The sequence below is a fragment of the Pseudonocardia sp. 73-21 genome, from assembly GCF_001899645.1.
GTDB lineage: Bacteria > Actinomycetota > Actinomycetes > Mycobacteriales > Pseudonocardiaceae > Pseudonocardia.
Window position 1 is genome coordinate 44,353 of the sequence record NZ_MKVV01000028.1, and the last position, 162,686, is coordinate 207,038.

Consider the following 162,686-nt stretch of genomic DNA (forward strand, 5'->3'; position numbering starts at 1 on the left):
GAGCCGGTGCTCTCACCGGGGGCGGGGTCCACGCGCCGGTAGGGCCCGGACACGTCGGTGGGTGACATCCGCCGTCGCGCGCCGACCCCCGACGAGGGGGCGGCGACCGGGTACGGCCCGGAGATCTCCGGTGCGCCACGGGGCCCGGGGATCGCGGCCGTCGGCGCCACCGGAGGGTCGAGCGGCGGCTCGGACGGTGGCCGGGCCGCGGTGACCCGGCGGGGCGCGCTGCGGTGGCGCATCGCCGCCACCAGCGCGGACGCGGCGAGCAGCGCGGCGATGAACACGAGGATCGGCACGGCGAGGTCGGTCCAGCCGGTGGCCCCCGACAGCAGCCCGGGCGAGGGCGGCGCCGGCAGCGCGTCGTAGTCGACGAGGCCGGTGCTCTCCAGGTAGCCGATGTGCCGGGTGACGAACTCGGCGGCGGTGGTGGCGAAGTCGCGGACGAGGGAGTTGCGGGTGCCGACCCGGACCGCGGCGATCTGGGTCAGCACGTTGCCGTGGGCCTCACGCACCCGCTGCACGAACATCCGGTCGTAGTCCGACCCGGTCTGCGCGGAGATCTCCTTCATCCAGGCGAGCTGCTGGGCGCTGGGACTGGTGGGCAGCAGGACGCCGAGCTTGTCGGCCACCGTGCGGACGTCGGCGTCGAGCGTGGCGTGCTCCCCCGCGACGTGCTGGCCGACCTCACGCACCTGGGGCGAGCTGGCCTGCTGCTCGGCCTGCTGGCCGGTGGGCTGCTCCCAGAGACCGGCCATGCGGACCTTGGCGAGCAGGTCCCGGTCGGCGGGCCCGACCGGGCCCCACTGGGTCTGGGTCCAGCCCCCGGTGCCGGGGGTGTCCGACGACCAGGACTGGAACACCGACACACTGACGGCGAGGAGCACCGCGACCAGCACGGAGACGCGCAGGAACCGGGGGATCCGGCGGAGCATGGGGAGCCTTTCGGGGTCTTTCGGGAACCGGTACGGGTCAGACGAAGTCGAACAGCTCGGTGCGGATGCGCGCCGGGGCGACGTCGAGGACGTCGAGCACCTCCAGCGCGTCGTCCACGAGTCCGGGGGGCCCGCAGAGGAACCAGTCGACGTGATCGGGGCGGGGCACGGTGGCGAGCACCATGGCGAGCAGGCTGACGCCGAGATCGCCGGTGTGGCCGTCCCAGCCCTCGCGGGGCCGGCGCAGCACCTCGGTGACCTCGAGGTCGAGGGTGTGGCGGAGAAAGCCCAGCTCCTCGCGGAACAGCATGTCCTCCAGCGAGCCCGCGACGACGACGAGCCGGTACGGGCGGGGGTCGGCGCGGTCGGCCGCGGTGCGCAGCATGCTCATCATCGGCGTGATGCCCACCCCGCCCGCGACGAGCACGAAACCCTCGCAGGCCCCGATGTCGCTGGTGAACGCGCCGTGCGGGCCGTCGACCCAGACGGGGCTGCCGGGTGGCAGGGTGCGCAGCCGGTGGGTGAAGTCACCGGCGTGGCGGATCGTGAACTCGGTGCGGCCCAGGTGGGCGCTGGAGGCGATCGTGAACGGGTGCTCCTCGGCGGCGGGCGACCGGGCGAGCCGCAGCCAGGCGAACTGGCCCGGGGCGAACGCCCAGTTCGCGGTCTCCGGGCGGCGGCCGCCCCCGTGTCGGGCATTGGGGTGCCGGGCCCGTGGTCCCAGCACCAGGGTGCTCACCGTCGGGCTCTCGGCGCGCACCTCGTGCACCACGAACTCCGTCGACGGGTCGAGCAGCCCGCGCCACACCCACCGGTAGGCCGCCACGGCCACGAGCACCAGCATCAGCGCGGTCAGCGCCACGGCCATCGACGCCTCCTGGACGGCGTGGTCGAGCAGCACCACGTGCAGCGCGGAGAACACCACGACGGCCACGCCCAGCGCGATGTGCGTCCAGCGCCAGATCTCGTAGGGCAGCTTCAGGTGCCGGCGCAGCAGTGCGGCCCCCACCAGCGCCCCGAGCGCGACGGTGGCGCCCACGGCGGCCTGCGCCCGGCCCGGCGCGTTGGGCACGTCGAGCAGCGAGACGGCCGTCGGGTCGGCCGCGACGACGCAGGCAAGGTGCAGCAGCACCAGCGCCGCCGCGCCGAGGCCGAGGAACCGGTGGACCTCGATCACGCCCTCGATCCCGAAGGCGCGGTTGACCGAACGGAGCCTGCTGGGCAGCACCGCCGCGCAGACCATGGCCGACAACGCGAACAGCCCGGTGACCACCGACAGCCGGGACCACAACGGCTCCGCGGGCGCGGTCGCCAACCACAGCAGCGGCGGTCCGACCATGATGGTCGTGAGACCCGCGAGCCACGCGGTGCGGAAATGCCTGTCGGTCATGGCGGCAGACCGTAGGCAGCGCTCCCCGGCCGGGGTTGCGAAGCTGAGAGCGTCGTAAGCCGGATGTCCGCTCCGCCGCGACGAGCGGCGACGGACTGGGCCGGACGCCGCAGAAGTTGGGCCGATCGCCCGGTGACGCCTTTCAGGAAGTCACGGAACGGCAACGGTCGACGGGGCCATCGGCCCGTTCGACGATCCGGGCCCCGGCCGTCGCGGGGCCCGACCGGTCACCGCCGACCGGCTGCCGTCACCGCGCCGGGCCGGAGGGTGAACGGCTGAGGCGACCGGCTCGCCGGGACGCGCCCCCTGCGCTCGCCCCCGCCGAGCGCTCACTGATTCCGGTCGCCACCGGGACAGGTGAGCGGTGATCACCGGCTCGTCGGTCGCCGGACGATGTCCGGCGGACTCGCTGAGGGCACCGCCCAGCAGCCGGAGCAGGACCTGCCGCCGTCCGTAGCAGTGGTGCGCCGCCCACCGTGTCCGGGACGCCGCGGACCGCCGCGGATCCTCAGCGGCGCAACCGCACCACGGCCCGCGAACCTACTGTCCGGGTCCATGAGGCCACACGCCCCCACCGCGCCGCCCCGGGCGGTCGTCCCCACGATCCGCGCGGCCGGCGCCGCGTGCCTCGTCCTGCTGGCCGCCGGGTGCGGCTCGGGCTACGTCCCGGCGAGCGAAGCCGTGCCGGTGGGATCCCGGCCGGCGGCCACGGTCCAGGCCCCCGCGGCCGACGCGGGCGGGCTGGCGACGGCCTCGACGACCGTGGGCACCGTCGTCACCAGCGAGGGCTACACGCTCTACCGCTTCTCCCAGGACACCGCGACGCCGTCGACGTCGGCCTGCGTCGGCGCGTGCGCGACCGCGTGGCCGCCCGTGCTGGGCGACGGCGTCCCGGCCGTGGACGGGCTGCCGGCCGACCTCGTCGGCACGGTCGGACGACCGGACGGCGCCCAGCAGCTGACGCTGAACGGCTGGCCGCTCTACCGCTTCGCCGAGGACACCGCGCCGGGCGACGTCAACGGACAGGGCGTCGGCGGCACCTGGCAGGCGATCGGTCCGGACGGCACACCGGCGGGCGCGGCGGCCCCGGCCGACACCGGCAGCGGCTACTGATCCGCGTCGGGCTTGCGCGCCCTGCTGGGCTGCACCCGTGAGGGCTCGCCCGGCATCTTCGGGTACTCCGGCGGGTACGGCATCTCCCCGCGCGGGTCGGCGGCGTACCACTCCAGCGCGGTCTCGATGCCGCCCGCGTGGGCGTCCATGTCGGCGTGCGGGTCGCCGCGCTCGGCGTAGATGCCGGGCACGGTGCGCACGTCGAAGTCCTCGGGCGTGACGTCGGGCAGGTCGTCCCAGGTCAGCGGCATGGAGACGGTCGCCCGTGGCCGGCCGCGCACCGACCACGCCGACGCGATGGTGCGGTCGCGGGCGGCCTGGTTGTAGTCGAGGAAGATCCGCTCGCCGCGCTCCTCCTTCCACCAGTCGACGGTGGCGCGCTCGGGCACCCGCTCGGCGACCTTGCGCCCGATGGCGATCACGGCGTGCCGGACGTCGATGAAGTCCCACTCGGGGCGGATGCGGCAGAAGACGTGGATGCCCCGCCCGCCGGAGGTCTTGGGCCAGCCCACCAGCCCGGCCTCGTCGAGCACCTCGTGCAGCACGGCGGCCACGGCGGCGGCGTCGGCGAAGTCGGTGCCCGGCTGCGGGTCGAGGTCGACGCGCAGCTCGTCGGGGCGGTCGGGGTCGGCGCGGCGCACCGGCCAGGGGTGGAAGTCGAACGTGCCCATGTTGGCCGCCCACAGCAGCACGGCGGGCTCGGTGGGGCAGAACGCGTCGGCCGTGCGTCCGCTCGGGAACGTCACCCGGACCGTCTCGGCGTAGGCGGGCGCACCCTTGGGCAGCCGCTTGGAGTAGAACGGCTCGCCCTCGACGCCGTCGGGGTAGCGCTTGAGGTTGGTGGGCCGCTCGCGCAGCACACCCAGCAGGGGGTCCACCACCGCGATGTAGTACTCCACCACCTCCCGCTTGGTGATGCCCGGCTCCGGGAAGTAGATCTTGTCGGGGCTGGTCAGGCGCACCTCACGGTCGCCGTCGGGTCCCGGCACGGTGAGCAGCACCGCCGCCGCCTTGGTCGCCACGGGGGCGCACGCTACCGGCTACGCTTGATGTTGTGCCCGAACCTGAGCGGTCTCGTCAGTTCGACGACGAGCTCGTGGGCCTCGATCCCGACGACCCCGAGGCCCGGGCCTTCGCCGCCCACCTCGACCGCATGCAGCGCGAGCGGCCCTCGTTCACCGTCGAGGGCTACCTGGCCGGGGTCAGCGAGTTCGCCGACTCCGCCAACCGCGCCGAGGGCGAGCGGCGCTGGGGTGCGGTGCTCGTGGTGCTCCTGCTGCTGGCCGTCTCGGCGTACCTCGTGTGGGACGTCCTGCACTTCGTGGTGGCGACATGGCTGTAAGGGGTCTGATAGGTCGCATCACGAGCGCGCTGTCGGGGCGCCCACATAGTGTGGAGCGCATGGACAAGTCCACCGAACCGGCCGCCACGGTCGTCAAGACCGACGCCGAGTGGCGCGAGCAGCTCACCCCCGCCGAGTACCAGGTGCTGCGCAAGGCCGGCACCGAGCGCCCCTTCGTCGGCGAGTACACCGACACGAAGACCACCGGCGTCTACGAGTGCCGCGCGTGCGGCGCCGAGCTCTTCCGCAGCGACACCAAGTTCGAGTCGCACTGCGGCTGGCCGTCGTTCTTCACCCCGCTCGCGGGCGAGGCCGTCATCGAGCGCACCGACTACTCGATGGGCATGAAGCGCGTCGAGGTCGTGTGCGCCACCTGCCACAGCCACCTCGGTCACGTGTTCGAGGGCGAGGGCTACGGCACCCCGACGGACCTCCGGTACTGCATCAACTCCATCTCGCTGAAGCTCGTGCCGGACGCCTGACGCCGCCGGTCGGAGGTACCGCTGAACCCGAACGGCCGGTAGGACTGGTGACGCCCCGTCGTCACCGTCGCCCCGGAGGTACCCCGTGCGCGTGGTCGTCGTGCTCGTCTCGGCGCTGGCCGTGGCGCTGCTGGGAGCCCCGACCGCCTCGGCCGCGCCACCCGCGGCGCACCCCGGGTACACGATCGTGGCGCCCCAGCTCACGCCGCTCGTCGCGGGCGGCAAGCCGACCCGGGTCCTGACGGGCGTGCTCGACGCCGCCGGCTACGCCGTGGAGGTCCCGGCGCACTGGAACGGGCAGCTCGTCATGTGGGCGCACGGTTTCCGGGGCAACGGCGCCGAGCTCACCGTCGACGCCCCGTCCTACGGGCTGCGGCAGCGGTTCGTCGACCAGGGCTACGCGTGGGCGGCCTCCTCCTACGACCGCAACGGCTACGACGTGGCGTCCGGGGTGCGGTCCACCCACGAGCTGGCCACCGCCCAGGCCCTCGCCGCCGTCCGCGCGTACCCGCCGGGTCCCGACTACGGCACCGTCGCGCTGCCGGCGATCTACGCCGGGCTCGGGCTCGCCCCGAACAACCCGGCCGTCACCACGCCGAAGGCGCAGCAGCTGCGGGCCGAGACGGTGCTGGACTCCGGCGGGGTGCGCCCCGGCGCCGACGCGTCCTTCTCCTACTGGAAGGACTTCCTGCTCTCCCTGGCCGTGCCCGGCAACGCCCCGACGCCGGTCACGGGCGTGGCGCTCAACCCGGGCGTCGTGGCCACCAACGTCGGCCACGACTACGCCCCTGACGCACCGGTGAACCCGGACGTCACCGTCCAGCGCGTCCGCCCCGCCGACCCCGCCGCCCGCAACTCCCGGGCGCTCACGCCGGTGGCCCAGGTGGCCGGGAAGCCGCGGGTGCCGGTGCTGACCCTGCACGGCGTCGGCGACCTGTTCGTGCCGTTCTCGATGGAGCAGATCTACGCGGGCGAGGTGGCCGACGCGGGCCGGTCGGACCTGCTGGTGCAACGCGCGATCCGCACCACCGGACACTGCGAGTTCTCCGATGCCGAGGCCGGGAAGGCCTGGGACGACCTGGTGGCCTGGACGGACGGCGGGAAGCGCCCGGCGGGGGACGACGTGGACGCCACGTCCGGCCCGACCTTCGGCTGCCGCTTCTCCGACCCGGCCGCCTACGCCGCGGCCGGCCCGCCGTCGCAGACCGACACCCGCCGGTTGTTCGCGCCCTGCCCGGCGACTGGCTGACCACCTCGACGTCGCACGGCAGGCCGGGGGCGCAAGCCAGCCGGGCGTCGGCGACGATCTGCCGCTAGCTCCTACGGCAACGTCGCGACCAGATCTCCCGCCTGCACGCGCGGGCCCGTGTAGAACGGGATCTCCTCGCGCACGTGCCGGCGGGCCTCGGTGGCGCGCAGGTCGCGCATGAGGTCGACGATGCGGTCGAGCTGGTCGCACTCGAAGGCGAGGATCCACTCGTAGTCACCCAGCGCGAACGCGGGCACGGTGTTGGCGCGCACCTCGGCGTAGCTGCGGGCGGCCTTGCCGTGGTCGGCGAGCATCGTGCGGCGCTCGTCGTCGGGCAGCAGGTACCAGTCGATCGACCGGACGAACGGGTAGACGCAGACGTAGCCCTTGGGCTCCTCGCCCGCCACGAACGCCGGCACATGGCTCTTGTTGAACTCCGCAGGCCGGTGCAGCGCCACCTGGCTCCACACGGGCACGCTGGCCCGTCCGAGCGCGGTGGTGCGCCGCAGGGCGGCGTACGCGCCCTGGAGGGCCTCGACGGTGGCCGCGTGCCACCAGACCATGTAGTCGGCGTCGGCGCGCAGGCCGGCGAGGTCGTAGACGCCGCGGACGGTCACTCCCTTGGACTCCAGACCGTCGAGGAACTCCCCGATCTCGGAGACGGCGGCGGAGCGGTCGTCCCCGAGCTTCCCCGGTTCGACGCGGAATACCGACCACATCGTGTAGCGGATGGTGCTGTTGAGCTCGGCGTAGTCGAGGCGGGCCATACCCCCATGGTGCCACCAGCCCGATCCCCCGCGAGTCGGCGGTTCCCCGTGCGCGAGTCGGCAGTCTCGGGAGACGGGCGGTCAGCCGGTCGTGGCCGCAGCCAGATCCGCGACGACCCGCTCCGCGGCGGCCCGGGCGGTGCCCACACACGCCGGCACCCCGACGCCGTGCAGTGCGGCCCCGGCCACAGCGAGACCGGCCGGCAGCCCGTCCCCGATCGTCCGCACGCGGTCCAGGTGGCCCACGCCGTACTGGGGCAGCCCCCCACCCCAGCGCTGGACGTGGACGGCGACGGGGTCCGCCGTCAGCCCGGCCACCTCGGCGAGGTCGCGGCGGGTGCGGGCGACGAGCTCGTCGTCGTCGACCTGCAGGGTGGCGGCCTCCCCGAACCGGCCGAGGGACGCGCGCAGCCGCACGAGGCCGTCCGGGGCGAGGTGGGCCCACTTGTTCGTCGAGTGCGTGACGCCCTTGACCGACAGCGGCTCGCCGGCCGCCACCAGCATCCCGGACGTCGGGGGCAGGCCGGTCGCGTCCCGGGGGCGGTAGGCCAGCGCCACCACGACCGACGACGCCAGCTCGATCCCCGACGCGGCCCCCGCCGCCGCCGGGGCGACCCCGGCCAGCAGGCGGGCCGCAGCGGGAGCAGGCACGGCGAGCACCACCGCGTCGACGTCGAGAAGTTCGGGATCGGTGGTGGGGCCGAGGGTGAGCCGCCAACCCCGTTCGCGGCGCTCGAGGGACCGGACCGTGACGCCCAGCCGCACCTCCGCACCCGCCGCGGCGACCAGCGCATCGAGCAGCACCCGGTAGCCACCGGGGACGGCCCCGAAGACCGGCGACGGGCCGGGAGGGGCCGTCGTCCGGCCCGGATCCGCCGACTCGCGCTCCGGCATCGGGCGACTCACGCCCGGAGAACCGCCGACTCGCGCACGGGAATCGGCCGACTCGCGCACGGGAAACCGCCGACTCGCGGGTGGGGTGGTGGCCCGGTCCGCGGCCGCCGTCAGCGACGGCGCGCCCGCGTCGAGCGCCGCGGCCAGGGCGGGGATCGTGGCGCGGACACCCAGCAGATCGACGCGGCCCGCGTAGACGCCGCCCAGCAGGGGGTCGGCGAGGCGGTCGGCGAGCTCGTCACCGAAGCGCTCGCGCAGCAGGCCGCCCAGGGCCACGTCGGCGTCGCGATCCCAGGTGAGGGGCCGGTCGGGCTCCGCCGCCACCGCGGCCAGTCCCTCGGCCGAGAGCAGGCCGTCCAGGCGGGCGGCGCTGGTGGGCACCCCGAGCAGGGTGGCGCCGGGGAGCGGGCCGGTGCGCCCGGCGGCCCGGACCGACGCCGACGCACCCGTGGGGTGCACGGCGGACAGCCCCAGCTCCGCCAGCAGCACCGGCACCTCGGGCCGCCGGGTCAGGAACGCCTCGGCGCCGACGTCGTAGGGCACCCCGGCGAGGTCGACGGTGCGCAGGACGCCCCCGATGCGGTCCCGCTGCTCCAGCACCGTGATCACCGCGGACGGGCCGAGGAGCGTGCGCAGCCGGTGGGCGGCGGCGAGGCCGGAGATCCCGGCCCCGACGACCGCGACCCGCGAGCTCACGGGTTCTGGCTGTGCACCAGCTCGACCAGCCGCGTCAGCACGTCCGGGTCGGTGTCGGGCAGCACGCCGTGGCCGAGGTTGAACACGTGGCCGGGGGTGCGGCGGCCCTCGTCGAGGATGCGCAGCACCTCGGCCTCGAGCGAGGCGGGATCGGCGAACAGCACCGCGGGATCGAGGTTGCCCTGCACCGGGCGGGTGCCGCCGGCGCGGCGGGCGGCGTCGTCGAGGGGGATGCGCCAGTCGACGCCGATGACGTCCGCCCCCGCCTCGGCCATCGAGCCCAGCAGCTCGCCGGTGCCGACCCCGAAGTGGATGCGCGGGACGCCGGCGTCGGCCAGCGCGCCCAGCACCCGGGAGGAGTAGGGCAGCACGTACTGCCGGTAGTCGCGCACGGACAGCGCCCCGGCCCACGAGTCGAACAGCTGCACGGCGTCGACGCCGGCCTGCACCTGCGCCTGCAGGAACGACGTGGTGATGCCGACGAGCTTGTCCATCAGCCCGTGCCACACCTCGGGGGCGGCGCGCATGAGCGCCTTGGTGCGCTCGTGGTTGCGGCTCGGCCCGCCCTCGATCATGTACGAGGCGAGGGTGAAGGGGGCGCCGGCGAACCCGATGAGCGGGGTGGCGCCGAGCTCGCGCAGCAGCAGCGCGATCGCGTCGGTGACCGGGGCGACCTGCTCGGCGTCGAGATCGGGCAGTGCGGCCACGTCGGCGGCCGTGCGGACGGGCTTCGCGACGACCGGCCCGGTGCCGGGCACGATGTCCACGCCGACGCCCGCGGCGTAGAGGGGCACGACGATGTCGCTGAACAGGATCGCGGCGTCGACGCCGTGGCGCCGGACGGGCTGCAGCGTGATCTCGCACGTCAGGTCCGGGGTCATGCAGGCCTGCAGCATCCCGGTGTCGGCCCGCAGCGCGCGGTACTCCGGCAACGACCGCCCGGCCTGGCGCATGAACCACACGGGCACCCGCGACGGGCGGCCACCGCGGGCGGCCACGAGGAGGGGGGCGGTGCTCAGGTCGCGACGACCGAGTGCGGCGGGAGCGGGTTTCGTGACCATGTCGGAGTCGATTCTTCCACCCCGTGACGGGGCACCGCGCGGCGGGCCGCAGCCCCTCGATCGGGTACCGGCGCGCCTGCCGGAACCGCCACGGAGTGCAACCTAGAGTTCCCGCTCGTGCCCGACGCGACCGCCCCACCCCCCATCGAGTTCCGGCGGGCCGTGGCCTCGCTGAGCGCGCCGCGGCACCGACCCGAACTGCTCGTCTCCGCCCTGAGTGCGCCGCCCCGGCTCGCGCCGTACACGTGGGCGTTCAGCGTGGAGGCCGACGCGGGCGCCGGACGCGCCGGGGAGCCCCTCGACGATCTCGACGAGCCCGACACGTCGGGCCGGCTGATCCTGCTGCACGACCCGGCGGGCCAGGACGCCTGGGAGGGCGTGTTCCGGCTCGTGTGCTTCGTGCAGGCCAGGCTGGAGCCCGAGCAGCTGGGCGACGAGATGTTCCCCGTCGTCGGCTGGTCGTGGCTCACCGAGGCCCTGGAGCAGAACGGGGCGGGCTACACGGCGCTGGGCGGGACGGTCACGCAGACGTCCTCGGTGCGGTTCGGCGACATCGCGGGGGCGCGCCGCGACGACGACGTCGAGCTGCGGGCATCGTGGACCCCCACCGACACGGACCTGGCCGCGCACGCCGAGGCGTTCTGTCAGCTCGTCGCATCGGCTGCGGGCCTTCCGCCGGTCGGAGCAGTTTCTCTCGCTCATCGAACGGTCTGATCACGGTGCTCACCTGCAGTAACGATGCTAGCCGTGATCACCTCCGTCACCCGATCGAGTGGACGGCTCGCGACAACGCTGTAACTTTCACCCGGCAAAGTTCGATCCGATACACGACGTTAGACCGCTTGGGGGGCTACGCTTCCTCCTACGACACCTCCTCGGGCGGTCGGGCGAACGCTCTACGCGACCGGGGTTCTGGTGCCGGTCGGGGGGCAACGACCGACTCCAGGGAGGTAGTGACGTGGCCGTAGTGGGCCAGGGCTCACCAGTACGTGGTGTGGTGGGAAATCCATCGAACCCCGTGCTGTCGCCCGCAATGGTCCCGCATCCGCGGGAGGAACTGTTCTCGGTGCTGGTGGTTGACGACCACCCGCTGCTGCGCGAGGCGATCGCCGCGCGTCTGCGCTCCATGGGAGCGGGAACGGTGTACGAGGCTGCGTCGGTCGCCGAAGCACGAGCCCGGGCACACGCCAACGGTCCCTGTGACCTGGCGATCCTCGATCTCGGCCTTCCCGACGGCAGCGGGCTGGATCTGGTGACGGAGCTCCGTTCGCTGGGCTGGAACCGTCTCGTCGTGCTGGCGTCCTCGGACGACCCGTACGCCGTGCGGTCCGCGTTCCAGGCGGGCGCGCAGGCGTACCTGCTCAAGTCGGCGTCGGCGGCGATCGTCACCGACGGCGTGAAGCGGGTGCTGGACGGCGGCGTGTACGCCGACCCGACCGTGGCGCCGCTGCTGGCCACGGGCACGCGCGTGCCGGGCACCGACAACACCCCGCGTGAGCTCTCGGCCCGCGAGGTGGAGGTGCTGCAGCTGGTGGCCGACGGCCAGTCCAACAAGGAGATCGGCGAGGCGCTGAGCCTCTCCGCGCTCACCGTCAAGAGCCACCTGTCCCGGATCGGGCGCAAGCTCGGCACCGGTGACCGCGCCCAGATGGTGGCGTTGGCCATGAGGGCCGGGGTCATCCGCTGACCGAGTCCCCCGCAGAACCACTCGACGACGAGGAGGGTGGGCCGCAGAACGAGCCGGTACAGCCGACGCCGTTGCTGCGACCCGCAGACGGTCTGCCCCCCGTGGTGGCCGACCGGGCCGCGCTGGTCCGGACGGCCGCGGAGTTCGCCGCGGGTAGCGGACCGGTCGCCGTGGACGCCGAACGCGCGTCCGGCTTCCGCTACTCGCAACGCGCCTACCTCGTGCAGCTGCGCCGCAGCGGCGCGGGCACGGCACTCGTCGACCCCATCCCGCTCGGCAGCGACCTGTCCGAGCTCGCCCCGGCCCTGACGGGGCCCGAGTGGGTGCTGCACGCCGCCAACCAGGACCTCGCGTGCCTCGCTGAGGTGGGCCTCGCCCCGTCCGCGCTGTTCGACACGGAGCTGGCGGGTCGCCTGGCCGGGCTCCCCCGCGTCGGCCTGGGCCCCATGGTGGAGCAGCTGCTGGGCCTGGGGCTGGAGAAGGGCCACGGCGCCGCCGACTGGTCGCGCCGGCCGCTCCCCGAGGACTGGCTCGTCTACGCCGCGCTGGACGTCGAGGTGCTCGTCGAGCTCCGTGACGTGCTGGCCGCCCTGCTCACCGAGCAGGGCAAGTACGAGTGGGCGATGCAGGAGTTCGAGGCCGTCCGCACCGCGGGCCCGGCGGCCCCGCGTGCCGAGCCGTGGCGCCGCACGTCGGGCATCCACAAGCTGCGCAAGCCCCGCGCGCTCGCCGCGGTCCGGTCGCTGTGGGGGGCCCGCGACCGGCTCGCCGCCGAGCGCGACATCGCGCCGGGCCGGGTGCTGCCCGACGCCGCCATCGTCGACGCCGCCGTCACCGCTCCGGAGACGGCCCACGCGCTCGCCGGCATGGCGGTGTTCCGCGGGCGTTCGCAGCGCCGGCTGACGAACTACTGGTTCGCGGCGCTGCAGGAGGCCGCGGCGCTGGACGCCGACGCGCTCCCCCGCCCCTCCGCGCCGGCCGACGGCCCCCCGCCGGTGGCCCGCTGGGCCGACCGGGACCCCGACGCCGCCGCCCGCCTCGCCGCCGCCCGTGCCGCCCTGGCCGCCACGGGCGAGCAGTGGTCGGTGCCGGTGGAGAACCTGCTCCAACCCGACCTGCTCCGCCGCCTCTGCTGGACGCCGCCGGCCGATGGCGACGTAGGAGCAGCGATGCGCAAGGGCGGAGCGCGCGACTGGCAGGTGGCGCTCCTGGGGGAGCAGCTGGAGGCGGCGCTGGCCACCCGCGCCACCTGACGCTGTCGGCCGGCGCGCTGCCGTCGACGACATGCGCGCGCGAACCTGTTGGCCACCCCGTGTCGCCCGGACTCCGTGCGCATCACGCATCCGGTCACTCAGCGCGCGCAGCTCCGGCGGCAGCGGCTCCCGACGACGTCCCACGGAAGAAGGATGACGAATCGGAGCGATCAGCGTCGAAAGTTGCCCACAAGCCGCGTCATCCCTGGCAGTGCCGCAGCACAATGGGCTGTCAGCGGGCCGATACCTGCTGTGCCGCCAGGAACACCCTGACGAGCTGCGCGAACTCGTCCGCCTTCTCCACCTGGGGCATGTGACCCGTCTCGGCGAACACGTGCGACTGCGCCCACGGGAGCGCGGCCCGCGCCGCGCGCAGATGGTGCGCCGGCAGGATCAGGTCGCGCTCACCCCACACCACCAGCGTCGGCTTCGGGTGCCGGGCCACCTCCGCCAGCAGGGCGCTCCGCCAGCCGGCGCTCACCCCCCGCAGGGTGCCCAGGGCCCGGGCGGCCTCCAGGAACACCACGGCCGAGCCGGGCTGCCGCCCCACCTCCACGGCGTGGTCGATCCGCTCCTCCGTCACGAACGAGCCGTCGAAGAACAGGGCGCGCTCGGTGCGACGCATCGCGTTGCGGTCGGCGGCACCCAGCATGCCCCGGCCGAGACCGGGGATGGCCAGCAGCCGCAGCGCGATGGTGACCTCCTTGCCGAAGCCCGCGCTGTTGACCAGCGTCGACGTTCGCACCCGGTCCGGGGCCAGCACCGACAGCTGCATCGCCACGGCGCCGCCCAGCGAGTTGCCCATCACGTGGACGGGCCGGTGCTCGCCGAGCGCGTCGAGGGTGCCGAGGACGCCCTCGGCCAGGGTCCGGAGCGTCGTCGGCTCGGGGAGGCGCTGCGAGAACCCGAACCCCGGCATGTCGACGCTGATCACGCGGTAGGCATCCGCGAGCCGGGCGTGCTGGGGCGCCCAGTCCTCCAGGCTGCGGCCGATGCCGTGCAGCAGGAGCACCGGCTCCGACGACGGGTCGCCGCTCTCCCGCACGTGGATGCGCGCGCCGCGGACGTCGACGTCGGTCATCCCCGCTTCACCATCGCCTTGGTCAGGACGTCCAGCACGCGCGGGTACGACGTCGGCAGCAGCCGCGCCAGCACGTCGGGGATCTTCGCGCTGGACGCGATCAGCACCCGTGCCCTGCGGTGCTCGACGCCGTCGAGAATCTCCTCGGCCGCCTTCTCCGCCGGGTAGCTGAGCAGGGCGCGGTACGCCTTCTGTGTCGCCTCGACGTCGGTCCGGGCCACCCCGGACCCGACGCGCGCGCTCTCCGCCACCCTGGTCCTGATCCCGCCCGGGTGCACCGTGGTGACGCCGATCCCCTGCGGCGTGAGCTCGGCCCGCAGCACCTCGGTGAGCCCGCGGATCGCGAACTTGCTCGACGAGTACGCCGACTGTCCGGCCGGCCCGATCAGCCCGTACAGGCTGGAGACGTTGACGAGGTGGCCGCCGGCGGCGATCGCCGGCAGCAGCGTGTGCGTGAGCAGCACGGGCGCCCGGAAGTTGATGTCCATGACCCACTCGAACTCGTCGAGGGTGACCTGGTCGAACCGGCCCCCGAGCGCGACTCCGGCGTTGTTGACCAGCAGGCCGATCCGCGGGTGGTCGGCGAGGATCTGCTCGGCGACGGCGAGCGTGGCCTTGCGGTCGGCGAGGTCCACCACGATCGTCTCGACGCTGATGCCGGGGTGGCGCAGCCGGACGGTGGAGGCCACGGCGTCGAGCCGGTCGGCGTCGCGGTCGAGCAGCACGAGGTCGCTGCCGCGCACCCCGAGCCCGTAGGCGAGCTGCTCGCCGATACCGCTCGCGGCCCCGGTCAGCACCGCGGTCTTCCCCGCGAAGCGGTAGTCCTTCATCGAACGGCCTCCTCGAGCACGGCGGGCGCGGCCGCGAACGTCATGTCGCGGCGCACGCTCACCGGAATGGTCCTGATCATGTCCACGACGTAGTTCTGGCGCGTGGCCCACGGTTCCCTGGCACCCTGCTGAGGGAACCGGTCGGCCGAGCGCTGCACGTAGCTCGACGTGAGGTCGAGCAGCGGGCGCCGGCCCTCCCCGGCCGCGGCGTGCGCCGGGGTGGCGCTCGCGTAGCCGTGGCGGTCCATGAACCCGAGCAGCCGGCAGACGTAGCGCGACGACAGGTCGGCCCGCAGGGTCCAGGACGCGTTGGTGTAGCCGATGCAGTAGGCGAAGTTCGGGACGCCGGACAGCATGAGACCGCGGTAGGTGAGCGTGTCGGAGAGCTCGACGGGCCTGCCGTCGATGCTCAGGTCGAGCCCGCCGAACGGCAGCAGCGACAGCCCGGTGGCCGAGACGACGACGTCGGCCTCGAGCACCTTCCCCGACACGAGCCGGATCCCCTCGGGCACGAGCCGGTCGATGTGGTCGGTGACCACCGAGGCGTCACCGTGGCGGATGGCGCGGTAGAAGTCCCCGTTCGGGACGACGCACAGCCGCTGGTCCCACGGGTTGTAGCTCGGGGTGAAGTGCTCGTCGACGTAGGCGGGGTCCTCGAGGAACTTCAGCGCGATGCCGCGCAGGATCTTCTTCACGCTCTCCGGGCGGCGGCGGGCGAGCTGGTAGAAGCCCTGCGAGACCGCCACGTACTTCGCGCGGATGATCGTCGCGGCCAGGCGGGCGGGGAGCAGGCGCCGGAGCCTGTCGGCGAACGCGTCGCGCTGCGGCAGGGCCGTGAGGTAGGACGGCGAGCGCTGCAGCATCGTCACGTGCTCGGCCTTCTCGGCCATTGCGGGGATCAGTGTGACGGCGGTGGCGCCGCTGCCGATCACCACCACCTTCTTGCCCGTCCAGTCCAGGTCCTCCGGCCAGAACTGCGGGTGCACGAACTCGCCCGCGAAGTCCTCACGGCCGGCGAACTCGGGCTGGTGGCCGTGCTCGTAGTTGTAGTAGCCGGCGCAGGCGTAGAGGAAGCCGCAGGTCAGGGTGCTCTCGACGCCGCCGCTGAGCAGACGGACGGTCCAGCGCGCCTCCCGCGTCGACCACTCTGCTCCGACCACCGACGTGGCGAACCGGATGTGCCGGTCGATGCCCGCCTCGGTGGCGGTGTCACGGATGTAGGCGCGGATGTCCGAGCCCTCGGCCATCGACCGGGAACCCTGCCACGGCCGGAACGGATAGCTGAACGTGAACATGTCCGAGTCCGAGCGCACGCCCGGGTAGCGGAACAGGTCCCAGGTGCCGCCGATGGCCTCGCGGGCCTCGACGATCGCGTAGCTCGTGCCCGGGCGCTCGTGGGTGAGCCGCCAGGCGGCGCCGATGCCGGACAGGCCCGCGCCGACGATGAGGACGTCGACATGTTCGGTGGTCATACGCCCAGTCTGGTCGTCCGCCGGGCCGGAAAGTTGACTTCAGACGACAGTCATTTACCCTTGCGCGACATGCGGGCGATGGTGCGGGCCGCGGCGCTGCGGGGCCTCGAACCCCTCGTGGACGGCCTCGGCGGCGACGGGGCCGCCCTCCTGGTGCGCTTCGGGATCCCGCCCGGTACCGCCGACGACGCCCTGGTGCCCGCGGCCGCCGTCGGGCGCCTGCTGGAGACGGCCGCGGCCGAGCTGACGTGCCCCGACCTGGGGCTGCGCCTGGCCGAGCAGCAGGACGTCGGCATCCTCGGGCCACTGGCGGTCGCGATCGAGAGCTCCCGGACGATGGGCGACGCCCTGGACTGCGCCTCGCGCTTCCTGTCGGTGCACAGCTCCGCGCTGCGCACCTCCCAGGTCCCCGATCCCGAGGGCGTCCGCGGGGTCATCGGGCTGCGGTACGGCGGCGCCGGCGGCGAGATCCCTCCCCCGCAGGTCGTCGACCTCGGCATCGGCCTGTGGCACCGCATCATCCTGCTGCTGCACGGTGGCCCCTACGGCCTGCGCTCGGTGCACCTGACACACCCGCCCCTGGCCCCGGTGGACCGCTACACCGGCTTCTTCGGCGCGGACGTCCGCTTCGCGCGCGACGCGGCCGTGCTCCGCGTGCCGGTCGGGCTCGCCGCCACCCCGGTGCACGGCGGCGACGAGGTGCTGCACGCGATCGCCGTCGAGTTCCTGGAGAGCCACTTCCCCGACCCCGGCGCGATGGTCGCCCCGCGGGTGCGCGCGGCACTGACGCAGTCGCTCGGGTCGTCACCGGTGCGGATCGGGTCGGTCGGACGGCTGCTGCGCCTGCATCCCCGCACGCTGCAGCGCTACCTGGCCGCGGAGGGCACCACGTTCGACGCGATCCTCGACGACGTGCGCCGCGACGCCGCCGACCGCCTGATCACCCGCACCGACCTGCCGTTCTCCCAGGTCGCGACGATGGTCGGGCTGGCCGAGCAGTCGGCGCTGACGCGGGCCGTGCGCCGCTGGTACGGGGTCACCCCACGGGAGGTCCGGCGTCGGGCAGCCGGACGGTGACGGCCAGGCCGCCGCCCGGCACCGGCTCGGCGGCCGCCGTGCCCCCGTGCGCCGCCACCACCGCGCGCACGATCGACAACCCCAGCCCCGATCCGCGCACCGCGCCCGTGCGTTCCACCGGGCCACGGCGGAACGGCTCGAACAGCTCCGCCACCTTCTCCGCGGGGATCTCCGGCCCGCTGGACGCCACGCACAGCACCGCGGAGCCGTCGCAGGCCGAAGTGGACACCTCCACCCAGCCGCCGCCGACGTTGTGGCGCACCGCGTTCTCCAGCAGGTTGCCGGCCACGCGCTCCAGCAGCACCGGATCGCCGCGGACGGTGGCGGGCGCGGTGCGCACCTGGACCCGCAGCCCCCGGTGCCCGGCGTCGGTGCGGACGGCGGCCAGCGCGGGCGGGACGAGGTCGGCGAGATCCACAGGCCGGACGTCGGCCAGCTCGGCGCCCTCCGTGCGGGCCAGCAGCAGCAGGCCGGCCACCAGGTCGTCGGCCCGGCGGGTGGCCTCGCGCACGACACCACCCATCCGGCGCAGCTCCTCGACGTCGGCGGACGGGTCCGACAGCGTCACGTCCACCTCGGTGCGCAGCACCGCCATCGGCGTGCGCAGCTCGTGGCTCGCGTTGGCGACGAACCGGCGCTGGGCGTCGAACGCGGCCTGCAGCCGGTCGAGCATCGCGTCGAAGCCCGCGGCCAGCTCCGCGACCTCACCGCGGGCGCCCCGCACCCCCGTGCGGGTGTCGAGCGACTCGACCGACAGCCGCCGCGCCGTGGCCGTCACGGCGTGCAGCGGGCTCAGGACGCGGCCCACCAGCCACCAGGACACCAGGGCCGCCGCGACGACGACGAGCGGGAACGCCACGAGCCCCGCCGTGAGCACGGTGCCCTGCGCGGCCTGCCCGACGGCGTCGGCGAACTGCTCGGCGGGCACCACCTGATCGCCGACCCGCACCGTGCTGCCCTCCGGAAGGGCGGGCAGCGCCCGGGCGACCCCGCCGACCAGCCACCAGCCCAGCCACAGCAGCAGCGCGCTGACCGCGGCCACCACCGCGGTGCTGACCAGCGTCAGGCGCGGCCGCAGGCCCAGCACCATGGCCTGGATCAGCCCGCGGCCGGGACCCGGTAGCCGGCGCCGACCACGGTCTCGATCACGCCGGGATCGCCGAGCTTCTTGCGCAGCGTCATGACGGTGACGCGCACGGTGGTGGTGAACGGGTCGGCGTTCTCGTCCCAGACCCGCTCCAGCAGCTCCTCGCTGCTCACCACGGCACCCCCGGCCGACATCAGCACCTCGAGCACGCCGAACTCCTTGCGCGTGAGCTCGACGGGCCGCTCGTCGCGGCGCACCGTGCGCCTGGACGGGTCGAGCGCGACGTCGCCGGCCACCAGCATCGGCGGCACGGCCGGGGTGGCGCGGCGGCCCAGCGCGCGGCAGCGGGCCACGAGCTCGGGGAAGTCGAAGGGCTTGGCGAGGTAGTCGTCGGCGCCGCGGGACAGACCGTCGATCTTGTCGGCGAGCGTGCCGCTGGCGGTGAGCATGAGCACCCGCGTGGTGGCCCCGGAGGTCACGATCTGGGCGCACAGCTCGTCGCCGCCCATGCCGGGCAGGTCGCGGTCGAGCACCACCACGTCGTAGCGGGTGACCGTGGACTTCTCGTGGCCCGTGTCGCCGTCGTAGGCCACGTCGACGGCCATGCCCTCGCGGCGCAGCCCGCGGGCCACGGCGTCGGCGAGCGCCTGCTCGTCCTCGACGACCAGCACGCGCATCAGCGGGCCTGCTTCTGCGCGGAGGCGGGGACCAGGGCCGCAGCCCACTCCGTGACCTGCCGGGCCACGTCCTGCGCCGTCAGCCCGATCTCGGCGAGCAGGTCCGACCGGCCGCCGTGGTCGAGGAACCGCTGCGGGATGGCCACGTCGCGCTGGGGCACGTCGCACTCGGCGGCGCGCAGCACGTCCGACAGCGCGGAGCCGAAACCGCCGTGCCGGCCGCTGTCGCTGACGGTGACGACGAGCTGGTGCTCCCGCGCCATGTCGACGAGCGCCCCGGGTACCGGGAGCACCCAGCGCGGATCCACCACCGTGACGGCCACCCCCTGCTTCGCGAGCCGCAGCGCGGCCGCCACCCCCAGCTCGCCGAAGGCGCCGACGCACACCATGAGCACCGACGGCTCCTCGCAGACGTGCAGCACGTCCACCCCGTCGACGCGGTGCAGCGCGGGCACCGACTCGATCACCGGCCCCTTGGGGAACCGCAGCGCGCTCGGCCCGTCGTCGATGGCGACGGCCTCGCCCAGTTCCTCCCGCAGCGTGGCGGCGTCGCGCGGGGCGGCCACGCGGATACCGGGCACGACACCGAGGATCGACAGGTCCCACATGCCGTTGTGGGAGGGCCCGTCGTTGCCGGTGACCCCGGCCCGGTCGAGAACGAGCGTGACGGCCTGGCGGTGCAGCGCGACGTCCATCATCAGCTGGTCGAAGGCGCGGTTGAGGAACGTGGAGTAGATCGCCACCACCGGGTGCAACCCGCCGTGGGCGAGCCCGGCGGCCGAGGTCAGCGCGTGCTGCTCGGCGATGCCGACGTCGAAGCAGCGGTCCGGGTGGGCCTCGGCGAACGGCACCAGGCCGACGGGCCCGAGCATCGCCGCCGTGATGGCGACGACGTCCTCGCGGGCGGCGCCGATCTTCACCATCTCCTCGGCGAACACGCTGGTCCACCCGGTGGACGGGGCGGCCGTGGGCAGCCCCGTCTCGGGGTCGAACGCGGCCGGGCTGTGCATCTGCTCGGCCTCGTCGTTCTCGGCGGGCGGGTAGCCGTTGCCCTTGCGGGTGACGGCGTGCACGATCACCGGCCCGCCGAAGTGGCGCGCCCGGCGCAGCGCCGACTCCATCGCGGCGACGTCGTGGCCGTCGACGGGGCCGAAGTACTTGAGGCCGAGGTCGGAGAACAGCTCCTGCGGGCTCAGCGCGTCCTTCACGCCCGCCTTGAACGCGTGCAGGCCCGCGTAGAGCGTGGGGCCGACGACGGGCGTGCGGGCCAGGGCGTTCTTGCCGGCCTCCAGCACGCGCTCGTAGCCGGGCTGCAGCCGCAGCGACGCGAGCCGGTCGGCCAGGCCGCCGATGGTGGGGGCGTAGGAACGGCCGTTGTCGTTGACGACGACCACGAGGTTGCGGTCCTTGGCGGCCGCGATGTTGTTGAGCGCCTCCCACGCCATGCCGCCGGTGAGCGCGCCGTCGCCGATCACCGCGACGACGTGGCGGTGCTGGCCCGTGAGCGCGTAGGCGTGGGCGATGCCGTCGGCCCACGACAGCGACGTGGACGCGTGGCTGTTCTCCACGTGGTCGTGCTCGCTCTCGGCGCGGCACGGGTAGCCCGACAGGCCACCGGTCTTCTTGAGCTGGTCCCAGCCGTCCTGGCGGCCGGTGAGCAGCTTGTGGACGTAGGCCTGGTGGCCGGTGTCCCAGATCACCGTGTCGCGCGGGGAGTCGAAGACGCGGTGCAGCGCGATCGTGAGCTCGATGACGCCCAGGTTGGGGCCGAGGTGGCCGCCGGTGCGCGAGACCGTGTTGACGAGCTCCGTGCGGATCTCCGAGGCCAGCGCGTCGAGCTGCTCCCCGGTGAGCCGCTTGAGATCGGCCGGACCGCGCACGGACTTCAACACACTCATCGCTTGCGCCACCGTCCCATCGTACGGAAACCGGGCGACCGCGGCCCGGCACCCGGATGAGAGGTCACCGGGACTCAGCTGGCGGTGGGGACCTCGGTCGCCTCGCCCCGGCGCGGGCTCGGGATCTCGGCCGGGCCGGCGATCCGCACCCGGTTGCGCCCGCCGCGCTTGGCCGCGTACAGCGCCGTGTCGGCGGCCTTGAGCACCTGGTCCAGGGTGCTGGCGTCGGCCGGCACCCGTGCCCCGCCGATCGAGACCGACAGGCCGCTGATGGTGAGCAGGCCGTCGGCCGTGTCGACCGGCACCTGCAGCGCCGCGATCCGCAGGCGCAGACGCTCGGCCACGAGGTGCAGCTCGTCACGGCCCGCACCCGGCAGGTCGGGCATGAGCACCACGAACTCCTCGCCCCCGAACCGTCCGACGACGTCGTTCGCCCGCACTCCGGCCTGCAGCTCCGCGGCGACGGCCGCGAGCACGTCGTCACCGGCGAGGTGGCCGTGCCGGTCGTTGACGGCCTTGAAGTGGTCGAGGTCGAGGATCATGACCGCGGCCCCGGGGCCGGTCCGCTGCGCCCGCCGGACCGCCCGCGCCGCCTGCGCCTGCCAGGCCGCCGCGGTGAGCAGGCCCGTCTTGCCGTCGGTGTAGGCCACCTCCTCGAGCTGGCGCACGAGCACGGCGCGGTGCAGCACGAGGATCGGGGGCAGGGCGAGCGCGATCAGGCCCGGGGCCGCGCCGAGCGCCACCGCGGCGAGCGCGCCCATGCAGAGCGTCGAGACCTCGAGCGCGTTGTCGTCCCAGCGGCCGAACAGCTCGCTCGGGGACGAGCCCACACCGCTGAGCGAGATCGCACCGGCGACGAGCACGGTGTTGACCACCACGTAGGCGACGACGGCACCCGCCACCCCCAGGACGCCCGTGACGTCGGTGGCGCCCGAGGGCAGCCCGCCCGCCCACTGGACGACGAGGTGCGCGGCCAGCGCGGCGAGCATCACCGTGGCGGTGGTGTAGACGTGCCGGTAGAGCGGCACCCGCGCCGGCCGCCAGACGCGCTGCCACAGGTGGGCGTAGACCACCAGCACCACGGCGGTGGCGAGGACCGGGGGCAGCAGCAGGGCGGCCGCGAACGTCCAGACCGAGCTGAGGTCGAAGTACGAGGTCTCCGACGAGCGCCGCCGGATGCGCTCGATGCCGGTGGCCAGCTCCGTGTGGACCACGCTCAGCCCGGCGACGACGGCCGCCAGCACGACGTCGGTGGGGCGGGGCCAGGCCAGGAACGGGGCCGTGGCCACGACCGCCGCGACGGCGCCGACCTCCACGAGCAGCACGACCACGACGGCCGGCAGCGGGAGCGTGCTGAGGCCGGAACCGGGCACGGACGGTGCAACCACGGTCACGACCTCCTCCCCCCGCACGATGGTGTTCCCCGAGCGAGGTTAGTGAGGCCGACGCGGCGTGTCAGGGGGACGAAGGTCCCTCATCGGGGTGGAATGCGCGAGCGGTCGATCACTGAGCGTCAGATACCGGATCCGAGGGGATCAGTGCGGGAAGCTGCTCCCGGCCACAGGGAAGGGACTCCATCCGCACCGTGTTGCGGCCCGCCCGCTTCGCCGCATACAGCGCCGTGTCGGCGATCTGGAGCAGTTCACGCAGGTCACCGACACCGTCCGGGTGCACCGCCCCACCGACGGAGATGCTCAGCCCGGCGATCGTCAACGGCCCGTCGGCGGTGGGGATCTCCACCCGCAGCGCGGCGACCCGGCGCCGGATGCGCTCCGCGACCGCCTCGAGGTCGGTGCCGTCCCCGCCGCCCCGCCCCGAGAGCAGCACCACGAACTCCTCCCCGCCGAACCGGCCGACGAGGTCCCGGTCGCGGACCTCGGACCGCAGGGCGTCGGCGACGGCGGCCAGGACCTGGTCGCCCGCGAGGTGACCGTGCGTGTCGTTGACGGCCTTGAAGTGGTCGAGGTCGAGCACCAGCACCGCGCGCGGCTCGCGGCCGCGGGTGACGCGCTGCAGCTCCCGCTCGGCACGGGTGTGCCACGTGGCCGCGTTGAGCAGGCCGGTCTTGCCGTCGATCGAGGCCGCCTCCTGCAGGTGCCGGACGAGCACCGCCCGGTGCAGCACGAGCAGCGACGGCAGGACGAGCAGGACGAGCCAGGGGTTGATGAGCAGCGCGACGGCGGTGAGTCCGCCGAGCGACAGCGTGGCGACCTCCAGGACGTTGTCGTCCCAGTCCCCCAGTGCCGTCGCCAGGTTGGGCTGAGCACTGCTCATGGCGATCGCACCGGCGATCAGGGCCGTGTTCACGGTGGTGAAGACGAGAAGGGCCAGCACCAGCGTGAGCAGGGCCGGCGCCGTCAGTGTGGACGGCGCCCGGCCGACCACCGCCGAGGCCCCGAGACAGGCCAGCACCATCGTGGCCGTGGTGAAGACGTGCCGGTAGTAGGCGGCCTTCGGTCGCCCCGTGCGCGCCCAGATGTGGAACTGCACCACGACCGTGACGACCACGGCGAGCGTGACCGGCAGCACGATGGCGCCGGCGAAGATCCACACCGAGCTGAGGTCGATGTGGTGCGGTGCCGTGATCCGGCGGCGGAGCCGCTCGGTCCGCAGGACCGCTTCCGTGTGCGTGAGACCGAGCAGGCCGAGGATCACCATCCGCACGATGTCGACGCGCGTGGGCAGGCCCCCCGCGAGCGCCGACGTGGCCACGAGACCGGCCGCGGTGAGCTCCACGAGAAGGATCGACGTCAGGAGGGCGCTGGGCGTCTCCCACATCGGCCAGCTACGCACCGACCACGGCCGGATCGGGCGCGATTCCTGCTCGCGGGGCACTGACGTCATGGGAGACCTTCGCTCGGAGAACCCGCGAATCCTAGAGCAGTTCGACGTTCCGCGTCACTCGACGGATTCCTTACAGGTGCACGCGACGTGTCAATATGGCTCGATCCGCCGCACTTTCGTGTGACATCTCACACGTTCGACACATGCACTGCCCCCGCGGATTGCACTGCCGGTGTCCGACAGATGTCGGCATCGAACGGCCGTGGTGAACGCGTCCGGGCACATCGCCGGCCGCCGCTCACGCCGTCGCGGCCCGCGACGAGAGGCGCACGTCGTCACCCGATCCCGTGCTGACCGCACGCACGACTCCGACACCGGAAGGGAGCCACCCATGCGCGGACACAGCTGGACCTGACCCCACACCCACCCCCACCACCAGAAAGGAGCCACCCATGCGCGGACACAGCTGGACCTGACCCCACACCCGGTCGACAGGCGCCCGTCACGGCGCCTGGGCCGGCGATGAGCCCGGAGACGCCGGGATCAGCCGATCCGTCGTGACACCACGGTCACCGGCGGCTGGGCCCGGCGCTCCGCGCCGACCGGACGGTCACGGGACCTCGACGGACGGGGCCGGGCGGGCCTCCGGAGGCGTCGGCACAGGAACCCCACCACCCGTCGCGGACCCCATGCACACCTGGTTGCGGCCCGCCCTCTTGGCCGAGTAGAGCGCCGCGTCGGCGACCTGCAGCAGCTCACGCAGGTCACCCCCGCCGGCCAGGTGCACCGCCCCACCGACCGAGATGCTCAACCCCGCGATCGTCAGCGGCCCGTCGGCCGTGGGGATCTCCACCCGCAGCGCCGCGACCCGCCTCCGGATCCGGTCCGCCACGGCCTCCAGATCGCCGTCGCCTCCGTTGCGCCCGGCCAGGAACACGACGAACTCCTCGCCTCCGAACCTGCCGACGAGATCCCGGTCCCGCACCTCGCTGCGCAGGGTGTCGGCGACCGAGGCCAGCACCTGGTCCCCCGCCAGGTGCCCGTGCGTGTCGTTGACGGCCTTGAAGTGGTCGAGGTCGAGCACCAGCACCGCGCGGGAGCCGTCCCCGCGGCGGACCCGCCGCAGCTCACGTTCCGTACTCGTGTGCCAGGCGGCCGCGGTGAGGAGGCCGGTCTTGCTGTCGGTGGACGCGGCCTCCTCCAGGTGGCGGACCAGCACGGCCCGGTGCAGCACCAGCAGCGGCGGGAGCACGAAGAGCACCAGCCACGGCGTGATCGACACCGCCACGGCCAGCAGTGCGCCCAGGCAGAGCGTCGTGACCTCGAGGAGGTTCTCGTCCCAGTCGCCGAGCATCTGGTCGACCTTCGCCTGGGGATCGCTCACGGCGATGGCGCCGGCCACGAGGGCCGTGTTCACGGTGAGGAAGACCAGCATCCCGACGACGAGCACCGGGATCGCGGGGATCCCCTGCTCGCCAGCGAACCACCCGCCGAGGCCGTGCGCGTAGGCGATGGCGGCCGATGCCGCGTACCCCGACAGCACGAACGCCGCCGTGGTGAACGCGTGGCGGTAGGGCGGCGTCCGGGTCTCCTCGGTGCGCAACCACAGGTGGGTGTGGATCACGGCGGCGCAGACGCCGGCGTAGGCGGGCGGGAGCAGGACCGCCGCCGCGAAGAACCAGGTGGAGCTCAGGTTCACGTGCATACCGCCCATGTGCACCTGGCGTCGGACCTGCTCGACCTTCCGCGCGACCTCTCCGTGGACGATGCCCGCGACACACAGCAGGCCGAACGCGAAGAGGGCCGCGCCCCGTGGCCCGCCGTCACCGGCCAGGCCCAGCGTCACCAGAAGAACCGCCGTGGCCTCGACGACGAGAATCGACATGACGAGTGGTGCGGGAATTGTCCAGACCGCCCAGTCCCGGACCGAAAGCGCGCGCAGTGCCGTCACAACGGTGCGGGCACCTCGCTCACGCAATGACATGGACACCGACATCGGCCGACCGGACGGGGCACCGCGAAACGATAGGCGACGGCGACGGGCCCTGTCAGCACGATGGGCCGGGCGGTACCGGAACTGGCCCGCTCGGAGCAGTGGGCGTGGCCCGGATGCCGCTCCACGCGTACGCCTGACCGCCGAACCCGGCACCACCGGGACCTCGACGTCCCTGTCCGGGTGACACTCCCCTGGGGACCGGTGACGACGATGCGTCACCCGCCGGGGCCGGGGTCGAACGTTTCCCGGGTCCGGTGACGACCCCGACCGGAATGGAGAGGAGGACCTCATGCGCGGCAAGGAATGGCGCTGACCCCGTTCACCAGGACACCCACGAGCGAAGGGAGACGAGTATGTGCGGCAAGGAATGGCGCTGAATGGCGCTGAATGGCGCTGAATCGCGCTGAATCGCGCTGAATCGCGCTGAATGGCGCTGATCAGCGCTGAGTGCGAGTCGAGGCCCGGAGCGGACGCCGCCGGGACTCAGCCGTTCTGCCGTGACACCACGGTCACCGACGGCTGGGCCCGGCGCTCCGTGCCGGCGCGGTACCAGGCGACGGCCCCGGCCGTGGCCAGGACGATCCCGAGCGCGCCGCTCACGGTGATGGCGGCCGCGGGGCCCGTCAGGTCGGCCAGCAGGCCGCCGCCGAGCATCGCGACGCCCTGACCGGCGATGATGCCGGACGCGGCGACGCCGACGGCGCGCCCGCGGATCCGCTCCGGCGTCGCGCGGACGAACGACGCCTGCGCCTGCATGAGGTAGGCCGTGGACAGCATCCCGGACAGGCTCCACAGCACCATCGTCACGACGAGCCCCGGCCGGAGGCCGACGAACAGCAGCGGGATCCCGGCGGCCACGGCGATGATCCCGACCAGCCCGGGACGTCGACGGGCCGGCACGAACCGCACGAACAGCCATGCGCCGACGACGCTGCCGAGGGGGTCGGCGGCCATGAGCAGGCCCACCGCGGCGCCGCCGAGTCCCAGCTCGGCGGCGTAGGGCGCGGCGAGCGCCTCCGGGACGACGTAGCAGCCGATCATGCACACCAGGGCGACCAGCGCCCGGCGGCGCCGGTCGGTGGCGATGTCGACGATCCCGTCGACCATGTCCCGCCAGTGGCCCCGCCCGCGACCGTCGGCGGGCTCCGGCCGCGGCCGGTCCCGCAGCCCCAGACGGACCACCACGCCGGCCAGCAGGAACGAGGCCGCGTCCAGGAGCAGGGCCGTCCCCGGGGTGAAGGCCGCGACGAGCAGCCCCCCGGTGGCGAAGCCGACCAGCTGCGCGGTCTGGGTCGACATCTGGATGACGGCCAGCCCGCGTTCGTACAGATCCCCGGGCAGCACGCCGGGCAGCAGCGCGCCGCGCGCCGCGGTGTGCGGAGCGCCGAGCAGCACCATCACCACCAGGAGAGCGCACACCACCGGCAGCGGCAGGCCGGGCACCGCCATCAGCCCGGCCGGCACGGCCCTCAGGACGTCACAGGCGAGCATCACCTCGCGGCGCCGGAAGCGGTCGGCGACCCCGGAGAGCAGCACCCCGCCGAGCACGGCGGGCAGGAACGTCAGCGCGTAGGCGCCCGCGGCCCAGGTGGCCGAGCCCGTGCGTCCGTAGACGAGCACGGCGAGCGCGACGCGGGCGAGCTGGTCGCCGGCAACCGAGATGAGGTCGGCCACCCAGATCGCGCGGAACTCCCGCACCCGGAAGACCTGCGTCAGCCGGGCGGTCCCGTCCTCACCCATCCCGGTCGCCCCCCTCGGACCTGCGGTCGATCGACCGACAGTAGGCACACGTGTGCTCGGCGTGCGCGTCGTTCGGCGGATTCCCCCGAAGGACGCATCGACGTGCGCGATCAGCTGAACGTCAGGAGGTCCGTGACGTGCCCCGTCTCGTTGACCGACCGCACCAGCCGGCGCCCGTCGCGGCCGGCGAGCACCCGGGTGATGCCGGTGTAGTCGAGCGGGAACGCGAGCGGGCGGTCGAGCCCGAGCAGATGGGCGAGCCAGGTGTTGACCACCCCGGCGTGGGCGACGACCACGACCGTGGCCCGGCCGGGGTGGGCGGCCACGATCCGTTCGAGCGCCGCGTCGACGCGGGCGGTGAACGCCGGGACGTCGACGTGGGCGGGCAGCAACCCGGCGCGCATCCGCTCCCAGGCGTCCGGGTCGACGCGGGCCATCTCGTGCACGGGCACGTAGTGGTCGGCGTCGGCGTCGTACTCACGCAGCTCGGGGACGATCTCCGGCTCCCGGCCGAGCGCGGCGGCCAGCGGGGCCGCCGTGGCGCGGGCCCGGGCGAGCGGGCTGGAGTAGAGCGCGGCGACGTCCGTGCCCAGCGCGTCCACGAGCCGCGCGGCCTGCTTCTCCCCCAGCGGCGTCAGCGCCGGGTCGGCCGGGCCGCCGGCGTCCTGCACGCGTTCGGGCAGGGCGTGCCGGACGAGGACGAGCTGCACGTCGGCCGGCCCTCAGGACGGCACGGACGCGCCGTGGCCGGCGTCGCGCAGGGCCGCCTTCAGCGCCGCCTGGTGGGCGTCCTGCTCGGCGGCGTCGACGCCCGGTGCGGCGTTGGCGAAGTCGAACGCCGCCATCTCCCACGCCGGGAAGACGTGCAGGTGCAGGTGGGGCACCTCGAAGCCGGCCACCAGCCACCCGACGCGCGGCGGCGACCAGACGGTGCGCACGGCCGCGCCGATCGCGTGGGACACCTCGGTGAGGTGGGCCAGCAGGCCGGGCTCGGCGTCGATCCACTGGTCGACCTCGGCGCGCGGCACGACCAGCGTGTGGCCCGGCCCGAGCGGGTTGATCGACAGGAACCCGACGGCGACGTCGTCGGACCAGACGAACCGCCCGGGCAGCTCGCCGTCAATGATCTTCGTGAAGAGAGTGCTCATCGGGAGGAGACACTAGCCTCGGGATCATGCCTCGCACCATCGCCACGAACACGACCGTCGACCGCGACGAGCTCACCGAGTTCCTGCGGCCCCGCCACCACGTGATCCTCATGACCCCCCGCAACGACGGCGGCTGGCAGGGCTCGCCCGTCACCGCAGGCGTCGACTCCGAGGGCCGCATCGTCATCGCCACCTACCCGGAGCGCGCGAAGTCGAACAACGTCGCCCGGCACGGGAAGGCCGCCGTGGTCGTCCTGTCCGAGGACTTCAACGGCCCGTGGGTGCAGGTGGAGGGCGACGCCGAGCTCCTCACGCTGCCCGACGCCGTCGAGCCGCTGGTGGAGTACTTCCGGTCGATCTCGGGCGAGCACTCCGACTGGGACGAGTACCGCCAGGCGATGATCGACCAGGGCAAGGCCCTGATCCGCATCACGCCCACGCGCTGGAGCCCCGTCGCCACGGGGGGTTTCCCGGCCCGGCTCGCCTGACCTACCCCCGGTAGCCTCAGCGGGCAGTTCTCCACAGACGAAGCGAGGAACCTCATGCGGCCGTGGCCGGGTCACGCCTATCCCCTGGGCGCCACCTACGACGGGTCGGGAACGAACTTCGCCCTGTTCTCCGAGGTCGCCGAGAAGGTCGAGCTCTGCCTGTTCTCCGCCCGCGGCAAGGAGACGCGCGTCCCGCTCGTCGAGGTCGACGGGTTCGTGTGGCACGGCTATCTCCCCAACGTCGAGCCCGGCCAGCTCTACGGCTACCGGGTCACCGGCCCGTACGACCCGGCCACCGGCCTGCGCTGCAACCCCAACAAGCTGCTCATCGACCCCTACGCCAAGGCCGTCAACGGTCCGGTGAAGTGGGACGAGGCCGTGTTCGGGTACCCGTTCGGCGAGCCCGACGCACGCAGCGACTCCGACTCGGCGGCGTTCGTGCCGAAGTCGGTGGTGGTCAACCCGTTCTTCGACTGGGGCACCGACCGCGCGCCGCGCATCCCGTACCACGAGACGGTCATCTACGAGGCCCACGTCCGCGGCCTGACGATCGCGCACCCCGACATCCCGGAACCGCTGCGCGGCACCTACACCGGGCTCGCGCACCCGGTGATGATCGACCACCTGAAGAACCTGGGCGTCACGGCCGTGGAGCTCATGCCGTGCCACGAGTTCCTCAACGACCACCACCTGCAGGAGAAGGGCCTGTCCAACTACTGGGGCTACAACACCATCGCGTTCCTCGCTCCGCACCACGGCTACGCCCAGGGAGCCACGTCGGGGCCCGGCCACCGGCCCGGCAACCAGGTGCAGGAGTTCAAGGCCATGGTCCGTGACCTGCACGACGCGGGCATGGAGGTGATCATGGACGTGGTCTACAACCACACCGCCGAGGGCAACCAGATGGGCCCCACGCTCTCCTTGCGCGGCATCGACAACGCCGCCTACTACCGCCTGGTCGAGAACGACCCGAAGTTCTACATGGACTACACGGGCACCGGGAACTCGCTCAACGTCCGCAACCCGCACACGCTGCAGCTGATCATGGACTCGCTGCGGTACTGGGTCACCGAGATGCACGTCGACGGCTTCCGCTTCGACCTCGCGTCCACGCTCGCCCGCGAGTTCTACGACGTCGACCGCCTGTCGGTGTTCTTCGACCTCGTCCAGCAGGACCCGGTGATCAGCCAGGCCAAGCTCATCGCGGAGCCGTGGGACGTCGGCCCCGGCGGTTACCAGGTGGGCAACTTCCCCCCGCTGTGGACGGAGTGGAACGGCAAGTACCGCGACACCGTCCGCGACTTCTGGCGCGGCGAGCCCGGCACGCTCGGCGAGTTCGCCTCGCGCATCACCGGCAGCTCCGACCTCTACCAGGACGACGGCCGCCGCCCGTTCGCGTCCATCAACTTCGTCACGGCGCACGACGGCTTCACGCTGCACGACCTGGTGTCCTACAACGACAAGCACAACGACGCCAACGGCGAGGGCGGCAACGACGGCGAGAGCACCAACCGCTCCTGGAACTGCGGCGTCGAGGGCCCCACCGACGACGCCACGGTGCTCGACCTGCGGGCGCGGCAGCAGCGCAACTTCATCACCACCCTGATGCTCAGCCAGGGCGTGCCGATGCTGCTGCACGGCGACGAGCTGGGGCGCACCCAGGACGGCAACAACAACGTCTACTGCCAGGACAGCGCCATCGCCTGGGTCGACTGGTCGCTCGCCGGCAAGAACGCCGGGATGATCGGCTTCACGTCGGGGGTCATCGCGCTGCGCCACGGCCACCCGGTGTTCCGCCGCCGGCGCTTCTTCCAGGGCCGCCCCATCGCGCGCCCGCGCCGCAACGACCCGGCCACCGCGCTGCCCGACATCGCGTGGTTCCAGCCGTCGGGGCAGGAGATGACCGACCAGGACTGGGACTCGGGCTTCGGCAAGTGCGTGGTGGCGTTCCTCAACGGTGACGGCATCTCCGAGGTCGACACCCGCGGTGAGCGCGTCCGCGACGACTCGTTCCTGCTGTGTCTCAACGCCCACTACGAGGACATCGACGTGACGCTGCCCGGCCCGGAGTACGGCTCCCGGTGGGCCGTGGTGGTCGACACCGCCGCGGGTGAGGTGATCACGCTGTCCACCGCGCCGGGCGTGGTGGCGGCCGATCCGCCCATGGTCGCGGGTGGGGCCGTGCACACCGTGCCGGCCCGTTCTGTCCTTGTCCTGCAACGCACGGAGACCACGGGTTCATGAGCCGCTCCCCCTCGTCCACCTACCGCATCCAGTTCTCGAAGGACACGACGTTCGCCGACGGGGTGGCGCTGCTGCCCTACCTCGACGCCCTCGGGATCGGGGCGCTCTACGCGTCGCCGCTCCTCGAGTCGGGCGCCGGGTCCAACCACGGCTACGACGTGGTCGACCCCACACGCGTCTCCACCGAGCGCGGCGGCGAGCAGGGCCGCAAGGCGCTGGTGGCCGCCGTCCGCGAGCACGGCATGCAGTTCCTGCTCGACATCGTGCCCAACCACGTCGGCGTCGAGGTGCCCAAGGCCAACCCGTGGTGGTGGGACGTGCTGCGCCTGGGCCGGTCCTCGCGGTTCGCCACGTACTTCGACGTCGACTGGGCGGCAGGCCCGATCCTGCTCCCGATCCTCGACGCGGACGAGGAGAAGGCGCTCTCGGAGTTGTCGGTCACCGGCTCAGGTGACGTCGCAGAGCTGCGCTACTTCGAGCACGCGTTCCCGCTCGCGCCCGGCACGGAGGAGGGCACCGCGCAGGAGGTGCACGAGCGCCAGCACTACCGGCTCGTGTCCTGGAAGCGCGGCGCGGGCGAGCTCACCTACCGCCGCTTCTTCGACGTCTCCACGCTCGCCGCCGTGCGCGTCGAGATCCCGGAGATCTTCGAGGCCACCCACCGCGAGGTGCTACGCTGGGTGCACGAGGGCGACGTCGACGGCATCCGCGTGGACCACCCGGACGGCCTGTCGGACCCCGGCGCCTACGCCCGGCGGCTCCGCGAGGCCATCGGGCCCGACCGCTGGCTGCTGGTGGAGAAGATCCTCGGCGTCGGCGAGGAGATCCCGCCGTCGTGGCCGGTCGACGGCACGTCGGGCTACGAGGCGCTGCGGGAGAACCAGGGCATCTTCGTCGACCCGGACGGCGCCGGCCTGCTCACCCAGCTCTCCGCCGAGCACACGGGCGGCAGGCAGTCCCTGCACGCGGCGGAGCACGACGCCCGCCGCTTCGTCGCGTCCACGATCCTGTCGGCCGAGGTGAAGCGGATCGCCGCCCTCGTGCCGGGCGAGACGGAGCGGACGCAGCCGGCCGTGGCGGAGCTGCTCTGCGGGTTCCCCGTCTACCGGTCCTACCTGCCCGAGGGTCGGTCCGCGCTCGACACCGCGGTGTCCGTGGCCCGCACCCACCGCCCGGATCTCGCCGACGTCCTCGACGCCATCTACACCGCGATGCTCGCCGACCCGCAGGGCGAGCTGGCCACCCGCGTCCAGCAGACGTCCGGCATGGTCATGGCCAAGGGCGTCGAGGACACCACGTTCTACCGCTGGAACCGGTTTGTCGCGCTCAACGAGGTGGGCGGCGACCCCGCGCGCTTCGGGGTGTCCGCGACCGAGTTCCACGCTGCGCAGGCCGCCCGCGAGGCGGCCTGGCCGGCCACGATGACCACGCTGTCCACCCACGACACCAAGCGCTCCGAGGACGTCCGCGCGCGGCTGGCCGTGCTCGCGGAGATCCCCGGCGAGTGGGCCGAGCGCGTCCGGCGCTGGTCGGCGCGCCACCCCCTGCCCGACCGCTCGCTGGACCTGCTGGCCTGGCAGAACCTGGTCGGCGCCTGGCCCATCCCGGCCGAGCGCATGGCCTCCTACCTGGGCAAGGCGTCGAAGGAGGCCAAGCTCGTCACCAGCCACGTCGACGCCGTGCCCGAGGTGGACGAGGCGATCGCCGCCTGGCCCGCCGCCGTCCTGGCCGACGCCGAGCTGGTGACCGAGATCGAGGAGTTCGTCGGGCGCATCGCCGGCCCCGGCCGCTCCAACTCGCTGGGCCAGAAGCTGCTGCAGCTGGCGGGGCCGGGTGTGCCGGACGTCTACCAGGGCACGGAGCTGTTCGAGTACTCCCTGGTGGACCCGGACAACCGCCGTCCCGTCGACTGGGAGCTGCGCCGCACCCTGCTGACAAGGCTCGACGAGGGCTGGCTGCCCGACGTCGACCCTGAGATCGACCCAGCGGGCGCCGCGAAGCTGCTCGTGACGTTGAGCGGACTGCGGCTGCGCCGGTACCGACCGGAGCTGTTCCACGGCTACCGCCCGGTGCCCGCCGAGGGCCCGGCGGCGGCGCACGCGGTGGCGTTCGCGCGCTCGCCGTCGCTGGTGGCGGTGGCCACGCGACTGCCCGTCGGCCTCGGGAAGCGCGGCGGCTGGGGCGACACGGTGCTGCCCCTGCCGGGGGCGGCCACCGACTGGCACGACATCGTCACCGACTCCCCCGTCGACGGCTCGGCCCCCGCGCTCGGCACGCTCCTGGCCCGCTACCCGGTGGCGCTGCTGGTCCGCCCGGCGTAACCACCGGCCCGCCACAGCACAGGGTCCACGCCGGGCTGCCGGCAGATCACGCGCGCCGTCGGGGGCGGGAGCTCGCGGTGGCGGGGCACGGTCGTCCGAGCGCCGGACGCCGGGTTCCGCCACACCTCGTGCCGGGCGTCCTGTCGGATCAGCTCACATCCCCGGCGTCATCACCGCTGCTCCGAGCCGGGCAGAAGCTGAAGAGATGCTGCTCGACGCGATGCGTGAGTACCTGCTCTCGTTCGTCTCCCCCTCGGTCGTGCCGCCTCGTCCCCGGGACGACTCCACCACGCTCGAGGTCACGTTCTCCCCGCCTGCCGCCTGACCGTCGCGCCGCTCGCGGTCGGAGCCCTGCCGGGCGCTTCGCGATCGCACACGGCAGGATCGCCCGGTGACTGATTTCGCCGTATGGGCACCGCAGCGCGACCGGGTCCGGGTGCTCGTCGACGGGGCGCCGCACCCGATGACCCGTGACGGGATCGGCTGGTGGCGGGCCACCGTCGACGCCGACCCCGGCACCGCCTACTCCTACCTGCTCGACGACGACGAGACCCCGCTGCCCGACCCGCGCTCGCGTTGGCAGCCCACCGGGGTGCACGGCGCGAGCCGCGTGTACGACGAGCAGGGCTTCTTCTGGACCGACCGCTCCTGGACCGGCCGGCAGCTGCCCGGCAGCGTCGTCTACGAGCTGCACATCGGCACGTTCACCCCGGGCGGCACGTTCGACTCGGCCATCGAGCGTCTCGACCACCTCGCGCAGCTGGGCATCGACCTCGTCGAGGTGCTGCCCGTCAACGCCGTCGACGGCCCGCGCAACTGGGGCTACGACGGCGTGGGCTGGTACGCGGTCACCGAGAACTACGGCGGCCCCGACGGCTTCAAGCGCTTCGTCGACGCCTGCCACGCCCGCGACATGGGCGTGGTGCTCGACGTCGTCTACAACCACCTGGGCCCGTCGGGCGCCTACCTGGACCGCTTCGGCCCCTACTTCGCGGGGGCGAACATCTGGGGTCCGACCGTCAACCTCGACGGGCCGCAGTCCGAGCCGGTGCGCCGCTACATCATCGACAACGCCCTGATGTGGCTGCGCGACTTCCACGTCGACGGCCTGCGCCTCGACGCGGTCCACGCGCTGCGCGACACCCGCGCCACGCACGTGCTGGAGCAGCTGGCCGTCGAGGTCGAGTCGCTGTCGGCGCACGTGGGACGGCCGCTGTCGCTGATCGCGGAGAGCGACCTCAACGACCCGAAGCTGATCACCGCGCGCGAGGGCGGGGGCTACGGGTTGCACGCCCAGTGGACCGACGACATCCACCACAGCCTGCACGCCACGCTCACCGGCGAGGGACAGGGCTACTACGCCGACTTCGCGACGGCCGGCCTCACGGGGCTCGCGCACGTGTTCACCCGGGCGTTCCTGCACGAGGGCACGTGGTCGAGCTTCCGGCAGCGCAACCACGGCGCGCCCGTGAACACGCGCACGATCCCGGGCCACCGGTTCCTGGCCTACCTGCAGAACCACGACCAGATCGGCAACCGCGCCACCGGCGACCGGCTCACCCATGCGCTCACCCCCGGCCTGCTCGCGTGCGGCGCCGCGCTGGTGTTCTGCTCGCCGTTCACCCCGATGCTGTTCATGGGCGAGGAGTGGGGTGCGCGCACGCCGTGGCAGTTCTTCTCCTACTTCCCCGACCCGGCCCTGCGCGAGGCCGTTCGCAAGGGCCGCACCGCCGAGTTCGCCGACCACGGCTGGGGCGAGGACGTCGAGGTGCCCGATCCCAACGCGGAGAGCACGTTCGACGACTCGAAGCTCGACTGGGACGAGCACACCCAGGAGCCGCACGCCACCCTGCTCACCGTGCACCGCGAGCTCATCGCCCTGCGCAGGGCGCACCCGGAGCTCTCGGACCCCTGGCTCGACGAGGTGGAGATCGACGTCGACGAGGAGCAGCGCACGGTGGTGCTGCACCGCGGCCGGCTGCGGGTGGCGGTGAACCTCGGCACCGAGCCCGCGGCGCTCACCGTCGGCCCGATCGACGCCATCCTGCTGGCGAGCGAGCCCGTCGTCGGCGAGGAGGACGCGCTCGCGCTGCCCCCGGAGGCGTTCGCGATCGTCCGACTCGTCTGAGCCCGCTGGTCTGTCCACCACGAGTCGCACGACCGTTCGGCCGGACGTAGCCCGCGCGCTCGCCCGCGGCGCAGACCCGAGGCGGACGGCGAGATCGCGGACTGCAACCAGGCGTTCGGCGGCGGGGCCCGCGGACGACGAAGGGCCGCTCCCCCTGCGGGGAAGCGGCCCTTCGGGCAGCGGGGGCTAGATGAGGCCGAGGCCCTTCACGGCCTCGCGCTCCTCGACGAGCTCCTTGACGGAGGCGTCGATGCGCTCGCGGGAGAAGTCGTTGAGGTCCAGGCCCTGGACGATCTTCCACTCGCCGTTCACCGAGGTGACCGGGAAACTGGAGATGATGCCCTCGGCCACGCCGTAGCTGCCGTCGGACGGGATGGCGGCGGAGACCCAGTCGCCCTCGGGAGTGCCGTTGACCCAGTCGTACACGTGGTCGATGGCCGCGTTGGCCGCCGACGCGACGGACGAGCCGCCGCGGACCTCGATGATCTCGGCGCCGCGCTTGGCCACACGCGGGATGAACTCGTCGCGCAGCCAGGACTCCTCGACCTGCTCGGCGGCGATCTTGCCGTTGACCTCGGCGTGGTAGAGGTCGGGGTACTGGGTGGCCGAGTGGTTGCCCCAGATCGTCAGCTTGTGGATCTCCGTGACCGGCACGTCCAGCTTGGCGGCGAGCTGGCCGACCGCGCGGTTGTGGTCGAGACGGGTCATCGCGGTGAAGCGCTCGGCCGGCACGTCGGGCGCGGCGGCGGAGGCGATCAGCGCGTTGGTGTTGGCCGGGTTGCCGACCACCAGGACGCGGATGTCGTCGGCGGCACCGGCGTTGATCGCGCGGCCCTGCGGCGCGAAGATGCCGCCGTTGGCCTCGAGGAGGTCACCGCGCTCCATGCCCTTGGTGCGGGGCCGGGCGCCGACGAGCAGGCCGACGTTCGCGCCGTCGAACGCCTTGCCGGCGTCGTCGGTGATGTCGACGCCCGCGAGCAGCGGGAACGCGGAGTCCTGGAGCTCCAGCGCGACACCCTCGGCGGCCTTCACCGCCTGCGGGATCTCCAGCAGGCGCAGGCGGACTGGCGTGTCCTTCCCGAGCAGCTGGCCGGAGGCGATCCGGAAGAGCAGCGCGTAGCCGATCTGGCCCGCTGCTCCGGTGACGGTGACGGTTACTGGGGTTGTCGACGCAGACACAGGGGCGACCCTAGCCCCGGTGCGGGTCGGGCACCGCGACGGGCACCACACTGAACCGTCGTAGTGCGCAGCGCCACACCCCGACCGCTAGCGTGGACCGGGTGAGCCCCGACGAGGACGACCGGCCTCCGTCGTGGGCCGGCGCCCCGGGGTACTCCCCGCACCCGGAACTCCCGCCGCACGCCCCCATGCCGGGCGCGCCGCCCTACCCCGCGAACATCGACCACCCGCCGCCCCCGGTGAACGAGGCGCCCGCGCGTACGGGGTTCCCGCCGGTGCTGGGGGCCGCCGTGGTGTGGGCGGTCGTCGACGTGCTGCTGGTGCTGCTCGTGCTCGGCCCGCCCACCGGCTCGACGGCCGTCCGGCTCGCGGCCGGCCTCGTGGTGACGGTGCTGCTCACGGCGGTGGGAGTGTGGCTGCCGGTGCGGCGGCGGGCCTGGGGTCTCGGCCTCCTGCTGCTGGCCACGGCCCCGGTGTTCTGGGTCCTCCGCGCGATCGTGACGGCGCTGCTCGGCTGAGGTCGTGCGCGGAAATCAGTGCGGGAACACTGTTGTCCGCGCACGGGCGGCGTCAGCCGCTGCTCAGGGCGCGGCGCAGGATCGCGCCCACCTGCGGCACCTCCACCAGGAAGCCGTCGTGGCCCCGTTCGCTCGTCACCACGTCCAGGTCCACGCCGAGCGCCGCCGCCAGGTCGCGCTGCTGGTGCAGGGGGTAGAGGCGGTCGGTGTCCACCCCCACCACCGTCGCCCGGGCCGTCACCGCGGCGAGCGCGGCCGCCGTGCCGCCCCGGCCCCGGCCGATCTCGTGGCTGTTCATGGCCAGGTTCAGCGCCACGTAGCTGCCGGCGTCGAAGCGGGCGACGAGGCCCTCGGCGGCGTGGTCGAGGTAGGACTCCACGGCGAACCGGCCCCCTCGTAGTGGATCCAGGCTGCCCTGCACCGTCCGGCCGAACCGGGTGTCCACCTCGTGGGCGGTGCGGTAGCTCAGGTGCGCGATCCGCCGGCCGATGCCCAGGCCGGTGTCGGGGGTGACGCCGTGCGCGGCGTAGTCGCCGTCGTGCCAGAACGGGTCGGCGCGCACGGCGTCGACCTGGATACGGCACAGCCCCACCTGGTCGGCGCTGGCCTCGGCGGCCGCGGCCAGCACCACCACCCGCTCGACGCGCCCGGGATGGCCCACCGCCCACTCCAGTGCCCGCATGCCGCCCATGGAGCCGCCGATCACCGCGGCCCACCGCCGGACGCCGAGCGCGTCGGCCAGCGGCACCTCGGCGGCGACCTGGTCGCGGATCGTCGTGGCGGGCCAGCGGCTCCCCCACGCCCGACCGTTCGAGGCGAGGGACGACGGGCCGGTGCTGCCCTGGCACCCGCCCAGCACGTTGGTGCAGACCACGAACCAGCGGTCGGTGTCGATCGCCCCGCCCGGCCCGACGATGTCGGACCACCAGCCGGCGGTGGGGTGGCCGTCCCCCTCGGGGCCGACGACGTGGCTGTCCCCCGACAGGGCGTGCTGGATCAGCACCGCGTTGTCGCCGGTGAACGTGCCCCAGGTCTCGTAGGCGATGCGGACGTCCGGCAGGTGCCCGCCGAGCTCCAGGTCCAGCGCGCCGACGTCGAGGAACCGCCGGTGGCCCGCAGGGTCGCCCTCACGCCAGGCTCCCCGGGCGGTGACGACCGCGGTCACCGCTCCCGCCTGCGCGAGCTGATCACGCCCGTGTCGAAGCCCGCGAGGTGCAGGCCGCCGTGGAAGCGGGCGTGCTCGACCTTGAGGCAGCGGTCCATGACGACCTGCAGTCCCGCGGCCTCGGCGCGCCGGGCCAGGTCCTCGTCGAACAGGCCGAACTGGAGCCAGAACGTGCGGACGCCGTCCGGGAGCGCGAGCACCTCGTCGAGCACGCCGGACAGGTCCTGGGGCCGGCGGAACACGTCCACCAGGTCCGGGACGACGGGCAGGTCCGCCAGGGACCGGTACACCGGCCGGCCCAGGATCTCGTCGGCGTTGGGGTTGACGAAGGAGACGTCGTAGCCGGTGCTGGCGAGCAGGTAGGTGCCGACGAAGTTGCTGGCCCGCGCCGGGTTGGGCGACGCGCCCACCACCGCGACGGTACGGGTCTCCCGCAGGATCTGCTGCCGCGCGGTGGCGGACGGGTTCTCCCAGGTCATGACCCCGCCTTGGTGGCCGCGGCGAGGGCCTGGTCGAGGTCCCAGATGATGTCGTCGACGTCCTCGATGCCGACGCTGATGCGCACCAGGTCCTCCGGCACGCCGGCGTCGCGCAGCTGCTCGGTGGTGAGCTGCTGGTGTGTGGTGGAGCCGGGGTGCAGGACGAGCGTGCGGGCGTCGCCGATGTTGGCGAGGTGGCTGCACAGCTGCACGGACTCGATGAACCTCTGCCCGGCCGCGCGCCCACCCCTCACCCCGAACGAGAAGACGGCCCCGGGTCCCTTCGGCAGGTACTTCTGCGCCAGGGCGTGGTCGGGGTGGCCGGGCAGCCCGGCGTACTTGACGTAGGAGACGCGGGGGTCGGCGTGCAGCCACTCGGCCACGGTCCTCGCGTTGGCGACGTGGGCGTCCATGCGCTGCGGCAGTGTCTCGACGCCCTGCAGCAGCAGGAACGCGCTGTGCGCCGACAGCGAGGCGCCGACGTCACGCAGCTGCTCGGCGCGGAGCTTGGTGAGGAAGCCGAACTCCTGGAAGTTGCCCCACCAGTTGAGCCCGCCGTAGGACGGGATGGGCTCGGTCATCTGCGGGAAGTGCCCGTTGCCCCAGTCGAAGCGCCCCGACTCGACCACGACCCCGCCCAGCGTGGTGCCGTGGCCGCCGAGGAACTTCGTGGCGGAGTGGATGACGATGTCAGCGCCGTGCTCGATGGGGCGGCACAGGTAGGGCGTGGCCAGGGTGGCGTCGACGATCAGCGGCAGCCCCGCGGCGTGGGCCACCTCGGCGAGCCCGGCGATGTCGGCGACCGCGCTGGACGGGTTGGAGATCACCTCGGCGAACACGAGCTTGGTGGCCGGCGTGATGGCCGCGGCGAAGGCGGCGGGGTCGCGGCCCGGCACGAACGTGGTCTCCACGCCGAACCGGCGCAGCGTGACGTCGAGCTGGGTGATCGTGCCGCCGTAGAGCCCGGACGCGGCCACGATGTGGTCGCCCGCGCCCGCGAGCGAGGCGAACGTGAGGAACTCGGCGGCCTGCCCGCTGCTGGTGGCGACGGCGCCGATGCCCCCTTCGAGGCTGGCGAGCCGCTCCTCCAGCACCGACACCGTCGGGTTGGCGATGCGGCTGTAGATCAGGCCGTACTTCTGCAGCGCGAACAGGCTCGCGGCGTCGGTGGTGTCCTCGAAGACGAAGCTCGTGGACTGGTAGATCGGGGTGGCGCGGGCGCCGGTGGCGGCATCGGGCACCGCCCCGGCGTGCACGGCGCGCGTGCGGAAACCCCAGCTGCGGTCGGACATGCGCCCCATCCTGCCTCGTGGTGATCCGACCGGCCCGCTGCGGGACCGCGACGCCGATGTGTTTCCTCCCGAAGAGGCGCACGACAGCGCAGTGAGCGGTCCCGCGGCGGGACGTCAGGCCGTGACGAGGTTCGTCGTGACCGGCGTGGTGTTGCGGAACAGGTCGAGCACCGGGCAGTGGGCGTCCACGGCCGCGGCGAGCTCCCGGTAGCGCTCCGGCTCCGCGGGGCCCGACAGGGTGACGTTGACGCGGACCTCCCCGAAACCGGGACGCACCGCCTCGTCGAGGCCGAAGAAGCCGCGGACGTCGAGATCGCCCTCGACGTCGACCGCGATGTCGTCGAGCGGGATCCCGAGCTTGGCGGCCCAGAACCGGTAGGTCACGACCTGGCAGGACAGCAGCCCGGCCAGGGCGTTCTCGACCGGGTTGGGGGCCTCGCCGACGCCGCCGAGCGCGGGCGGCTCGTCGACGACGACCGTGTGGCGGCCGATGCGGATCTCGGCGCGCACGCCGTCACCGCCGGTGCCCTCGGTGCGGAACAGCACCTGGGCCCGGTCCGGGTCGTCGGTGACCGCCGCTCCGGTGGCGTCGACGATCGCGCGCAGCGCCTCGTCACGCGTGGTTGTGGGGGTGGACACGGGTCTCTCCTGAGGGGGGTGTGGGGGTGAAGGGGTCAGCGGGGACCCGGACACGCACACGTGCAGATCAGGAGGAAGTCGACGTGCCGCCTGCGGACGAGGACGGGCAGCCACGGCACGCCCTCGTTCTTACACGATCACGGCGCGGCAGTCGAGACATCAGCGGGGCAGGCGGACGAGGCCCTCCTGCACGGTGGTGGCGATGAGCGTGCCGTCCTGGGTGGTGAAGGTGCCCGTCGCGAGACCCCGCGAGCCCGACGCCGTGGGCGAGTAGCAGGTGTAGAGCAGCCACTCGTCGGCCCGGAACGGGCGGTGGAACCACATCGCATGGTCCAGGCTCGCCATCTGCACGCCCGTGGAGCCCAGGTCGTGCCGCGCGATCACCGAGCCGAGCAGGGTCAGGTCGCTGGCGTAGGTGAGCATGCAGACGTGCAGCAGCTTGTCGTCGGAGAGGGTGCCGTCGGCGCGCATCCACACCCGCACCGGGTCGTCGGACCCCACGCGGCCGGGCGTCCAGGCCGGCTCGTCGACGAACCGCATGTCGATGGGCCGCGGGATCTTGTCCAGCCATCCGGACTGGTTGCCCGCGGCGACGCGCTCGCCGATGGTGGGCAGCGAGTCGGGCGCGGGCACCCCGACCGGGCCGGGCTCGGAGTGCTCCAGCCCGTCCTGGCGCTGCTGGAACGACGCGGACAGCGAGAAGATCGCCTCACCGTGCTGGATGGCCATGACGCGCCGGGTGGTGAAGGAGCGGCCGTCCCGGACCCGCTCGGCCTCGTAGACGATCGGGACCGACGGGTCGCCGGGCCGGATGAAGTACGCGTGCAGCGAGTGCACCTCGCGGTCGTCGGGCACGGTGCGCCCGGCCGCGACCAGCGCCTGGCCCGCGACCTGCCCGCCGAACACGCGGGTGGGGCGGTGCGCCGGGCTGACGCCGCGGAACAGGTTGACCTCGAGCTGCTCCAGGTCCAGCAGCGTGACGAGGTCGTCGAGCACGGCCTGCCCGCTGAGCCGGTCGTCGGAGGTGGTCCCGGACGGAGCCGTGGAGGAAGTACTCACGCCCGGCATCCTGCCAGGACGGTCAGTACGGATGCTTCGACCCTGACGAGCAGGTCTCAGTACCGATGCTTCGACCCTGACGAGCAGGTCTCAGTACCGATGCTTCGACCCTGACGAGCAGGTCTCAGTCCTCCTCGCCCAGGCGGTGCACGCGGATCAGGTTGGTGGAGCCCGCGGTGCCGGGGGGCGAGCCGGCGACGACGACCACGAGGTCGCCGGGCTGGAAACGCTCGATGGACAGCATCGCGTGGTCGACCTGGCGGACCATCGCGTCGGTGGAGTCCACGGAGTCGACGAGGAACGTCTCCACGCCCCAGCTCATCGAGAGCTGGCTGCGCACCGCGGCCTCCGGCGTGAACGCCAGCAGCGGCAGGCGGGTGTGCAGGCGCGCGAGCCGCCGCGCCGTGTCGCCGGACTGCGTGAACGTGACGATCGCGCGGGCCGAGAGCCGCTCGCCGATGTCGCGGGCGGCGTAGGAGAGCACGCCGCGCTTGGTGCGGGGCACGTGGTTGAGCGGCGGCACGTTGACCGGCCCGTCCTCGACGGCCTCGATGATCTGCGCCATCGTGCGCACGGTCTTGATCGGGTAGCGCCCGACGCCCGTCTCGCCCGACAGCATCACGGCGTCGGCGCCGTCGAGCACGGCGTTGGCGACGTCGGAGGCCTCCGCGCGCGTGGGCCGCGAGTTTGTGATCATCGACTCGAGCATCTGCGTGGCCACGATCACCGGCTTGGCGTTCTCGCGCGCGATCTGGATGGCACGCTTCTGCACCAGCGGGACGTGCTCCAGCGGCAGCTCGACGCCCAGATCGCCACGGGCCACCATCACGGCGTCGAACGCGAGGACGATGGCCTCGAGATTGTCGACCGCCTCGGGCTTCTCCAGCTTCGCGACGACCGGCAGCCGGGCGCCCTTCTCGTCCATGATCTTGTGGACGAGGTCGATGTCGGCGGGGCTGCGCACGAACGACAGCGCCACGATGTCGACGCGCAGGTCGAGCGCGAACTCCAGGTCGGCGATGTCCTTCTCGCTCATCGCCGGCACCGAGACGTTCATGCCGGGCAGCGAGATGCCCTTGTTGTCGCTGACGGGGCCGCCCTCGGTGACGCGGCAGACCACGTCGAGGCCGTCCACGGCGGTGACCCGCAGACCGACCTTGCCGTCGTCGACGAGCAGCCGGTCGTCCGGCCGGGCGTCCATGGCGAGGCCTTTGTAGGTGGTGGAGACGCGGTCGTGGGTGCCCGCCACGTCCTCGACCGTGATGCGCACCTCCTCGCCGGTGCGCCACTCCGTGGGGCCCGCGGCGAAGCGGCCGAGCCGGATCTTGGGGCCCTGCAGGTCGGCGAGGATGCCGACGGCACGGCCCTCCGCGTCGGCGGCGGCGCGGACCATCTCGTAGACGCGCTTGTGGTCCTCACGGTTGCCGTGGCTGAAGTTCAGGCGCGCGACGTCCATGCCGGCCTGCACGAGCTCACGGACGCGGTCCGGAGTGGCGGTTGCCGGGCCGATGGTGCAGACGATCTTTGTGCGACGGCTCACGTCGAGGAGCATAGCGCTTCTTCTGGAACGATCAGGAAGCAGTCAAGCGAACGTTCAGCGACGCGGTTGCTCGCTCGGCCCGACGTGGTCGGCGAGCCACTCGCTCAACGGTGTGAGCGCTCTCCACGTGGCGACGACGCGGTCCAGCGCTCCCGCCTCGTGCAACGTGTCGTCGGGCGGCCAGATCCGGGCGCCGTAGAGCGACTTGTGGCGCAGCAGGTCGATGCGCGGGTGCTCGGGATCGACGCCCCGGGGCCGGGTCTTGAGCATCTCCCCGCGGATCACGACCTCGTCCTCGACGGCGGCGAGCCGCTTCTGGAGGTCCGTACCCCGGCGGTCGTCGTCGACGGCGGTGCGGAAGCGGGCGACCTGGTCGGACGCCATCTGGTAGTAGCCGCCGGCGGCCATCAGCCCGTCGGCCCCGACCTGCACGTAGAACGGGCCGGCCGTGGCGCCGCAGTGGGTCTTGTAGGGCGTCTTGTCCGTCGAGAACCGCACGTCGCGGTAGGGGCGGAAGATCTTGCCCGCCCCGAACTCGGGCTCCAGCGCCGTGAGCAGCGCCTGCATGGGGGCCCTGACGTCGGCCTCGTAGACCGCGCGCTGGTCGGTCCAGTAGGCCTTGGAGTTGTCGGCCTCGAGCCCGTCGTAGAACTCGACGGCGTACTCGCCGAAGCCGGTGAAGCTCACGACGTCGTCCCACCCGCGGCGCCGGCGGACTTGTCGCCCGGCGTCTCGACCTTCGCCTCGGTCGTCGCCTCGACCCTCGTCTCGGACCTCGTCTCGGACCTCGCCTCGGACCTCGCCTCGGCCTTGACGAGATCGACGGGCTCCCGGTCCGCGTCGTCGTCCGGGTCCGTGCGGGCGGCGGGGCCGGTCAGGACCTCCCGCGGCTTGCGCACCACCGCGAGGTAGACGAGGGCACCGACGAACACCACGGCGGCGACCACCACGTTGATCCGGATGTCGCCGAACACGCGCGTGGCGTAGTCGCTGCGCATCTGCTCGATGAAGAACCGGCCCAGCGTGTACCCGGCGACGTAGACGGCGAACGCGCGGCCGTGACCCAGCCGGAACCGGCGGTCGGCCCACACCACGAGGGCGGCGACGATGAGGTTCCAGATGAGCTCGTAGAGGAACGTGGGCTGCACGATGTCGATCGGCGTGTGGTCGATCGCGACGCCGCCGAGGGCGTCGGGCAGGCCGGTGGAGGGGTCGACCCGCCGGTAGATCTCCAGGCCCCACGGCAGCGTGGTGGAGTCGCCGTAGAGCTCCTGGTTGAAGTAGTTGCCCAGCCGGCCGATGGCCTGCGCGACGATGATGCCCGGCGCCACGGCGTCGGCGAAGAAGGGCAGCGGCACGTTGCGGCGGCGGCAGCCGATCCAGGCTCCGACGCCGCCCAGCGCGACCGCGCCCCAGATGCCGAGGCCGCCCTGCCAGATCTTGAGCGCCCCGAGCGGGTCGCCGCCGGGCCCGAAGTAGGTCTGCCAGTCGGTGGCGACGTGGTAGAGCCGCCCGCCGACCAGGCCGAACGGCACCGCGAACACCGCGACGTCGGTGACGGTGCCCGGCTGCCCACCGCGGGCGACGAACCGGCGCTCGCTCCACAGCACGGCGACCACGATGCCGACGATGATGAACAGCGCGTAGGCGCGGATGGGGACCGGACCGAGGTACCAGACCCCCCGGTCCGGGCTCGGGATGTAGGCCAGGACGGTGGTGGCGACGGCGGAGCTCACGGACCCACGCTATCGCCCCCGGTCATCACGCCGGTTGGGGCTCCGGGCGGTGGGCCCGGCGGACACCGGCGGCCAGCTCCGCGGTGAGGGCCCGGACGCCGTCGACGCCGCCCTCCTCCACGGCCGTCACGAACGCCGAACCGACGATCACGCCGTCGGCGAAGGCCGCGACCTCCGCCGCCTGGTCACCCGAGCGGACGCCGAGGCCGACCCCGATGGGCAGGTCGGTGTGGGCCCGACAACGGCCGACGATCACCGAGGCGGCCGCGTCGACGGCCCCCCGCGCGCCGGTGACGCCCATCGTCGAGCTCGCGTAGAGGCAGCCCCGGGTGGCGGCCGTCGTGGAGGCGATCCGCTCCTCGGTGGACGACGGGGCGACGAGGAAGGTGCGGTCCAGGTCGTGCTGCTCGGACGCGGCGAGCCAGTCGTCGGCCTCGTCGGGGATGAGGTCCGGCGTGATCAGACCGAGACCGCCGGCGGAGGCGAGGTCGCGCGCGAACGCGTCGACGCCGTAGCGCATCACCGGGTTGAAGTAGGTCATGACCACGGCCTTCCCCCCGGCGGCGGTGACCCGCTCCACCACCGTGAGCACGTCCTTCAGGCGGAAGCCGGCGCGCAGGGCGGTCTCGGCGGCGGCCTGGACGGTGGGGCCGTCCATCACGGGGTCGGAGTAGGGGACGCCGATCTCCAGCAGGTCGCACCCGCTCTCGACCATGGCGCCGAGCAGCTCCACGGACCGGTCGACGGTGGGGTACCCGGCCGGCAGGTACCCGATGAGCGCCCCCCGTCCCTCGGCCCGGGCGGCGGCGAAGATGGGGCCGACGCGACTCATCGCTGCACACTCCCCGTGTCCGAGCCCGCCGGTGACCCGCCGAGGTCCGCCTCGGCGATCGAGGTGCCGCTCGCGTCCTCCGCGCTCTCGTTCCCGGCGATCATGCCGAACCACTTGGCGGCGGTGTCGACGTCCTTGTCGCCGCGCCCGGAGAGGTTCACCAGGATCACCGCCTCCGGGCCGAGCTCCCTGCCCAGCTTCAGCGCGCCCGCGATGGCGTGCGCCGACTCGATGGCCGGGATGATGCCCTCCGTGCGGCAGAGCAGCGCGAACGCGTCCATCGCCTCGCGGTCGGTGACGGGCTGGTACTCCGCCCGGCCGATGTCCTTGAGCAGAGCGTGCTCCGGACCGACGCCCGGGTAGTCCAGCCCCGCGGAGATCGAGTACGACTCGGCGGTCTGGCCGTCCTCGTCCTGCAGCAGGTAGCTCATGGCGCCGTGCAGCGCGCCGGGCGAGCCCTCGCTCAGCGTGGCGCCGTGGCGGCCGGACTCGACGCCGTCGCCGCCGGGCTCGAAACCCACCAGCCGCACGTCGGCGTCGTCGAGGAAGGCGTGGAAGATGCCGATCGCGTTGGACCCGCCGCCGACGCACGCCGCGATGGCGTCGGGCAGTCGGCCGACGCGGTCGAGCACCTGCTCGCGGGCCTCCAGGCCGATGACGCGGTGGAAGTCGCGCACCATCATCGGGAACGGGTGCGGGCCGGCGACCGTGCCGAGCAGGTAGTGCGTCTCGTCGACGTGGGTGACCCAGTCGCGCAGCGCCTCGTTGATGGCGTCCTTGAGCGTGCGCGAGCCGGTCTTGACCGGGATGACGGTGGCACCGAGCAGGCGCATGCGGGCGACGTTGAGCGCCTGGCGCTCGGTGTCGACCTCGCCCATGTAGACCACGCACTCGAGGCCCATCAGCGCACACGCGGTGGCCGTGGCGACGCCGTGCTGGCCCGCACCGGTCTCGGCGATGACGCGCTTCTTGCCCATCCGTTTGGTGAGCAGGGCCTGCCCCAGCACATTGTTGATCTTGTGGGAGCCGGTGTGGTTGAGGTCCTCGCGCTTGAGCAGGATCCGCGCGCCGCCGGCGTGCTCGGAGAGCTTCGAGGCATCGGTGAGCGGGGACGGCCGGCCGGTGTAGTCGCGGTGCAGGCGGTCGAGCTCGTCGAGGAACTCGCGGTCGCCGCGGGCCTTCTCGTAGGCGGCGGCCAGCTCGTCGAGCGCCGCGACGAGGGCTTCCGGGACGAAACGGCCACCGTAGCGACCGAAGTGACCCTTCTCGTCCGGCTCGTGTCCCGACGGCGTCTCGATGCCGTCGCTGGCCTGTACCGAGGTAGTCACCCGATCATCCTTTCAACTAGCGGAGCATTCTGCTGCACGACGGGTGGAAACCTGCGGCGACCAGCCCGCGGACCGCTCCCTGCGGGTCGCCACTGGTCACGAGGCTCTCGCCGGTGAGCACCGCGTCGGCACCCCAGCCGGCGTAGGTGAGCAGGTCGCCGGGCCCCCGCACGCCCGACTCGGCGATGCGCATGACGTCGCTGGGCAGGCCGGGTGCGATCTGGCCGAAGATGCCGCGGTCGACCTCGAGGGTGTGCAGGTTGCGCGCGTTGACACCGATGACCTTGGCGCCGGCCTCCAGCGCGCGGTCGGCCTCCTCCTCGGTGTGCACCTCGACCAGTGCCGTCATCCCGAGGGACTCGACGCGGTCGAGCAGCGAGTCGAGCGCGTTCTGCTCCAGCGCGGCGACGATCAGCAGCACCAGGTCGGCGCCCCAGGCCCGGGCCTCGTGCACCTGGTAGGGCGTGACCACGAAGTCCTTGCGCAGCACCGGGATGTCGACGACGGCGCGCACGGCGGCGAGGTCGGCCAGCGACCCGCCGAAGCGGCGCTGCTCGGTGAGCACGCTGATGACGCGCGCCCCGCCCTCGGCGTAGGACGCCGCGAGCTCGGCCGGATCGGCGATGGCGGCGAGCTGTCCCTTGGAGGGGCTGCTGCGCTTGACCTCGGCGATGACCCCGATGCCCGGCGCGCGCAGGGCGGCCATGACGTCGCGGGGTGGGACGGCGGCGGCGGCCCGGCGCTTGATCTCGGCGAAGTCGACCTCGGCCTCGCGCACGGCGAGGTCGGCCCGAACGCCGTCCACGATGGAATCGAGGACGCTGCCTCCGCTGTGCTCCATGCGGTGGTCCTCCCCTTCTCCTCGGCGTGTTCTCCTCGGCGTGCTCGACGGGTCATGCTAGCCAGCCCCGCGGGGAGGATCGTCCGCGGCGTCCACGGTGGGGTCCCGGCCCGCGTCGAGGTCCTGCCACGCGGCCCGGTCCGGATCGATCTCGACCGGCCGTTTCCCGGGCGCCGCGTAGCGGGCTCCGAGGCGGGTGAGGCGCGGCTCGCGCAGCACCACGAGTACCGCGACGGCCAGCAGCACCAGGCCGCCGGCCACCGCGAGCAGCGGGGCGGGGGTGATCGCGGTGGGCTGGAAGCGCAGCACGTCGACGGAGGTACCGGCGGGCGGCTGCGGGAGGGTGGCCGCGGGCGCGTCGGTGGCGAACGGGGAGCCGAGCAGGGCCGTCGTGGCCGTCACCGCGACCACGACACCGGCGATCCCGAGCAGGACGGCGAGCACCCGGCGCACGACGCCGCCGGTGGCCACCAGCGCGGCCACGCCGGCCAGCGCGAGCAGCGCGTACCCGGTGAGCGACGGCGAGACCTGCACCCCCTCGAACGCGACCGGGGCCCGGCCCGCGGGCGTCACGCGGTACCAGACCAGCGCCGACGCGCCCCACAGCAGCCCCGACGCGGCGGCGAGCCCGAGACAGGCGAGCCCGAGCGGCCGCCCGCTCCGAGCCGGTGCCACCGTCGTCACGAGCCCACCCGACCGCGGTGATCACGGGCAGACGGTGGTCGGGGAAGATCCATCGGCGACCATCCGTCCGTGATCACGGTCGTCCGGGAGCCGCTCACGGGCGCGGGCCCGGGGTGCTGAGGGTGGCCGCCGTCGCCACCGCGGACAGGACCGCCCGCGCCTTGTTCAGGCACTCCGTGTCCTCCGCGACCGGGTCGGAGTCGGCCACGATCCCGCCCCCGGCCTGCACGTAGGCCACACCGTCGCGGACCAGCGCGGTGCGGATGGCGATGGCGGTGTCGGCGTTGCCGGCGAAGTCGAGGTAGCCGACGATGCCGCCGTAGAGACCGCGGCGGGTGGGCTCCAGCTCCTCGATGATCGCCATCGCCCGCGGCTTCGGGGCGCCGGACAGCGTGCCGGCCGGGAAGCAGGCGGTGACCGCGTCGAAGGCGTTGCGGTCGCGGCGCAGCGTGCCCGTCACCGTCGAGACGAGGTGCATCACGTGGCTGTAGCGCTCCACGGAGAAGAAGCTGCGCACCGTGACCGAGCCGGGCTCGCAGACGCGGCCGAGGTCGTTGCGCCCGAGGTCGACGAGCATCACGTGCTCGGCGCGTTCCTTCTCGTCGGTGCGGAGGTCCTTCTCGAGCAGCTGGTCCTCCTCCTCGGTGGCGCCGCGCCAGCGCGTGCCCGCGATGGGGTGCGTGGTGGCGACGCCGTCCACGACCGTGACCAGCGCCTCCGGGCTGGAGCCGACGATCTCGAAACGCTCCCCGGCCACGCTCTCCAGCCGCAACAGGTACATGTACGGGCTCGGGTTGGTGGCGCGCAGCACCCGGTAGACGTCGAGCGGATCGGCGTCGCAGGCGGTCTCGAAGCGCTGCGACACCACCACCTGGAACGCCTCGCCCGCCCGGATCTGCTCCTTGGCGATCTCGACGGCCGCGTGGTGCTCGGCCGGGCTGCGCCGGCGCGTGAACTGCGGCTCGACGGCCTCGTACACCGCCACCGTGGACGGCGACGGCGCGCCGAGCTCGGTGGTCATCCGGTCCAGCCGGGCCACGGCGTCGTCGTAGGCGTCGTCGACGCGCTCGTCGCTGGCGTCCCAGTTGATGGCGTTGGCGATCAGCGTGACGGTGCCCTCGTGGTGGTCGAGCGCGGCCAGGTCGGTGGCCAGCAGCATGACGAGCTCGGGGATCCGCAGGTCGTCGACGGTGTCGACCGGGAGCCGCTCCAGGCGCCGCACCACGTCGTAGCCGAGGTAGCCGACCATGCCACCGGTGAGCGGTGGAAGGCCGGGCAGCGGCTCGCTGTGCAGCTCCTCGACGACGGTGCGCAGCGCGGCGAGGGGGTCGCCGCCGGTGGGGAGGTCGGCGGGAACGTCACCGGTCCAGACGAGCCCGCCGTCGACGACGGTGAGCGCGGCTGCCGACCGCGCCCCGACGAACGACCACCGTGACCACGACCGCCCGTTCTCCGCCGACTCCAGCAGGAACGTGCCCGTGCGGTCACCGGCCAGCTTGCGGTAGACCCCGACCGGGGTCTCGTCGTCGGCGAGCAGGCGTCGCGTCACCGGGATGACCCGGTGACCGGCGGCGAGCGCGCGGAACTCCTCGCGGCTGGGGGTGACCGTGCCCAGGACGGGGGCGGCGGTGCTGACGGTCATGCCCTGCATTGTCGCAGCCCCACTCCCGGTGAGGAGAATGGCGGCGTGACGTCGAGCGTGGGGCCGGGACCGGGACGACGGCGCGGGCGACGGCCCGGTGGCACCGACACCCGCGGACAGCTGCTGGACGCCGCGCGCGTCGAGTTCGCCGAGTGGGGTTACGAGAAGGCGACGGTCCGCAAGATCGCCGAGCGGGCCGGCGTCGACGCGGCGATGGTCAACCACTGGTTCGGGGGCAAGGAGGCGCTGTTCACGGCGTCGCTGGACATCCCGGTCGACCCCACCGAGATCCTGGCGACCATCCTCCCCGGCGATCCGGAACACCTCGGCGAACGGGTCGTCGAGATGTTCCTGACGGTCTGGGACGCCACCGGCGGCGGCCCGCTGGCCGCGATGGTGCACAGCATCGCCAGCCACGAGGAGGCGGCGCGGATGATGCGGGAGTTCATCGTCAACGTGCTGGTCGGACGCATCGTCGAAGCCGTCGCCCCCGACCAGCACGACCTGCGGGCCGGGTTGTGCGGCTCGCAGGTGTTCGGGATGGGCATGGTGCGCTACGTGCTGAAACTGGAACCGATGGCCTCGGCCGACCACGCGACGCTGGTGGCGGCGGTGGCCCCGACGATCCAGCGCTACCTGACGGCCCCCCTGACGACCTGACCCCGAACCCCGCGAGTCGGCGGTTCCCCGCCCGCGAGTCGGCGGTTCCCCGCCCGCGAGTCGGCGGTTCCCCGCCCGCGAGTCGGCGGTTCCCCGCCCGCGAGTCGGCGGTTCCCCGTGCGCGAGTCGGCGTCCCGGAAGCGGGCGACTCGCGCTCCCGAAAACGCCGACTCGCGCACTCGGGTCAGGGGGTCGGGGGGCGGTGGGGGTCGATGAAACCCGACTCGTACGCCGCCACCACCGCCTGCGTGCGGTCGCGGGCGCCGAGCTTGGCCAGCACGTTGCCCACGTGCGTCTTCACCGTCTCGACCCCGAGGACCAGCTCGCGGGCGATCTCCGCGTTGGACAGACCGCGCGCCACCCAGCGCAGCACCTCGCCCTCCCGGTCGGTCAGGCCCGCGCCGCGCAGCGCGTCGCCGCCGCAGCGGCCGCGGGTGGCCACCAGGTCGCGGACGGCCGCCGGGAACAGCAGCGACTCCCCCGCGGCCACCGTGCGCACGGCCTGCACGATCTCGGCCGGGCGCGCCCGCTTGAGCAGGAAACCGGTGGCCCCGGCCTGCAGGGCGTCGTAGACGTACCCGTCGTTGCCGAACGTCGTCAGCACGAGGACACGGGGCGGGCGGACCATCGTGGTGACGAGGTGGTGGGTGGCGGCTATGCCGTCGACGTCGCGCATCCGGACGTCCATCAGCACGACGTCGGGCTCCAGCCGGCGGACGAGCCCGGGCACCTCGGAGCCGTCGGACGCCTCACCGCGGACCTCGAGGTCGGGCTCGGCGTCGAGGATGACCCGCAGGCCTGCGCGCACGAGCTCCTCGTCGTCGACGAGAAGCAGCCCAATCATGGACGTCATGGTGCCAGCGGGAGGCTCGCGCGCACCCGCCACACGCCGCAGTCGGCCCCGGCGTCCAGCTCGCCGCGCAACACCGCGACCCGTTCGCGCATGCCGGCGAGCCCCCGGCCCCCGCCGCGCGGTGTGGACGCCCCGACGGGATTGCTCAGCTCCAGCTCCACGACCCGCTCGCCCACGTCCACCCGGACGGCCACCGGCACGGGCCCCGCGTGACGCAACGCGTTGGTGAGACCCTCCTGCACGATCCGGTAGGCCTCGCGGGAGACCGCGGGAGACCGCGGGAGGCACGGCGGACGGCGCTCCCCCGACGTCGGCGGTCACGACGACGCCGGCCGTGCGGGCACCGTCGAGCAGAGCGTCGAGGTCGCGGAGGTCGGGCTGGGGCGCTCGCTCCCCGGTGTCCCCGTCGCGCAGCACACCCAGCACGTGGTCGAGCTCGTCGAGGGCGCTGCGGCCGGCGTCCGCGATGGCGTCCAGGGCCGCGGCGACGAACGCGGGATCGGAGTCGAGCACGCGCGCCGCGGCCCCCGGCCTGCAGCGTGGTGACGGTGAGGGCGTGGCCGATCGAGTCGTGCAGCTCGCGGGCGAGCCGGTTGCGCTCCGCAGCGGCCCGCTCGGCGCGCCGCGACCGCTCGAGCTCGGCCGCCAACCGGTCCGCGGGCGACGGCCCGAGGAGCGCCGGCGCCAGTCGCGCGAGGCCAGCGCCCATCCCGGCCAGCACCTCCACGAGGACGACGAACAGCAGCAGGCCCGCGAACGGGGTCCACGCCGCGGCCGCACCGGTGGGGAACGGCGGGAACGCCACCCACCGGGCCAGCACCAGACCGACCGCCCACGGCACGGCCAGCAGCGCGAGCAGCGCCGCCACCCCGCCGAGTACCGCGACCGGCACCAGCCACGCGGCCGCCCGCCGCCGGGCCGGCCACGTGTCGGGTCCCGGGTCGGGCAGCGCGACGTCCAGCAGCGCGCGGGCCGCGGCGATCTCCAGCGTCCGCACGCCGGGGACGAACGCCACCCCGATCCCGACGGCGACGGCGGGCACGGCCAGCGCCACGATCTCGGCGACGCCCAGGTGGGGCACCGACACGGCGAAGATCCAGCCGAGTGCGACGTAGGGCAGCAGCACCACGGCGCCCAGCAGCAGGTGCAGCGCGCGCCGGTAGGTGACGCCGGACCGGAGGTTCGTCTGCACGGGCCGATCCTGACAGGGCCGCGGTGGCCGGGCCTCCCCCGCAGGAGGGAGCCGGGTTGGCCCGCGAGCGGGAGGTGGCGTGCCTCCCGCGCCGTGAAGCTCTCCCCATGACACGACACCTCCTCCCCTGGGCCGCCGCTCTCGGCACGCTGCCCTACCTGACGCTCAAGGCCATCTGGCTCACCGGTGGCGACGTCGCCACCACCGATCCGGCTCTGGTCCACAGCCCGACGCTGGCCGCGTTCAACGCCGTCACCGTCGCGCTCGACCTGCTGCACGTCGTCCTCGTCGCGGAGGCGGTTTCGGTGGCCGGCGGGCTGCAGGAGGCGGTCAGCACCGCCCTCGCCGTCGCGGGAGCCGCCGGGTCGTCGCGCTGGTCCGCGGCACGGGACACCGCCGACTCGCGGTCGTCGCCGCCTGGACCGGCAGTGCCGCGATGTTCGCCTGGGGCCTGTGGACGCTCACGGTCCTGCTGACGGCGTCCGGCCTCGCCGCCCCCGACGCGGTGGCCGGCATGGCCCACCTGACGGGCTTGCTGGGCGGCTTCGCCCTGGCGGTGGCGGGCCTGATGACGCTGCTCCCGGCCCGTTCCCCCCGCCGCGAGTCGGGGTCTGAGAGCGCGCGAGTCGCGGCCTCCGTGCGCGCGAGTCGCGGCCTCGCTGCGGACCGGGCCGGCGCCCGACGCAACCCGCCCGACCCGGACGCGCGCAGGGCCCGACTCGCGCGCATCCAGACCCCGACTCGCGCGCACGTAGAGCCCGACTCGGCCGCAACCAGGCCCCGACTCGCGGGGCTACGGGGTGAGCAGCGCGTCCGCGTCGAAGCAGGTGCGGGTGCCGGTGTGGCAGGCCGGACCCGTCTGGTCGACGGTCACCAGCACCGTGTCGCCGTCGCAGTCCAGGCGCACCTCGTGCACCTGCTGGGCGTGGCCCGAGCTCTCGCCCTTCACCCAGTACTCCTCGCGCGAGCGCGACCAGTACGTGGCCCGGCCGGTGGTGAGCGTGCGGTGCAGGGCCTCGTCGTCCATCCAGGCCACCATCAGCACCTCGCCGGTGCCGCACTGCTGGGCCACCGCGCACACGAGGCCGTCGGCGTTGCGCTTGAGCCTCGCGGCGATCGCCGGGTCCAGCTGGGAGGTCTCGACCCTCATCGCACCTCGATCCCCTCGACGCGCAGGCTGTCCTTCACGTCCTTGATCCGGAAGTGTCCGAAGTGGAACACCGTGGCGGCGAGCACCGCGTCGGCCCCGGCCCGGACGGCGGGGGCGAAGTGCTCCACCTCGCCGGCACCGCCACTGGCGATCACCGGCACGTCGACGGCGCGGCGGACGGCCTCGATCATGCGGAGGTCGAAACCCGCGCGGGTGCCGTCGGCGTCCATGGAGTTGAGCAGGATCTCCCCGACGCCCAGCTCCTGGCCGCGCGCGGCCCACTCGACGGCGTCGATGCCCGTGCCGCGGCGGCCGCCGTGGGTGGTGACCTCCCACCCGGACGGGGTGGGCTGTTCCCCCTCGGGCACGGTGCGCGCGTCCACCGACAGCACGATGCACTGCGCACCGAAGCGGCGGCTGGCCTCGTGCAGCAGCTCGGGCCGCAGGATCGCGGCGGTGTTGATGCTGACCTTGTCGGCCCCGGCGCGCAGGAGCACGTCGATGTCGTCGGTGACCCGGATGCCGCCGCCCACCGTGAGCGGGATGAACACCTGCTCGGCCGTGCGGCGCACCACGTCGAGCATGGTGGCCCGCTCCCCCGACGACGCGGTGACGTCGAGGAACGTCAGCTCGTCGGCGCCCTCGGAGTCGTAGACGCGGGCCATCTCGACGGGGTCGCCCGCGTCGCGCAGGTCGGCGAAGTTGACGCCCTTGACGACGCGCCCGGCGTCGACGTCGAGGCAGGGGATGACACGGACGGCGACGGACACGCTACGAGCCTACGGCGCAGGACTTCGCGGCCTCCACGACCGCGTCGTCACCCGGGAAGGTGCTGGTGACGACGGCCGTGCCCACCGCGTCCGACGTGCCGCCGGTGCCGCTGACGAACGTGGCACTGCCGTCGGAGAACGACGCGGCGGCCGTGTCGGTGCTGAACGTGGCGACGGTGATGCGGTTGACGCCCTTGGGCAGGTCCCTGCGGGGTACGTCGATCGACACCGCGGCGACGCCGCCGGGCGGGGCGTCGGGCAGGGGGGCGACGGTGGCGCCGGGCGCGGCGGCCTTCAGGCAGGTGAACAGCGTGGCGGCGTCGGGTGTGACCGGGCCGGCGGTGGCCGGGACCGACACCGCGGGCGCCGGCGTCGGAGCAGGTGCGGGGGCCGCGCACCCCGTTGCCGTCAGCAGCAGGAGAACGGGGAGCAGCCGCCTCATCCGGCGTTCCGGGCTCCGGCCCGGGCGTCGACGTCGCGCATCGCCGCGAGCGCCTCGGGGAGCGTGAAGCGACCGGCGTAGAGCGCCTTGCCGACGATGGAGCCCTCGATGTTGGCGCCCGCGGCGGCGGCCTCGGCCAGCGCGACGAGGTCGGCGACCTCCGCGATACCCCCGGACGCGATCACCGGCGCCGTCGTGGCCGCGGCGACGTCGCGCAGCAGGGCGACGTTGGGGCCGCTGAGCATGCCGTCCTTGCCGACGTCGGTGACGACGTAGCGGGCACAGCCGTCGCGGTCCAGACGCGCGAGGGTCTCCCAGAGGTCGCCGCCGTCGGTGGTCCAGCCGCGGGCGGCGAGGCGGTGGCCCTGCTCGGTGATGCGCACGTCCAGCCCGACGGCCACCCGCTCGCCGTACCTGGCGATCGCCGACGCGCACCAGTCGGGGTTCTCCAGCGCCGCCGTACCGAGGTTGACCCGCGCACAGCCCGTGGACAGCGCCCGCTCCAGCGACGCGTCGTCGCGGATGCCGCCCGACAGCTCCACCTTGACGTCGAGCTCCCCCACGACACCGGCCAGCAGTTCGGCATTGGAGCCGCGGCCGAAGGCGGCGTCGAGGTCGACGAGGTGGATCCACTCGGCGCCGTCGTTCTGCCACTGGAGCGCGGCGTCGCGGGGCTCGCCGTAACCGGTCTCGGTGCCCGCCTCGCCCTGGACCAGGCGCACGGCCTGGCCGTCCGCGACGTCGACGGCGGGAAGCAACGTGAAGCTCACGGTGGGTCACCTTAGGTGAGCGTGTCGCGCGGGATACGCCCGCCCGCCCTAGCGTGACCGCATGGAACTGAACGGGACCCGCACGCTCGTGGCCGGTGCGACCGGGGTGCTGGGTGGCGGCATCGCCCGGTCCCTGCAGAAGGATGGCGCCCGACTGGTGCTGGCCGGCCGCGACGGCGACCGGCTGAGCGCGCTCGCCCGCGAGCTCGGCGACGTCCCCACCGCCGGGTTCGAGGCCCTCGACCTCGAACGCTGCGCCGCCGTCGTCGACGAGGCGGCCGACCACCTCGGCGGGCTGGACCTGCTCGTCGTCGCCTTCGGGGTGGCCGCGTTCGGACCCGGCGAGGAGGCCGGCGACGTGATCATCGAGCACCTGCTCACCGTCAACACGATGGCGCCGATGGCGATGGGTCGCCGTGCCGTGCAGAGGATGGACGGCTCGGGGACCCTGGCCGTGATCAGCGCGATCCTCGCCGACGTGCCCACGCCCGGGATGGCCGCCTACTCCGCCAGCAAGGCCGGGCTGTCGGCCTGGCTGACGGCGCTGCGCGGTGAGCAGCGACGCAGGGGCGTCACGGTGTTCGACATCCGGCCGCCCCACATCGAGACGGGCCTGGCCGGCCGCGCGCTGGAGGGTGAGGCCCCGCCGATGAAGGAGGGCGCGACCCGGGACGAGCTGGTCGGCCTGGTGGTCGACGGCATCCGCGACGGGCGCCGCGAGCTGGCCTTCGACCTGCAGAAGCGGGAGTGGACGGGCCGCTAGCCCACGACGTCACGGAGCCAGTTCCGCAGCACCGTGGCGCCGGCGTCGCCGGACTTCTCCGGGTGGAACTGGGTGGCCGACAGCGCCCCGTTCTCCACGGCCGCGACGAAGTCCTCACCGTGGTGGGCCCACGTGACCAGCGGCGGCCGGAGGATCTCCGAGGGCTCCATCTCCCACCGCCGCACCCCGAAGCTGTGCACGAAGTAGAACCGCGTGTCGGCGTCGAGACCGTTGAACAACGTGGTGCCGGCGGGGGCGCGCACGGTGTTCCAGCCCATGTGCGGCAGGACGTCGGCCTTGATCCGCTCGACGGTGCCGGGCCACTGGCCGCAGCCCTCGGTGCGCTCGCCCCACTCGATGCCGAGGTCGAACAGCACCTGCATGCCCACGCAGATGCCCAGCACCGGACGGCCACCGGCGAGGCGGCGCTCGATGATGCGCGGCCCGTCGACGCCGCTCAGGCCGGCCATGCAGGCGGCGTAGGCGCCGACGCCCGGGACGACCAGGCCGTCGGCGTTGAGCGCCGCGTCCCTGTCTGCGGTGACGGTGACGTCGGCGCCCACCCGGCGCAGCGCGCGTTCCGCGGAACGCAGGTTGCCCGACCCGTAGTCCAGCACGACGATCGACGACACCTGGCAAGAGTAACGGCCTTGACCTCAACCCGGGTTCACGGTGCACGGTGCGGACATGACGACGGTGCTCGACGGCAGGATGCGTGCCCTCACGGCGGGCTCGGTGGCGCTCGTGTCGCTGGCGGCGTTCGAGGCCGTGGCCGTGGCCACCGCGATGCCGACCGTGGCCGTGGCGCTGGACGGCCTCTCCGGCTACGCGCTCGCGTTCGGCCTCCCGCTGGCGACGAGCGTGCTGGGGATGGTCGTCGCGGGCGCGTGGAGCGACGCGCGGGGGCCGGCGTGGCCGATGCGGGTGGGCGTCGGGCTGTTCGTGACGGCGCTGCTCGTGGCGGGGCTCGCGCCGTCGATGACGGTGTTCACGGCGGGGCGCGCGCTGCAGGGGCTCGGGTCCGGGCTGTTCTCCGTGGCGCTCTACGTGGTGGTCGGGCGGCTCGTGCCGCCGGAGCGGCGGCCCCGCCTGTTCGCCGCGTTCGCCGCCGCCTGGGTGCTGCCGGCGGTGGTGGGGCCGCCGGTGGCGGGGTTGCTGGTGACGACCGTGGGCTGGCGGTGGGTGTTCCTGCTGGCCGCGGGGCTCGCGGTGCCGGCCACGCTGCTGGTGGAACCCGCCCTGCGGGGGTTGCGGGCCGAGGCGGCGCCCTGGTCGGGGAAGCGGGTGCCGTGGGCGGTCGGGGCGGCGGTCGGCGCGGTAGGGCTGCAGGAGGCCGGGCACCTGCCGGCCGGGGCCGGGGTGGTGGTCGCGGTGATCGCCGCGGCCGTCGTCGGGGTCTCGGTCGTGCGGTTGCTGCCCGTCGGCACGGTGCGGGCCCGCGCCGGCCTGCCCGCGGTGGTGGCGCTGCGCGGGCTGGCGTCGGCGGCGTTCGTGGCGGGTGAGGCGTTCCTGCCGCTGCTGCTCTCCCGCGAACGGGGGCTGCCGCCCGCCCTGGCCGGCCTGATCCTCACCGTGGCCGCGCTGACCTGGGCCACGGGCTCGTGGGTGCAGGGCCGCGACGCCGCTCCCGCGCGTCCGACGCTGCTGCGGGCCGGCACGACGTCGATCGCGCTCGGCATCCTGGGCGCGACGTCGCTGCTGGTCCCGGCGGTGCCGCTGGCCGTCGGGGTGGCGGGGTGGGCGCTCGTCGGGCTGGGCATGGGCATGACCTACCCGACCCTGTCGGTGCTCACGCTGGAGCTCTCGGCGCCGTCGGAGCAGGGGACGAACACGTCCGCGCTGCAGATCTCCGACGCCCTGTTCGGGGCCGTGGTGCTGGCGCTGTCGGGGGTGCTGTTCGCCGCGCTCGTGGACGCCGGCCCGGTGGCCTACCTGGCGGGGTTCGCCGTGGCCGCGGTCCCGGCCGCCGTCGCGGTGGTGGTGGCGGGCCGGGCCACGCGTCGCACCTGAGAGCGCGGCCGCCGAGGCAACCGTCCCCGCGAGTCGGGGTCTCCACGCGCGCGAGTCGGGGCCGGCGTGTGCGCGAGTCGCGGTCTCCATGCGCGCGAGTCGCGGTCTCCATGCGCGCGAGTCGCGGGGTGCGGGCGCGCGAGTCGCGGGGTGCGGGCGGGTGGGTCACGCACGCAGGCCCCGACTCGCACGCACGCACGGCCCGACTCGCGCACATCCAGAGCCCGACTCGCGCGCGCACACGGCGCGACTCGCGGATTCGGGGCCGTCAGCAGCTCGTCGGACGCCGGTGCCAGAGGTCGCCCTGTGTCTCGCCGCCGCGGAAGCCGGCCGCCTCGGCCAGCACCGCCGCCTCGCGGAAGCCGTGGCCGGCCGCGTCGGGGTGGTGGGCATCGCTGCCGAACGAGACGGCCTCACCGCCCGACTCCACCCACCACCGGATGATCTCGGCGGCCAGCGGCACCCGGGTGTTGATCTCCAGTGCCCGTCCGCTCGCGGCCAGCGCCACCAGGGTGGCACGCAGGTCGTCCTCGAAGTCGGTGGCCCGGAAGACGCCCGGCCAGTAGCGCGCCGGGTAGTCGATGTGGGCCAGTACCTGGAACGGGGCCTCGGAGGCGGTGAGGGCCCGGATCTCGGCCAGGTACTCGCCCATGACCGCCTCGACGGGCCGGTCGTGGAAGGCCAGGTCGAGCGGCCGGTTCCCGAGGTCGGTGCGCACCGCGTGCACGGAGCCCAGCACGCGGTCGAACCGGTCGCCGTCGAGCAGCCCGGCCAGGCGTGCGAGGTGCCGGTGCGGCTCGCTCATCTCGATCCCGGCCCGGATCCGCAGCCCCGGGAACCGTTCCCGGCAGCGCTCCACGCAGCTCAGGTAGCCCGCGACGTCCAGCTCCGGTGGCACGAACTCCCCCGACGGCCGCAGCCAGCCCCGGGCGTGCGGCGGGATCGCACCGACCTCGTCGGCGGTGACCGAGGACGGCGTGAGGTCGACGTGCTCGGTGAACGCGACGGCGGGCAGCCCGATGGCCACCGCCCGCGCGCAGGTGGCGGCCATGTCGCCCGCGACGGCGTCCCACGACCACTCGCTGTGGACGTGGGAGTCGGCCGGGAGCACCGCTACAGCGTGCCCTTGGTGGACGGGATGCCGGTGAGCCGCGCGTCCGGCTCCACCGCCGCGCGCAGGGCCCGGGCGACCGCCTTGAACTCGGCCTCGGTGATGTGGTGGGGGTCGCGGCCGTCCAGTACGCGGACGTGCAGCGCGAGGTGGCCGTGGAAGGCCAGCGACTCGAACACGTGCCGGTTGAGCACCGTCGGGTAGTGGCCCCCGACGACGAACCCCCGCATCATCTCGGGCTCGCCGGTGTGCACCGTGTAGGGCCGACCGGAGACGTCGACGACGGCCTGGGCCAGCGTCTCGTCCATCGGGATCATGGCGTCGCCGAAGCGGCGGATGCCCTTCTTGTCACCGAGGGCCTGCAGCAGCGCCTGCCCGAGCACGATCGCCACGTCCTCGACCACGTGGTGCACGTCGATGTGGACGTCGCCCTCGGCGCGGACCGTGAGGTCGAACGCGCCGTGCTTGCCCAGGGCGTCGAGCATGTGGTCGTAGAACGGCACGCCGGTGGAGATGTCGGTGGTGCCGGTGCCGTCGAGGTCGATCTCGACGACGACCTTGGACTCCTTGGTGACACGCTCGACGCGGCCGACCCGTCTCACGAAACCTCCTGCTCCACGACGTCCGCTGCGACCTGCAGGAACGCGTCGTTCTCCTCCGGCGTGCCGACGGTGACCCGCAGGCGCCGGGGGATCCCGACGTCCCGGATGAGCACGCCGCGGTCCAGGAACGACCGCCAGGCGCGGGGAGCGTCGGGGAACTGCCCGAACAGCACGAAGTTGGCATCGCTGGGCACCACGTCGTAACCCGCGGCAACCAATGTTGCCACGACCCGGTCGCGTTCGGAACGCAACCTGGCGACGGATCCGAGGGTGGCGTCGGCGTGGCGCAGCGCGGCGCGGGCGGCGGCCTGGGTGAGCACCGACAGGTGGTAGGGCAGCCGGACCAGCTGCAGCGCGTCGACGACGGCGGGCGCGGCGGCCAGGTAACCCAGCCGGCCACCGGCGAACGCGAACGCCTTGCTCATGGTGCGCGACACGATCAGCTTGTGACCGTGCGTGGCCAGCAGCGAGATCGCGCTGGGCTCTCCGGAGAACTCGGCGTAGGCCTCGTCCACCACGACGATGCCCGGCGCGGCCTCGACGAGCACGGCGACGTCGGCCGCGGGCAGCGACTGCCCGGTGGGGTTGTTCGGGCTGGTCACGAACGTGACGTCCGGGGCGCGCTCGCGCAGCAGGGCGGCGGCCGCGTCGACGTCGAGCGAGAAGTCGTCGCGGCGGGGCGCGGGCAGCCACTCCGTGCGCGTGCCGCCCGCGATGATCGGGTGCATCGAGTACGACGGCTCGAACCCGAGGGCCGTCCGCCCGGGCCCGCCGAAGGCCTGCAGGATCTGCTGGAGCACCTCGTTGGAGCCGTTGGCGGCCCAGACGTTGCGCTCCGAGAGCACGACGCCGGTGACGCTCGTGAGGTACGCGGCCAGGTCGGTGCGCAGTGCCACGGCGTCGCGGTCGGGGTAGCGGTGCAGCTCGGCGGCCACCTCGCGCACGGCTGCGGTGACGTCCTCGACGAGCTCGGGCGGCGGTGGGTAGGGGTTCTCGTTGGTGTTGAGCCGCACCGCCACGTCGAGCTGCGGGGCGCCGTAGGGCGACTTGCCGCGCAGGTCGTCGCGCAGCGGGAGCTGGTCGAGGGTGACCTCTCCTCCCACGGTCTCCAGCGTGCCGGTCACGCAACCCCCTCGTGAGCGGATATCGGGGTCAGGGCACTGATTTCCGCGCACGGGCGGCGGAGCCGCATCACGCGAACCGCGCGGTGACGGCCTGCCCGTGGGCCGGCAGGTCCTCCGCGACGGCCAGCGTCACGACGGCGTCGGCGGTGTCGCGCAGGGCCTGCTCCGTGTACTCGATCACGTGGACGCCGCGCAGGAACGTCTGCACCGACAACCCCGACGAGTGCCGCGCGCAGCCGCCCGTGGGCAGGACGTGGTTGGAGCCCGCGCAGTAGTCGCCCAGCGACACCGGCGCCCACGGGCCGACGAAGATCGCTCCGGCGTTGCGGACGCGCCGGGCCACCTCTCGGGCGTCGGTCGTCTGGATCTCCAGGTGCTCGGCGGCGTAGGCGTCCACCACGGCGACGCCGTCGTCGAGGTCGGCGACCAGCACGGTGCCCGACTGCGCCCCGGACAGCGCGGTGGCGATCCGTTCGCTGTGCTTGGTGAGCGGCACCTGCTGGTCCAGCTCGGCGTCGACGGCCGCGGCCAGCTCCTCCGACGTGGTGACCAGCACCGACGCCGCGTTGGGGTCGTGCTCGGCCTGCGAGATGAGATCGGCGGCGACGTGCACGGGATCGGCCGTGTCGTCGGCGAGCACGGCGATCTCGGTGGTGCCGGCCTCGGAGTCGATCCCGATCAGCCCGCGCAGCAGGCGCTTGGCCGCGGTGAGATAGATGTTGCCGGGCCCGGTGACGATGTCGACGGGCTCGAGGTCGCCGCCGTCGGTGTCGGTGCCGCCGTAGGCCAGCAGCGCCACGGCCTGCGCCCCGCCCACGGCCCACACCTCGTCGACGCCCAGCAGCGCGGCGGCGGCCAGGATCGTGGGGTGCGGCAGCCCGCCGTGCTCGGCCTGCGGCGGCGACGCCACCACCAGCGACTCGACGCCCGCGGCCTGCGCCGGCACCACGTTCATGATCACGCTGGACGGGTAGACCGCCAGGCCACCGGGCGCGTACAGCCCGACGCGACGCACCGGCACGAACCGCTCGGTGACGGTTCCGCCGTCGACCACCTGCGTGACGACGTCGGTGCGGCGCTGGTCGGCGTGCACCTTCCGGGCCCGCTCGATCGAGAGCTCCAGGGCCTCGCGGACGGCCGGGTCCAGCGCCGAGAGCGCGCCCTTCAGCGTCTGCTCGGGCACCCGGACGATGCTGGGCCGCACCTTGTCGAACTGCTCGGCGTACTCCAGCGCGGCCTCGACGCCCCGGTCGCGCACGGCCTCGACGATCGGCCGGACCTGGTGCACCACCGCGTCGACGTCCATCTCGGCGCGGGGCAGCAGCCCCCGGAGCGTGGCGGTGCGGGGCAGGGGTTCGGCGCGGAGGTCGAGTCGGCGGAGCATGGCCCCAGGGTACGGGGGTGGGCCAGGCCTCAGAGCTCGCCGGTGAGGAACTGCGCACGGCCGTGACCGAACGACCAGTCCTCGTCGCTGTTCACGGTGATCGAGACCACGAGGTCCTCGGGCCGCAGCTCGCACTCGCGCTCCAGCGCCTTCGCCAGACCGGCGTAGAAGGCCTCCTTCTGCTCGCGGTCGCGCGGGCGGGAGGTGACCGAGACGACCACCACGTCGTCGGTGCGCTCGATGCCCAGCCCGGTGTCCTGGACGACGAGCCGGTGGCGCGGGTGCTCGTGGACGATCTGGTAGCGGTCGCGCTCCGGCACGCCGAACGCCGCCACCATCTCCGCGTGCAGGGTGTCGAGCAGGTGCGTGACCTGCTCAGCGCTGCGACGACCTTCGACGAGATCGATCCTGATCAGGGGCATGGGGTCGACGGTAGGCGGGCGTCGCCGGTCCCGCCGCCTGATCCGACGCCGAACGTGTCACAGGCGCGGTGCGGGCAGCGCTCACGACACGTTCGGCGTCAGGTCGAGGCCGAGGTCGAGCGCCGCCACCGAGTGGGTCAGGGCCCCTATCGAGAGGTAGTCCACTCCCGTCTCCGCGTACGCGCGGGCGTTCGCGAGCTGCAGTCCCCCGGACGACTCCAGCCCCGTCGGCCTGCTCCCCCGCCGCCGCACGGCCTCGCGGGTGCGCTCCACGTCGAAGTTGTCGAGCAGCACCAGCTCGGCGCCGAGGGCGAGCACCTCGTCGAACTGCTCGAGGGAGTCGACCTCCACCTCGCACGGCAGATCGGGGGCGTGGGCGCGGGCCGCCTGCAGGGCCGCACCCACCGAGCCGGCCGCGGCCACGTGGTTGTCCTTGATCAGGATCGCGTCGCCGAGGCCGAGGCGGTGGTTGAACCCCCCGCCGCACCGCACGGCGTACTTCTCCAGCAGCCGCAGGCCCGGCAGGGTCTTGCGGGTGTCGCGGATCCGGGCGTTCGTGCCGGCCACGGCATCGACCCAGGCCGCCGTCGCCGTGGCCACCCCCGAGAGGTGGCACAGCAGGTTCAACGCCGTGCGCTCGGCCGTCAGCAGGCTGCGGACCGGCGCACGGACGACCAGCGCGGCGTCGCCCGCGGCGAGCCGGTCACCGTCGGCGCGCCGGGAGAGCACCTCGTAGTCGCCGACCACCGTGTCGAGCACCGCCAGCGCGACGGGCAGACCCGCGAGCACCCCCGGCTGCCGCGCCGCGAAGGACGCGACGGCCACCGCGTCGGCGGGCACCGTGGCCGCGGTGGTGGCGTCGGGGCCGTAGCGGAGGTCCTCCTCCAGCGCCGTGGCGACGACGCGGCGCAGGTCGTCGAGATCGGGGCCGGTGATGGTGCTGGTCATGCCACGTACTCCTTGGTCTGCACCACCGGACGACCGGTGGCGTCGAGGGCGATCTCCAGGCTGCGGCGCTGCCACACGTCGTCGCGGTCGGGGAAGTCGGTGCGCAGGTGGCAGCCCCGGCTCTCGGTGCGCTCCCCCGCGGCCGCGAGCACGGCCCGGCCGAGCAGCGTCAGCGCCGCGTCCTCGATCCCGGCGCGGTCGACGGGCACGCCGACGGTGGTGGCGGCCTCGATCGCGTCGGACGCCCCGGCGAGCCCGGGCCCGTCACGGCCGATGCTCGCGGCGCCGGTCATCGCCCGCTGCACGACCGCGCGCGGCGCGAGGGGCACGGCGGGCGACGGGGCGAGAGCGGCCCCGTCCCGGAACGCGGGCCGGTCGGCGACGACCGCGGCGGCGGCGCGGGCCCCGACGACGAGCCCCTCCAGCAGGCTGTTGGACGCCAGCCGGTTCGCGCCGTGCAGGCCGGTGCGGGCCACCTCGCCCGCGGCGTAGAGGCCGGGCACCCGCGTACGGCCGTGCACGTCGGTGACCACACCGCCGCACGAGTAGTGCGCGGCCGGCGTGACGGGGATGGGCTCGCGGACCGGGTCGATCCCGGCCGCCCGGCACGCGGCGAACACGGTCGGGAAGCGACGGGCGAAGTCGCCGAGGGTGCGGGCGTCGAGGTACATGCAGTCGGCGCCCGTCTCGATCATGCGACGGGTGATGGCCGCGGCCACGACGTCGCGCGGAGCGAGGTCGGCGAGCGGGTGCACGCCCTCCATGAACCGGGTGCCGGCCCGGTCGAGCAGCACCGCGCCCTCCCCGCGGACGGCCTCGGTGACCAGCGGCCGTTGCCCGATGGCGGGAGCGGCGCTGATTCTCGACCCCGCAAGCGGGTCTTCGACGTAGAGCACGGTGGGGTGGAACTGCACGAACTCCAGGTCCGCGGCGGTCGCGCCGGCGCGCAGGGCGAGCGCGATGCCGTCGCCCGTGGAGGTCTCGGGGTTGGTGGTCGAGGAGTAGAGCTGGCCGTACCCGCCGGTGGCCAGCAGCACCGCGGGGGCGCGCAGCACGCCGGGGTTGCCGGCGTCGTCCAGCACGGCGAGGCCGGTGACGTGGCCGCGCACGTCCCGCACGGCGTCGACGGCGACGTGGCCGGTGAGCACGGCGAGGCCCCCCGCCGCCGCGACCAGGGCCCGCTCCACCTCGGCGCCCGTCGCGTCGCCGCCCGCGTGCACCACCCGGAACGCGGAGTGCCCGCCCTCCCGGGTGCGCGCCAGCCGCCCTCCCGGCCCGGGGTCGAACACGGCCCCGCGCGCCCGGAGCCGGACCACGGCGGCCGGGCCGTCGCGCAGGATGGAGGCGACGGCGTCGGGGTCGCACAGCCCGGCGCCGGCCGTGAGCGTGTCGGCGACGTGGGCGGCCACGGTGTCGCCGGGGATGTCCCCCACGACGACGGCGACGCCCCCCTGCGCCCACCGGGTGGACCCGGAGTCGACGGCGTCCTTGGTGACGACGACGACGCGCAGCCCCGCGGCGGAGGCATCCAGAGCGGCGGTGAGACCGGCGACCCCGGACCCCACGACCACGAGGTCGGCGGCTGCGTCCCAGCCGGTGCTCACTGCGCACCGACCCGGTTCAGGAAAGCCACTTTGCTGTCGCGAGGCGTCGGGAAAGTGGCTTTCCTGAACCTCGCCCTCTGCCCGTTCACTCCCCACCACCGGGGCGGCCGATGGCGATCATGCGCTCCACCGCGGTGCGCGCCTTCGCCGCCAGCTCCTCGTCCACCACGACCTCGTCGCGGTCCTCCCGCAGCGCCCGCAGCAGCTTCTCCGGCGTGATCATCTTCATGTAGCTGCAGCTGGCCCGGTCGTTCACCGCCTGGAAGTCGATCTCCGGTGCGGCCTTGCGGAGCTGGTGCAGCATCCCGACCTCGGTGGCCACCAGCACCTTCTTCGACTCCGAGGCGCGGGCCGCGTCGAGCATGCCGCCCGTCGAGAGGATCTTGACGCGGTCGGCGGGCACCGCGCCCGTCCCGGCCAGGTAGAGCGCCGACGTGGCGCAGCCGCACTCGGGGTGGACGTAGAGCTCGGCGTCGGGGTTGTCCTCCGCCTTCCTCGTGAGCGTGGCGCCGTTGATCCCGGCGTGCACGTGGCACTCCCCCGCCCAGACGTGCATGTTGTCCCGCCCGGTGATCCGCCGGACGTGGGCGCCGAGGAACTGGTCGGGCAGGAACAGCACCTCGCGGTCGGCGGGGATCGACGCGACGACCTCGACCGCGTTGGACGACGTGCAGCAGATGTCGGTCTCGGCCTTCACCGCCGCGGTCGTGTTGACGTACGACACCACGACCGCGTCCGGGTGCTCGGCCTTCCACGACCGCAGCTGGTCGGCGGTGATCGAGTCGGCCAGCGAGCAGCCCGCGTTCGCGTCGGGGATCAGCACCGTCTTCCCGGGGCTGAGGATCTTCGCGGTCTCGGCCATGAAGTGCACACCGCAGAACACGATCGTCGACGCCGGTGACGCCGCGGCGATCCGCGAGAGCGCCAGGGAGTCGCCGGTGAAGTCGGCGACGTCCTGGATGGCCGGGAGCTGGTAGTTGTGCGCCAGCAGCACGGCGTCCTTGCGGCGCGCCAGCTCCCGGACCTCGTCCGCCCAACCCGGGTCAACCCCTGCCGGCAGCAGTTCCGACACCGTCATCATGGCCTCCCGGCGTTTTCGCCTATCAGTCGTAAACAGGTTGCAGACTATCAGTCGAGAACCCGTCGGCACACCCCCCGCGTGACGGGGACCTCATCGCCCGGCAACCCGCCGTTCACCTCGCGGGCGCCGCCCGGGCCACCGGAACCGCACCCCTACGATCCGCCCATGGCCCGACGCCCGACCGAGCACGAGGTTCTCGCGGCCGTGCTCCAGGTCCGCGACGGGGTGCTGCAGGTGCTGGCCTGGCGCCGGGCGATGCCCCCGGACGCCGGCCGCTGGGCCCTCCCCGGGGGGCGGCTGGGCGACGACGAGGACGTCGAGGCGTCGGTGCTGCGCCAGCTCGCCGAGAAGGTCGACGTCCGTGAGGTCACCCATGTCGAGCAGATCTCGGTGTTCTCCGCGCCCGACCGCGTGCCCGGTCCGCGCACGATCGCCACCGCGTTCCTGGGCCTGGTGCCCTCCGACGCCGACCCCGCGCTCCCCGAGGACACGGCCTGGCACCCGGTCGACGCGCTCCCCGGCACCGCCTTCGACCACGCCGTCATCGTCGACGCGGCGCGCGAGCGGCTGCGCGCCAAGCTCTCCTACACCAACCTCGGCTTCGCGCTGGCCCCGCGCGAGTTCACCATCTCGGCGCTGCGCGAGCTGTACGCCGCGGCGCTCGGCCACACCGTGTCGGCCACCAACCTGCAGCGCGTCCTGACCCGCCGCGCACTGCTGCACCCGACGGGCGGGGTCGCCCCGCCGGGGCCGTCCGGGGGTCGGCCCGCTGCTCTGTTCGGATTCACCGACAGGTCGATCCGGGTGACCGACGCGTTCGCGGTGTTACGGCCGCCGGGCGAACACACACGCGGAGCCGTACCGTAGGGCGGTGGCCGAGACCCTTCCGCTGTTCCCCCTGGGAACGGTTCTGATGCCGGGAGCCTCGCTGCCGCTGCACATCTTCGAACCGCGGTACCGCCAGCTCACCGTCGATCTCGTCACCGGCACCGTGCCGGGCAGGGAGTTCGGTGTGGTGGCCGTCCGCGAGGGCTGGGCCCCCGACGACGACGGCATCGACGGCCTGCACACGATCGGCTGCACGGCCGAGCTGCGCGACGTCCGGCGCCTGCCCGACGGCCGCTACGACATCGTCACCCGCGGGGCGCGGCGCTTCCGGCTACTGAGCCTCGACGCGGGCTCCAAGCCGTACCTGATGGGCTCGGTGGAGTTCCTGCCCGACGCCCCGACCGACGCCGAACGGGGTCCCGACGCCGCCGGCCTCACCACGATGCTCAGCGCCTCGGCCCGCGCGGCCCACCGGCGCTACTGCTCCACGGCCTGGAAGACCGGCGACTGGTCGGAGCCGGAGGACGACGTGGACGCGGGCAACCTGCCGCACGTGCTCGCCGCCGACTGCCTGCTCCCCATGGACGACCGCCAGCGCCTGCTCGAGCAGACCTCCCCCACCGAGCGGCTGCGCCTGGTGCGCACCCTGCTCGCCCGGGAGACCGGCCTGCTCACGCAGCTGCGGGCGGTGCCCGCACCGATCACGACGTTCGCCGTGGAGACGAGCAACAACTAGCTCCAGCCGAAGCGGCTGCGCAGCTCCCCCGCCACCCGGTCGAAGCGCTGCCGGTCGAGCACCGCACCCTCGCGGCGGATGTCGTGCTCGCCGATCTCCAGCACGCGGTCGAGCCGGATGAACGACTCGCGCCCCTCACGGTCCCAGTCGCCCGAGCCGATGGACACCCAGTCGCGGTCGTCGGCCCGGCTGTGCTGGCTCGACAGCATGAGCCCGAGCAGGTCGCCGTCCCCGCGCCCGACGACGAGCAGCGGCCGGTCCTTGCCGCGCCCGTCGTTCTCCTCGAACGGCACCCACGCCCAGACGATCTCGCCGGGGTCGGCGGAGCCGTCGAGGTTCGGGGCGTAGGTGATCGCGCGCGCCCGCTCGCCGGCCGGGGCGCTGCGGGCCTGCGTGCGGGGCGGGGCCCCGGTCGCGTCCTGCTTCTTGCTGCCCGAGAGCAGGTCCATCCCGATCTTCACGGCCTGCTGCAGCAGGTTCCCCCAGTTCGCCATGGCGGCCAGCATGGTCTACCCGATCGGGACAGGCACTCCGGGCCCCGTCGATCATGCTCGAACACTTGCGAGCGACGACCGCGAGGCGCTGAGGGTGCTGGTCACGCCGTAGAGCGCGCCACAGCGACGACGTCCACGAGTCGGTCCGCTCCCGCGAAGGCGTCCGGGTTGCACGTCAGCAACGGAAGCCGGGCCGCGCCTGCGGTCGCCGCGATCTGCAGGTCGAGGCGGCGGTTGCGGCCGGTGGCGCGGACGAGGTGGCCAGCACGCCGTAGGACTCTGGCTCCTCGACGCCGTAGGCCAGGACCTCGTAGTCGGTCAGCGCTTCGCGGAACAGCCGCTCGCGCTGCTCCTGCTGATCGGGACCGCCGAGCTGGAGACCGGACGCCAACTCGCCGCCACCGACGGCGGTGAGCACCGGGATCCGCTCGCCGAAGGAGCCGAGATCCACCCGGTCGGGATCGATGTACACCGACGTGTCCAGCACGTAGTACACGGACACGTCAGTACCCGATGCGGTCGTCGCCGAAGATCAGATCGTCCGCTGCCTGGAGCTCTCCCAGGGTCATCCGGCGCTTCCCTGTTGCGGCATGCGGTGTGACGTCGGCGACGGGCTCGCCGATGCGGGTGACGACGAAGCTCTCGCCCGCCTCCACCCGCCGCATGATCTCGGCGTTGTCACTGCGCAGCTCCCGCTGTAGCGAAATGTGCTACACCTCCCACCCGTTCCGGTCCACCCGCCCCACCGGCCAGTCGCTCCGCGACGCCAGCACCGGCAGCACCATCGACACCCCGCCGTAGAGCTGCACGCTGCCGTCCGACCGCACCATCCGCGTCGGGCTCTCCACGCGCACCCAGCCGGCGCCGGCGTAGAAGCCCTCGACCTGCTCGCCGCAGGTCAGGAACCCGAACGGCATCTCCAGCTCGCGCAGCCCCCCGGCGGCCCGGCGCAGGAGTTCGCCGCCGACGCCCCGGCCCTGCGCGACGGGATCCACGGCCACCAGCCCCACGTCGCCGACGAGCTGCGCCCGCCCGTCGACCTGGAGGAAGCGGCGCAGGATCCCCAGGTGCGCCACGACCCGCACGCCGTCGCGGCCGACCAGCCGCAGCTCGGGCCGCCCGCTCGACCAGCTGCGGAACCCGGTGAACGGCGTGCGCGAGCGCGGGAAGCACCGGGAGAACAGCACCGCCAGCGCCGCGTGCTCGTCCGGCGTGAGGTCGTCCTCCCAGGTCAGGGACCAGGAGACGTCAGGCGCTGGTGCGCTCACCATGGCGGCTGCACTTCGCCGTCCACCCCGTGGGCGTCACCTGGACGACCATGCGGCGGGCGCAGTCGGCGCAGTAGCGCGGCGGTTCGAGTTCCCGGCGCGCGGCGCAGCGCGGGTGGTCGCCCGCCTCCTTGCCGCACTGCTCGCAGTAGGCCATCAGAGCGTGTCGTTCAGCGCCTTGATCGGCATCTGCAGCTCGCCGAGCAGGTCGATGTCGGACTCGGCCGGGCGGCCCAGCGTGGTCAGGTAGTTGCCGACGATGACGGCGTTGATGCCGCCCAGCATGCCGCGGCGCGCGCCGAGGTCGCCGAGGGTGATCTCCCGGCCGCCGGCGAAGCGCAGCACGGTGCGCGGCATCGCCAGCCGGAACGCGGCGACGGTGCGCAGGGCGTCGGGGCCCGCCATCGGCTCCAGGTCGCCGAACGGGGTGCCGGGCCGCGGATTGAGGAAGTTCAGCGGCACCTCGTCGGGCGTGAGCGACGCGAGCTGCGCGGCGAACTCCGCGCGCTGCTCCAGCGACTCCCCCATGCCGACGATGCCGCCGCAGCACACCTCCATGCCGGCCTCGCGCACCAGGCGCAGGGTCTCCCAGCGCTCCTCCCACGTGTGCGTGGTGACGACGTTGGTGAAGTGCGACTTCGCCGTCTCGAGGTTGTGGTTGTAGCGGTGCACGCCCATCGCGGCGAGCTGGTCGACCTGCTCCTGGGTGAGCATGCCCAGCGAGCAGGCGATGTTGATGTCGACCTCGTCCTTGATCGCCGCGATGCCCGCCGCGACCTGCGCCAGCAGGCGCGCGTCCGGGCCGCGGACGGCGGCGACGATGCAGAACTCGGTGGCCCCGGTCTTGGCCGTCTGCTTGGCCGCCTCCACCAGCGAGGGGACGTCGAGCCACGCCGAGCGCACCGGGCTCTCGAACAGCCCCGACTGCGAGCAGAAGTGGCAGTCCTCGGGGCAGCCGCCGGTCTTGAGCGAGATGATGCCCTCGACCTCGACCTCCGGCCCGCACCAGCGCATGCGCACCTCGTGGGCGAGCTCGAGCAGCGCGTCGAGCTCGGAGTCGGGCAGCCGGAGCACGTCGAGGACCTGCGACTCGGACAGACCCACGCCCTCGTCGAGGACCTGGGTGCGGGCGAGGGCGAGGATGTCCGACTGCGTTGTGGTCACGGTTTCGGAGTGTGCCATTCGCCCCCCAGCTCTGCCGCCAGGGTGTGACGCGCAACCCGGACGAACTCCGCGGGCCCCAGCGCGCCGGACCCGTCCGGGAGCGCCCCGAGCAGCGGCACCCCGGTGACGACGGGCAGGTCGGCGAGGTTGCAGCGCGCCGCGAGGTCGGGCTCAGCGGGCCACGCACCCACCACCACGCCGGCGCAGGTCAACCCCCGTGTGTGCAGGGCTTCCGTGGTCAACGCCGTGTGGTTGAGCGTGCCCAGCCCCGCCGCGGCGACGACCAGCACGGGCGCGTCCAGGGCGGCGGCGACGTCGGCGAGCGTGCCCTCGTCGTCGAAGCGGACGAGCAGCCCGCCCGCCCCCTCGACGATCACGAGATCGTGGTCGGCCGCCAGCTCCTTCGCCGCCTGCACCGCGTCCGCGGGCGTGACGGGGGCGAGCCCCGCGCGGCGGGCGGCCGTGGCCGGGGCGAGCGGCTCGGGGTAGCGCCCCAGCTCCCGCGTGGTGACGCCCGGCACGAGCCTCGCGACGTCGGCGAGATCGCCCGGCTCGCCGGGCGCGATGCCGGTCTGCGCGGGCTTGAGCACCGCCACGCGCCCGGTGGCGAGTGCGGCGACGGCGGCGGTGACGACGGTCTTCCCGACGCCGGTCCCGGTGCCGGTGACGACGAGCACCCGCCCGCTCACCGGTGCCCCACCCCGCTGATCACGGCGGGATGGTGACGGCCATCCGCCCGTGGTCGCCGCGCGGCGCACGTGACGGCCCCGCCCTGGGCGATGGTGTGCGGCCGGCGGCGATCACCACGCGGGCCGCCGGCGGCGATCACTGCGCCACCGCCGGCGCCAGGACGTCCGCCAGCACCGTGCCCACCAGGGCCAGGTCCTCCTCGGTCAGCGTCGCGCGGGCCGTCAGGCGCAGCCGGCTGGTGCCCTCCGGCACCGACGGCGGCCGGAAGCAGCCCACCCGCACCCCCCGCTCGGCGCAGCGCTGCGCCGCGGCGAACGCCACGTCCGGCTCCCCCAGCACCACCGACACCACCGACGACGCCGGCACCTGCACCCCCGCCGCGGCGGCCAGTGCGGCCGCCGCCCGCAACACACGTCCGGGCAGGTCCGGCTCGGCACGCAGGACCCGCAGCGCGGCGAGCGCGGCGCCCACGCACGCGGGCGCGAGGCCGGTGTCGAAGATGAACGAGCGCGCGGTGTCCACGAGGTGCGCGGTGACCGCGGACGGCCCCAGCACCGCCCCGCCCTGGCTGCCCAGCGCCTTCGACAGCGTCACGGTGGCCACCACGTCGTCGGCGCCGGCGAGCCCGACGTCGGCGAGCACGCCCCGCCCGCCGGGCCCGCAGACGCCCAGCCCGTGCGCCTCGTCGACCACCAGCACCGCCCCGCGCGCCCGGCTCACCGCGTGCAGCGCGCGCAGCGGCGCGATGCCGCCGTCCACGCTGTTCACCGAGTCCGTGACGACCAGCGCACGCGGCTCGGTGCGGGCGGCCAGCGCGGCGTCGACCGCGGCGACGTCGTCGTGCGGGACCACCACCACGCCCGCACGGGAGAGCCGGCAGGCGTCCACCAGGGAGGCGTGGTTCGCCGCGTCGGAGACGATCAGCGCGTCGGGCCCGGACAGTGCCGTGAGCACCCCGAGGTTGGCCGCGTAACCGGACGAGAACACGAGCGCGGCCTGCGCCCCGCAGAACGCCGCGAGCTCGGACTCCAGCTCCGCGTGCAAGGCCGTGGTGCCGGTGACCAGCCGCGAGCCCGTCGAGCCCGCCCCCCAGACGCGCAGGGCGTCGATCCCGCCCTGCACCACCCGCGGGTCGGTGGACAGACCCAGGTAGTCGTTGCCGGCGAGGTCGACGACGGGGTCCCCGGCCGCGCGCGGGCGCAGCTCGCGGCGCAGGCCGGCAGCCCGGCGGCGGTCGGCCTGGGCATCCAGCCAGGCCAGGGGGTGGGGGACATCGCCGGGGGGCGGCGGCAGCGACGGTGACGGCACGAGCCCCACGCTAGCCGTCGACTCGCGCGCCCGAATCGGGCGACTCGCGCACGGGAAACCGCCGACTCGCGGGCCAGAGGGTGGGGACGTAGGTGACGGCGCGGCTCGCCACGCCGTAGCCGGCCCGGGTGTAGACGCCGAGCGCGCCCGTCGCGTTCTCCTCGTCCACGGTCAGCGACGACGAGCCGAAACCCTGCTCCTGCGCCCGCAGCAGCGCGTGGGCGAGCAGGGCGCCGCCGATCCCGCGGCCCCGCCAGGGCTCGAGCGTGCCGACGGTCATGACGTAGAGGTCGCGGTTGCCGGTGGCGGCGGTCCGGGCGTCGAACTCGAACGCCAGCAGGAACCCGACCACCTGGCCGTCGGGGGTGCAGGCCGCCGCCGAGCACTCGGAGCGGAACGCACGGCTGCCGGTGCGGTGGTGGGCGAACGTGTCCGCGCTCTCGGGCGCGGAGCCGAAGTGCCCGGCGAACGAGGCGTTGCGGGCGGCGCGCAGCGGCTCGTCCCAGCGGACGGCGTCGTAGCCCGGGCCCAGCAGGTGCAGCTCCAGCCCCTCCGCCAACGGCGCCGGCTCGACGGGCCGGGTCAGGTCGCGGTGCAGCGTCGACCACCACCGCGCCGCCACGAACCCGGCCCCCTCGGCGAGCGCGACGGCGTCGGCGACGTGTGCCGGCACCCGCACCTGCAGTCCGGCGTCGAGGTCGCCCGCGCGGCGTTGCGCGAGGTCCAGCAGGTACGACCCGAGGCCGCGGGCCCGGAACGCCGGGTGCACGCCCCCGTCGGTGTGCACGACGTTGCCGTCCGGGCCCGCCCGCAGCCGCAGCACCTGGTAGGCCACCGGCCGCCCGCCGTCGAGGACCAGGACGCTGTCGTGGTCGAGATCGAGGTCGGGGTCGGCGAGCTCCCGGGCGAGGTCCGCGGCGGAGTGGTGCTCGCCGGTGCCGTCGACCTCCTCGATCACGGCCAGCAGGTCCGCCCACGCCGGCGCGTCGTCGGGGTGCATCGGTCGGTGCTGCAGTGCGGCGGGCAGGACGGGCGGCGGCACGGGGGAACCGTAACGACGCCCGTCCACCCCTTGACGGGGCCCGGGACTCGTCGCCGTCGAGCACGCGATGGTCAGGGGCTCTCCGACGGCCGCGAGGGGGCAGGCGTGCTGGGTGGGGCGGCGCTGGGCACGCGTGATCGTCATCTCCGTGCAGTGGGGTGTGAGGGGCGGGCGCCTCGATGCACCGCGCCCGCCCGACGCGCCACCGCTCGCGACCGTTGCACCCGTTTCGCCCGGTTACCGGCGCGTCAGCTGAGCGTCGCCGTGCTCTGGTCGGAGGGTCGGTGCAGCTCCGTGTGACGCGGGTCCGAGTGGATCTCCGTGTGGCTCGTCACGGCCGCGAGGACGCCCGCGGTGATCGCGGCCACGTCCTCGGCGGTGCAGACGTAGGGCGGCATCGTGTAGATCAGGTCGCGGAAGGGCCGCAGCCAGACGCCCGCGTCGACGGCGGCCGCGGTGGCCGCCGCCATGTCGATCTCGCGGTCGAGCTGGACCACCCCGATGGCGCCGAGCACCCGCACGTCGACGACGCCGGGCAGGGCCCTCGCGGGGGCGAGCCCGGCCGTCAGCGCGGCCTCGATGCCGCGCACCTCGCGGCGCCAGTCCCGCTCCTGCAGCAGGCCGACGGACGCCCCCGCGACGGCGGCGGCCAGCGGGTTGCCCATGAACGTGGGGCCGTGCATCAGCACGCCGGCCTCGCCGTCGCTGATCCCGCGCGCGACCTCGGTGGTGCACAGCGTGGCCGCCATCGTCAGGTAGCCGCCGGTGAGGGCCTTGCCGACGCACATGACGTCGGGCGCGATGCCGGCGTGGTCGGCCGCGAACATCTCGCCGGTCCGCCCGAAGCCCGTGGCGATCTCGTCGAACACGAGCAGCACGTCGTTGGCCTTGCACAGCTCGCGCAGCACGTGCAGGTAGCGCGGGTCGTGGAACCGCATGCCCCCGGCGCCCTGCACCACCGGCTCGACGATCACCGCGGCCAGCTCGTCGGCGTGGGTCTCGACCAGTTCCGTCAGCTCGGCGACGTAGGCGGTCTCGAACTCCCGCGGGGGCGCCGAGGCGAACAGCTGCCGGGGCAGCACGTCGGTCCACAGCGAGTGCATGCCGCCGTCGGGGTCGCAGACGCTCATCGCGCCGAACGTGTCGCCGTGGTAGCCGCCGCGCCAGGTCATCAGGCGGTGCTTCTCCGGCCGGCCGCGGGAGCGCTGGTACTGCAGGCACATCTTGATCGCGACCTCGACCGACACCGAGCCGGAGTCGGCGAGGAACACGTGCTCCATCCCCGCCGGCGTGACGTCGACGAGCAGCCGGGCCAGCTCCACGGCCGGCCCGTGGGTGAGGCCGCCGAACATCACGTGGCTCATCACGCCGAGCTGGTCGCGGACCGCGGCGTCGAGGACGGGGTGGCGGTACCCGTGGATCGCGGCCCACCACGACGACATGCCGTCCACCAGCTCACGGCCGTCGTCGAGCCGCAGCCGCACCCCCTGCGCGGACTCCACCACCAGCGGAGCCACCACCGCGGGCATCGGCGCGTACGGGTGCCAGACGTGCTCCCGATCGGTCTGTCGCAGGTCGCCCATGGGCCTAGAGACTAAGCTGGGACGTCATGTCCGCCGCCGAGTCACTCGTCCCGCACCCCGCGCTGTCCCGGCGCCGGGAGCTGGGGGCCACGAGCGCGCGCTCACTCCTGCTGACGGTGCTCGGCGAGTTCGTCCTCCCCCGCGCCGAACCGGTGTGGACCCAGGTGCTGATCGACGTGCTGGGCCTGCTGGAGGTGGAGCACAAGTCCGCCCGCCAGGCGCTGGCCCGCACGGCCGCCGAGGGCCTGCTGGTGTCGGACCGCTCCGGCCGCCGCGTGCGCTGGTCGCTGTCGGAGCAGGGCACCCGGCTGCTCACCGACGGCGCCGCCCGCATCTACGGCTTCAGCGCCGCCACCCGGCCGTGGGAGGGACGCTGGCTGGTGCTGCTCGTGAGCGTGCCCGAGGCCCGCCGCCAGCTGCGCCACCGCCTGCGCACCCGACTGGCCTGGGCCGGGCTGGGCTCCCCCGCCCCGGGCGTATGGGTCACCCCCGACCCGTCCAAGCAGGACGAGGCGGCCGACGTCATCGCCGACCTGGAGCTCACCGGCGTCGCCAGCTCGTTCGTGGGTCCGTTCGGCGCCATCGGCGAGCAGGACGCGGTGGTCGCGCAGGCGTGGGACCTGGCCGAGGTGGAGGCCGCGTACGAGGAGTTCCTCGACGCGTTCGCCGACGCGGATCCCGGCACCCCCGCCGAGGTGCTGGCCCACCAGATCCACCTGGTGCACGCCTGGCGCCGCTTCCCGTTCCTCGACCCGAAGCTGCCCGCCGAGCTGCTGCCGGAGCAGTGGGCCGGCACCCGGGCCGCGGAGCTGTTCGACACCCTGCACTCCCGCTGGGACTCCCGTGCCCGCAAGCACTGGCAGCACCTGGTGAGCACGGCCCGCTGAGCCCCGCTCACCCCGCGAGGTCGAGGTCGTCGGGATCGAGCGGCGGCGTCAGGCCGTCGAGGTCGGCGATCGCCGCCCGCAGCCGGGCCACCTCGGCGTCGAGCCGGGCGAACCCGGGATCCTCGTCGCCCAGCAGGTCCGCGGCCGGGACCAACAGTTCCTCGGCGCGCCGCAGATGCCGGCGGGCCGAGGAGATCAGCCCGTTCACGCGCCGGTCCAGCCGGTGGCAGCGCCGGTCGACCCGTCCGAGCGCCCGTTCACACCGGCGCAGCACCCGGCCCCGCAGCCCCGGTCCGTACACCTCGTCGTGGACGACCATCAGCGGGGCCACCACAGCGGACGCCAGCATCACCAGGCCACCCGCCATCCCGACCGCGTCGTCCTGGACGTCCGTCGCCCACCGGTAGGACGCCGTCCCGACGAGGGACTGCATCCCGGCCAGCGCCATCGCCTCCACCACCGTGACGACCGAGAGCCCCGCGGCCGTCTCCCGGCCGACGAACGGCAGCAGCCGACGACCCAGGTCGAACGCCAGCCCGACCTGCACCCCGGTGACGGCGAGGGCCAGCACCGACGACAACCAGCCCGGCCCGGCCGGCGCACCCTCCAGCCGCCCCAGCACGACGGCGAGCGCCACCGCGTTGACGACGACGAGGCCGCGCCCGACCAAGCGCATCGCCGGGCGCCCCATCAGCGGGCACGGGCCGCGCGCGACCGCCAGCGACGCGGCGAGGCCGCGGATCTCGTCCACCGTCCGCCGCTGCCGGCCCAGCCGCACCCGGTCCGCTCCTACGCGGGTCAGCGCCTCGCGCAGGGCCCACACGCGAGCCACCAGCGCCAGACCCGAACGGGTCTCCGCCGCGACCCGCCGAGCAACCCGGACCCCACGCCCTCGTTCACCTGATGACTGCCGTGCTGCGTTCATGTCAGCCCCCGACACGCCGGGCCCGGTGGGTCGGACCGACCGGACTCACCGCTAGGGTCGCACGGGAGCAACACCGTACGACAGTCCCTCCGTGCAATCCCGTACAAGATTGTCAGAGAACATTGTCATTGAGACTTCCCGGGCCGGTGTTCCCTGGATCTTGGAGCAGGGCTACGGTGGCGGATTCCGGTAGGAGGGCAGGGCGATGGAGACCACGAGCACGGGGCCGCTGATCCCCCGTCGACTCCTGGGCGCCGCCTTCCGTGAGCTGCGGGAATCCCGCGGAGAGACGCTGCAGCAGGCCGCCCAGGCGTGCCTCTTCTCCCCGTCCAAGCTGAGCCGGATCGAGAACGGACTGGCGGGCGAGCCGAACCCCCGCGACGTGCGCGACCTCGTCGCCCACTTCGGAGTGGACGCCGACCGTGTCGCCGAGCTGGAGGCGCTCGCCCAGGCCGGGCGCGTCCCGGGGTGGTGGCAGGTCCCGCCCTACGACATGCCCTCTCGGGTGGACACGTTCATCTCCTACGAGAGCACGGCCTCACGCATCCAGGTGTACGAGCCCGCCGTGATCCCCGGGCTGCTCCAGACACGGGACTATGCCGAGGCCGCTCTGACCCACCTTGCGCCATGGCTTGACGCCGACGCGGTAGCACTCCAGGTCGACATCCGCATGCGACGCCAGTCCGAGCACCGGCTGCGTAGCCCCCGACCCAGCACGCTCAACGTCCTGTCCGAGGCGGTGCTGCGCCGCGGTGCCGGACACCCGGCCCTCATGCGCGACCAACTCGACGCGCTGATAGAGGCGAGCACAGACCCCCTCACCGAGTTGCACGTCCTCCCGTTCAGCGCCGGCCTGCACCATGCGGTCCAGCTGAGCACCACCACCGTCTTCAGCTTCGACAACGCCGACGATCTCGACGTGGTCGCCATCGAACGGGACAGATCCGTCCAGTTCCTCGAGAAGTCCGACAACGTGCGTCACTACCGCGACGTGATCGCTGGGCTCGCGACGTACTGGCTCGACGAAGCCGGTAGCCGCTCCTTCATCGCCGACATTCGCTCCACCATCTGACAGGAGAGCACGTGAGCACGTTGTCCGACCCGCCCTACCGCATCAGTTCCTTCTGCGGCAGCGGCCACTGCGTGGAGGTGGCGCCGCTCCCCGACGGCACCGTCGCCCTGCGCGACTCCAAGGACCTCACCGTCCCCGAGCACCGCTACACCCCCCAGGAATGGACCGCCTTCATCCAGGGCGTCAAGGCCGGCGAGTTCGACTTCGGCCTGCCCACCGGCTCCCCCCACAGCTGAGCACCCCGGCGTGGGCCGAGTGCGGCACTCTGCCCACGCCGGTAATACCAACGCTATTCTTGCTTCATGCGCATCACCAGCAAGGGGCAGATCACCATCCCCCAGCAGGTGCGCCGCGAGCTGGGCCTGGAGCCCGGTGACGACGTCGAGATCGTCGTGCGTGACGGCGTCGCCACCATCCTGCCCACGAACGGGCCCATCGGCCGGGGCCGCCGGATCGTCGAGTCCCTGCTCGGACGGGGGGACGTCGCGCTGAGCACCGACGAGATCATGGCTCTGACGCGTGAGCCCTGAGGGCGGCACGTTCGTCGACTCGAACGTCCTCCTGGACCTGTTCACCGAGGATCCGATGTGGGGTGAATGGTCGGCCGCCCGTCTGGTCGAAGCGTTCGACCGCGGCCCGGTCGTGATCAACCAGGTCGTCTACGGCGAGGTCTCGCTGCGCTTCAGCCCGGTCGAGGCGCTCGACGAGGTGCTCACGCCCGACCGCTTCGTGCGGGCGAACCTGCCATGGGCCGCCGCGTTCCTCGCCGCCCGCGCTCACCGGGACTACCGCGCCGCCGGTGGCGTGCGCACCTCCACGCTGCCCGACTTCGTCATCGGCGCCCACGCGGCCGTACTCGGCTTGTCTCTCCTGACCAGGGACGCCGCCCGCTACCGCACCTACTACCCGACGGTGCACCTCGTCGCGCCATGATCAGCGCGGACGTCAGCCCAGGCAGCCCGGGCCCAGCAGTGCCTTCAGGTCCCCCATCAGCGACGGGGAGTGGGTGACCTTCAGGGCGTCGTCGAGCCGCAGCACCTTGGTGCCGTTGCCCCCCACCAGCGCCAGGTGCACCTCGGACGTGCCGGGGTGGCTCGTGAGCACCTGCTTGAGCTTCGACACCCGCTGCGGGGTGCACAGCTCGGTGCGCATGTGGACCTTCACCGGGGCGCCGGTGCCGTTCGGGCCCGCGTGGCTGAGATCGGGCACCGCCAGGTCGTTGACGATGATCGAGACCTTGTCGTCGCGCCGGTTGACCCGGCCCTTGACCAGCACGATCGCGTCCTCGGCGACGTCGACGCCCACCACCTGGTAGCAGCGCGGGAAGAACAGCACCTCGATGCCGCCCGCGAGGTCCTCCAGCTGCGCCGACGCCCAGGGCTCGCCGTTCTTGTTCACGCGCCGGTTGACCCCCGCGAGGATGCCGCCGAGGGTGACCTGGTGGCCGTCGGCCACGTCGCCCTCGACGATGGCGGAGATCGGGGTGTCGGCCTTCGCCGCCAGCACCTGCTCCACGCCGTGCAGCGGGTGGCCGGAGACGTAGAGGCCCAGCATCTCCCGCTCGACGGCCAGCTTGTGCTTGGTGTCCCACTCGTCGGTGGGCACCTTGACGTCGAACACCGCGTCGAGCTCGGACGGGCCGGAGCCGTCCATGGAGCCGAACAGGTCGAACTGGCCCATCGACGCGGCCTTCTTCGTGCTCATCACCGCGTCGATCGCGTCGGCGTGGACGAGCAGGAGGCCCTTGCGGGTGTGGCCGAGCGAGTCGAACGCGCCCGCCTTGATCAGCGACTCGATGACCTTCTTGTTGCAGGCCACGGCGTCGACCTTGCGCAGGAAGTCGGAGAAGTCGGTGTAGTTCCCCTTCTCCTTGCGCGCCTTCACGATCGCGTCGACGACGTTGGCCCCGACGTTGCGGATACCGCCCAGCCCGAAGCGGATGTCCATGCCGACCGGGGCGAAGTTGCGCACCGACTCGTTGACGTCGGGCGCGAGCACCGTGATGCCCATCCGCCGGCACTCCGACAGGTACAGCGCCGCCTTGTCCTTGTCGTCGCGCACCGAGGTGAGCACGCCGGACATGTACTCGGCCGGGTAGTTGGCCTTGAGGTACGCCGTCCAGTACGAGACCACGCCGTAGGCGGCGGAGTGCGCGCGGTTGAACGCGTAGTCGGAGAACGGGAGGAGGATGTCCCAGAGCGTCTTGACGGCGCCGGCGGAGTAGCCGTTCTTCTTCATGCCGTCGGCGAAGCCGGCGTACTCCTTGTCGAGGATCTCCTTCTTCTTCTTGCCCATCGCGCGGCGCAGCAGGTCGGCCTTGCCGAGGGAGTACCCGGCCAGCACCTGCGCGATGGCCATGACCTGTTCCTGGTAGACGATCAGGCCGTAGGTCTCGCCGAGCACCTCCCGGAGCGGCTCCTCCAGCTCCGGGTGGATCGGGGTGACCTCCTGCCGCTTGTTCTTGCGGTCGGCGTAGTCGTTGTGGGCGTTGGCGCCCATCGGGCCGGGCCGGTAAAGCGCGCCGACCGCGGAGATGTCGTCGAACTCGGTGGGGGCCATGCGGCGCAGCAGGTCGCGCATCGGGCCGCCGTCGAGCTGGAACACCCCGAGGGTGTCGCCGCGGGCGAGCAGGTCGTAGGTCTTCTGGTCGTCGAGCCCGACGTCCTCGATGACGAGCTTCGGCTTGCCGTTGAGCTCGATGTTCTCCAGCGCGTCGTCGATGATCGTGAGGTTGCGCAGGCCCAGGAAGTCCATCTTCAGCAGGCCGAGCGTCTCGCAGGCGCCCATGTCGAACTGTGTGATGATGGCGCCGTCGGAATCGCGGCGCTGGATCGGGATGACGTCGATCAGCGGCTTGCTCGACATGATGACGCCGGCCGCGTGCACGCCCCACTGCCGCTTGAGGCCCTCCAGGCCCCGGGCGGTGTCGATGATCTCCTTGACCTGGGGGTCGGCCTCGTAGAGGGCGCGGACCTCGGTGGCCTCGGAGTAGCGCTTGTGGGTGGGGTCGAACACGCCCGAGAGCGGGATGTCCTTGCCCATGATCGCCGGCGGCATGGCCTTGGTGATGCGGTCGGCGACGGCGTAGCCGGGCTGGCCGAACAGCACGCGCGCCGAGTCCTTGATCGCGGCCTTCGCCTTGATCGTGGAGTAGGTGATGATCTGCGCGATGCGGTCCTCGCCGTACTTCTCCGTGGTGTAGCGGATCATCTCGCCACGCCGACGCTCGTCGAAGTCCATGTCGATGTCGGGCATCGAGATGCGCTCGGGGTTGAGGAACCGCTCGAAGAGCAGCTTGTGGTGGATCGGGTCGAGGTCGGTGATGCCCAGCGCGTACGCCACGAGCGACCCGGCGGCGGAACCACGGCCGGGGCCGCAGCGGATGCCGACCTTCTTGGCGTGCTGGATGAGGTCGGCGGTGACGAGGAAGTAGCCGGGGAAGCCCATCTGGATGATGACGCCGACCTCGTAGTCGACCTGCTTGCGGTACTGCTCGGTGAAACCGTTCGGGAAACGCATGTGCATCCCCCGCTCGACCTCCTTGACGAGCCAGCTCTCCTCGCTCTCCCCCTCCGGGACGGGGGCGCGCGGCATCAGGTCCTGGCCCTCGGTGAAGTCGATGCCCACCCGCTCGGCGATGGCGAGCGTGTTGTCGCACGCCTCGGGGAACGCGTCGTCCCACTGGGCGCGCATCTCCGCGGGCGACTTGAGGTAGAAGTCCTGCGCGTCGAACCTGAACCGGTTGGGGTCGGCGAGGGTCTTGCCGGTCTGCACGCACAGCAGCACCTCGTGCGGCTTGGCGTCCTCGGCGTAGGTGTAGTGCAGGTCGTTGGTGGCCAGGCCGGGCAGGTTGAGCTGCTTCTTCAGCCGGTGCAGGTCGTCGCGGACCTGGCGCTCGATGCCGATGCCGTGGTCCATCAGCTCGCAGAAGAAGTTGTCCTTGCCGAAGATGTCGCGGTAGTCGCTCGCGGCCTGGACGGCGGCGTCGTACTTGTCCTGCTGGAGCAACCGCTGGACCTCGCCCGACGGGCAGCCGGTGGTGGCGATGATGCCCTTGCCGTAGGTCTCCAGCAGCTCGCGGTCCATGCGGGGCTTGTAGTAGTAGCCCTCGAGCGACGCCAGCGAGGAGAGGCGGAAGAGGTTGTGCATCCCCTCGTTGTTCTCCGCCAGCAGCGTCATGTGCGTGTACATCTCGCCGGGGTTGTCCTCCCCCGACTTGCCCCCGGCCAGCACGGCGCGCTTGCGCTCGTGGCGGCTGCCCGGTGCGAGATAGCCCTCCATGCCGATGATCGGCTTGACCCCGTGGGCCTTGGCCTTGCGCCAGAACTCGTAGGCGCCGAAGACGTTGCCGTGGTCGGTCATGGCCAGCGCGGGCATCTCCATGCGCGCGGCTTCCTTGAACAGGTCGTCCAGCCGGGCGGCCCCGTCGAGCATGGAGAACTCGGTGTGGGTGTGGAGGTGGACGAAGCTGTCGTTCGGGCCGGCCATCGGGGTGAGGTGCTCCCTTCCGGCGCGCACAGGGCGAGCTCGACGAGAAGTGGGGGACGCCCGGCGGGCGACCACCGGGAGGGCCAAGATTAACCCCGCCCACCGACAGTTCCTCCGCAACGGGTGGCGAAGCGCCGAACGCGCTGCTCACCCCACCGAACGGCGTGTCGACGAGTACCGGCGCGGCCACCGGTCCACCCTCCATGACCGTGAACCCGTTGATCGTGGACCCTGCCGGACAGCCGTACGCTGCAGACCAGCCCGGGGGTCACGCCCGACCCGGCCGACTGGCGCACCGACCTGGTGTCCGGCTCGCCGACTAAGCTCCCTCCGATGACGGCCCGCTCCCCCTACGCGTCGCTGGTCGACCAGGTGCCGGTCCGGCGCAGCGAGCTGGTCCTGCGCGGGAGCACCACGCGGATCTGGACCTACGGCCCCGACGACGCCGCCCGCACGGTGCTGTTCCTGCACGGCCTGCGCGGCGACCACCACGGCCTGGAGCCGATCGTCGCGAACCTGCCCGGGGTGCGCGTGGTGGTGCCCGACCTGCCGGGGTTCGGGGAGTCCACGCCGCTCGTCGGCGACGCCCACGACATCGCCGGGTACGCGGCCTGGACGCGGGACCTCCTCGACGCCCTCGACCGTGACCCCGTCCTCGCCGGTCACTCCTTCGGCTCGGTCATCGCCGCCGCGGCGGCCCCCGGCCTGGGCCGGCTGGTGCTCGTCAACCCCATCGCGACGTCCGCGCTGGCCGGCCCGCGCCAGGGCATGACGAAACTGACCGTCCTCTACCACCGGCTCGCCGCGGCGCTGCCCGAGCCCGCCGGCACGGCGCTGCTGCGCAACCCGCTGGTCACCCGTGTGGCCAGCGTCGCGATGGTCACCACGCCGGACCGGGCCCTGCGCGGCTGGATCCACGCCGAGCACGACCGCTACTTCTCCACGTTCGCCGACCGCCGGGTGCTGCTGGAGGCGTTCCACGCGTCGATCGGGCACGACGTGGCCGAGTTCGCGGCCGCGGTCACGGCGCCGACGCTGCTGGTGGCCGCCGAACGCGACGACATCGCCCCGCCCGCGGCCCAGCACGCGCTGGTCGGACGGTTCCCCGACGCGCGGCTCGTGATGATCCCGGGCACCGGGCACCTGGCCCACTACGAGGCGCCCGCGGCCGTCGGAGCGGCGATCAGCGGGTTCCTCGGATGAGGGTGCTCGTCGACTGCCGCTACACCAGCGTGCCCGTGCACAACGGCATCAGCCGCTACACCGCCGGGCTGGCGGCGGCGCTGGCGGAGATCCACCCGGTGGAGATGCTGATCCACGACCGGCGCCAGCTGGACCTGCTGCCCGACCTCCCGTGGCACCTGGTCAGCGCGCCGACGAGCATCCGTGAGCCGTGGGTGGCCCGGCAGGTGCGCAGGCTGGGGGCCGACGTCGTCTTCTCCCCCATGCAGACGATGGGCACCTGGGGCCGGGACTACCGCCTGGTCCTGACGCTGCACGACCTCATCTACTACCGCCACCCCACCCCGCCGCCGGAGTTCGCGGCGCCGATCCGGGCGCTGTGGCGGCTCTACCACCTCGCGTGGTGGCCCCAGCGGCTGCTGCTGAACCGCGCCGACGCCGTCGCGACGGTCTCGGAGACCACCGCGGCGCTGATCGCGCAGCACCGGCTCACGGCGCGGCCCGTCACCGTGGTGCCCAACGCGCCCGACCCCGCCCCGGAGGTCTCCCGGCTGCCGCGCACGCACGCGCTGGTCTACATGGGCTCGTTCATGCCCTACAAGAACGTCGACGTGCTCGCGCGGGCCATGGCGGGGCTGCCCGGACACGAGTTGCACCTGATGAGCCGCGTGTCCCCGGCCGAGCGCGAGCGGCTCATCGCGCTGGCTCGCGGTGGCCGGCTCGTCTTCCACGACGGCGCCGACGACGCCACCTACCGCGAGGTGCTGCGCGGGGCGACGGCGCTGGTCTCGGCGTCGCGGGACGAGGGCTTCGGCATCCCGCTGGTGGAGGCCATGGGGGTCGGCACGCCGGTGGTGGTCAGCGACATCCCCGTGTTCCGCGAGGTGGGCGGGGACGCCGCCACGTACGTGGCCCCCGACGACGTGCCGGGGTTCGTCCGCGCCGTCTCGGCCCTCGACGACGAGACCCGCTGGAAGGAGCTGTCGGAGGCCGCCCGCGAACGGGCGGCCCACTACAGCTGGGAGAACTCCGCGCGGGTCCTGCTGGCGCTGCTGGAGCGCCTGACCTGATCAGGCCGCGCGGCTGATGTGCACGCGATTGCGCGCGGCGAGGCTGCGGTAGAGGTCCTCGAACGTGTCCAGGGTGGCGCCGATGGCGTGCTCGGCCACGATGTCGAGGCTGGCCGCCCCCATCCGCCGGCGCACCGCCGGGTCCGACAGCAGCGCGGCGAGGCGCGTGGTCAGCTCCGGGACGTCGCCGGGGGTGTAGAGCCAGCCGTTGCGGCCGGGGCGCACCAGGTGCGGCAGCGCCATCGCGTCGGCCGCCACCACCGGTGTGCCGGACGCCATGGCCTCCAGCGTGACGAGGCTCTGCAGCTCGGCGATGCCGGGCATGCAGAACACGTCGGCGCGGGCGTAGGCCTCGACGAGCTCCTCCTCGGAGACGAACCCCCGGAAGCGCACGCGGTGGCCGACGCCGAGGGTCTCGACGAGCCCCGTCCACGCCTCGCGCTCGGGGCCGTCGCCGATCAGCTCGAGCCGCGCGTCGACACCCGCGGGCAGGGCGGCGAACGCCCTGATCAGCTCGTCGACCCGCTTCTCCTGGTCCATGCGGCCCACGAACAGCACCGTCGGAACGGCGGCGGGGTCCGGCATGGCCCCGAAAGTGGCACAGTGGTAGCGCTCGGCGTCGATGCCGCAGGAGACCGGGAAGGCGTCCTTCAGCCCGGCCGAGCGCACCAGCAGCTCCACGGCACGCGGCGTGGGCGCGGTGACGGCGTCGGCCTTGCCGAAGATCCGCCCCAGGTCCTTCCAGGCGATCTTGTAGCCGATGCGCTGCAGCGGGCGCGGGATCGGGGTGTGGGCCGCGAGGTTCTCGGGCATGAAGTGGTTGGTGGCCACGAGCGGGCGGCCGGTGCGGCTCGCCGCGTGCACCACGTAGCGGCCGACCACCATGTGCGCCTGCGTGTGCACGACGTCGGGGTCGATCTCCTCCATCAGCGCGGCGACGGAGGGGCTCGCCTCCCAGGGCATGCAGACCTGGAAGTCCGGGCGCATGAAGTAGCGGTGGGAGCGGACGCCGTGCACCGTGACGCCGTCGGCGCTCCGGCGGAACGGCGCGCCCTCGGGTGAGGGCGTGACCACGTGGATCTCGTGCCCGCGCCCGGCGAGGCCGGTGGCCAGGCGCTCGGCGAAGCGGGCGGCCCCGTTGACGTCGGGTGGGTAGGTCTCGGCGCCGATGAGAACGCGGAGCGGCTTCACTGGAGTGGTTTCCTCTCGGAGTCTTCGCGGGGAGCGAGCCGGGATCACCGGCGGGGGAGGAGGTCGGACCGCCGCGTCGAGATCGACGAGCGGGACGGCGACGGGGCCCCGGAGCGGGCCGCGGCGTCGGGATGGTGACGGGCCAGCGCCACGACACCCGCCGTGGCGACCAGACCCGCGGTGATCAGCAGCGCCCAGGTGCCGGCCGGGGTGTGCGCGCCCTCACCGAGCAGGACGACGCCCAGCAGCACGGCGACGATCGGGTCGACGACGGTCAGGCACGCGACCACCACCTCCGGCGGCCCCGACGCGAAGGCCTGCTGCACGAGCCAGCCGCCCGCGACGAGGGCGACCACGACGCCGAAGACCGTGGCGATGACGGCGGGGTCGAGCACCGAGCTCTCCCCGGAGGTGATGGTCTGCGACACGGCTCGTACCAGCGCCGACACGAGCCCGAAGGCGACGGCCCCGGCCATGGCGCAGAAGACGCACCTCAGCCAGCCGGTGCGGGCGTAGCCGAGGACGGCGAGCAGCAGCACGATGCCGGCGACGACGAGCCCCGCGAACAGCGTGGCGCCGTTGGGTGCGGGTGTGCTGACGGCGGTGCCGGCGGCGGTGCCGACGAACGCGGCCACGCCGGCGACGCACACGGCGACGCCGACAAGCACCCCGGCCGCCGGACGACGGCGGGTGCCGATGGCCGTGAGCACCACGGCGATCGGCACGGCCAGGACCCCGACGGGCTGCACGACCGAGAGCGGGGCCAGCACGAGCGCCACCGCGTGCAGCGTGGAGCCGCCCGCGGCCAGCGCGAGCCCGAGCAGCCAGCCCGGGCGCTTGGACACGTCGCGCATGCCGCGCAGCGACAGGGCGTCGCTGCTCGCGTCGTCGGAGGTGGTGTCGGTCTGGGCCGCGACGGCCCGGTGCTGCAGGACGGCCGCACCGGCGAAGCCGACCGAGGCCGCGACCGCGAGACCGATGGCGAGCACCGGCACGGTGGCGGTCAGCTGGCTGGACAACTGGACGGTCAGGTCGCTCATGCCACACGTCCGATGTCGGTGGGATCGTGCAGGACGGCGTCGGTCGTCACGCCGGCGGTGTTCGGGGCGTCGTCGACCGCGAGCCGGACGGACCGGGCGGTGACGAGCAGGACCAGCATCACTGACGCGTAGAGAACACGTTCCACCCCACCAAGGAGGGGAAATCCCGGTGACGTGCCGATAACGATCGGGACATGACTCAGCAGGAATCCGGCGCTGAGCACCGCCGTGGCGCCCGCGACCCCGGTCAGGCGGGGTGCCAGCGCGCGCCAGCCGTCGACCAGGCGGGCCCTCCGGGCCACCATCCAGCCGGCCAGCGGCAGGGACGCGAACACCCAGCCCCCGGCGACACGGTGGATGGTGGCCACCATCCCGGCCGGGGTGTCGGGCGCGTTCGTCGGGAACACGGCCACGAGCACGAGCGCCGTGCTGCCGCTGAGCAGCAGGCGGGTGGGCGGCGCGGGGTCGGGCAGGCCCGCGGGGGCGAGCCCCGCCGCCAGCGCGACCGCGCCGGCCGCCGGCGCGAACGCCGCCAGCGCGAGCAGCACGTACCCCCCGGGCACGTTCACGTAGTCGCTGATCGTCGCGTCGAGCGGATCCACGGTCGCCGCCCCCGCGACGTGCAGGAATCCCATCGTCACGAGTGCGACGGCGATGCCGCCCGCCACGACGGACCCTCCCGTCCATGTCCCCCCGGGCCGCGGCCCGGTCCCCCCGGTCGTCGTCATGCGTCCACGGTGCCAGGAGGCGGCTGAGACGCACATCAGGTTCCCCACCGAGTCCAGGGTGGGGTGATCCCTGAGTCCCGGGGTGGGGGTACCACCCGGTCGAGTGATCACGATCCGGCCACGACCCCGTCGTCGGGCAGCGGGTCGGCCCGTCCGGTCTGCCCGGGGAGCAGTGGGGACAGGGCCAGCTCACGGGGGGTGGTGCCGGGCGGCGCGGCGTCCAGCGCACGGACGCCGGCACGGTCGGCCACCTGCCCGAGCACGGCCCCGTCACCGTCGACGACCAGCGCGAGCACGCACCCGCACTGCGCGACCGCGAGATCCCGGGCCTCCGCCGCGGCGACGGCCTGGGGACGCCCCGTCAGCCGGCCGGCGTCCGTGCTCGCGGCGGCCGCGGCCCGTTGCCGCGCGTTGTCGAGTGCGGTGGCGGCGGGCACGCCGGGTTCCAGTGCCTCGAACCGCAACGCGGTCTGCACGCGCGGGATCTCCACCCGGAACACCGCGGTGACCGGCGTGGCCCCGGCGACCGCGGCGAGCGCGGCGGTGGGCGTCTGCTCCGGGCCGAACTGCACCAGCGCCGGTGCGACGACCCCCGCCGGAGGGCGGGTGGCCGGCAGCGACGCCAGGTAGCCGGCGACGTCCTGCCCCGGCTCGGGGCCCAGGTGCACGGACCCGGCCGGCGGCAGGGGGGCGGGCGGCGGGGAGCGCAGGGCGGCGTAGAGCGCGACGACCATGGCCACGACGACGCAGGTCAGGAGCACCCCGACCCGTCCGCGTACCGTCACCCACCGCTCCAATCACTGGGCCAATCACTGGGCCATTCGTGGTCCCAGTGTCGACGGCGCGTCCGACGCAGGTGGAGGCGGGGTCCCGGATCAGTCGCGCAGGAGCTCGAGCGCGCGCTCCAGGTCAGCGGGGTAGGGACTGGTGAACTCCACCCAGCGACCGTCGGCGGGGTGGGCGAAACCGAGCGAGCGGGCGTGCAGCCACTGCCGGTCCAGGTGCAGCCGCTTGGCCAGCGTCGGGTCGGCGCCGTAGGCCAGGTCGCCGACGCAGGGGTGGCGCAGCGCGGAGAGGTGCACGCGGATCTGGTGGGTGCGGCCGGTCTCCAGGTGGATGTCGAGCAGCGACGCGGCCCGGAACGCCTCCACCGTGTCGTAGTGGGTGACGCTGGGCTTGCCGTCGGCCACCACGGCGAAGCGGTAGTCGTGCTTGGGGTGGCGGTCGATCGGGGCGTCGATCGTGCCGCTGGAGGGATCGGGGTGCCCCTGGCAGACCGCGTGGTAGCGCTTCTCCACCGTGCGCTCCTTGAACGCGCGCTTGAGCTCGGTGTACGCGTGCTCGGAGGTGGCGACGGCCATGACGCCGGTGGTGCCGACGTCGAGGCGGTGCACGATGCCCTGGCGCTCGGCCGCGCCGGACGTCGAGACGCGGTAGCCCAGGGCGGCCAGCCCGCCGACGACGGTGGGGCCGGTCCAGCCGGGGCTGGGGTGCGCGGCCACGCCGACGGGCTTGTCGACCACGACGATGTCGTCGTCGGCGTAGAGGATGCCCAGCCCGGCCACGACCTCGACGGGCCCGCTGATGGGCGCGGGTGCCTCGGGCTCGGGCAGCTCGATCTCGAGCCACGAGCCGGCGGTCAGGCGGTCGGACTTGCCGGCGGCGCGCCCGTCGACCGCGACGTGGCCGTCCTCGGCGAGCGCGGCGACGACGGTGCGGGAGAGGCCGAGGAGACGGGACAGCCCGGCGTCGACGCGCATGCCGTCGAGCCCGTCGGGGACGGGGAGCTGGCGGGTGTCACTCATTCTCGGTGTCGTCCTTCTTGGTGCGTGCGTTGCTGCCGTCCATCTCCCGGCCCAGCAGGGCCAGCAGGACGAGCAGGAGGCCGCCGCAGGTGATGGCCGAGTCGGCCAGGTTGAACACGGCGAAGGCACGGCCGTCGGGCGCGAACGGCGAGACCATGTCCACGACGTGGCCCTGCAGCGGGCCGGGGGCGCGGAAGATCCGGTCGGTGAGGTTGCCGATCGCCCCGCCCAGCACCAGCCCGAGCGCGACGGCCCAGCCGGTGGAGCGCAGCTTGCGGGCCACCCGGATGATCACGACCACCACAGCGATGGCGACGATGGTCAGCACCCACGTGTAGCCGGTGGCCAGGGAGAACGCGGCGCCCGGGTTGCGCAGCAGCTGCAGGTAGATCAGCCCGCCGAGGATCCTCACCGGCTCGCGGCCCTCCAGCTGGGCCACCGCGACCGTCTTGGTGACGATGTCGAGGGCCAGCACGAGCACCGCGATCCCGGCGAGCAGCCGGACCCGCGGGTTGGCGGCGGCGCGGGTGGTGACGGGGCGATCCTGGGCGCTCACACCCTCATCATCCATGAAGCCGCTCCGCGGCCCGTGCGTGGATATCGGTGCCCCGGCACTGATATCCGCTCACGACCGTTCGGCGCCCGGCTCGTCACGGTTCCAGCGGGCCAGCCGGCCGCGCCGGTCGACCGCCCGGATCCGCTCCTCCGCCGCCGCCCGGGCCGCCGCCGTGGTGACGACGAGCAGCTGGTCGCGCTCGCGCAGGCGCGTCTCCAGCGTGGGGGTGAAGGCCTCCTTGTCGCGCACCACGAGGCTGACGGTGGCCCCGTGCGGCAGGCGCAGCTCGCGGAGGTAGACCCCGCGCAGCCGCGACCCGACGGGCACCCGGACCTGCAACAGGTCGGCCCCGAGCTCGTCGAGCGGTGCGGCGTCCACCTCGATCTCCTCGGCCTGCCCCTCGCGTGCCACGCCGAGCAGCTTCGCCACGAACGGCAGCGTGGTGCCCTGCAGCAGCGTCAGCACCACCACCAGCACGAACACGACGTCCACGAGCGTCGTCGCGCCGGGCGCACCTTCGATCAGGGCGATCAGCGCGAGCACGATCGGCACCGCACCGCGCAGCCCCGACCAGGACAGGAACGCCTGCTCCCGCCACGGCACCCGGAACGGGGTGGCGGCCACGACCACCGACAGGGGCCGGGCGACCAGCAGCAGCACGCCGCCCGCGATCAGGGCCGGCACCACCGCGTCGAGCAGCCGGAACGGCGACGCGTAGAGCCCGAGCAGCACGAACAACCCGATCTGCGCGAGCCAGCCGGTGCCCTCGGCGAACGAGCGGACGCCGCCGCGGTGCGGGAGGTCGGCGTTGCCCAGCACCAGGGCGGCGACGTAGGTGGCCAGCAGCCCGGACGCGTGCGCGAGCTGCCCGCCGGAGTAGGCGAGCACGCAGACCGCGATCGCGGCCAGCGGGTACAGGCCGGTGGACGGCAGCGCCGCGCGTCTCAGGGCCCAGGCGCCGCCGAGGCCCAGCAGCGCCCCGATCAGCGCTCCGGCCAGCAGCTCGTAGACCACCAGCAGCGGCGTGGTCCAGGTGATCGCGTCGTCGGAGGCGAGCAGGATGACAGCGATGACGACCGGAGCGTCGTTCATGCCGGACTCCAGCTCCAGCGCGCCCTCCAGCCGCTTGCTCACCCCCACCCCCCGCAGGACGCTGAACACGGCGGCCGCGTCGGTGGAGGACAGCACGGCGCCCCAGAGGAACGCGGTGCGCCACTCGAGGTCCAGGGCGAGGTGCAGCGCCACCCCCACCACGCCGATGCTGACCACCACCGCGACGGTGGACAGCGCGATCCCGATGCCCAGCGCGGGCCGCACGGCGTCCCAGCGGGTGGTGATGCCGCCCTCGACCAGGATCAGCACCAGCGCGGCGAGGCCGAGCGACTCCGTCAGCCGCGCGTTGGAGAACTGGATGCCCAGCACCGACTCGCCGAGCAGCACCCCGATGCCCAGGTAGAGCAGCAGCGAGGGCAGGCCGATGCGGACCGACACCCGCACCGCGACGACGCCGATGAGCACGACCGCGGCCACGACGCCGAGAAGGATCTCCAGGCTCATGGTCACCTCCGCCCGGGGCAACCCTATCGACGCAGGTGACGGTCCCCACGCCCGGCACACCCCGCGAGTCGGCGGTTTCGCGTGCGCGAGTCGGCGGTTTCGCGTCCGCGAGTCGGCTGTTTCGCGTGCGCGAGTCGGGGTCTGCGTGCGCGCGAGTCGGGTCAGGGATGCCAGGCCACGGTGGCCGCCACGCGCGGGCGGACCAGCTCGTCGAGCGCCGCGTCCACCTCGGGCACCCGGTCCGACGGCAGGCAGAGCCGCCGCGTCACCCAGACGGGGTCCTGGCGCGGCGGGGATCGGCGCTCCCACCACGTCACGGTCGGCTCGATCCCCAGCTCGCCCAGCACGGCGACGGCGTCGTCCGTGGTGGCGGGCGGCGGGCGGTGCAGCCCGTGGAACCGCTCCCAGAGCGGGTCGAGCCACGCCATCGGATGCTGCCCGAGCATCTCGACGACGACACCCCGCCGCGCCGCCGCGGTGAGCGCGAGCAGGAACGGCGGCAGGTCGACGACGTTGTGCAGCACGTGGTGGGAGACCACGACGTCGGCCGGGCCGGCCTGCTCCGCCGCGTCGGGCCAGGGCCCCAGGACCGTGCGGAAGGCGACCCCGCGGGACCGCGCCGTCGCGGTGAAGACGTCGAGCATGTCCTGCTGGCGGTCGACGCCGGTGACGCGGATCGCCCGCTCCACCAGCGCGAACGCGGCGTCTCCCCCGCCGCAACCGACGTCGAGCACGGAGCCCGGTGTGTGCAGCAGCGCGAGCCCCGCCGCGCGCGACGGCGTGTCGGCGGGCACCTCGGGCGGTACGAAGTAGGTGGCGTCGTGGTGCCAGGGATCATGCTCGGCCCGAGCCAGGATCTCGGGGGGAATCCCCCGGCCGCTCTGCAGTTCCGCCCACCGCTCCGCCGCCCCACCCACGAGGCCACCCAACCACGTCGGGCGGGTCGAGTCCGCCCCACCCCGGCTGCCCGGGCGGTCCCGCGACCGAGCGGAGAGCATGATCGGCGGAAGTGGGCGGCGGCGGCCATTCCTGGCGCCGCGTGCCCACTTCCGGTGATCACGGGGTTGGGGCCGCGCGGTGCGACGGCCCGCAGCGGCCGTGGTCGGGCGTTCTGCCCGCGGAAGGCGAACTCGCGCGGCGAGTCGGCGAACTCGCGCGTGGACGCCCCGGCCCGGGCACGCTCACGGCGCGACTCGCGCGCACCCACGCCCCGACTCGCGGGGTCAGGCCCGGGTGACCCCTGCCCGCACCTCCACCGCACTGCCGTCGGGGGCCAGCACCGAGCCCACCGACGTCGGCTCCGCCACCGGACCGTGGGTCACCGTCGTGGCCAGCACCTCGCCCGCCACGAACTCCTCGTGGGCGCGGACCGCCTCCGCGACCTCCGCCGCGGCGTCCAGGACCAGTGCGATGCGGTCGGAGACGTCGAGGCCGGCGTCGCGGCGGGCCTGCTGCACGAGCCGGACAACGTCCTTCGCCGTGCCCTCGGCCGCGAGCTCCGGGGTGACCGCGGTGTCCAGCACGACCAGGCCGGTGTTGCCCGGCAGCGCCAGCGCCACGGTGTCCTCCCCCACCCGCCCCGTGGCCACCAGCTTCTCGACGAACTCGCCCGGCAGCAGCGTGATCCCGGCGGCCGTGACCGTGCCGTCGGCGCCCTGCTCGAACTCCCCCGCCTTGACCGCGCGGATCACCTTCTGGGTGTCGCCGCCGAGGCGCGGCCCGCACGCGCGGGCGTTGACGGCGACCTCGAACCGGCCGTGCGCGGCGACGTCGTCGGTCAGGACGACGTCCTTGACGTTGACCTCGTCGCGCAGGATGTCGGCGAACGGCGCGAGGGTGTCGGCGTCGGTGGCGGCCACCGTCAGCGTGGCCAGCGGCAGCCGCACCCGCAGCTTGCGGGCCTTGCGCAGCGACAGTGTCGCCGACGCCACCTGCCGCACCCGGTCCATCGCGACGACGAGTGCGTCGTCGTGCGGCAGCTCGTCGGACAGCGCTGATGGGCCCTCCGCTGACGCTCCGGTCCGCGGCCAGTCGGCCAGGTGCACCGAGCGGCCGCCGGTGAGCCCCTGCCACAGGCGCTCCATCGTGAGCGGCAGCAGCGGCGCCGCGACGCGCGCGGTCACCTCCAGCACCGTGTGCAGCGTGTCGATCGCGTCGGCGTCACCGGCCCAGAACCGGTCGCGCGAGCGCCGGACGTACCAGTTGGTGAGCGCCTCGGCGTGGTCGCGGAGCGTCTCGCAGGCACCCGCGATGTCGTAGACGTCCATCGCCGCGGTGACGCTGTCGACCAGCGCCGCCGTCCGGGCGAGGACGTAGCGGTCCAGTACGTGCGTGGAGTCGGTGCGGGTCACGCCGGTGCGCCCGGCCGCCCCCGCGTAGAGCGACAGGAAGTACCAGGTGTTCCACAGCGGCAGGATCGCCTGCCGGACGCCCTCCCGGATGCCCTGCTCGGTGACGACGAGGTTGCCGCCGCGCAGGATGGGCGACGCCATGAGGAACCAGCGCATGGCGTCGGAGCCGTCGCGGTCGAACACCTCGTTGACATCGGGGTAGTTCTTGCGCGACTTGCTCATCTTGAGCCCGTCGTCGCCCAGCACGATGCCGTGCGCCACGCAGGACTCGAACGCGGGACGGTCGAACAGCGCCGTGGCCAGCACGTGGAGCGTGTAGAACCAGCCCCGGGTCTGCCCGTTGTACTCGACGATGAAGTCGCCCGGGTAGTGGTTGTCGAACCACTCCCGGTTCTCGAACGGGTAGTGCACCTGCGCGAACGGCATGGATCCCGACTCGAACCAGCAGTCGAGCACCTCCGGCACCCGGCGCATCACGGACTTCCCCGTCGGGTCGTCGGGGTTGGGCCGCGTGAGGTCGTCGATGTAGGGGCGGTGCAGGTCGGCCGGGCGCACGCCGAAGTCGCGCTCCAGCTCGTCGAGCGAGCCGTAGACGTCCGTACGGGGGTAGGCGGGGTTGTCCGACATCCACACCGGGATCGGCGAGCCCCAGTACCGGTTGCGGGAGATCGACCAGTCGCGGGCGCCCTCCAGCCACTTGCCGAACTGCCCGTCCTTGACGTGCTCGGGCACCCAGGTGATCTCCTGGTTGAGCTCCACCATCCGGTCGCGGAACGCCGTGACCTGCACGAACCACGAGTCGACGGCGCGCTGGATCAGCGGGTTGCCGCAGCGCCAGCAGTGCGGGTACGGGTGGTCGTAGGTCTCCCGGCGCAGCAGCACGCCCTGGACGTGCGGGGCGCCGTCGCGGAGGTCGGTGATGATGTGCGGGTTCGCGTCGAACACGAGCATCCCGGCGTAGGGGGCCACGCGCTCGTCGAACGTGCCGTCGGCCGCCACGGGCACGACGACCTCGATGCCCGCCGCGTCCGTGACCACCTTGTCCTCCTCACCGAAGGCCGGTGCGATGTGGACGATGCCGGTGCCGTCGTCGGTGGTGACGTAGTCGGCGGCGAGGATGCGGTGGGCGTTCGGCCAGCCGGCGAAGAAGTCGAACGGCGGGGTGTAGCGCGTGCCGACCAGCTCGGAGCCGCGGTAGGTGGCCAGCAGCGTCGGCTCCTCACCCAGCTCGCGGGCGTACGCCGCGACGCGGGCGGCGGCCAGCAGCCAGCGCTCCCCGTTCGCCTCGACCAGCGCGTACTCGACGTCGTTGTTGACGGCCATCGCGAGGTTGGACGGCAGCGTCCACGGCGTGGTGGTCCAGATGAGGGCGAGCGCGCCGTCCAGCTCCGGGCGTTCCGAGGACAGCCGGAACCCGACGGTGACGGCCGGGTCCTGCCGGTCCAGGTAGACGTCGTCCATCTTGGTCTCGGTGGCCGAGAGCGGCGTGCCGTCGTGCCAGCAGTACCAGAGGACGCGGAAGCCCTGGTAGACGAGGCCCTTGTCCCACAGCGACTTGAAGGCCCACATGACGCTTTCCATGTAGTCCAGGTCGAGGGTCTTGTAGTCGTGGTCGAAGTCGACCCAGCGGGCCTGCCTCGTGACGTAGTTCTGCCACTCGTCGGTGTAGCGCAGGACCGACGTGCGGCAGGCGTCGTTGAACGCGGCCACGCCCATCTCGTCGATCTCGTGCTTGTTCTTGATGCCCAGCTCGCGCTCGGCCTCGGTCTCGGCCGGCATGCCGTGCGTGTCCCAGCCGAAGCGGCGCTCGACGTGCTTGCCCTGCATGGTGCGGAAGCGCGGGACGACGTCCTTGACGTAGCCGGTGAGCAGGTGACCGTAGTGGGGCAGGCCGTTGGCGAACGGCGGGCCGTCGTAGAAGACGAACTCGTTGCTGCCGTTCTCCCCGGCCGGGCGCTGCCCGACGGACGCGACGAAGGTGTCGTCCTTGCGCCAGAAGTCGAGCACCTCGCGCTCCACCTCGGGGAACGACGGGTGAGCGGGGACGGTGGGGTAGGACATCGGGTACTCCTCGTGCGTGCTGGCGGACGCACGGGGACGACGCTCGCACGCCGCGGTACCACCCCGCTTGCCGATCGTCCGGGGACGAGCGGCCTCTCATCGAACGGCTGTGACGGGCCGAACCCGTCCGGTTCTACTCCAGGCCACGTCCTGCTCCTGCTGGCCTGTTTCTTCCGGAGGCTCCCCGGTGATGGCCGGATCGGTGCCTGTACGAACCAGGGTAGCCCCGTGGGGCCACCCGGTTTCTAGCGGGACGCGGTCTGGTGCCGGCCGGCCAGCGTGCGGTCGGGCGAACACCAGCCGCAGGGCGTGAAGCCCAGCTCCACGGCCTCGCGGACCGGCAGCGGGATGACCGCGACCGCAACCAGCGCCCGGCACTCCGAGACGTGGTAGCGCGGCTGCTCGTCGACGACGACGACCTCGTCGTCCAGCTTGCCGACGATCTCCGCGGCGACGGGGTCGCGCGGCTCCTCGGGCGCCTCCTCGACGGAGGCCTGGGCGGGAGGCGTCTGGGCGGGAGGCGTCTGGGCGGCCGGCGTCTGGGCGGGAGGCGTCTGGGCGGCCGGTGCCTGCTCGACGGGCTGGCGGACCGGCGCTGCGCCGAACAGGTCGACGTCCTCGGCCGGGGCGGACACCGTCGGCTCGGCCGGGGCGGACACCGTCGGCTCGGCCGGGGCCTTGGTGTGCGCCTCGACCTTCACCGTGGACTCGGCGTCGGGACCCGACGGGGACGTGCCGGCCTCGGTGGCGGCCGGCTCGGACACCACCGGCGCGGCGGCGTCGGCGCCGGGAGCTGCAGATCCGGGAGCTGCGGATCCGGGAGCTGCGGATCCGGCGACGGCGGACTCGGAACCCGCGGACGGCTCGGACACCGGAGCTCCGGCACCCGCCGCGGGTACGACGTCCCCCGCCTTGCCGGCCGGCTCGTCGCCGGTCTTCCCGTCCTCCGCATCGTTCCCGGCGTCCCTGGCGGGCCCCTCCTTGGTGAGCGAGGGGGCCTTGTGGAGCGAGGGGGACTTCTCGTCGGGCTCGTCGTCGGCCTTCCGACCGGCGGCGACGGCACCGGCCGCAGCCGCCGCGGCGGCACCCGTGGCGGGGCCCGCAACCGCGGCCGACGGAGGCTCCGCGTCGCCCGTCCCGAAACCGGGATCCGAACGATCAGCCTCCCCGCTGGTTACGGTCGGTGACGAAATTGCACTCGATGAGGTGACAGTGGGATCAGCGCCGGACGGTCGGGCGGGAGAGCCGGACGGTTGCACCGCCGGCATGACGACCGTCTGCTGGGCATCGGACGGACGTGCGTCCGGCTGCTTCGGGGCCTGCGCCGCGACCGTCTCATCCTCTCTCCGGGAGGAGGACGGGACGACCGGCAGCACCTCCGTGGCGGGATCCATGTCGGCCATGGGAGGTCGTCCCATGCCCGGCGGGAAACCCATCGGAGGGCTGGCCAGGGGGGCGGGCGCGCCCGCTGCCGGCTCGACGGCCGGGGCGGCCCCGGCCTTCACCGCCGCGCGGCGCTGCAGCCAGTCGACCAGCAGCACCACAGCGGCGACGACGCTCACGCCGACGGACACCCAGGCCCACAGCACACTGCCCGAGAGCAGCGCCACCACGAGCAGACCGAAGGCGATCACAACGAGGATCAGGACCAGCAGCAGCACGATTCACTCCGTGTGCGGCGGTGCGGCTCGTCTGGGCCGCACCGCCCGTGTAGGTCTTCGGGCAGGGTGGTTCAGCTACCGGCGTCGGCGCGCTGGCCGTACCCGGTGGCGGCGTAACCGCCGTTGGAGCTGGACCGGCCGTCGGACGGTGCCGCGGAGCCACGCTCCCCGAGGTCCCTGAGCTGGGACTCCAGGTAGGTCTTCAGACGGGTGCGGTACTCCCGTTCGAAGGTGCGCAGCTCGTCGATCTTCTTCTCGAGGACCGACTTGTCGCGGGTGATGGAGCCGATGATCTCGGCCTGCTTGCGCTCGGCGTCGCCGACCAGCGTGGTGGCCTTGTCCCGGGACTGACGCTCGAGGGTCTCGGCACGCGTACGTGCGTCGTTGAGCATCGTCTCGGCCCGGGCGCGGGCGTCGTTGGTGAGGCTGTCGGACTTGGTCCGGGCCTCCGACAACAGCTGCTCGGCCTTGGTGCGCGCGTCGGTCAGCATCGTGTCGGCCTCGGACTTGGCCTCGGCGGTGAGCCGCTCGGCCATCTCCTGGGCCATGCTGAGGACCTTGGCGACCTGTACGTGGTGGTCACCACCCTGGTCGCCCTGGTCCGCCGCGACCGGCGGAGGCGCAGCCATCGCACGCTGCGGCTCCATGGGCCGCTGGGGCTCCATGCGCTGCATCGGCGGGGGCTCGACCGCACGCTGGATCTGCTGCGTGGGAGGCGACACTGCGCCACCCATCGCGGCAGGTGGGCGCGAACGCGCCTCCTCCAGGTCGGCCTGCGCGTTACCGAGTCGCTGTTCGAGCGCGGAGACCTGCTCGCGCAGGTCCTCGTTCTCCTCGATCAGTCGAGCCAGTTCGGCCTCGACGAGATCGAGGAACGCGTCGACCTCGTCCTCGTTGTACCCCCGTTTCCCAATGGGGGGTTTGCTGAACGCGACGTTGTGAACGTCGGCGGGAGTCAGCGGCATCGGATCACCTCATGCAGTCCTCGGCGGCGGAGCTGTGCGACTGGGGCTCGCTACAGCACCGGCTGGGCAACGTTCATCAATATGAACACGACCAGCAGCAGAACCATAATCGACAAGTCCAGTCCTACGCCGCCGATCCTGACGACCGGGATCACTCTCCGCAACAACTTCACGGGGGGATCGGTGGCGGTGAAGATCAGCTCCAGCGCCACCGCGCTCGGTCCGGCCGGCACCCACTGGCGCGCGAACGACCGCACGAGCTCGGCGACGATCCGGCCGATGAGCAGCAGCCAGAACAGGAAGAGCACGTAATAGACGACGAACTGGATCGCGAGTGCCACGCCCGCGATCCTAGCCGTCAGTCGACCCCGGGCCGCCCGCGCTGGGCGAGCTTGCGCGCGTCGTCCGCCGACACCTCGACGTCGGCGGGAGTAAGCAAGAACACCCGGTTGGTCACCTTGTCGAAGCCGCCGCGCAGCGCGAAGACGAGCCCGGCCGCGAAGTCGACGAGCCGCTTGGCGTCCGCCGCGTCGAGCTCGGTGAGGTTCATGATCACCGGGATGCCCTCGCGGTAGCGCTCGCCGATCTCGCGCGCCTCCTTGTAGCTCTGCGGGTGCAGCGTGGTGATCCGCGAGAGCGCCGAGGCGGGCGGCACGGGGCGTTCCCGCTGCTCAGGGACGGCAGCAGGCACCGGCGGCCGCACCGGCTCACGCAGCACGTGCTCCTGGTGGAAGGCGTCGGTGTCCATCGCCAGAGCACCCCGCACGGCCGACGGTCCGAAGCTGGCGCCACCTCGTGAGGGTTCCCGCGACAGTTCCCGTGCGGCCACGGAGATCGGCCGCTCGACGCCCGTGGGACGCGCCGCGCGGCGCTCCCAGTCGTCGTCGTAGGAGTCCCGGGTGTCCCGGGACTCGACGCCTCCCTCACGCGGGAACCGGTCGTCCCAGCGCTCGTCGCCGTACTCGCGGGAACCTCGCTCCGGACGGCGGGACACCGCGTACCGGTCGTGAACCGGTTCGTCGGAGTACTCCTCCAACTCCTCGGCGGGCACCATGCCGAAGTAGGCCTTCAGCTTGTACATCGCGCCCATCCGCGCTCCCATCCTCGATGCCCCCGACTGCCGACCGCTCCCCAGCGGCCAGGCGATCACCGGGAGGTTAACCGCCGTTCCCCCACAAGAGCCGTTCCGACACGCACCACGTCCGAACCATGACGGATCGCGACCTCGAGGTCACCGCTCATACCGATCGACAGGGTCCTGGCCTGCGGATGTGCGGCGCGCAACTGCTCCGCGGCGGCGGCGACGGAGGCGAATGCGGCGTCCGGGTCCGCGCCGAGCGGCGCCACGGCCATCAGTCCGTCCAGCTGCAACCCGGCGCAACCTGCGATGTGTTCGGCGAGCGGGCCCAGACCGTCGCGGGTCACACCGCCCCGATGTGGATCACCGTCGACACTCATCTGGACCAGCAGACGGAGGATCCCGTCGCGCTCGCCGGTGTCCAGCGCGCGCCGGACGGCGACGTCGAGGGCGTCGGCCAGCCGCACCGAGTCGACCGATTCCACCCGATCGGCCCAACGGACGACGGCGCGGGCCTTGTTCCGCTGCAGCCCGCCGACCACGTGCCAGCGCGGCCGGGCGTCGGGGCGGAGCGCGGCGACCTCCTCGACCTTGCGCCCGGCCTCCTGCACACGGTTCTCCCCGAAGGCCACGCAGCCGAGATCGAGCAGCGTCGCGACGTCGGCGGCCGGGACGGTCTTGGTGACGGCGAGCAGGTCGACGGAGCCCTGCGGACGCCCCGCGGCGGCGCAGGCGGCGTCGATCCGCTGCCGCACGACGGCCAGCCGGCGCGCGAGCTCCTCGGGGCGGGTCTCCCCGCTCACGACGGGTCGAGCCACGTGATCGCGGCGAGACGGCCGGTGCGGCCGTCGCGACGGTGGCTGTAGAGCGTGCGCTCCTCCATCGTGCAGCGCGGGTCGGCGTCGATCCGCGACACACCCAGGTCGGTGAGCTGCTGGTACAGGCCCGCACGCAGGTCCAGGCCGGGCGTGCCCTTGCGGGTCCTCACCGCGCTGCCGGGCAGCCGCGACTCCACCTGGGCGCGCATCGCGGCCGGCACCTCGTAGCAGAGGCCGCAGACCGCCGGTCCGAGCAGCACCTCGAGTGCCTCCGCGGACGCCCCGAGCCCCACCATCGCCTCGACGACGGCCGGGATCACCCCGGCGGCCGCCCCGACGCGCCCCGCGTGGGCGGCGCCGACGACCCCGGCGACGGGGTCGGCGAGCAGCACCGGCACACAGTCGGCGGCGAGCACCGCGACCCCCACGCCGGGCAGGGCCGTGACGACGGCGTCGGTGGCCTCCCGGTCCGGCTCGTCCGGGCCCGGGACCGCGTCGATCACGGCCACGCGGTTGCCGTGGATCTGCTCCAGGAACACGACGGGCACGCCGAGCTCCGCGGAGAGTCGCCGCCGGTTGGCGGCGACGTCACCCGGACGGTCGCCTACCCCGATGGACAGGTTGAACGACGAGTACGGCGCGGCGGACCGCCCACCGTCCCGCGTGGACACGACCCGGCGAACACGACCTACCACGCGGCCACCGTACGTCGATCACGGCGGGATGGTCGCGCCCCGGACGTGCGGCACGACCATCTGCCCATGATCAGCGCTTCATGAACGGCGGCACGTCGACGTCGTCGTCCAGGTCACCCTGGTCGGCGGCCGGGGCCGCGGGAGCGGTCGGGGCGGCCGGCGGGGTCGGCGGCGTGTAGAGCGGCGGCTCGGCAGGAGCCTGCTCCACGACGCGGGCCGGCTCGGGCTGGCGCGGGGCCGGCGGCTGGTACGCCGCCGCCGGGGCGGCCGGCGGCAGGGTGCCGGTCTGGTTGGGCACACTCGCGCTGGCCGTCGGGAGGTTGGTGGACAGCGGCGCGGACCCGTTGCCGTTCCCGTTGCCCGACGACGGCGTCGACGACGGTGCCGTCGTGGTGCCGCTGACCCCGGGCGCGATGGCGCCGGACGACCGGGACCCGAACGCCTGCGGCTCGAGCTTCTTGTGGGTCGGCCCACCGGACTCGAAGCCCGCGGCGATGACGGTGACGCGCACCTCGTCGCCGAGCGAGTCGTCGATCACCGTGCCGAAGATGATGTTGGCCTCGGGGTGCGCGGCCTCCTGCACCAGCGACGCGGCCTCGTTGATCTCGAACAGGCCGAGGTCCGAGCCGCCCGCGATGGACAGCAGTACGCCCTGCGCGCCGTCCATCGACGCCTCGAGCAGCGGCGAGTTGATCGCCTTGCTCGCGGCCTGCACGGCGCGGCCCTCCCCGCGGGACGAGCCGATGCCCATGAGGGCGCTTCCAGCACCCGACATGACCGACTTGACGTCGGCGAAGTCGAGGTTGATGAGGCCGGGGGTGGTGATCAGGTTCGTGATGCCCTGGACACCGGAGAGTAGCACCTCGTCGGCGGAGCGGAACGCCTCCATCAGCGAGACGCCCACGTCACCCAGCTGCAGCAGGCGGTCGTTGGGGATGACGATCAGCGTGTCGCACTCGGTGCGCATGCCGCCGATCCCCTCCTCCGCCTGGCCCGCGCGACGGCGGCCCTCGAAGGTGAACGGGCGGGTGACGACGCCGATGGTCAGCGCGCCGAGCTTGCGGGCGATCGACGCGACGACGGGCGCGCCGCCGGTGCCGGTGCCGCCGCCCTCCCCCGCGGTGACGAAGACCATGTCGGCCCCCTTGAGGACCTCCTCGATCTCCTCGCGGTGGTCCTCGGCGGCCTTGCGGCCGACCTCGGGGTTCGCGCCGGCGCCGAGGCCGCGCGTGAGCTCGCGGCCGATGTCGAGCTTGACGTCGGCGTCGGACATCAGGAGGGCCTGGGCGTCGGTGTTGACCGCGATGAACTCGACGCCCTTGAGCCCGACCTCGATCATCCGGTTGACGGCGTTCACGCCGCCGCCGCCGATGCCGACGACCTTGATCACGGCCAGGTAATTGTGTGGGGGCGTCATGGGGCGCACCTTCCAGTCGAGCTCGGGTCCGTTCCCGGAGGTCCGGGCCAGCGGTTCGAACGCTAGGTCGCGTAATGGCTGCGGTCCAGCAGGCGCGCCGTGTGTGGGAAGCGCCTAACCGGGCGTGCGCTCCTGGTCGGCGAAGCGAACGGCAGCGTGCTAACGCCGGATGGTCGGCAGATCCGGGCTGGTCACGTCGAAGACGTGGCCGGGTTCGGTGAGCAGCGGCACGATCACGGCGGCCTTGTCGGCCGCCCGTTCGACCGTGCCCCACAGCACCTGACGGTCGTCGGTCAGACCGAACGTGACCTGCCCGGGTGCCCCGGCCGTGACGGCGACCGACACCGTCTGGACCTGCTTGCGGACCGCCTCGGGCAGGGTCGCCAGTGCGGTGACGGCCGCGCGGGTGGCGGGGTCGTCGGGCCCGACGGCACCGAAGGTCAGCCGCGGCAGGCCGGGGCCGGGCGTGCCCGGGTAGACGACGCCACCCGCGTCGACCAGCGCCACGCCCTTCGGTGTGGCCACCGACGCCACCGGGACGCGCTCGACGACCGCGACCGTGACGGTGTGCGGCCAGCTCCGCCCGACCGACACCGTGGCCACCGACGGCAGCGCCGCCACGCGCGCGGCGATCGCGGCGGTGTCGACGTCGGCGAGCGGGCCTCCGGTGGTCACGGCGGCGGCGCGCCGCACGTCGGCGGACGTGATCGTGGCGAGCCCGGTGATCTGCACGTCCTGGACGTCGGCCAGCCCGGAGTAGAGCAGGGCGCGTACACCGAACCCGATCCCGACGAGGATCCCCACGACGACCAGCGCCGCGATCAGCCGGCGTCTGCGGTAGGTGCCCGTCGACGGCCGCGGCGTCCGCGCGGCGGGGCTGGGCCGCCGCCGCTGCGGGCGGGGCCCGACCGGCTCCGACGGCCGGACCGGCTCCGTCGGACGGGCCGCCGGCCTGGTCACTCCCGCTTCTCCAGCTCCAGCAGGATCTCCGGGGCCAGCACGGTGACGTCACCGGCACCCATCGTGATCACCAGGTCACCGGCGCGGGCCAACCCGGCCACCACCGCGGGCACGTCGGCCCAGCGCGGCACGTAGTGCACGTGGTCGGCGGGCAGCGTGACGGCGTCGACGACGAGCTGACCGCTGACCCCGGGCTCGGGGTCCTCGCGGGCGGCGTAGACGTCGAGCACGACCACCTCGTCGGCGATGCCGAGCGCCTCGCCGAACGCGACGGCGAAGTCACGGGTGCGGGAGTACAGGTGCGGCTGGAACGCGACGACGACGCGGCCGGCGCCCACCACGTCGCGGGCCGCGCGCAGCTGGGCGGCCACCTTCGTGGGGTGGTGGGCGTAGTCGTCGTAGACCGCGACGCCGGCGGCACGGCCGCGGAACTCGAAGCGGCGGCGCACGCCGTCGAACGCGGCGAGCCCCTCGAGCAGCCCCTCGACCGGCGCGCCCAGCTCGACCCCGGCCAGCAGCGCGGCCAGCGCGTTGAGGGCCATGTGCTCGCCGGGCACGGACAACCGCAGCCGGTGCTCCACACCGTCGTGGCGCAGCACGATGCGGGCACCCGGGCCGTCGGGGCGGAAGTCGAGGAGCACGGCGTCCGCCCCGGTGTCGCGGCCGTAGCGCCGCACCCGGATCCCACGGCTCCCGGCGTCCCGGGCCAGCTGGGCCGATCCCGGATCGTCCGCGCACGCGACGAGCGCCCCACCCGCGACGATCCGGTCGAGGAACGTGCCGAACGCGGCGACGTAGGCCTCGGCGGTGCCGTAGTGGTCCAGGTGGTCGGCCTCGACGTTCGTCACGATCGCGACCGTCGGGGAGAACGCGAGGAACGACGCGTCGCTCTCGTCGGCCTCGGCCACGAAGATCTCGCCGGTGCCCTCGTGGGCGCCCGAGCCGGACGCGGCGAGGTCGCCGCCGATGGCGAACGACGGGTCGAGCCCGCAGTGCTGCAGGGCGACGGTGAGCATCGAGGTGGTGGAGGTCTTGCCCGCCGTGCCGGTGACGGCGGCGAGCGTGCGGCCCCGCGTCAGCGCGGCGAGGGCCTGGGCGCGGTGGGCCACCGGGATGCCGCGCTCGCGGGCGGCGGCCAGCTCCGGGTTGGCGGCGCGGATCGCGGTGGACACCACGACCGTGGCCGGGGCCTCGGGCAGGTGCGCGGGATCGTGGCCGATCTCGATGCGGGCGCCCAGTGCGCGCAGGGCCAGCACCGCGCGGGAGTCCTTGGCGTCGGAGCCCGACACCGTGACGCCGCGGGCCAGCAGGATGCGGGCGATGCCGCTCATGCCGGCACCCCCGATACCGATGAGGTGGACGCGGTCGGCCAGCTCGACGGGGTCGGTAGGAGTCATGACGCGTGCTCCCGGACGGTGCAGGCGGCCCCGACGAGAGCCGTGACGGTGGGGGGCCCGTTCATACAGCGGCTCCGCCGCCCGTGCGCGGATATCCGTGCCCCGACCCTGATATCCGCGCACGACCGTCTGCGGCCTCGAACACCACCCGGGCCAGCCGCTCGTCGGCGTCGGCGTGGCCGGAGGCGCGGGCGGCGGCGCCCATCGTCGCGATGCGGCGGGGGTCGGTGAGTATCGGCAGCAGCTCGGCCAGCGCCCGGTCGCCGGTGAGGTCGGCGTCGTCCACGAGCACTCCCCCGCCCGCGGAGACGACGGGCCCGGCGTTGAGCGCCTGCTCGCCGTTGCCGTGCGGCAGCGGGACGTAGACGGCCGGCAGCCCGACGGCCGACACCTCCGCCACCGTCATCGCCCCGGCCCGCCCGAGGACGACGTCGGAGGCGGCGTAGGCGAGGTCCATCCGGTCGATGTAGGGCAACGGCACGTAGCCGAGCTGCGGTGGGCCGGCCCGGGTACCGCCCTTGCCGTGCGCGTGCAGCACGGCGATCCCCGCGCCGAGCAGGCCGGGAAGGGCGGCGGCGACCGCCGCGTTGAGGGTGCGCGCGCCCTGCGACCCGCCGAACACCAGCAGGACCGGGCCGTTCGGGGGCAGCCCGTAGGCGGCGCGGGCCTGGGCCCGCAGCGCCGGGCGGTCGAGCGAGGTGACGGAGCGGCGCAGCGGGATGCCGAGCACCTCGACGGCGACGTGGTCCTTCCCGCGGAGCCGACCATCGACACAGGCGTCGAGGCCGCTGCCGGGGACGGCCGCGACCACGCGGGCGGCGAAGCGCGCGCCGACCTTGTTGGCGATGCCGGCCCGTGCGTTCGCCTCGTGGACGACGATCGGCACCCGGCCGCGCGCGCCGAGGTAGGCGGGCAGCGCGACGTAGCCGCCGAAGCCCACCACCACGTCCGCCCGGACGTCGGTGAGCACCTCGCGCACCCGGTTGACCGCGGTGCGCACCCGCAGCGGCAGCCGCAGCAGGTCACCCGAGGGCTTGCGCGGCAGCGGCACCGGCGGGATGAGCCGCAGGTCGTAGCCGCGGGCGGGGATGAGGGTGGTGTCCAGGCCGCGCTCGGTGCCCAGCGCCGTGACGCGGGCGTCGGGACGCAGGCGGCGGACCGCGTCGGCGAGGGCGAGGGCGGGCTCGATGTGGCCCGCGCTGCCACCCCCGGCGACGACGACGGAGAGGGTCATCGGACGGCACCCCGCTGGGCGGGCGGCCGCACGGCCGCCGGCTTCTTGTACGGCTGCGGCATCGGCAGGGCCAGCAGCCGGGCGACCCGGCCCTGACCGTGCTGGCGCAGGGCGGCGATGGCCTCGGGCTCGTGGCGCGCCGCGTTGGCGATCACCCCGAACACGAACATGGTGACCACGAGCGACGTGCCTCCCGAGGAGATCAGCGGCAGCTGCAGCCCGGTGACCGGGAGCAGCCCCACGACGTAGGAGATGTTGATGGCGGCCTGGCCGACCAGCCAGGTGGTGGACACCGCGACCACGATCTTGAGCCACGGATCGGCGTTGCGGGCGGCGATGCGGAACCCGGTGTAGGAGAGCGTCGCGAACAGCACGAGCACCGCGAACCCGCCCAGGAACCCCAGCTCCTCACCGATGATGGCGAAGATGAAGTCGTTGTGGGCGTTGGGCAGGTAGTCCCACTTCGCGTTGCCCTGGCCCAGCCCCACGCCGAACAGCCCGCCGTCGGCGAGCGAGTAGAGAGCCTGCTGCGCCTGGAAGCCCGACGACTGGATGTCCGAGCCGTCGGAGTTGAGGAACGAGGTGATGCGGGCGAGGCGGTAGCTGGCGGTGAGCCCGAGCACCACGGCACCCAGCAGCGCGCCGCCCGACAGCGCGAGGATCAGCCGCATCGGGGCGCCCGCGAAGAACAGCAGCGCCACCAGCACGATGCCCAACGTGATGGCCCCGCCCAGGTCGGGCTGCAGCACCACGAGCATGAGCAACAGCAGCGCGACCGGCACCACCGGCGACAGGGCGTACTTCCAGCGGTGCATCACGGCGCGGCGCGCGGCGAGCACGTGGGCGCCCCACAGCGCGAGCGCGACCTTGACGCCCTCCGCGGGCTGCACCGAGAACGAACCGATCGCGAACCAGCCGCGCGACCCGCCCCGGTCCACCCCGACGAACAGCACGGCCACGAGCAGCACCACACCGATGACGAGCAGCCCGGGCGCGAGGGCCCGCAGCCGGCGCGGCGAGATCCGCAGCCCGACGTAGAACATGATCAGCCCGGGGACGCAGAACAGCACCTGCCGGGTGAACACCGAGTAGGTGGAGCCGTCGGCGGTGTAGGACTCGACCGCCGACGCCGAGAGCACCATCACCAGCCCGAACAGCGTCAGCAGCCCGAACACGCCGAGGATCAGGTGCAGCGAGGTCAACGGCCGGCGCAGCCAGAGCCCGAGTGCGGTGCCGGTGCGGCCCACGGCGGTGCGGAAGGCGCCGGGCGGCGGGGATTTCCGGGCGGTGCGGGTCACAGCTGCACCACCGCCTCGGCGAAGGCGCGCCCCCGGTGGGCGTAGTCGACGAACTGGTCCATCGACGCCGCCGACGGGGCCAGGACCACGACGTCGCCGGGGCGGGCGAGGGCTGCGGCGCGCCGCACGGCAGTCGTCATGACCTCATGGTCGCCCGTCGCGACCTCGACGACGGGGAGATCGGGCGCGTGTCGCGCGAGAGCGGCGACGATCTCCGAGCGGTCGGTGCCGATCACGACGGCGCCGCGCAGCCGCCGGGCGTGGGTGGCGACGAGCGCGTCGACCGACGCCCCCTTGAGCAACCCGCCGACGATCCACACGACCGGTTCACCGCGGGCGGCCAGCGCGGCGCCGGCGGCGTGGGGGTTGGTGGCCTTCGAGTCGTCGACGTAGGTGACGCCGTCCACCTCCCCGACGACGGCGCTGCGGTGCGGGCCGGGGTGGAAGTCGTCGAGCCCGGACCGGACGGCGTCGGGCCCGACGCCGTGGGCCCGGGCCACCGCGGCGGCGGCGAGGGCGTCGGTGAGACCGGAGGGCCCGCCGGGGTGCACGGCGGCGACGTCGGCGAGCTCCAACGCCGATTCGCCCTCCGCGTCCGCTCCGGTCGGGCCGCCGAAGGCCCGGTCGACGAGCACACCGCCGACGATGCCGAGCTGGTCGGCGCCGGGCTCCCCCAGCGTCACCCCGACACGGCGGGCGGCGGGCGACGCCGCGAGCAGGGCCGCCGCGGCCGCGTCGTCCACCCCGGCGACGGCGACCGGGCCGCGCAGGGCCTGCGCCTTCGCGGCGGCGTAGGCGGCCATGGAGCCGTGCCAGTCGAGGTGGTCGTCGGCGACGTTGAGCACACAGCCGACCGCCGGCACCACCGACGGCGACCAGTGCAGCTGGAAGCTCGACAGCTCCACGGCCAGCACCTCGTGCCCGCCTCGCACGGCCTCGACCAGCGGGAACCCGATGTTGCCGCAGGCCACCGTGTCGCGGCCGGCGGCGCGCAGGATGGCCTCCAGCATGCCCACGGTGGTGGTCTTGCCGTTGGTGCCGGTGACGGCGAGCCAGGCCGGGGGCCGGGGCAGGGTCTGCCCGATCCACCACGCCAGCTCCGGCTCCCCCACCATCGGCACGCCCGCGGCGGCCGCGGCGAGGACGAGCGCCTGGTCCGGGCGCCGTCCCGGCCCGGTGACGACGAGCTCGGTGCCGGCCGGGACCGCGTCCGGGTCGGGAGCGGCGGTGGCGCCGTCCGGGAGATCGGTGAGCGCCGTGGGCCGCGAGTCGGAGACGGCGACGACGGCCCCCAGCTCGACCAGCACCCGCGCGACGGCGAGGCCCGACACCCCGGCGCCGGCGACGAGCACCCGCGTCCCCGCCAACGCGATCACCGGATCCTCCACACGGTCCCGTGCGGCTGTCGCGGGGCCCCGTCGCACCGCCACAGGTGACCATGTGGCGGAGTGGGGTGGGGGGCGGCGGCGCTGGTCATCCCTGACCCGACGCCGCCGTCAGCCACTCGCTGTAGAACAGGCCCAGGCCCAGGGCCGCGCACATCGCGCCGAGCAGCCAGAACCGGATGATCACCGTGGTCTCGGCCCACCCGGCCAGCTCGAAGTGGTGGTGGAACGGGGCCATCCGGAACACCCGCCGGCGGGTGGTGCGGAAGACCGCGATCTGCAGCGCCACCGACAGCGCCTCGACGACGAACACGCCGCCGATCACCACGAGCAGCAGCTCGGTGCGGGTGACGATGGACAGCCCCGCGATCAGCCCGCCCAGCGCGAGCGAGCCGGTGTCGCCCATGAAGATCCGGGCCGGGGCGGCGTTCCACCACAGGAACCCGATGCAGCCGCCCATCGCCGCGGCGGCGACCAGCGCGACGTCGAGCGGGTCGCGCACCTGGTAGCAGCCGGCGGCCAGCGTCAGCGCGCAGTTGTTGCGGAACTGCCAGAACCCGATGATCACGTAGATGGCCAGCACGATCGCCGACGTGCCGGCGGCCAGCCCGTCGAGACCGTCGGTGAGGTTCACGGCGTTCGACCAGGCCGCGATGATCAGGTTGGCCAGCAGGACGAACCCCACGACGCCGAACGAGAGCACCGTGATGTCGCGGACGAACGACAGGTTCGTCGAGCCCGGCGTCAGGTCCTGGGCGTTGGCGAACCGGAGCGCCAGGATCCCGAAGACCGTGCCGGTCAGGACCTGCCCGACGATCTTGGAGGTCTTGTTCAGGCCCAGGTTGCGGGCGCGGCGCAGCTTGATGAAGTCGTCGAGGAACCCGACGACGCCCAGCGCGGTGGTGAGGAACAGCACCAGCAGCGCCGAGGGGGTGATCGGTTCGCCGGTGAGCACGTGGGAGATCAGGTAGCCGGCCCAGATGGCCAGCATGATCGCGACGCCACCCATGGTGGGCGTGCCGCGCTTGGCCTGGTGGCTCTGCGGGCCGTCGGCGCGGATCTCCTGGCCGAAGCCCTGCCGGGCGAAGAACCGGATCAGGTACGGGGTGAGCAGGATGGAGACCGCCAGTGCGACCCCCGCGGCGATGAACACGCCCCTCACGGCGACACCAACTCGTCTCTCAGTAGCTGTGCGGCGATCCGGTCCAGGCCGGCCGAGCGGGACGCCTTCACCAGCACCACGTCACCGGGCACGAGCTCGGCGCGCAGCAGCGCGACGGCGGTGTCGACGTCGGCGACGCGGCGGGCGTCGGCGTACCCGTCGCTGCCCACCGCGACCAGCTCGTCGACGCCCAGCTCGCGGGCCAGCGCCGCGATCGCCGCGTGCTCGGCGTCGCCGTCGGGCCCGAGCTCGGCCATCGGGCCCAGGACGGCCCAGGTCCGCCGGCCGGAGGCGAGCGCGGTGAGCGCGCGGAGGGCGGCGCGCATCGAGTCGGGGTTGGCGTTGTAGGCATCGTTGACGACGGTGACGCCGTCAGCCCGGTCGGTGACGTCCATCCGCCAGCGCGACGCGGGGGCGAGGGCGCCGAGCCCGGCGGCGATCTGCTCCGGGGTGGCCCCGAGCTCCAGCGCGACGGCGGCGGCCGCCAGGGCGTTGCCCACGTGGTGCTCGCCGACCAGGCCCAGCGCGACATCGGCCGAGCCCTGGGGTGCGACGAGGCGGAACCGCGCGCGTCCGGCGTCGAGGGTGACGTCCTCGGCGCGCACCGTCGCGTCGGGCGCCCTGCCGAACGTGACGACCCGGGCCCGCGTGCGCGACGCCATGGCGGCGACCCGGAAGTCGTCCGCGTTGAGCACCGCGAGACCACCGGCGGGGACGGCCTCGACGAGCTCCCCCTTGGCCCGGGCGATCCCGTCGACCGAGCCGAACTCGCCGAGGTGCGCGCTGCCGACGTTGAGGACGACGCCGATGTGCGGAGGTATGGCCGCGGCCGCGGCGGCGATGTGGCCCGCGCCGCGGGCGGAGAACTCCAGCACGAGGTGGCGGGTGTCGGGGCCCGCGCGCAGGGCCGTCCAGGGCAGGCCGAGCTCGTTGTTGAACGACTCCGGCGGCGCGACCGTCGGGCCGAGCGGGGCCAGCAGCGCCGCGAGGAGATCCTTCGTGGACGTCTTGCCGGAGCTGCCGGTGATCCCGACGACGGCGAGGCCGGTGAGCGCGCCGACCGAGTGCGACGCGAGGCGGGCCAGCGCGGCGAGGACGGCGGCGCCGGAGCCGTCGGGATCGGCGTCGGCGAGGTAGGTGCCCGCCACCCGGGCGACGGCCGGGACGACCACCGCCGGGCCGTCGACCTCGCGGGCGGCCAGCGTGGCCACCGCGCCCCGGTCGGCCGCGGCGGCGGCGAAGTCGTGGCCGTCGACGTGCTCGCCGGGAAGCGCGAGGAACAGCCCTCCGGGCCCGACCTTCCGCGAGTCGAACTCGACGGCCGTGACCAGCGCGTCGGGGTCCGCCCCGTGCAGGCGGCCTCCGGTGACGGCGGCGACGTCGGCCAGCCGCATGGGGATCACGGTTGCCATCCGATCATGTCTCGCTGGGGCACTACCGCGCACCCAGGGCGGCCAGCGCTGTACCCAGTTCGGCCGCGTCGTCGAAGGGGTGCTTCACGCCGTGGATCTCCTGGCCGGTCTCGTGGCCCTTGCCCGCGACGACCAGCGCGTCACCCGGGCGCGCGGCCGCGACGGCCGCGGCGATGGCGGCGCGGCGGTCGCCGATCTCGAGGACCTCTCCGCGACCCGGCGCGGCCTGCGCCCCGGCGAGCACGGCGGCGCGGATCTCGGCGGGGTCCTCGGTGCGCGGGTTGTCGTCGGTGACGACGAGCAGCTCGGCCCGCGACGCCGCGGCCGCGCCCATCAGAGCGCGCTTGCCGCGGTCGCGGTCGCCGCCGCAGCCGAGCACCACCAGCAGCCGGCCGGGTACCTCGGCGCGCAGCGTGTCGAGCAGGGCGGCGACGGCGGCGGGCTTGTGGGCGTAGTCGACGACGGCGAGGTAGGGCTGGCCGGCCTCCACGCGCTGCATCCGACCCGGCACGGTGACGCGGGCGATCCGCTCCAGCGCCACGGCGGCCGGCACCCCCACCGCGTCGAGGCAGGCCAGGGCGACCAGCGCGTTGGCCACGTTGAACGCGCCGGGCAGCAGCAGCCGGCCCGGCAGCGCTCCCCCGGGCCCGAGCACCGTGAACGTCTGCGTGCCGTCGGCGCCGGTGACCATGTCGGTGGCCCGCCAGTCGGCGTCGCCGGTGGTGGACACCGTGACCGCGGACGGCGTGCGCGCGGCCAGCCTGCCGCCCCACTCGTCGTCGACGCAGATGACGGCGTGCTCGGCGCGGCCGTCGAAGAGCCTGGCCTTGGCCTCGAAGTAGTCGTCCATGTCGCGGTGGAAGTCGAGGTGGTCCTGCGACAGGTTGGTGAACGCCCCCACCGCGAACCGCGTGCCCGACACCCGGCCCAGCGCCAGCGCGTGGCTGGAGACCTCCATCGCCACGTCGGTGACCCCGGCTTCGGCCATCACCGCGAACAGCGCCTGCAGGTCGGGCGCCTCCGGCGTGGTGAACGCGCTGGGCAACGTGCGCCCGTCGATGCGCGTGCCGACCGTGCCGAGCAGGCCCGTCGTGCGCCCCGCCGCGGCCAGCCCGGCCTCCAACAGGTGCGCGACGGTGGTCTTGCCGCTGGTGCCGGTGACGCCGAGCACCGACAGCCGGGCCGTCGGGTCGCCGTAGACCAGGGCGGCGACGGCGCCGAGCACCTCGCGCGGGCGCGGGTGCACGAGGACGGGCACCCCGGCGAGGCCCGCGCGCGTGGCGCCGTCGGGGTCGGTCAGCACGGCGACGGCGCCGGCCTCGAAGGCGTCGGCGGCGAAGTCGGCGCCGTGGGCGCGGGCGCCGGGCAGGGCCGCGAACAGGTCGCCGGGCCGCACCTCGGCCGCGCGCAGGGTGACGCCGGTGACCGCGGGCTGCACCCCGGACCAGGGGGCGACGTCCAGGGCGGAGGCCAGCGCGCGCAACCCGATCGGGCGCGTCGTGCGCGGCCGCGGGGGCGCGGCGGCGATGGCGGGGCCTGCGGGGGACATGGGCCGGAGGTTACCGGCGACGACCGGACCGCCCGTGCCCGCACCGCCCCCCGCGCGTCATCACCGGGAGCCGCCCGGCGCACCCGTCGGTCCGGTCGGCGAACACCGCCCTCCCCGACGTCCGGACCAGCACCGATGATCGCCCGGACCCCACCGATGACCGCGAGGACGTTCACCCGATCAGCGGACAACCAGCCCACAGACCCCCAAGCCCGGTCACCGCGACAAACCCCCCACCCACCGATCCCCCATCCCCGCGAGTCGGGCCCTGCATGCGCGCGGGCGGGCTGGTGGGCGGGTGGGCCTACGGCCAGATCTGGAGGGTCTGGATCGGGGTGGGGTCCGGTGACACCGGGATCTTGTCGCGCTGGGCCAGGTAGCTGGCGATGTCGTGGAACAGCGGCGCCGCGCTGGTGCCACCGCCCGGGGCGTCGAGCATGATCCCGACGACGAAGTCCGGGTTCTGCTCGGGCAGCATCCCGGCGAACGTGATCCAGTACGTGGACGAGTAGTAGCACCCGCACGCCGGGTTCACCTGCTGCGCCGTGCCGGTCTTTCCCGCGACGTGGTAGCCCGGCACCGCCGCGGCCGCTCCGGTGCCCTTCTGCCCCGGCGCGTTCTGGGTGACGGCCATCAGCATCTGGCGCACGGTCGCCGCGGTCTGCGGCGAGACGACCTGCACCCCCGGCGGCTGCGGCGTCGGGACGCGGACCCCGTCCGGCCCGGTGGTGGACTCGATGATCCGCGGCGGGATCCGCAGCCCGTCGTTGGCGATGGCCTGGTACATGCCGGCCATCTGCAGGATGGTCATCGACAGGCCCTGCCCGATCGGCAGGTTGCCGAACGTCGAGCCCGACCACGTCGAGAGGGGTGGCACGACACCGGCGCTCTCGCCCGGCAGACCGACGCCCGTCGGCTGGCCGAGCCCGAACTTCGTGAGCATATCGGCGAAGCGCTGCTCCCCCAGCTTCTGCGCGGTCATGATGGTACCGATGTTGGACGACTTCGCGAGGACGCCGGTGAGCGTGTAGTGGTCCAGGCCGTGCACCCAGTCGTCGTGGATGGTGCGGTCGGCCACCTTGATGCTGCCCGGGACGTCCAGCACGTCGGTCGGCTTCGCGATCCCGTCCTCGATCGCCGCGGACATCGTGACGATCTTGTTGACCGAACCGGGCTCGAACGGGTTGCTGACCGCCGGGTTCGACAGCTGCGCGGGGGTGGCCGCGCCCAGGTTCTTCGGGTCGAACGTCTCGCCGGTGGCCAGGGCGAGCACCTGGGCGGTTCTCCGGTCCAGGACGACGACCGACGAGTCGGGCTTCGCACCTGACTTCTGGATGTAGGCGCTCAGAGACTGCTGGACGTGGTACTGGAGGTCGGAGTCGAGCGTCAGCTGCAGGGTGGAGCCCTGCACGGCCGGACGGACGAAGGACTGACTGCCCGGGATGACGTTGTTGCTGCCCTCGGGGGTGTCGACGACGCGCAGCCCGTCCACCCCGGTCAGCAGGTTGTCCTGCGAGTACTCCAGACCGACCCGCCCCGAGAGCCGGGCGGGCGTCGTGTCCAGGTTCCACGTGGAGGAGCCCACGATGTTGGCCGCGATGTCGCCCGCCGGGTACTGCCGGTCCTCACGGCGCTCGAGCGCGAGCTCCGGGAACTTCTTGCGCAGCCCCGCGGCGACGTCGGGGTCGACGTTGGGCGCAAGCACGACGTAGGCCGCGTCCTTGTCGAGCAGAGCCTGGACGTCGGCCTGCTGGAGACCCGCGGCCTGCGCCACCGCCGCCGCGATCGCCGCCGTGTAGGCGGGCGCGTCCGTGGGGTGGACCTGCCGGATCTGCCGTGGGTTGGTCACCACCGCGCTGGACTCCACGCTGAACGCCAGCGCGTTGCCGTTGCGGTCGAGGATCGGGCCGCGCTCGGCGGGCAGCGGGATCTTGGTCTGGGCCTGACGGGCCGAGGCCGCCGACAGCGCCGGCGCCTGCACCGTCTGCACGACCACGAGCTTGAGCGTGGCCACCGCGAGCACCGCCACCAGGACCAGCCGGCCGATCTTGTAACGGGCGTTGTCGGCCCGGGCGAGCCGGCCCCGGGGCGGAGCCGGTCGTCGCGGGGGCCCGCCGGAGCGGGTTGCACCGGACGGCCGGGACCGCGGCCGTGGCGGTGCCGTCGTCATCAGCCGTTACCCGTGCCGGTGGCCCGGGCCGCCGGTGTGGGCGGAGTAGACCGAGCAGGCGGGGCGGCCGGAGCAGACTGGGCGGCCGGAGCAGACTGGGCGGCCGGAGCAGACTGGGCGGCCGGAGCAGACTGGGTGGCCGGAGCAGAGTGGGCGGGCGGAACAGGCTGGGCGGGCGGCTGGGCCCCTCCGGCCTGGGCCGCCGCCGGTGCGCCACCGCCGGGTCCGGCGTTCGGGTCGGTCACGTCGGTGACGGCGGTGACGCCGACGGGGGCCGCCGGGGTGCTGCCCGGCTTCGCGGCCGGCGGGGCGACGGGCACCGGGGCGACGGCGGCCTTCGGCTCGCCCACCACCGTGACGGCCCCGGACGCGTCGACGACGAGCCGCGCCGGGTCCTGCACCGGCACCATGCCCAGCTGGGCGGCCCGCGCCGCCAGCGCCGGCGCCGAGCTCATCTGGGCGACGTCGCGGTGCAGCCGCTCGCTCTGCGCGGTGAGGGCCTGTGCGGCGGCGCGGGCGTCCTGCAGCCGGTAGGAGTCCGACGCCGCGGCCGTCGACAGCCACAGCGTGGCCACGAGCCCGGCGGTGAGCAGCACCATCACCAGCAGCACGAACTGGGCGCGGCCGGCCGGTGCGGCGGGCCGGGTGGACCGCACGCGGCCCGTCCCCAGCACCCGCTTGAGCCGGTCGTCGCGGCGCGCGTAGGCCTTCTTCGTCGACGTGCCGACGGTCTCGCGCGGCGCGGCGGTCCGCTGGGCCGGGATGGTGGCGGTGCGGGTGCGTGTGGCCGTCCGCTCCTTGACCGATGCACTCATCGTTGTCCCCCTCGTACGACGTTCATGACGCTTCCCGGATGCGCTCCGCCGCCCGCAGGCGGACCGAGGCGGCCCGCGGGTTGTCGGCGATCTCGTCCTCGCCCGCCTGCTCCGAGCCCCGCACCAGCAGCCGCAGCTCCGGGCCGTGACCCGGCAGCTCCACCGGCAGGTCCATCGGTGACGTCGACGTGGACCGGGCCGCCAGCTCCCGCTTGACGATCTTGTCCTCGAGCGACTGGTAGGCGAGCACGACGATCCGCCCGCCCAGCGCGAGCGCGTCCACGGCCGCGGGCATCGCGGTCTCCAGCGCGTCGAGCTCGCCGTTGACCTCGATCCGCAGCGCCTGGAACGTCCGCTTGGCCGGGTGGCCGCCGGTGCGCCGCGACGCCGCGGGCACGGCCTCGTAGAGCAGCTCCACCAGCTCGCCGCTGCGGCGGAACGGCGTCTGCTCGCGCCGCCGGCCGACCGCGGAGGCGATGCGACCGGCGAAGCGCTCCTCGCCGTACTCGCGCAGGATCCGGGCCAGCGCCGGCACCGGGTAGGTGTTGAGGACCTCGGCGGCGGTGGGCCCGGTGGTGGGGTCCATGCGCATGTCGAGGTCCGCGTCGCGCGAGTAGGAGAAGCCGCGCTCGTCCGCGTCGAGCTGCAGCGACGAGACGCCCAGGTCGAACAGCACGCCGTCGACGCGCGGCAGCCCCAGCTCCGCGAGGACGTCGGCGATGCGGTCGTAGACCGTGTGGACCAGGTGCAGCCGGTCGGAGAACGCCGCCAGCCTGCGCCCGGCCATGGCCAGCGCGTCGGGATCGCGGTCGAGGCCGACCAGGGTGAGCTGCGGGTGGGCGGCGAGCAGGGCCGCGGCGTGGCCGCCGAGGCCGAGTGTGGCGTCGACCAGCACGGCCGGCCGGTCCGCCAGCGCGGGCGCGAGCAGCTCGGCGACGCGAGCCAGGGAAACGGGAACGTGCCTGGCCCCAGCCGGCCCGTTCCCTTCGGGGTGCTGCCCCACAGTCACCCACCTCCCTGCCCCGTGTCGCCGAGCTGCCCAGCACCCGACCCGAGCCCCAGCCGGGCCGCCGTCGATGTCCCCACCCGGCAGACCTGGCACCGGGGAAGGTGCGCCAGGGCTGCCGGGTGGGGACACCGGCGGCACGTCCTGCGGTGCGCCGGCCTAGATCAGGCCGGGCAGCACCTCCTCCTGCGCCTGGGCGTAGGTGTCCTCGTGTTCGTCCTGGTACCGCTGCCAGGCCTCGGCGTCCCATATCTCGGCGCGCGTGAACGCGCCGATCACCACGCACTCCTTGGTGAGCCCCGCGTAGCGGCGCAGCTCGGGCGTGATGGCGATCCGACCCTGGGAGTCGGGGTTCTGCTCGTCGGTACCGGAGAACAGGTTGCGCTGGAACACGCGCGCCGACTCGCTCGTGAGCGGCGCGGACGCCACCTTCTGAGCGAGCTCGCCGAAGGCGTCCCTGGTGAACACGTACAGGCAGTGGTCCTGCCCCTTCGTGATCATCAGTCCGCCTCGCAGCTCGTCGCGAAATTTCGCGGGCAGCGTGAGCCGCCCCTTGTCGTCGAGTTTCGGGGTGTAGGTGCCGAGGAACACCGGCTCCACCTCCACCCGAAGCCCCGTTGTGCCCCAGCGATCACCACACTACCCCACTTCCCTCCACCGTCAACAACTCCTGACCCGGCGTGCGGCCGCCTCGAACCGCATCACTGCAGCTCAGAGCGGGTGGAGGGAAGTGGGGGGCGACAACGCTCCACCCACTCGCGCTACACGCTCCGTGTCGCGGAGGGCGACGAAAGCCGACGGTTCGGTGACGCAGAGCGCACATCCAGGCCTGCCGGGGCCGGAGTCGGGGCGGTGGGGGGCGTAGTGGGGGATCCGTGGGGAGGACGCCCCTGCCGGGGTGGGGCACAGTGGGGATGGACACCGAGGGGATGGACACCGAGGGGCGCGACCACCCGACCGGGGAACCCACCGGTCGCTCTTTGACAGAATGGTCCCGTTCTGGCACCCAGCAAGGACGACAACGAAGCAACGACCGCGAGGAGTTCGGGTGACCGCGACGAGCAGCCGCCCCGGTATGGAGTACCCCGGGGTGGAGGGGGCCGTCGGCCTCGCGGAGGTCGCCGACCTCGCCGGCCGCATCGCCACCAACATCCAGCGCGTCATCGTCGGCAAGCCCGACGTCGTGCGCGTCGCGCTGGTCACGCTGCTCGCCGAGGGCCACCTCCTCGTCGAGGACGTGCCGGGCGTCGGCAAGACGTCGCTGGCCAAGGCGCTCGCGCGGTCCATCGACTGCTCGGTCAGCCGCGTGCAGTTCACCCCCGACCTGCTGCCCGGCGACATCACGGGCATGTCGGTGTTCAACCGGCAGACCACGGAGTTCGAGTTCCGTCCGGGGCCGGTGTTCGCCAACGTCGTCATCGCCGACGAGATCAACCGCGCGTCGCCCAAGACCCAGTCGGCGCTGCTCGAGTGCATGGCCGAGCACCAGGTCACCGTCGACGGCGCCACCTACGCCCTCGCCGCGCCGTTCATGGTCGTCGCCACGCAGAACCCCATCGAGATGGACGGCACCTACCCGCTGCCGGAGGCCCAGCGCGACCGCTTCACCGCGCGCGTCAGCGTCGGGTACCCGGACGCCGCGGCGGAGCTGGCCATGGTCGACGAGCACGCGACCGCCGACCCCCTGGAGAACCTGCGCGCGGTCACCGACGCGCGCCGCGTGCGCGCGGTCGTCGAGGCCGTGCGCCGGGTGCACCTGGGCCCGGAGGTGCGGCAGTACTGCGTCGACATGGTCAGCGCCACGCGCCGGCTGCCCGAGCTGCGCCTGGGTGCCTCCCCCCGCGCCACGCTGCAGCTCGTCCGGGCCGCGAAGGCCCAGGCCGCACTGGCCGGCCGCGGCTTCGTCGTCCCCGACGACGTGCAGGCCATCGCCGTGCCGGTGCTGGCCCACCGCCTGCTGCTGGCCCCCGACGCGGTGGCCGCGCGCCGCAGCACCACCGACATCGTGCGCAGCCTGCTGGGCCGGCAGGCGGTCCCGGCGCCGGGCCGCGCCGGAGCCTGACGCCGGTGGCCGGCCGGGAGGGCCGCTTCTCCGGCCTCACCACCCGCGGTCGCTGTCTGCTCGCCGGTGGCCTGGCCACCGCCGCGTGCTCGGTGGTGCTCAACGAGCGCGACCTGCTGCGGGTCGGCGCCTTCGTCGCCCTGCTGCCGCTGTTCGCGCTGCTGCTCTCCGCCCGCACCCGGCGCACCCTGCGGGTCGACCGGGTCCTGACCCCCGCCCGGGTGTCGGTGGGCTCGGAGGTGTCGGTCGAGCTGCACCTGCGCGGCGCCGCGCTGCTGGGGTCGATGCGCCTCGCCGACACCGTCCCGGACGCCGCGGGCCCCCAGCCTGCGGCCCCGCCGCGCTTCACCGTCCACCGCTTCACCGGACGCGGCTCCGCCGTCATCACCTACCCGCTGCGCCCCGTGCTGCGCGGTGTCCACACCGTCGGACCGCTGTTCGGCAGCGCCACCGACCCGCTCGGGCTCGCCGAGTTCGATCGCGCGCTGGCCGGCCCCGACCAGCTCGTCGCGCTCCCCCGGGTGGTCACCCTGCGCGGGCTGCCCGCGGCGCTGGGCTCCGGCGACGGCACCCCCGGTGCCGCCCGCGCCCACCAGGGCCACGGCAGTTCCGACGTCCTGACCAGGCCCTACCGCCAGGGCGACGAGCTGCGCCGGGTGCACTGGCGCAGCACCGCCCGCTACGACGAGCTGATGGTGCGTCTCGAGGAACGGCCGTGGCGCGGCGGCATCACCGTGCTGCTGGACCGTCGCGACGCCGCGCACCGCGGCCTCGGCGCGGCGTCCAGCCTCGAGTTCGCCGTCAGCCTCACCGCCAGCATCTGCGCCCACCTCATCGCCCGCGGGGAACCCGTCACCGTGGTCACGGAGGACGGGGCCGCGCTCACCGGCCCGTCCGAGGTCCCCGGGCTCGACCCGGTCCTCGACGCCCTCGCCGCGCTGCGGCCCTCGGCCCGCACCGACCTGGGCGGACCGGAGCTCTCCCGCGACACCGACGTGCTGGCCGTGCTGGGCGCGGTCGCGCCGGGCCAGGTCGAGGGGCTGCTGGCCCGCCGGCCCACCGGCGGCCACGCGATCCTGCTCGACACCCCCACCTGGGACGCCGTGCCCGCGCCCCGCGGCGCCGGCTCGACGGCGGGCACCGCCGCGGTGCTGCGCCGGGCCGGCTGGCAGGTCACCGTGGCCGGCGCCGGGTCGGCCCCCGACGTCGTGTGGGGCGCGCTGACCTCCGGCGCCGCCCCGGACGGCATGCAGGTGACTGTCTTGTGACGCCCACCACCATCACGGCCCCCGTTCCGGCCGCGCCACCGGCTCAGGAGCACCCGGCCGCATGAACACCACCCTGACCCGCACCCCCGCTCCGGCCTCCGCTCCCCCGGCCCGCCCTCCGCTGCCGTGGACCACCGCCATCGCGGCCGGCGTCGCCGTCCTGCTGGCCGGGGTCCCCGTCAGCGCCGTCGTGCAGGGCGCCACCTGGGTCGGCGACGCCGTGCTCGTCGTCGGCGCGGTCGTGATCGTGGGGTTGCTGCTGCACCGCGCGGGGGCGGTGGTGGTGGCGGCCGGCCAGCTCGTCGCGGTCCTCCTCGTCCTGACCGCCCGGTTCACCGCGTCGGGCATCGCCGGCGTGGTCCCGGGGCCCGCCGCGTGGGGCGAGTTCGGCGGGCTCGTCGCCGGGGCGGGCGAGCAGATCTCGGTGGGCGTCGCCCCCGTGGCGCCCACCCCGGAGATCCTCTTCCTCGTCTCGGCCGCGTTCGGGCTGGTGGCGATCGCGGTGCAGCTCGCCGCCGTCGGCGCCCACGCCCCCGCGGCGGGCGGGGTGCCCCTGCTCGCCATGTTCGCCGTGCCCGCCGCGCTGGCCGACGACCTGCTGCCGTGGTGGACCCTCGTCGGGGCCGCGGCCGGCTTCGGGCTGCTCCTGCTCGCCCGCGAGGGCGCCCGCCGCGAGCTCGCGGGCGGCTCGGCACTGGTCGCCGGCGCGGTCGTGGTCGCGCTCGGGGTGGGGGCGGCCGCGAGCTTCATCGGCACCACCGGCCGTTTCGAGGGCACCGGGGGCGGCGGGGGCGGCGGCTCCATCGGGCTGAGCCCGTTCACCGCGCTGCGCGGCCAGCTCAGCCAGAACACCCCCACCGAGCTGTTCCGGGTACGGGGCCTGCCGCAGGCCGCCTACCTGCGGGCGCTCACCCTGCGCGACTACGTGCCCAACGCCGGGTGGAAGGCCACCCGCCCCGACCCGGGCCCGGCCCTGCCCGGCACCGTCCTGCCGTCCTTCGGCGGGCCGCAGACCACGATCGACATCGAGAACACGGCTTTCCGCGACTACTGGCTCCCGGTCTACGGCGTCCCGGTCGCCGTCACCGGCCTGCCCGCCGGCCAGTGGGCGTACGACGAGAGCAGCGGCACCGCCTACACCTCCCGCCCCCGCGAGGACGGCCAGTGGAGCGAGCGCGCGTCGCTCGCGCAGCCCACCGCCGAGCAGCTGCGCGCCGCCGACGGGCCGGGCAGCCCGGGCAACGAGTACCTCAACGTGGGCGGCGTCGACCGCCGGGTCACCGCACTCGCCCGTGAGACGACGGCCGGCCGGACCACCGCGTTCGACAAGGCCATGGCCCTGCAGGACTACTTCGCCGGGCCGACGAGCCAGTTCCGGTACAGCCTCCAGACCGCACCCGGGGGCGGGGACGACGCCCTCGTCGAGTTCCTGACGGTCGGCAAGGCGGGCTACTGCGAGCAGTTCGCGTCGGCGATGGCGGTGATGCTGCGCACCGTCGGGGTGCCGGCCCGGGTCGCCGTCGGGTTCACCGGTGGCGTCGTCAAGGGCGACTACCGCTCGATCACCACCGCCGACGCCCATGCCTGGGTGGAGGCCTGGTTCCCCGGCATCGGCTGGACCACGTTCGACCCCACCCCGCTGGCCGACGGCCGCACCATCACCCCGCCCTACGTCGCCGAGGCGCAGGCGCAGGCCGACCCGGGCGGCACCGACGGCCAGGACCCCGCGACGCAGGACGCCCGTCAGCGGCCGGTGCCGACCACCGCGCCGGCCGCGCCGGACCCGGTCGCCCCCGACGTCACCGCGCCCGATCCGGCCACCACCTCCAGCGTGCCGGCCTGGCCGTTCGTCGTTCTCGCCGCGGTGCTGCTGCTCGGCGGCGCCGCCCTGGTACCGGCGGGCCTGCGCGTCCGGGACCGCCGGAGGCGGCTGGCCGCGGTGGACGGCGGCGGCCCGGACGCCGCCGCCGCCGCGTGGGCCGAGCTGATGGCCGAGTCGCAGGACCGTGGGGCGCCGACCCCACCCAGCGACACGGTCCGGTCCGGCGCACGGCGCCTCGTGCACGAGCACCAGCTCGACGGCGGCGCCCAGCAGGCCCTGCGCGACCTCGTGGGCGCGGTGGAGGCCAGCTGGTACGGCGGCGAGCAGCCTGCCCCCGGCGAGCTCGCCGGGCCCCTGGGCACGGTGCGCACGGCGATCGCCACCGATCGGCGGCTCAGCCTGCGGGAACGTCTGCTCCCGCGCTCGGTGACCCGGAGGAAGCGGACCAGCGTGTGACCACGCGAAAGCCGCCGCACCCGAGGGTGGCGGCGGCTCGTCGCGTACTGCCTTATTCCTGCTCGAACCGGCGGCGGAAACGCTCTTCCATCCGGCCGGTGAAGCCGTTCTTGTCCGTCTCGGCCGCGGGCGCCTGGCCCGGGGCCGAGGACGCTCCGACGGAGGTGACCGCGAGCACGGCCCCGCCGAGCATCGCGACGAAGCCGACCACGCTGACCACGGGGATCGCCGGTACGAGCGTCAGGAGCGCCGGGACGGCGATACCGAGCACGAGAAGAGCGAGACCGACGACGAACAGGGCGACGCCCTGCACACGACGCCGACGGGTGGGTTTGCGCAGCCGGCCACCACGGACGGTCGATGCGAACTTCGGGTCCTCGGCGTAGAGAGCGCGCTCGATCTGTTCGAGCAGCCGCTGCTCGTGCTCGGAGAGGGGCATGGCTTCGCCTCCGGCACTGTGTTCGTTCCTGTCGGGTCATCTTCCATGGTGCCGGAACGACGCGACAACCGCCCGGGAGTGGGCGCCTGCTTCAGAGGATACGAGTCTCACGGCCCGACGACTACCCGGACTCGTCGAGCGGACGGGCCGATCTTTCGGAAGAAGAGGGCCGAAAGGGTGTGAGCTGCGACGCACCGCCCGAATCAGGCGGTCATCCCGACCGCCGGGCGAGCGCGTGCAGACGCGCCGAGAGGTCGAGCAGGGCCGGTTCGGCCGCCGCGAGGGCCTCGAGATCGGCGACGGAGCGGGCCCCGGCCGGGCCGCCGTCGCGCACCGAGCCCGGCACCCAGCCCTCGAGCACGCCGTCGCCCTGCAGCAGCTCGAGCACCAGCGAGCCGTCGGCGGCCAGCAGCGCCTTCAGCGCGGCGGCGTCCAGCCGCCGGCGCACGACGTCACCCGGACCGTAGCGGCCGTCCGGGTCGGTCAGCAGCGTGCGTGCCTCGGTCAGCCGGCCGGCCACCGTGCGCGCCAGCACCGCCCCGTAGCGCCCGGCCACCAGCACCGACACCGCGCCGCCCGGGGCGGCCGCGCTGCGCAGGGCGGCCAGCGCCGCCGCGGCGTCGTCCACGATCTCGAGCAGGCCGTGCCCGAGCACCAGGTCGGCCCCGCCCTCGGCGACGACGTCGGCGAGCGCGTCGACGTCACCCTGCACCGGGGTGACCAGCCCGGCCACGCCCGCGTCCCGCGCCCGGCGGTGCAGCGCGGCGAGCGCGTTGGGGCTGCTGTCGACGACCGTGACGGCGCAGCCGGCGAGCGCCAGCGGCACCGCCCACGCGCCGCTGCCCCCGCCGACGTCGAGCACGCGTGGGGCCCGGGCGGCCGCCCGGGCCCGCACCGCCGCCAGCTCCGCCGCGACGGCACGGCGGACGGCACCGTCTCCCGAGCCGGGAACCGTGGCGGTGTTCTCGGTCACCGAGTGCTCCCGACCGACGGCGCGGCGGAGACGAGAGCCGTGATGGTGGTGGCGGCGGTGAGCACAGACATGCCGCTGAGCGTAGTGGGCCCCACCTGGGGGTAGGTTGATCGACGTGCAGGTGGTCGCCACGTTGAGCCTCAAGGGCGGAGTGGGCAAGACGACGGTCGCGCTCGGCCTGGCCGGCGCCGCCCAGCAGCACGGTGTGCGCACCCTGGTGGTGGATCTCGACCCCCAGGCCAACGCCACCATCGCCCTCGACGTGGGGGCCACCGCCGCCACCGTGGCCGAGGTGCTCGACAACCCCGCCCGCTCGGTGATCCGGCGGGCCATCGCCCCAAGCGGCTGGGGCGAGGGCCTCGACGTGCTCGTGGGCGCCGAGCAGACCGAACGGCACAACCATCCCGATCCCAGTGGCAAGCAGCTCAACAAGCTGGTCCGGGCCCTGGAACGGCTGGACCCGGCCGACGCCGACGATCCCGACGACGGCTACGAGACCGACGAGCCCTACCGGCTGGTGATCGTCGACTGCCCGCCGTCGCTGGGCCAGCTCACCCGCAGCGCGCTGGCCGCCGCCCACCGGGCGGTGCTGGTGACGGACCCGACGATGTTCGCGGTGTCGGGCGTGCAGCGCGCGTTCGACGCCGTGCAGGCCGAGCGCCAGCGCGCCAACCCGGACCTGCAGCCGCTCGGCGTGCTGATCAACCGGGTGCGTCCGCGCAACACCGAGCACGAGTTCCGGATCGCCGAGCTGCGCGAGCTGTTCGGCCCGCTGGTGCTCTCCGGCGTGATCCCCGACCGTTCCGCCATCCAGCAGGCCCAGGGCGCCTGCCTGCCGATCCAGCGCTGGGACACCCCCGGCGCCCGCGAGGTGTCGGCCGTGTTCACCACCCTGCTGGGCCGCGTCCTGCGCAGCGACCGCCCGCGCCGCGTGCGCGTGGAGCCGAGCGCCCCGCCCGCGACGCGCTGACGCCGGGAGATCAGCGCAGCGGGATCGACTCCGACACGATCCCCACGAACTGCTCCGCCTGCCGCAGCAGGTCGTCGGCGTCGCGTTGACCGACGAGCCGGGCGATGCCGGCCTCGGCCGCGGCCCGGGTGGCCGAGCACGCCGCGAAGAACGCCGCCCACTCCGCCAGCTCCGGCGCCACCTCGCCGAGCAGCTGCCAGGCGTTGCGGGTGGCGCCCCGGCGGGGCTGGGGCGTGGCCCGCACCGCGAGCACGGCCGCGGCGGCCCGCAGCGCCGCCAGATACGCGGCCGGGTAGCGCAGCAGAGGGTCGGTGTGGCGGTGGGCGTCGGCGAGCCCGTCGGTGGCCTGCCGGAGCAGCCCCAGAGCCGCACGGGACGTGGGCGCGGCTCGGGGGCTGGGCACCCGCGCGCTGGTGGTGACGGTCATCGAAGGCTCCTTCCGCTCTTCACCGCGATCATGCACGGGACCACCGACAGTCTCGGGCCCACTACTCCGCCACCCGGACGAGATCCCACACCCCGGGCCCCGCCCGCATCCGCAGGACGAACTCGCGTCCGGAGTCCTGCGGCTCGTCGGTGGACTGCGCGACGACGCGCCAGCACCGCATCCGGTCGCCCCCGACCGGCATCGGCGACGGGAACGGCCACGGCGACTCCTCGATCCACCGCTCCCGCACGTCGGTGACCAGGAACCGCGGGCCGCGGCGGGCCGGCCTGCGCTGGAACTCGACGGGCTCCCCGTCCTGCCAGCGCACCTGGATCGGGGTCGGCTGACGTCCGAACACCCGGCTGAAGGCACTCATCCCCGGCACTCCCTCCACGGCCGGCGCACCCGGTGGCGGGGCGCTTCCCCCGCCCCACCGACCGGGGCACCCTGATGATCGAACACATGTTCGATCGGGTTCCAGTAGAACCCGGAGCGGCGCCGACGTCAAGTCGTGTTCCGCACCGGAGGGCTCCTCGTGGTGTGATGGACGACGTGACCACGGCCCCCGCTCGCCACCTCGTCCAGCTCGGACCGGGCGAGATCACCGAACGGCTGAGCGAGGCGCTCGACGTCTACGTCACCGCGATGGGCTACCCGCCGAGCACCGCCCGCCAGCGGCGCGCGCTCTGGCTCGACCACGTGCGCAGGCCGGGCTGGCGCGCCGTCGGCTGGGTGGACGCGGCCGACCGGCTGCTCGGCGTCGCCTACGGCTACACCGGCGGCCCCGGCCAGTGGTGGTTCGAGGAGGTCCGGCGCGGTCTGCGCGCCCGCGGCGGCGAGACCGAGAGCTGGCTCGGCGACTACTTCGAGCTCACGGAGCTCCACGTGCGGCCCGACGCGCAGGGCGGCGGGCTCGGCGAGGGCCTGCTGCGCGCCCTGCTGGCCGGCACCGACCGCTCGCACGTGCTGCTCTCCACCCCGGAGTACGGTACCCAGCCCCCAGGCCGCGCGTGGCAGCTCTACCGGCGCACCGGCTTCCGCGACGTGCTGCGCGAGCACCGGTTCACCGGCGACTCCCGTCCCTTCGCCGTGCTCGGCCGGGAACTGCCCGTCCCACCCCGGTGAGCCGGGCGCGCCAGCCGCGCTTGTCGGGCACAACGGGCATCGGATGGCACGATGACCGACGTGCCACCGACGCGCCGGAGCCCCCGACGACCTCTGCCGTTCCTGCTGATCCTGGTGCTGCTGGTGGGCGGCCTGCTCGGGGGCTGTGCACGCGTCCGCACCGCGCTGGCCGTGCAGCCCGACGACACCGTCACCGGCGAGATCGTGCTGGCCACCCCGGAGAAGTCGCCCGACGACAAGGGTCCGACGGTCACCCTGCCGCCCGACCTCGCATCGGACCTCGACGTCGCCCCCTACCGTCAGGAGGGCTACACCGGCTCCGTGCTCACGTTCTCGGGGCTGAGCTTCGACCAGGTCGGCCGCCTGAGCTCGGCGATGGGCCCGGCCGGCAGCACGGTGCAGTTCAGCCTGCGCCGCGCGGGCGGGCGGGTGCTGGTCACGGGATCGGTGGACCTCACCTCGGTCTCGGTGGACAAGGCCGACTTCCAGCTCAAGATGAGCTTCCCGGGCCAGGTCGTGGAGTCCAACGGCGAGATCGACGGCAGCACCGTCAGCTGGACGTTCGACGCGGGCAAGGCCGCCGACGTCACCGCCGTGGTGGCCTACGCCGACCCCGGGGCCCCCTCCGTCCTCAACTGGACGCTCGGGCTCGCCGCGGTCGTCGCGCTGGTGGCCCTCACCGTGGTGCTGCTGGCCCGCCGGGTGCGCAACCCGCCGATCGGTCCCCCTATCCGCTGACCACGGCCCGTCGCGTCCCCAGCCCGAGCCGCTCCACGAGCTCGATCGTGGCCAGGGACCGGTTCAGCGTGTAGAAGTGCAGGTTCCGCACGCCCTCGGCGAGCAGCCGGGTGCACAGCTCGGCCGTGACGTCCATCCCCGCGGCCCGGAACGACGCGGGGTCGTCGGCGTAGGGCTCCAGGCGCTCCAGCAGGGCCGGGGGCACCGGCGCGCCCGACAGCTCCGGCCCGCGGTGCAGCGTGCGCACCGTGGTGAGCGGCATGATCCCCGGCAGCACCGGCACGTCGCAGCCCACGGCGGCGAGGCGGTCGCGCAACCGCAGGTAGCCGTCGGGCTCCAGGAACAGCTGGGTGATCGCGAAATCGGCCCCGGCACGGATCTTGGCGACGAGCCGCCGCAGGTCCTCGTCGGGGTCGCCGGAGCGCGGGTGGCCGTACGGGAACGCCGCGACGCCCACCGAGAAGTCCCCCAGCCTGCGCACGAGCGACACCAGCTCGTCGGCGTAGGTGAGGCCCTCGGGGTGGGCGACCCACTCGCCCAGCGGGTCGCCGGGAGGGTCGCCCCGGATCGCGAGCACGTTGCTGATGCCCGCCGCGGCGTACGCGCCGATCACGTGGCGCAGCTCCGCGACGGTGTGCGAGACGGCCGTGAGGTGCGCCATCGGCACCAGCGTCGTGTCGGTGGCGATCCGCGCCGTGGTGCGGATGGTGCGGTCGCGGTTGGACCCGCCCGCGCCGTACGTCACCGAGACGAACGCGGGGTCCAGCGGCTCGAGCCGTCGGATCGCCCGCCACAGCTCGGCCTCGCCCTTCTCGTCGTTCGGCGGGAAGAACTCGACCGAGAAGACGGGCCGGTCCTGGTCGATCCGCTGGGTGACCTTCACGATCACAGGGTAACGGGGGCCCCGGTCAGCGCGCCGACCTCGGCCGCCGCCGATACCCTCGGGGCGTGACCCGCACCGTAGGCACCGACGGACCACCCGCCAGCGCCACCGACGGGGGCCTGACGACCGGCATCGAGGCAGCCCTGTCGGTCTACCTGGAGGGCCGCCTCGCCGACACGTCCGCGATCGATCCCGCGTTCGGCCGGGCCACCGAGTCGCTGGCCGACTTCGTGCTCAGCGGGGGCAAGCGGCTGCGCCCCACGTTCGCCTGGTGGGGGTGGCGGGGTGCGGGCGGCGCCACGGACGCGCCGGAGGCGGTGGCCGTGCTGCGCGCCGTCAGCGCGCTGGAGCTGCTGCAGGGCGCGGCCCTGATCCACGACGACCTGATGGACGCCTCGGCCACCCGGCGCGGGCGTCCCACCGTGCACGTCGCGTTCGCGCGTCGGCACGCCGACGCCGGCTGGCAGGGCAGGCCCGCGCGCTTCGGCGCGGCGGCGGCGATCCTGCTCGGCGACCTCGCGCTGGTGTGGGCCGACGACATGTTCCGCGGTTCCGGGCTGCCGCACACGGCGCTGGACCGCACCGCCGAGCCGTGGCAGGCGATGCGCACCGAGCTGCTGGGCGGCCAGTTCCTCGACGTGCTCAACCAGTCCACCGGCGACACCTCCACCCGCGCCGCCCTGCAGGTGGACCGCTACAAGACCGCCGCCTACACCGTCGAGCGCCCGCTGCACCTGGGCGCGGCCATCGCCGGCGCCGGGCCCGACGTGATCGCGGCATACCGCCGGTTCGGGGCCGACATCGGCGTGGCGTTCCAGCTGCGCGACGACCTGCTGGGTGTCTTCGGTGACCCCGAGGTCACCGGCAAGCCGGCGGGCGACGACCTGCGGGAGGGCAAGCGCACCGTGCTCATCGCCACGGCCGTCGAGCGCGCCGAGCAGCGCGGCGACACCGCCGCCCGCGACGCCGTGCTCGCCGCCGTCGGTGACCCCGATCTCGACGCCGACGGCCTCGAGGCCGTGCGCGGGTTGCTCACGGAGCTGGGTGCCGTGCAGGCCGTGGAGCAGCGGATCGCGTCGCTCACCGGGTCGGCGCTGGACGCGCTCGGCACGGCCGACATCGCCGAGCCCGCCGCCGCCCGGCTCGCCGACCTGGCCGTCACGGCCACCCGCCGGCACCGATGACGCTCCGCACCGTCAAGGGCCCGACCGACCACGTCGTGGTCGTCGGAGCCGGGTTCGCGGGACTGACGGCCGCGCTGCACCTGCTGGGCGCCGGCCGTCGCGTCACGGTCGTCGAGCGGGGCGGGCACCCGGGCGGCCGGGCCGGACGCCTGGACCTGCAGACCGAGCGGGGCACGTTCCACGTCGACACCGGGCCCACCGTCCTGACCATGCCGAGCCTGTTCGACGAGGCGTTCGCGGCCGTCGGGGAGAAGCTGGTGGACCGGCTCGACCTCGTCGAGCTCGACCCGGGCTACCGCACCCACTTCGCCGACGGCTCCACCATCGACGTCCACACCGACGGTGCGGCCATGGAGCAGGAGGTCCGCGCGGTGTGCGGGCCCGAGGCCGCCGCGGGTTACGTCCGGATGCGCGCGTGGCTCACCGAGCTCTACAAGGCCGAGATCGACACGTTCATCGGCTCCAACTTCGACTCCCCGCTCGACCTGCTGGGCCGCGACCTCGTCAAGCTCGCGACGCTCGGCGGGTTCGGCCGGCTGGGGCCGAAGGTGGCCTCGTTCCTGCCCGACGAGCGGCTGCGGCGGATCTTCTCCTTCCAGGCCCTCTATGCGGGCGTGCCGCCGCAGACCGCGCTCGGCGCGTACGGCGTCATCGCCTACATGGACACCGTCGCGGGCGTGTTCTTCCCCAGGGGCGGGATGCGCTCGATCGGCCAGGCGCTGGCCGACGCGGCCGTCGCCGCGGGCGCCACCATCCACTACGGACGCACGGTCACCGGGTTGGAACGCGGAGCGGGCCGGATCACGGCACTGCGCCACCGGGCCACCGCCGAGCCCGACGGCGCCACCGAGCGGCTGGCCTGCGACGTCGCGGTGCTCACCCCCGACCTCCCGATCGTCCACGAGCTGGTGGGCCGGGCACCGCGGCGGGCCGTCCCGCTGCGCTACTCCCCCAGCGCGGTCGTCCTGCACGCCGGGCTGCGCCACGCGCATCCCGAGGTCGCGCACCACACCATCTCGTTCGGTGCGGCGTGGGAGAGCACGTTCCGCGAGATCATCAGCGACGGCCGGCTCATGAGCGATCCGTCACTGCTGATCACCCGGCCCACAGCGTCGGACCCCGGGCTCGCGCCGGAGGGCTCCGACCTGCTGTTCGTCCTCGCGCCGTGCCCCAACCTCGACTCCGGGCCGCTGGACTGGGCCCGGGTCGGCCCCGCCTACCGCGACGAGCTGCTGGGCGTCCTCGAGGCGCGCGGGCACCCCGGCCTCGGCGACGTGGCCGGCGACATCGAGGTGTCGCGCCTGGTCACACCGGCCGACTGGGCCGCGGAGGGCATGGCGGCGGGCACCCCGTTCTCCGTGTCGCACACCTTCGCCCAGACCGGCCCGTTCCGGCCCCGCAACCTGGTGCGCGGCCTGGACAACGCGGTGCTGGCCGGATGCGGCACCACGCCCGGCGTCGGGATCCCGCCGGTGGTGCTGTCGGGGAGGCTCGCAGCCCAGAGAATAACGGGGCTGCGGATCACGGGAGCGGTGTGAAGCAGGGGCCCCAGATCTCCCCCACACCGGCCGTGGCAGCATGGATCGCGTCATGAGCACCACTGCACCCGTCGAAGAACCGACGCTGCCCGACCCCCCACCCGCCCCGCGCCCGGTGCCGGCGGGACCTTTCGGTGCCCGCTTCGGCAACCCGCCCCGGGGCCCGCTGCTGATGGGTCTCGCGGCCGCCGTCATGCTGGTCGTCGGCGGTTTCGGCGCCGGCGGCGTGCTCATCCGTGACCCCCTGATGACGAACTCCGCGGTCGGCTTCTGGCGCTACGGCCACGGCCACGACCTGGCCGCGTTCCTCATGTACGCGGGCGTGGCCCTCATGGCGTGGGCCTGGATCCGGCTCGGCCGCGAGGTGCTCGCGCAGCGGATCGGCGGCCGCGCGGTGCTCACCACCGCACTGGTGTGGATCGTGCCGATGCTGTTCGCACCGCCGCTGTTCACCCGCGACATCTTCAGCTACCTCGCCCAGGGCGCCCTGCCCCTCAACGGTTTCGACCCGTACGCGGTCGGCCCCGAGGCGATGCCCGGCATCCTGTCGGACAACGTCCACTACTTCTGGCAGGACACCCCCGCGCCGTACGGGCCGCTGTTCATCCTGATCGCCAAGGGCATCGCCTGGCTGATCGGCAACAACATCATCCTCGGCGTCATCCTCATGCGGCTCGCGCTGCTGCCCGGCCTGCTGCTGCTGGTCTGGGCCCTGCCCGAGCTCACCCGCCGCCTCGGCGGGCGTGTCCCGCTGGCGATGTGGATCGCCGTCGCCAACCCCATGATGGTCATCACGATGATCGGCGGCGGGCACAACGACCTGCTGGTGGTGGGGCTGCTGGCCGTCGGGTTCCTGGCGGCCCTGCGGGCGGGCGACGGGCTGCGGGGCGGCCACGCGCTGGGCATCGCGCTGATCACCCTGGCGATGGCGGTCAAGGCCAGCGCCGGCGTCGCACTGCCGTTCGCCGTGCTGATCTGGGCCGCGCACATGACCGGCTCGCGCCTCGTGCGCATCGTGAAGGCCACGGCCGCCGGTGTCGCCGTGTTCGCCGTCGTGTTCGCGGTGTGCACCCTGGTGGCCGGGGTCGACCTGGGCTGGCTGCCCGCGCTCAGCGCCCCGTCGATGATCGTCAACTGGATGTCGATCCCCACCGCGGCCGGGCAGATCGTCGGCGGCATCCTGAGCCTGTTCGGGGCCGACTACCAGCTGTTCATCAACATCTTCCGCGGCATCGGCATCGCGGTGCTGCTCGCGCTGGCGGGCCGCCAGTGGTGGGCCGCCCGCGACGGCGGACCTGACGCCGTGCGCCGCGCCGGCATCGTGCTGTTCGCCGTCTCGGTGCTCTCCCCCGCCACGCTGCCCTGGTACGTCAGCTGGGGCATGGCGCTGCTGGCCATGACCCCGTGGACCGCCCGCGGGCTGCAGTACATGGTGTTCGCCTCGGTCATGCTGATCGTCGTCTACTACCCCAACGGCGAGGACGGCCTCTACAACTGGGGCTACCTCGCCGCCTGCGCGGCCGTGGCGGCGCTCGCCGCGGTGTCGCTGCTGCGCGAGGACCCCCTGCGGCTGCGCCCCGGCGCCCGCTCCACCACCCGCGTCACAGCCCGTGTCGCCGCCCGGACAGGCTGAGCTCGACGCCGCCGGCATCACCGATCCGGTGCTGCGGGAGGCCTACCGGGGGTGCCGGGAGCTCAACGCCCGCTTCGGCCGCACCTACTTCCTGGCCACCCGGCTGCTCCCCCGGGGTCGCCGGCCCGCCGTGCACGCGCTCTACGGCTTCGCCCGCTACGCCGACGAGATCGTCGACGACCTGGCCGACGGCGCGCCGGTCGCCGAGCGGGCGCTGCGCATCGACGCCCTGACCGCACAGATGGACGCGGCGCTGGCCGGCGGGCCCGCGGCCCACCCCGTGCTGGCCGCCCTGGCCGACACGGCCGACCGGTACGCCATCGACCACCGCCACTTCACCGACTTCATGACGTCGATGCGGATGGACATCGACGTCACCTCCTACGCCACGTTCGACGACCTCGGCGTCTACGTGCACGGGTCGGCCTCGGTGATCGGCCTGCAGATGCTCCCGGTGCTGGGCACCACCGTGCCGCGCGCGGAGGCCGAGGGGCCGGCGTCGGCGCTCGGGGTGGCGTTCCAGCTCACCAACTTCCTGCGCGATGTCGGGGAGGACCTCGACCGCGGCCGCGTCTACCTGCCCTCCGACGAGCTGGCGGCGTTCGGGGTGGACCGCGACCTGCTGGCCTGGTGCCGCCGCACCCGGCGCCCCGACCCCCGCGTCCGCCGGGCCCTGTCCCATCTCGTGGCCCACACCCGCGCGGTCTACCGACGGGCCGAGCCGGGCATCGGGATGCTGGAGCCGGTCTCCCGCGCCTGCGTGTCCTGCGCGTTCACCCTCTACCGCGGCATCCTCGACGAGATCGAGGCGGCCGACTACCACGTGCTCCACAGGCGCGTGTCGGTCCCGTCCCGCCGTCGGGCGGCGGTGGCCCTCCCCGGCCTCGCGAAGGCCCTGGCGGCGAGAACCCGAACCTGACCCCGCGAGTCGGCGGTTTCCCGCGCGCGAGTCGGCAGAATCCCGCCCGCGAGTCGGCAGATTCCCGCTCTCGCCGGAGTGCCGACCCGCGCGCGAAAGTGCCGACTCGCGCCCGCGGAACTGCCGACTCGCGCGCGCGAAAGTGCCGACTCGCGGGGTGGGCGGGCGGGCCGGTCTTGACGGCAGGGGTGGGGCGCGGTCTGCTGGCGCCGTGATCGTCGACGAGGGACCGCTGGCCGACGTCGTACGGGAGCTGCGGCTCGTGGACCACCACGTGCACGGCGCGGCGACGGCCGATCTCGACGCCGCCGCGTTCGAGGACGGGCTCACCGAGTCGCCCTGGCCCGCAGCCCCCGGCACGTCGCACCTGGACTCGCAGGTGGGGTTCGCCGTGCGCCGCTGGTGCGCGCCGGTGCTCGAGCTCCCACCGCACGTCGACCTCCCGGCCTACCTGGCCCGGCGCCACGAGCTGGGCACCGCCGAGGTGACGCGTCGTTTCCTCACCGCCAGCGGCATCGGCCGGTTCCTCGTGGAGACCGGGTACCTGCCCGACCAGGTCCTCGGCCCGGCGCAGATGGCCGCCGTCGTCGGCGGGGAGACCGCCGAGGTCGTGCGGCTGGAGACGGTGGCCGAGGAGGTCGCCGCCGCCCGACCCGACGCCGGCCGCTTCGCCGACGCCTTCGCCACCGCGCTCGCCGAGCGGGCCCGGACGGCCGTCGGGCTCAAGTCCGTGATCGCCTACCGCCACGGCCTCGACGTCGACCCGGCCCGCCCGACGCCCCTCGAGGTCCTCCGCGCGGCGGGCCGGTGGCTCAAAGCGGGCGGGCGGCTCACCGATCCGGTGCTGCTGCGGCATCTGCTGTGGGCGGGCGTCGAGCACGGGCTGCCGCTGCAGTTCCACGTCGGCTACGGCGATCCCGACCTCACGCTGCACCGCTGCGACCCGTCGCTGCTCACGCCGTTCATCCGCGCCGTGCAGGTCCCGGTCATGCTGCTGCACTGCTACCCGTACCACCGCACGGCCGCGTACCTCGCCGGCGCGTTCCCGCACGTGTACCTCGACGTCGGGCTGGCGATGAACTACACCGGCGCCCGCAGCCGCGCCGTGCTCGCCGAGACGCTCGAGGTGGCGCCGTTCGGCAAGGTCCTCTTCTCCTCCGACGCCCTGGGCCCGCCGGAGCTGCACCACCTCGGGGCGGTGCTGTGGCGCCGCGCGGTCACCGACGTGCTGGGCGGGTGGGTCGCCGACGGCGACTGGTCGGCCGCCGACGCCGTGCGCGTCGCCGAGATGATCGGCAGCGGCAACGCGACCAGGGTCTACCGCCTGTGACGGAACGACTGGTCAGGTTTCTCTACGGCGACCCCAGCGGCGTCATCCGCGGCAAGCAGGTGCACCGCTCCCGCTTCGACGACGCCGTCGTCTCCGGGCTCGGTCTCACCCGCGCCCAGAACGCGATCAACGTCCTCGACGACCTCGTGCCGGTCGAGGGCATGGAACCGGTCGGTGAGATCCGGATCGTGCCCGACATGGACACCTACCAGGCGCTGCCGTGGCTCGACGGCGTCGGGAGCGTGTTCTGCGACCAGGTCGGCCACGACGGCACCGACTGGGGCGGCTGCCCGCGGTCGTTCCTGAAGCGGGCGGTGGGCCGGGCCGGCACGGCCGGGTTGAGCGTCCAGGCGTCGTTCGAGAACGAGTTCTACCTGGCCGAGCGCACCCCGTCGGGGCCGAAGCCGTGGGGCGACGGGCCCGTCTACTCCTCGGCCGGGCTCGACCGCGCCGCGCCCGTCGTCAACGACATCGTCGACGCGCTGGTGGAGCAGGGCATCGAGGTGGAGCAGGCGATCAACGAGTACGGGCCCGGCCAGCAGGAGATCTCGATCCGCCACGCCGACGCGCTGCGCGCCGCCGACAACCAGCTCCGCGTGCGCGACACCGTCCGCGGCATCGCCGGGGTGCGTCACGGCCTGCTCGCGTCGTTCGCGCCGAAACCGTGGGCCGACGCGATCGGCAGCGGCTGCCACCTGCACTTCTCGCTCCGGGACGCCGACGGGGAGAACGTGATGGCGCCCGCGGACGATCCGCAGGGACTGTCCGACACCGCCCGGGCGTTCCTGGCCGGCGTCCTCGACCATCTGCCCGCCCTCGTCGCGCTCACCTGTCCGTCCTACCTGTCCTACGCTCGGCTGCGCCCCGGCGCCTGGGCCGGGTCCACCGTCTCCTGGGGGTTCGACAACCGCGAGGCCGCGCTGCGCGTCGCGTCGCCGTTCCGCGGTCGCGAGCGGGCCAGCGCCAACGCCGAGCTCAAGACGTGTGACGCCAGCAGCAACCCGCACCTCGCCCTGGGCGGGCTGATCCTGGCCGGGCTGGACGGGCTGGAGCGGAAGCTGGAGCTGCCCGAACCCGCGGCGCACGACCCGGCGTCGCTCCCGGGGTTCCGGTCGCTGCCGGCCACCCAGCTGCAGGCCCTGGCCGAACTGGAGGCCGACACCGTGCTCACCGTCGGGCTCGGCGACCTGCTCACCCGCTGCATCCTGGCCACGCGGCGCTCCGAGTACGCCCGCTGCGCCCAGATGGGCGACGACGCGGTACGGGCCGTGACTTTCGAGGTCTTCTGAGGGGACCATCTGCCGATGACGACCACGCTGCGGCGGGAACTGGGTGTGTGGCAGGCGGTCGGACTGTCCCTGGCTCTGATGGCCCGGTCCATGGCCGCCAACATCAACCCCGCAGGGCACGGCCGACGCCGCGGCCCTGGACAGCCTGGGGATCTGGACGAACCAGCCCGGAAAGGGCCGGCTTCCTCGTCGCCGCGCTGTTCTGAACTGAGGTGGGAGGTCTGGGACACCACCGTCTCGGCGATGCGCTCACTGATCCGTCCCGCCGCGAGCAGCGCGCCGACCCCGGTCAGGTCGCTGTTCAGAGCGCGGGCGACCCCGAGGCGCCGCGATCCGTGGAACGGCGACACCTTGCACACCAGCACGATCTGGTCGGCGATACCCCGCCCGAGCGCGACGGGGATCGAGCCGGCCTGACCCCACGAGCGCGATCTGCTCCTCGACCTGCTGACGCCCGAACGCCACCATCTCCGCGTACTGCGCGGCGGCGAGCGCGGACCGGATCTGTTCCATCACCGCGATCCTGTCGATCCGCTCAGCCCCGGTGGCCGGGGCGGGCGACGTGGCATGGGCGGTCAGCTCGGCGAGCGTGCCGAGCAGCCCGGCGGCGACGTGGTCGACCGCCTCACCCGCTCGTTCCGTATCGCTCGCATGTTCGAAAGAGTACCGGCGAGCACCGACAATCTCGGCGCTCGATGAGTCCAGGCCGTGGGTCGGGTCTGCCCTGGCATGATCTGAATCATCGCCGAATCCCGGTCACCCTCGACGGATTCGTCACCGGCCCCGACCCCGGCTCGGACAACGGTCCGGGCACCAGCGGCCAGGCCCTGCACGCCCGGGCGTTCTCCGACGACCCCGACGAGCGCCGCCTCCTCGTGAGGCGACGGCCCGCTCCGGCGCCGTCATCGTCGGCCGCCGGCTCGTCGACCTCGTCGACGGGCCGGACGGATGAACGACGCCGCCACCCATGAGCCGGCCCGCACCACCGCCGAGAGCATGGTGAGCGCCGACTTCTGGCCGCATAGACCCCGGGATCGTGCGGCGCGACGTGCCCGGCGAGATGGTGACGATCGCGCGGTGACGTCGACGACCAGGGAACGTCCCCGGCGCGCGTCAGTTCAGAACGCCATCGCCTGCGCTCGGCGCTTGACCTCCCGGTGCCGGCCCGCCTTCAGCTGCTCGACGGGCGTGCCCGGCAGCGACTCGTCGTGCTCGTAGAGCCAGCGCAGGATCTCGACGTCGGTGTAGCCACCGTCGCGCAGCAGGATGATGGTGCCGGACAGACCCTTGACGATCTCCTCGCCGTCGAAGAAGTCCGCAGGCACCACCACGTCCTTGTCGCGGCGGAAGGACAGCAGCTGGCCGTCGCGCACCAGCTGGGCCACGCGGGAGGTGGGGATGGACAGGAGCTGCGCGACATCCTCGGCGGACAGGGTCGCCACGTCCTCGGACAGCACGGACACGTCGTTCACGACGGCACACGATGCCACACCTGCGGGCGTTCCGGGACCACAATGAAGCGGACGGTACCGTCGGGGCGTGAACGCCCCTCCGAGCGCAGGCACGCTGCTGGACGCGCGCTACCGGGTGGGGTCGGTCATCGCCCGGGGCGGCATGTCCACCGTCTACCGCGGCACCGACACCCGGTTGGACCGCCCGGTGGCCGTGAAGATCATGGACCCCCGGATGGCGGCCGACCCGGCGTTCCGGATGCGGTTCGAGCGTGAGGCCCGCTCGGCGGCCCGCATCGACCACCCGGCCGTCGTGGACGTCTTCGACCAGGGCGCGGAGATCGGACCGGACGGCGACACGCTGTTCCTCGTCATGGAGCTCGTCGAGGGCTGCACCCTGCGCGACGTGCTGCGCCAGCGCGGCGCGCTCGGGGTCCCGGCCGCGCTGGCGGTGCTCGAACCCGTGCTGCTCGGCCTGGCCGAGGCCCACCGCCTCGGCATGGTGCACCGCGACGTCAAACCGGAGAACGTGCTGATCAGCACCGCGCGCGAGGTGAAGGTCGCCGACTTCGGCCTCGTCGTCGCCGCGGCCGAGGCCGGGCTCAGCCACGCCGGACTGATCATGGGCACGGTCGCGTACCTCTCCCCCGAGCAGGTCGCGACGGGCGCGGCCGACGCCCGCAGCGACGTCTACTCCGCCGGGATCATGCTCTACGAGATGCTGACGGGCACCCCGCCCTACAGCGGCGACACCGCGATCTCGGTGGCCTACCGGCACGTGAACTCCGACGTGCCGCCGCCGTCGCTGATCGCCGGCGACGTCCCGCCCGAGCTCGACGCGCTGGTGCGCCGCGCCACCCACCGCGACCCCGCGGCGCGCCCCGCCGACGCCACCGCGATGCTCGCCGAGCTGCGCCGGGTGGCCGCGGCCCTGGAGGTGCCACGGGTGCCGCCGCCCGGGCCGCCGCCGCGCCCGGTGGAGGAGCAGGCCACCGTCCCGGCCGCGCCGGTCCGGTCACCGGCCCGCTCGAACGGCACACGGATGCTGGAGCGCGGCGCGGCCGCCCCGCCGGAGGAGCCGCCGACCCACCTGGCGGCCCGGCGTCGCAGCCGCCGCGTGTTCGCCGTGTGGATCGCGATCGTGCTGGTCCTGGCGCTGGCCGTCGGGGTGTCGGCGTGGTGGCTCGGCGCCGGGCGCTGGACGGCCATGCCGTCGATCGTGGGCCTGCAGCAGACGGCGGCCGAGAAGCTGCTCGCCGACGCCGACCTGGTGCCCACCTCCACCGACAGCTACGACGACTCGCTCGCCGCCGGCCTCGTCGCGCAGACCGACCCCGGACCCGACGCCCGGTTGCTGCGGGGCAGCACCGTGCAGATCGTGGTGTCCCGCGGGCGGCCCGTCGTTCCCGCGGTGGCGCCCGGCACCAGCGTCGCCGACGCGCAGGCCGCCATCCGCAACGCCGAGCTCAACCCGGTGCAGTCCACGACGGCGGCCGAGTACAGCGCGACGGTGCCGCAGGGTGCGGTGGTGCGTACGAATCCGGCGGCCGGCACCCCGCTGCCCAGCGGCGGCGCGGTCACCCTGGTGCTCAGCCGCGGCGCCGAGCCCCCTCCCCCGCCCGCGGAGGTCGCGGTCCCGGACGTGACGGGCAAGAGGTTCGGCGACGCCGCGAAGACCCTGCAGAAGCTGGGCCTCGACGCCGAGCAGGACTCCGGCTTCCTCGGCGGCCGGGACAGCCGCGTGCAGTACCAGGACCCCGAACCCGGCAGCCAGGTCCCCCCGGGCACCACGATCACTCTCCACACCGGCTTCTTCTAGCCGGCCTGGTCAGCCGCGCAGCATCTCCGCCACCAGGAACGCCAGCTCCAGGCTCTGCTGGGTGTTCAGGCGCGGGTCGCAGGCCGTCTCGTAACGACCGGCCAGGTCGGCGTCGGAGATCTCCTGCGCCCCGCCGAGGCACTCCGTGACGTCCTCGCCCGTGACCTCGACGTGGATGCCGCCCGGGTGGGTACCCAGCGCCGCGTGCACCTCGAAGAAGCCCTGCACCTCGTCGACGATGCGGTCGAAGTGGCGGGTCTTGTAACCGGTGGTGGACTCGTGGGTGTTGCCGTGCATCGGGTCGCACTGCCAGATGACCTTGTGCCCGGAGGCCTCGACCTTCTGGATGATGCCGGGCAGCACGTCGCGGACCTTGCCGTTGCCCATCCGGCTGATCAGCGTGAGCCGGCCGGGGGTGTTGCGGGGATCCAGCCGCTCCACGTACTCGACGGCCTGCTCCGGCGTGGTGCCCGGGCCGATCTTGAGGCCGATCGGGTTGGACAGCAGCTCCGCGATGGCGATGTGGGCGCCGTCGAGCTGGCGGGTGCGCTCGCCGATCCACAGGAAGTGGGCCGAGAGGTCGTAGAGGCGCGGGTTGGCCTCGTCGCGGACGTCCATGCGCAGCATCGCGCGCTCGTAGTCCACGAGCAGCGCCTCGTGGGAGGCGTAGAACTCGACGTTGTGCAGGGCGTGGTCGTCCACCCCGCAGGCGTCCATGAACCGCAGCGCGCGCTCGATCTCCGACGCGATGGCCTCGAAGCGCGCGCCGGCCGGCGAGGTGCGGACGAAGTCCTTGTTCCAGTCGTGCACCATCGTCAGGTCGGCCATGCCGGTGGCGGTCAGCGCGCGCACGAGGTTCATCGCGGCGCTCGCGTTGGCGTAGGCGCGGACCATGCGCGACGGGTCGGGCACGCGCAGGGCCGCGTCGGGCGTCAGGGCGTTGACGATGTCGCCGCGGTAGGACGGCAGGCCCAGCGCGTCGATGCCGGAGCTGCGCGGCTTCGCGTACTGGCCCGCGATGCGCCCGATCTTGACAACGGGCAGCGACGCGCCGTAGGTGAGCACGATGGCCATCTGCAGCAGCGTGCGGATGGTGGCCCGGATGTGCGGCTCGGTGTTGTCGACGAACGTCTCGGCGCAGTCGCCGCCCTGCAACAGGAACGCCTTGCCGTTCGCGACGTCGGCGAGCCGGTCCTGCAGGCGGTCGACCTCGGGCGGGAGCGTCACCGGGGGAACGCTCTCCAGCACCGTACGGACGTGCGCGACGTGCGCGGCGTCGGGCCAGTCGGGCTGCTGCGCAGCCGGCAGCGCGAGCGCGTGGTCGAGACGCTCGCGCAGCTCGGACGGCAGCGGGGGCAGCTCGGGCAACACTTCGACCGGGGCGTCGACGGTCCAGTTCACGGGGCCAGACTATGCCGTGGGGCCGCCGGCGGGCCGCAGACCCCGGCGCTCCGGCGGACGCCGGACACGCAGCGTCACCCGTTCGGCCCGATTCCACTGTGGAGTGGCCGGGAACCCCCCGTCATGTCAACCATTCTCTGGATCATCGCCGTCGTCCTCGTGATCGCCGGCATCCTCGCGCTCTTCCGCCGTCAGCTGCTCTGGGGCGCCGTGTTGATCATCGTCGGACTCCTCGTCGGCCCCGGCGGCGTGAGCATCTTCACCTGATCTACCGGGAACGATCTACCGGGCGGCCACGGCCGCCTCGATCACGTCCCACCGCGACCGGTTGAGCCGGGCGTCGGCCAGGGCGTCGTGGGCGTCGGACGTGGGCGGGGGCAGCGGGGGCCTGCCCGCGTCCTCCCAGCGCTGCCGCAGCTCACGGGTGAACCGCGGCAGCGACCGGGGCAGTGCGGGCATTGCGCCCCACAGCTGGCACAGCGCCACGTGGTCGTACGCGGCGATCCACGCCCACAGCTCGACTTCGCCCGGCGCGCCGGTCAGGAACTCCAGCAGGTCGGTACGCAGCCGTTCCCGGGAGCGCCACGCCTTGTCCGCCGGTGAGGGGAGCTTGGGCAGGACGTTGGCGCGCACCCAGGACCCCGCGCGGTCGGGGTCGAACTCCGTGGAGACCGCGTAGAACTCACGCCCGTCCTCGCCGACCACCCCGATCGAGACGAGGTCGATGGTCGTACCGTCCTCGATGAATTCCGTATCGTAGAAAAAACGCACGACGCCGAGATTAGCCCGGCGGTTCGGGGAGCCATGAGGAGCACACGCACGGCCCTACCTGCTGTTCGCTCCCGGTCCTCTCGGGGTGGCCACGTTCCCGGTGCTGCACGTTCGTCGGGCCCGACGCCGTGGCCGCCGTCGGCCGTCGGTGCTTGCTCGACGGCGCCGGGCCGGGGCAGACCTTCCGCGCGATCACGCTGCCCCTGCAGCGCCCGACGCTGTTGGTCGGGCTGGTCACGGGCGTGATCTCCACGTTCCAGACGTTCGACGCCGTGTACGCGCTCACACCGGAGGGTGGGCCGGCGGGCGTCACCGACGTGGTGGCGGGCCGGATCTACCACGAGGCGTTCCCGAACCGGGCGGGCGGGCAGGCGGCGGTGATGGCCGTGGTGCTGTTCGTGCTGCTCGTGGCCGTCACGCTGGTGCAGCAGCGGTGGTTCGCCCGCCGCACGACTTACGACCTCTCGACGTGAACCGCCGCTCCGCTGCTGGTGGTCTTCCTGCTGTTCCAGCGGCATCGTGATCCGGTCGATCACGATCACCGGGTTCCGCTGGCGTGGCGTCGTGCCGCTGTCGATCTCCGAGGACCCGGGTACCGGTCTCGTCGCGGTCACGCTGACCGACGCCGACGGTGGGGTGGTCCAGACCCGGGTGGTGTCGGCCGAGGAGCTGCCCCGGATCGCGGCCCGGGCGCGCGCCCTGGTGGCGCGCGGTGACGCGGCCGCGTTCGTCACGCTCGACGATCTGGTGGACGACCGGGACCCTCCCGGGTGATCCCCTCGTCGCGGTGGGCCCGGGTGGAGCGCGGCGTCGCGAACGGCGACCAGCGCGGCACCCACACCCCGAGCAGCGCGGCCGCGAGCAGCCCCACCGACCCGATCGCGACGATCCCGGCCCCGAGTCCGGCGGACAGCGCCACCACCGACACGACGACGGGCCCGGCCGCGTTGCCGGAGTCGGAGAACAGCCGCCACACCGACAGGAACCGCGCGCGGGAGTCGGCCGGGGCCACGTCGGCGCCGAGCGTCATCATGATCCCGGAGCCGATGCCGTTGCCGAAACTCATGATCATCGCGACGAGCGTCAACGTGACGATGCCGTGCGTCAGCGGGATCGCCATCATCGCCGCGCCCAGGACCAGCATCGACGGCAGTGCGATCGCGAGCCGGCCGTAGCGGTCCATGACCTTGCCCGACGGGTAGAACAGCGCCATGTCCACGGCACTGGCGATGCCGAAGATCAGGCTGGTCTGGCCCGCGTCGAGCCCGAGGTGCTCGGCCCACAGCGGCAGCACCGTCTGGCGCGCGGCGCGCACGGCCCCGACGGCGAGCACAGCCAGCCCGAGCGTGGCGAACAGGCGGCGGTAGCGGTGCAGCATCGTCGCTGCCCCGACTCCGCCGCGGACGGCCCGCGACCCGGCCGGCGGCGCGACGTCGGGCACGACGACCAGCAGCACGGCGGCGGCCACGACGGCGACCATCGCCACCACGTAGGCCCCGCGCAGCCCGACCAGCGCGATCGCCCCCGCACCGACGAACGGCCCGAGGAACAGCCCGATCCGGTGCGAGCCGCCGAGCGTCGACATCGCCCGCGCGCGCAGCGTCACCGGCGCCACCTCGGTGAGGTAGGACTGGCGGGCCAGGTAGTAGGTGGAGTTCGCCGCGCCGATCACGAGCAGCGCCGGGCCCAGCACCAGCAGGGACGGCGCGAGGAAGCACGCGACGAGGGCCACCAGCGCCACGCCGGCCGCCAGCAGCATCGCGTGCCGGTCGCCGATGCGGTCGGCCAGCCGCGCGGCCGGCACGTCGCCGAGGATCTGGCCGATGCCCAGCAGCGCCAGCATGAACCCGGCGGTGCCCGCCGAGGCGCCGAGATCGAGCGCCGTCAGCGCGATCACCGGCGCGATCGCCCCGTTGCCGATCTCGAAGACCAGCGCGGGCAGGAACACCGACGGTGCGATCGACCGCAGGGTGACCGGGGCGGTCACGATCCCGTCCCCGGTTCGCCACGCGTCGCACGACGGCTCTCCCACGTGCGGCCGGAGGCGACCACGGCAGCGGGCCGGCCGGCGTGATCCGCACGGGCCGCACCCCTGCGCCCCGGTCGGGGCCGTACGGTGCGCCCCGTCGCGATCACGGGGCGGGTGATCCGCCCCGGGGACGCGGCCCGCCGGGCATCGTGGTCGACGGCCGCCGGCGCGGTGATCATCGCCCCGGGACCGCGGACCGCATCACGGACGGCTGAGCGTCCCGAACCCGTGATCATGGCCGTCGCCGTCCCTGCGGACGAGGCGGGTCCGCGCGCATGCCGCACTCCTTCCGAGGTGATCCGGTGATCGACCTCCAGTACATTCCTCCCACGTTCTCGTCGCCGGGTGGGGGCCCGAACGAGAAGAACGTGCCGGGCCGCCGGGGTCACGGCCCTGCCGGCGCTGGCGGCGCGCTCGCCCGCCCCGCGCGACGACGGGCCGCCTACCCGGACATCAGGGTGCAGCCCGACCTGGCGCCCCGGCTACTTCACGAACCTTCCGCTCGACGTCTCCGGTGGCAACGCCGACGACATCTGCTGGCTCAACACCTCTCCCCGACGAGAAGGCGGGCCGGCTGCCCGCCGCGGTCATGCAGTACGCGCGCAACGGCAAGGTCCGTGGCGTGCCCGCGCTCACCGACGGGCGCAGCGCGCTGTTCTACAACACGGCGATGGTGGCCGCCGCCGGCGTCGATCGGCGACCCTGACGCGGAGAAGCTCACGAAGGACTCCGCGGGCGCCACCGCCGACCAACCGGCCGGCGGGCCCAGGACACGGGCAACGCGGCGCTGCGCCGAGTGCCGCTGCGCTGGTGTCCTTGCGTGTCCTTGCGTGTCCTTGCGCTGGGTGTCACTGCGGCGGCGTCGGGTTCCGCGCCGTGCTGCCCGCCTGGTTCGCCGCGGGGCACGACGTGGTCGCCGACGGCGTGCATCCCTGCGCCGGGGTCAGGTCGATGAACCCGTTCGGCTTCGTCGTCGTGGCGGCCGCGGCCACCTTCGTCGTCGTCGCCGCTGCGGCCGTCTGCTTCACCGTCGTGGTCGCGACCAGGGTCGGCGCCGGCTTCGGCGGAACAGCCGGGGCCGGGGTCGGCCTGCTCGCCTTCCGCGTCGCGGCGGCGGGAACCGGCGTCTCCTCCGCCGGCGTGGCGGTGAGCGACGACCCGGCCGGCACCGGCATCTGCGAGACGACGACGGGGGGCGGCGTCGCGTTGGCCAGGAGCGGGCCCTCGGCGCCGCGCAACGTGGACGCCCACGCCGTGGTCGCGGCCACCACGACGATCGCCACCAGGCCGAACCCGGCCCAGGGCAGCAGCGTGCGCAGCCGGCTGGGGCGGCGGACGATCGGCACGATCGTCGTCCGGTCGTCGAGGAGGCCGGCGGGCGGGACGATCCGGGTGCGGCCGTCGACGCGGCCCGCCGCCGGGACGACCGTGGTGCGTCCGTCGAGGTGGTCGGTGCGGGGGACGAACCGGGTGCGGTCGTCCGGTCCGCCGGGCAGGGGGGAACCGTCAGCGCTGGGGAGCACACCGGATCATCGGGCGCCGGACGCCAGGCATTACACACAGCAACTACCGCTGCCCCGAACGAGTGAAATCAGCTCGCCCGTCGGTCCTGCTGGTCGGCGACCGCGGCCGCCTTCTGGGCCGCGGCCGCCCGCTCCTTGACCGACGCGGCGTACATGTCGACGTAGGTCTGCCCGGTGAGCTCCATGAGCGCGTACATGATCTCGTCGGTCATCGAGCGCTCGATGAAGCGGTCCCCGGCCATGCCGTCGTAGCGGGAGAAGTCGAGCGGCTCGCCGATCTTGATGTGCACCTTGCGCGGGCGCCACATGCGCGAGCCGATCGGGTTGACGCGGTCGGTGCCGATCATCGCCACCGGGACGACGGGCACCTCGGCCTCCAGCGTCATGCGGGCCACGCCGGTCTTCCCCTTGTACAGCCGCCCGTCCGGCGAGCGGGTGCCCTCGGGGTAGATGCCCAGCAGCTTCTCCTCGCGCAGCAGCCGCACCGCCGTGGCCATCGCCGCCTGCGCGGCCGACCCGCCCGAGCGGTCGATCGGCACCTGCCCCACGCCCGAGAAGAAGATCCGCTTGAACGCCCCGATCAGACCGGGCTGGGTGAAGTACTCCCGCTTCGCGAGGAACGTGATGCGCCGCGGCACGAGCAGCGGTAGGAAGAACGAGTCCACGACGGCGAGGTGGTTGCTCGCGAGGATGGCACCGCCCCGCTCCGGGACGTTCTCGAGCCCCTCGATGGTGGGCCGGCAGAACATCCGCAGCAACGGACCGAGCAGCACGAACTTGGACCACCAGTACAGCACCTGGGCGTGCCCCCTCCGGCTCGACCGCGTCAGACTACGGACGGCCCGCCCGCGACGACAACGGGCCGTGACACACCGGACGCCGACACCCGGAGTGCGTGCTGCCCTCCGGGCCCGCGCGTGCCAGGATGGGGCCAGCGCCCGGGCCCTCACGCCGGGGCGGGCGCACCCTGCGGCCGGTTCCGGTCGGGGCCGATCGGTCGAGGAGGCGGCGTGCACCGCGAGCCCGATCCGGACGGCCCCGAGCTCCCCGACGACCGGCTCGTCCCCGATCCCCCGCTGGACGAGTTCGACGCGATCGTGGCCGGGTGGCGCGCCGACGGCGACGTCCCCCGGTGGCCCGACGAACCCGACGGCGAGCACCCCGAGCCCGGTGACCCCCGACTCGACGTCGCCCTCGACACCGAGGTCGAACGGCTCGCCGCCCCCCTGTTCGACCCCCCTGCCACCCCACCCCCGGCGGCCTCGCCCGAACCTGCGTCCATCGAGCCCGAGGACGAGCACTTCGTCCCGCCCGAGCCGCCGCCGCTGCCGCGGATCGGCCCGCCGGCCTTGGTCGGACTCACCCTGATCGTCCTGGGCATCGTCCTGATCGCGGCCCCGGGCTGGATCGGCGTGCCCACCCCGTACGGCGTGCCGCTGGGCCTCGTGAGCATCGCGTCCGGGCTGGGCTGGCTGGTGTTGCGGCTGTGGCCCGACCACTCCGACCACTCCGACGGCTCCTACGACGACGGGCTCGACGAGGACGACGACGGCGCGGTCCTCTGAGGTCCTCCCTCAGTGCCCGTTGACCTCGCGCGCCAGCTGGGCGGCCCCCACCACGGCCGCGGCCTCACCGAGCTGCGCGGTGCGGATCCGGGCGAGCGGACGCCGGGCACCCCCGGTGACGGTCCGTGCGTAGTGCTCGCGGGCCTCGTCGAGGTACAGCGGCGCCGACTCCGACACCCCTCCCCCGATGACGATCAGCTCGGGGTCGAAGACGTCGGCCACGAGCGCGAGGCCCTCGCCCAGCCACCGGGCGAGCTCGTCCATGGCCGCGCAGGCGACGGGGTCGCCCTCACGGGCGGCGGCGGCCACCCGCTGCCCCGTGACCTGCCCGGGGTCGCCGTCGACGAGCCTGCGCAGCACCGGTGAGCGGGCCGGGTCGCGGGCCAGCAGTTCGACGGCCGTGGTGGCCAGTGCGGTGCCGCTGCAGTAGCGCTCCCAGCAGCCGGTCTTGCCGCAGGGGCAGGGGCGGCCGTCGGGCACGACGCGGATGTGGCCCAGCTCCGGGGCGACGCCGAACGCGCCGCGGTAGAGCTTGCCGTCGAGCAGCAGCGCCGAACCGATGCCGGTGCCCAGGGCCACGAACACGGCCGTGGCCGCACCGGACGCAGCGCCGAAGTGCCGCTCGGCCAGCGCGGCGGCGTTGGCGTCGTGCTCGACCACGACGGGGAGCTTGATCCGCTCGGCGATGCGGTCGGCCACGGGGGCGTCGCGCCACGACAGGTGCGGGGCGAACCGGACCCCGCGCCGGTCGGGGGTGATGAACCCGGCCAGCGCCAGCCCGACCGCCCTGATGGGGTGCCGGGCGGCGAGCTCACCGATCACCCCGGCGAGCGCGGCCTCCAGCGCGGCCTCGCTGCGCGGCGTGGGCGTGCGTGCGGTGTCGAGGACGTTGCCCTCGACGTCGACGACGCCGGCCCGCACGGAGGTGCCGCCGACGTCCACCCCGACGGTCAGCACGCGCCCCACCCCCGCGGGTCGGGGTGTGCGAGCGCGCGAGTCGGGGTCCGGGTGCGACCGGGTCGCGTCATCGTTGCGCCCCCACACGCTCGACGTGGATGCGCTGCACCGGACGTGCCGGGGCGGGTGACGGGGTGGGGACGGCGTCCTCCTCGAGCGCGGCGCGGAGCGCGGTGACCAGGCCCGTGGCGTGCTCGGCGAGCCGGACGGCCAGCTCGGGCCGCTCGCCCCGCAGCGCGGCCAGCACCGCGCAGAGCGGGCAGGACGCGCACGAGCTCGGCCCGCTCGCGGGCTCGCTGCCCACCCGCTCCAGCACCGGTTCGAACCGGTCCAGCGCGAGCAGGACCACGGCCCGCAGGTCGGAGCTCAGGCCGCTGTGCCCCGCGCAGCCCGTCACCGGCTGATCCAGAGGGCGGGGTCGGGGGTGAACACGACGCACAGGTCGTCGCCGTCGAGGCGCGCGCCGGTGACGCCGCAGCGGCGCAGCACCGACGGCAGCGCCACCATCCGGCGCACCGGGCCCACGGCCACGGCCAGCTCGTCGCCGACGCGGGCGAGGTCCAGCGCCCCGTCCGCGGCCCCGGGCAGGCGCAGGACCAGCTCGAACTCCGAGTCCCGCGACGTGCCGCTGCCGGCGGTGCGCCGCACGTGCAGCAGCGGCGGGCCCTGCTCGCCGGGCGCGGCCGGGTCGGTGTCGCCGTAGAGGTTCGCGGCCACCTCCAGCAACGCGGGGATGCCGGTGGGCTCGGCCGCGGTGTGGTCGACGGCGCGCAGCGGCACCTCCCCGAGCCCGTCGAGGTCCGCGAGCACGGACTGCTGCTCGTCGTGGCGCTCGCGCAGCCAGCGGGCGGCCGGGCCGCGCAGCGACGGCGGCGGGCCCGGCACCACCCGGTTGACGACGATCCCGTCGACGGCCAGGCCGTGCAGCGCCAGCGCCGTGACGGTGCGGCGGGTCTCGGCGGCCACCACGCGCTCCGGGGTCAGCACCAGCCGGATCGAGGTGCGCGTGTGGTCACCGAGCATCACCCGCAGCCCGGCGAGCTGCTCGGCCAGCGCGTCGAGGGCGTCGACGGTGGCGTCCCAGCCCGGGCCGTCGGCCTTCCCCGCCCCGGCGAGCCCGGCCAGCAGCCCGCGGACCGCCCGGCGGTGCGACGGGAACAGGCGCTCGATGTAGCCGGAGATGGCCTCGGGCAGCCCCAGCAGACGCAGGGTCTCGGCGGTGGGGCCGCAGTCGACGACCACCACCTCCCACAGCCCGGTCTCGGCCAGGCGCCGGACCTCGCCCAGCGCGAGGAGGTCCTCGATGCCCGGCAGCACCGTCAGCTCGTCGGCGACCAGCTCGTCGACTCCGGCGCCGGCCAGGACCGTGCGCAGGTGGCCCTGCAGCTGCCCCCACGAGGAGTCGAGCAGGGCACGGGTGTCGATGTGGGCGGCGAACAGGCCGCTCTCGATCTCGGTGGGCTCCCCGGTGAGCTCGGCCTCGAGCGCGTCACCCAGGGAGTGCGCAGGGTCGGTGGAGACCACGAGCGCCTTGCGTCCGGACCGGGCGAGGTGCGCCGCGGTCGCCGCGGCGAGGGTCGTCTTCCCGACGCCACCCTTGCCCGTGAACAGCACGACCCGCACAACGCCGCAGCCTATCGGCGTGATCGGGTGCGGGCCTGTCAGGCCCCTTTCTCGACTCGTCGCTCGAATCGCCGGACCCCGCGGCCCGAGTCGGCGATGCGCACGTCAGGCGCCCTTCTCGACCCGACGCTTGAGCCCCTTCAAGGCAGTGTCGATGATCACCTTCTCCGCCTTGCGGCGCAGCATCCCGATCATGGGGATGTTCAGGTCGACGGCCAGCGAGTAGGTGACGGTGGTGGAGTCGGGGCCGCCCTCGAGCGCGTACGAGCCGTCCTGGGCCTTCTGGATCTGGCCCTTGACCAGCGTCCAGCTCACCGACCGTCCGTCACCGGACCACCGGTAGTCCAGCGTGTAGGAGTCCTTGATCGGGCCCGCGTCCATCTGGAACTTGACGCGCTCCGCCCGGCCGTCGGCGTCGCTGTCGAGGACCTCGACGCTCTTCACCTGCTCGGCCCACGTGGGATAGGCCTCGAAGTCGGCGATCACGGCCATCACCTGCTCCGGTGGGGCGGCGATGGTGATCGAGGAGGACGTCGCGTCGGCCATGGCGGCAGGTTACCCACAGCCGCGCGCTTCACCAGCGCAGGACGTAGGGCGTGGCGGTACGCCGGAAGTGCCCGACGTTGACGCACTCGGTGCGCCCCACCCGCACGCGCGGCGCGAGCGGCTGGTGGATGTGCCCGAACAGCGACGCCAGCGGCCGGTCACGGTGGATCTTCTCCAGCAGCGACGGCGACGAGGACTCCTCGCGCCGCGACACCACGTCGTAGGCGAGCTCCGGGACGCCCGGCGGCGCGTGGCTGCACAGGACGTCCACCTCGTCGAGCTTGCCCACGGCCGTCGTGTACTCCTCGGCGAGGCGGAGGTGGGGCGTCCACGGGCCGCCGCGCCGGGGCTGCATGCCCGGGGGCAGCGGTGCTCCGCCGACGAAGCCGAACCGCAGGCCGCCGATGTCGACGACGTCGCCGTCGGCCAGGCAGACGCCGGGACGGGCGTAGTCGGGCCAGTACTCGACCATGTCGACGTTGCCGGGGATGGCCCAGGTGGGCGCGGTCATCGCGGCGAAGACCCGGTCGTACTGCTCGCGCACCGCCTCCTCGACGACGGCCGCGGGATCGTCGATGCGCGCCCAGGCGGCGCGGACGTAGGCCACCAGCTCCCCCGGGCGGCCCGAGGTGCGCAGCCGGCCGAACTCGGCACTGACCTGCGGCCCGAGCACCCGGCCGAGGATGCCGGCCGTGGGGTCGGCGTAGTCGACGTAGTCCACGAGATCGCCCAGCACGACGAGCGCGTCGGCGCCGTCGCCGGCCCGGGCCAGGGCTTCCGCGTTGCCGTGGACGTCGGAGACCACGTGCACGCGCATGCCTACGAAGCTACCCGGGGCTCGGGTGGCTCGCCCGGCGCCCGGCCACACTCCAGCCGTGCCTTGCACGCGAACGCGATGGCCTTGGCCGCCCGCTGCCGCCTGCTCGCCTCGGCCATCCCCCGCCGCCACGGCGCCGGGGCGGGGCCGCCGTCGGGGCCCGCGGGGTCGGCCCGCAGGAAGTAGTGCAGCACCGTGCCGTCGAGCACCGGCTCGAGCCACACCTCCATGCTGCCCACCAGCGCACCCGTGATCGTCCACCGGAAGCCCTGGTCACCGCGGTCGGTGACCACCTCCAGGCGCAGGTCGGGCCACAGGCCGCGCCACTGCGCGGGACGGGCGAACTCGGCGGCCAGCACCGCGGGCGCCACGGCCACGAACGTCTCGTCCACGACGTCGACGGAAGGCATGGCGTGCAGCTTGCCGGGCGCCGCGGACCGACCTCAACTCGGACCAAAACGGACACGCCCGGACCCTGCCCGAACGAGCTACCAGGGAGTAGGTTTGCCGGAACCAATGCCGGTGCAGGAGGTCCACTACCGTGCGCGAGTACAGCGTTCCCGCCACCACCCGGGTCGGTGACGACGAGAACATCGTCGACGCCGTCTTCGACAATGCCGCGTCGTACGGGTCCGAGGTCGCGTATCGGCGGCGCGGCGCCGACAAGGTGTGGGTCGACATCACGGCCGCCACGTTCGCGGACGAGGTCGTCGCGGCCGCCCGCGGGCTGATCGCCGCCGGTGTGGCGCCCGGCGACCGCGTCGGGCTGCTCTCGCGCACCCGCTACGAGTGGACGCTGCTCGACTACGCCATCCTCGCCGTCGGCGGCGTCACGGTGCCGATCTACGAGACCTCCTCGGCGGACCAGATCCGCTGGATCCTGTCGGACTCCGGCGCCGTGGCCGTGATCGTCGAGTCCCCGAAGCACCGCGCGCTGGTCGACAGCGTGCGCGACGACCTGGACGCGCTGAAGCGGATCTGGCAGATCGAGCCCGAGGCCGGCGAGCCCGGTGGGGTCGAGCAGCTCGCGCTGCTGGGCGACGCCACCACCGTCGAGGAGGTGCACGCCCGCCGCAGGGCGGTGCGCAGCGACGACCTCGCCACGCTGATCTACACCTCGGGCACCACCGGCCGCCCCAAGGGCTGCGAGCTGACCCACCGCAACGTGCAGTCCGAGGTCCGCACCGTGATCGCGGCGTTCCCGGAGCTGCTGCGCAACGGCGGCTCGGTGCTGCTGTTCCTGCCGCTGGCCCACGTGTTCGGCAAGGCCATCCAGTGCGGGGCCACCGCCAGCCGGGGCATCATCGGCCACACCGCCGACGTCTCCGACCTTCTGTCCGACCTCGGCGAGTTCAAGCCCACCTTCCTGCTGGCCGTCCCGCGGGTGTTCGAGAAGGTCTACAACGGCGCCCGGCAGAAGGCTCACGCCGACGGCAAGGGCAAGATCTTCGACGCGGCCGCCGAGACGGCGATCGCCTGGAGCCGCGCCCAGGACCAGGGCGGAGCCGGGCTCGCGCTCAAGGCCAAGCACGCGCTGTTCGACAAGCTGGTCTACGGCAAGCTGCGGGCGGCCGTCGGCGGCAACGTCGTGGCCGCGGCGTCGGGCAGCGCGCCGCTGGGCGAGCGGCTCAACCACTTCTTCCGCGGCATCGGCCTGCCCATCCTGGAGGGCTACGGCCTCACCGAGACCACGGCGGCGATCACCGCCAACACGCTCGAGGCCACGCGCATCGGCAGCGTCGGCCGTCCGGTGGCCGGGCACGCGGTCCGCATCGCCGACGACGGCGAGATCCTCCTCAAGGGCCCGGTCGTGTTCCGCGGCTACTGGAAGAACGAGCAGGCCACGGGCGAGGCGATCGAGGACGGCTGGTTCCACAGCGGCGACATCGGCGTGCTCGACGACGGCGGCTTCCTCACGATCACCGGCCGCAAGAAGGAGATCATCGTGACGGCCGGCGGCAAGAACGTCGCCCCGGCGGTGCTGGAGGACCGGCTGCGCGCCCACCCGCTGATCAGCCAGTGCATGGTGGTCGGCGACGCGAAGCCGTTCATCGGCGCGCTGGTCACCATCGACCAGGAGGCCCTGCCCGCCTGGCTGGAGAACCACGGCAAGGCCGCCGGTACCTCCGTGGCCGACCTGGTGGACGACGCCGACCTGAGGGCCGAGGTGGCCACGGCCGTGGACGACGCCAACCAGGCCGTCTCCCGCGCCGAGCAGATCCGCGAGTTCCGCGTCCTGCCCGTCGACTTCACCGAGACCGGCGGCGAGATCACCCCCACCCTGAAGGTCAAGCGCGCGGTGGTGGCCGAGCACTTCGCCGACGACATCGCGGGCATCTACGCGGGCAGCAAGCAGCCGGCCTGACCCCGGCCCCTCCCGACGGGTCAGAGGAGCGACCCCAGGTGGGCCACCCGGCCGGGCCAGGTCCAGTCCGCCTGCATCCGGGCGCGACCGGCCTCGCCCATCGCATGCGCCCGGGCCGGGTCGGCGAGCAGCGCCGTGACCGCCTCGGCCAGCCGGTCGACGTCACGGCCGGGCACCACGTGGCCGGTGCAGCCGTCCTGGACCGTCTCCGGGGCTCCGCCGGAGTCGCCCGCCACCACCGGCAGCCCGGCGGCCGCGGCCTCCAGCAGGACGATGCCCAGGCCCTCGACGTCCAGCCCGCCGCCGCGGGTGCGGCACGGCAGCGCGAACGCGTCGCCGACGGCGTGGTGGGCCGGTAGCTCGGCCGCGGGGACGGCCCCGGCGAACACGGTGTGGCCGGCCACGCCGTGCTCGGCGGCGAGCCGGCGCAGCCTCGGCCCGTCGGGGCCGTCGCCCACGAGCAGCAGCCGGGCGCCGGGCACGCGGTCCCGGATCCGCGGCAGCGCCCGGATCAGCACGTCCTGGCCCTTGCGCGCCACCAGCCGGGACACGCACGTGACGACGGGCGCCTGGCCCAGGCCGTAGCGGCGGCGCAGCTCGGCGCGGGCCGCCGGGTCGGGCCGGAAGGTGTCCGTGTCGATCCCGGACGGGAGCGGCTCCAGGGCCGCATCGGGCCCGCAGGCCGCGGCGATCCGGCCCCGGGTCCAGCGGGAGATGGTGGTGAGCGCGTCCGCGTCGGCACCGATGCGGCGCAGGGCCTGTCGCGCGCCGGGCACCATCGACCAGCCCACCTCGTGGCCGTGCGTGCTCGCCACCACGCGCTCGACGCCGGCGTGCCGGCGCAGCCACGGCCCCAGCAGCCCCAGCGGGGCCGAGGCGCCGAACCACACCGTGCTCGCGCCGTGCTCGCGCACCAGCTCCGCGGCCCGCCGGGCGACCCCGGGCGTCGGCAGGATCAGCGACGTCGGGTGGCGGTGCACCGGATAGGACAGGGCCACGTCGAAGGCCGCCGCGCCGGGCCAGGCGGGCGCGTAGACCGCGAGCTCACCCGGGGGCAGCCGGTCGGCCAGGGCGTGCAGGTAGTTCTGGATGCCGCCGTTGCGGGGCGGGAAGTCGTTGGTGACCAGCAGGGTGCGCGGCACGCCGTGACGCTATAAGGAGACGGGCGGCGGCCGGCCTGAGGGCCGGGCGCCGCCCGTGCTCCGGGGAGCGGACGTGATCCGTGGGGCGCTACACGCGCCGCGCGCCGGTGAAGGCGCTCCGGGAGACCTTCTGGTACTTCACGACGTCACCGCTCTGCGGGGCGTCGATGAACGTGCCGTTGCCGGCGTAGATGCCGACGTGGCTGACCGGGCTGTAGTAGAAGACCAGGTCACCAGGCTGCAGCTGATCCCAGGACACGGCCTTGCCCACCAGCGCCTGCTGGCTGCTGGACCGCGGCAGCGTGACGCCCGCCTTCTTGAAGGCCCAGGACGTGAGGCCGGAGCAGTCGTAGCTGTTCGGGCCCTCGGCACCCCACACGTAGGGCTTGCCGAGCTGTGTGGCCGCGGCGCGCAGCGCCTCCACGCCGACGCCGGAGCCGGTGATGTCCGGCGCGTCCGCACCGGGGCCGTTGCGGTCGCGGCGCTGCTGGGGCGAGAGCTGCGCGAGCAGCTTCTCGGCCTCGTCGATGCGCATCTCGGCGTCCTTCTTGCGGGCCCCGAGGTCCTGCTCGGCCTTCGTGGCCTGCGCGACGGCGGCCTGCGCGCGGGCGACGGCCGCGTCGGCGTCGGACTGGGCGGCGGTGGTCTTGTCGACCTCCGCGCTGAGCTGGCCGAGCGCCTCCTTGTACTGCGAGGAGAGACTCTCCAGCGCCGACATCTGGTCGAGGAAGTCCTGCGGGGAGCCGCTGGCGAGCAGCGCGTTGAACTGGTCGAGGTTGCCGCTCTCGAACGTGGCCATCGCGACCGCGTCCACCTGCTTGCGGTAGCTCTCCTCGTTGGCCTTCGCCACGTCGACCGCGGCCTTCGCGGGCCCGACGGCGTTCTGGAAGTTGGTGACGTCCTGCTGGCGCGCCGTGAGGGCGTCCTGCGCCGCGTGCCACTGCTCGGTGAGCGCCTCGGCCTCGCGCTGGACCTGGTCGAGCTGGGCGGCCGCGTCGGTGGCGTTGGTGGGCCTGGGCGGAGGCGCGGGCGTGGTGGCCGGAGCCGCCAGGGCCGCGGCCGCGGCGGCCGGGTCCACGGGAGGCGGGGGGTCGGCGGACGCGGGGTTCACGATGAGCACCCCCGCCACGAGCGTGACGACGGCGAGGGAGCTGCCGGACATCACCCGCCACACCGTAGGGCGGTTGCAGGAGGGGTTACGCCGAGGCGACACCACGCGGCTGGAACTCCTTCCACGATCCGCACGCCGCCCGGCGGGGAGCTGCGTGCCGGAGCGGTGCGTGCCGACCCTGCGACGCCGATCGGGGGAGCGGCTAGCGACCACAAGGTCTCGCGGAGATTACGGAGCCCCCGTCACGGCGTCCACATCACCCCTCCCCCGGCGCGTCGCCACCCGGAGTGTCACTCTCCGGAACCGCGTGACCACGACTACTCGTTACGCGACGGCGTTTTGTCACCCGGCGTCACGGACGGGTCGCCCTCCGTTCTGCTCCGGGGAGTCGCGCCGCGTACGGGTGGCGACGAGACGCAACCGGGGGACGAGGCCCTGCTCGGCCAGAACGTCGAACGCACGCTGCTCCGGTGCGTCGAGCTGCACGATCGGCGCGCCGGACGGCATACCGTTCTCGTCCTCGACGTCGGACTCCCGCGGGGCCGGGGTACCGAGCAGTACGCCGATGACGCAGTCGCCGCAGGCGTGACCGCGGACCTCGCAGCTGTCGCACTCGATGATCATCTCTGCTCCTGTCGACCGTGGGGTGTTCTCCCGGGCACGGCGGACGTTACGAGCACCCACCGACATTCTTGACGCGCTCGCTCCAGCACGATCGGTGCGGGCCGCACGACGACGCCGTGAGGGAGGGCGCTCGCGGGCGGCGCGAAGCGATCACCGGCCGCCCCGTCCACCGTGATCAGCGCGCATCGCACTCACCGCCCCGGCGAGGACGCTCGCGTCCGACACACGACGATCACGGGGGGATCCCGCCGGGCCCCGGGCGCTACGGCCGCCCCAGCCGCTTCACCAGCACCGCCGACGGCACCGAGTAGGCGCCGCGGCGCCGCACGGACTCGACGACGGCGCGGTCGGAGGTGGCCACGGCCACCGGACGGCCCTGGGGCTCGGCGGCCACGAGCGTGCGGATGACGTCGTCGGCGAGCACGCCCTTGTCGCTGAACAGCACGCGCAGCCCGCGGGAGCCGCGCATCGGCGCCACCACCACTCCCGCCCCGTCGAACACCACCGTGATCTCGATGCTCGTGCGGGCGGCGAGCGCGGCGAGCTGGCCGACGAGCCGGGTGCGCTGGTCGGCGAGGGTGAGCTCGGGGTAGGCGGTCTTGCTGACGTTGTAGCCGTCCACGACGAGGTGCAGCGTGGGCACCGAGAGCAGCGAGTCGAGTCCGGAGACGCTGTCGACGGCCGCACCGCCACGGCCCTGCTGCGCCCCGGCGACGAGATCGCCGGGCCGTGGGCCGCCGCCGCCCAGGGCCAGCTCGCGGCGCAGCCCGGCCACCGCGCCCCCGAGGGTGTCGACGAGCAGCGCGAGCCGCACCTCGTCGGCCTGGCGGGCCTCGCGGGCGGCCTGGCGGGCCGCGGCCACCTCGGCCGCGGCCCGGTCGGCCCGGCGACGTTCGGACTCGGCGCGTCCGCGTTCGCGGTCGCGTTCCTCGCGGGCGGCGGTGAGCTCCGCGGCGGCCTCGCGGCGCACGTCCTCGACGGCCTGCTCGGCGGCGGTCCGGGCGTCCAGCGCCGCGCGCAGGGTGGCCCCCTGCTCGGAGACCCGCCGGCGCAGCTGCTGGTACTCGACGTCGCGGGTCTCGCCCGCCGTCCGGGCCTGGGCGCGGGCCTCGGTCAGCTCGCCGCGCAGCCGTTCCAGCTCGACGGTGAGCTTGTCCACCCGCGACAGCGCCTCGTCCCGCTCCGCCCGCAGCTCGACGACCTCACCGCGGCGGGCGGCGACCGCCACGGCCTCGGGGGCCGACGCGTCTCCCAGCAGGATCGCGGCCGCGGCGGCGGTCAGGGGGTCGTCGGCGGTCGGGACGAGCTCACCGGTGCGGTGCTCCTCCCACCACGCGACGACGGCCGAGCGGAACACCGTGGACGACGCCAGCTCGGCGGTCAGGGCCGGGCCGGCGAGCTTGGCCCGCTTGGCCGGGGCGAACCGGGCGAAGCGCCGCAGCGGCACCGGGACCTCGGTGGCGGGCATCTCCCCCAGGGCGGTGGCCGCGATCTCGGCCAGCCGGGCGCGGACGGCATCCGGGAGACGGGCCCACTCCGCAGGGGGCAGCCCGTCGGGGGAGCCGGGCGTCGCGGACATCGCACCAGGTTATCCGCGATCCGGCCGCGGCACAGGCGGCGCGTCGGGCGGATCACCGCGGGAGTGCCCGCTCTGCGCCGAGCATCGCGGGCGCGGCCCGGCGCCGGGCACCTCCACATCCCGCCGCTGCGCCACGCCCCCCGCCTCGCCGACCTCACCGACGACGAGGCCGCCGTTGCCCACTTCCACCAGCGCGTCTTCGTCCGCACCGAGGGCACCCCGCGCGACGTCCCGTGGCACGTGGGCGACGACCGGAGGGGCCGTGCGCGGTGACGACGCCGACAGCGCCGCGCTCTGCGCCCGCCTGCGGTCGCCCCTCGACGCCGCCGATTCTGTCGGTGGCGACCGCTAGCTTCCGCGACGTGGTCGCTCCCCGCTCCCCGCAGCTCTCGTTCGACGAGCTGGGCACGCCCCTGCGCGAGGTCACGTTCGTGGTGCTCGACCTGGAGACCACCGGCGGCGCCCCCACCACCGACGCGATCACCGAGGTCGGGGCCGTCAAGGTGCGGGGCGGCGAGCAGGTGGCCGAGCTGGCCACGCTCGTCGATCCCGGCACGGGCGTGCCGCCCCACATCGTGGCGCTCACCGGCATCACCACGGCCATGATCGCCGACGCGCCGCGGCTGCCCGAGGTGCTGCCCACGATCCTGGAGTTCCTGCGCGGATCGGTGCTGGTGGCCCACAACGCCCCGTTCGACGCGGGGTTCCTGCGGGCGGCCTGCGAACGCCACGGGCAGGCGTGGCCGAAGCCGCCGGTGCTGTGCACGGCCCGGCTGGCCCGCGCGGTACTGAGCCGCGACGAGGCGCCGAGCGTCCGGCTGGGGGCGCTGGCCCGGCTGTTCGGCACGGCCACCACGCCCAACCACCGGGCCCTGTCCGACGCCCGCGCCACCGTGGAGGTGCTGCACCACCTGATGGAGCGCGTGGGCAACCTCGGCGTCCAGAGCCTGGAGGAGCTGCTCGGCCTGGCCCGGGAGTCGGCGCCGCACCGGCCCACGCAGGGGCAGCGGCAGAAGCGGCGCCTGGCCGAGCACGTGCCGTCGGCGCCGGGGGTCTACCTGTTCCGCGGCCCGCGCGACGAGGTGCTCTACGTCGGCACGAGCGGCGACCTGCGCCGCCGGGTGCGCAGCTACTTCACCGCCGGGGAGCGCCGGCGGCGGGTGCGCGACATGGTGGCGCTGGCCGAGCGCGTCGACACCGTCGTGTGCGCCCACGCGCTGGAGGCGTCGGTCCGGGAGCTGCGGCTCATCGCGGCCCACCAGCCCCGCTACAACCGGCGCTCCCGGCGGCCGCACCGCGCCTGGTGGGTCACGCCCACCGCCGAGGCGTTCCCGCGGCTGTCGGTGGTGGCCACGCCGCGCGAGGGCGCGTTCGGGCCGTTCCGGTCGCGGCAGGCGGCGGTGGCGGCCGTCGAGACCGTCCTGGACGTCGTGCCGGTCCGGCCCTGCACCCAGCGCATCCCCGCCCGCGGTGCCTCGGCGGCCCCGTGCGCGCTGCACGAGATGAACCGGTGCGCAGCACCGTGCGCGGGCCTGCAGACGCCCGAGCAGTACGCACCCGCCGTCGCCGCCGCGGCCGCGCTCGTCACCGGATCCGACGACGCGCCGCTGCGCCTGCTCGCCGCCGAGATCGACGGCTTCTCCGAGCAGCAGCGCTACGAGACGGCCGCGCAGCACCGCGACCGGCTCGCCGCGCTCGTCCTGGCCCTGGGCCGGGCCCAGCGGCTGGCCGCGCTGGCCGCGGTGCCGGAGCTGGTCGGGGCGCGGCCCGACGGCCGGGGCGGCTGGGAGGTGGCGGTGGTGCGGTTCGGGCGGCTGGCCGCGGCGGGGGTGGCCCGGCGCGGGGTGGCGCCCATGCCGGTGATCGACGCGCTGCGCCTGGGCGCGCAGACGATCCTGCCGGAGCCCGGGCCGCTGCAGGGCGCGTCGGCCGAGGAGGTGGGCCTGCTGCACCGCTGGCTGTCCGGCGGCGGCACCCGGCTCGTGCACAGCGACCCGCCCTGGGCCGAGCCCGCCCGCGGCGCCGGATCGTGGGCGGGCTGGGCGGCGCGGGCCCGACCGGCGGAACTCGACGTGGACTAGTGTCCGGGCCCTCGAGCCGACCTACCCCGAGGAGTCGACGTGATCACCGCGATCGTCCTGGTGCACACCGCCGCCGACCGCATCCCGGAGACCGCCCAGGCCATCGCGGACCTCGACGGCGTCAGCGAGGTCTACTCCTGCGCCGGCGACGTCGACCTGATCGCCGTGGTCAAGGTGGCCCAGCACGACCAGCTCGCCGACGTCATCGCGGGCCGGCTCAGCAAGGTCGACGGGGTGCAGCGCACCGACACCCACATCGCCTTCCGCTCCTACTCCAGCGCCGACACCGACTCCACGTTCTCCGCGGGCCTGGACTGACACCACCCGCGAGGCACGCCGACCGTGCCGCCGACGACCAGCTCGTGTCCCGGTTCCGGCGGGGACGTTACGTCGCGTGTGCGGAATCGCCGTCGATCACGGATCGACAAGACCACAGGTCAGAGCGCACGAGGCAGGCTGCCCTTATCCGCACATGCGGAACTACGAGCCCGAGACACCCGCAGCTGCCGTTCGGTAACCCGTGACCGGGATCAGCTATACGGGTGACACCTGCAGGTCAGCGAGTCGGCGACGGCCGTCCTCGGTGAGGAACCGGTCCGGTCCGGCCGTGGCGAGCAGCGGAGGCTGCTGCGTGTAGAGGCGCGCCACGTCGGCGGGGCGCAGGCCGAGCTCGCGCGCGGCCTGGTGGGCCTCCAGCTTGTGCATCCGCCCGTCGGGCGCCGCGGCGAAGCGCGCGAGCAGGCCCGCCTCCGCCGCGAGCGGCGCCGGCGCGCTGGACGCGCCGGCCTGGGCCTCGGCCAGCTCCGCCAGCAGGCCCTCCATCTGGCTGCCGAACGTCCGCAGCAGGTGCCGGATCTGCTCCACCCGGTCGACCGGTGCGGCGTCCCCACCCGCCCCCTGCCAGGTGCGCTTGGGGTGGCGGCGCAGGTACTCCTGCTCGAGCTCCAGCATCCGCTCGGTGTGGTGGCGGAACTGGTCGGCCGTGCCGTGCAGGAACACCCAGTTGCGCGTGGCGTGCGCGCGGGTGCCCTGCCGTTCCAGCTCGGCGTCGGAGAGGTCACGGGCGTCCATGCCGACGATTGTGCCCTGGATCTCACTTCTCCGGAGGGCTCAGGACCGAGCACCTCCGGCGCCGCCGGGCCAGGAGCCCGCCGCCGTCTCGATCCAGGCGACCCCGAGGGTTCCGGGCTGCTGGTGAAACGGATCGTGGCGGTGGGCGGCGACAGCGTCGCGATCGAGGACGGCGTCCTCGTCGTGGCGGGGTCGCGCGTCGACGCGCCCTGGGAGGACAGCCGGAACCTCGACGGCGTCTACCTCGGCCCGTTCGTGGTGCCGGCCGACGAGGTGTTCGTACTGGGCGACAACCGCGGTGAGTCGGTGGACTCGCGGCGCTTCGGCGCGGGGCCGCCGGGCGCGGTGGCGGGGCGGATCGTGGTGTGGTTGTGGCCGGCGCCGGGCGCTGTCTAGTGGCTTGTCACGCAGCCCTGGCCGGGTAATCGGTCCAGGTTCGGATCGGTG

General features: G+C 73.9%; 160 protein-coding genes and 1 pseudogene. 49 read left to right on the forward strand and 112 right to left on the reverse strand.

Annotation, left to right across the window (positions count from 1 at the left end; translation table 11 throughout):
• The coding region (locus BGP03_RS07320; protein ID WP_299735943.1) for a DUF4142 domain-containing protein at positions 1-935 on the reverse strand (935 nt) is incomplete at its 3' end.
• 37 nt (positions 936-972) lie between these two features.
• Entirely contained in the window at positions 973-2,325 is a 1,353-nt protein-coding gene (locus BGP03_RS07325; protein WP_298796712.1) for a ferric reductase-like transmembrane domain-containing protein, read from the reverse strand.
• Between the two features lie 555 nt (positions 2,326-2,880).
• Here BGP03_RS07325 and BGP03_RS07330 point away from each other — a divergent pair.
• Positions 2,881-3,438, forward strand: a complete 558-nt coding sequence (locus BGP03_RS07330; RefSeq protein WP_298796714.1) for a hypothetical protein — start codon at positions 2,881-2,883, stop codon at positions 3,436-3,438.
• Here the strand turns inward: BGP03_RS07330 and ligD are convergent.
• Positions 3,432-4,460 carry a non-homologous end-joining DNA ligase gene (ligD, locus tag BGP03_RS07335; protein ID WP_298796716.1) on the reverse strand — a complete coding sequence of 343 codons (1,029 nt, stop codon included), beginning with the start codon at positions 4,458-4,460 and terminating at the stop codon, positions 3,432-3,434. The genes BGP03_RS07330 and ligD overlap by 7 nt on opposite strands.
• 32 nt (positions 4,461-4,492) lie before the next feature.
• On the opposite strand from ligD, the gene BGP03_RS07340 reads away from it, so the two are divergent.
• The 3 genes from BGP03_RS07340 (at position 4,493) to BGP03_RS07350 (ending at position 6,511) form a co-directional block, all read left to right on the forward strand.
• Positions 4,493-4,780 carry a hypothetical protein gene (locus BGP03_RS07340; protein ID WP_296377841.1) on the forward strand — a complete coding sequence of 96 codons (288 nt, stop codon included), beginning with the start codon at positions 4,493-4,495 and terminating at the stop codon, positions 4,778-4,780.
• A 59-nt stretch (positions 4,781-4,839) separates the two neighbouring features.
• Positions 4,840-5,262, forward strand: coding sequence for a peptide-methionine (R)-S-oxide reductase MsrB (gene msrB, locus BGP03_RS07345; protein ID WP_296377840.1), 423 nt, complete (start codon positions 4,840-4,842; stop codon positions 5,260-5,262).
• 85 nt (positions 5,263-5,347) lie between these two features.
• Complete coding sequence (locus BGP03_RS07350) at positions 5,348-6,511, forward strand: hypothetical protein (RefSeq protein WP_298796719.1); 1,164 nt, start codon at positions 5,348-5,350, stop codon at positions 6,509-6,511.
• A gap of 71 nt (positions 6,512-6,582) precedes the next feature.
• Here the strand turns inward: BGP03_RS07350 and hemQ are convergent, their stop codons facing one another.
• The 3 genes from hemQ to hemE form a co-directional block, all read right to left on the reverse strand.
• Positions 6,583-7,278 carry a hydrogen peroxide-dependent heme synthase gene (gene hemQ / locus BGP03_RS07355; RefSeq protein ID WP_296377838.1) on the reverse strand — a complete coding sequence of 232 codons (696 nt, stop codon included), beginning with the start codon at positions 7,276-7,278 and terminating at the stop codon, positions 6,583-6,585.
• 81 nt (positions 7,279-7,359) lie between these two features.
• On the reverse strand, positions 7,360-8,868 hold the full coding sequence (gene hemG / locus BGP03_RS07360; RefSeq protein ID WP_298796720.1) for a protoporphyrinogen oxidase: 1,509 nt from the start codon (positions 8,866-8,868) through the stop codon (positions 7,360-7,362).
• Entirely contained in the window at positions 8,865-9,929 is a 1,065-nt protein-coding gene (gene hemE, locus BGP03_RS07365; protein WP_296377836.1) for a uroporphyrinogen decarboxylase, read from the reverse strand. The genes hemG and hemE overlap by 4 nt, the downstream gene beginning before the upstream one ends.
• A gap of 117 nt (positions 9,930-10,046) precedes the next feature.
• Here hemE and BGP03_RS07370 point away from each other — a divergent pair, with 117 nt between their 5' ends.
• The 3 genes from BGP03_RS07370 to BGP03_RS07380 all read left to right on the forward strand — a co-directional run bounded on the left by BGP03_RS07370 (position 10,047) and on the right by BGP03_RS07380 (position 12,869).
• The gene (locus tag BGP03_RS07370; RefSeq protein WP_298796723.1) at positions 10,047-10,643 is read left to right on the forward strand and encodes a DUF3000 domain-containing protein; all 597 of its coding nucleotides are present in this window, start codon (positions 10,047-10,049) and stop codon (positions 10,641-10,643) included.
• Positions 10,644-10,962: 319 nt separating this feature from the next.
• A complete protein-coding gene (locus BGP03_RS07375) occupies positions 10,963-11,616 on the forward strand; it encodes a response regulator transcription factor (protein ID WP_075949948.1) in 654 nt (217 codons plus the stop codon).
• 71 nt (positions 11,617-11,687) lie between these two features.
• Positions 11,688-12,869, forward strand: a complete 1,182-nt coding sequence (locus BGP03_RS07380) for an HRDC domain-containing protein (RefSeq protein WP_298796725.1) — start codon at positions 11,688-11,690, stop codon at positions 12,867-12,869.
• A gap of 232 nt (positions 12,870-13,101) precedes the next feature.
• Here BGP03_RS07380 and BGP03_RS07385 read toward each other — a convergent pair whose 3' ends face one another.
• From BGP03_RS07385 to BGP03_RS07395, 3 genes are read right to left on the reverse strand one after another with little or no spacing between them, the layout of a single operon-like run.
• Entirely contained in the window at positions 13,102-13,950 is an 849-nt protein-coding gene (locus BGP03_RS07385; protein ID WP_298796727.1) for an alpha/beta fold hydrolase, read from the reverse strand.
• On the reverse strand, positions 13,947-14,780 hold the full coding sequence (locus BGP03_RS07390) for an SDR family NAD(P)-dependent oxidoreductase (RefSeq protein WP_296377832.1): 834 nt from the start codon (positions 14,778-14,780) through the stop codon (positions 13,947-13,949). The genes BGP03_RS07385 and BGP03_RS07390 overlap by 4 nt, the downstream gene beginning before the upstream one ends.
• Positions 14,777-16,252 (reverse strand): NAD(P)/FAD-dependent oxidoreductase, encoded by a 1,476-nt coding sequence (locus BGP03_RS07395; protein WP_298796730.1) that lies wholly within the window; start codon positions 16,250-16,252, stop codon positions 14,777-14,779. Before BGP03_RS07395 ends, BGP03_RS07390 begins: the two co-directional genes overlap by 4 nt.
• Before the next feature lie 69 nt (positions 16,253-16,321).
• Here BGP03_RS07395 and BGP03_RS07400 point away from each other — a divergent pair, with 69 nt between their 5' ends.
• Complete coding sequence (locus BGP03_RS07400) at positions 16,322-17,329, forward strand: AraC family transcriptional regulator (RefSeq protein WP_298796731.1); 1,008 nt, start codon at positions 16,322-16,324, stop codon at positions 17,327-17,329.
• Here BGP03_RS07400 and BGP03_RS07405 read toward each other — a convergent pair.
• The 9 genes from BGP03_RS07405 to BGP03_RS07445 form a co-directional block, all read right to left on the reverse strand.
• Positions 17,289-18,419 carry a HAMP domain-containing sensor histidine kinase gene (locus BGP03_RS07405; RefSeq protein WP_296377829.1) on the reverse strand — a complete coding sequence of 377 codons (1,131 nt, stop codon included), beginning with the start codon at positions 18,417-18,419 and terminating at the stop codon, positions 17,289-17,291. The two genes, BGP03_RS07400 and BGP03_RS07405, sit on opposite strands and share 41 nt — an antisense overlap.
• A gap of 8 nt (positions 18,420-18,427) precedes the next feature.
• Entirely contained in the window at positions 18,428-19,093 is a 666-nt protein-coding gene (locus tag BGP03_RS07410; protein ID WP_298796732.1) for a response regulator transcription factor, read from the reverse strand.
• On the reverse strand, positions 19,093-20,991 hold the full coding sequence (gene dxs / locus BGP03_RS07415; RefSeq protein WP_296377827.1) for a 1-deoxy-D-xylulose-5-phosphate synthase: 1,899 nt from the start codon (positions 20,989-20,991) through the stop codon (positions 19,093-19,095). Before dxs ends, BGP03_RS07410 begins: the two co-directional genes overlap by 1 nt.
• 74 nt (positions 20,992-21,065) lie before the next feature.
• Positions 21,066-22,385, reverse strand: a complete 1,320-nt coding sequence (locus BGP03_RS07420; protein WP_298796733.1) for a GGDEF domain-containing protein — start codon at positions 22,383-22,385, stop codon at positions 21,066-21,068.
• A 109-nt stretch (positions 22,386-22,494) separates the two neighbouring features.
• Positions 22,495-23,835, reverse strand: coding sequence for a GGDEF domain-containing protein (locus BGP03_RS07425; protein WP_298796734.1), 1,341 nt, complete (start codon positions 23,833-23,835; stop codon positions 22,495-22,497).
• 550 nt (positions 23,836-24,385) lie between these two features.
• Positions 24,386-25,660: a GGDEF domain-containing protein gene (locus tag BGP03_RS07430; protein WP_296372727.1), complete on the reverse strand. Its 1,275-nt coding sequence runs from the start codon at positions 25,658-25,660 to the stop codon at positions 24,386-24,388.
• A gap of 594 nt (positions 25,661-26,254) precedes the next feature.
• Positions 26,255-27,511, reverse strand: coding sequence for an MFS transporter (locus BGP03_RS07435; RefSeq protein ID WP_298797069.1), 1,257 nt, complete (start codon positions 27,509-27,511; stop codon positions 26,255-26,257).
• Between the two features lie 110 nt (positions 27,512-27,621).
• Positions 27,622-28,221, reverse strand: coding sequence for a histidine phosphatase family protein (locus tag BGP03_RS07440; RefSeq protein WP_296372731.1), 600 nt, complete (start codon positions 28,219-28,221; stop codon positions 27,622-27,624).
• Between the two features lie 12 nt (positions 28,222-28,233).
• Positions 28,234-28,659, reverse strand: coding sequence for an HIT family protein (locus tag BGP03_RS07445; protein ID WP_296372733.1), 426 nt, complete (start codon positions 28,657-28,659; stop codon positions 28,234-28,236).
• 26 nt (positions 28,660-28,685) lie between these two features.
• On the opposite strand from BGP03_RS07445, the gene BGP03_RS07450 reads away from it, so the two are divergent.
• Genes BGP03_RS07450 through treY form a run of 3 tightly spaced genes read left to right on the forward strand, consistent with a single transcriptional unit; the run spans position 28,686 to position 33,712 of the window.
• A complete protein-coding gene (locus BGP03_RS07450) occupies positions 28,686-29,147 on the forward strand; it encodes a PPOX class F420-dependent oxidoreductase (RefSeq protein WP_296372734.1) in 462 nt (153 codons plus the stop codon).
• A 54-nt stretch (positions 29,148-29,201) separates the two neighbouring features.
• Positions 29,202-31,391: a glycogen debranching protein GlgX gene (glgX, locus tag BGP03_RS07455; protein ID WP_296372736.1), complete on the forward strand. Its 2,190-nt coding sequence runs from the start codon at positions 29,202-29,204 to the stop codon at positions 31,389-31,391.
• A complete protein-coding gene (gene treY / locus BGP03_RS07460) occupies positions 31,388-33,712 on the forward strand; it encodes a malto-oligosyltrehalose synthase (RefSeq protein ID WP_298797067.1) in 2,325 nt (774 codons plus the stop codon). The genes glgX and treY overlap by 4 nt, the downstream gene beginning before the upstream one ends.
• Here treY and BGP03_RS35765 read toward each other — a convergent pair.
• Positions 33,679-33,864: a type II toxin-antitoxin system HicA family toxin gene (locus BGP03_RS35765; RefSeq protein ID WP_363093373.1), complete on the reverse strand. Its 186-nt coding sequence runs from the start codon at positions 33,862-33,864 to the stop codon at positions 33,679-33,681. The genes treY and BGP03_RS35765 overlap by 34 nt on opposite strands.
• A 239-nt stretch (positions 33,865-34,103) precedes the next feature.
• On the opposite strand from BGP03_RS35765, the gene treZ reads away from it, so the two are divergent.
• Positions 34,104-35,840, forward strand: coding sequence for a malto-oligosyltrehalose trehalohydrolase (treZ, locus tag BGP03_RS07465; protein ID WP_296372740.1), 1,737 nt, complete (start codon positions 34,104-34,106; stop codon positions 35,838-35,840).
• A 186-nt stretch (positions 35,841-36,026) separates the two neighbouring features.
• Here the strand turns inward: treZ and BGP03_RS07470 are convergent, their stop codons facing one another.
• Positions 36,027-37,019 carry a malate dehydrogenase gene (locus tag BGP03_RS07470; protein WP_296372741.1) on the reverse strand — a complete coding sequence of 331 codons (993 nt, stop codon included), beginning with the start codon at positions 37,017-37,019 and terminating at the stop codon, positions 36,027-36,029.
• 101 nt (positions 37,020-37,120) lie between these two features.
• Between BGP03_RS07470 and BGP03_RS07475 the strand changes: the two genes are divergently transcribed.
• Positions 37,121-37,537, forward strand: coding sequence for a hypothetical protein (locus BGP03_RS07475; RefSeq protein ID WP_296372743.1), 417 nt, complete (start codon positions 37,121-37,123; stop codon positions 37,535-37,537).
• A gap of 52 nt (positions 37,538-37,589) precedes the next feature.
• On the opposite strand, the gene BGP03_RS07480 is transcribed toward BGP03_RS07475, so the two are convergent.
• The 13 genes from BGP03_RS07480 to BGP03_RS07540 form a co-directional block, all read right to left on the reverse strand.
• On the reverse strand, positions 37,590-38,702 hold the full coding sequence (locus BGP03_RS07480; RefSeq protein WP_298797066.1) for a homoserine O-acetyltransferase: 1,113 nt from the start codon (positions 38,700-38,702) through the stop codon (positions 37,590-37,592).
• Positions 38,699-39,181: a CoA-binding protein gene (locus BGP03_RS07485; protein ID WP_296372747.1), complete on the reverse strand. Its 483-nt coding sequence runs from the start codon at positions 39,179-39,181 to the stop codon at positions 38,699-38,701. The genes BGP03_RS07480 and BGP03_RS07485 overlap by 4 nt, the downstream gene beginning before the upstream one ends.
• Positions 39,178-40,473, reverse strand: coding sequence for an O-acetylhomoserine aminocarboxypropyltransferase/cysteine synthase family protein (locus tag BGP03_RS07490; protein WP_298797065.1), 1,296 nt, complete (start codon positions 40,471-40,473; stop codon positions 39,178-39,180). Before BGP03_RS07490 ends, BGP03_RS07485 begins: the two co-directional genes overlap by 4 nt.
• A 114-nt stretch (positions 40,474-40,587) precedes the next feature.
• The gene (locus tag BGP03_RS07495; protein WP_296372751.1) at positions 40,588-41,112 is read right to left on the reverse strand and encodes an OsmC family protein; all 525 of its coding nucleotides are present in this window, start codon (positions 41,110-41,112) and stop codon (positions 40,588-40,590) included.
• Positions 41,113-41,271: 159 nt separating this feature from the next.
• Positions 41,272-42,171, reverse strand: a complete 900-nt coding sequence (locus BGP03_RS07500) for an acyl-CoA thioesterase II (RefSeq protein ID WP_296372753.1) — start codon at positions 42,169-42,171, stop codon at positions 41,272-41,274.
• Between the two features lie 124 nt (positions 42,172-42,295).
• Positions 42,296-43,711: a pyruvate kinase gene (pyk, locus tag BGP03_RS07505; RefSeq protein ID WP_298797064.1), complete on the reverse strand. Its 1,416-nt coding sequence runs from the start codon at positions 43,709-43,711 to the stop codon at positions 42,296-42,298.
• A 54-nt stretch (positions 43,712-43,765) separates the two neighbouring features.
• On the reverse strand, positions 43,766-44,398 hold the full coding sequence (locus BGP03_RS07510) for a DUF2461 domain-containing protein (protein WP_296372757.1): 633 nt from the start codon (positions 44,396-44,398) through the stop codon (positions 43,766-43,768).
• Entirely contained in the window at positions 44,395-45,447 is a 1,053-nt protein-coding gene (gene lgt / locus BGP03_RS07515) for a prolipoprotein diacylglyceryl transferase (RefSeq protein WP_298797063.1), read from the reverse strand. Before lgt ends, BGP03_RS07510 begins: the two co-directional genes overlap by 4 nt.
• A gap of 25 nt (positions 45,448-45,472) precedes the next feature.
• Positions 45,473-46,279, reverse strand: a complete 807-nt coding sequence (gene trpA, locus BGP03_RS07520) for a tryptophan synthase subunit alpha (RefSeq protein ID WP_298797062.1) — start codon at positions 46,277-46,279, stop codon at positions 45,473-45,475.
• Complete coding sequence (trpB, locus tag BGP03_RS07525) at positions 46,276-47,607, reverse strand: tryptophan synthase subunit beta (protein WP_296372763.1); 1,332 nt, start codon at positions 47,605-47,607, stop codon at positions 46,276-46,278. The genes trpA and trpB overlap by 4 nt, the downstream gene beginning before the upstream one ends.
• Positions 47,608-47,623: 16 nt before the next feature.
• Positions 47,624-48,448, reverse strand: a complete 825-nt coding sequence (gene trpC, locus BGP03_RS07530; protein ID WP_296372765.1) for an indole-3-glycerol phosphate synthase TrpC — start codon at positions 48,446-48,448, stop codon at positions 47,624-47,626.
• A gap of 57 nt (positions 48,449-48,505) precedes the next feature.
• On the reverse strand, positions 48,506-49,132 hold the full coding sequence (locus BGP03_RS07535) for a Trp biosynthesis-associated membrane protein (protein ID WP_298797061.1): 627 nt from the start codon (positions 49,130-49,132) through the stop codon (positions 48,506-48,508).
• Positions 49,133-49,226: 94 nt separating this feature from the next.
• On the reverse strand, positions 49,227-50,774 hold the full coding sequence (locus tag BGP03_RS07540) for an anthranilate synthase component I (protein WP_296372769.1): 1,548 nt from the start codon (positions 50,772-50,774) through the stop codon (positions 49,227-49,229).
• A gap of 45 nt (positions 50,775-50,819) precedes the next feature.
• On the opposite strand from BGP03_RS07540, the gene BGP03_RS07545 reads away from it, so the two are divergent.
• Positions 50,820-51,434 (forward strand): TetR family transcriptional regulator, encoded by a 615-nt coding sequence (locus tag BGP03_RS07545; protein ID WP_296372771.1) that lies wholly within the window; start codon positions 50,820-50,822, stop codon positions 51,432-51,434.
• A gap of 184 nt (positions 51,435-51,618) precedes the next feature.
• Here BGP03_RS07545 and BGP03_RS07550 read toward each other — a convergent pair whose 3' ends face one another.
• Genes BGP03_RS07550 through BGP03_RS07560 form a run of 3 tightly spaced genes read right to left on the reverse strand, consistent with a single transcriptional unit; the run spans position 51,619 to position 53,479 of the window.
• Positions 51,619-52,287, reverse strand: coding sequence for a response regulator transcription factor (locus BGP03_RS07550; RefSeq protein ID WP_296372773.1), 669 nt, complete (start codon positions 52,285-52,287; stop codon positions 51,619-51,621).
• Positions 52,284-52,463 (reverse strand): hypothetical protein, encoded by a 180-nt coding sequence (locus BGP03_RS07555; protein WP_299735959.1) that lies wholly within the window; start codon positions 52,461-52,463, stop codon positions 52,284-52,286. Before BGP03_RS07555 ends, BGP03_RS07550 begins: the two co-directional genes overlap by 4 nt.
• Positions 52,433-53,479 carry a histidine kinase dimerization/phosphoacceptor domain-containing protein gene (locus BGP03_RS07560; protein WP_296372776.1) on the reverse strand — a complete coding sequence of 349 codons (1,047 nt, stop codon included), beginning with the start codon at positions 53,477-53,479 and terminating at the stop codon, positions 52,433-52,435. Before BGP03_RS07560 ends, BGP03_RS07555 begins: the two co-directional genes overlap by 31 nt.
• A gap of 107 nt (positions 53,480-53,586) precedes the next feature.
• Between BGP03_RS07560 and BGP03_RS07565 the strand changes: the two genes are divergently transcribed.
• A complete protein-coding gene (locus tag BGP03_RS07565) occupies positions 53,587-53,955 on the forward strand; it encodes a hypothetical protein (RefSeq protein ID WP_296372778.1) in 369 nt (122 codons plus the stop codon).
• A 317-nt stretch (positions 53,956-54,272) separates the two neighbouring features.
• Here the strand turns inward: BGP03_RS07565 and hisI are convergent, their stop codons facing one another.
• Genes hisI through priA form a run of 4 tightly spaced genes read right to left on the reverse strand, consistent with a single transcriptional unit; the run spans position 54,273 to position 56,611 of the window.
• Entirely contained in the window at positions 54,273-54,629 is a 357-nt protein-coding gene (gene hisI, locus BGP03_RS07570) for a phosphoribosyl-AMP cyclohydrolase (RefSeq protein WP_298800920.1), read from the reverse strand.
• The gene (gene hisF, locus BGP03_RS07575; RefSeq protein ID WP_296372781.1) at positions 54,626-55,399 is read right to left on the reverse strand and encodes an imidazole glycerol phosphate synthase subunit HisF; all 774 of its coding nucleotides are present in this window, start codon (positions 55,397-55,399) and stop codon (positions 54,626-54,628) included. The genes hisI and hisF overlap by 4 nt, the downstream gene beginning before the upstream one ends.
• Before the next feature lies 1 nt (position 55,400).
• Positions 55,401-55,841: a hypothetical protein gene (locus tag BGP03_RS07580; protein WP_296372783.1), complete on the reverse strand. Its 441-nt coding sequence runs from the start codon at positions 55,839-55,841 to the stop codon at positions 55,401-55,403.
• Positions 55,838-56,611 (reverse strand): bifunctional 1-(5-phosphoribosyl)-5-((5-phosphoribosylamino)methylideneamino)imidazole-4-carboxamide isomerase/phosphoribosylanthranilate isomerase PriA, encoded by a 774-nt coding sequence (gene priA / locus BGP03_RS07585; protein WP_296372785.1) that lies wholly within the window; start codon positions 56,609-56,611, stop codon positions 55,838-55,840. The genes BGP03_RS07580 and priA overlap by 4 nt, the downstream gene beginning before the upstream one ends.
• 61 nt (positions 56,612-56,672) lie before the next feature.
• Between priA and BGP03_RS07590 the strand changes: the two genes are divergently transcribed.
• A complete protein-coding gene (locus BGP03_RS07590; protein WP_298800919.1) occupies positions 56,673-57,374 on the forward strand; it encodes an SDR family oxidoreductase in 702 nt (233 codons plus the stop codon).
• Here the strand turns inward: BGP03_RS07590 and hisH are convergent.
• A complete protein-coding gene (gene hisH, locus BGP03_RS07595; protein ID WP_296372790.1) occupies positions 57,371-58,006 on the reverse strand; it encodes an imidazole glycerol phosphate synthase subunit HisH in 636 nt (211 codons plus the stop codon). The genes BGP03_RS07590 and hisH overlap by 4 nt on opposite strands.
• Before the next feature lie 55 nt (positions 58,007-58,061).
• On the opposite strand from hisH, the gene BGP03_RS07600 reads away from it, so the two are divergent.
• Positions 58,062-59,384, forward strand: coding sequence for an MFS transporter (locus BGP03_RS07600; protein ID WP_296372792.1), 1,323 nt, complete (start codon positions 58,062-58,064; stop codon positions 59,382-59,384).
• 268 nt (positions 59,385-59,652) lie between these two features.
• On the opposite strand, the gene BGP03_RS07605 is transcribed toward BGP03_RS07600, so the two are convergent.
• The 8 genes from BGP03_RS07605 to nadA all read right to left on the reverse strand — a co-directional run bounded on the left by BGP03_RS07605 (position 59,653) and on the right by nadA (position 67,657).
• The gene (locus tag BGP03_RS07605; protein WP_298800918.1) at positions 59,653-60,495 is read right to left on the reverse strand and encodes a PHP domain-containing protein; all 843 of its coding nucleotides are present in this window, start codon (positions 60,493-60,495) and stop codon (positions 59,653-59,655) included.
• 2 nt (positions 60,496-60,497) lie between these two features.
• Positions 60,498-61,097, reverse strand: coding sequence for an imidazoleglycerol-phosphate dehydratase HisB (gene hisB, locus BGP03_RS07610; RefSeq protein WP_298800917.1), 600 nt, complete (start codon positions 61,095-61,097; stop codon positions 60,498-60,500).
• A complete protein-coding gene (locus tag BGP03_RS07615; protein ID WP_296372798.1) occupies positions 61,094-62,221 on the reverse strand; it encodes a histidinol-phosphate transaminase in 1,128 nt (375 codons plus the stop codon). The genes hisB and BGP03_RS07615 overlap by 4 nt, the downstream gene beginning before the upstream one ends.
• A gap of 67 nt (positions 62,222-62,288) precedes the next feature.
• Complete coding sequence (hisD, locus tag BGP03_RS07620) at positions 62,289-63,605, reverse strand: histidinol dehydrogenase (RefSeq protein WP_298800916.1); 1,317 nt, start codon at positions 63,603-63,605, stop codon at positions 62,289-62,291.
• Between the two features lie 29 nt (positions 63,606-63,634).
• Positions 63,635-64,027 carry a tautomerase family protein gene (locus tag BGP03_RS07625; RefSeq protein WP_296372804.1) on the reverse strand — a complete coding sequence of 131 codons (393 nt, stop codon included), beginning with the start codon at positions 64,025-64,027 and terminating at the stop codon, positions 63,635-63,637.
• An 81-nt stretch (positions 64,028-64,108) separates the two neighbouring features.
• The gene (gene nadC, locus BGP03_RS07630; RefSeq protein WP_296372805.1) at positions 64,109-64,975 is read right to left on the reverse strand and encodes a carboxylating nicotinate-nucleotide diphosphorylase; all 867 of its coding nucleotides are present in this window, start codon (positions 64,973-64,975) and stop codon (positions 64,109-64,111) included.
• A complete protein-coding gene (locus tag BGP03_RS07635) occupies positions 64,972-66,579 on the reverse strand; it encodes an L-aspartate oxidase (protein WP_296372807.1) in 1,608 nt (535 codons plus the stop codon). The genes nadC and BGP03_RS07635 overlap by 4 nt, the downstream gene beginning before the upstream one ends.
• 85 nt (positions 66,580-66,664) lie before the next feature.
• Positions 66,665-67,657 (reverse strand): quinolinate synthase NadA, encoded by a 993-nt coding sequence (gene nadA / locus BGP03_RS07640; RefSeq protein ID WP_296372808.1) that lies wholly within the window; start codon positions 67,655-67,657, stop codon positions 66,665-66,667.
• Between the two features lie 168 nt (positions 67,658-67,825).
• On the opposite strand from nadA, the gene BGP03_RS07645 reads away from it, so the two are divergent.
• Together BGP03_RS07645 and BGP03_RS07650 are read left to right on the forward strand one after the other, a co-directional pair.
• Positions 67,826-68,527, forward strand: coding sequence for an NUDIX domain-containing protein (locus BGP03_RS07645; RefSeq protein ID WP_296372810.1), 702 nt, complete (start codon positions 67,826-67,828; stop codon positions 68,525-68,527).
• Between the two features lie 46 nt (positions 68,528-68,573).
• Positions 68,574-69,224, forward strand: a complete 651-nt coding sequence (locus BGP03_RS07650; protein WP_298800925.1) for an LON peptidase substrate-binding domain-containing protein — start codon at positions 68,574-68,576, stop codon at positions 69,222-69,224.
• On the opposite strand, the gene BGP03_RS07655 is transcribed toward BGP03_RS07650, so the two are convergent.
• From BGP03_RS07655 to BGP03_RS07700, 10 genes are all read right to left on the reverse strand, one after another.
• Positions 69,221-69,718, reverse strand: a complete 498-nt coding sequence (locus BGP03_RS07655; RefSeq protein ID WP_296372812.1) for a type II toxin-antitoxin system PemK/MazF family toxin — start codon at positions 69,716-69,718, stop codon at positions 69,221-69,223. The two genes, BGP03_RS07650 and BGP03_RS07655, sit on opposite strands and share 4 nt — an antisense overlap.
• Positions 69,719-69,893: 175 nt before the next feature.
• A complete protein-coding gene (locus tag BGP03_RS07660; protein WP_296372813.1) occupies positions 69,894-70,220 on the reverse strand; it encodes a hypothetical protein in 327 nt (108 codons plus the stop codon).
• A gap of 1 nt (position 70,221) precedes the next feature.
• Positions 70,222-70,425 (reverse strand): type II toxin-antitoxin system prevent-host-death family antitoxin, encoded by a 204-nt coding sequence (locus tag BGP03_RS07665; protein WP_363093375.1) that lies wholly within the window; start codon positions 70,423-70,425, stop codon positions 70,222-70,224.
• A gap of 3 nt (positions 70,426-70,428) precedes the next feature.
• Positions 70,429-70,989 (reverse strand): GNAT family N-acetyltransferase, encoded by a 561-nt coding sequence (locus BGP03_RS07670; RefSeq protein WP_296372815.1) that lies wholly within the window; start codon positions 70,987-70,989, stop codon positions 70,429-70,431.
• Positions 70,967-71,143 carry a hypothetical protein gene (locus BGP03_RS07675; protein WP_296372817.1) on the reverse strand — a complete coding sequence of 59 codons (177 nt, stop codon included), beginning with the start codon at positions 71,141-71,143 and terminating at the stop codon, positions 70,967-70,969. Before BGP03_RS07675 ends, BGP03_RS07670 begins: the two co-directional genes overlap by 23 nt.
• Positions 71,143-72,168: a biotin synthase BioB gene (gene bioB, locus BGP03_RS07680; RefSeq protein WP_299735968.1), complete on the reverse strand. Its 1,026-nt coding sequence runs from the start codon at positions 72,166-72,168 to the stop codon at positions 71,143-71,145. Before bioB ends, BGP03_RS07675 begins: the two co-directional genes overlap by 1 nt.
• A complete protein-coding gene (gene bioD, locus BGP03_RS07685) occupies positions 72,147-72,839 on the reverse strand; it encodes a dethiobiotin synthase (protein WP_296372821.1) in 693 nt (230 codons plus the stop codon). Before bioD ends, bioB begins: the two co-directional genes overlap by 22 nt.
• 136 nt (positions 72,840-72,975) lie before the next feature.
• The gene (locus BGP03_RS07690) at positions 72,976-74,148 is read right to left on the reverse strand and encodes an 8-amino-7-oxononanoate synthase (RefSeq protein ID WP_296372823.1); all 1,173 of its coding nucleotides are present in this window, start codon (positions 74,146-74,148) and stop codon (positions 72,976-72,978) included.
• 10 nt (positions 74,149-74,158) lie between these two features.
• Positions 74,159-75,190, reverse strand: coding sequence for a GNAT family N-acetyltransferase (locus BGP03_RS07695; RefSeq protein WP_298800915.1), 1,032 nt, complete (start codon positions 75,188-75,190; stop codon positions 74,159-74,161).
• A gap of 248 nt (positions 75,191-75,438) precedes the next feature.
• Entirely contained in the window at positions 75,439-76,773 is a 1,335-nt protein-coding gene (locus tag BGP03_RS07700; protein WP_298800914.1) for an adenosylmethionine--8-amino-7-oxononanoate transaminase, read from the reverse strand.
• A 26-nt stretch (positions 76,774-76,799) separates the two neighbouring features.
• Between BGP03_RS07700 and BGP03_RS07705 the strand changes: the two genes are divergently transcribed.
• On the forward strand, positions 76,800-77,660 hold the full coding sequence (locus BGP03_RS07705; protein ID WP_296372829.1) for a PaaX family transcriptional regulator C-terminal domain-containing protein: 861 nt from the start codon (positions 76,800-76,802) through the stop codon (positions 77,658-77,660).
• Between the two features lie 7 nt (positions 77,661-77,667).
• Here BGP03_RS07705 and BGP03_RS07710 read toward each other — a convergent pair whose 3' ends face one another.
• A complete protein-coding gene (locus BGP03_RS07710) occupies positions 77,668-78,492 on the reverse strand; it encodes a hypothetical protein (RefSeq protein ID WP_296372831.1) in 825 nt (274 codons plus the stop codon).
• 298 nt (positions 78,493-78,790) lie between these two features.
• On the opposite strand from BGP03_RS07710, the gene BGP03_RS07715 reads away from it, so the two are divergent.
• The 4 genes from BGP03_RS07715 to BGP03_RS07730 all read left to right on the forward strand — a co-directional run bounded on the left by BGP03_RS07715 (position 78,791) and on the right by BGP03_RS07730 (position 80,590).
• A complete protein-coding gene (locus BGP03_RS07715; RefSeq protein ID WP_296372833.1) occupies positions 78,791-79,657 on the forward strand; it encodes a helix-turn-helix transcriptional regulator in 867 nt (288 codons plus the stop codon).
• An 11-nt stretch (positions 79,658-79,668) separates the two neighbouring features.
• Positions 79,669-79,893 (forward strand): DUF397 domain-containing protein, encoded by a 225-nt coding sequence (locus BGP03_RS07720; RefSeq protein WP_363093349.1) that lies wholly within the window; start codon positions 79,669-79,671, stop codon positions 79,891-79,893.
• 66 nt (positions 79,894-79,959) lie between these two features.
• Positions 79,960-80,187: an AbrB/MazE/SpoVT family DNA-binding domain-containing protein gene (locus BGP03_RS07725; protein WP_298800913.1), complete on the forward strand. Its 228-nt coding sequence runs from the start codon at positions 79,960-79,962 to the stop codon at positions 80,185-80,187.
• Complete coding sequence (locus tag BGP03_RS07730) at positions 80,177-80,590, forward strand: type II toxin-antitoxin system VapC family toxin (protein ID WP_298800912.1); 414 nt, start codon at positions 80,177-80,179, stop codon at positions 80,588-80,590. Before BGP03_RS07725 ends, BGP03_RS07730 begins: the two co-directional genes overlap by 11 nt.
• Before the next feature lie 12 nt (positions 80,591-80,602).
• Here the strand turns inward: BGP03_RS07730 and dnaE are convergent, their stop codons facing one another.
• Positions 80,603-84,145, reverse strand: a complete 3,543-nt coding sequence (gene dnaE, locus BGP03_RS07735) for a DNA polymerase III subunit alpha (RefSeq protein ID WP_298800922.1) — start codon at positions 84,143-84,145, stop codon at positions 80,603-80,605.
• A 333-nt stretch (positions 84,146-84,478) separates the two neighbouring features.
• Between dnaE and BGP03_RS07740 the strand changes: the two genes are divergently transcribed.
• Positions 84,479-85,348, forward strand: coding sequence for an alpha/beta fold hydrolase (locus BGP03_RS07740; protein ID WP_298800911.1), 870 nt, complete (start codon positions 84,479-84,481; stop codon positions 85,346-85,348).
• Positions 85,345-86,397, forward strand: coding sequence for a glycosyltransferase family 1 protein (locus BGP03_RS07745; protein WP_296372841.1), 1,053 nt, complete (start codon positions 85,345-85,347; stop codon positions 86,395-86,397). The genes BGP03_RS07740 and BGP03_RS07745 overlap by 4 nt, the downstream gene beginning before the upstream one ends.
• Here the strand turns inward: BGP03_RS07745 and BGP03_RS07750 are convergent, their stop codons facing one another.
• From BGP03_RS07750 to mraZ, 28 genes are all read right to left on the reverse strand, one after another.
• Positions 86,398-87,588 carry a glycosyltransferase gene (locus tag BGP03_RS07750; RefSeq protein ID WP_296372844.1) on the reverse strand — a complete coding sequence of 397 codons (1,191 nt, stop codon included), beginning with the start codon at positions 87,586-87,588 and terminating at the stop codon, positions 86,398-86,400.
• A 44-nt stretch (positions 87,589-87,632) separates the two neighbouring features.
• The gene (locus BGP03_RS07755; RefSeq protein ID WP_298800910.1) at positions 87,633-88,628 is read right to left on the reverse strand and encodes a hypothetical protein; all 996 of its coding nucleotides are present in this window, start codon (positions 88,626-88,628) and stop codon (positions 87,633-87,635) included.
• Complete coding sequence (locus BGP03_RS07760) at positions 88,625-89,356, reverse strand: DUF998 domain-containing protein (protein WP_298800909.1); 732 nt, start codon at positions 89,354-89,356, stop codon at positions 88,625-88,627. Before BGP03_RS07760 ends, BGP03_RS07755 begins: the two co-directional genes overlap by 4 nt.
• 107 nt (positions 89,357-89,463) lie before the next feature.
• The gene (locus tag BGP03_RS07765; RefSeq protein WP_298800908.1) at positions 89,464-90,141 is read right to left on the reverse strand and encodes a hypothetical protein; all 678 of its coding nucleotides are present in this window, start codon (positions 90,139-90,141) and stop codon (positions 89,464-89,466) included.
• Positions 90,142-90,231: 90 nt separating this feature from the next.
• Positions 90,232-91,161 (reverse strand): RluA family pseudouridine synthase, encoded by a 930-nt coding sequence (locus tag BGP03_RS07770; RefSeq protein ID WP_298800907.1) that lies wholly within the window; start codon positions 91,159-91,161, stop codon positions 90,232-90,234.
• Entirely contained in the window at positions 91,154-91,717 is a 564-nt protein-coding gene (lspA, locus tag BGP03_RS07775) for a signal peptidase II (RefSeq protein WP_298800906.1), read from the reverse strand. The genes BGP03_RS07770 and lspA overlap by 8 nt, the downstream gene beginning before the upstream one ends.
• A gap of 69 nt (positions 91,718-91,786) precedes the next feature.
• Positions 91,787-93,274: a potassium/proton antiporter gene (locus BGP03_RS07780; protein ID WP_296372856.1), complete on the reverse strand. Its 1,488-nt coding sequence runs from the start codon at positions 93,272-93,274 to the stop codon at positions 91,787-91,789.
• 161 nt (positions 93,275-93,435) lie between these two features.
• Entirely contained in the window at positions 93,436-94,191 is a 756-nt protein-coding gene (locus BGP03_RS07785; RefSeq protein WP_296372858.1) for a class I SAM-dependent methyltransferase, read from the reverse strand.
• Positions 94,192-94,497: 306 nt separating this feature from the next.
• A complete protein-coding gene (gene ileS / locus BGP03_RS07790) occupies positions 94,498-97,686 on the reverse strand; it encodes an isoleucine--tRNA ligase (protein ID WP_296372860.1) in 3,189 nt (1,062 codons plus the stop codon).
• A 245-nt stretch (positions 97,687-97,931) separates the two neighbouring features.
• Complete coding sequence (locus tag BGP03_RS07795) at positions 97,932-99,347, reverse strand: hypothetical protein (RefSeq protein WP_298800905.1); 1,416 nt, start codon at positions 99,345-99,347, stop codon at positions 97,932-97,934.
• A gap of 71 nt (positions 99,348-99,418) precedes the next feature.
• A complete protein-coding gene (locus tag BGP03_RS07800; RefSeq protein WP_296372865.1) occupies positions 99,419-100,312 on the reverse strand; it encodes a DivIVA domain-containing protein in 894 nt (297 codons plus the stop codon).
• 50 nt (positions 100,313-100,362) lie between these two features.
• Complete coding sequence (locus BGP03_RS07805; RefSeq protein ID WP_296372867.1) at positions 100,363-100,653, reverse strand: YggT family protein; 291 nt, start codon at positions 100,651-100,653, stop codon at positions 100,363-100,365.
• 17 nt (positions 100,654-100,670) lie between these two features.
• The gene (gene sepF, locus BGP03_RS07810; protein WP_296372869.1) at positions 100,671-101,402 is read right to left on the reverse strand and encodes a cell division protein SepF; all 732 of its coding nucleotides are present in this window, start codon (positions 101,400-101,402) and stop codon (positions 100,671-100,673) included.
• Positions 101,403-101,458: 56 nt separating this feature from the next.
• Entirely contained in the window at positions 101,459-102,193 is a 735-nt protein-coding gene (locus BGP03_RS07815) for a YggS family pyridoxal phosphate-dependent enzyme (protein WP_296372871.1), read from the reverse strand.
• The gene (pgeF, locus tag BGP03_RS07820; protein ID WP_296372873.1) at positions 102,190-102,903 is read right to left on the reverse strand and encodes a peptidoglycan editing factor PgeF; all 714 of its coding nucleotides are present in this window, start codon (positions 102,901-102,903) and stop codon (positions 102,190-102,192) included. Before pgeF ends, BGP03_RS07815 begins: the two co-directional genes overlap by 4 nt.
• 70 nt (positions 102,904-102,973) lie before the next feature.
• Positions 102,974-104,320 (reverse strand): cell division protein FtsZ, encoded by a 1,347-nt coding sequence (gene ftsZ, locus BGP03_RS07825; protein ID WP_296372875.1) that lies wholly within the window; start codon positions 104,318-104,320, stop codon positions 102,974-102,976.
• A 159-nt stretch (positions 104,321-104,479) separates the two neighbouring features.
• Entirely contained in the window at positions 104,480-105,280 is an 801-nt protein-coding gene (locus BGP03_RS07830; RefSeq protein ID WP_298800904.1) for an FtsQ-type POTRA domain-containing protein, read from the reverse strand.
• Positions 105,277-106,677, reverse strand: coding sequence for a UDP-N-acetylmuramate--L-alanine ligase (gene murC / locus BGP03_RS07835; protein WP_296372879.1), 1,401 nt, complete (start codon positions 106,675-106,677; stop codon positions 105,277-105,279). Before murC ends, BGP03_RS07830 begins: the two co-directional genes overlap by 4 nt.
• Before the next feature lie 61 nt (positions 106,678-106,738).
• The gene (locus BGP03_RS07840) at positions 106,739-107,911 is read right to left on the reverse strand and encodes a UDP-N-acetylglucosamine--N-acetylmuramyl-(pentapeptide) pyrophosphoryl-undecaprenol N-acetylglucosamine transferase (RefSeq protein ID WP_298800903.1); all 1,173 of its coding nucleotides are present in this window, start codon (positions 107,909-107,911) and stop codon (positions 106,739-106,741) included.
• Complete coding sequence (gene ftsW / locus BGP03_RS07845; protein ID WP_296372884.1) at positions 107,908-109,209, reverse strand: putative lipid II flippase FtsW; 1,302 nt, start codon at positions 109,207-109,209, stop codon at positions 107,908-107,910. The genes BGP03_RS07840 and ftsW overlap by 4 nt, the downstream gene beginning before the upstream one ends.
• Positions 109,206-110,585: a UDP-N-acetylmuramoyl-L-alanine--D-glutamate ligase gene (gene murD / locus BGP03_RS07850; RefSeq protein ID WP_298800902.1), complete on the reverse strand. Its 1,380-nt coding sequence runs from the start codon at positions 110,583-110,585 to the stop codon at positions 109,206-109,208. Before murD ends, ftsW begins: the two co-directional genes overlap by 4 nt.
• Positions 110,586-110,682: 97 nt before the next feature.
• Positions 110,683-111,756: a phospho-N-acetylmuramoyl-pentapeptide-transferase gene (gene mraY, locus BGP03_RS07855; RefSeq protein WP_296372887.1), complete on the reverse strand. Its 1,074-nt coding sequence runs from the start codon at positions 111,754-111,756 to the stop codon at positions 110,683-110,685.
• Positions 111,753-113,159, reverse strand: coding sequence for a UDP-N-acetylmuramoyl-tripeptide--D-alanyl-D-alanine ligase (gene murF, locus BGP03_RS07860; protein ID WP_296372986.1), 1,407 nt, complete (start codon positions 113,157-113,159; stop codon positions 111,753-111,755). Before murF ends, mraY begins: the two co-directional genes overlap by 4 nt.
• A gap of 31 nt (positions 113,160-113,190) precedes the next feature.
• Positions 113,191-114,717 (reverse strand): UDP-N-acetylmuramoyl-L-alanyl-D-glutamate--2,6-diaminopimelate ligase, encoded by a 1,527-nt coding sequence (locus tag BGP03_RS07865; RefSeq protein WP_296372889.1) that lies wholly within the window; start codon positions 114,715-114,717, stop codon positions 113,191-113,193.
• A 304-nt stretch (positions 114,718-115,021) separates the two neighbouring features.
• On the reverse strand, positions 115,022-116,887 hold the full coding sequence (locus BGP03_RS07870; protein ID WP_298800901.1) for a penicillin-binding protein 2: 1,866 nt from the start codon (positions 116,885-116,887) through the stop codon (positions 115,022-115,024).
• Positions 116,887-117,702: a hypothetical protein gene (locus BGP03_RS07875; protein WP_298800900.1), complete on the reverse strand. Its 816-nt coding sequence runs from the start codon at positions 117,700-117,702 to the stop codon at positions 116,887-116,889. The genes BGP03_RS07870 and BGP03_RS07875 overlap by 1 nt, the downstream gene beginning before the upstream one ends.
• Before the next feature lie 22 nt (positions 117,703-117,724).
• Entirely contained in the window at positions 117,725-118,711 is a 987-nt protein-coding gene (gene rsmH, locus BGP03_RS07880; RefSeq protein ID WP_296372895.1) for a 16S rRNA (cytosine(1402)-N(4))-methyltransferase RsmH, read from the reverse strand.
• Positions 118,712-118,867: 156 nt separating this feature from the next.
• Positions 118,868-119,299: a division/cell wall cluster transcriptional repressor MraZ gene (mraZ, locus tag BGP03_RS07885; protein ID WP_296372988.1), complete on the reverse strand. Its 432-nt coding sequence runs from the start codon at positions 119,297-119,299 to the stop codon at positions 118,868-118,870.
• Between the two features lie 484 nt (positions 119,300-119,783).
• On the opposite strand from mraZ, the gene BGP03_RS07890 reads away from it, so the two are divergent.
• The 3 genes from BGP03_RS07890 (at position 119,784) to BGP03_RS07900 (ending at position 124,316) form a co-directional block, all read left to right on the forward strand.
• The gene (locus BGP03_RS07890) at positions 119,784-120,770 is read left to right on the forward strand and encodes an AAA family ATPase (protein ID WP_296372989.1); all 987 of its coding nucleotides are present in this window, start codon (positions 119,784-119,786) and stop codon (positions 120,768-120,770) included.
• 5 nt (positions 120,771-120,775) lie between these two features.
• The gene (locus tag BGP03_RS07895) at positions 120,776-122,038 is read left to right on the forward strand and encodes a DUF58 domain-containing protein (protein ID WP_296372899.1); all 1,263 of its coding nucleotides are present in this window, start codon (positions 120,776-120,778) and stop codon (positions 122,036-122,038) included.
• A 61-nt stretch (positions 122,039-122,099) separates the two neighbouring features.
• Positions 122,100-124,316, forward strand: coding sequence for a DUF3488 and transglutaminase-like domain-containing protein (locus BGP03_RS07900; RefSeq protein ID WP_298800899.1), 2,217 nt, complete (start codon positions 122,100-122,102; stop codon positions 124,314-124,316).
• 52 nt (positions 124,317-124,368) lie between these two features.
• Here BGP03_RS07900 and BGP03_RS07905 read toward each other — a convergent pair whose 3' ends face one another.
• Complete coding sequence (locus BGP03_RS07905) at positions 124,369-124,755, reverse strand: DUF3040 domain-containing protein (protein ID WP_296372902.1); 387 nt, start codon at positions 124,753-124,755, stop codon at positions 124,369-124,371.
• A 211-nt stretch (positions 124,756-124,966) separates the two neighbouring features.
• Entirely contained in the window at positions 124,967-125,728 is a 762-nt protein-coding gene (locus BGP03_RS07910) for a class I SAM-dependent methyltransferase (protein ID WP_298800898.1), read from the reverse strand.
• 115 nt (positions 125,729-125,843) lie between these two features.
• Between BGP03_RS07910 and BGP03_RS07915 the strand changes: the two genes are divergently transcribed.
• Positions 125,844-126,698 (forward strand): ParA family protein, encoded by an 855-nt coding sequence (locus BGP03_RS07915; protein ID WP_296372905.1) that lies wholly within the window; start codon positions 125,844-125,846, stop codon positions 126,696-126,698.
• Between the two features lie 10 nt (positions 126,699-126,708).
• On the opposite strand, the gene BGP03_RS07920 is transcribed toward BGP03_RS07915, so the two are convergent.
• Together BGP03_RS07920 and BGP03_RS07925 are read right to left on the reverse strand one after the other, a co-directional pair.
• Positions 126,709-127,125, reverse strand: a complete 417-nt coding sequence (locus BGP03_RS07920) for an SAV_6107 family HEPN domain-containing protein (protein ID WP_296372906.1) — start codon at positions 127,123-127,125, stop codon at positions 126,709-126,711.
• Positions 127,126-127,186: 61 nt separating this feature from the next.
• Positions 127,187-127,501, reverse strand: a complete 315-nt coding sequence (locus BGP03_RS07925; protein ID WP_296372907.1) for a hypothetical protein — start codon at positions 127,499-127,501, stop codon at positions 127,187-127,189.
• 167 nt (positions 127,502-127,668) lie between these two features.
• Between BGP03_RS07925 and BGP03_RS07930 the strand changes: the two genes are divergently transcribed.
• Complete coding sequence (locus BGP03_RS07930; RefSeq protein WP_298800897.1) at positions 127,669-128,250, forward strand: GNAT family N-acetyltransferase; 582 nt, start codon at positions 127,669-127,671, stop codon at positions 128,248-128,250.
• Between the two features lie 51 nt (positions 128,251-128,301).
• On the forward strand, positions 128,302-128,988 hold the full coding sequence (locus BGP03_RS07935) for a DUF3153 domain-containing protein (RefSeq protein ID WP_298800896.1): 687 nt from the start codon (positions 128,302-128,304) through the stop codon (positions 128,986-128,988).
• On the opposite strand, the gene metF is transcribed toward BGP03_RS07935, so the two are convergent.
• On the reverse strand, positions 128,978-129,874 hold the full coding sequence (gene metF / locus BGP03_RS07940; RefSeq protein WP_296372991.1) for a methylenetetrahydrofolate reductase [NAD(P)H]: 897 nt from the start codon (positions 129,872-129,874) through the stop codon (positions 128,978-128,980). The genes BGP03_RS07935 and metF overlap by 11 nt on opposite strands.
• 140 nt (positions 129,875-130,014) lie before the next feature.
• Between metF and BGP03_RS07945 the strand changes: the two genes are divergently transcribed.
• From BGP03_RS07945 to BGP03_RS07970, 6 genes are all read left to right on the forward strand, one after another.
• Positions 130,015-131,055, forward strand: coding sequence for a polyprenyl synthetase family protein (locus BGP03_RS07945; protein WP_298800921.1), 1,041 nt, complete (start codon positions 130,015-130,017; stop codon positions 131,053-131,055).
• Positions 131,052-132,593, forward strand: coding sequence for a phytoene desaturase family protein (gene crtI / locus BGP03_RS07950; RefSeq protein WP_296372913.1), 1,542 nt, complete (start codon positions 131,052-131,054; stop codon positions 132,591-132,593). Before BGP03_RS07945 ends, crtI begins: the two co-directional genes overlap by 4 nt.
• 52 nt (positions 132,594-132,645) lie before the next feature.
• A complete protein-coding gene (gene mptB, locus BGP03_RS07955) occupies positions 132,646-134,226 on the forward strand; it encodes a polyprenol phosphomannose-dependent alpha 1,6 mannosyltransferase MptB (RefSeq protein WP_296372915.1) in 1,581 nt (526 codons plus the stop codon).
• Positions 134,204-135,145 carry a phytoene/squalene synthase family protein gene (locus tag BGP03_RS07960; protein WP_296372916.1) on the forward strand — a complete coding sequence of 314 codons (942 nt, stop codon included), beginning with the start codon at positions 134,204-134,206 and terminating at the stop codon, positions 135,143-135,145. Before mptB ends, BGP03_RS07960 begins: the two co-directional genes overlap by 23 nt.
• A 211-nt stretch (positions 135,146-135,356) precedes the next feature.
• Positions 135,357-136,475: an amidohydrolase family protein gene (locus BGP03_RS07965; RefSeq protein WP_298800891.1), complete on the forward strand. Its 1,119-nt coding sequence runs from the start codon at positions 135,357-135,359 to the stop codon at positions 136,473-136,475.
• Positions 136,472-137,764, forward strand: a complete 1,293-nt coding sequence (locus BGP03_RS07970; RefSeq protein WP_298800890.1) for a glutamine synthetase family protein — start codon at positions 136,472-136,474, stop codon at positions 137,762-137,764. The genes BGP03_RS07965 and BGP03_RS07970 overlap by 4 nt, the downstream gene beginning before the upstream one ends.
• Positions 137,765-138,024: 260 nt before the next feature.
• Here the strand turns inward: BGP03_RS07970 and BGP03_RS35770 are convergent.
• Both BGP03_RS35770 and BGP03_RS07980 read right to left on the reverse strand, forming a co-directional pair.
• Positions 138,025-138,129, reverse strand: a pseudogene (locus BGP03_RS35770) (hypothetical protein); the annotation flags it as partial.
• A 753-nt stretch (positions 138,130-138,882) separates the two neighbouring features.
• A complete protein-coding gene (locus BGP03_RS07980) occupies positions 138,883-139,236 on the reverse strand; it encodes an Rv2175c family DNA-binding protein (protein WP_296372921.1) in 354 nt (117 codons plus the stop codon).
• Between the two features lie 67 nt (positions 139,237-139,303).
• Here BGP03_RS07980 and pknB point away from each other — a divergent pair, with 67 nt between their 5' ends.
• Positions 139,304-141,034, forward strand: a complete 1,731-nt coding sequence (pknB, locus tag BGP03_RS07985; protein WP_296372924.1) for a Stk1 family PASTA domain-containing Ser/Thr kinase — start codon at positions 139,304-139,306, stop codon at positions 141,032-141,034.
• 9 nt (positions 141,035-141,043) lie between these two features.
• On the opposite strand, the gene BGP03_RS07990 is transcribed toward pknB, so the two are convergent.
• Complete coding sequence (locus BGP03_RS07990) at positions 141,044-142,435, reverse strand: class II 3-deoxy-7-phosphoheptulonate synthase (protein WP_296372925.1); 1,392 nt, start codon at positions 142,433-142,435, stop codon at positions 141,044-141,046.
• A gap of 123 nt (positions 142,436-142,558) precedes the next feature.
• On the opposite strand from BGP03_RS07990, the gene BGP03_RS07995 reads away from it, so the two are divergent.
• Positions 142,559-142,702 carry a GPGG-motif small membrane protein gene (locus BGP03_RS07995; RefSeq protein ID WP_298800887.1) on the forward strand — a complete coding sequence of 48 codons (144 nt, stop codon included), beginning with the start codon at positions 142,559-142,561 and terminating at the stop codon, positions 142,700-142,702.
• Between the two features lie 15 nt (positions 142,703-142,717).
• On the opposite strand, the gene BGP03_RS08000 is transcribed toward BGP03_RS07995, so the two are convergent.
• Positions 142,718-143,206, reverse strand: coding sequence for a polyadenylate-specific 3'-exoribonuclease AS (locus BGP03_RS08000; RefSeq protein WP_296372929.1), 489 nt, complete (start codon positions 143,204-143,206; stop codon positions 142,718-142,720).
• Positions 143,207-143,358: 152 nt separating this feature from the next.
• On the opposite strand from BGP03_RS08000, the gene BGP03_RS08005 reads away from it, so the two are divergent.
• Positions 143,359-143,679 carry an ABC transporter permease subunit gene (locus tag BGP03_RS08005; protein ID WP_296372932.1) on the forward strand — a complete coding sequence of 107 codons (321 nt, stop codon included), beginning with the start codon at positions 143,359-143,361 and terminating at the stop codon, positions 143,677-143,679.
• Positions 143,680-143,725: 46 nt separating this feature from the next.
• A complete protein-coding gene (locus tag BGP03_RS08010) occupies positions 143,726-143,980 on the forward strand; it encodes a hypothetical protein (protein WP_296372933.1) in 255 nt (84 codons plus the stop codon).
• Here the strand turns inward: BGP03_RS08010 and BGP03_RS08015 are convergent.
• The gene (locus tag BGP03_RS08015) at positions 143,937-145,193 is read right to left on the reverse strand and encodes an MFS transporter (RefSeq protein ID WP_296372935.1); all 1,257 of its coding nucleotides are present in this window, start codon (positions 145,191-145,193) and stop codon (positions 143,937-143,939) included. The genes BGP03_RS08010 and BGP03_RS08015 overlap by 44 nt on opposite strands.
• 556 nt (positions 145,194-145,749) lie before the next feature.
• On the opposite strand from BGP03_RS08015, the gene BGP03_RS08020 reads away from it, so the two are divergent.
• Entirely contained in the window at positions 145,750-145,941 is a 192-nt protein-coding gene (locus BGP03_RS08020) for a hypothetical protein (protein ID WP_296372938.1), read from the forward strand.
• A gap of 142 nt (positions 145,942-146,083) precedes the next feature.
• On the opposite strand, the gene BGP03_RS08025 is transcribed toward BGP03_RS08020, so the two are convergent.
• Both BGP03_RS08025 and BGP03_RS08030 read right to left on the reverse strand, forming a co-directional pair.
• Positions 146,084-146,758, reverse strand: a complete 675-nt coding sequence (locus BGP03_RS08025; protein ID WP_298800886.1) for a hypothetical protein — start codon at positions 146,756-146,758, stop codon at positions 146,084-146,086.
• 68 nt (positions 146,759-146,826) lie between these two features.
• Positions 146,827-147,555 (reverse strand): lysophospholipid acyltransferase family protein, encoded by a 729-nt coding sequence (locus BGP03_RS08030; protein ID WP_296372942.1) that lies wholly within the window; start codon positions 147,553-147,555, stop codon positions 146,827-146,829.
• 213 nt (positions 147,556-147,768) lie between these two features.
• Between BGP03_RS08030 and BGP03_RS08035 the strand changes: the two genes are divergently transcribed.
• On the forward strand, positions 147,769-148,323 hold the full coding sequence (locus tag BGP03_RS08035) for a hypothetical protein (RefSeq protein WP_296372945.1): 555 nt from the start codon (positions 147,769-147,771) through the stop codon (positions 148,321-148,323).
• Between the two features lie 9 nt (positions 148,324-148,332).
• Here the strand turns inward: BGP03_RS08035 and BGP03_RS08040 are convergent, their stop codons facing one another.
• The 6 genes from BGP03_RS08040 to BGP03_RS08065 all read right to left on the reverse strand — a co-directional run bounded on the left by BGP03_RS08040 (position 148,333) and on the right by BGP03_RS08065 (position 152,676).
• Positions 148,333-149,280, reverse strand: a complete 948-nt coding sequence (locus tag BGP03_RS08040; protein WP_296372947.1) for an ROK family glucokinase — start codon at positions 149,278-149,280, stop codon at positions 148,333-148,335.
• A gap of 67 nt (positions 149,281-149,347) precedes the next feature.
• Positions 149,348-149,677 (reverse strand): hypothetical protein, encoded by a 330-nt coding sequence (locus BGP03_RS08045; RefSeq protein WP_296372948.1) that lies wholly within the window; start codon positions 149,675-149,677, stop codon positions 149,348-149,350.
• Positions 149,674-150,903 carry an ArsA family ATPase gene (locus BGP03_RS08050; RefSeq protein ID WP_296372950.1) on the reverse strand — a complete coding sequence of 410 codons (1,230 nt, stop codon included), beginning with the start codon at positions 150,901-150,903 and terminating at the stop codon, positions 149,674-149,676. Before BGP03_RS08050 ends, BGP03_RS08045 begins: the two co-directional genes overlap by 4 nt.
• 105 nt (positions 150,904-151,008) lie before the next feature.
• The gene (locus BGP03_RS08055; RefSeq protein ID WP_296372952.1) at positions 151,009-151,449 is read right to left on the reverse strand and encodes an SRPBCC family protein; all 441 of its coding nucleotides are present in this window, start codon (positions 151,447-151,449) and stop codon (positions 151,009-151,011) included.
• A gap of 28 nt (positions 151,450-151,477) precedes the next feature.
• Positions 151,478-152,266, reverse strand: a complete 789-nt coding sequence (locus tag BGP03_RS08060; protein WP_296372954.1) for a metallophosphoesterase — start codon at positions 152,264-152,266, stop codon at positions 151,478-151,480.
• Positions 152,267-152,268: 2 nt separating this feature from the next.
• On the reverse strand, positions 152,269-152,676 hold the full coding sequence (locus BGP03_RS08065) for a polyketide cyclase / dehydrase and lipid transport (RefSeq protein WP_298800885.1): 408 nt from the start codon (positions 152,674-152,676) through the stop codon (positions 152,269-152,271).
• Between the two features lie 131 nt (positions 152,677-152,807).
• Between BGP03_RS08065 and BGP03_RS08070 the strand changes: the two genes are divergently transcribed.
• Positions 152,808-154,631, forward strand: coding sequence for a long-chain fatty acid--CoA ligase (locus BGP03_RS08070; protein ID WP_296372957.1), 1,824 nt, complete (start codon positions 152,808-152,810; stop codon positions 154,629-154,631).
• Positions 154,632-154,651: 20 nt separating this feature from the next.
• On the opposite strand, the gene BGP03_RS08075 is transcribed toward BGP03_RS08070, so the two are convergent.
• From BGP03_RS08075 to BGP03_RS08090, 4 genes are all read right to left on the reverse strand, one after another.
• Positions 154,652-155,773 carry a glycosyltransferase family 4 protein gene (locus tag BGP03_RS08075; RefSeq protein ID WP_298800884.1) on the reverse strand — a complete coding sequence of 374 codons (1,122 nt, stop codon included), beginning with the start codon at positions 155,771-155,773 and terminating at the stop codon, positions 154,652-154,654.
• Positions 155,774-155,861: 88 nt separating this feature from the next.
• Positions 155,862-156,935 (reverse strand): NlpC/P60 family protein, encoded by a 1,074-nt coding sequence (locus tag BGP03_RS08080; protein ID WP_298800883.1) that lies wholly within the window; start codon positions 156,933-156,935, stop codon positions 155,862-155,864.
• Positions 156,936-157,226: 291 nt separating this feature from the next.
• Positions 157,227-157,508 carry a hypothetical protein gene (locus tag BGP03_RS08085; protein ID WP_296372962.1) on the reverse strand — a complete coding sequence of 94 codons (282 nt, stop codon included), beginning with the start codon at positions 157,506-157,508 and terminating at the stop codon, positions 157,227-157,229.
• A gap of 262 nt (positions 157,509-157,770) precedes the next feature.
• A complete protein-coding gene (locus BGP03_RS08090; RefSeq protein ID WP_298800882.1) occupies positions 157,771-159,087 on the reverse strand; it encodes an NYN domain-containing protein in 1,317 nt (438 codons plus the stop codon).
• Positions 159,088-159,150: 63 nt separating this feature from the next.
• Here BGP03_RS08090 and BGP03_RS08095 point away from each other — a divergent pair, with 63 nt between their 5' ends.
• From BGP03_RS08095 to BGP03_RS08105, 3 genes are all read left to right on the forward strand, one after another.
• Positions 159,151-159,360, forward strand: coding sequence for a hypothetical protein (locus tag BGP03_RS08095; RefSeq protein ID WP_298800881.1), 210 nt, complete (start codon positions 159,151-159,153; stop codon positions 159,358-159,360).
• Positions 159,361-159,449: 89 nt separating this feature from the next.
• Positions 159,450-161,168: a DEDD exonuclease domain-containing protein gene (locus tag BGP03_RS08100; RefSeq protein WP_296372966.1), complete on the forward strand. Its 1,719-nt coding sequence runs from the start codon at positions 159,450-159,452 to the stop codon at positions 161,166-161,168.
• 39 nt (positions 161,169-161,207) lie between these two features.
• Entirely contained in the window at positions 161,208-161,486 is a 279-nt protein-coding gene (locus BGP03_RS08105; RefSeq protein WP_296372967.1) for an Lrp/AsnC ligand binding domain-containing protein, read from the forward strand.
• Between the two features lie 216 nt (positions 161,487-161,702).
• Here BGP03_RS08105 and BGP03_RS08110 read toward each other — a convergent pair whose 3' ends face one another.
• Positions 161,703-162,239, reverse strand: coding sequence for a DUF6158 family protein (locus BGP03_RS08110; protein ID WP_298800880.1), 537 nt, complete (start codon positions 162,237-162,239; stop codon positions 161,703-161,705).
• 123 nt (positions 162,240-162,362) lie between these two features.
• On the opposite strand from BGP03_RS08110, the gene lepB reads away from it, so the two are divergent.
• Positions 162,363-162,635, forward strand: coding sequence for a signal peptidase I (gene lepB / locus BGP03_RS08115; protein WP_296372973.1), 273 nt, complete (start codon positions 162,363-162,365; stop codon positions 162,633-162,635).
• Positions 162,636-162,686 lie beyond the last annotated feature (51 nt).

Excerpts from the sequence above, each read along its gene's own strand:
- BGP03_RS07325 (WP_298796712.1), bottom strand. The coding sequence starts at position 2,325 with ATGACCGACAGGCATTTCCGCACCGCGTGGCTCGCGGGTCTCACGACC.
- BGP03_RS07330 (WP_298796714.1), top strand. The coding sequence starts at position 2,881 with ATGAGGCCACACGCCCCCACCGCGCCGCCCCGGGCGGTCGTCCCCACG.
- msrB (WP_296377840.1), top strand. The coding sequence starts at position 4,840 with ATGGACAAGTCCACCGAACCGGCCGCCACGGTCGTCAAGACCGACGCC.
- hemQ (WP_296377838.1), bottom strand. The coding sequence starts at position 7,278 with ATGGCCCGCCTCGACTACGCCGAGCTCAACAGCACCATCCGCTACACG.
- hemE (WP_296377836.1), bottom strand. The coding sequence starts at position 9,929 with ATGGTCACGAAACCCGCTCCCGCCGCACTCGGTCGTCGCGACCTGAGC.
- BGP03_RS07375 (WP_075949948.1), top strand. The coding sequence starts at position 10,963 with ATGGTCCCGCATCCGCGGGAGGAACTGTTCTCGGTGCTGGTGGTTGAC.
- BGP03_RS07385 (WP_298796727.1), bottom strand. The coding sequence starts at position 13,950 with ATGACCGACGTCGACGTCCGCGGCGCGCGCATCCACGTGCGGGAGAGC.
- BGP03_RS07390 (WP_296377832.1), bottom strand. The coding sequence starts at position 14,780 with ATGAAGGACTACCGCTTCGCGGGGAAGACCGCGGTGCTGACCGGGGCC.
- BGP03_RS07395 (WP_298796730.1), bottom strand. The coding sequence starts at position 16,252 with ATGACCACCGAACATGTCGACGTCCTCATCGTCGGCGCGGGCCTGTCC.
- BGP03_RS07400 (WP_298796731.1), top strand. The coding sequence starts at position 16,322 with ATGCGGGCGATGGTGCGGGCCGCGGCGCTGCGGGGCCTCGAACCCCTC.
- BGP03_RS07405 (WP_296377829.1), bottom strand. The coding sequence starts at position 18,419 with ATGGTGCTGGGCCTGCGGCCGCGCCTGACGCTGGTCAGCACCGCGGTG.
- BGP03_RS07410 (WP_298796732.1), bottom strand. The coding sequence starts at position 19,093 with ATGCGCGTGCTGGTCGTCGAGGACGAGCAGGCGCTCGCCGACGCCGTG.
- dxs (WP_296377827.1), bottom strand. The coding sequence starts at position 20,991 with ATGAGTGTGTTGAAGTCCGTGCGCGGTCCGGCCGATCTCAAGCGGCTC.
- BGP03_RS07425 (WP_298796734.1), bottom strand. The coding sequence starts at position 23,835 with ATGACGTCAGTGCCCCGCGAGCAGGAATCGCGCCCGATCCGGCCGTGG.
- BGP03_RS07430 (WP_296372727.1), bottom strand. The coding sequence starts at position 25,660 with ATGTCGATTCTCGTCGTCGAGGCCACGGCGGTTCTTCTGGTGACGCTG.
- BGP03_RS07435 (WP_298797069.1), bottom strand. The coding sequence starts at position 27,511 with ATGGGTGAGGACGGGACCGCCCGGCTGACGCAGGTCTTCCGGGTGCGG.
- BGP03_RS07445 (WP_296372733.1), bottom strand. The coding sequence starts at position 28,659 with ATGAGCACTCTCTTCACGAAGATCATTGACGGCGAGCTGCCCGGGCGG.
- BGP03_RS07450 (WP_296372734.1), top strand. The coding sequence starts at position 28,686 with ATGCCTCGCACCATCGCCACGAACACGACCGTCGACCGCGACGAGCTC.
- glgX (WP_296372736.1), top strand. The coding sequence starts at position 29,202 with ATGCGGCCGTGGCCGGGTCACGCCTATCCCCTGGGCGCCACCTACGAC.
- treY (WP_298797067.1), top strand. The coding sequence starts at position 31,388 with ATGAGCCGCTCCCCCTCGTCCACCTACCGCATCCAGTTCTCGAAGGAC.
- BGP03_RS07485 (WP_296372747.1), bottom strand. The coding sequence starts at position 39,181 with ATGACCTGGGAGAACCCGTCCGCCACCGCGCGGCAGCAGATCCTGCGG.
- BGP03_RS07490 (WP_298797065.1), bottom strand. The coding sequence starts at position 40,473 with ATGTCCGACCGCAGCTGGGGTTTCCGCACGCGCGCCGTGCACGCCGGG.
- trpA (WP_298797062.1), bottom strand. The coding sequence starts at position 46,279 with ATGAGTCGCGTCGGCCCCATCTTCGCCGCCGCCCGGGCCGAGGGACGG.
- trpC (WP_296372765.1), bottom strand. The coding sequence starts at position 48,448 with ATGGAGCACAGCGGAGGCAGCGTCCTCGATTCCATCGTGGACGGCGTT.
- BGP03_RS07540 (WP_296372769.1), bottom strand. The coding sequence starts at position 50,774 with ATGACCGTCAGCACCGCCGCCCCCGTCCTGGGCACGGTCACCCCCAGC.
- BGP03_RS07550 (WP_296372773.1), bottom strand. The coding sequence starts at position 52,287 with ATGACGTCCATGATTGGGCTGCTTCTCGTCGACGACGAGGAGCTCGTG.
- BGP03_RS07565 (WP_296372778.1), top strand. The coding sequence starts at position 53,587 with ATGACACGACACCTCCTCCCCTGGGCCGCCGCTCTCGGCACGCTGCCC.
- hisI (WP_298800920.1), bottom strand. The coding sequence starts at position 54,629 with ATGAGGGTCGAGACCTCCCAGCTGGACCCGGCGATCGCCGCGAGGCTC.
- BGP03_RS07580 (WP_296372783.1), bottom strand. The coding sequence starts at position 55,841 with ATGAGGCGGCTGCTCCCCGTTCTCCTGCTGCTGACGGCAACGGGGTGC.
- BGP03_RS07590 (WP_298800919.1), top strand. The coding sequence starts at position 56,673 with ATGGAACTGAACGGGACCCGCACGCTCGTGGCCGGTGCGACCGGGGTG.
- BGP03_RS07600 (WP_296372792.1), top strand. The coding sequence starts at position 58,062 with ATGACGACGGTGCTCGACGGCAGGATGCGTGCCCTCACGGCGGGCTCG.
- hisD (WP_298800916.1), bottom strand. The coding sequence starts at position 63,605 with ATGCTCCGCCGACTCGACCTCCGCGCCGAACCCCTGCCCCGCACCGCC.
- BGP03_RS07625 (WP_296372804.1), bottom strand. The coding sequence starts at position 64,027 with ATGCCCCTGATCAGGATCGATCTCGTCGAAGGTCGTCGCAGCGCTGAG.
- nadC (WP_296372805.1), bottom strand. The coding sequence starts at position 64,975 with ATGACCAGCACCATCACCGGCCCCGATCTCGACGACCTGCGCCGCGTC.
- nadA (WP_296372808.1), bottom strand. The coding sequence starts at position 67,657 with ATGACGGTGTCGGAACTGCTGCCGGCAGGGGTTGACCCGGGTTGGGCG.
- BGP03_RS07645 (WP_296372810.1), top strand. The coding sequence starts at position 67,826 with ATGGCCCGACGCCCGACCGAGCACGAGGTTCTCGCGGCCGTGCTCCAG.
- BGP03_RS07650 (WP_298800925.1), top strand. The coding sequence starts at position 68,574 with ATGCCGGGAGCCTCGCTGCCGCTGCACATCTTCGAACCGCGGTACCGC.
- BGP03_RS07655 (WP_296372812.1), bottom strand. The coding sequence starts at position 69,718 with ATGGCGAACTGGGGGAACCTGCTGCAGCAGGCCGTGAAGATCGGGATG.
- BGP03_RS07670 (WP_296372815.1), bottom strand. The coding sequence starts at position 70,989 with ATGGTGAGCGCACCAGCGCCTGACGTCTCCTGGTCCCTGACCTGGGAG.
- BGP03_RS07675 (WP_296372817.1), bottom strand. The coding sequence starts at position 71,143 with ATGGCCTACTGCGAGCAGTGCGGCAAGGAGGCGGGCGACCACCCGCGC.
- bioB (WP_299735968.1), bottom strand. The coding sequence starts at position 72,168 with ATGGCACACTCCGAAACCGTGACCACAACGCAGTCGGACATCCTCGCC.
- BGP03_RS07700 (WP_298800914.1), bottom strand. The coding sequence starts at position 76,773 with ATGGGCGACCTGCGACAGACCGATCGGGAGCACGTCTGGCACCCGTAC.
- BGP03_RS07705 (WP_296372829.1), top strand. The coding sequence starts at position 76,800 with ATGTCCGCCGCCGAGTCACTCGTCCCGCACCCCGCGCTGTCCCGGCGC.
- BGP03_RS07715 (WP_296372833.1), top strand. The coding sequence starts at position 78,791 with ATGGAGACCACGAGCACGGGGCCGCTGATCCCCCGTCGACTCCTGGGC.
- BGP03_RS07725 (WP_298800913.1), top strand. The coding sequence starts at position 79,960 with ATGCGCATCACCAGCAAGGGGCAGATCACCATCCCCCAGCAGGTGCGC.
- dnaE (WP_298800922.1), bottom strand. The coding sequence starts at position 84,145 with ATGGCCGGCCCGAACGACAGCTTCGTCCACCTCCACACCCACACCGAG.
- BGP03_RS07740 (WP_298800911.1), top strand. The coding sequence starts at position 84,479 with ATGACGGCCCGCTCCCCCTACGCGTCGCTGGTCGACCAGGTGCCGGTC.
- BGP03_RS07745 (WP_296372841.1), top strand. The coding sequence starts at position 85,345 with ATGAGGGTGCTCGTCGACTGCCGCTACACCAGCGTGCCCGTGCACAAC.
- BGP03_RS07755 (WP_298800910.1), bottom strand. The coding sequence starts at position 88,628 with ATGAGCGACCTGACCGTCCAGTTGTCCAGCCAGCTGACCGCCACCGTG.
- BGP03_RS07760 (WP_298800909.1), bottom strand. The coding sequence starts at position 89,356 with ATGACGACGACCGGGGGGACCGGGCCGCGGCCCGGGGGGACATGGACG.
- BGP03_RS07770 (WP_298800907.1), bottom strand. The coding sequence starts at position 91,161 with ATGAGTGACACCCGCCAGCTCCCCGTCCCCGACGGGCTCGACGGCATG.
- BGP03_RS07780 (WP_296372856.1), bottom strand. The coding sequence starts at position 93,274 with ATGAGCCTGGAGATCCTTCTCGGCGTCGTGGCCGCGGTCGTGCTCATC.
- ileS (WP_296372860.1), bottom strand. The coding sequence starts at position 97,686 with ATGTCCTACCCCACCGTCCCCGCTCACCCGTCGTTCCCCGAGGTGGAG.
- BGP03_RS07800 (WP_296372865.1), bottom strand. The coding sequence starts at position 100,312 with ATGCCGCTGACTCCCGCCGACGTTCACAACGTCGCGTTCAGCAAACCC.
- sepF (WP_296372869.1), bottom strand. The coding sequence starts at position 101,402 with ATGGGCGCGATGTACAAGCTGAAGGCCTACTTCGGCATGGTGCCCGCC.
- ftsZ (WP_296372875.1), bottom strand. The coding sequence starts at position 104,320 with ATGACGCCCCCACACAATTACCTGGCCGTGATCAAGGTCGTCGGCATC.
- murC (WP_296372879.1), bottom strand. The coding sequence starts at position 106,677 with ATGACTCCTACCGACCCCGTCGAGCTGGCCGACCGCGTCCACCTCATC.
- BGP03_RS07840 (WP_298800903.1), bottom strand. The coding sequence starts at position 107,911 with ATGACCCTCTCCGTCGTCGTCGCCGGGGGTGGCAGCGCGGGCCACATC.
- BGP03_RS07865 (WP_296372889.1), bottom strand. The coding sequence starts at position 114,717 with ATGTCCCCCGCAGGCCCCGCCATCGCCGCCGCGCCCCCGCGGCCGCGC.
- BGP03_RS07870 (WP_298800901.1), bottom strand. The coding sequence starts at position 116,887 with ATGACGACGGCACCGCCACGGCCGCGGTCCCGGCCGTCCGGTGCAACC.
- BGP03_RS07875 (WP_298800900.1), bottom strand. The coding sequence starts at position 117,702 with ATGAGTGCATCGGTCAAGGAGCGGACGGCCACACGCACCCGCACCGCC.
- BGP03_RS07890 (WP_296372989.1), top strand. The coding sequence starts at position 119,784 with ATGGAGTACCCCGGGGTGGAGGGGGCCGTCGGCCTCGCGGAGGTCGCC.
- BGP03_RS07900 (WP_298800899.1), top strand. The coding sequence starts at position 122,100 with ATGAACACCACCCTGACCCGCACCCCCGCTCCGGCCTCCGCTCCCCCG.
- BGP03_RS07905 (WP_296372902.1), bottom strand. The coding sequence starts at position 124,755 with ATGCCCCTCTCCGAGCACGAGCAGCGGCTGCTCGAACAGATCGAGCGC.
- BGP03_RS07920 (WP_296372906.1), bottom strand. The coding sequence starts at position 127,125 with ATGACCGTCACCACCAGCGCGCGGGTGCCCAGCCCCCGAGCCGCGCCC.
- BGP03_RS07925 (WP_296372907.1), bottom strand. The coding sequence starts at position 127,501 with ATGAGTGCCTTCAGCCGGGTGTTCGGACGTCAGCCGACCCCGATCCAG.
- BGP03_RS07930 (WP_298800897.1), top strand. The coding sequence starts at position 127,669 with ATGGACGACGTGACCACGGCCCCCGCTCGCCACCTCGTCCAGCTCGGA.
- BGP03_RS07935 (WP_298800896.1), top strand. The coding sequence starts at position 128,302 with ATGACCGACGTGCCACCGACGCGCCGGAGCCCCCGACGACCTCTGCCG.
- crtI (WP_296372913.1), top strand. The coding sequence starts at position 131,052 with ATGACGCTCCGCACCGTCAAGGGCCCGACCGACCACGTCGTGGTCGTC.
- mptB (WP_296372915.1), top strand. The coding sequence starts at position 132,646 with ATGAGCACCACTGCACCCGTCGAAGAACCGACGCTGCCCGACCCCCCA.
- BGP03_RS07995 (WP_298800887.1), top strand. The coding sequence starts at position 142,559 with ATGTCAACCATTCTCTGGATCATCGCCGTCGTCCTCGTGATCGCCGGC.
- BGP03_RS08055 (WP_296372952.1), bottom strand. The coding sequence starts at position 151,449 with ATGGCCGACGCGACGTCCTCCTCGATCACCATCGCCGCCCCACCGGAG.
- BGP03_RS08060 (WP_296372954.1), bottom strand. The coding sequence starts at position 152,266 with ATGCGCGTGCACGTGGTCTCCGACGTCCACGGCAACGCGGAAGCCCTG.
- BGP03_RS08065 (WP_298800885.1), bottom strand. The coding sequence starts at position 152,676 with ATGCCTTCCGTCGACGTCGTGGACGAGACGTTCGTGGCCGTGGCGCCC.
- BGP03_RS08080 (WP_298800883.1), bottom strand. The coding sequence starts at position 156,935 with ATGTCCGGCAGCTCCCTCGCCGTCGTCACGCTCGTGGCGGGGGTGCTC.
- BGP03_RS08085 (WP_296372962.1), bottom strand. The coding sequence starts at position 157,508 with ATGATCATCGAGTGCGACAGCTGCGAGGTCCGCGGTCACGCCTGCGGC.
- BGP03_RS08090 (WP_298800882.1), bottom strand. The coding sequence starts at position 159,087 with ATGTCCGCGACGCCCGGCTCCCCCGACGGGCTGCCCCCTGCGGAGTGG.
- BGP03_RS08110 (WP_298800880.1), bottom strand. The coding sequence starts at position 162,239 with ATGGACGCCCGTGACCTCTCCGACGCCGAGCTGGAACGGCAGGGCACC.